General features: G+C 55.5%; 208 protein-coding genes, 8 tRNA genes and 3 pseudogenes (2 of these 219 running past the window's edge). 129 read left to right on the top strand and 90 right to left on the bottom strand.

Features of this window, described 5'->3' with window-relative positions; all coding sequences use genetic code 11:
* The 6 genes from ACA108_16140 to pdxK form a co-directional block, all read left to right on the top strand.
* Positions 1–213, top strand: partial view of a sulfate ABC transporter substrate-binding protein gene (locus ACA108_16140; GenBank protein XEX94888.1) — the 3' end only. 804 nt of this gene lie to the left of the window's left edge; the window shows 213 of its 1,017 coding nt (coding positions 805–1,017); its start codon lies off the left edge, out of view; its stop codon occupies positions 211–213.
* Complete coding sequence (gene cysT / locus ACA108_16135) at positions 213–1,046, top strand: sulfate/thiosulfate ABC transporter permease CysT (GenBank protein ID XEX94887.1); 834 nt, start codon at positions 213–215, stop codon at positions 1,044–1,046. The genes ACA108_16140 and cysT overlap by 1 nt, the downstream gene beginning before the upstream one ends.
* Positions 1,046–1,921, top strand: a complete 876-nt coding sequence (gene cysW / locus ACA108_16130) for a sulfate/thiosulfate ABC transporter permease CysW (protein XEX94886.1) — start codon at positions 1,046–1,048, stop codon at positions 1,919–1,921. Before cysT ends, cysW begins: the two co-directional genes overlap by 1 nt.
* Positions 1,911–2,996, top strand: a complete 1,086-nt coding sequence (gene cysA / locus ACA108_16125) for a sulfate/thiosulfate ABC transporter ATP-binding protein CysA (GenBank protein ID XEX94885.1) — start codon at positions 1,911–1,913, stop codon at positions 2,994–2,996. The genes cysW and cysA overlap by 11 nt, the downstream gene beginning before the upstream one ends.
* Before the next feature lie 70 nt (positions 2,997–3,066).
* Complete coding sequence (cysM, locus tag ACA108_16120) at positions 3,067–3,978, top strand: cysteine synthase CysM (protein ID XEX94884.1); 912 nt, start codon at positions 3,067–3,069, stop codon at positions 3,976–3,978.
* Positions 3,979–4,018: 40 nt separating this feature from the next.
* The gene (gene pdxK / locus ACA108_16115) at positions 4,019–4,870 is read left to right on the top strand and encodes a pyridoxine/pyridoxal/pyridoxamine kinase (protein ID XEX94883.1); all 852 of its coding nucleotides are present in this window, start codon (positions 4,019–4,021) and stop codon (positions 4,868–4,870) included.
* 45 nt (positions 4,871–4,915) lie between these two features.
* Here pdxK and crr read toward each other — a convergent pair whose 3' ends face one another.
* From crr to cysZ, 5 genes are all read right to left on the bottom strand, one after another.
* Positions 4,916–5,425, bottom strand: coding sequence for a PTS glucose transporter subunit IIA (gene crr / locus ACA108_16110; protein ID XEX94882.1), 510 nt, complete (start codon positions 5,423–5,425; stop codon positions 4,916–4,918).
* Between the two features lie 40 nt (positions 5,426–5,465).
* Positions 5,466–7,193 (bottom strand): phosphoenolpyruvate-protein phosphotransferase PtsI, encoded by a 1,728-nt coding sequence (gene ptsI, locus ACA108_16105; protein ID XEX94881.1) that lies wholly within the window; start codon positions 7,191–7,193, stop codon positions 5,466–5,468.
* A 44-nt stretch (positions 7,194–7,237) separates the two neighbouring features.
* The gene (gene ptsH / locus ACA108_16100; GenBank protein XEX94880.1) at positions 7,238–7,495 is read right to left on the bottom strand and encodes a phosphocarrier protein Hpr; all 258 of its coding nucleotides are present in this window, start codon (positions 7,493–7,495) and stop codon (positions 7,238–7,240) included.
* Between the two features lie 388 nt (positions 7,496–7,883).
* Positions 7,884–8,855 carry a cysteine synthase A gene (cysK, locus tag ACA108_16095; protein XEX94879.1) on the bottom strand — a complete coding sequence of 324 codons (972 nt, stop codon included), beginning with the start codon at positions 8,853–8,855 and terminating at the stop codon, positions 7,884–7,886.
* Between the two features lie 153 nt (positions 8,856–9,008).
* Positions 9,009–9,770 carry a sulfate transporter CysZ gene (gene cysZ, locus ACA108_16090; GenBank protein XEX94878.1) on the bottom strand — a complete coding sequence of 254 codons (762 nt, stop codon included), beginning with the start codon at positions 9,768–9,770 and terminating at the stop codon, positions 9,009–9,011.
* Positions 9,771–10,000: 230 nt separating this feature from the next.
* Here cysZ and zipA point away from each other — a divergent pair, with 230 nt between their 5' ends.
* The 3 genes from zipA to ACA108_16075 all read left to right on the top strand — a co-directional run bounded on the left by zipA (position 10,001) and on the right by ACA108_16075 (position 13,270).
* The gene (zipA, locus tag ACA108_16085; GenBank protein ID XEX94877.1) at positions 10,001–10,969 is read left to right on the top strand and encodes a cell division protein ZipA; all 969 of its coding nucleotides are present in this window, start codon (positions 10,001–10,003) and stop codon (positions 10,967–10,969) included.
* A 65-nt stretch (positions 10,970–11,034) separates the two neighbouring features.
* The gene (gene ligA, locus ACA108_16080; protein ID XEX94876.1) at positions 11,035–13,053 is read left to right on the top strand and encodes an NAD-dependent DNA ligase LigA; all 2,019 of its coding nucleotides are present in this window, start codon (positions 11,035–11,037) and stop codon (positions 13,051–13,053) included.
* A 1-nt stretch (position 13,054) separates the two neighbouring features.
* A complete protein-coding gene (locus tag ACA108_16075) occupies positions 13,055–13,270 on the top strand; it encodes a DUF3820 family protein (GenBank protein XEX94875.1) in 216 nt (71 codons plus the stop codon).
* Here ACA108_16075 and ACA108_16070 read toward each other — a convergent pair.
* A complete protein-coding gene (locus ACA108_16070) occupies positions 13,267–14,262 on the bottom strand; it encodes a bile acid:sodium symporter family protein (GenBank protein ID XEX94874.1) in 996 nt (331 codons plus the stop codon). The two genes, ACA108_16075 and ACA108_16070, sit on opposite strands and share 4 nt — an antisense overlap.
* A 90-nt stretch (positions 14,263–14,352) precedes the next feature.
* On the opposite strand from ACA108_16070, the gene ACA108_16065 reads away from it, so the two are divergent.
* A complete protein-coding gene (locus ACA108_16065) occupies positions 14,353–15,300 on the top strand; it encodes a LysR family transcriptional regulator (protein ID XEX94873.1) in 948 nt (315 codons plus the stop codon).
* A gap of 145 nt (positions 15,301–15,445) precedes the next feature.
* On the opposite strand, the gene ACA108_16060 is transcribed toward ACA108_16065, so the two are convergent.
* From ACA108_16060 to ACA108_16045, 4 genes are all read right to left on the bottom strand, one after another.
* Positions 15,446–15,521, bottom strand: a tRNA-Lys gene (locus tag ACA108_16060).
* Between the two features lie 3 nt (positions 15,522–15,524).
* A tRNA-Val gene (locus tag ACA108_16055) sits at positions 15,525–15,600 on the bottom strand.
* Positions 15,601–15,633: 33 nt separating this feature from the next.
* Positions 15,634–15,709 (bottom strand) — tRNA-Val (locus ACA108_16050).
* A 45-nt stretch (positions 15,710–15,754) separates the two neighbouring features.
* Positions 15,755–15,830, bottom strand: a tRNA-Val gene (locus ACA108_16045).
* A gap of 259 nt (positions 15,831–16,089) precedes the next feature.
* On the opposite strand from ACA108_16045, the gene gltX reads away from it, so the two are divergent.
* Positions 16,090–17,505, top strand: a complete 1,416-nt coding sequence (gltX, locus tag ACA108_16040) for a glutamate--tRNA ligase (protein XEX94872.1) — start codon at positions 16,090–16,092, stop codon at positions 17,503–17,505.
* A 44-nt stretch (positions 17,506–17,549) separates the two neighbouring features.
* Here gltX and ACA108_16035 read toward each other — a convergent pair whose 3' ends face one another.
* The gene (locus ACA108_16035) at positions 17,550–17,906 is read right to left on the bottom strand and encodes a YfeC-like transcriptional regulator (GenBank protein ID XEX94871.1); all 357 of its coding nucleotides are present in this window, start codon (positions 17,904–17,906) and stop codon (positions 17,550–17,552) included.
* A 222-nt stretch (positions 17,907–18,128) separates the two neighbouring features.
* On the opposite strand from ACA108_16035, the gene ACA108_16030 reads away from it, so the two are divergent.
* From ACA108_16030 to ACA108_16015, 4 genes are all read left to right on the top strand, one after another.
* Positions 18,129–18,204 (top strand) — tRNA-Ala (locus ACA108_16030).
* Positions 18,205–18,247: 43 nt separating this feature from the next.
* Positions 18,248–18,323, top strand: a tRNA-Ala gene (locus tag ACA108_16025).
* 281 nt (positions 18,324–18,604) lie between these two features.
* Complete coding sequence (locus ACA108_16020) at positions 18,605–20,824, top strand: EAL domain-containing protein (protein ID XEX94870.1); 2,220 nt, start codon at positions 18,605–18,607, stop codon at positions 20,822–20,824.
* 22 nt (positions 20,825–20,846) lie between these two features.
* Positions 20,847–22,481 (top strand): diguanylate cyclase, encoded by a 1,635-nt coding sequence (locus tag ACA108_16015; protein XEX94869.1) that lies wholly within the window; start codon positions 20,847–20,849, stop codon positions 22,479–22,481.
* Positions 22,482–22,619: 138 nt separating this feature from the next.
* Here ACA108_16015 and ACA108_16010 read toward each other — a convergent pair whose 3' ends face one another.
* Positions 22,620–23,807, bottom strand: a complete 1,188-nt coding sequence (locus tag ACA108_16010) for a NupC/NupG family nucleoside CNT transporter (GenBank protein XEX94868.1) — start codon at positions 23,805–23,807, stop codon at positions 22,620–22,622.
* Between the two features lie 355 nt (positions 23,808–24,162).
* Here ACA108_16010 and ACA108_16005 point away from each other — a divergent pair, with 355 nt between their 5' ends.
* The gene (locus ACA108_16005; protein ID XEX94867.1) at positions 24,163–25,401 is read left to right on the top strand and encodes an Nramp family divalent metal transporter; all 1,239 of its coding nucleotides are present in this window, start codon (positions 24,163–24,165) and stop codon (positions 25,399–25,401) included.
* A 37-nt stretch (positions 25,402–25,438) separates the two neighbouring features.
* Here ACA108_16005 and ACA108_16000 read toward each other — a convergent pair whose 3' ends face one another.
* Positions 25,439–25,765, bottom strand: coding sequence for a DUF2502 domain-containing protein (locus ACA108_16000; GenBank protein ID XEX94866.1), 327 nt, complete (start codon positions 25,763–25,765; stop codon positions 25,439–25,441).
* A gap of 153 nt (positions 25,766–25,918) precedes the next feature.
* Positions 25,919–26,908, bottom strand: a complete 990-nt coding sequence (gene mgrA / locus ACA108_15995) for an L-glyceraldehyde 3-phosphate reductase (GenBank protein ID XEX94865.1) — start codon at positions 26,906–26,908, stop codon at positions 25,919–25,921.
* Positions 26,909–27,090: 182 nt separating this feature from the next.
* Here mgrA and ACA108_15990 point away from each other — a divergent pair, with 182 nt between their 5' ends.
* The gene (locus tag ACA108_15990; protein XEX94864.1) at positions 27,091–28,749 is read left to right on the top strand and encodes an alpha-keto acid decarboxylase family protein; all 1,659 of its coding nucleotides are present in this window, start codon (positions 27,091–27,093) and stop codon (positions 28,747–28,749) included.
* Here ACA108_15990 and ACA108_15985 read toward each other — a convergent pair.
* Positions 28,746–29,978 (bottom strand): ion channel protein, encoded by a 1,233-nt coding sequence (locus ACA108_15985; protein ID XEX94863.1) that lies wholly within the window; start codon positions 29,976–29,978, stop codon positions 28,746–28,748. The genes ACA108_15990 and ACA108_15985 overlap by 4 nt on opposite strands.
* 224 nt (positions 29,979–30,202) lie before the next feature.
* Between ACA108_15985 and glk the strand changes: the two genes are divergently transcribed.
* Positions 30,203–31,168: a glucokinase gene (gene glk / locus ACA108_15980; protein XEX94862.1), complete on the top strand. Its 966-nt coding sequence runs from the start codon at positions 30,203–30,205 to the stop codon at positions 31,166–31,168.
* Positions 31,169–31,219: 51 nt separating this feature from the next.
* Here glk and ACA108_15975 read toward each other — a convergent pair whose 3' ends face one another.
* From ACA108_15975 to ACA108_15965, 3 genes are all read right to left on the bottom strand, one after another.
* The gene (locus tag ACA108_15975; protein XEX94861.1) at positions 31,220–31,951 is read right to left on the bottom strand and encodes a LytR/AlgR family response regulator transcription factor; all 732 of its coding nucleotides are present in this window, start codon (positions 31,949–31,951) and stop codon (positions 31,220–31,222) included.
* Positions 31,948–33,657 carry a LytS/YhcK type 5TM receptor domain-containing protein gene (locus ACA108_15970; GenBank protein ID XEX94860.1) on the bottom strand — a complete coding sequence of 570 codons (1,710 nt, stop codon included), beginning with the start codon at positions 33,655–33,657 and terminating at the stop codon, positions 31,948–31,950. Before ACA108_15970 ends, ACA108_15975 begins: the two co-directional genes overlap by 4 nt.
* Before the next feature lie 158 nt (positions 33,658–33,815).
* Positions 33,816–35,057, bottom strand: a complete 1,242-nt coding sequence (locus tag ACA108_15965; protein XEX94859.1) for a DUF1479 domain-containing protein — start codon at positions 35,055–35,057, stop codon at positions 33,816–33,818.
* A 245-nt stretch (positions 35,058–35,302) separates the two neighbouring features.
* On the opposite strand from ACA108_15965, the gene alaC reads away from it, so the two are divergent.
* Positions 35,303–36,541 (top strand): alanine transaminase, encoded by a 1,239-nt coding sequence (alaC, locus tag ACA108_15960; GenBank protein XEX94858.1) that lies wholly within the window; start codon positions 35,303–35,305, stop codon positions 36,539–36,541.
* Positions 36,542–36,593: 52 nt separating this feature from the next.
* On the opposite strand, the gene ypdK is transcribed toward alaC, so the two are convergent.
* Positions 36,594–36,650 carry a membrane protein YpdK gene (gene ypdK / locus ACA108_15955; protein ID XEX98132.1) on the bottom strand — a complete coding sequence of 19 codons (57 nt, stop codon included), beginning with the start codon at positions 36,648–36,650 and terminating at the stop codon, positions 36,594–36,596.
* Positions 36,651–37,179: 529 nt separating this feature from the next.
* On the opposite strand from ypdK, the gene ACA108_15950 reads away from it, so the two are divergent.
* Positions 37,180–38,679 carry an MDR family MFS transporter gene (locus tag ACA108_15950; GenBank protein XEX94857.1) on the top strand — a complete coding sequence of 500 codons (1,500 nt, stop codon included), beginning with the start codon at positions 37,180–37,182 and terminating at the stop codon, positions 38,677–38,679.
* Positions 38,680–38,726: 47 nt separating this feature from the next.
* The gene (locus ACA108_15945; GenBank protein ID XEX94856.1) at positions 38,727–39,491 is read left to right on the top strand and encodes a LamB/YcsF family protein; all 765 of its coding nucleotides are present in this window, start codon (positions 38,727–38,729) and stop codon (positions 39,489–39,491) included.
* A 193-nt stretch (positions 39,492–39,684) separates the two neighbouring features.
* On the opposite strand, the gene ACA108_15940 is transcribed toward ACA108_15945, so the two are convergent.
* On the bottom strand, positions 39,685–40,089 hold the full coding sequence (locus ACA108_15940; protein ID XEX94855.1) for an SgcJ/EcaC family oxidoreductase: 405 nt from the start codon (positions 40,087–40,089) through the stop codon (positions 39,685–39,687).
* Between the two features lie 117 nt (positions 40,090–40,206).
* Between ACA108_15940 and ACA108_15935 the strand changes: the two genes are divergently transcribed.
* Complete coding sequence (locus ACA108_15935) at positions 40,207–40,890, top strand: RluA family pseudouridine synthase (protein XEX94854.1); 684 nt, start codon at positions 40,207–40,209, stop codon at positions 40,888–40,890.
* Between the two features lie 99 nt (positions 40,891–40,989).
* Positions 40,990–41,781 carry an MBL fold metallo-hydrolase gene (locus ACA108_15930; GenBank protein XEX94853.1) on the top strand — a complete coding sequence of 264 codons (792 nt, stop codon included), beginning with the start codon at positions 40,990–40,992 and terminating at the stop codon, positions 41,779–41,781.
* 66 nt (positions 41,782–41,847) lie between these two features.
* Here the strand turns inward: ACA108_15930 and fos are convergent, their stop codons facing one another.
* A complete protein-coding gene (gene fos, locus ACA108_15925; GenBank protein XEX94852.1) occupies positions 41,848–42,246 on the bottom strand; it encodes a fosfomycin resistance glutathione transferase in 399 nt (132 codons plus the stop codon).
* Between the two features lie 355 nt (positions 42,247–42,601).
* On the opposite strand from fos, the gene ACA108_15920 reads away from it, so the two are divergent.
* Positions 42,602–42,862, top strand: a complete 261-nt coding sequence (locus tag ACA108_15920) for a DUF2534 family protein (protein ID XEX94851.1) — start codon at positions 42,602–42,604, stop codon at positions 42,860–42,862.
* 216 nt (positions 42,863–43,078) lie between these two features.
* Here the strand turns inward: ACA108_15920 and ACA108_15915 are convergent, their stop codons facing one another.
* Complete coding sequence (locus tag ACA108_15915) at positions 43,079–43,618, bottom strand: DUF2058 domain-containing protein (GenBank protein ID XEX94850.1); 540 nt, start codon at positions 43,616–43,618, stop codon at positions 43,079–43,081.
* 234 nt (positions 43,619–43,852) lie between these two features.
* On the opposite strand from ACA108_15915, the gene hsdR reads away from it, so the two are divergent.
* The 3 genes from hsdR to ACA108_15900 all read left to right on the top strand — a co-directional run bounded on the left by hsdR (position 43,853) and on the right by ACA108_15900 (position 49,604).
* Complete coding sequence (gene hsdR, locus ACA108_15910) at positions 43,853–46,288, top strand: EcoAI/FtnUII family type I restriction enzme subunit R (GenBank protein ID XEX94849.1); 2,436 nt, start codon at positions 43,853–43,855, stop codon at positions 46,286–46,288.
* Positions 46,289–46,362: 74 nt separating this feature from the next.
* Positions 46,363–47,835: an N-6 DNA methylase gene (locus ACA108_15905; GenBank protein ID XEX94848.1), complete on the top strand. Its 1,473-nt coding sequence runs from the start codon at positions 46,363–46,365 to the stop codon at positions 47,833–47,835.
* Positions 47,835–49,604, top strand: a complete 1,770-nt coding sequence (locus ACA108_15900) for a restriction endonuclease subunit S (protein XEX94847.1) — start codon at positions 47,835–47,837, stop codon at positions 49,602–49,604. Before ACA108_15905 ends, ACA108_15900 begins: the two co-directional genes overlap by 1 nt.
* 47 nt (positions 49,605–49,651) lie before the next feature.
* On the opposite strand, the gene ACA108_15895 is transcribed toward ACA108_15900, so the two are convergent.
* From ACA108_15895 to ACA108_15875, 5 genes are all read right to left on the bottom strand, one after another.
* A complete protein-coding gene (locus ACA108_15895; protein XEX94846.1) occupies positions 49,652–50,083 on the bottom strand; it encodes a hypothetical protein in 432 nt (143 codons plus the stop codon).
* 688 nt (positions 50,084–50,771) lie between these two features.
* Positions 50,772–51,020: a DUF2442 domain-containing protein gene (locus tag ACA108_15890; GenBank protein ID XEX94845.1), complete on the bottom strand. Its 249-nt coding sequence runs from the start codon at positions 51,018–51,020 to the stop codon at positions 50,772–50,774.
* The gene (locus ACA108_15885; GenBank protein XEX94844.1) at positions 51,004–51,246 is read right to left on the bottom strand and encodes a DUF4160 domain-containing protein; all 243 of its coding nucleotides are present in this window, start codon (positions 51,244–51,246) and stop codon (positions 51,004–51,006) included. The genes ACA108_15890 and ACA108_15885 overlap by 17 nt, the downstream gene beginning before the upstream one ends.
* Before the next feature lie 398 nt (positions 51,247–51,644).
* Positions 51,645–51,719: transfer RNA gene (locus tag ACA108_15880), tRNA-Arg, on the bottom strand.
* An 81-nt stretch (positions 51,720–51,800) separates the two neighbouring features.
* On the bottom strand, positions 51,801–52,751 hold the full coding sequence (locus tag ACA108_15875) for a formate/nitrite transporter family protein (protein XEX98131.1): 951 nt from the start codon (positions 52,749–52,751) through the stop codon (positions 51,801–51,803).
* 214 nt (positions 52,752–52,965) lie between these two features.
* Between ACA108_15875 and ccmA the strand changes: the two genes are divergently transcribed.
* From ccmA to mlaA, 9 genes are all read left to right on the top strand, one after another.
* Positions 52,966–53,574, top strand: coding sequence for a cytochrome c biogenesis heme-transporting ATPase CcmA (gene ccmA, locus ACA108_15870; GenBank protein ID XEX94843.1), 609 nt, complete (start codon positions 52,966–52,968; stop codon positions 53,572–53,574).
* A complete protein-coding gene (ccmB, locus tag ACA108_15865; GenBank protein XEX94842.1) occupies positions 53,571–54,230 on the top strand; it encodes a heme exporter protein CcmB in 660 nt (219 codons plus the stop codon). Before ccmA ends, ccmB begins: the two co-directional genes overlap by 4 nt.
* Before the next feature lie 79 nt (positions 54,231–54,309).
* Entirely contained in the window at positions 54,310–55,047 is a 738-nt protein-coding gene (locus tag ACA108_15860) for a heme ABC transporter permease (GenBank protein XEX98130.1), read from the top strand.
* Entirely contained in the window at positions 55,044–55,253 is a 210-nt protein-coding gene (gene ccmD / locus ACA108_15855; protein XEX94841.1) for a heme exporter protein CcmD, read from the top strand. Before ACA108_15860 ends, ccmD begins: the two co-directional genes overlap by 4 nt.
* A complete protein-coding gene (gene ccmE, locus ACA108_15850) occupies positions 55,254–55,733 on the top strand; it encodes a cytochrome c maturation protein CcmE (GenBank protein ID XEX94840.1) in 480 nt (159 codons plus the stop codon).
* Positions 55,730–57,682, top strand: a complete 1,953-nt coding sequence (locus ACA108_15845) for a heme lyase CcmF/NrfE family subunit (GenBank protein ID XEX94839.1) — start codon at positions 55,730–55,732, stop codon at positions 57,680–57,682. The genes ccmE and ACA108_15845 overlap by 4 nt, the downstream gene beginning before the upstream one ends.
* Positions 57,679–58,236, top strand: a complete 558-nt coding sequence (gene dsbE / locus ACA108_15840) for a thiol:disulfide interchange protein DsbE (GenBank protein ID XEX94838.1) — start codon at positions 57,679–57,681, stop codon at positions 58,234–58,236. The genes ACA108_15845 and dsbE overlap by 4 nt, the downstream gene beginning before the upstream one ends.
* The gene (locus ACA108_15835; protein XEX94837.1) at positions 58,233–59,312 is read left to right on the top strand and encodes a cytochrome c-type biogenesis protein CcmH; all 1,080 of its coding nucleotides are present in this window, start codon (positions 58,233–58,235) and stop codon (positions 59,310–59,312) included. Before dsbE ends, ACA108_15835 begins: the two co-directional genes overlap by 4 nt.
* A 14-nt stretch (positions 59,313–59,326) precedes the next feature.
* Positions 59,327–60,085, top strand: coding sequence for a phospholipid-binding lipoprotein MlaA (mlaA, locus tag ACA108_15830; GenBank protein ID XEX94836.1), 759 nt, complete (start codon positions 59,327–59,329; stop codon positions 60,083–60,085).
* A gap of 59 nt (positions 60,086–60,144) precedes the next feature.
* Here mlaA and fadL read toward each other — a convergent pair whose 3' ends face one another.
* Positions 60,145–61,467: a long-chain fatty acid transporter FadL gene (gene fadL / locus ACA108_15825; protein ID XEX94835.1), complete on the bottom strand. Its 1,323-nt coding sequence runs from the start codon at positions 61,465–61,467 to the stop codon at positions 60,145–60,147.
* Positions 61,468–61,839: 372 nt separating this feature from the next.
* Between fadL and ACA108_15820 the strand changes: the two genes are divergently transcribed.
* Together ACA108_15820 and ACA108_15815 are read left to right on the top strand one after the other, a co-directional pair.
* A complete protein-coding gene (locus tag ACA108_15820) occupies positions 61,840–62,124 on the top strand; it encodes a YfcZ/YiiS family protein (GenBank protein XEX94834.1) in 285 nt (94 codons plus the stop codon).
* A gap of 218 nt (positions 62,125–62,342) precedes the next feature.
* A pseudogene (locus tag ACA108_15815) lies at positions 62,343–62,594 on the top strand (helix-turn-helix domain-containing protein).
* Between the two features lie 742 nt (positions 62,595–63,336).
* Here the strand turns inward: ACA108_15815 and msrA are convergent.
* The 11 genes and pseudogenes from msrA to ACA108_15760 all read right to left on the bottom strand — a co-directional run bounded on the left by msrA (position 63,337) and on the right by ACA108_15760 (position 70,257).
* Positions 63,337–63,828 (bottom strand): peptide-methionine (S)-S-oxide reductase MsrA, encoded by a 492-nt coding sequence (msrA, locus tag ACA108_15810; protein XEX94833.1) that lies wholly within the window; start codon positions 63,826–63,828, stop codon positions 63,337–63,339.
* Positions 63,818–64,279: a peptide-methionine (R)-S-oxide reductase MsrB gene (gene msrB, locus ACA108_15805; GenBank protein XEX94832.1), complete on the bottom strand. Its 462-nt coding sequence runs from the start codon at positions 64,277–64,279 to the stop codon at positions 63,818–63,820. Before msrB ends, msrA begins: the two co-directional genes overlap by 11 nt.
* A gap of 38 nt (positions 64,280–64,317) precedes the next feature.
* Positions 64,318–64,440, bottom strand: coding sequence for a hypothetical protein (locus ACA108_15800; GenBank protein ID XEX94831.1), 123 nt, complete (start codon positions 64,438–64,440; stop codon positions 64,318–64,320).
* A gap of 67 nt (positions 64,441–64,507) precedes the next feature.
* Positions 64,508–65,020: a DUF417 family protein gene (locus tag ACA108_15795; protein XEX94830.1), complete on the bottom strand. Its 513-nt coding sequence runs from the start codon at positions 65,018–65,020 to the stop codon at positions 64,508–64,510.
* A 30-nt stretch (positions 65,021–65,050) separates the two neighbouring features.
* A complete protein-coding gene (locus ACA108_15790) occupies positions 65,051–65,311 on the bottom strand; it encodes a DUF1471 domain-containing protein (GenBank protein ID XEX94829.1) in 261 nt (86 codons plus the stop codon).
* A 258-nt stretch (positions 65,312–65,569) separates the two neighbouring features.
* Positions 65,570–66,127: a TetR/AcrR family transcriptional regulator gene (locus ACA108_15785; protein XEX94828.1), complete on the bottom strand. Its 558-nt coding sequence runs from the start codon at positions 66,125–66,127 to the stop codon at positions 65,570–65,572.
* Between the two features lie 96 nt (positions 66,128–66,223).
* Positions 66,224–66,490 (bottom strand): YdgH/BhsA/McbA-like domain containing protein, encoded by a 267-nt coding sequence (locus ACA108_15780; GenBank protein XEX94827.1) that lies wholly within the window; start codon positions 66,488–66,490, stop codon positions 66,224–66,226.
* 937 nt (positions 66,491–67,427) lie between these two features.
* Entirely contained in the window at positions 67,428–68,156 is a 729-nt protein-coding gene (locus tag ACA108_15775) for a fimbrial protein (GenBank protein XEX94826.1), read from the bottom strand.
* A gap of 32 nt (positions 68,157–68,188) precedes the next feature.
* Complete coding sequence (locus ACA108_15770; GenBank protein XEX94825.1) at positions 68,189–68,476, bottom strand: hypothetical protein; 288 nt, start codon at positions 68,474–68,476, stop codon at positions 68,189–68,191.
* Positions 68,477–69,527: 1,051 nt separating this feature from the next.
* Positions 69,528–70,029: pseudogene (locus tag ACA108_15765) on the bottom strand (GNAT family N-acetyltransferase).
* Positions 70,018–70,257: pseudogene (locus ACA108_15760) on the bottom strand (DUF1778 domain-containing protein). The pseudogenes ACA108_15765 and ACA108_15760 overlap by 12 nt, the downstream one beginning before the upstream one ends.
* 294 nt (positions 70,258–70,551) lie before the next feature.
* Between ACA108_15760 and fadI the strand changes: the two are divergent.
* The 3 genes from fadI to sixA all read left to right on the top strand — a co-directional run bounded on the left by fadI (position 70,552) and on the right by sixA (position 74,721).
* Positions 70,552–71,862, top strand: a complete 1,311-nt coding sequence (fadI, locus tag ACA108_15755) for an acetyl-CoA C-acyltransferase FadI (protein XEX94824.1) — start codon at positions 70,552–70,554, stop codon at positions 71,860–71,862.
* Complete coding sequence (gene fadJ, locus ACA108_15750; GenBank protein XEX94823.1) at positions 71,862–74,021, top strand: fatty acid oxidation complex subunit alpha FadJ; 2,160 nt, start codon at positions 71,862–71,864, stop codon at positions 74,019–74,021. The genes fadI and fadJ overlap by 1 nt, the downstream gene beginning before the upstream one ends.
* A gap of 211 nt (positions 74,022–74,232) precedes the next feature.
* Positions 74,233–74,721: a phosphohistidine phosphatase SixA gene (gene sixA / locus ACA108_15745; GenBank protein ID XEX94822.1), complete on the top strand. Its 489-nt coding sequence runs from the start codon at positions 74,233–74,235 to the stop codon at positions 74,719–74,721.
* 98 nt (positions 74,722–74,819) lie between these two features.
* On the opposite strand, the gene smrB is transcribed toward sixA, so the two are convergent.
* Positions 74,820–75,371, bottom strand: a complete 552-nt coding sequence (gene smrB / locus ACA108_15740; protein ID XEX94821.1) for an endonuclease SmrB — start codon at positions 75,369–75,371, stop codon at positions 74,820–74,822.
* A gap of 170 nt (positions 75,372–75,541) precedes the next feature.
* Here smrB and prmB point away from each other — a divergent pair, with 170 nt between their 5' ends.
* From prmB to ACA108_15710, 6 genes are all read left to right on the top strand, one after another.
* Positions 75,542–76,474 carry a 50S ribosomal protein L3 N(5)-glutamine methyltransferase gene (prmB, locus tag ACA108_15735; protein ID XEX94820.1) on the top strand — a complete coding sequence of 311 codons (933 nt, stop codon included), beginning with the start codon at positions 75,542–75,544 and terminating at the stop codon, positions 76,472–76,474.
* 97 nt (positions 76,475–76,571) lie between these two features.
* Positions 76,572–77,657 (top strand): chorismate synthase, encoded by a 1,086-nt coding sequence (gene aroC, locus ACA108_15730; protein XEX94819.1) that lies wholly within the window; start codon positions 76,572–76,574, stop codon positions 77,655–77,657.
* A 4-nt stretch (positions 77,658–77,661) separates the two neighbouring features.
* Positions 77,662–78,486 (top strand): penicillin-insensitive murein endopeptidase, encoded by an 825-nt coding sequence (gene mepA, locus ACA108_15725; protein XEX94818.1) that lies wholly within the window; start codon positions 77,662–77,664, stop codon positions 78,484–78,486.
* A gap of 62 nt (positions 78,487–78,548) precedes the next feature.
* A complete protein-coding gene (locus tag ACA108_15720; GenBank protein ID XEX94817.1) occupies positions 78,549–79,346 on the top strand; it encodes a sulfite exporter TauE/SafE family protein in 798 nt (265 codons plus the stop codon).
* Positions 79,347–79,362: 16 nt separating this feature from the next.
* Entirely contained in the window at positions 79,363–79,911 is a 549-nt protein-coding gene (locus ACA108_15715; protein XEX98129.1) for an elongation factor P hydroxylase, read from the top strand.
* 27 nt (positions 79,912–79,938) lie between these two features.
* Positions 79,939–80,217: a YfcL family protein gene (locus ACA108_15710; GenBank protein XEX94816.1), complete on the top strand. Its 279-nt coding sequence runs from the start codon at positions 79,939–79,941 to the stop codon at positions 80,215–80,217.
* Positions 80,218–80,524: 307 nt separating this feature from the next.
* Here ACA108_15710 and mnmC read toward each other — a convergent pair whose 3' ends face one another.
* Complete coding sequence (mnmC, locus tag ACA108_15705; GenBank protein XEX94815.1) at positions 80,525–82,525, bottom strand: bifunctional tRNA (5-methylaminomethyl-2-thiouridine)(34)-methyltransferase MnmD/FAD-dependent 5-carboxymethylaminomethyl-2-thiouridine(34) oxidoreductase MnmC; 2,001 nt, start codon at positions 82,523–82,525, stop codon at positions 80,525–80,527.
* A gap of 157 nt (positions 82,526–82,682) precedes the next feature.
* Here mnmC and fabB point away from each other — a divergent pair, with 157 nt between their 5' ends.
* Both fabB and ACA108_15695 read left to right on the top strand, forming a co-directional pair.
* Positions 82,683–83,900: a beta-ketoacyl-ACP synthase I gene (gene fabB, locus ACA108_15700; protein ID XEX94814.1), complete on the top strand. Its 1,218-nt coding sequence runs from the start codon at positions 82,683–82,685 to the stop codon at positions 83,898–83,900.
* 222 nt (positions 83,901–84,122) lie between these two features.
* Positions 84,123–85,304, top strand: a complete 1,182-nt coding sequence (locus ACA108_15695; protein ID XEX94813.1) for an MFS transporter — start codon at positions 84,123–84,125, stop codon at positions 85,302–85,304.
* A gap of 92 nt (positions 85,305–85,396) precedes the next feature.
* Here ACA108_15695 and flk read toward each other — a convergent pair whose 3' ends face one another.
* Positions 85,397–86,404: a flagella biosynthesis regulator Flk gene (gene flk / locus ACA108_15690; GenBank protein XEX94812.1), complete on the bottom strand. Its 1,008-nt coding sequence runs from the start codon at positions 86,402–86,404 to the stop codon at positions 85,397–85,399.
* Between the two features lie 124 nt (positions 86,405–86,528).
* On the opposite strand from flk, the gene pdxB reads away from it, so the two are divergent.
* From pdxB to hisP, 15 genes are all read left to right on the top strand, one after another.
* The gene (gene pdxB, locus ACA108_15685; GenBank protein XEX94811.1) at positions 86,529–87,665 is read left to right on the top strand and encodes a 4-phosphoerythronate dehydrogenase PdxB; all 1,137 of its coding nucleotides are present in this window, start codon (positions 86,529–86,531) and stop codon (positions 87,663–87,665) included.
* Between the two features lie 68 nt (positions 87,666–87,733).
* Positions 87,734–88,747, top strand: a complete 1,014-nt coding sequence (locus ACA108_15680; protein XEX94810.1) for an aspartate-semialdehyde dehydrogenase — start codon at positions 87,734–87,736, stop codon at positions 88,745–88,747.
* On the top strand, positions 88,747–89,574 hold the full coding sequence (gene truA / locus ACA108_15675; GenBank protein XEX94809.1) for a tRNA pseudouridine(38-40) synthase TruA: 828 nt from the start codon (positions 88,747–88,749) through the stop codon (positions 89,572–89,574). Before ACA108_15680 ends, truA begins: the two co-directional genes overlap by 1 nt.
* Before the next feature lie 12 nt (positions 89,575–89,586).
* Positions 89,587–90,246: a DedA family protein gene (locus ACA108_15670; GenBank protein XEX94808.1), complete on the top strand. Its 660-nt coding sequence runs from the start codon at positions 89,587–89,589 to the stop codon at positions 90,244–90,246.
* Positions 90,247–90,383: 137 nt separating this feature from the next.
* On the top strand, positions 90,384–91,304 hold the full coding sequence (gene accD / locus ACA108_15665; protein ID XEX94807.1) for an acetyl-CoA carboxylase, carboxyltransferase subunit beta: 921 nt from the start codon (positions 90,384–90,386) through the stop codon (positions 91,302–91,304).
* 79 nt (positions 91,305–91,383) lie between these two features.
* Complete coding sequence (gene folC / locus ACA108_15660; GenBank protein XEX94806.1) at positions 91,384–92,652, top strand: bifunctional tetrahydrofolate synthase/dihydrofolate synthase; 1,269 nt, start codon at positions 91,384–91,386, stop codon at positions 92,650–92,652.
* Positions 92,642–93,361, top strand: a complete 720-nt coding sequence (dedD, locus tag ACA108_15655; GenBank protein XEX94805.1) for a cell division protein DedD — start codon at positions 92,642–92,644, stop codon at positions 93,359–93,361. The genes folC and dedD overlap by 11 nt, the downstream gene beginning before the upstream one ends.
* Positions 93,362–93,586: 225 nt before the next feature.
* Positions 93,587–94,075 (top strand): colicin V production protein, encoded by a 489-nt coding sequence (cvpA, locus tag ACA108_15650; GenBank protein ID XEX94804.1) that lies wholly within the window; start codon positions 93,587–93,589, stop codon positions 94,073–94,075.
* A 35-nt stretch (positions 94,076–94,110) separates the two neighbouring features.
* Positions 94,111–95,628 carry an amidophosphoribosyltransferase gene (purF, locus tag ACA108_15645; protein XEX94803.1) on the top strand — a complete coding sequence of 506 codons (1,518 nt, stop codon included), beginning with the start codon at positions 94,111–94,113 and terminating at the stop codon, positions 95,626–95,628.
* Positions 95,629–95,797: 169 nt separating this feature from the next.
* On the top strand, positions 95,798–96,367 hold the full coding sequence (locus tag ACA108_15640) for a UbiX family flavin prenyltransferase (protein XEX94802.1): 570 nt from the start codon (positions 95,798–95,800) through the stop codon (positions 96,365–96,367).
* 284 nt (positions 96,368–96,651) lie between these two features.
* Positions 96,652–97,428, top strand: coding sequence for a lysine/arginine/ornithine ABC transporter substrate-binding protein ArgT (argT, locus tag ACA108_15635; protein ID XEX94801.1), 777 nt, complete (start codon positions 96,652–96,654; stop codon positions 97,426–97,428).
* Positions 97,429–97,590: 162 nt separating this feature from the next.
* A complete protein-coding gene (hisJ, locus tag ACA108_15630; protein XEX94800.1) occupies positions 97,591–98,373 on the top strand; it encodes a histidine ABC transporter substrate-binding protein HisJ in 783 nt (260 codons plus the stop codon).
* 75 nt (positions 98,374–98,448) lie between these two features.
* Positions 98,449–99,135: a histidine ABC transporter permease HisQ gene (locus ACA108_15625; GenBank protein ID XEX94799.1), complete on the top strand. Its 687-nt coding sequence runs from the start codon at positions 98,449–98,451 to the stop codon at positions 99,133–99,135.
* Entirely contained in the window at positions 99,132–99,848 is a 717-nt protein-coding gene (locus tag ACA108_15620) for an ABC transporter permease (GenBank protein ID XEX94798.1), read from the top strand. The genes ACA108_15625 and ACA108_15620 overlap by 4 nt, the downstream gene beginning before the upstream one ends.
* Positions 99,849–99,857: 9 nt before the next feature.
* Positions 99,858–100,631, top strand: a complete 774-nt coding sequence (gene hisP / locus ACA108_15615) for a histidine ABC transporter ATP-binding protein HisP (protein XEX94797.1) — start codon at positions 99,858–99,860, stop codon at positions 100,629–100,631.
* A gap of 99 nt (positions 100,632–100,730) precedes the next feature.
* Here hisP and ACA108_15610 read toward each other — a convergent pair whose 3' ends face one another.
* From ACA108_15610 to yfcG, 3 genes are all read right to left on the bottom strand, one after another.
* Entirely contained in the window at positions 100,731–101,624 is an 894-nt protein-coding gene (locus ACA108_15610; GenBank protein ID XEX94796.1) for a TIGR01777 family oxidoreductase, read from the bottom strand.
* 22 nt (positions 101,625–101,646) lie between these two features.
* Entirely contained in the window at positions 101,647–102,015 is a 369-nt protein-coding gene (gene folX, locus ACA108_15605; GenBank protein XEX94795.1) for a dihydroneopterin triphosphate 2'-epimerase, read from the bottom strand.
* 70 nt (positions 102,016–102,085) lie between these two features.
* Positions 102,086–102,715, bottom strand: a complete 630-nt coding sequence (gene yfcG, locus ACA108_15600; protein ID XEX94794.1) for a GSH-dependent disulfide bond oxidoreductase — start codon at positions 102,713–102,715, stop codon at positions 102,086–102,088.
* Between the two features lie 150 nt (positions 102,716–102,865).
* Between yfcG and yfcF the strand changes: the two genes are divergently transcribed.
* From yfcF to yfcD, 3 genes are read left to right on the top strand one after another with little or no spacing between them, the layout of a single operon-like run.
* Positions 102,866–103,510, top strand: a complete 645-nt coding sequence (yfcF, locus tag ACA108_15595) for a glutathione transferase (GenBank protein ID XEX94793.1) — start codon at positions 102,866–102,868, stop codon at positions 103,508–103,510.
* A gap of 58 nt (positions 103,511–103,568) precedes the next feature.
* Entirely contained in the window at positions 103,569–104,153 is a 585-nt protein-coding gene (yfcE, locus tag ACA108_15590; protein XEX94792.1) for a phosphodiesterase, read from the top strand.
* Positions 104,154–104,178: 25 nt separating this feature from the next.
* Positions 104,179–104,724, top strand: a complete 546-nt coding sequence (gene yfcD, locus ACA108_15585) for an NUDIX hydrolase YfcD (GenBank protein ID XEX94791.1) — start codon at positions 104,179–104,181, stop codon at positions 104,722–104,724.
* Between the two features lie 72 nt (positions 104,725–104,796).
* Here the strand turns inward: yfcD and ACA108_15580 are convergent, their stop codons facing one another.
* A complete protein-coding gene (locus tag ACA108_15580) occupies positions 104,797–105,816 on the bottom strand; it encodes a LacI family DNA-binding transcriptional regulator (GenBank protein XEX94790.1) in 1,020 nt (339 codons plus the stop codon).
* Positions 105,817–106,073: 257 nt separating this feature from the next.
* Between ACA108_15580 and ACA108_15575 the strand changes: the two genes are divergently transcribed.
* The 5 genes from ACA108_15575 (at position 106,074) to ACA108_15555 (ending at position 110,030) form a co-directional block, all read left to right on the top strand.
* A complete protein-coding gene (locus ACA108_15575; GenBank protein XEX94789.1) occupies positions 106,074–106,517 on the top strand; it encodes a PTS sugar transporter subunit IIA in 444 nt (147 codons plus the stop codon).
* An 81-nt stretch (positions 106,518–106,598) separates the two neighbouring features.
* Entirely contained in the window at positions 106,599–106,871 is a 273-nt protein-coding gene (locus tag ACA108_15570; GenBank protein ID XEX94788.1) for a PTS sugar transporter subunit IIB, read from the top strand.
* A gap of 21 nt (positions 106,872–106,892) precedes the next feature.
* The gene (locus ACA108_15565; GenBank protein XEX94787.1) at positions 106,893–108,272 is read left to right on the top strand and encodes a PTS ascorbate transporter subunit IIC; all 1,380 of its coding nucleotides are present in this window, start codon (positions 106,893–106,895) and stop codon (positions 108,270–108,272) included.
* Positions 108,272–109,108 carry a transketolase gene (locus ACA108_15560; protein XEX98128.1) on the top strand — a complete coding sequence of 279 codons (837 nt, stop codon included), beginning with the start codon at positions 108,272–108,274 and terminating at the stop codon, positions 109,106–109,108. The genes ACA108_15565 and ACA108_15560 overlap by 1 nt, the downstream gene beginning before the upstream one ends.
* Entirely contained in the window at positions 109,098–110,030 is a 933-nt protein-coding gene (locus tag ACA108_15555; protein ID XEX94786.1) for a transketolase family protein, read from the top strand. Before ACA108_15560 ends, ACA108_15555 begins: the two co-directional genes overlap by 11 nt.
* A 311-nt stretch (positions 110,031–110,341) precedes the next feature.
* On the opposite strand, the gene pta is transcribed toward ACA108_15555, so the two are convergent.
* Together pta and ackA are read right to left on the bottom strand one after the other, a co-directional pair.
* Positions 110,342–112,483: a phosphate acetyltransferase gene (pta, locus tag ACA108_15550; GenBank protein XEX94785.1), complete on the bottom strand. Its 2,142-nt coding sequence runs from the start codon at positions 112,481–112,483 to the stop codon at positions 110,342–110,344.
* Between the two features lie 80 nt (positions 112,484–112,563).
* On the bottom strand, positions 112,564–113,766 hold the full coding sequence (gene ackA, locus ACA108_15545) for an acetate kinase (GenBank protein XEX94784.1): 1,203 nt from the start codon (positions 113,764–113,766) through the stop codon (positions 112,564–112,566).
* A 333-nt stretch (positions 113,767–114,099) separates the two neighbouring features.
* Between ackA and yfbV the strand changes: the two genes are divergently transcribed.
* The 4 genes from yfbV (at position 114,100) to ACA108_15525 (ending at position 117,712) form a co-directional block, all read left to right on the top strand.
* Positions 114,100–114,555 carry a terminus macrodomain insulation protein YfbV gene (gene yfbV, locus ACA108_15540; protein ID XEX94783.1) on the top strand — a complete coding sequence of 152 codons (456 nt, stop codon included), beginning with the start codon at positions 114,100–114,102 and terminating at the stop codon, positions 114,553–114,555.
* A 71-nt stretch (positions 114,556–114,626) separates the two neighbouring features.
* Entirely contained in the window at positions 114,627–115,121 is a 495-nt protein-coding gene (locus tag ACA108_15535; protein XEX94782.1) for a YfbU family protein, read from the top strand.
* Positions 115,114–115,794, top strand: coding sequence for a sugar phosphatase (locus ACA108_15530; GenBank protein ID XEX94781.1), 681 nt, complete (start codon positions 115,114–115,116; stop codon positions 115,792–115,794). Before ACA108_15535 ends, ACA108_15530 begins: the two co-directional genes overlap by 8 nt.
* An 85-nt stretch (positions 115,795–115,879) precedes the next feature.
* Positions 115,880–117,712 carry an SLC13 family permease gene (locus ACA108_15525; GenBank protein XEX94780.1) on the top strand — a complete coding sequence of 611 codons (1,833 nt, stop codon included), beginning with the start codon at positions 115,880–115,882 and terminating at the stop codon, positions 117,710–117,712.
* 383 nt (positions 117,713–118,095) lie between these two features.
* On the opposite strand, the gene yfbR is transcribed toward ACA108_15525, so the two are convergent.
* Together yfbR and alaA are read right to left on the bottom strand one after the other, a co-directional pair.
* Entirely contained in the window at positions 118,096–118,695 is a 600-nt protein-coding gene (gene yfbR / locus ACA108_15520; protein ID XEX94779.1) for a 5'-deoxynucleotidase, read from the bottom strand.
* Positions 118,696–118,779: 84 nt separating this feature from the next.
* Positions 118,780–119,994: an alanine transaminase AlaA gene (alaA, locus tag ACA108_15515; GenBank protein XEX94778.1), complete on the bottom strand. Its 1,215-nt coding sequence runs from the start codon at positions 119,992–119,994 to the stop codon at positions 118,780–118,782.
* A gap of 986 nt (positions 119,995–120,980) precedes the next feature.
* On the opposite strand from alaA, the gene lrhA reads away from it, so the two are divergent.
* The 22 genes from lrhA to menE all read left to right on the top strand — a co-directional run bounded on the left by lrhA (position 120,981) and on the right by menE (position 145,625).
* Complete coding sequence (gene lrhA / locus ACA108_15510; GenBank protein XEX94777.1) at positions 120,981–121,916, top strand: transcriptional regulator LrhA; 936 nt, start codon at positions 120,981–120,983, stop codon at positions 121,914–121,916.
* Between the two features lie 630 nt (positions 121,917–122,546).
* A complete protein-coding gene (nuoA, locus tag ACA108_15505; GenBank protein ID XEX94776.1) occupies positions 122,547–122,993 on the top strand; it encodes an NADH-quinone oxidoreductase subunit NuoA in 447 nt (148 codons plus the stop codon).
* A 15-nt stretch (positions 122,994–123,008) separates the two neighbouring features.
* Positions 123,009–123,686, top strand: a complete 678-nt coding sequence (locus ACA108_15500; protein ID XEX94775.1) for an NADH-quinone oxidoreductase subunit B family protein — start codon at positions 123,009–123,011, stop codon at positions 123,684–123,686.
* 89 nt (positions 123,687–123,775) lie between these two features.
* Positions 123,776–125,587 carry an NADH-quinone oxidoreductase subunit C/D gene (gene nuoC / locus ACA108_15495; protein XEX94774.1) on the top strand — a complete coding sequence of 604 codons (1,812 nt, stop codon included), beginning with the start codon at positions 123,776–123,778 and terminating at the stop codon, positions 125,585–125,587.
* Positions 125,588–125,589: 2 nt separating this feature from the next.
* Positions 125,590–126,090 (top strand): NADH-quinone oxidoreductase subunit NuoE, encoded by a 501-nt coding sequence (gene nuoE / locus ACA108_15490; GenBank protein XEX94773.1) that lies wholly within the window; start codon positions 125,590–125,592, stop codon positions 126,088–126,090.
* Positions 126,087–127,433, top strand: coding sequence for an NADH-quinone oxidoreductase subunit NuoF (nuoF, locus tag ACA108_15485; GenBank protein XEX94772.1), 1,347 nt, complete (start codon positions 126,087–126,089; stop codon positions 127,431–127,433). Before nuoE ends, nuoF begins: the two co-directional genes overlap by 4 nt.
* A gap of 90 nt (positions 127,434–127,523) precedes the next feature.
* Positions 127,524–130,247, top strand: coding sequence for an NADH-quinone oxidoreductase subunit NuoG (nuoG, locus tag ACA108_15480; GenBank protein XEX94771.1), 2,724 nt, complete (start codon positions 127,524–127,526; stop codon positions 130,245–130,247).
* Complete coding sequence (nuoH, locus tag ACA108_15475; GenBank protein XEX94770.1) at positions 130,244–131,221, top strand: NADH-quinone oxidoreductase subunit NuoH; 978 nt, start codon at positions 130,244–130,246, stop codon at positions 131,219–131,221. The genes nuoG and nuoH overlap by 4 nt, the downstream gene beginning before the upstream one ends.
* 14 nt (positions 131,222–131,235) lie before the next feature.
* Positions 131,236–131,778: an NADH-quinone oxidoreductase subunit NuoI gene (nuoI, locus tag ACA108_15470; GenBank protein XEX94769.1), complete on the top strand. Its 543-nt coding sequence runs from the start codon at positions 131,236–131,238 to the stop codon at positions 131,776–131,778.
* Between the two features lie 10 nt (positions 131,779–131,788).
* Positions 131,789–132,343 carry an NADH-quinone oxidoreductase subunit J gene (gene nuoJ, locus ACA108_15465; protein XEX94768.1) on the top strand — a complete coding sequence of 185 codons (555 nt, stop codon included), beginning with the start codon at positions 131,789–131,791 and terminating at the stop codon, positions 132,341–132,343.
* On the top strand, positions 132,340–132,642 hold the full coding sequence (nuoK, locus tag ACA108_15460; protein ID XEX94767.1) for an NADH-quinone oxidoreductase subunit NuoK: 303 nt from the start codon (positions 132,340–132,342) through the stop codon (positions 132,640–132,642). Before nuoJ ends, nuoK begins: the two co-directional genes overlap by 4 nt.
* Positions 132,639–134,480 (top strand): NADH-quinone oxidoreductase subunit L, encoded by a 1,842-nt coding sequence (gene nuoL, locus ACA108_15455; protein XEX94766.1) that lies wholly within the window; start codon positions 132,639–132,641, stop codon positions 134,478–134,480. Before nuoK ends, nuoL begins: the two co-directional genes overlap by 4 nt.
* 76 nt (positions 134,481–134,556) lie before the next feature.
* Positions 134,557–136,086, top strand: a complete 1,530-nt coding sequence (gene nuoM / locus ACA108_15450) for an NADH-quinone oxidoreductase subunit M (protein XEX94765.1) — start codon at positions 134,557–134,559, stop codon at positions 136,084–136,086.
* A 6-nt stretch (positions 136,087–136,092) separates the two neighbouring features.
* Entirely contained in the window at positions 136,093–137,550 is a 1,458-nt protein-coding gene (gene nuoN, locus ACA108_15445; protein ID XEX94764.1) for an NADH-quinone oxidoreductase subunit NuoN, read from the top strand.
* Positions 137,551–137,639: 89 nt separating this feature from the next.
* Positions 137,640–138,089 carry a GNAT family N-acetyltransferase gene (locus ACA108_15440; protein XEX94763.1) on the top strand — a complete coding sequence of 150 codons (450 nt, stop codon included), beginning with the start codon at positions 137,640–137,642 and terminating at the stop codon, positions 138,087–138,089.
* Between the two features lie 93 nt (positions 138,090–138,182).
* Positions 138,183–138,482, top strand: coding sequence for a stress response protein ElaB (elaB, locus tag ACA108_15435; protein XEX94762.1), 300 nt, complete (start codon positions 138,183–138,185; stop codon positions 138,480–138,482).
* A 120-nt stretch (positions 138,483–138,602) separates the two neighbouring features.
* Positions 138,603–139,904: an isochorismate synthase MenF gene (gene menF, locus ACA108_15430; protein XEX94761.1), complete on the top strand. Its 1,302-nt coding sequence runs from the start codon at positions 138,603–138,605 to the stop codon at positions 139,902–139,904.
* A gap of 82 nt (positions 139,905–139,986) precedes the next feature.
* Positions 139,987–141,657 (top strand): 2-succinyl-5-enolpyruvyl-6-hydroxy-3-cyclohexene-1-carboxylic-acid synthase, encoded by a 1,671-nt coding sequence (gene menD / locus ACA108_15425; protein ID XEX94760.1) that lies wholly within the window; start codon positions 139,987–139,989, stop codon positions 141,655–141,657.
* Positions 141,654–142,436 (top strand): 2-succinyl-6-hydroxy-2,4-cyclohexadiene-1-carboxylate synthase, encoded by a 783-nt coding sequence (menH, locus tag ACA108_15420; GenBank protein XEX94759.1) that lies wholly within the window; start codon positions 141,654–141,656, stop codon positions 142,434–142,436. Before menD ends, menH begins: the two co-directional genes overlap by 4 nt.
* Positions 142,433–143,290: a 1,4-dihydroxy-2-naphthoyl-CoA synthase gene (gene menB / locus ACA108_15415; GenBank protein ID XEX94758.1), complete on the top strand. Its 858-nt coding sequence runs from the start codon at positions 142,433–142,435 to the stop codon at positions 143,288–143,290. The genes menH and menB overlap by 4 nt, the downstream gene beginning before the upstream one ends.
* A complete protein-coding gene (menC, locus tag ACA108_15410) occupies positions 143,290–144,255 on the top strand; it encodes an o-succinylbenzoate synthase (GenBank protein XEX94757.1) in 966 nt (321 codons plus the stop codon). The genes menB and menC overlap by 1 nt, the downstream gene beginning before the upstream one ends.
* Positions 144,252–145,625 (top strand): o-succinylbenzoate--CoA ligase, encoded by a 1,374-nt coding sequence (gene menE / locus ACA108_15405; protein XEX94756.1) that lies wholly within the window; start codon positions 144,252–144,254, stop codon positions 145,623–145,625. The genes menC and menE overlap by 4 nt, the downstream gene beginning before the upstream one ends.
* Before the next feature lie 17 nt (positions 145,626–145,642).
* Here the strand turns inward: menE and ACA108_15400 are convergent, their stop codons facing one another.
* From ACA108_15400 to ACA108_15390, 3 genes are read right to left on the bottom strand one after another with little or no spacing between them, the layout of a single operon-like run.
* Positions 145,643–147,154 (bottom strand): tripartite tricarboxylate transporter permease, encoded by a 1,512-nt coding sequence (locus ACA108_15400; protein ID XEX94755.1) that lies wholly within the window; start codon positions 147,152–147,154, stop codon positions 145,643–145,645.
* Between the two features lie 10 nt (positions 147,155–147,164).
* Entirely contained in the window at positions 147,165–147,599 is a 435-nt protein-coding gene (locus ACA108_15395; GenBank protein XEX94754.1) for a tripartite tricarboxylate transporter TctB family protein, read from the bottom strand.
* A 15-nt stretch (positions 147,600–147,614) separates the two neighbouring features.
* Entirely contained in the window at positions 147,615–148,595 is a 981-nt protein-coding gene (locus tag ACA108_15390) for a Bug family tripartite tricarboxylate transporter substrate binding protein (GenBank protein XEX94753.1), read from the bottom strand.
* Positions 148,596–148,730: 135 nt separating this feature from the next.
* On the opposite strand from ACA108_15390, the gene tctD reads away from it, so the two are divergent.
* Positions 148,731–149,405 carry a transcriptional regulator TctD gene (tctD, locus tag ACA108_15385; GenBank protein ID XEX94752.1) on the top strand — a complete coding sequence of 225 codons (675 nt, stop codon included), beginning with the start codon at positions 148,731–148,733 and terminating at the stop codon, positions 149,403–149,405.
* The gene (locus tag ACA108_15380) at positions 149,392–150,801 is read left to right on the top strand and encodes a sensor histidine kinase (GenBank protein ID XEX94751.1); all 1,410 of its coding nucleotides are present in this window, start codon (positions 149,392–149,394) and stop codon (positions 150,799–150,801) included. The genes tctD and ACA108_15380 overlap by 14 nt, the downstream gene beginning before the upstream one ends.
* A 36-nt stretch (positions 150,802–150,837) precedes the next feature.
* On the opposite strand, the gene katA is transcribed toward ACA108_15380, so the two are convergent.
* A complete protein-coding gene (gene katA, locus ACA108_15375; protein XEX94750.1) occupies positions 150,838–152,289 on the bottom strand; it encodes a catalase KatA in 1,452 nt (483 codons plus the stop codon).
* Between the two features lie 264 nt (positions 152,290–152,553).
* Between katA and ACA108_15370 the strand changes: the two genes are divergently transcribed.
* Together ACA108_15370 and ACA108_15365 are read left to right on the top strand one after the other, a co-directional pair.
* A complete protein-coding gene (locus tag ACA108_15370; GenBank protein ID XEX94749.1) occupies positions 152,554–153,096 on the top strand; it encodes a YfaZ family outer membrane protein in 543 nt (180 codons plus the stop codon).
* A 101-nt stretch (positions 153,097–153,197) separates the two neighbouring features.
* On the top strand, positions 153,198–154,394 hold the full coding sequence (locus ACA108_15365; protein ID XEX94748.1) for a nicotinamide mononucleotide deamidase-related protein YfaY: 1,197 nt from the start codon (positions 153,198–153,200) through the stop codon (positions 154,392–154,394).
* 129 nt (positions 154,395–154,523) lie between these two features.
* On the opposite strand, the gene yfaE is transcribed toward ACA108_15365, so the two are convergent.
* The 4 genes from yfaE to ubiG form a co-directional block, all read right to left on the bottom strand.
* On the bottom strand, positions 154,524–154,778 hold the full coding sequence (gene yfaE / locus ACA108_15360) for a class I ribonucleotide reductase maintenance protein YfaE (GenBank protein ID XEX94747.1): 255 nt from the start codon (positions 154,776–154,778) through the stop codon (positions 154,524–154,526).
* 3 nt (positions 154,779–154,781) lie between these two features.
* Positions 154,782–155,912, bottom strand: a complete 1,131-nt coding sequence (nrdB, locus tag ACA108_15355) for a class Ia ribonucleoside-diphosphate reductase subunit beta (protein XEX94746.1) — start codon at positions 155,910–155,912, stop codon at positions 154,782–154,784.
* 108 nt (positions 155,913–156,020) lie between these two features.
* On the bottom strand, positions 156,021–158,306 hold the full coding sequence (gene nrdA / locus ACA108_15350) for a class 1a ribonucleoside-diphosphate reductase subunit alpha (GenBank protein ID XEX94745.1): 2,286 nt from the start codon (positions 158,304–158,306) through the stop codon (positions 156,021–156,023).
* A 356-nt stretch (positions 158,307–158,662) separates the two neighbouring features.
* Positions 158,663–159,382, bottom strand: a complete 720-nt coding sequence (gene ubiG, locus ACA108_15345) for a bifunctional 2-polyprenyl-6-hydroxyphenol methylase/3-demethylubiquinol 3-O-methyltransferase UbiG (protein XEX94744.1) — start codon at positions 159,380–159,382, stop codon at positions 158,663–158,665.
* 158 nt (positions 159,383–159,540) lie between these two features.
* Between ubiG and gyrA the strand changes: the two genes are divergently transcribed.
* The 3 genes from gyrA (at position 159,541) to rcsC (ending at position 165,657) form a co-directional block, all read left to right on the top strand.
* Positions 159,541–162,177, top strand: coding sequence for a DNA topoisomerase (ATP-hydrolyzing) subunit A (gene gyrA / locus ACA108_15340; GenBank protein XEX94743.1), 2,637 nt, complete (start codon positions 159,541–159,543; stop codon positions 162,175–162,177).
* Positions 162,178–162,290: 113 nt separating this feature from the next.
* Positions 162,291–162,683: an ASCH domain-containing protein gene (locus ACA108_15335; protein ID XEX94742.1), complete on the top strand. Its 393-nt coding sequence runs from the start codon at positions 162,291–162,293 to the stop codon at positions 162,681–162,683.
* A gap of 124 nt (positions 162,684–162,807) precedes the next feature.
* The gene (gene rcsC, locus ACA108_15330; GenBank protein XEX94741.1) at positions 162,808–165,657 is read left to right on the top strand and encodes a two-component system sensor histidine kinase RcsC; all 2,850 of its coding nucleotides are present in this window, start codon (positions 162,808–162,810) and stop codon (positions 165,655–165,657) included.
* A gap of 586 nt (positions 165,658–166,243) precedes the next feature.
* On the opposite strand, the gene rcsB is transcribed toward rcsC, so the two are convergent.
* Together rcsB and rcsD are read right to left on the bottom strand one after the other, a co-directional pair.
* A complete protein-coding gene (rcsB, locus tag ACA108_15325; protein XEX94740.1) occupies positions 166,244–166,894 on the bottom strand; it encodes a response regulator transcription factor RcsB in 651 nt (216 codons plus the stop codon).
* A gap of 16 nt (positions 166,895–166,910) precedes the next feature.
* A complete protein-coding gene (gene rcsD / locus ACA108_15320) occupies positions 166,911–169,556 on the bottom strand; it encodes a phosphotransferase RcsD (GenBank protein XEX98127.1) in 2,646 nt (881 codons plus the stop codon).
* An 872-nt stretch (positions 169,557–170,428) separates the two neighbouring features.
* Between rcsD and ACA108_15315 the strand changes: the two genes are divergently transcribed.
* The 6 genes from ACA108_15315 to mgtE all read left to right on the top strand — a co-directional run bounded on the left by ACA108_15315 (position 170,429) and on the right by mgtE (position 177,740).
* A complete protein-coding gene (locus ACA108_15315) occupies positions 170,429–171,523 on the top strand; it encodes a porin OmpC (GenBank protein XEX94739.1) in 1,095 nt (364 codons plus the stop codon).
* A 132-nt stretch (positions 171,524–171,655) separates the two neighbouring features.
* Complete coding sequence (gene apbE, locus ACA108_15310; GenBank protein XEX94738.1) at positions 171,656–172,696, top strand: FAD:protein FMN transferase ApbE; 1,041 nt, start codon at positions 171,656–171,658, stop codon at positions 172,694–172,696.
* Positions 172,697–172,777: 81 nt separating this feature from the next.
* Positions 172,778–173,848: a bifunctional DNA-binding transcriptional regulator/O6-methylguanine-DNA methyltransferase Ada gene (gene ada / locus ACA108_15305; GenBank protein ID XEX94737.1), complete on the top strand. Its 1,071-nt coding sequence runs from the start codon at positions 172,778–172,780 to the stop codon at positions 173,846–173,848.
* The gene (alkB, locus tag ACA108_15300; GenBank protein ID XEX94736.1) at positions 173,848–174,498 is read left to right on the top strand and encodes a DNA oxidative demethylase AlkB; all 651 of its coding nucleotides are present in this window, start codon (positions 173,848–173,850) and stop codon (positions 174,496–174,498) included. The genes ada and alkB overlap by 1 nt, the downstream gene beginning before the upstream one ends.
* A 74-nt stretch (positions 174,499–174,572) precedes the next feature.
* Positions 174,573–176,219 carry a multidrug ABC transporter permease/ATP-binding protein gene (locus tag ACA108_15295; GenBank protein ID XEX94735.1) on the top strand — a complete coding sequence of 549 codons (1,647 nt, stop codon included), beginning with the start codon at positions 174,573–174,575 and terminating at the stop codon, positions 176,217–176,219.
* Between the two features lie 93 nt (positions 176,220–176,312).
* Complete coding sequence (mgtE, locus tag ACA108_15290; GenBank protein XEX94734.1) at positions 176,313–177,740, top strand: magnesium transporter; 1,428 nt, start codon at positions 176,313–176,315, stop codon at positions 177,738–177,740.
* Positions 177,741–177,792: 52 nt separating this feature from the next.
* Here the strand turns inward: mgtE and ACA108_15285 are convergent, their stop codons facing one another.
* From ACA108_15285 to ACA108_15260, 6 genes are all read right to left on the bottom strand, one after another.
* On the bottom strand, positions 177,793–178,293 hold the full coding sequence (locus ACA108_15285) for an Hcp family type VI secretion system effector (protein XEX94733.1): 501 nt from the start codon (positions 178,291–178,293) through the stop codon (positions 177,793–177,795).
* Complete coding sequence (locus ACA108_15280) at positions 178,293–178,637, bottom strand: putative T6SS immunity periplasmic lipoprotein (GenBank protein ID XEX94732.1); 345 nt, start codon at positions 178,635–178,637, stop codon at positions 178,293–178,295. Before ACA108_15280 ends, ACA108_15285 begins: the two co-directional genes overlap by 1 nt.
* Positions 178,634–179,194 (bottom strand): type IV secretion protein Rhs, encoded by a 561-nt coding sequence (locus tag ACA108_15275; GenBank protein XEX94731.1) that lies wholly within the window; start codon positions 179,192–179,194, stop codon positions 178,634–178,636. The genes ACA108_15280 and ACA108_15275 overlap by 4 nt, the downstream gene beginning before the upstream one ends.
* A gap of 182 nt (positions 179,195–179,376) precedes the next feature.
* Positions 179,377–179,453: transfer RNA gene (locus tag ACA108_15270), tRNA-Pro, on the bottom strand.
* 77 nt (positions 179,454–179,530) lie between these two features.
* Complete coding sequence (yejM, locus tag ACA108_15265) at positions 179,531–181,294, bottom strand: LPS biosynthesis-modulating metalloenzyme YejM (protein XEX94730.1); 1,764 nt, start codon at positions 181,292–181,294, stop codon at positions 179,531–179,533.
* Positions 181,295–181,313: 19 nt separating this feature from the next.
* A complete protein-coding gene (locus ACA108_15260) occupies positions 181,314–181,541 on the bottom strand; it encodes a YejL family protein (GenBank protein XEX94729.1) in 228 nt (75 codons plus the stop codon).
* Between the two features lie 136 nt (positions 181,542–181,677).
* Between ACA108_15260 and yejK the strand changes: the two genes are divergently transcribed.
* The 3 genes from yejK (at position 181,678) to ACA108_15245 (ending at position 183,437) form a co-directional block, all read left to right on the top strand.
* Complete coding sequence (gene yejK / locus ACA108_15255) at positions 181,678–182,685, top strand: nucleoid-associated protein YejK (protein XEX94728.1); 1,008 nt, start codon at positions 181,678–181,680, stop codon at positions 182,683–182,685.
* Positions 182,686–182,817: 132 nt separating this feature from the next.
* Positions 182,818–183,150 (top strand): type II toxin-antitoxin system RelE/ParE family toxin, encoded by a 333-nt coding sequence (locus ACA108_15250; protein ID XEX94727.1) that lies wholly within the window; start codon positions 182,818–182,820, stop codon positions 183,148–183,150.
* The gene (locus tag ACA108_15245) at positions 183,147–183,437 is read left to right on the top strand and encodes a helix-turn-helix domain-containing protein (GenBank protein ID XEX94726.1); all 291 of its coding nucleotides are present in this window, start codon (positions 183,147–183,149) and stop codon (positions 183,435–183,437) included. Before ACA108_15250 ends, ACA108_15245 begins: the two co-directional genes overlap by 4 nt.
* Positions 183,438–183,483: 46 nt before the next feature.
* On the opposite strand, the gene rplY is transcribed toward ACA108_15245, so the two are convergent.
* Together rplY and ACA108_15235 are read right to left on the bottom strand one after the other, a co-directional pair.
* Positions 183,484–183,768, bottom strand: coding sequence for a 50S ribosomal protein L25 (gene rplY / locus ACA108_15240; GenBank protein XEX94725.1), 285 nt, complete (start codon positions 183,766–183,768; stop codon positions 183,484–183,486).
* Positions 183,769–183,893: 125 nt separating this feature from the next.
* Positions 183,894–185,654, bottom strand: a complete 1,761-nt coding sequence (locus ACA108_15235) for a DEAD/DEAH box helicase (GenBank protein ID XEX94724.1) — start codon at positions 185,652–185,654, stop codon at positions 183,894–183,896.
* Positions 185,655–185,854: 200 nt separating this feature from the next.
* On the opposite strand from ACA108_15235, the gene rsuA reads away from it, so the two are divergent.
* The 3 genes from rsuA to ACA108_15220 all read left to right on the top strand — a co-directional run bounded on the left by rsuA (position 185,855) and on the right by ACA108_15220 (position 188,460).
* A complete protein-coding gene (rsuA, locus tag ACA108_15230) occupies positions 185,855–186,562 on the top strand; it encodes a 16S rRNA pseudouridine(516) synthase RsuA (protein ID XEX94723.1) in 708 nt (235 codons plus the stop codon).
* 15 nt (positions 186,563–186,577) lie between these two features.
* The gene (locus ACA108_15225) at positions 186,578–187,777 is read left to right on the top strand and encodes a Bcr/CflA family multidrug efflux MFS transporter (protein ID XEX94722.1); all 1,200 of its coding nucleotides are present in this window, start codon (positions 186,578–186,580) and stop codon (positions 187,775–187,777) included.
* Positions 187,778–188,115: 338 nt separating this feature from the next.
* Positions 188,116–188,460 (top strand): YejG family protein, encoded by a 345-nt coding sequence (locus ACA108_15220; protein ID XEX94721.1) that lies wholly within the window; start codon positions 188,116–188,118, stop codon positions 188,458–188,460.
* Between the two features lie 10 nt (positions 188,461–188,470).
* Here the strand turns inward: ACA108_15220 and yejF are convergent, their stop codons facing one another.
* The 9 genes from yejF to ACA108_15175 all read right to left on the bottom strand — a co-directional run bounded on the left by yejF (position 188,471) and on the right by ACA108_15175 (position 200,183).
* Positions 188,471–190,060, bottom strand: a complete 1,590-nt coding sequence (gene yejF / locus ACA108_15215) for a microcin C ABC transporter ATP-binding protein YejF (protein XEX94720.1) — start codon at positions 190,058–190,060, stop codon at positions 188,471–188,473.
* Position 190,061: 1 nt separating this feature from the next.
* On the bottom strand, positions 190,062–191,087 hold the full coding sequence (locus tag ACA108_15210; protein XEX94719.1) for a microcin C ABC transporter permease: 1,026 nt from the start codon (positions 191,085–191,087) through the stop codon (positions 190,062–190,064).
* Positions 191,084–192,181, bottom strand: a complete 1,098-nt coding sequence (locus ACA108_15205) for a microcin C ABC transporter permease YejB (GenBank protein ID XEX94718.1) — start codon at positions 192,179–192,181, stop codon at positions 191,084–191,086. The genes ACA108_15210 and ACA108_15205 overlap by 4 nt, the downstream gene beginning before the upstream one ends.
* A gap of 8 nt (positions 192,182–192,189) precedes the next feature.
* A complete protein-coding gene (locus ACA108_15200) occupies positions 192,190–193,998 on the bottom strand; it encodes an extracellular solute-binding protein (protein ID XEX94717.1) in 1,809 nt (602 codons plus the stop codon).
* 65 nt (positions 193,999–194,063) lie between these two features.
* The gene (locus ACA108_15195; protein ID XEX94716.1) at positions 194,064–195,650 is read right to left on the bottom strand and encodes a cyclic di-GMP phosphodiesterase; all 1,587 of its coding nucleotides are present in this window, start codon (positions 195,648–195,650) and stop codon (positions 194,064–194,066) included.
* Between the two features lie 240 nt (positions 195,651–195,890).
* Positions 195,891–196,457 (bottom strand): bifunctional murein DD-endopeptidase/murein LD-carboxypeptidase, encoded by a 567-nt coding sequence (gene mepS / locus ACA108_15190; GenBank protein ID XEX94715.1) that lies wholly within the window; start codon positions 196,455–196,457, stop codon positions 195,891–195,893.
* Between the two features lie 422 nt (positions 196,458–196,879).
* Positions 196,880–197,584 carry a phosphatase PAP2 family protein gene (locus tag ACA108_15185; GenBank protein ID XEX98126.1) on the bottom strand — a complete coding sequence of 235 codons (705 nt, stop codon included), beginning with the start codon at positions 197,582–197,584 and terminating at the stop codon, positions 196,880–196,882.
* A gap of 43 nt (positions 197,585–197,627) precedes the next feature.
* Positions 197,628–198,608 carry a GTP-binding protein gene (locus ACA108_15180; GenBank protein ID XEX94714.1) on the bottom strand — a complete coding sequence of 327 codons (981 nt, stop codon included), beginning with the start codon at positions 198,606–198,608 and terminating at the stop codon, positions 197,628–197,630.
* Between the two features lie 114 nt (positions 198,609–198,722).
* Positions 198,723–200,183, bottom strand: coding sequence for a mannitol dehydrogenase family protein (locus ACA108_15175; protein ID XEX94713.1), 1,461 nt, complete (start codon positions 200,181–200,183; stop codon positions 198,723–198,725).
* Positions 200,184–200,393: 210 nt separating this feature from the next.
* Here ACA108_15175 and uxuA point away from each other — a divergent pair, with 210 nt between their 5' ends.
* The gene (uxuA, locus tag ACA108_15170) at positions 200,394–201,587 is read left to right on the top strand and encodes a mannonate dehydratase (protein ID XEX94712.1); all 1,194 of its coding nucleotides are present in this window, start codon (positions 200,394–200,396) and stop codon (positions 201,585–201,587) included.
* A gap of 88 nt (positions 201,588–201,675) precedes the next feature.
* Here uxuA and yeiP read toward each other — a convergent pair whose 3' ends face one another.
* A complete protein-coding gene (gene yeiP / locus ACA108_15165) occupies positions 201,676–202,248 on the bottom strand; it encodes an elongation factor P-like protein YeiP (GenBank protein ID XEX94711.1) in 573 nt (190 codons plus the stop codon).
* Between the two features lie 172 nt (positions 202,249–202,420).
* Here yeiP and ACA108_15160 point away from each other — a divergent pair, with 172 nt between their 5' ends.
* Positions 202,421–202,675 (top strand): YkgJ family cysteine cluster protein, encoded by a 255-nt coding sequence (locus tag ACA108_15160; GenBank protein ID XEX94710.1) that lies wholly within the window; start codon positions 202,421–202,423, stop codon positions 202,673–202,675.
* Here the strand turns inward: ACA108_15160 and setB are convergent.
* Entirely contained in the window at positions 202,672–203,853 is a 1,182-nt protein-coding gene (gene setB, locus ACA108_15155; GenBank protein ID XEX94709.1) for a sugar efflux transporter SetB, read from the bottom strand. The genes ACA108_15160 and setB overlap by 4 nt on opposite strands.
* Positions 203,854–204,219: 366 nt before the next feature.
* Between setB and fruB the strand changes: the two genes are divergently transcribed.
* From fruB to ACA108_15135, 4 genes are all read left to right on the top strand, one after another.
* Positions 204,220–205,353: a fused PTS fructose transporter subunit IIA/HPr protein gene (fruB, locus tag ACA108_15150; GenBank protein XEX94708.1), complete on the top strand. Its 1,134-nt coding sequence runs from the start codon at positions 204,220–204,222 to the stop codon at positions 205,351–205,353.
* The gene (gene fruK / locus ACA108_15145) at positions 205,350–206,288 is read left to right on the top strand and encodes a 1-phosphofructokinase (GenBank protein ID XEX94707.1); all 939 of its coding nucleotides are present in this window, start codon (positions 205,350–205,352) and stop codon (positions 206,286–206,288) included. The genes fruB and fruK overlap by 4 nt, the downstream gene beginning before the upstream one ends.
* Before the next feature lie 16 nt (positions 206,289–206,304).
* Positions 206,305–207,999 (top strand): PTS fructose transporter subunit IIBC, encoded by a 1,695-nt coding sequence (gene fruA, locus ACA108_15140; GenBank protein XEX94706.1) that lies wholly within the window; start codon positions 206,305–206,307, stop codon positions 207,997–207,999.
* 170 nt (positions 208,000–208,169) lie between these two features.
* Positions 208,170–208,997, top strand: coding sequence for a sugar phosphate isomerase/epimerase family protein (locus tag ACA108_15135; GenBank protein ID XEX94705.1), 828 nt, complete (start codon positions 208,170–208,172; stop codon positions 208,995–208,997).
* Between the two features lie 75 nt (positions 208,998–209,072).
* Here the strand turns inward: ACA108_15135 and nfo are convergent, their stop codons facing one another.
* Positions 209,073–209,930: a deoxyribonuclease IV gene (gene nfo, locus ACA108_15130; GenBank protein XEX94704.1), complete on the bottom strand. Its 858-nt coding sequence runs from the start codon at positions 209,928–209,930 to the stop codon at positions 209,073–209,075.
* A gap of 72 nt (positions 209,931–210,002) precedes the next feature.
* The gene (locus ACA108_15125; GenBank protein ID XEX94703.1) at positions 210,003–211,052 is read right to left on the bottom strand and encodes a YeiH family protein; all 1,050 of its coding nucleotides are present in this window, start codon (positions 211,050–211,052) and stop codon (positions 210,003–210,005) included.
* A gap of 103 nt (positions 211,053–211,155) precedes the next feature.
* Here ACA108_15125 and yieE point away from each other — a divergent pair, with 103 nt between their 5' ends.
* Positions 211,156–212,022 (top strand): DNA-binding transcriptional regulator YeiE, encoded by an 867-nt coding sequence (gene yieE, locus ACA108_15120; protein XEX94702.1) that lies wholly within the window; start codon positions 211,156–211,158, stop codon positions 212,020–212,022.
* Positions 212,023–212,740: 718 nt separating this feature from the next.
* On the opposite strand, the gene ACA108_15115 is transcribed toward yieE, so the two are convergent.
* From ACA108_15115 to ACA108_15095, 5 genes are read right to left on the bottom strand one after another with little or no spacing between them, the layout of a single operon-like run.
* A complete protein-coding gene (locus ACA108_15115) occupies positions 212,741–218,350 on the bottom strand; it encodes an AAA family ATPase (GenBank protein ID XEX94701.1) in 5,610 nt (1,869 codons plus the stop codon).
* 27 nt (positions 218,351–218,377) lie between these two features.
* The gene (locus ACA108_15110) at positions 218,378–218,761 is read right to left on the bottom strand and encodes a response regulator transcription factor (protein ID XEX94700.1); all 384 of its coding nucleotides are present in this window, start codon (positions 218,759–218,761) and stop codon (positions 218,378–218,380) included.
* Positions 218,762–218,781: 20 nt separating this feature from the next.
* Positions 218,782–219,057 (bottom strand): DUF1427 family protein, encoded by a 276-nt coding sequence (locus tag ACA108_15105; GenBank protein ID XEX98125.1) that lies wholly within the window; start codon positions 219,055–219,057, stop codon positions 218,782–218,784.
* A 3-nt stretch (positions 219,058–219,060) separates the two neighbouring features.
* Positions 219,061–219,279, bottom strand: a complete 219-nt coding sequence (locus ACA108_15100) for a DUF1427 family protein (protein ID XEX94699.1) — start codon at positions 219,277–219,279, stop codon at positions 219,061–219,063.
* 53 nt (positions 219,280–219,332) lie between these two features.
* Positions 219,333–220,019 (bottom strand): hydrolase, encoded by a 687-nt coding sequence (locus ACA108_15095; GenBank protein XEX94698.1) that lies wholly within the window; start codon positions 220,017–220,019, stop codon positions 219,333–219,335.
* A 312-nt stretch (positions 220,020–220,331) separates the two neighbouring features.
* On the opposite strand from ACA108_15095, the gene ACA108_15090 reads away from it, so the two are divergent.
* The 4 genes from ACA108_15090 to ACA108_15075 are packed head-to-tail and all read left to right on the top strand — an operon-like array spanning position 220,332 to position 225,126.
* Entirely contained in the window at positions 220,332–222,206 is a 1,875-nt protein-coding gene (locus tag ACA108_15090) for an amidohydrolase (GenBank protein XEX94697.1), read from the top strand.
* Between the two features lie 3 nt (positions 222,207–222,209).
* On the top strand, positions 222,210–222,641 hold the full coding sequence (locus ACA108_15085) for a DoxX family protein (protein ID XEX94696.1): 432 nt from the start codon (positions 222,210–222,212) through the stop codon (positions 222,639–222,641).
* Positions 222,625–224,253, top strand: a complete 1,629-nt coding sequence (locus tag ACA108_15080) for an MFS transporter (protein XEX94695.1) — start codon at positions 222,625–222,627, stop codon at positions 224,251–224,253. The genes ACA108_15085 and ACA108_15080 overlap by 17 nt, the downstream gene beginning before the upstream one ends.
* Positions 224,254–224,304: 51 nt before the next feature.
* Positions 224,305–225,126 (top strand): alpha/beta fold hydrolase, encoded by an 822-nt coding sequence (locus ACA108_15075; protein XEX94694.1) that lies wholly within the window; start codon positions 224,305–224,307, stop codon positions 225,124–225,126.
* A gap of 51 nt (positions 225,127–225,177) precedes the next feature.
* On the opposite strand, the gene ACA108_15070 is transcribed toward ACA108_15075, so the two are convergent.
* Complete coding sequence (locus ACA108_15070) at positions 225,178–225,798, bottom strand: response regulator transcription factor (GenBank protein ID XEX94693.1); 621 nt, start codon at positions 225,796–225,798, stop codon at positions 225,178–225,180.
* 450 nt (positions 225,799–226,248) lie between these two features.
* Here ACA108_15070 and ACA108_15065 point away from each other — a divergent pair, with 450 nt between their 5' ends.
* Entirely contained in the window at positions 226,249–227,718 is a 1,470-nt protein-coding gene (locus ACA108_15065; protein ID XEX94692.1) for an amino acid permease, read from the top strand.
* A 193-nt stretch (positions 227,719–227,911) separates the two neighbouring features.
* On the opposite strand, the gene ACA108_15060 is transcribed toward ACA108_15065, so the two are convergent.
* From ACA108_15060 to ACA108_15050, 3 genes are all read right to left on the bottom strand, one after another.
* Positions 227,912–229,000, bottom strand: coding sequence for a DUF6708 domain-containing protein (locus tag ACA108_15060; protein XEX94691.1), 1,089 nt, complete (start codon positions 228,998–229,000; stop codon positions 227,912–227,914).
* Between the two features lie 118 nt (positions 229,001–229,118).
* Positions 229,119–230,090 carry a DUF6708 domain-containing protein gene (locus ACA108_15055; protein XEX94690.1) on the bottom strand — a complete coding sequence of 324 codons (972 nt, stop codon included), beginning with the start codon at positions 230,088–230,090 and terminating at the stop codon, positions 229,119–229,121.
* 263 nt (positions 230,091–230,353) lie between these two features.
* On the bottom strand, positions 230,354–230,686 hold the final stretch of the coding sequence (locus tag ACA108_15050; GenBank protein XEX94689.1) for a DUF6708 domain-containing protein. It continues 759 nt past the right edge of the window; 333 of the gene's 1,092 nt are visible here — the last part of the coding sequence; its start codon lies off the right edge, out of view; it ends in the stop codon at positions 230,354–230,356.

Raw genomic sequence — 230,686 nt, 5'->3', positions numbered from 1 at the left:
AACTTCCTGTACAGCCCGCAGGCGCAGACCATCATCACGGATTATTACTACCGCGTGAACAGCCCGGAAGTGATGGATAAGCTGAAAGACAAATTCCCGCAGACCGAGCTGTTCCGCGTTGAAGATGAGTTCGGCGGCTGGCCAGAAGCGATGAAAACCCATTTTGCTACCGGCGCGGAGTTCGACAAGCTGGTCGCGGCGGGGCATAAGTAATGTTTGCTGTTTCGACTAAGCGCGTGCTGCCGGGCTTTACCTTAAGCCTCGGCACCAGCCTGCTGTTTGTTTGTCTGATTCTGCTTTTGCCGCTAAGCGCGCTGGTCATGCAGCTGTCCGAAATGACGCTTGCTCAGTACTGGGACGTGATTTCCAACCCGCAGGTTGTCGCCGCTTATAAAGTCACGCTGCTTTCTGCGGGCGTTGCCTCTGTCTTCAACGGCCTGTTTGGCATGCTGATGGCGTGGATTTTAACGCGCTATCAGTTTCCCGGCCGAAGCCTGCTGGACGCGCTGATGGATTTGCCGTTTGCGCTGCCAACCGCTGTTGCAGGCCTGACGCTCGCCGGTCTGTTTTCCGTTAACGGCTGGTACGGCGAGTGGCTGGCGCAGTTCGGCATTAAGGTGACCTACACCTGGCTGGGCATTGCGGTGGCGATGGCGTTCACCAGCATCCCGTTTGTGGTACGTACCATTCAGCCCGTGCTGGAAGAGCTTGGTCCGGAATACGAAGAGGCGGCGGAAACGCTGGGCGCAACGCGCTGGCAGAGCTTTCGTCGCGTAATTTTACCCGAGCTGTCTCCGGCGCTGATGGCCGGCGTGGCGCTCTCTTTTACCCGCAGCCTCGGCGAGTTTGGCGCGGTTATCTTTATCGCCGGGAACATCGCCTGGAAAACGGAAGTGACCTCGCTGATGATTTTCGTGCGCCTCCAGGAGTTCGACTACCCGGCGGCAAGCGCCATCGCCTCGGTCATTCTGGCCGCGTCGCTGCTGCTGCTGTTTACCATTAACACGTTGCAAAGTCGCTTTGGCCGGCGCGTGGTAGGTCACTGATGACGGACGTAACCGAATTGAAAAGCTATCGCCGCTCCGGGTTTAACTGGGGCAAATGGACGCTGATTAGCCTCGGCATGCTGATTTCGTTTCTGCTGCTGGTGGTGCCGGTGGCGTCGATTTTCGCTCAGGCCTTCTCGAAAGGGCTGATGCCCGCGCTGCAAAACATTGCTGACCCGGACATGCTGCACGCCATCTGGCTGACGGTGATGATCGCTCTGATTACCGTGCCGGTTAACCTGGTGTTCGGCATCCTGCTGGCCTGGCTGGTGACGCGCTTTAACTTTCCTGGCCGCCAGCTGCTGCTGACGCTGCTGGATATCCCGTTCGCGGTGTCGCCGGTGGTTGCCGGTCTGGTTTACCTGCTGTTTTACGGATCTAACGGTCCGCTGGCTGGCTTTATGGATGAGCATAATATTCAGATCATGTTCGCCTGGCCGGGCATGGTGCTGGTAACGATTTTTGTCACCTGTCCGTTCGTGGTACGCGAGCTTGTCCCGGTCATGCTAAGCCAGGGGAGCCAGGAAGATGAAGCGGCTATTTTGCTGGGCGCATCGGGCTGGCAGATGTTCAAGCGCGTGACGCTGCCAAACATTCGCTGGGCGCTGTTGTACGGCGTGGTGCTGACCAACGCCCGCGCGATTGGTGAGTTTGGCGCGGTGTCCGTGGTATCTGGCTCTATCCGCGGCGAGACCTTCTCGCTGCCGCTACAGATTGAATTACTTCAGCAGGATTACAACACCGTCGGTTCATTTACCGCCGCCGCACTGTTGACCCTGATGGCGATAGTAACCTTGTTCTTAAAGAGTGCGCTGCAGTGGCGCCTGAATAATCAGGAAAAACGTCTGCAGCAGGAGGCAAATCATGAGCATTGATATTACCAATATTAAGAAATCTTTTGGTCGCACCCAGGTGCTGAACGATATCTCTCTTGATATCCCTTCTGGTCAGATGGTTGCACTGCTGGGACCGTCAGGCTCCGGGAAAACCACGCTGCTGCGAATTATCGCCGGGCTTGAGCATCAGAACAGCGGGCGCATCAGCTTCCACGGCACGGACGTGAGCCGCATTCACGCCCGTGACCGTAAAGTTGGCTTTGTATTCCAGCACTATGCGCTGTTCCGCCATATGAGCGTGTTCGACAATATCGCCTTTGGCCTGACCGTGCTGCCGCGACGTGAACGTCCGTCGTCTGCGGAAATTAAACAAAAAGTGACCCGTCTGCTTGAGATGGTACAGCTGTCCCATCTGGCGGACCGCTATCCGGCACAGCTTTCCGGCGGGCAGAAGCAGCGCGTGGCGCTGGCCCGTGCGCTGGCCGTAGAACCTCAAATCCTGCTGCTGGATGAGCCGTTCGGCGCGCTGGATGCCCAGGTTCGTAAAGAGCTACGCCGCTGGCTGCGTCAGCTGCATGAAGAGCTAAAGTTTACCAGCGTCTTTGTCACCCACGACCAGGAAGAAGCGATGGAAGTCGCCGACCGGGTCGTGGTGATGAGCCAGGGGAATATCGAGCAGGTAGATACTCCGGAAGCGGTGTGGCGCGAACCAGCGACCCGCTTCGTGCTGGAGTTCCTCGGCGAAGTTAACCGCATGAAAGGTACTATACGCGGCAGCCAGTTTCACGTTGGCGCACACCGCTGGCCGCTGGGCTTTACGCCCGCGCACCAGGGGCCGGTCGATTTATTCCTGCGCCCATGGGAAGTAGACGTCAGCCGCCGCACGAATCTGGATTCCCCGCTGCCCGTCCAGGTGTTGGAAATAAGCCCTCGCGGTCACTACATGCAGCTGGTTGTACAGCCGTTGGGCTGGTACGACGAACCGCTTACCGTGGTCCTGCGTGAGAATCACGTCCCGGTGCGCGGCGAGCGCCTGTTCGTCGGCCTGCAACACGCACGCCTCTACGACGGCAACAACCGTATTCAGGGTGTAGACCTTGCGCAGTCTGCCTGATAAGTTTACGGCACTACACGAATCGCAATAGCGGCCTATGTGGCCGCTTTTTTTATCTTCTGGACAGCAAGTGACAACCTTAGAAAGCACAATCGGCAATACGCCGCTGGTGAAACTCCAGCGTACCGGGCTGACAAACGGCAGCGAAATTTGGGTCAAGCTCGAAGGCAATAACCCTGCGGGATCGGTGAAAGACCGGGCCGCGCTGTCGATGATCGTCGAAGCTGAAAAGCGCGGTGAGATTAAGCCTGGCGACACGCTAATCGAAGCAACCAGCGGTAACACCGGTATTGCTCTCGCGATGATCGCCGCCCTTAAGGGTTACCGCATGAAGCTGCTGATGCCCGACAACATGAGCATGGAACGTAAGGCTGCCATGCAGGCGTACGGGGCCGAGCTGCTTCTGGTGACCAAAGAGCAGGGAATGGAAGGCGCCCGCGAGCTGGCGCGCCTGATGGGCGAACGCGGAGAGGGCAAAGTGCTCGATCAGTTCAATAACCCCGACAATCCCTACGCCCACTACGTGACTACCGGCCCAGAAATCTGGCAGCAAACTCAGGGGCGCATTACCCATTTTGTTTCCAGCATGGGCACCACCGGCACCATCACCGGGGTCAGCCGTTTTATGCGCGAGCTGGAAAAGAAAGTCACAATTGTTGGCCTGCAGCCGGAAGAGGGGAGTAGTATTCCAGGCATTCGTCGCTGGCCCGAGGAGTGGCTGCCGAAGATCTTCGACCCGAAGCTGGTCGATGAAGTCATCGATATGTCCCAGCCAGAGGCGGAACAGACGATGCGTCGGCTGGCCATTAGCGAGGGCATCTTCTGCGGCGTAAGTTCAGGCGGTGCGGTTGCCGGGGCGCTTCGGGTGGCGCAGGCTAACCCGGGAAGCGTGGTGGTGGCGATTATTTGTGACCGCGGCGACCGTTATTTATCAACCGGCGTGTTTGGCGAAGAGAGCTATTCCCTGGGCGCAGGTATCTGAACCCGCAGCGCAGTGGTTCAGGCAAGACTGGAGGCAGTAGATGGATCAGGAAAATGATATACAGTCGATCCTCTTTCATGACGGAAAAAGGGCGCAGCAGGCTGATATCGTGGCGGTACAATCCCAGGTGGTGTACGGCAGCGTAGGAAACAGCATTGCCGTTCCGGCTATTAAACAGCACGGCTGGCGCGTGATGGCGGTGCCTACGGTGCTGTTCAGCAATACCCCACATTATGACACATGGTATGGCGGCACTATTCCGGAGGAGTGGTTTAGCGGTTATCTGCGGGCGCTGGAAGAGCGTAGCGCGCTGCGTGAACTCAAAGCGGTGACCACGGGCTATATGGGTTCGCCGGGCCAGATAACGCTTCTTGCCCAGTGGCTGCGTGAAATACGCGTGACTCATCCTGATGTCTGTATTCTTGTTGATCCCGTCATCGGCGATATCGACAGCGGCGTCTATGTGAAGGCTGGCATTCCCGAAGCCTATCGCGCTGAGCTTCTGCCGCTGGCGAACGTGATCACCCCAAATCTGTTTGAGCTGCGAACGCTAACGGGGATGCCCTGTGGCACGCTGAGCGAAGCGGTTGAAGCAGCCAAAAGTCTGCTGTCCGATACGCTAAAATGGGTGGTGATTACCAGTGCGCCAGGCGAAGACCCCCGCACTATTTCAGTGGTTACGGTGAGCGCTGAATCGGTCGAGATCACCGACCATGCACGCGTGGTAACCGACCTGAAAGGAACCGGGGATTTATTCTGCGCTGAGTTGGCCAGCCGGATCCTCGAAGGGCAGCCGGTAGCCGTTGCCGCCGGAGATGCGGCCAGACGCGTGCTTGAGGTGATGTCCTGGACACAGGAACACCATTACGATGAGCTGATGCTTCCTCAGTAACAAAAAAGGCACCCACAGGGTGCCTTTTTTGTTTAAGCAGTCAACTTACTTCTTGATGCGGATCACCGGGGTTTCACCCACGGTCACGCTACCAGTCAGCTTGATCAGCTCTTTGATTTCGTCCATGTTGGAGATAACAACCGGCGTCAGGGTAGACTTGGCCTTCTCTTCCAGCAGTGGCAGATCAAATTCGATAACCACGTCGCCTTTCTTAACACGCTGGCCTTCTTCGGCGATGCGCTTGAAACCTTCGCCTTTCAGTTCAACGGTATCAATACCGAAGTGAACGAAAAGCTCGATGCCGCTATCAGATTCGATAGAGAAAGCATGGTTGGTTTCAAAGATTTTACCGATGGTGCCATCAACCGGAGCAACCATTTTGTTGCCGGTCGGTTTAATTGCGATGCCATCGCCTACAATCTTCTCTGCAAACACCACATCTGGCACATCTTCAATATTAACGATTTCGCCAGACAGCGGGGCAACAATCTCGATGGTTCCGGTGTCTTTTTTATCATCAGAAACCAGAGATTTCAGTTTATCAAACAAACCCATGATCTTCTCCTAAGCAGTAAATTGGGCCGCATCCGGTGGATTAGCAGATTGTTTTTTCTTCAATGAACTTGTTAACCAGCGTCATTAACTCGTCCGTTGTCGGTTGAGCAAGAGCCTGCTCTGCTAACACCTTCGCATCTTCGAAGTTCGTGTTACGGATAATCTTCTTAATGCGCGGGATTGAGATGGCGCTCATACTGAATTCGTCCAGACCCATCCCCAGCAACAGAAGTGTAGCACGTTCGTCGCCTGCAAGCTCACCACACATTCCGGTCCATTTACCTTCAGCATGAGAAGCATCAATAACTTGCTTAATCAGAGTCAGTACGGACGGTGACATTGGTTGATACAGATGCGAGATCATATCATTACCACGGTCAACGGCCAGGGTGTACTGAGTTAAATCGTTGGTGCCGATACTAAAGAAGTCGACTTCTTTGGCCAGGTGGCGAGCGATAGTGGCTGCAGCCGGGGTCTCAACCATGACGCCGATTTCGATAGTTTCGTCGAACGCTTTGCCTTCTTCACGCAGCTGCGCCTTCATGATTTCGATCTCTGCTTTCAGTGCGCGCACTTCTTCAACGGAGATGATCATTGGGAACATGATACGTAATTTGCCGAAAGCGGAAGCACGCAGAATAGCGCGAACCTGAGCGTGCAGGATCTCTTTGCGATCCATGGCGATACGAATTGCGCGCCAGCCCAGGAACGGGTTCTCTTCTTTCGGGAAGTTCATGTACGGCAGCTCTTTATCGCCACCGATATCCATGGTCCGTACGATAACCGCTTGCGAGCCACAGGCTTCAGCAACAGCTTTGTACGCGGCGAACTGCTCTTCTTCAGTAGGCAGAGAGTCGCGGTCCATGAACAGGAATTCGGTACGGTACAAACCAACACCTTCAGCGCCGTTGCGCTCTGCACCGTCGATGTCACGAACGGTACCGATGTTGGCGCAAACTTCTACCTGATGGCCATCGAGCGTGATAGCCGGCAGATCTTTCAGTTTTGCCAGTTCAGCTTTCTCTGAGGCAACCTGCTGCTGTACAGCGCGCAGGGACTCGATCTCTTCGTTAGTCGGGTTAACGTAAACTTTGTTGTTAACCGCGTCGAGGATCAGATAGTCGTCGTTTTTCACTTCATTCGTGACGCTACCGGTGCCCACAATCGCAGGCAGCTCCAGGGAACGCGCCATGATAGAGGTGTGGGAGGTACGGCCACCGATGTCGGTGATGAAACCCAGCACCTTTTGCAGGTTAAGCTGTGCGGTTTCAGATGGCGTCAAATCTTTAGCCACCAGGATAACTTCGTCCTGAATAGCGCTCAGATCGACAATAGCCAGACCCAGGATATTCTGGAGCAGACGCTTACCAATATCGCGTACGTCGGCCGCACGCTCTTTCAGGTATTCATCATCCAGCTCTTCCAGAGCGGTAGCCTGGCCTTCAATGATTTCGTGAGCCGCTGCGTCTGCAGTAACTAACTTATCTTTGATCAGGGCTATGATCTCCTGCTCAAGCTCTTCATCCTCCAGCAACATAATGTGGCCTTCGAAGATCGCTTCCTTTTCTTCACCGAAGGTCTCGCCAGCTTTAATTTTGATCGTTTCTAACTGCGCAGAGGCTTTCGCTCGTCCGCTCAGAAAACGTTCAACTTCCTGCTCAACTTTGTCGGCAGAAATTTTCTTCCGGTCGATGACAATTTCATCTTCCTTCAGCAAAAGTGCCTTGCCGAAAGCGATACCCGGGGATGCTAAAATGCCTGAAATCATAACCCTACCTTACTTGTGACTGATTTTTACGAAGAACCCAGAACTTACTCGAGTTCAGCCATCAGTTTTACTAAATGCTCAACCGCTTTCTGATCATCTTCGCCTTCAGCAGAGATGGTCACAACAGTACCCTGAGTCAGGCCCAGCGTTTGCAGTTTAAACAGGCTTTTAGCACTTGCGCTTTTGCCGTTGGAGGTCACAGTGATCTCAGAGGTGAAGCCTTTAGCTTCTTTAACAAACTGGGCAGCAGGGCGGGTGTGCAGACCGTTAGGAGCGGTAATGGTAACTTCTTGCTGGAACATTGTATTTCCCCAACTTATAGGTTTAGTGTTGTGGAACTAAAGTCTAGCCTGGTGGCTTCACTTTAGCCTGTATAGTTAGCGTCGGCGTTAACTCTATGCGACACAGGATGCATCAAGAATCACGAAAAGTGCTATGGCTTGTTGCCAGGCCGCTCGCGTCTCGCTCGTCCTTAACCATTATGCAGTGAAAATCAGGCTTAAACCAAATCGTAAAATCGATTCAGCAGCGCTATATTCCACAGCGATTAATTTCGCGCATCAAAATAATTTGCTGCTTAAATACCAGTTCTGACAGGGTGAAGCAATCCTGAGGAGGGTAAAACTTTGACGAATGCCACAAAAAAGCACCCTTATGGGTGCTTTTTTCGTCAGTTTTAACAAGCTGGCATCACTGTTGCAGTTCTTTTTCAGTGAAAAGATCCGCAAATAACGCCGTACTGAGATACCGTTCCCCGGAAGAAGGTAGGATAACCACAATATTTTTGTTGGTAAAGGCTTCATCTTCCTGAAGTTTTAACGCAGCAGCCACGGCCGCTCCGGAAGAGATCCCGGCAAGAATGCCTTCTTCTTCCATCAGTCGGCGAGCGGTGGAAATTGCCTCTTCGTTGGAGATGGCGACAACCTTGTCGATCAGCTTCAGATCCAGGTTTCCTGGAATGAAACCGGCGCCGATGCCCTGGATTTTATGCGGACCAGGTTTCAACTCTTCGCCTGCCAGCGCCTGAGCGATAACCGGGGAATCCGTTGGTTCTACGGCAACGCTGATAAGCCCCGTTTTGCCTTTGGTATTTTTAATGTAACGGCTCACGCCGGTCAGCGTACCGCCTGTCCCGACGCCCGCGATAAATACGTCAACTTCTCCATCCGTGTCTTCCCAGATTTCCGGGCCGGTGGTTTTCTCGTGAATTTCCGGGTTTGCCGGGTTGCTGAACTGTTGAAGCAGTAAATACTTGTTCGGGTCGCTCGCCACAATCTCTTCAGCTTTCTGGATTGCGCCTTTCATGCCTTTAGCGCCTTCGGTCAGCACTAAGTTTGCGCCGAGTGCTTTAAGCAGCTTGCGGCGCTCGACGCTCATCGTTTCAGGCATGGTCAGCGTCAGCTTATAGCCACGTGCGGCGGCAACGTAAGCCAGAGCAATACCTGTATTGCCGCTTGTCGGCTCAACCAGCTCAATGCCCGGCTTGAGCACGCCGCGTTTTTCGGCATCCCAAATCATATTGGCACCGATACGGCACTTGACGCTGAAGCTTGGGTTGCGCGACTCGACCTTCGCCAGAATGCGTCCGTTACCGATGCGGTTCAGTCGAACCAGCGGCGTATGACCGATTGTCAGAGAGTTGTCTTCGTAGATCTTGCTCATAGCCCGTCCTTAACTGTATGAAATTTGGGAAACCTCACCAGCATACCTGCTCCGGCGTTATGGGGAAGTAAAGAAATCGTATATCTATATGTAGAAGGGAAATAAGGGATTGCAAGAAGGAATAAGGAGCGACATATGCCGCTCCTGAATGCGTTACTTCCACATCGCGTGTTTTGAACGGTAGCAGTCAACCCACATTGCGGTAGCGCCACACACGGCTACCGGCATAATTACCAGATTCAGGAAGGGGATCAGGGTGAACAGGCTAACCAGCGAGCCAAACTGCATATTGGTTACCTTTTTGTTACGCAGGGCGACGCGCATGTCGCGAAACGGCACCTTATGGTTATCGAAAGGGTAATCACAGTACTGAATTGCCAGCATCCATGCGCTGAACAAGAACCACAACACGGGCGCGACAGTCTGCCCAATACCAGGAATAAAATAGAGAATCAGCAGCACTACCGCGCGCGGAAGATACCAGGCCAGTTTCTGCCACTCTCTCTTCATAATGCGCGGCACATCTTTCATTACGCCATAGACTCCGGTATCAGGAGGCGTTGCGCCAGTTAAGCGTGCTTCTAACTGTTCTGCCAGCAGGCCGTTAAACGGCGCGGCTATCCAGTTCGCCAGGGTAGAGAAGAAGTAGCCAAAGACCAGCAGCAGCGAAATGACCGCCAGCGGCCAGATAAGATAGCTCAGCCACTGTAGCCAGTCCGGCACATACGAAAGCATTGCCGGGATCCACTCATCAAGGCGGGTGAACAGCCACCAAAATGCGCCACCCATCAACAAGATATTTACCAGCAGCGGTAAAACCACATAGCGCTTGATGCCGGGTTCACGAACCAGCTTCCAGCCCTGGGAAAAATAGTGAACGCCGCTTTTCGGGGCGGTTGCTGAAGTTGAAACCATAGACTTAGTAGACTCCTTTACGTCGGTTCAGTGACAGGCGCGCCCATCATAACCGAGCTGGCTGGCAAAAACGTATTAAGAAATGGTCGAAAAATCAGCAAAAAACCATTAATAGCCCATCTTTATGCTGAGAAAACCGTGCACGTACTTGCACTTAAGCGGATGGGCAAATACTCTTAGTGAGTAAATGTTTGCCGCGTTGGCAAGGTGTTAGAACAACAGAGAATATAATGATGCAGGATTTGCGTCTGATATTAATCATTGTTGGCGCGATCGCCATAATCGCCTTACTGGTACATGGCCTTTGGACCAGCCGTAAGGAGCGTTCTTCCGTTTTCCGCGATCGCCCGTTGAAGCGTATGAAGTCTAAACGTGACGATTACGAAGCAGAAGATGACGCCGACGATGAAGAAGGTGAAGGAGTAGGCGAAGTGCGCGTGCGTAGGGTTGCCCCTGCGCAGGAACCTGTGTCCCGCGAGCCGGAAACGCCTCGTCAGCCACAAACGCCACAACATCAATATGAGCCACCTTACGCTTCGGCTGAACCTCGCCGTGCTGCGCCAGTGCAGCAGCCACAGCATCAGCCTGTTCCTGAGATGCCGCGCCAGCAGCCTGGCGTGCAGCCTGCGGTTGTACAGCCAGTTGAGCCTGTTCAACAGCCAGCGCCGATTCGTCAGCCTGAACCTCAGCAGCCGGTAAATGTGCAGCCGGTTCAGCAGCCAGCGCCGGTTGTCCATCAACCTGTGCCAGAGCCAGCGGCACCTGTTCGTCAGGCGCCGAAAGAGACCGTTATCGTTATGAACGTCTCTGCTCACGCTGGCAGCACCATTAACGGTGATGTGTTGCTCAACAGCATTCAGCAGGCGGGCTTTATCTTTGGTGAAATGAACATTTTCCATCGCCATCTCAGCCCTGACGGCAGCGGTCCCGTGCTCTTCAGCCTTGCGAATATGGTGAAGCCTGGCTCATTCGATCCGGAAAACATGGCCAGCTTTGCAACGCCGGGCGTGACAATCTTTATGCAGGTGCCTTCCTATGGCGACCCGCATCAAAACTTTAAGCTGATGCTGCAGTCCGCGCAGCATATTGCAGATGAAGTGGGTGGCGTGGTGCTTGACGACCAGCGCCGCATGATGACGCCGCAAAAAATGCGCGAGTATCAGGACAGAATCCGCGAGGTTGTTGAGGCTAACGCCTGATCCTCTGCCGGACAGTTTCCCCTAAACCCCCGCCTGTCGGGGGTTTTTTCTATTGATGGTGCGATATGGACACTCTCGAACAACAACTCACTGAACTGCGAACCACGCTTCGCCATCATGAATTCCTCTATCACGTGCAGGACAGCCCTGAAATTCCTGACGCGGAGTATGACCGCCTGATGGGCGAGCTGCGGGCAATCGAAGAGGCGCATCCGGAGTTAATTACCCCGGACTCACCAACTCAGCGTGTCGGTGCAGCGCCGCTTAGCGTGTTCACTCAGGTGCGCCACGAAGTACCGATGTTATCCCTTGATAACGTCTTTGATGAAGCGAGCTATCTGGCGTTCAACAAGCGTGTGCAGGACAGGCTGAAAAGCACTGATGCCCTGACGTTCTGCTGCGAACTGAAGCTGGATGGCCTGGCGGTCAGTTTATTGTATGAAGAGGGTGTTCTGGTCCGTGCGGCAACCCGAGGGGACGGCACCACGGGTGAAAATATTACCGCTAACGTGCGAACAATCCGCTCTATTCCCCTGAAGCTGCACGGGGAGAATATTCCTCGCCGCGTTGAAGTCCGTGGTGAGGTTTTCCTCCCACAGGCAGGCTTCGAGAAGATCAATGAAGATGCTCGCCGTACTGGCGGGAAGATCTTTGCCAACCCACGCAACGCTGCTGCGGGATCGTTACGCCAGCTCGATCCGCGCATCACTGCGAAACGTCCTCTTACGTTCTTCTGCTACGGCGTCGGCCTGCTGGAAGGGGGCGAACTGCCCGCCAGCCATATGGCGCGGCTACAGCAGTTTAAGGCGTGGGGACTGCCGGTGAGCGACCGAATCCGCCTGTGCAGCACGCCGGAAGAAGTGCTGGCGTTTTACCATCAGGTAGAGGCGGACCGTCCGAAGCTTGGCTTCGATATTGACGGCGTGGTGATTAAAGTCGACTCGCTTGCCCTACAGGAGACGCTAGGGTTTGTCGCCCGCGCGCCTCGTTGGGCGGTAGCCTTTAAATTCCCGGCTCAGGAACAGATGACTTTCGTACGCGACGTGGAGTTCCAGGTTGGGCGTACAGGCGCAATCACCCCCGTAGCTCGTCTCGAACCGGTACAGGTTGCCGGCGTACTCGTCAGTAACGCAACCTTACACAATGCGGATGAAATCGACAGGTTGGGCCTTCGCATCGGCGATCGCGTAGTGATCCGTCGTGCAGGCGATGTCATCCCGCAGGTGGTTGGCGTGGTGGATTCAGAGCGCCCGGAAAACACCAGGGAGATCGTTTTCCCGACGCATTGCCCGGTGTGCGGCTCAGACGTAGAGCGCGTAGAAGGTGAGGCGGTAACGCGCTGTACGGGGGGCCTGATTTGCGGCGCACAGCGCAAAGAATCCCTTAAGCACTTCGTTTCCCGCCGCGCGCTGGACGTTGACGGTATGGGCGACAAAATCATCGACCAGCTGGTAGAAAAAGAGTACGTCCACACGCCAGCCGATCTGTTCGAACTGACGGCGGGCAAGCTCACCGGGCTGGACCGTATGGGACCAAAGTCCGCGCAAAACGTGGTGGATGCGCTGGCGAAGGCTAAAGAAACCACCTTTGCCCGCTTCCTCTATGCCCTGGGCATCCGTGAAGTGGGTGAAGCGACAGCCGCTGGTCTTGCTGCTTATTTCGGCACTCTTGAGGCGCTGGCCGCGGCCTCCATCGAAGAGCTGCAGAAGGTGCCGGACGTGGGCATCGTTGTCGCTACGCACGTCTTTAACTTCTTTGCCGAAGAGAGCAACCGGGACGTTATCCGCCAGTTGACCGAAGTTGCTGGCGTCCACTGGCCTGCGCCCGTTGTCATCAAAGCTGAAGAGATCGACAGCCCGTTTGCGGGCAAAACCGTTGTGCTGACCGGATCGCTGAGCATCATGTCCCGTGACGATGCCAAAGCTCGTCTGGTTGCGCTTGGGGCGAAGGTGGCAGGCAGCGTGTCGAAGAAGACGGATCTGGTGATTGCCGGTGAAGCAGCGGGTTCTAAACTGGTTAAAGCTCAGGAGCTGGGCATTGATGTCATCGACGAAGCGGAAATGATCCGCCTGCTGGGTGAGTAAGATGGATAAAGAGCAGCTTATCGAGATAGCCAATACGGAAATGCCCTTCGGCAAATACAAAGGGCGGGTGCTGATTGACGTGCCGGAGGAGTACTTCCTGTGGTTTGCCCGCAAGGATGAGTTTCCTCATGGGCATCTTGGCGAGCTGATGAAGCTGACGCTGCTCATCAAAACGGAAGGGCTGGAGGGGCTGGTGAAGCCCCTGAAAAGAACTTAGCTTTTAGCGGTGGTCGTATTCCCGGCCGCCGCTTTTGCCGTCTGGCTCTGGTAGCGACGGGCCATAACCGCACAGATCATCAGCTGTATCTGGTGGAAAATCATCAGCGGCAGCACCATCATCCCCACGGTAGCAACCGGGAAGAGAATGTTGGCCATTGGAATGCCGTTGGCGAGGCTCTTCTTCGACCCGCAGAAAACAATCGTAATCTCATCGGCCTTATTAAAGCCAAGACGCCGCGCCATAAACGTATTTACCGCAATCACAATCCCCAGCAGCACCAGGCTCACGACGACGATAAACAGCAGCGAACCCGCCCCAACCTTATGCCAGATGCCGTGGGTTACCGCCTCGCTGAATGCCGAATAGACCACCAGCAGAATGGACGTCTGGTCAGTTTTGCCAATCCATTTCTTGTTGCGTGCAACCCAGGCACCGATCCACGGGCGGGAGAGGTGGCCGAGGATAAACGGCACCAGCAGCTGCAGCATGATGCTGCCAACCTGTTGCAGGCTGCCGCTCGCCCCATGCACGTGCATCACCATGCCAACCAGCAGCGGTGAAAGGAAAATGCCGAGCAGGCTGGATGCGGAAGCCGAACAGACCGCAGCGGCGACGTTCCCCCCCGCAATGGAGGTGAATGCAATCGCGGACTGGACCGTGGCGGGAAGGATACACAGATACAGAAAGCCGGTATAAATTTCCGGGCTGACGTTGACGGGAGCCCACCAGGCGAACAGCACGCCGAGCACCGGGAACAGCACGAAGGTGCTGCACATCACCCACAGGTGAAGCCGCCAGTGGCTGCTGCCGGAAATAATAGCCTCGCGGGATAGCTTGGCGCCATGCATAAAGAACAGCAGAGCGATGGCGGCGGTGGTCAGCCCTTCAAAGAAGCCAACAAAACTTCCCTGGGCCGGAAAAAAAGAGGCCAGCAGAACGGTAGCGATCAGAGTCAGTGTAAACGGGTCGAGCACGCGAAAGAGTTTCATCGTTAATCCTCAAACTGGAGTCCAGCTATTGTGCTTTTGCTGGTTTAAGAAATAAAATTGATTTATTAAATGAATTGATGAATTAAATATATGAATTATTCCCTGCGCCAGTTAAAAATTTTTGTTGCGGTAGCCCAGGCGGGAAGCTTCAGCCGTGCAGGTGAGCGCATCGGCCTTAGCCAGTCAGCGGTGAGCCACAGCGTGAAGGAGCTGGAAAACGAGATTGGGGTGAGGCTGCTGGACCGCACCACCCGTGAAGTCGTTCTGACCGATGCCGGGCAGCAGCTGGCAGGAAGGCTGGAACGCCTGCTCGAAGAGCTGAATTCGACGCTGCTCGATGCGCGAAGCGTTGGGCATCAGCTAAGCGGCACGGTACGCGTGGCCGCCAGCCAGACAATTTCTGCACATCTGATCCCACAGTGCATTGCAGCGGCGGCCGAACAGCATCCGTCCATACGTTTTGTGCTGCACGACCGGCCGCAGCAGTGGGTATTGCAAAGTATTCGTCAGGGAGAGGTGGATTTTGGCATCGTGATTGACCCGATTCAGGCCAGCGATCTGGACTGCGAAGCCGTGCTGTCCGAACCTTTTTTACTGCTCTGCCGGACGGATCACCCTTTAGCCGCCGAACGTTGTGTGCCCTGGCAAGCTTTGCAGAAGACGGATCTCGTGCTGCAGGATTATGCCTCCGGCAGCCGCCCGCTGATTGACGATGCGCTGCAAAAAATGGGTATCAAAGCGAACATTGTGCAGCAGATAGGCCATCCGGCAACGCTGTTCCCGATGGTGGAGGCGGGGATTGGATTAAGCGTGCTGCCAGCGCTGGCGTTGCCTTTGCCCGAAGGCAGTGTGTTAACGGTCAGGAGGCTGACGCCGGTTGTCGATCGCCAACTTATGCTGGTAAGACGGAAAAACCGCTCGCTTTCAAGCGCGGCGGAAGCAATCTGGCAGGTGATTCATCAGCAGGCGCAGCGGTTAACTGAGGCCCGCAGGGGAGATGCGTTGTTTAGCGACCCGGAAGAGGATAACCAGGATTGATGCAGGGGAGATAAATTGTAGGGTAGAAAGCGGCGGCGTGATCTATCATTTGCGTGTTGTCGGTGGATGGCGCTAGCGCTTATCCACCCTACGACTACACGAATTGCGCATAGCAAAAAGGCGCCTTTAGGGCGCCTTTCTACATTGGTGGGGCGTGCAGGATTCGAACCTGCGACCAATTGATTAAAAGTCAACTGCTCTACCAACTGAGCTAACGCCCCGAATGGTGGGTGATGACGGGCTCGAACCGCCGACCCCCTCCGTGTAAAGGAGGTGCTCTACCAACTGAGCTAATCACCCAAACTTCGGTACTGCTTAAATCTGTAAGAGAGATGGTGGGTGATGACGGGCTCGAACCGCCGACCCCCTCCGTGTAAAGGAGGTGCTCTACCAACTGAGCTAATCACCCAACGCTAAATTCTCTTACCACACTGCGGGCTCACTCACTAATGAATGGTGGGTGATGACGGGCTCGAACCGCCGACCCCCTCCGTGTAAAGGAGGTGCTCTACCAACTGAGCTAATCACCCCCGCTGTGTGGAGTCGCATTATAGGGAGAGTTGAAAATGAGTCAACGCCTTTTCTAAAGATTTTGTTTGTTCGTCTTAAATTTAGGCAAAGCGATCGCGATTTGTTCATTGGCGTTTGATTTATCATCAGAATGTGTCCTTTACAGGGAAGTAAAGGCATCAACATTGAGGAATCAGCCTACAGTGGTAGAATGTTGCGACTCCATTTTTCCCTGGCATCAGCCGGTTCCCGGCAATTTTGCGTAATTAAGGCCGTTCAATGAAAATCAAAACTCGCTTTGCGCCAAGCCCAACGGGCTATCTGCACGTCGGTGGCGCCCGTACTGCTCTTTATTCCTGGCTTTTTGCTCGTAACCACGGCGGCGAGTTCGTGCTGCGTATTGAAGATACCGATCTCGAACGCTCAACCCCGGAAGCCATTGAGGCAATCATGGATGGCATGAACTGGTTGAGCCTGGAGTGGGATGAAGGCCCGTACTTCCAGACCAAGCGTTTCGACCGTTATAACAGCGTTATCGATGACATGCTGGAAGCAGGGACGGCCTATAAGTGCTACTGCTCCAAAGAGCGTCTTGATGCGCTGCGTGAAGAGCAAATGGAGAAGGGCGAGAAGCCACGTTACGACGGCCGCTGCCGCCACGGGCATGAACATCACGAAGCCGATGAGCCGTGCGTAGTGCGTTTTGCCAACCCGCAGGAAGGTTCGGTTATTTTCGATGATCAGATTCGTGGCCCCATCGAATTCAGCAACCAGGAACTGGACGACCTGATCATTCGCCGTACCGATGGTTCACCGACCTACAATTTCTGTGTGGTAGTGGACGATTGGGATATGGAAATCACGCACGTGATTCGTGGCGAAGACCATATCAACAACACGCCGCGCCAGATCAACATCCTGAAAGCGCTGAACGCGCCGGTTCCTTTGTACGGCCACGTGTCGATGATCAACGGTGATGACGGCAAAAAACTGTCTAAACGCCACGGTGCGGTAAGCGTGATGCAGTATCGCGATGATGGCTACCTGCCGGAAGCGCTGCTGAACTACCTCGTACGTCTGGGCTGGGCGCACGGCGATCAGGAAATCTTCTCCCGTGAAGAGATGATCAAGCTGTTTGATCTGACAACCGTCAGCAAATCAGCAAGTGCATTCAACACTGAGAAGCTGCAGTGGCTTAACCACCATTATATTAACCATCTGGCGCCGGAATACGTTGCAACCCAGCTGCAGTGGCATATCGAACAGCAGAACATTGATACCCGCAACGGCCCGGAGCTGGCCGATCTGGTGAAACTGCTGGGCGATCGCTGCAAGACGCTCAAAGAGATGGCTGAAACCTGCCGCTACTTCTACGAAGATTTCAGCGAGTTTGACGCCGACGCCGCGAAGAAACATTTGCGTCCGGTTGCCCGTCAGCCGCTGGAAGTGATTCGTGACAAGCTGGCTGCGATTACCGACTGGACGGCGGAAAACGTCCATAACGCCATTCAGGCAACGGCAGACGAGCTGGAAGTAGGCATGGGTAAAGTAGGTATGCCGCTACGCGTAGCGGTGACCGGTGCAGGCCAGTCACCGGGGCTGGACGTTACCGTGCATGCGATTGGCAAACCGCGCTCTATCGCGCGTATCGAAAAGGCGCTGGGCTTTATTGCCGAGCGTGAAGCCCAGCAGTAAATACCCTTTACATTGACAAACCGGGGCAAAGTGCGCCGGTTTTTTTATTCGTTATCCCGAATCCCCAGCCGCTTAAGCACCCCAGCGATCCCTTCACGTAAAATCAGCGCGGATAATTTCTGCTGCTCGGCTTCCGACATCTGCTTCACGGAGTTCAGCAGTAAACCATTCAGGGAAGAATCGTTAGCGGTATAGGTTCCCTGACGGTCAGAAGCACGCCTGGCGCTGTTAATAAACTCCTGCACACGCTCGTCAATATGGATAAGGCGCGCTTTCCCACCCTGAACACCCGGTTTTTGAGTGGTAGTCCAGTTTTGTTTGCGTACCCATTTATTAATGGTCTGTCGGCTGTAACCGGTAAGGATGGCTAATTCTTCAGGTGTCATTCGTCCTTTGAGCACAGTGCTTTCCTTAAATGAAGAGATGCTAGTAAGGGTTCATATTATGCGATCCTTTTACAGGAAACTGTGACAGGATTAACTACGCAGGGCCGATATGCAATCTGGATCTCACTGAGTTGTTTGCTTTTTCGGCGATTGATCGCAGATGAAGAATTTGCCGTTGACACTGTTTGTTGGGTTTCATATGATGCCGCCCGTCAACACGACACGTTTTTACGGTTCGGGGCTATAGCTCAGCTGGGAGAGCGCTTGCATGGCATGCAAGAGGTCAGCGGTTCGATCCCGCTTAGCTCCACCAAATCTTCTCCAGCAAGATTTGCACCGTTAAGACAACCCCTCGTGGGGCTATAGCTCAGCTGGGAGAGCGCTTGCATGGCATGCAAGAGGTCAGCGGTTCGATCCCGCTTAGCTCCACCAAAATATAAAACCCTCGCCTTATGGCGGGGGTTTTTGCTTTCAGGACTGGAAAAAACCTTCCTTTTCAGGGTGTTGAGCTCCCCAAAATATATTATTTCGACACTGTTAATGATATTCATTTCAAAAAAATAAATTGATATATGTATATTTGTATACATATATGTCGTTTACATAAGGTGTTTTTTTGGACTAGAGGGTGGCTTGCTTTGCGGAGCAAATAAACGTATTCTTGCCATCAATATATCAGGTCGAATTAATACACATCATTAACACCCGCCTTTATGAATTGTCACAAACTGATGAAAAAGTCTTTTATATCACTGGTGTTATATTTAGCTCTGATGCCGCTTGCGCGTCATATTTCGCCTGAAACTCTGCTTGCGGGACACAAGATCTATCTTGCCTGGCTTCCCCTTAGCTTAATGATTTCATTGATTTTAATTTTTGGTCGCGCGGCCGTACTGCCGTTAATTATTGGCACCTATATTGCCTTCTCGCAAATTCTTAAAGTCCCGCCTGTTGCCCTGGCTTCTTTTCTCGTCAGCTTATTGTTGCCTTTGTTTCTGTCCTGTCTGATTGCGCGCTATTATGGTGGCAAGCGCTGGCGCGTTTCTATAACCAATAAAGGCATGGGGGCGAGAATATTTTGGCTAGGTTTTTTCGCTCCGTTTTGTATTAAATTTACGATGTTTTCCTTCGGGCATTTTATTATTTTCCCTCCGTCAATTTCACGGTTCTTTGGGGACAGCTCGCAAATTTTCCACGTTGTGGATCTTCTGAATCTGATTGCGGCGTCGCTGATTTTCACGATGCTGTTCTACTATCCGCTGCGTATGCTGCTTAACCCGTATTATGCGCAAGCATTCTGGCGGCGATGCGTATTACGTTATCTGGCCCCCCAGAGACGTCTCTACTCGTTTGTCTGGCTCGGCTTATGGGGCGGCTTCCTTCTGCTGTTGTGCTGTTCTTATAAAACGACGCTGATAGCGGGCTACCTCGTGCCGCTCATTTTTATTTTATTTACCCTGGGCATTCGCCACATGGGGCCGAGGCTGATCGCTCTGCTGTGGGGAATGTCCGCCTGGCTGCTACTGACCTATAACGACGGTTTTCTGCAGGGAGTAAACTCCGGGTTTACGCTGGCGGTTATCCTGTCGGTCATTATTTCCTTCACCGTCTGTATGCTCTACATGACGATGATTTTCCATAAAAATGAGTGGATGAAGAGGGTGTACCGGCTGCAGGCGATGACCGACCCGTTGACCCAGCTGCCCAACCTACGAGCGCTCGAAGAGCACTTCAAGTGCTTCCCAACCGGCACCCTATGCTGCCTGAGAATGTCGAATCTCGAGTTTCTGAGCCGCCACTATGGCCTGATGATGCGCATAAACTGTAAGCGGGAAATCACCCAACAGCTCAAGCCGTGGCTTGACGAGAGTGAGCAAATATTCCAGCTGCCGGGTTGCGAGCTATTGATTTTCCTTCAGGGACATGAGGCGCAGGCACGGTTGAATCACATGGTTGATTTGCTCAATAACAAGAAAATACGCTGGCATAATAGCATGCTCGAAATTGAGTACGGGGCGTCTTATTGCCTCGCGAACGACGATTTCGATGAGCTGCACCGCACGCTTGGGCAGTTAAGCTATCTTGCCGAGCAGGCCTGCTCAGTGAATCGAGTGTTGAGCCTTAACACCGAGGTGGAGGCCGTTTCTGACGAAACAACAGAACGCGTGCTGCTGCTTCATAAAGTCAAACACGCCCTGACGCTGGCCGATGAGAAGTCGCTTCAGCTGTATGCGCAGCCTATCGTCGATCGCGACGGCAACGGCTACAAAGAAATTTTGACCCGCATGTTCTTCAACGGTGAGATGATTACACCAGAAAAGTTCATACCTATTATTGCGGAATTTAATCTTAGCGTACGGTTTGACATGCTGGTGATGAACAAGCTGATTACTCATCTGCGCGATCACGGGACAGGTTCGTTACACGCGCAGTTCTCGGTAAATCTGATGCCCTTTACGCTGATGCAAAAAGATATTGCCCAGCAAATTGTGACTCTGTTTGCGCAGAACAAAGTACCGACCAGCTCGGTCATTATCGAAGTTACCGAGGAGCAGGCGTTTTCTAATTCTGAAACATCCATCCACAATATTACGCTGCTGCGGGATAACGGCTTCAAAATTGCCATTGACGACTTTGGCACAGGCTATGCTAACTACGAGCGGCTCAAGCGGATGCAGGCCGACGTCATAAAAATCGATGGCTGTTTCATCAAGGATATAGCCTCAAATTCGCTGGATCTCATGATTGTGAAGTCCATTAGCGATTTGGCAAATGCCAAAGGGTTGAGCGTCGTGGCGGAATTTGTGGAAACCCCCGAACAGCGAACCATCCTGCTGGGTCTTGGGGTTCAGTATCTGCAGGGATATTTGCTGGGCAGACCTGAACCTCTGCAAGGCCATGATCCTGCTTATAGCCAGCAGACGGCGATATAACATTTAAGGGTAGGTAGTCAGTATGCCAGCAGCGAACCGTCTCCGTTTACCTCTGGTAAAAACGCTTCGTGTCATCCATCTGTGTTTCATTTTCGTTTTCCTGCTCACTACGTTTCTGTTCTGGCAGCAGGGAGAGCTGTTTAACCATGGATACCGTACCAGCCAGCTAAGCCATCTGGAGAGCGTGATTGCGCGCCTGGAAAGCCGTGCTAAATACAAAATCGACAATCTGCGCTACCTGCAGCGTATCTTTATTGAAGCCATGGACGATCCGCTTTTCCCAGGCAGCGTGCGGATACCTAATGACATTCGCAACGAAGAGGGTAAAGCTTCACTTTTTGTCAGCAACCTGCCGATATCCGACAGGCTTTCAAACGATGACGAGAAGAGCCGGAATAGCGCCTCGCTAATTCAGCATGAGCTGTATGCGCTGCGTAAGATCCAGCATCTCTTCCCCCTGGCAAGCGACGCCGGAGAGATGCGCGAAGATATCTATTATATTTCCCGTAAGGGCGAGTTTATCGCTTCGCTTTCTGATGAGACTAACTCACAGCTGGTTCGCAGCTACAACCCTCGCCGCAAAGAGGGGACCTTTATCCTTGCCTCACCGATTTTAAACCCCAAACGTAAGGCTTTCTGGACACGGCAGAATATTGCCGAGACTCACGACACGCTGGTAAACGGCGCGGTGCCTGTCGATTTTAACGGGAAATGGATTGGCCTGCTCGGCGTGGCGATAAGCGACGATAGCGTTAAACAACTGCTCAATGACTCGCTTCCCGAACAGACGCAAAGCAGCTACCAGCTTTTTGATAACCGGCTCACTCCGCTAACCACGCCCGCAGGGGCGCTCAATCAGGTCAAACTCACGCCGAATCAGCTACGCTTAATTGGCGAAAAACTAGAACACGCTTCGCGGGGCACGCTGCGCTTTGGGCAGGTGTTTGTCACCTTTGGTGCCGTCGGCGGTACCGACAGCATTATCATCAGCACCCAGACGCTGCGCCAGGGATTGCACGAGGACTTCGGTCGCTTCAGCGTTCTGTTGCTGGTGATGTGGATCATCTTTGTGCTTTTGCTTTGGGCATTCCACCGGGTTATTTGCCGGCTGGTACGCAATATGGGCGTGATGCAGCGCGAAATGCACTGGCATGCTCACCACGATGAGCTAACCGGGGCGCTGAACCGCCGGGGCTTCTTCGAGACAACGGCCCAGCTCAATCCGCAGTACAAAGACTACACGCTGGTGCAGATCGATCTCGATTACTTCAAAAAGGTGAATGACCGTTACGGCCACGGGGTTGGTGATGCTGTCCTTCAGCACGCCACCCAACATATTCAGCGGGCTATTCGCGGCAAAGATATCTTAGGCCGCCTGGGGGGAGAGGAGTTCTGCGTCTTCCTGCCGGATACCCATCTCGAAGCCGGGGAAGCCGTTGCGCTGCGCATCAAAAAGCATCTTGAATTCTCGCCGCTGACGCTAGGCAACGGCATGAAACTGACGACAACCGCGTCGCTTGGCGTTGCGGCCCACAGCGAGCATGCTGACTACTCGCTGGAGCAAATCCAGTCTCTGGCGGACTCGAGGCTATATCGCGCCAAGCAGCGCGGGCGAAACCAGGTCTGCGCGGACGGCGAAGACGCCTCGCAGGCATAAAAAAACCGGAGCCTTATGCTCCGGTTTATATTGCTGACAACTCTTTTCACAGGCCGGATAAGCGTAGCGTTATCCGGCATAGCAACAGTCATAAGTGAATAACGCTTACGCTTTTCCACCCAACAAATTGGCGACCGCCTACAGGAACAGCGCTGCAATCGATGCAGACAGGATGCTCACCAGCGTAGAGCCATAAACCAGTTTCAGACCAAAGCGGGAAACCACGTTACCCTGCTCTTCGTTCAGACCTTTAATCGCACCGGCGATGATGCCAATGGAAGAGAAGTTCGCGAAGGAGACCAGGAACACGGACAGGATACCTTCCGCGCGCGGGGACAGGGTGCTGGCAAGTTTCTGCAGATCCATCATCGCCACGAATTCGTTAGATACCAGCTTGGTTGCCATGATAGAGCCAACCTGCAGCGCTTCATGCGCAGGTACACCCATCACCCAGGCAATCGGGTAGAAGATGTAGCCCAGGATGCCCTGGAAGGAGATGCCCAGAACCGCTGCGAACAGCGCGTTCAGTGCGGAGATCAGCGCGATAAAGCCAATCAGCATCGCCGCAACGATAATCGCTACTTTAAAGCCAGCCAGGATGTACTCGCCGAGCATTTCGAAGAAGCTTTGACCTTCGTGCAGGTTAGACATCTGCAGGTTTTCTTCGCTCTCATCAACGCGGTAAGGGTTAATCAGAGAAAGTACGATAAAGGTGCTGAACATGTTCAGAACCAGCGCGGCAACCACATACTTAGGATCAAGCATGGTCATGTACGCACCGACGATGGACATGGAGACGGTAGACATTGCGGTCGCCGACATGGTGTACATGCGGTTGCGCGACATCTTGCCGAGGATATCCTTATAGGCGATGAAGTTTTCTGACTGTCCCAGAATCAGCGAGCTTACGGCGTTAAAGGATTCCAGCTTGCCCATGCCGTTCACTTTCGACAGCAGGGTACCGATGAAGCGGATGACAATCGGCAGAATACGGATATGCTGCAAAATCCCGATCAGCGCGGAGATAAAGACGATAGGGCAGAGTACTTTCAGGAAGAAGAAGGCGAGTCCTTCGTCATTCATCTTACCGAATACAAAGTTTGTCCCTTCATTAGCGAAGGCCAGCAGCTTCTCGAACATCTCAGAGAACCCTTGCACAAAGCCAAGGCCGATTGAGGAGTTCAGGAAGAACCACGCCAGAATCATTTCAATCACTAATAATTGAATAACAAAGCGAATACGAATTTGCTTGCGGTTAGGGCTAACCAGCAAAGCAAGCAGCGCAACCACTGCAAGCGCTAAAACAAAGTGCAGAACGCGGGACATATTTGCTCCAAATATGAGGCAGGTTGAATTTCGTTGCACATTCTATGAAACAAGCAATAAGAAAACGAGACTAATCGCACACTATCGTGATGACATGTGACGTATAGCAAAATTAGCGATCAACCCTACATTTCTGTTATGTTAAGTAAAGAAGCTAAAAGTTGCGTCAGCGCACACTTCGCTAACATATCAGGTCGCCGCCGCGATTTTCGTTAACAGCTTTCCACAACCCGAAACTTCCCGCCATTATTTTCAGCTATCAGAGCAATTCAGACAAACTTTACAAGTGAACTTGATAATTATCCTCATTTTGATAGCGTAAAACATAGCAAAGGCTATAACTCAGGGGCAGAAGATGACCAACAGTCGTATTGATACCAGCAGTGGAAAAACTGCGCGCAGGCTGCGACTGGCGCTGATGGGACCTGCGTTCATTGCCGCCATTGGCTATATCGATCCGGGCAATTTCGCCACCAACATTCAGGCGGGGGCCAGCTTTGGCTATAAGCTGCTGTGGGTGGTGGTATGGGCAAACCTGATGGCAATGCTGATCCAGGTGCTCTCCGCTAAGCTCGGCATCGCCACCGGTAAAAATCTCGCCGAACATATTCGTGACCATTATCCGCGCCCCGTTGTCTGGCTGTACTGGATCCAGGCAGAAATTATCGCGATGGCGACGGATCTGGCAGAGTTCATCGGTGCGGCCATTGGTTTCAAGCTCATTCTGGGCGTCTCCCTACTGCAGGGGGCGGTGCTGACCGGCATTGCTACCTTCCTGATCCTCATGCTCCAGCAGCGCGGTCAGAAGCCGCTCGAGAAGGTTATCGGCGGGCTATTACTGTTTGTGGCCACCGCCTACATCGTTGAACTTATCTTCTCGCAGCCGAAATTTATCGAGCTGGGCAAAGGCATGCTCATCCCAAGCCTGCCAACCAGTGAAGCTGTTTTCCTGGCCGCGGGCGTGCTGGGGGCAACGATCATGCCGCACGTTATCTATCTGCACTCCTCCTTGACTCAGCACCTTCATGAGGGAAACCGGGCTGAAAAGTATTCAGCAACCAAATGGGACGTGGCCATTGCCATGACCATCGCAGGCTTTGTGAATCTGGCGATGATGGCAACGGCTGCGGCGGCGTTTCACTTCTCGGGTCATACCGGCGTTGCGGATCTCGACCAGGCCTATCTGACGCTGGAACCGCTGCTCAGCCATGCGGCAGCCACCATCTTCGGCCTGAGCCTGGTCGCGGCGGGCCTTTCGTCTACGGTTGTGGGGACGCTGGCGGGGCAGGTGGTGATGCAAGGGTTCGTGCGGTTTTATATTCCGTTGTGGGTTCGCCGGGCAATGACTATGGCCCCGTCATTTATCGTTATCCTGATGGGGCTGGACCCGACCCGTATTCTGGTGATGAGCCAGGTGCTGCTGAGCTTCGGGATTGCGCTGGCGCTGGTGCCGCTGCTGATCTTTACCAGCAATAAAAAGCTGATGGGCGAACTGGTGAATACCCGAATCGTGAAGCAGGCGGGATGGGCAATCGTGGTGGTGGTGGTGGCGTTGAACCTGTGGCTTATCGTCGGGACTTTGCTGGGGCTGTAAAAAAACCTCTCCCTGAGGGGGAGAGGTTTATACGCTCTTAATGATGGTGCCCATGGCCGTGTCCGCGCCCATGGCCCCGACCGCGGTGGTCGTCACGGTCGTTCCAGCCTGCGCGATAGCCTTTCTCATAGCTCTTACGACCGCGGTCCCAGCCGCGGTGATGGTGCCAGCCACGATCACGCCATTCATAGTTACGGTGCCAGTAATCGCGGTCTCGCCAGTCGCGGCCGTCCCAGTAATTACCGCGATAATCCTGATCGCCGATGTTTAACTTCACCGATGGCAACAGGGTGATTTCGCCAGCATTCGCGACCAGCGGTGCGGACGCCAGCAATGCAACTGCAAGAATCAGTGACCTGAACATACTCTCTCCTTAACTCACGGTAGCCGCCGGGGCGACCTGTTAACGCAATATTAAGCGGAGGTAAACAGGTGTTTCATCGGCTCAATTCTTAAATCCTTTACCACAGCACTTTTTGCTAAAGGAGCCGAATGTTTCATCAGTTCGGGTAAGCGGTTACACCAGAATAGCTTCGATCTCTGCTTCTTCAGCCGCGGTGAAATGGCGGTTGTTGAGCATGCCCACCGCATCATCAATCTGGCTGATTTTGCTGGCACCGATCAGCACTGAGGTAACCCTGTCCCCGCGCAGCACCCAGGCCAGCGCCATTTGCGACAGCTTCTGCCCGCGGCGTTCCGCTACGGCATTTAGCTTGCGTACCTTAGCCAGCTTCTCTTCGGTCAGCTGGTCGGCCTTCAGGAAGATGCTGCCGCTGGCTGCGCGAGAATCAGCCGGAATCCCGTTCAGGTAGCGGTCCGTGAGCTGCCCGCCAGCCAGAGGCGAGAAAGCAATGCTCCCCACGCCTTTTTCCTGCAGGAGATCCAGCAATCCCCCCTCTACCCAGCGTTCAAACATCGAATACTTCGGCTGGTGGATGAGACACGGTGTGCCAAAATCGTTCAGGATATCAATCGCCTGGCGTGCAAGATCTGCCGGATAGTTAGAGATACCAACGTACAGCGCCTTGCCCTGACGCACCGCGTGATCCAGCGCGCGCATCGTCTCTTCCAGCGGTGTTTCCGGGTCCGGACGGTGGTGATAGAAGATATCGACGTACTCTAGGCCCATGCGCCTGAGGCTCTGATCGAGGCTGGAAAGCAGATACTTGCGGGAACCCCAGTCGCCGTAAGGACCGTCCCACATGGTATAGCCCGCTTTCGAAGAGATAATCAGCTCGTCGCGATACGGCAGAAAATCTTCCCGCAGGATGCGGCCAAAATTCTCTTCTGCGGAACCCGGAGGCGGACCATAGTTGTTCGCCAGATCCAGATGGGTAATGCCGACATCAAAGGCGCGGCGCAGAAGCTGGCGGCTGTTATCGAGCAGCGTGGTATCGCCAAAGTTATGCCACAGCCCAAGCGAAATAGCCGGGAGCTTCAGACCGCTGCGCCCACAGCGGCGATACGGCATTGATTCATAACGGGAAGGATTTGCCTGGTAGACCATGTTGTTACCCTTGTCAGTGAATGCTCAACCTAGTGTATACGTTTACACAGAACGCGCGACCCTCAGCTTACACCTCGTTTTGCTGTAAATCCTTCTTTCCACACTCTATTTGAGCTCTATCGCTCGACAGCGATCGCAGATGTCCAATACTCACAGCAGACCCCTGCTGGAAGGAATATGCCATGCGCTACTGTGTTGCGGACTATCTTCTCGACCGGTTTACGGAATGCGGAATTGCCCATCTATTCGGCGTCCCCGGCGACTACAACCTGCAGTTTCTCGATAACGTCATTGCCCATGAATCCGTTGCCTGGGTTGGCTGCGCCAACGAGCTGAATGCGGCTTACGCCGCAGATGGCTATGCCCGTTGTAGCGGCGCGGCGGCGCTGCTCACAACCTTCGGCGTAGGTGAACTCAGCGCCGTTAACGGCATTGCGGGCAGCTACGCTGAATATCTGCCCGTCATTCATGTCGTTGGATCTCCGTGCCTGGCTGCCCAGCAGCGGGGCGAACTGATGCATCACACCCTGGGCGACGGGGATTTTAACCATTTCGCCCGCATGGCCCGTGAAGTCAGCGTTTCGCAGGCTGCGCTGACCCCGGAAAATGCCTGCTATGAAATCGATCGGGTGCTGAAAGCGTCGCTAAGCAACCGCCGCCCCGGCTATCTGCTCCTGCCGAGCGATGTAGCCATGGCTCCTGCTACCGCCCCCGATAGCCCGCTTGAGATTGATCCTGCATACGGTGAAACCGCCGTCCTGGATGAGTTTCGACGCGCCGCCCAGGCCAGGCTCTCTGAAAGCCGCAGCGTTGCCCTGCTGGCGGATTTCCTGGCGCTGCGCTACGGGCAGCAAAAAGCGCTCCAGCAGTGGATGGACGACACGCCGCTGCCGCACGCCACGCTGCTGATGGGCAAAGGCCTGTTCGATGAGGGGCAGCAGGGGTTTATTGGAACATACAGCGGGGCGGCGAGCGAGAAGGGGATCAGGATCGCTATTGAAGAAGCGGAGCTGGTGGTCTGCGTGGGGGTGAAATTCACCGATACCATTACGGCAGGTTTTACCCAGAAGCTGACGCGACAGCAGACGATAGATATTCAGCCCAACGCCACGCGCATCGGCGAACGCTGGTTCAGCGGCCTGCCGATGACGCAGGCGGTGGAAGTTCTGCATCAGCTCTGCAAGCGCCAGGTTTCACACTGGCCAGTGCCGGACCAGAAGCCGCCCACGCTGCCGACCTGCGAAAGTGGCAGGCTTGACCAGCACGCGTTCTGGCAGTCGATACAAAAATTTCTCCTGCTTGGCGATATCATTCTTGCCGATCAGGGGACGGCGGCATTCGGGGCGGCCACGCTCACGCTGCCTGCGGGTTCGACTTTTATAGCTCAGCCGCTGTGGGGATCGATTGGCTACACGCTGCCCGCCGCGTTTGGCGCGCAGACGGCCTGCCCGAACCGCCGCGTCGTGTTGCTGGTGGGGGATGGCTCGGCACAGCTTACTATTCAGGAGCTGGGGTCGATGCAGCGGGATAAACAGACGCCGGTGATTTTCCTGCTGAACAACGACGGCTACACGGTCGAGCGGGCGATACATGGGGCGGAGCAGCGCTATAACGACATCGCGCCGTGGAACTGGACGCAGCTGCCGCAGGCGCTACATCTGAACTGTGAGGCGCAGTGCTGGCGGGTAACTGAAACGGTGCAGCTTGAAGAGGCTATGGCTAAAGCGGGCGGGGCAGAACGGCTCACGCTTATCGAAGTCGTTCTGCCGAAGCAAGACGTGCCGGAGCTGTTACAGGCCGTCACGACGTCCTTAGCACGCCGCAACGCCCAGGAAGACTAGTCGTTATGCCTGTCGACCATCATTACCGGCTTGCCTGCCAGCAGCAGCCAGGCCGGCAGCATCACGATACACAGCAGCGGCAGCAGTTTGATGTCCGGCACCACGGCCATCGCCATAAACAGGCTCAGCCAGCCGTCGCGGGTAACCACTAACACCAGGCCAAGGATGGCGCAGGAGATGGTGATGGCCGCCGGTACTGCCTCAACGTGCTGGTGAAGCATCATCCCCAGCGCCACGCCGACAAACACTACCGGGAAAATGCGTCCACCGCGAAATCCGCAGGCGGAGGCGACAACCAGCGCAGCGAGTTTTACCATCGCAAACATCAGCAGCGTACCAACGGCGTAGTTCGCCGTGCCGAGCTGGCGCATCTCGTCCAGCCCTTTAAACAGCGTCACTTCGCCGCCGACAAGACCCAGCAGGCCCAGCAGAAAGCCACCGGCACCCAGCACCAGCACCGGATGTTTAAGCTTGTGTATCAGGCGATGGGCATGAGGCAGACACCAGACGGCGACCATACCCAGCGCGATAGCGATAGCCGCGACAACCGCCCCGCTGAAGATATCGACGACGTGCAGTTCGGCATATTGTTCCACAGGCAGGGAGAAATCAGGATCGAAGAAGAAGCCCGTTGTGAGGGCACCCGCCGCCGCCGCCATCAGCGGCGCAAATAATCTGTCCCAAATCGGTACGTCGTTACTGCCGTTGAGCGTCTGCGAAAAAATCAGCGCTGCCGCAAGGGGGGTACCAAACAATGCGCCGATGGTCCCGGCAGCCGCAAGGATCGTCCAGTCCAGCGCGCCGACCCTGGGCAGGAGGCGTGCGCCAATGGCGACGGCCAGGGCAATATTTACCGCCATGATAGGGTGCTCCGGGCCGAGGCTCACCCCGCCGGACAGGCCAAGAATCAGCGCCAGAATCAGCCCCGGCAGCGCCATTACCGGCACGGGGGCGCCAATTAACGGTTCTGTTGCGGGATCGGGTCCCGCGTGACCCGGCATATAGCGGATCACCAGCCCTACGGCAACGCCGGTCATCGTCAGCGTCAGTAGGATCCAAACCGGCGAATTAATATCCATACCGAAGTGAACAGGCAGCGTAATCCACAGAAAAGATTGTAAGATGGAGGCAACTTTCATCACCAGAATCAATATCAGGCTGGAAAAAACACCGATGATTAAAGCCGGAACAGAAAGAACCAGCATGGTTCTGGCTCGCGGATGGAGCATAATCCTTCCTTATTTTTTGCTATTTTTAACGCGTATAGGTCACTTGTTACAGTCTGACAGAGAACGTCGCTCCACGCTTACGCAAAACGGGCTGAAACGTTCAGGCTAATATGTGACGTAGATCTATAATCCCGGGAGATAACTCAGCGGGGCGTTGTTGTTTTGGCTGGCTAATTTTACAGTGTGGCCAGGACTTATTCTGACTTTAGCGGAGCAGTTGAAGAATGACAAAATATGCTTTGGTGGGAGATGTTGGCGGCACCAACGCGCGTCTGGCACTGTGTAACGTTGAAAATGGTGATATCACGCAGGCAAAAACCTACTCCGGCCTCGATTTTCCGAGCCTGGAAGCGGTGGTGGTGCATTATCTCAAAGAGCACAACGCAAGCGTGACGGATGGCTGTATCGCCATCGCCTGCCCGATAACCGGCGACTGGGTGGCGATGACCAACCATACCTGGGAATTTTCCATCGCCGAAATGAAAAAGAATCTTGGCTTTGACCATCTGGAAATCATCAACGATTTCACCGCCGTTTCGATGGCGATTCCGATGATCAAAGAGGAACACCTGATCAAATTCGGCGGCGGCGAGCCGGTGCAGGGCAAGCCGGTTGCGGTTTACGGCGCGGGCACCGGGCTTGGTGTGGCGCACCTTGTCCACGTTGATAAACGCTGGGTAAGCCTGCCGGGCGAAGGCGGCCACGTCGACTTTGCGCCGAACAGCGAAGAAGAGGGCATTATCCTTGAAGAGCTGCGCGCGGAAATCGGCCACGTGTCGGCGGAGCGCGTACTTTCAGGTCCGGGGCTGGTGAACTTCTACCGCGCGATTGTTAAATCTGACGGCCGCGAGCCGGAACGCTACGAACCTAAAGACATTACCGAACGCGCGCTGAACGACAGCTGCACGGACTGTAAGCGTGCGCTTTCGCTATTCTGCGTAGTGCTTGGGCGCTTTGGGGGTAACCTGGCTTTAACACTCGGCTGCTTCGGCGGGGTTTATATCGCAGGCGGCATCGTGCCGCGCTTCCTTGAGTTCTTCAGAGCCTCCGGTTTCCGCGGTGGGTTTGAAGATAAAGGGCGCTTCAGGGATTACGTTAAAGACATCCCGGTCTACCTGATCGTCCACGATCAGCCGGGACTGCTGGGGGCCGGCGCGCATCTGCGCCAGACGCTGGGGCAGATCCTTTAACCTGCAAAAAATGCGGTGGATGGTGCCTGCGCTCATCCACCCTTTCCCGCATTACAGCCGCATCAGCTGGCGAAACTCTTTCACCTTGCTGCGGCTCACCGGCACCTGAAAATCTAAATCCCTTAAGCGCAAAATATAGGTGTTGTTAAACCACGGTTCGATCTCGCGGATCTTGCTTAAGTTCACGCAGTAAGAGCGGTGGCAGCGAAAGAAGCGGCTTTCGGGTAGACGGCTGCAAAACTCGGTGATATTCATCGGCATCACGTAGGCCTCGCGTCGCGTATAAACAAACGTCATTTTCTCGTGCGCTTCCGCGTAATAGATATCGTTGATGTCCGTGACGATAATACGCTCATCCTTTACCAGGTTAATGGTGAGGTTTTCACGGCTGCTGCTGGCGTGAACCTGCGGCGCGGTCTGTTGATGGTGCGCGGCCTCCAGCTTTTGCAGCATGCCAATAATCCGCGACTCCTCATAAGGCTTCAGAATGTAGTCGAAGGCCTCAAGCTCAAAGGCTTCTACCGCATGCTCCTTCCAGGCGGTGATAAACACGATAAAGGGCTTATGGGCAAACTTACTGATGTTCTGCGCCAGCAGCACGCCGTCCAGCGACGGGATGTTAATGTCGAGGAAAATGGCGTCCACTTCATGATGCTGAAGGTATTTCAGCACGTCCATGCCGTCGTCAAAGGTGGCAACAATGTCCATCTGCGAATGGTTTTGGATCAACCAGTTCAGCTCCTGCTGGGCCAGCACCTCATCTTCTACAATGATCACCTTCATCCTTTCTCTCCTTCCAGCGGCAGCAGCCCCGGCGGCAGGCTGGCGACGGCCTTCGGCACGTAAAACGCAATCTCGGTACCCGGCTCGAGGCGGCGAATAATCAGCCCTTCGCCATAGAGCAGCTTAACCCGATGATGAACGTTCAGCAGGCCGATTTTGTTGCCCGGCATCTCGTTGGCCTCTACGCGCTCAATGACTTTCGGATCGATACCGTTGCCCGTGTCCCGGACCGCAATACGCACTCGGTTACCGCTCTCTTCCACGCTGATGGTGACCACGCCTTTCCCTTTGCAGGGCTGGATCCCATGCACGATGGCATTCTCGACCAGCGGCTGGATGAGCAGGCTCGGGATCTTACACGTCACCTCTTCATCAATGTGATAAATCACCGTCAGCTTATCCCCGAAGCGGGCCTGTTCGATGGCGATGTAATCTTTAATCTGGTAAAGCTCGCGCTTGATATCGATCTGTTCGTCGTCGTTCAGCTCAATATTGAAGCGCAGATAGCGTGAAAGATTGAAAATCAGCTGGCGGGCGGTGTCCGGATTCAGGCGAATTGAAGAGGAAATGGCGTTCAGCGCGTTAAACAGAAAGTGCGGGTTAATCTTACTTTGCAGCGCCCGCAGCTCAGCCTTGTTCGCCATTTCGCGCAGCTGCTCAGCGCGGGAAACTTCGAGCTGGGTCGAGATTATCTGCGACAGCCCAACCGCCATTTCCTGCAACGTGGAGGTGATCTGGTGCGCGTGGCGATAGTAAATTTTCAGCGTGCCGGTCACCACGCCTTTTTCCCACAGCGGGATGATGATCAGGGAGTGGATCTCCGGCGTGCGGTAGGCCTCGTCGTCGTTGCGGATAATGATTTTGCCTTCACGCAGCGCCAGCCTGGTACGCGGGCTGATCCCGAGGTCGTTCTGCTTATAGTTCTTCTCACCGACGCCAACGTAGGCCAGCACTTTATCGTTGTCAGTAATCGCTACCGCATCGGCATCGATGTCCTGACGAATAATATCGCAGACCTTGCGCAGGGATTCGCTGTTCACATTACGAAACAGCGGTAGGGTTTTGTTGGCAATATCCAGCGCCAGCTTCGCCTGGCGAGCCGCGCTGGCCTCCTTTTCCCCTTCAACGCTCTGCACCAGCAGCACGATAAAACCGATGGAAACCGAGCCCAGAATCATCGGCGCGCCGATTTTTGAGACGATATCCCAGCCAAGCTCGATGGACGGCGCCCAGAGCACGACCAGCGTCATGGTCATCGTTTCGCATAGCATGCCGGCGATAATCCCGATGCGCCAGTGCTGCTCTTTCGGCACTTTGCGGTTGATCCACCCGGAGATAAAGCCTGCGGTAATGCTGGTAATAAAGCACGGCACGGCGGTGACGCCGCCGATATCAATTAAATAGCGGTGCGTCCCGGCAATCACGCCGGTAATAATGCCTACCCATGGGCCAAACAGAATGCCGCCCGCCATAACGGCGATAATCCGCACGTTGACCAGCGAGCCTTCAACATGCACGCCGGACCAGGTGCTGAAGAGGGCGAACATCGAGAAAATAGCGGTAACGGCCAGCAGCTCTTTCGGCGTGTGGGCGTTTTTGTGCAGCAGCTCGCGAAACAGGCGGATGCGGATCAGGAAGAAAAGACAAATAAGCATCAGCGCCGCCCGGTCAAACACTGCCAGCAGCATATTAAAAATTTCGTGCACGGGTTACTCGCATGCCTTGAGGGAAGAGGCCATGATAAGGAAATTCTGACGGGGAAGCCAGAACCCTCATACCGAACACGTGATGGGTGGCACTTTGTTTATCCGCCCTACAATTCCCGGATCGTAGGGCGGATAAGCCTGCGTCATCCGCAGAAAAACTATTTCCCGCCCATCAGCTCAACCCCGGCGGCGGTCAAGTCCGCAGGCGTTGCCCGGCCGCTGAAATCTACCTCGAAATCGTCAGCGGCAAAGTCCGGCGGGGACTGACCTTCTACAAACGCCGGCCACTGGCGCTCAAGATAGGCAATGTTCTTCTCGCACCAGGGGGCTGCAGCGATATACATGACGTTGCTGTCGAACTCGCCAAGATGCTCGTTTTCAACCGAGTGGATCACGTCGCAGTGCCAGAACACGGTGTCGCCCGCTTCCATATCAGGAATTGAGGATATCCCCGTTAATAAAAGGGGATGCCACCGTTCGTTAATGGACAGCGCGCGGCCCGGCCAGGCTTCGCAAAGCGAATCTTCCGGCACGTCATCCTGTAGGGCACGCAGCAAAATATAGGCCATAGCATTGGCAATCGGCAGCAGATTCAGCGTGCCGCCGTGTTTGCGCTGCGGGCTAAGTGCGGTCCAGCCCTGGAAGGTGCGGAACATGGAGCACACCGCCGGGGAAGGGAACTCGCGTACTTCCGTACGGCCTTCTGCGGCAAAAGGGTTGTAGTTCTGCCACTGGCCTGCAAAAACGTGACGGTAAACGTGGCGGAAGTTGTCATCCAGCCAGCGTTCAACGGAGCCGCCGTCAACGTGTGGGGAAAGGCCCAGCGAGGTTGAACGAGGCGGACGGCGGCGCGTCCGGTCGGCGTAGCTCACCACACGGTCGGCATCAAAGTGCTGTTTACCGTTGCTTTCGGTCTCCCACAGGTTATTGAGGAACACTTGCACCGCTTTCATGCGTTCGTGCTGGCGCGCTTCGACCTGCGGTTTTGACCAGTAAATGCCGTAAATTTGCGGCTTACTGGCGGCAAGCGTGCCGAAGTAGTTGTCTTCTGCTGCGTTCTTTAGCCTGTCGGTAAAGTTGTTTCGCGCAAGGTAATTACCGATCTCTTCGTTCCAGGCGCGGGCCTGCTGCTCCGGGAAAACCCCTTTAACGGTGCAGCATCCGCGCTGGCGGATCAGGGCTTTTTGCTGCTCGCTAATGCGGTTTTGCACGATGTCATCGGCATGAATTTGCGGGACGGGGTTTTCTCCGCGATCAAGCTCAGAACGAATGTCGTCGATCTGGCGGCGCATATCCCTTTCCAGTTCGGCGAACACCTCTTTGTAATTGGGGAGGTTTTTTCGAAGCTGTTGTTTAATATGGCGAATTTCTTGCGGCAATTCATCGATGTTCAGGTTCATGGCAGGTTCCTCGTTGTCATCGGGTAAGAGGTAATTGTTTTGTTGCGATGAGGTTAATATAGGCTTTAGTATCAAATAAAACAGTGATGGCTTTCAAATGAAAGTTCATGTTTTAGGCGAAACAAAAATATTTTCGCTTAGCCTCTCGACAGATGATTTTTATTCAGGCTATTTTCAAAGCGGGCCACAACAGCGTGGCAGCGTCGCTCGGACGGTCCGGGCGCTTACGTAAACCAGAGGAATCTATGGCTGACTCCAGTCCTAAACGTCGTTTTTCGCGTATCGATCGTCTTCCCCCGTATGTATTTAATATCACCGCCGAACTGAAAATGGCCGCGCGTCGCCGTGGCGAAGATATTATCGATTTCAGCATGGGCAACCCCGACGGCCCTACGCCTCCGCATATCGTTGAAAAACTCTGCACCGTAGCCCAGCGTGACGACACGCACGGCTACTCCACCTCCCGTGGTATCCCACGCCTGCGCCGCGCAATTTCTCGCTGGTACAAAGATCGCTATGAAGTGGATATCGATCCGGAGAGCGAAGCGATTGTCACCATCGGCTCGAAAGAAGGGCTGGCGCACCTGATGCTGGCCACGCTCGATCATGGTGACACTGTGCTGGTGCCAAACCCGAGCTACCCGATTCATATCTACGGCGCGGTCATCGCGGGTGCGCAGGTGCGTTCCGTGCCGCTGGTGGAAGGCGTTGACTTCTTTAACGAGCTGGAGCGCGCCATTCGCGAAAGCTACCCGAAGCCGAAGATGATGATCCTGGGCTTCCCGTCTAACCCAACGGCGCAGTGCGTGGAGCTGGAATTCTTCGAAAAGGTTGTGGCGCTGGCTAAGCGCTATGACGTGCTGGTGATCCACGATCTGGCCTATGCCGATATCGTGTACGACGGCTGGAAAGCGCCGTCTATCATGCAGGTTCCCGGCGCGCGCGACGTGGCCGTCGAATTCTTTACGCTGTCAAAAAGCTATAACATGGCGGGCTGGCGTATTGGCTTTATGGTGGGCAACCAGGAGCTGGTAAGCGCGCTGGCGCGTATCAAAAGCTATCACGATTACGGCACGTTTACTCCGTTGCAGGTGGCGGCGATCGCCGCGCTGGAAGGGGATCAGCAGTGCGTGAAAGATATCGCCGAACAGTACAAGCGCCGCCGCGACGTGCTGGTCAAAGGGCTGCATGAAGCTGGCTGGATGGTGGAATGCCCGAAAGCTTCTATGTACGTGTGGGCGAAAATTCCAGAACAGTATGCGGCGATGGGGTCGCTGGAGTTTGCCAAGAAGTTGCTACAGGACGCGAAGGTCTGCGTTTCGCCTGGTATCGGTTTTGGTGATTACGGCGATACCCACGTGCGATTTGCGCTGATTGAAAACCGCGACCGTATCCGGCAGGCGGTGCGGGGTATTAAATCCATGTTCCGTGCGGACGGGTTGCTTCCTGCGACCACTAAAGCCGCAACGGATATCACCGGATAAAAACGCAAACAGGAGCCATCGGCTCCTGTTTTTATCACCGGCTGCGTGAAGATTAAATCATAATCACAAAAGTCCCGACCCACACCGCCAGAATGACTGAGATACCCATCAGAAAATATTTCACTTTGCATTGCTCCGCGCGTCTTCACGCACTTTTGTCGCCAGAAAACCAGTATAGAAAAGTGAAATCGCCGGAGGGGCATTTTGGGATTAACTTCATCCGTCGTGCGGAGCGTTTCACGTTGTATTCCTTGGCCGGGAGCGGCCAGTCGGCGCTAATGTACTCCCAATGACCGAAGCTTTACAAGGGGATGAAAAGCGCGGTGGCGATCCTTTTTTAAACTTTACATTTCACGGCGTAAGAGAATAGTAAACCTGCTGAATTAAAAAGTTTTTATAAGCATTATTCTGCATAAAAGGGTCCTGAAATTCGGTACAAAAGGGATCTCCCCACCGGACGTCCTATTATTTAAGAGTTTTGGCGCTGCGTCAGGAAGGTTACTGAGCCACAATAACCGATAGCAGTGAAAATATTCCCATCGTATTAATTTCTCAGCTGACTGATTAGGTTTTGTCGGATGACGCTGCGCTTATCCGACCTACTATAAAAATACCTGTAAATGATTAAGCCGGAGCCAATGACTACAACGCACGAATCACACACGGATTCCCCACCGCAGACTACTTCGGTTCGTTTGCTCTTCGCCGCCCTGATGCTGGTGATGCTGCTTGCCGCGCTGGATCAAACTATCGTTTCCACGGCGCTGCCGACGATTGTTAGCGAGCTGGGCGGGCTGGAAAAACTCTCCTGGGTTGTCACGGCGTATCTGCTTTCTTCAACGATTGTCGTGCCGCTGTACGGTAAATTTGGCGATCTGCTCGGGCGCAAAATCGTTCTGCAAACGGCTATTGTGATCTTCCTGGTCGGCTCCGCGCTGTGCGGCCTGGCGCAGAATATGACGCAGCTTATTCTGATGCGCGCCCTGCAAGGTCTTGGTGGCGGCGGTCTGATGGTAGTCACTATGGCAGCGGTAGGGGACGTTATTCCCCCGGCGGACCGCGGTAAATACCAGGGGCTGTTTGGCGGGGTATTTGGGCTGGCAACCGTTATCGGGCCGCTGATTGGCGGCTTCCTGGTCGAACATTTCTCCTGGCGCTGGATCTTTTATATCAACCTGCCGCTCGGGGTCTTTGCGCTGCTGGTGATTGGCGCGGTGCTGAAGCCGCAGACGGCGCGCATTCGCCATCAGATAGACTTCCTCGGCGCGGGCTATCTTGCCATCTCGCTAACCTGTCTGATCCTCTTTACCAGCCAGGGTGGCACCGTGATGGCGTGGTCCGATCCGCAGCTCTGGTGCATCTTTGCCTTCTTTGCCGTGACGCTCGGCGGGTTTATTTATGAAGAGCGGCTGGCCATCGAACCGATCATCCCGCTGGGCCTGTTCCGCGACCGCACTTTCCTGCTCAGCTGCCTGATTGGCTTTATCATCGGGATGTCGCTGTTTGGCTCGATGACCTTCCTGCCGCTCTATTTGCAGGTGGTGAAATCGTCGACGCCAACGGAGGCGGGCATCCAGCTGCTGCCGCTGATGGGCGGCCTGATGATCACCTCGATTATTAGCGGCCGCATTATCAGTAAAATTGGTCGCTACCGCATCTTCCCGATCGTCGGCACGCTGGTGACGTTTATTGCCATGGCGCTGCTGGGCACGTTGAAAATCGACTCGCCGCTGCACACGCTCTATTTCTATATAGCGCTGCTCGGCTGCGGTCTGGGGATGGTGATGCAGGTGCTGATCCTCGCGGTGCAGAACAGCGTGGAACAAAAGCTGATCGGCGTGGCAACCTCCAGCGCTACGTTGTTCCGCCAGATTGGCGGCTCGATTGGCGTGGCGGGCTTCGGTGCAATCTTCACTAACGTTCTGCAAACTAAGCTTATGGCGCTGATCCCTCCGGGCGTAGAACTTCCGCATCAGATGGGCGCAAAAGCCGTGCATGAGCTGCCCGTCGCCCTGCGTAATGACTATCTACAGGCGTTTGGTTCAGCCCTGCACTCGGTTTACATCATTGCGGCAGGCGTAGTGGTGCTGGCATTTATTCTGTCATGGCTGATAAAGGACGTGCCGCTGCGTAAGTAGCCTGATATATGCTAGTTTTCTCTAAGGTCTTGGACAGGGAATTGGCAATGAGCATAACAATCGATTTAAACAGCGATCTGGGTGAGAGCTTCGGGCAGTGGACGATGGGCGATGACGCTGCGATTTTAAACGTAGTCAGCAGCGCGAACGTTGCCTGTGGATTTCATGCGGGTTCGCCTGCTGGTCTTCTCGGTACGCTGCGTGCGGCACAGGCACAAGGCGTGGTCGTTGGTGCTCACGTCGCTTATCCCGACCTCGTTGGTTTTGGCCGCCGCAGTATGGACATCGCCAGCGGCGAGCTGACCGCCGATGTCATCTATCAGATTGGCGCGTTACAGGGGCTGGCGAAAGCCGCGGGAACAACAGTCCGCTACGTCAAACCGCATGGCGCGCTCTATAACACCATCGCTCATGACGAACGCCAGGCAGCGGCGGTGATTGAGGGCATACTTGCGGCCGATTCGACTCTGCCGCTGGTGGGGCTAGCCGGTTCAAAGATTCTGGAGTGGGCCGAGCAAAAAGGGCTGCGGGTAATTTCTGAAGCTTTTGCCGACCGTGCTTATCACGGTGACGGCACTTTAGTTGCCCGCCGTGAACCAGGCTCGGTAATTCACGATCCGCAAACAGTTGCCCAGCGTATGCTCCAGCTCATCACCCAGGGCGGCATCATTTCTGTAGAAGGAACGTTCACCCCGATTCAGGCAGATTCTCTTTGCGTGCATGGCGACACCCCCGGCGCGGTTGAAATGGCCCGTCGGGTGCGTCAGCTGCTGGAAGAGCAGGGGATTGTGGTGCGCAGTTTCATCGGATGACGCTACGCTATTGTTGAGCAAAGAGTGCCAGGGTGGATAAGCGCCAGCGTCTTCCGTTAATACCCCCGCTTACTTATCTGTGTAACTCTTAAAAATCTCGCTCAAAATATGCAGCGACAACGCTGGACCTGGGAGTGATGTAGACTTTTAATTGAGATGACGGGCTGCCTTTTTTGGAAATGATGGGGATGCTTCAGGCTGTCTGCGCGTCTAACAGCGAAGTACCGTATGAGTTATCGACGGTGCAAAGCCAGCGGCCATCGGCCTCGTGGCGAAAGACATAGGTTGCCCGACGGGTTGTCTCCGTCGTGCCGCCGTGGCCGTCGGGGAAACGAAGCCGCGTTTCCATAATCACCAGCGCGTTTCCGCCGCCTTCGACGATCTGCATCTCTCCCTGCTCCACGCTCAGCTGGTCCTGAAAGTAATCGGCAATGGCGATAAACGCTTTGCGGATAGCCTCTTTGCCGTTGGCTACCATGCCCGGTTTAACCACCAGGGCGGCGTCCTCCGCATAGTGCTCCATCAGCGAGTCATAGTCTTTCGCGGTGATGGCTCTGTCACAGGCTTCAACGATCTGCCGTACTGGATGTGAATGCATAATCTTCTCCTGTTGCGTTAGCTTAAAGGCCTGTCGTGTTACCCGGCCTGCGGCCAGATTCGCCAGCCGCGGGTAAATTCGGTACTATCCGCTGCCACTCTTCAGCCGGGCCGCCTGATGTCTACGATTATCGATACTTTTATTGCCCCGCCGTGCCATGACGAGATCGAGATCCTCTGTCAGGACGAGCACCTGGTGCTTATTAACAAACCCGCCGGGCTGCTGAGCCTGTCGGGGAAAAATCCGCAGAATCTCGATTCCGTACATCACCGGCTGGTAAAGATCTTCCCCGGCTGTACCCTGGTCCACCGGCTTGATTTCGGCACTTCCGGGCTGATGGTGGTTGCCCGCAACAAGTCTGTTAACGCCGCGCTTTGCCACCAGTTCAGCCAGCGCACCGTCAGTAAGGTTTACAGCGCGCTGCTTTGCGGGCACCTGGACAAAGACGAAGGAGTGATAGACGCGCCCATAGCCAAAGATCCGGCGCTGTTCCCGTTAATGTCGATTTGCGCGGTCAACGGCAAGCCCGCTCGCTCCCGCTATCGGGTTGTTGAGCGCTTCTACCGCGATTTGCTGCCGCTAACGCGGGTCGAGCTGACGCCGGAGACCGGACGTACGCACCAGCTGCGCATTCACAGCCAGCAGCTGGGCCATCCTATTCTGGGCTGCGATCTCTACGGCGGGCTGCTCCAACCGGGCACGGAACACGCACCGCGCCTGATGCTGCATGCCAGCGAGCTCCACTTTATTCATCCCGCCAGCGAAAAGCCAGTACATGCCCGTCATGCCAGTCCTTTCTGAATAACCTCTTCGTAGTTTGACCGGCAGCATTATCTGGCACTTTTTACTTACCGGTGTGCCAGACTGATAGTAGCTAACCGGAACGGAGAACGCCCCTAAATGATCGCATTATGCAAAGCCTGCGGAACTTCTTACGACGTCAGCGGCTCCCCTCCCGAACGCTGCAAGATCTGCGAAGATGAGCGTCAGTATGTGCCAGCCGCGGGGCAGAAATGGGTGGATTTCGATACCCTGATTGCAACCCATAGCAATAAGTGGAGGCAGCACGAGGCTGACCTCCTCAGCATCCGCACCGTCCCAGATTTTGCCATTAACCAGCGGGCTTTTATCGTACGAACCCCGGAAGGCAATATTCTTTGGGACTGTATCGCCACCTTCGACGAAGCCACCAGAACGCTGGTATCCGCCCTCGGTGGGCTGAAAGCCATCGCCATCTCGCATCCTCATTACTACACCACCATGCAGGATTGGGCCGAAGCGTTTGACGCCCCGATTTATCTTCATACCAGCGACCGGGAGTGGATCATGCGTGACAGCCCTCACGTTACCCTCTGGGAAGGAGACACCCTTAAGCTGACCAGCGATGTCACCCTGATGCGCCTCGGCGGCCACTTCGCGGGCGGCAGCGTACTCCACTGGCAGCAGGGTGAAGGAGTGCTGCTGTCAGGGGATATCCTTCAGGTAACGCCGGGCGCGGACGCCGTCTCCTTTATGTGGAGTTACCCAAATATGCTGCCGCTTGCAGCAGAGACGGTTCGTGATATGACGCGTCGCCTGAGCGGCGTGAAGTTTAAGAAACTCTACGGCGCGTTCGAAGGCAAGGACATAAAGGAGAGGGCGGACGAAATCGTGCAGCGCTCCGGGGAGAGGTATGTACGATGTCTGGGTTGAGGTTAACTTTGAATGCGTACTTATGTGGCTGGGTACGGATTGAATTAACCATTCAGTTTCAAGACATCAGAAAAATTCCATTTTTTCATAAGGCTGCCTCATGCAGGCGTTGAGGCGGCTCTCCATATCGCCGTCATGTATTTCCAGCTTGTGCCCATCAGGGTCAAGGAAGTAGAGAGATTTTCCTTCACTCTTATTTGTTTTCCACTCTTTAACGCCCGATGACTTCAGCTGAGCAGCAAACGCATCGAAGTCTTCGCTGCGGATGCTGAATGCGTAGTGAGTGTAATCTTCCTGAGGGGCCACCGCGTCAGCGGAAAGGCACAGCCACAGGCTACCAAGACAAAGATAAGCCCCGCTGGCCCATCTGGCCTTAGGGACAAAACCAAGCGTGTTGACATAAAAGTCAAAGCTTCTCGTAACATCACTTACGGCAATGGTTATGTGATTTAGACCGCTCAGCATACATACCACCTTCAGCAAAATGCGGGAGGCTATAAGCTACCATAAGCGCACTTCAGCTCGCTGCATGAGTGAATGGAAATTGTGCTTTTCATAAACGTTGCGGCATTCTTGCTTAACCGTTACCAACTGAAATATCGCTTTTGGTGCAAATAAATACTTTAATTTGAGCCCTGGTGCCGATAACCTTGTCAGACAAAGCTTACGGTCGACTTCTGAACATGGCTGGAAACTGTAGTTTCGGCTCATTCGGAAATATCTTCAGAGATGGGCCTGGATCACATTTTTTGGTGACGTTTTGCCAGACTACAGTTTCATAACGGCTGTACTGATTAAAACCATCTGTTAGGGAAGGATTATGTTGAAGATATTCAAAACTCGCGAAGGGAAAAAATTCCTGATTGCAGTAGCTATTGTTTTTATAATTGTTTTTTCGGCCGTCTCAAGCGTGACCTTCGAAGGCGTTGAGGAGCAGTATAATATGCCAATGGAACAATGGAGTGCATCACTCTTCATCATTCAAGGCGCGTGGGTTGCCATTTACAGTATTATGTTCACAATCATTGGCTCATCACCTTTCGCTTTTTATTTTCTGGTTCCCAAAGATGGGCGAGGTTAAAGCTATACTCTGAGACCGTGGCAATGTTCGATAACCAGAACTTTGGGTCGGTGTTCCATTTGCGGACAGTCGACGCATTGCTTCTTCTCAGATGCCACATGCCAGCATCATTGATGTCTGGTTGGTGGGCTCTAAACGTGCACGACTTAAGGTCAAAATTTGCAAAAGGGCAATGAAATAAAATCCATCGCCCTGAATATCTCTGTTAAATGCTCATTACCACATCAAATCATCAGGTATTTTAAAGTCCGCGTACGGATCTTCTTCATCCTGTTCTTCGGTGCTTAGCGCACTGTTTAATACGATACTGCTCGCGTCACGCTGGGCAATTTTATCCGCTACGCTTGCGGGGATAATCGCATATTCACTGTCGCCATTCTTATCTGTAGACAGGCGGGCAATGGCAAGACGGCCATTAATCAGTTGGCCCTGGGTTGCTTTATCCACATAGACTTTTTTAATTAAATTATTGTCCGTGAAGTTATAACCGATATCGCCACGAGAAATAACGATTCTGTTCATTTCAATTAATTGCTTAACCTGAGCTTTAAATTCTTTGGCTAACGCGGCCTGCTTTTGCTGCTCGCTTAACTCTTTATCACGCTCAAGCTGCGCCTTCTTATTCTCTTCCACGGCCTCTCTTGCCTCGCGCGCCTGAACGCGTGATTTTTTGGCCGTTTTTTGCACTTTGGCCATTTTCTTGCTGGTCACTAAGCCAGCTTTCAGCATCTGCTCTTGTAGGGTGAGTTTTGTCATCTTTGCGTCTGAATCAGTTGGGTCATGCGCAGGATTATACCTTTAATAACCGGGACTGTGCCAGGTAACGACACCTGGACGCGTAAAGCTGAGTACATGAGCCGATCGAAACAGAAGCTTTGCTAACGGGTGCTGGTTTTCCCTGCACCGGCTCAAAACATCGTTTCATGCCATTACTTGACGCACTAACCTGTGTAAAATCAGAGCTAACCCAATATCGTTGAGAGCTCTGCTATGGCTGGCGTAAACAAAACGCACCTGACTGAAACGGACATCATCACCAAATTCATTCTGCCTGCGGTGAAAGACGCAGGCTGGAACGTGATGACGCAGATACGCCAGGAGGTAAAACTCCGTGATGGCAAAGTGGTGGTACGCGGCAAACTGGCGGCACGCCTGACGGTGAAATCAGCCGATATTGTGCTTTACCATAAGCCGGGGTTACCGCTTGCGGTTATAGAAGCAAAAGCCAATAAGCATGAGATGGGCAAAGGGATGCAGCAAGGGCTGGATTACGCGCGCTTGCTTGATGTGCCGTTTGTTTTTGCCTCCAACGGGGACGGCTTTATCTTTCACGATAAAACCAATGCTGTGCAGCTTGAATCTGAAATCAAGCTGGAAGATTTCCCCGGCCCCGAACGGCTGTGGGATAAATACTGCGCCTGGAAAGGTTTTACTCCCGAGCAAATGCCCGTCATCAGCCAGGATTACTACGATGACAACTCAGGAAAATCCCCGCGCTACTATCAGTTACAGGCAATCAATAAAACTATAGCGGCGATCTCTGGCGGGCAAAAACGCGTACTGCTGGTGATGGCGACCGGAACCGGGAAAACCTACACCGCTTTCCAGATTATCTGGCGTTTATGGAAAGCAAAAAACAAGAAACGCATTCTGTTCCTCGCTGACCGCAATATCCTGGTTGATCAAACTAAAACTAACGACTTCCAGCCTTTCGGCAGCGCGATGACAAAAATCACCGGGCGCACCATCGACCCGGCTTATGAAATCCAGCTGGCGCTCTACCAGGCGATCACCGGGCCAGAGGAACATCAGAAAGCCTTTAAACAAGTCGCGCCAGACTTCTTCGACCTGATTGTTATCGACGAATGCCACCGCGGCAGCGCGTCGGAAGACAGCGCCTGGCGTGAAATCCTTGAATACTTCAGCAGCGCCACGCAGATTGGTCTCACCGCGACGCCGAAAGAAACCGAGGACGTCTCCAGCACCGATTACTTTGGCGAACCGGTCTACACCTATTCGCTGAAAGAAGGTATTGAAGACGGCTTCCTCGCACCGTACAAAGTGGTGCGCGTGGACATTGATGTGGATTTGCAGGGCTGGCGGCCAACCAGAGGGCAGGTGGATAAGCGCGGCGAGCTGATTGAAGACCGTATTTACAACCAGAAAGATTTCGACCGCACAATGGTCATTGATGAGCGCACCCTGCTGGTGGCGCAAACCATCACCGACTATCTAAAACGCACCAACCCGATGGATAAAACCATCGTCTTTTGTAACGACATCGACCATGCCGACAGAATGCGCCGGGCGCTGGTCAACCTGAACCCGGAGCAGGTGAAGAAGAACGAAAAGTATGTGATGAAAATTACCGGCGATGACGAGATCGGCAAAGGGCAGCTGGATAACTTCATCAACCCGAAAAAGCCTTACCCGGTGATTGCCACCACGTCTGAACTGATGAGCACGGGCGTCGATGCCCAAACCTGCAAGCTGGTGGTGCTGGATCAAAACATCCAGTCGATGACCAAATTTAAGCAAATCATCGGGCGCGGAACGCGTATCAACGAAAAACACGGCAAGCTGTGGTTCACCATTCTCGACTTCAAAAAAGCCACCGAATTGTTTGCCGATGAACGCTTTGACGGCGTACCGGAAAAAGTGATCCGTACCACGGCAGAAGAGATTACCGACCCGGACTCTGATTTTGACGAGCGGCTGGAAGACGAAACGCCAGAGGGTGAATTGCCAGATGTGTTTGCAGGGGCAGACGAGACTCCCGCAGCTTACGATGCGACGTCAGGCGTTGGCGCCGGTGCTATCGAAGAAGACGACGAGAACAAAATCCGCAAATTCCACGTCAACGGCGTTGCGGTTAAAGTGCTGGCGAAACGCGTGCAGTATTACGATGCGGACGGCAAACTGGTCACAGAATCCTTCCAGGACTACACCCGCAAAACGTTGCTGAAAGATAAAGACTACGCATCGCTTGATGACTTCACCCGTAAATGGCACTCTGCCGCCCGCAAGCAGGTTATCATTGCGGAGCTGCAAGAGCTGGGCGTGCTTTGGGACGTGCTGGCCGAAGAGGTGGGTAAAGATCTCGACCCGTTCGATTTGCTTTGCCACGTGGTTTACGGCCAGCCGCCGCTAACGCGCCAGGAACGAGCCAACAACGTGCGTAAACGTAACTATTTCACCAAATATTCCGCGCCTGCGCAGAACGTGTTAAACACGCTTCTGGATAAATACGCCGACGAAGGCGTGCAGGAAATCGAGGATATCCAGGTGCTGAAGCTGAAACCGTTCGACTCGCTCGGTCGCCCGCTTGAAATTATCAAAAGCAGTTTTGGCAACAAGCAGGCTTACGAAGACGCCGTGTTTGACCTGGAAAACGAAATCTACCAGCTGCCGCCACGCTCCGCCTGATAACCCAACGTCTATTCTGCCACCTGGCGCTTTCGGCTTCCGGTGGCATCATTATTTAAAAACGGAAAGAAAACATGTCGATTAGCTCAGTCATAAAATCCCTCCAGGACATCATGCGCAAAGACGCAGGCGTGGACGGCGACGCCCAACGCCTGGGCCAGCTTTCCTGGCTGCTGTTCCTGAAAATTTTTGACACCCAGGAAGAAGAGCTTGAACTGGAGCAGGATGACTACCAGCTGCCGATCCCTGAACGCTACCTGTGGCGCACCTGGGCGGCAAACAGCGAAGGGATCACCGGCGACGAGCTGCTGGAATTTGTGAATGACGACCTGTTCCCAACCCTGAAAAGCATGATTGCGCCAATCGATAAAAACCCGCGCGGTTTTGTGGTCAAACAAGCGTTCAGCGATGCCTATAACTACATGAAGAACGGCACGCTGCTGCGCCAGGTCATTAATAAACTTAATGAAATCGACTTCAGCAGCAGTTCCGAACGCCACCTGTTTGGTGACATCTACGAACAAATCCTGCGCGACCTGCAAAACGCGGGCAATGCGGGCGAGTTCTATACCCCGCGTGCGGTGACGCGCTTTATGGTCAACCGCATCGACCCGAAGCTGGGCGAGTCGATTATGGACCCGGCCTGCGGTACCGGCGGTTTCCTGGCGTGTTCGTTTGACCATGTGAAAGAACATTACGTTAACACCACCGAAGACCATAAAACCCTGCAAAAGCAGATTTTCGGCGTGGAGAAAAAGCAGCTCCCGCACCTGCTGTGTACCACCAATATGCTGCTGCACGGCATTGAAGTCCCGGTGCAAATCCGCCACGACAACACGCTTAACAAGCCGCTTTCCTCGTGGGATGAGCAGCTTGACGTGATCGTCACCAACCCGCCGTTTGGCGGCACCGAAGAAGACGGCATCGAGAAAAACTTCCCGGCAGAAATGCAGACCCGCGAAACCGCCGATCTGTTCCTGCAGCTGATTATTGAAGTGCTGGCCGATAAAGGCCGTGCGGCGGTGGTATTGCCGGACGGCACGCTGTTTGGCGAAGGCGTGAAAACCAAAATCAAAAAGCTGCTCACCGAAGAGTGCAACCTGCACACCATCGTGCGCCTGCCGAACGGCGTGTTTAACCCGTATACAGGCATCAAAACCAATATTCTGTTCTTCACCAAAGGCCAGCCGACCAAAGAGATCTGGTTCTACGAGCATCCGTACCCGGCTGGCGTAAAGAACTACAGCAAAACCAAACCGATGAAGTTTGAAGAGTTCCAGACCGAGATCGACTGGTGGGGCAGTGAAGCAGACGGTTTTGCCAGCCGCGAAGCGAACAACCAGGCGTGGAAAGTCAGTATCGATGAAGTGATTGCCCGCAACTTCAACCTCGACATCAAAAACCCGTACCAGGGCGAAACCATCAGCCACGATCCGGAAGAGCTGCTGGCGCAGTACCAGACGCAGCAGGCGGAAATCAGCAAGCTGCGCAGCCAGCTGCGCGATATTCTCGGTGCCGCGCTGGCGGGCAACAAGGGGGCGAACTGATGGCCGTTGAACAACTGATCACCCAACATATCGATACCTGGACTTCCGCCCTGCAAACCCGCTCAACCGCCGGGCGCGGCAGCAACGGTAAAATCGATCTCTACGGCATTAAGAAACTGCGCGAGCTGATTCTGGAGCTGGCGGTGCGCGGCAAGCTGGTGCCGCAGGATCCGAATGATGAACCGGCTTCTGAGTTGTTAAAGCGTATTGCCGCTGAAAAAGCCGAGCTGGTGAAACAGGGAAAAATTAAAAAGCAAAAGCCGCTACCTGAAATTAGCGAGGATGAGAAGCCTTTTGAGCTGCCGCAGGGGTGGGCGTGGGTAAGACTGGGTAATGTTGGTATGTGCTCAACTGGAAAAACACCAAGCACATCAGTCTCCAGTCATTTTAACGGAAATATTCCCTTTGTTGGTCCTGGGCAAATAACTCAATGTGGTGAGATTACTCAAGGAGATAAATTTCTTTCTGAAGATGGCATGTTGAATAGCACAGAGGCTAATAATGGGGATGTTTTCACTGTTTGCATTGGTGGTTCTATTGGTAAATCAGCAGTAGTCAGTGAGCGAGTAGCATTTAATCAACAAATTAACTCTATAAGACCAGTGTTAGTAGATAGTAAATATCTATATTTCTCTATTTCAACAACACTTTTTATTAGTTCAATGATCACAGCATCTACAGGTTCAGCAACGCCAATAATAAATAGAGGCAAATGGGAGAGCTTGTTAATACCGTGTGCACCAGTCACAGAACAACACAGTATCGTCGCCAAAGTTAATGAACTAATGGCTCTCTGTGACCAACTTGAACAACAATCTTTAATTATTTTGGAGGCACACCAGCAACTGGTTGAAACCCTGCTGGCAACGCTGACCGTTAGCCAAAATGCCGAAGAACTCGCCGAACACTGGGCGCGAATCAGCCAGCATTTCGACACGCTGTTTACCACCGAAGCGAGCATTGATGCGCTTAAGCAAACCATTCTGCAACTGGCGGTAATGGGTAAACTGGTGCCGCAGGATCCTAGTGATGAGCCTGCATCTGAGCTGCTTAAACGTATTGAGCAGGAAAAAGCGCAACTGGTGAAAGAAGGCAAAATTAAAAAACAAAAACCTTTGCCGCCAGTGAGTGATGAAGAAAAACCTTTTGTTTTACCGCCGGGGTGGGAGTGGTGTCGTATTGGTGACATTATTGAAAATATGGATGCAGGTTGGAGTCCTGCATGTTTACCTGAACCATCTCCAAATGAAAATGTCTGGGGCATACTAAAAACCACCGCAGTACAAACATTAGAGTATAGAGAGCAGGAAAATAAAACCTTACCAAATAGCAAGCAACCACGGGCACAATATGAAGTAAAAACTGGTGACATTTTGATAACAAGAGCTGGGCCAAAGAATCGAGTTGGTATTTCTTGTGTGGTTGAAAAAACGAGAAAGAGATTAATGATATCCGATAAGATAATTAGGTTTCATTTGATTTCAAAGGATATATCAGCAAAATATATTTCTTTGTGCCTTAATTGTGGTGTGACCGCGGAGTATCTGGAATCATCTAAATCAGGTATGGCTGAAAGCCAGATGAATATTTCCCAAGATAATTTAAAATTTGCTCCCGTTGCGCTTCCTCCTACTAAAACTCAACTAAAAGTAATTTTGACGGTTGAGGCATTTTTCAGCACCTGCGATTCCCTCAAGTCCCGCCTGCAATCCGCCCAGCAAACCCAGCTCCACCTGGCGGACGCACTGACTGACGCTGCATTAAGCTAATCTTTTCGGCGGGTAGCGCTTGCTGCTTACCCGCCAACCAATCTCACCTAGCCGCGCAGAAAACGCGGCGCCTGTAAATCTTCGACCAGTTCATTAATCTGCTCAAACAGCATGCCGGTTAAGGCGCGGTTCACCTCAAGGGTATGGGCGCGGCTCAATAAGGTTTGCGTCAGCGCGTGGCAATACTGGCGTTGTATTTCTGAGTCGTGGTTCACCTGGATTTTCACTTCTTTATCGACGGTGAGGCGTTCCACCAGATACGCGGGCAGCGGCTGGTCAAAGGTGGTTTTCATCACTTCCAGGCAGTGGGCGATGCGCCCGCAAAGCGCCTGTTGTTCGGTTGCTGTTTTGCATTCAATTAACTCGTCGGCAAGGGATTCGCACACGTCGAGAAGCTGAAACAGATCCATGCTGGCGGTAATCGGGGAAACCAGGGCGTTGTCTGGTTGCGGCTGAGAATGGGTTTGAGCTGACATCATGATAATGATCTCCTACAGAGTAGATAATCACCATCACCAGAGTTCCTACGCTCGGGTGGTGGCGCTGATGAGGGTAGGAAACCGACCTCTAAGGAATATCGGCCAACCCGAAGGTTGCCCCACCAGCGCCACCGTTGATAAGGATAAAGGTGTGTTGGTGCCACGACAACAAAAAAGACGTTAAGCCCTTGATATTGCCCTAGAGAAAACCGGGTTCCTACGCCCGGCACCAGATTTTGCTGGTGCGCAGAGAGAATACGCCCGGAGGTTTGCAGGTGACAAGCAGAAAAATGGCGGTTACAGCGTTGCATTTTGGGTGTGCGAAGGGGCTCGCAAACAACAAATTTGTACTGGACTCGTAGCTACCGCCTTGATGGTCAAGCGGCAGCGTCGTCCACCCTTTGATTCATATTGTCGGAAGACGCTTCGCTTTTCCGACCTACAAACAGCGGATGTGAGCAGGCGTTGATATATGAAAATATACCTGTGCAGGCTGATTTAACGGCGTTTTATAGCGTTGAGTAAACGGAAGGCTGTAGTTAAATGGTGTCCCCTGCAGGAATGATGAAACAAGGTAACATATTAATTATTAAAGATAATTATTGGTTTCGTGTTTTTTAGGGATACATAGAGGGATATTAAGCAGAATGGCGGTAACGGAAGGAAGGGCATTACCGCCAGGGGGATTTTATGCGGCGCTGTGTGGCTTGAATGTCACATCGCCACGCCCGGCCAGGAGTCCTTCAATAGAAATATCCTCATTGAGGCTATCCCAGTGAATACCACGGCGGCTTAACTCAAAGTCGTTTCGCTCATCAGGGCTGGCGTGCATCAATTTCGGAAACCATGCCAACGGTACGCCCATCGTACGGGCATCGCTTAACTCTACCCACATATTGTATTCGTCGAATTTTACGTTCTTAGGCGAAATAGTCATTCCACGCCTCCATTAGTAGTTTGCGATTTTCTTCAACCACGCCCACCAGCTCTTTCAGATCGCGAGCATTAAAACCATCGTTACGCGCCAGCAGCACTTCAGGTGTTAGCCAAAATTTTGCCTCACCATCAGTGCCGCGAACGTGAATGTGTGCAGGTTCGCGGGGGTCACCCTCATTCGAATAGAAAAAGAACCGATACCCCTTAAATCTTAGTATGACAGGCATAAATAAGTTCTCAATGTTTGGTTAATTGATTCGATTCAGGGACTGCTTCACCTACAGCAGACCATAAGCTATCGACACAACGAAATCATTAACATAATCATCAAGCCCGTGCCACAGGCTTTGCTGAACTATCCCCACATGCCGCGGATAAACATCAAGGGCTTCAAGACGCGAAGCATCTTCTGGTTTCTCGCCATTAGGATATTACATATTCTTTGTCTTTTGGCGGCGCATTCTTAATTTCGATATAGTTAAGGGCATATGTCCTTCCTGAAGTTTAAAGGGACACTTTTAATCGTGGCTTTGGGGGCTATTTAAAGGGATTGCTTAGAAATGAAATAAGGCTTAAAGCCTTGTGTTATGCGGGTTTGGTGGGGGGTATGGAGAGAAAGTGCTGATGGTGTCCCCTGCAGGAATCGAACCTGCAACTAGCCCTTAGGAGGGGCTCGTTATATCCATTTAACTAAGAGGACAAGCGGGCGTAGTATACCCGCTTTTCGGGCTGCGGTAAGGGGTTAACGGGTTGATTGCCTGAATCGTAACCAGTTTTCGCCTTACGCCTGCCGTTTGCTGCCTTTCCCTTCGTCCTCGCCGTTCTCCACTTCCGCTTTGCGCTTCGCTTTGGCTTTTGCTTCGGCCTTCTTCTTGTTGCTCATATCGTTGCGGATTTGTGCGTGGCTGATCAGTGCGAAAATAAACGTGCCGCCGCAGATGTTGCCCGCAAGGGTCGGCAGGGCGAAGGGCCAGAAGAAGTCGCTCCAGTGGAGAGTGCCGTTAAAGACCAGGTAGAGGATCTCTACGGAGCCGACGACGATATGCGTTAAATTGCCCAGCCCCACCAGCCACGTCATGATGATAATCACCACTATTTTGGCCGAGCCTGCAGAGGGGAACATCCAGACCATGGTGGCGATGATCCAGCCGGAAATCATGGCGTTGGCAAACATCTCTCCCGGCGTGTTGTGCATCACTTCCATGCCGATGGTCACAAACGCGTCCCGGGTTTTTTCATCGAAAATGGGCATGTATTCAAAGGCGTATGCCGCAAGCCCGGTGCCTATCAAGTTGCCCAGCAGCACCATGCCCCATAAACGTAGCAGCAGCAGGAAGTTGCTGGCGCTGGGATTTTGCATGACGGGCAGCACCGCCGTGACGGTGTTCTCGGTAAACAGCTGCTGGCGGGCCATAATCACGATGATAAACCCGAAGGTATAGCCGAGGTTCTCCAGCAGGAAGCTGCCCGGCACGCCTTCCAGATGGACGTGAAACACGCCCTTTGCCAGCAACGATGCCCCCATCGACAGGCCTGCGGCAATGGCCGACCACAGCAACGCCATGGCGTCGCGCTCCAGCTCTTTCTCCCCGTCCTGACGGATGTGCTCGTGAATGGCCATCGCCCGAGAGGGCAGATGATCCTCGTCCACGTCGATCTCTTTGCCGCTCGACTTCTCTTCGCTCTCTACCTCCAGTTCGTCGCTGGATTTATCGATTTTGTCTTCCTTCAGTTTGTCCATGTAACGGGCGCTCCGCTTGAGTTCTGATAAAGTAAGCGTAGCGGCTTTTTAGCTGCGCCTCGCTAATTTCAGGAATTCGCCCAATCGTTGATCTCGCAGGTGGTGTTTACCTCTTTCGGAGTACCACTAAGTGCTTGTACGGCCTGGAGCAAGCAGGATGATGTGCTATCATTCATTCCCCTAAAATTCGTAGCGATACTTCCTCATGCTTGATGCCGTAAATTTGAGCTGCACCCGTGACGACCGTCTGCTGTTCAGCGCGCTGTCGTTTACCGTTAACGCGGGCGAAATGGTTCAGGTGGCGGGCGCGAACGGCGCGGGTAAAACATCCCTGCTGCGTATTCTTGCCGGGCTTTCTCAGGCCGAAGAGGGGGACGTTCGCTGGCGGGGCGAACCCCTGCGGCGAGCGCGTGACCTGTTTCACCAGGATTTACTCTGGCTTGGGCATCAGCCCGGCATCAAAGCGGTGCTCACCGCTGTCGAAAATATAAATTTTTTTCATGCCGACACCCCGGTTGCCGCGCGCTGGGAAGCCCTTGCGGAGGCCGGCCTGCTGGGATTTGAGGACGTGCCGGTGAATCAGCTCTCTGCCGGACAGCAGCGCCGCGTGGCGCTGGCGCGTTTATGGCTCAGCTCTGCAAAGCTGTGGATTCTGGACGAGCCGTTTACCGCCATTGATGTCGCCGGCGTGGAAAAGCTCACGCGGCAGATGGTGAAGCATGCCGAAGCGGGTGGCATGGTCATCCTCACGACGCACCAGCCGCTGGCGCTGGCCTCCGTCCGCCAGATTGTTTTACGGGAAGCGCAGCCATGATGGGGCGTATTTTTTTGCAGGAAATGCGGATTGTCTTCAGAAAAAGATCGGAAATCGCCAATCCGCTGTGGTTTTTTATTATTGTTATCACCTTGTTCCCGCTGGGAATTGGCCCGGAGCCGCAGCTGCTGGCGCGCATTGCGCCAGGCGTTATCTGGGTTGCCGCGCTGCTGGCGTCGCTGCTGGCGATGGACAGGCTGTTCCGTGATGACTTCCTGGACGGCTCGCTGGAACAGCTTATGTTGTTGCCTGTCCCTTTACCCGTGGTGGTGCTGGCGAAAGTGACCGCTCACTGGGTGGTAACCGGCCTGCCGCTGTTAATTCTCTCGCCGCTGGCGGCGCTGCTGCTGGGCCTGGATTTCTACAGCTGGCAGGTGATGGCGTTAACGCTGCTGTTAGGCACGCCGACGCTGAGCTTTTTGGGCGCGCCGGGCGTTGGCTTAACGGTTGGCCTGCGGCGAGGCGGCGTTCTGCTGAGCCTGCTGGTGCTGCCGCTGACCATCCCGCTGCTGATTTTCGCCACGGCGGCAATGGACGCGGCGTCAATGCATTTACCCGTCGATGGCTATATGGCGATCCTCGGTGCGCTGCTTGCGGGCAGCGCGACACTAAGCCCGTTCGCTACGGCGGCGGCGCTGCGCGTGAGCGTGCAGTAAAAAACTAGAGTGCGTTGTTGGGTGGATAAGCGGCTGCGTCATCCACCGTAAGACTTTTTAATTTGTGAGCAAATGGACTATGTGGAAAGCGCTACATCAACTGGCTAAGCCGGAACGGCTCTATCAGCTATGCGGGAAATTCGTGCCGTGGCTGGCGGTGCTCAGTGCCATTACGTTAATTGCGGGCTGCGCGTGGGGATTTGTCTATGCCCCTGCTGACTACCAGCAGGGACAGAGCTACCGCATCATGTATCTTCATGTCCCGGCGGCGATCTGGTCGATGGGTATCTACGGGTCGATGGCCGTGGCGGCCTTTATCGGGCTGGTCTGGCAGATGAAAATGTCCGATCTGGCCGTGGCGGCCATGGCGCCGGTCGGCGCGGTCTTTACCTTTATCGCGCTGGTGACCGGCTCGGCGTGGGGTAAACCAATGTGGGGAACCTGGTGGATCTGGGACGCCCGCCTGACCTCGGAGCTGGTGCTACTCTTCCTTTATATTGGCGTCATCGCCCTTTATAACGCCTTCGATGACCGCCGCCTGGCCGGGCGCGCCGCCGGCATCCTCGTGCTGGTGGGCGTGGTAAACCTGCCGATCATTCATTACTCCGTGGAGTGGTGGAACACCCTGCATCAGGGGTCCACCAACATGCAGCAAAGCATCGACCCTTCGATGCGCACGCCGCTGCGCCTGACCATCGTTGGCTTCCTGCTGCTGTTTATCACCCTGACGCTAATGCGCCTTCGTAACCTCATCCTGCTTCAGGAGCGCCGTCGCCCGTGGGTGTTAGCGCTTGCAAACAAAGGGAGAAGCCTGTGACCAGTGCCTTTACCAGCTGGGCCGATTTTTTCGCCATGGGTGGCTACGCCTTTTACGTCTGGCTGGCCGTTGCCTTTACCGTGATTCCGCTGCTGGGGCTGGTGGTGCATACCGCATCCCGGCATCGCGCCATTTTAAATGACGTGGATCGCCAGCAGGCGCGCGAACAGCGCATTCGTGCAAGAAAGCAAAGCGAGGGAGTGTAAGTGAACAGTCGTCGTAAAACCCGTCTCTGGCTGGCCGTGGCCGTACTGGTGGGGTTAGGGCTCACTATCTCGCTGGTGCTCTATGCGCTGCGCAGCAACATCGATCTCTTTTACACGCCAGGCGAAATTATCTACGGCAAGGGTGAAAGCCAGCAGCTGCCGGAAATCGGCCAGCGCCTGCGCGTTGGCGGCATGGTTCAGCCGGGCAGCGTTAAGCGCGATAGCAACACCCTTAAAGTCACCTTCAAGCTTTATGACATCAACGGCGTGGTGGATGTCACCTACGTCGGCATCCTGCCGGATCTGTTCCGTGAGGGCCAGGGCGTAGTCGCCCAGGGCGTACTGGAAAAGGGCAATCTTATCGCCGCCAAAGAAGTGCTGGCGAAGCATGACGAAAATTATACGCCGCCGGAAGTCAAAGAGGCGATGAACAAAAATCACAAGCGTGCGCCGCAAACCTATAAGGACAATGCCTCATGATGCCTGAAGTCGGCAGTTTTTTGCTTTGCGTGGCGCTGGCGCTCTCCATCCTGCTGAGCGTATATCCGCTTTGGGGCGTGAAGCGTAACGATTTGCGGCTGATGAACTCCGCGCGTCCGCTTGCCTGGGCGCTGTTCTTTACCATTCTCACTTCATTTTTAGTGCTGGTGTATGCGTTCGTGGTTAACGACTTCACCGTGCTGTACGTGGCGAGCAACTCCAACACGGAGCTGCCGGTCTGGTATCGGGTGGCGGCAACCTGGGGGGCGCATGAAGGCTCGCTGATGCTCTGGGTGCTGCTGATGAGCAGCTGGACATTTGCCGTGGCGCTGTTCAGCGAGGGTATGCCAAAAGATGCGCTGGCGCGGGTGCTGTCGGTGATGGGGATGATTAACTTCGGCTTCCTGCTGTTTATCATCTTCACCTCGAACCCGTTCACCCGTACGCTGCCGGACTTCCCCATTGAAGGACGCGACCTGAATCCGCTGCTGCAGGATATCGGGCTGATCTTCCATCCGCCGCTGCTGTATATGGGCTACGTCGGCTTCTCCGTCGCCTTTGCGTTTTCCATTGCCGCGCTGATGGCGGGCAAGCTGGATACCAACTGGGCGCGCTGGACCCGTCCGTGGACGCTGGCGGCCTGGTCGTTCCTGACCATCGGCATCGTTCTTGGCTCCGCCTGGGCCTACTACGAGCTGGGCTGGGGCGGCTGGTGGTTCTGGGACCCGGTAGAAAACGCCTCGTTCATGCCGTGGCTTGCGGGGACAGCGCTGATCCACTCCCTGTCGGTCACGGAAAAGCGCGGCAGCTTTAAGGCCTGGACAGTGCTGCTGGCGATTACCGCGTTCTCGCTTTGCCTGCTGGGGACATTCCTGGTGCGCTCCGGCGTGCTGGTATCCGTCCACTCCTTCGCCTCGGATCCGGCTCGCGGCATGTTTATCCTCGCCTTCCTGGTCATCGTTATTGGCGGCTCGCTGCTGCTGTACGCGGTAAAAGGCAGCAAGGTGCGTTCGCGGGTGGGCAATGAACTCTGGTCGCGCGAATCTTTCCTGTTAGGCAATAACGTCCTGCTGATTGCCGCCATGCTGGTGGTGCTGCTGGGTACGCTGCTGCCGCTGGTGCATAAACAGCTAGGGCTGGGCAGCATCTCAATCGGCGAACCGTTCTTTAATACAATGTTTACCGCGCTGATGGCGCCGTTTGCGCTGCTGCTGGGTATCGGGCCGCTGGTGCGCTGGCGCCGCGATGAGCCGCAGAAGCTGGTCAGGCGGCTGGTTACCGCGCTGGTAATTACGGTTGTTTTGTCGCTTGCGCTGCCGTGGCTGATGCAGGACCGCGTGGAGGCCATGACCGTTGTCGGGCTGCTGATGGCGGTCTGGGTCTTTGTGCTGGCGCTGACTGAAGTGTACGGGCGCGCCACGCATCGCCGTGGGCTGCTGATGGGGCTGTGGAAATTACCGCGCAGCCACTGGGGCATGGTGTTTGGCCATCTTGGCCTGGCGGTGACGGTTGTCGGCATCGCCTTCAGCCAGAGCTACAGCGTTGAGCGCGACGTGCGCATGAAATCCGGCGACAGTATCGACATTCACCAGTACCACTTCGTCTTCCGCGACGTGCACGACCTGACTGGCCCGAACTACAGCGGCGGCGTAGGGATTATCGACGTCACGCGCAACGGCAAGCACGAAGCTACGCTGCACGCGGAAAAACGCTTTTACAACAGCAGCCGCTCGATGATGACCGAAGCGGCTATCGACGGCGGCTTCACCCGCGATTTGTACGCTGCGCTGGGGGAAGAGCTGGACGACGGCAGCTGGGCGGTGCGCCTTTACTATAAGCCATTTGTGCGCTGGATCTGGGCGGGCGGTTTGCTGATGACGCTGGGCGGCCTGTGCTGCCTGCTCGATCCCCGCTATCGCTCACGTAAAAAAATGGCGGAGGCCGCATGAACCGCAAAATATTGTACATCCCGCTGGTGCTCTTTTTACTGCTGGCGGCGGCGCTGCTGTGGCAGCTGACGCGTAATGCGCAGGGGGACGACCCGACGAATCTGGAATCCGCGCTGATTGGCAAGCCGGTGCCGGAATTCCGCCTTGAATCGTTAGACATTCCCGGAAAAAACTATGATCAGGCGGTGCTGACGGACGGCAAGCCGCTGCTGCTTAACGTCTGGGCGACCTGGTGCCCGACCTGCCGCGCGGAGCATCAGTATCTCAACGGCCTGAAGGCGCAGGGCATTCGCGTGGTGGGTATGAACTACAAAGACGACCGCCAGAAGGCGATAACCTGGCTCAACGAGCTGGGAAACCCCTATGCCCTGAGCCTGTTTGACGGCAACGGCATGCTGGGGCTGGATTTGGGCGTTTATGGCGCGCCGGAAACTTTTCTGATCGACGGCAAAGGGATCATCCGCTATCGCCACGCGGGGGATCTCAACGATCGCGTGTGGAATCAGGAGATTAAGCCGCTGTGGGACAAATACAACAAGGAGGCGGGTGCATGAAACGCTGTCTGTTACTGATTGCCGCGCTGCTGTTCTCTTTTTACGCCACCGCCGCCATCGACACTTATAAGTTTAAAGACGAAGCCCAGGAGCAGCAGTTCCGCCAGCTGACGGAGCAGCTGCGCTGCCCGAAATGCCAGAACAACAGCATTGCGGATTCCAACGCGATGATTGCTTCGGACATGCGTCTGAAGGTCTATGAGCTGATGCAGCAGGGCAAAAGCAAGCAGCAGATCATTGAATATATGGTCGACCGCTACGGCAACTTTGTGACCTACGAGCCGCCGGTTACGCCATCGACCATTATCCTCTGGGTGCTGCCGGTGCTGTTTATTCTGGGCGGTATCGGGGTGATCGTGGTGCGCAGCCGCAAACGTCGGGTCTATTTCCGGGACGGGGTAGACGGTGATGACACCGACGAACCGGTGGAAAAGGCCAGCTACTGGATATTCGCGCCTGGCGCGGTGATCCTTATTGTTGTCAGCGTTGGTGTTTATCTGAACGTTTCCAGTATTAAACAGGTTCGCGAGTGGCAGCAGGTAACGGAACAAACGCCGCAGCTGCTGCAGCGCGTAATGAATCCTAAAGCGGAGCCGCTGAATATCGAGGATATGGCGCGCCTTGGGCTGGGCTTACGTACCCGTCTGCAGCAGGACCCTGACAATGTTGAGGGGTGGATGATGCTCGGGCGTATTGGTATGGTGGTCAATAACGCAACTACCGCTACACAAGCCTTTGCCAGAGCATATAAACTGTCGCCGACCAACGGTGATGTAAAGCTGGGCTATGCTGAAGTATTGACTCGCTCCGGCGATCCGCAAGACAACCTGCTGGGGGGACGTCTGCTGCGGGAATTACTCAAGAGCGACCATGCCAACGTACGCGTGCTAAGTCTGTTTGCCTTCAACGCATTCGAGCAGCAGCAGTACCGTGAGGCGATGGGTGCCTGGCAGGTCATGCTGAAGCTGCTTCCTGCTGACGATCAGCGCCGTGCGGTCGTCGAGCGCAGCATCGCGCAGGCGAAGTCGAAGTCAGGCAAGGATATCACCGCACCTGAGAGCGTAAACAAACAATAACAGGGAGACGCATAATGAATTTTCGCCTGACCGGGCTGGCACTGGCCACCATGCTACTTGTAGGGTGTGCCAGTTCGACCGATCAACAGACGCAGGGCCGTTCGGATCCCTTTGAAGGATTCAACCGCACCATGTACGACTTCAACTTTAACGTGTTGGATCCTTACGTTGTGCGCCCGGTTGCTGTGGTCTGGCGTGATTATGTGCCGCAGCCCGCGCGTAACGGGATAAGCAACTTCACCAGCAACCTTGAAGAGCCCGCTATCATGGCGAACTACTTTGTGCAGGGGAATCCGTATCAGGGGATGGTGCACTTCACGCGCTTCTTCCTGAACACCGTGCTGGGGATGGGCGGGTTAATCGACGTGGCAGGGATGGCGAACCCGGAACTGCAGCGTGAAGAGCCGCACCGCTTCGGTTCGACCCTTGGGCATTATGGCGTCGGCTACGGCCCGTATCTGCAGCTTCCTTTCTACGGCAGCTTTACGCTGCGTGATGAAGGCGGTGACAGCGTGGATGCGCTGTATCCGGTACTCTCCTGGCTGACGTGGCCGATGTCCGTCGGCAAATGGGCCATTGAGGGGATCGAAACTCGTGCGCAGCTTCTGGATTCCGACGGCCTGCTCAAGCAGTCCTCCGATCCCTATATTCTGGTGCGTGAAGCTTATTTCCAGCGCCACGACTTTATTACGAATGGCGGCAGCCTGACGCCGCAGGTGAACCCGAACGCGGCGCTGATTGAGGACGATTTAAAAGATATCGACTCGCAGTAATCTGCGACGGCATAAAAAAGGCGAACCTCCGGGTTCGCCTTTTTTGTTGCTGCTGGGTATCAGAACGCGTAGTTGAAGTTCATGCCGTACAGCCACGCTTTCCCTTCCGAGCGGAAGGTGTATGGCCCTTCGTTGATTTCAACGTGCTGGCCGTGCATATAAGACACGCCCAGGTCCACGGTCGCGTCGTCGTTAAACGCGTAGGTGGTACCCGCGCTCAGCCACAGACGATCCTGATCCGGGATTGATATGGAGCGGTTATCAGCCGGAACCGGGCTATCATCGAATGCGATGCCGGTACGGAAGGTCCAGTTTTTATCCATAAAGTAGGTGGTACCGAGCGCGATGCGCCAGGCATCCTTGAAGCTTTCATCTTTATAGAACAGCGTCTGGCCGTTGTTGCCGGTTGCTTTCAGCTCCTGGAACTGGCTCCAGCTGGTGTAGGTCAAGCTGTAGTGGATGGCCCACTGCGGTGCGACCTGGTTATACCCGGACAGCTCCCACATTTCAGGCAGGTTCAGGGTCAGCGCGCCCGGAACGGTTTGGCCGTTGGTGCCAGCCGGTAGGCCAAAGTTAGACAGCAGCGGGTTATAGGCGGCAGGAAGGTTGCTCTTATAGTCGCCGTCGAAGTCGATTTTGATTTCTGAACGGTAGGTGAAGCCATAGCGGTTATTTTTATCGATTTCATAAAGAATACCGGCGTTCCAGCCGTAGCCCCACTCGTCACCTTTCAGGTGGGCGATTTGGGTGTCGCCAGGGATCTGGGAAACCGGACCTGCCAGCTGCGGCGGCAGGGCGCCAGACCCAGCGATGAGCTGAGGCAGGTCACCGGCGTAACGCTCGATTTTTGCCTTGGCGTATACGGCATCAAAGCCAACGCCGAAGCTCCAGTTATTGTTCAGGCGGTAAGCGCCGCTGAGGTTCAGGTTCAGGGTGGTCAGGTCGGTTTTGCCGCCCATTGAGCCTGCGGTGTAGTCATCGGTAAATTCTGTTGCCAGACCATAGTTAGAAGTGACCGATGCCCCCCAACCAAATTGTTCGTTAATCGGCGCGACAAAGTGCAGGTTGGGCACCCAGGCGGTTGGCGCAATGTTATCTGCGTCAAGGCTGCGGCCTGAAGGTGAGGTGCCTGAAATATTTACGTCCGGGTCGATGAAGATCGCGCCACCCGAGAAAGAAGGGCGATCGAACATCATGATGGTGGCAGGGTTACGGCTGGCTGAGCCCGCGTTGTCCGCCACTGCACCTTCCCCCGAATACGCTCGGCCAAGGCCAGAGGAAGAGAACTCGTTTAATTGAAAGCCGGCGGCGTACGCCTGCGAGGAGACAATTGCCACTGCAACCGCGAGGGCTGACTTTGTAAACAGGTTTTTCTGGCTCATGACCAAAACCTCATAGATTTATTTTTATACAAATAATGTTACATGTAGTAACAGGAGCGCGAATAGTAGGGACTGATCCGTGTAAGAGAAATCTGACCAGTGGCGAGAGTATAGGTCTGACCAGATGGGATGTTGCAAGTTTGTTTCTAAAGTTTTTAAAGTTTGATCTTAAAAACGAGATCTGCCTGGCAAAATAGCGGCCAGGGCAACCAGGCCAGAAGCATGAAATTTGTTTTAGATCATTTTTAAGCGTGATTTTGTTCCCCTGGCGCACCAGATAATATTAACGACTGGTGAGCCTTCAACTGGGAGCGTAAAATAGACAGTAATTGTTGAATCCCTTCTCATCTTTAGATACAGAGGAAAATCATAATGAGTAAGAACAGCGCTGATGAAACCCCGGTTTGCTGCTGTATTGATGTCGGCTCCATCATTGATAATACCGACTGCATCGCAACCTACAGCCGCGTCTTTGACAACAAGGCCCAGGCAGAAGAAACGCTGGCTGCGCTAAGCGCGAAGGCCCGCGAAGTCGAATCCGAACCCTGCCAGATCACCCCAACTTTTAAAGAGGTTGAGGGCGGCGTGCAGATGGATATCGACTTTGTCTTCAGCTGCCAGGCTGAAACCATGATTTTCCAGCTCGGCCTGCGTTAATCCCGTTCCGATCCTCCCGGCATAACTTAGCTGTAGGGTGGATAAGCGAAGCGTCATCCTCCGTAATTGCGTTGGATGACGCACGCAACATCCTCCGTCGTCATCTCCAGAAATCCTGCTGTAAAGCGTGCCCCCTCTCAAATTTATTAAGACTATGCGGTTATATCCTCTTTGACCAAGTCAGAAATGTCACCCATCGTATTTTGGGGGGGTATTTCATGGCAAAAGAGATAATTAGCGTGAGTCACAAAGAGCTCGATCGGCTCCAGATTATTCGGGGGTCGGTCAGCCGCCACATCACTCAGGACCAGGCTGCGGAGCGAAAAGGTCTTTCGGTCCGGCAGGTCAAACATCTTGTTCAACGATACCGGGTTGAAGGTTCTCAGGGGATGATTTCCCCTCGTCGTGGGAAATGCTCCAATAATGCTTTCTCGCCTGAGTTTCGCTCACTCGTTGGGGAACTGATCCAGATTGATGCTCTCCGCATGACTGGTTGGAGCACGGGGTCGCGCTGAACGGGCTAATTAGACACTTCAGGAGAAGCACGTTAAGGAATTACGGCTCCGTAATATTAGAACGCAGGGTGAAGAGCGGGTAAAACCGCCGAAATTACACAGAAAGAAGCCTGACAGGGACAAATCACGATGAATACGGGACTGGTTCATTTACCTGAATAGTCATGCAGTGGGGTAAAATTCTGCCTGTGTATTTCTGGCGGGTTTTCGGGCGGTTTGTTGACTCTTTTACCGGTTATCCGTCAGAAACGCCCTGAAGCCGTTTTTGCGGTGCGTACAATGGTGCGCATAATATAAGGGCTTTATGTCAAATAGGGGCTTTTGTTGTCCGGAAAAGGCTGGGCAAAAATACGATAAAAAGTGTCAGCCGGTAAACAGCATGACATAGCCAGATGTTGGGTTATAAGTCAGACAGAAGGCTGTACAGGAACTGGGGCATATAGGCGATAAGCCCGGCGAAACACAGACTGGTGGAGAGTCCGTAAAATAGCGTTCATGCGATAACGGTCAGCATAATTCTAATCATTGTCCTTTCTCATCTATTTCTAATATGCCCGTTAAATCAGGGTGTTGATTGTTTTTTCGCAAGAAATGGACTAAAAAATTTGTTTGTGATCCCATTATTATCTCTGCATACGACCAAAAAAGCCCCGCACATGGGCGGGGCTGAATGCAGCGAGTCTACTACGGTGACCGATCACGGAAGCGTCCAGTCAGGCCGTTCAAAATGGCAGGTATAGCCGTCCGGATTATGCTGCAGGTAATCCTGGTGCTCTGGCTCTGCAGACCAGAATTCACCGGCCTGCTCTACTTCTGTCACCACGACTCCGGGCCAGACTCCTGAGTCATCTATTTCACGGATAAGCTGGTTTGCCTGCTGCTTTTGCTCCTCTGTGGTGAAAAATATAGCTGAGCGGTAGCTTGAGCCGATGTCATTACCCTGACGGCGCATGGTGGCAGGATTATGAATTTTAAAGAAATACTCCAGCAGCTTCCGATAGCTCAGCATGTCGGGTGAAAACTCCACCCTGACGGCTTCGGCGTGACCGGGGTGGTGCTGGTATGTCGGGTTATCATTACGCCCGCCGGTGTAACCTACTTCGGTGCTGACCACGCCATCAAGTTTACGAAGCAGCTGCTGGACGCCCCAGAAGCAACCACCGGCAAGGATTGCCACATCAGTTTTCATACTTATCTCCTTTTTCAAACAGGGGAAGAAATTCACCGTATCCTTCTGTTTCCAGAGCGGCTTTCGGGATAAAACGCAGTGAAGCAGAGTTAATGCAGTAACGTAATCCACCTGTATCCTGGGGCCCGTCAGAGAAGACGTGTCCCAAATGGCTGTCACCATGACGGGAACGCACTTCAGTACGCACCATGGCGTGACTGAGGTCGCTCAGGTTGCGGACGTTGTTTTCCACTGGTTTGCTGAATGCCGGCCAGCCACAGCCCGAATCAAATTTGTCCTTCGACGAGAACAGTGGCTCACCGGAGACGATATCCACGTACAGTCCGTCCTCAAAGTGGTCGGTATATTCTCCGGTAAACGGGCGCTCAGTGGCGCTTTTCTGGGTGACGCTGAACTGCAGCTCCGTCAGCGCCTGAATGGTCTGTGGGTCTTTTTTATACGGTTTGTTCATATCGCTCTCCTTACAAATCTCACTCACCGGGACGGGTCCTACTCATGAATGAGATCCAGATAGTGTTTTTCAAAGTCCGGGCTGGCGAGAAGCGGCTTATTTTCCAGGTGGCGCTCTAAAAAGTCGTGGGGAGCGATCCCCGCCTGAAAAGCGGCTTCCATGCCTCTCACCATGAACCCGGGAGTGGTGTCATATTTGCTGGCCAGAAATATCAGGCTGCTGCGTAATTCAGGGTCGCCCCACGGCTGACAATGCGTCAGACGAGCGGGGCTTGTGCACGGAGCTGAGTTGCTTCGCCCTCCGGTTAATCAGTGTCCGTCGCAGGTCATGACGCAACAGCACCAGTCCAGCGCCAATCAGAAGAACATCCTTGATAATGAAGCTGTCAATGCGACCCAACTGCGGCAGAATGCTCAGGGTGACGATGCCGGTGCCTGCCACCATCAGGGCGCCTGCTGCGCCGACTGCTGGTCGGAAAAATCCGGCAATCAGAGCCAGCAGGGTGATATTTTCCACCACCCCAAGTGCGTAGCTGAATCCCTGAACGCCGAGAGCCGGATACAGCGCACTGAGCCAGGTGCCTGACAGCAGGTGGTGAAGGGCGTTGGCCTCGAAGGCAAACCATTTGTAGGTACCAAACAGTGCGAAGATGAAAATCACTGACAGCCGCAGAACAATAATGTCCAGGCCTGACGTTTTACGAAGTAACCGGCGCAGTTGCGGCTCGATGTTATTTTTCATGGTGTGTGTCCTTTTATCTTCGTTTGATGTCTACGCAAGCAGCGTGGCGCGGGCATGGACGAAACGGGCCTGCTCAAGCTCAGAAATCAGATAAGCGGCGGCACCATGTTCAAGGGCTTCGCGGATAACCTCCCGCTCCAGCTCATCCACGGAAGACACCCAACCAACAGAAAGGGTGCGGACCGGTACCAGAGCCGCTTTTTCTTCATCGGACAGACCGGATTTGATGATGACCGGTCCACGGGGTTTACGGGTGAAGATAGCAATAACGTTGCTGATAAGTGCTTTCATGATGATGCCCCCTGCATGTCTGTTTTATTGTGTTGTCGTGTTGTTAAGATTTAATCTACCTATCAGTAGATAGTTTGGCAAGGGGTAGCTCAAAATTAAATGCAAGGAAAGTCTTAATATCTTCTGTGGTCCCCGGAATACAGGCGTTGTCAGCGGTAATTTTTTGAGTGCTGACTGCCGGTGTGGCAGTCAGCGCCCCGTTTGTGGACACAGGTGCTGGCTGCCTCCGGGTTAACCGGGGCAGCCACAGGCGTGGTTTTACGGGCGGCAGAGTAGCTGAATAAGAGCGCTCATGGTGCGGGAGCAGGCATCATGAGGAGGGATTCGGTTGAGCATCAGGGCCCCTTTAATGGCGCTGCCGATGATAATGGCCACGTCGGCCGGCTCAGCAGTAAAAGCCAGTTCACCACTTTCACGACCCGAAACCAGCACATTGGTCAGGATGCGCAGGTCGGTTTGTGCCAGCCGGGAGGTGGCTTTCTGAAGAGGTTCTTCAAACAGGGCGCTGTCGGACAACATGGCGTGAATGCCACACATCTGGCCGCTGTCGGCGCATTTGAGAAATGCGTCCATATAACCCTGCAGGCGGGCTTTACCCGGTGGCAGCTGTAACAGGGCCGCTTCCAGTTTCAGCAGGCCGGCCTCCTTGTAGTCACAGTAGGCAAGCCCGAGGTCGGTTTTGGTCTGAAAATGGTAATGGATACTGGCCTTACGTATTCCCAGACCGTCAGCGAGATCAGCATAGCTGAAGCCCTGGTAGCCGTTCTGCTGGATAAGGGTGTCAGTCAGTTCAATCAGACTGTCATGGGTGGACATAATGTTCTCCTGGCACCTGCGGGTGCCTGTTATTCAGACGCAACTGCGCCCGGAAACCAAAAATGTTCCGGGCGCAGGTGCGAGGGTAACGGGTATTCAACGATACAGGACGGCGGTACCGGAGAGTTTATTCATGCCGCTGGCACTGGTGATGCGGTAGTGTGTGGCTCCGGCATCAGCGGCTTTCATATCCAGTGAGGCCACCAGTTCATCCAGGGTGGTGAAGCCTCCGGAGGAGACCACGCCAATTTTTTGCAGCGATGCAGCTTCGCTGCTGGAAACCATTTGCGGGCTGGCGGCATAGCTCAGTGCGCTGACGAACAGGGCGATGATAGCAACGGTGGTTTTGATGATCTTTTTCATGATGACGCTCCTGATGTTTTGTTGTGTGTTTTTGTTCGTAAGTCGTGTTGTTGAAATTAAATCTACCAACCAGTAGATAGGTTGGCAAGTGTTGATTTACCTTGCGGGGCTAAAATGTGATTCGTGTCTCATTTTATTTGGGGGGATGTGTGGGACAGAAATGTAGCAAAACCTCTTGTGAAGGGGTTTTAAGGTTCGCTTCATTAGAGCGTTATGGTAAATCTCATTTGTAATGGCCGATGCCAGGGTAATCCCCCATTTTTAACGGCGGTGATAAGTAGAATCAGGTTATGCGTGACCGAACGGGGCGTCTCAATTCTGTGCTATAAAGGCTCAGACCGGCGCTGGCGTGCTTCAATGCGTCATCTGGATGCAGATTTATAGACCGGAGATATTCCCGTTCATAACTTTGACCAGGTAGAAAAACGCTCGCCGGGTAAGGGGGTTAATATCGAGATTGACCTGCTGCCGGCAGGACAGGTCTTCTACCTGGTGAGCAACTTCGCCTTGTTATCAGTGGACGAAGCCTGTTGGGCTCCAGGATGCCGGGAATACGAGAACACACACCGGCTAACAGCGTAACTCACGTTATTCCTACCGGCGGCAACTATCCATGTTATATCCAGTTACCTAAGCGAGTTAATGTCGCTCGAAACCGTCGTATTGCCACAGCCCGGGCAGGATGACGGTTGCGGTTAATAATATCCCGAATGATTGTAGACAGTTGATGCTGATTACTGGGTTTGTCACGCCGCTGGCTGACGTCCAACATCGACCTGTTGAACTCACAGCGAACGGCAGACGCCCTGTGTTAAGTGTAGATTTATTGTTCCTGCTGGACTACCTATGATAGGGCAATTCATTTTACCTACTCAGCATAAATGTGGCAGAACTTATGCTGAGGAGACGCTTCAGTCAAATTATCTACATGCAGGGTTCAGGAGAAATCAACCCGAAGATAAGCCAGCGTTGTAAACTGACCAACAGTGGGAGTATTACCTGTTGTACCTACTGGGTAGGCATGGAGCGTAATATTTGTTCTTAAGCTATCATCTAATTCAAATGGAATGACACTGCTACTGTCGTTGGGAATTAGCGGGTCGCCGTTGCTATTCGTTATCACAACACCAATATCAGGATTGTCCGACTGCAGAGCATTAGGCAGCGTGGCAGAAGGTGTTCCTTGGATACGTAATGTAAGGTTGGCAACTGCACTTGCGTCATTGCATTGGATGGGGATATTAAACGTTTTTGGGGTGAAATTTTCAGGTTTCTGACCCACATTATTGAAATCGCCTTCATAAAAGGTCCCCAAAGGAACAACGATCTGCGTGCCTGCATTAATTTCGCAGTTCTGGGGCACAACCACATGCCCTGAAAAAGAATAGGTATATGTCGCATTCCCTGGCGTGCAAGGAATACCTTGAGTCGTTACTGCAACGCATTCCTGAGCAATTTTCGTCAAAGGGATAAATGATTCACCGACAAACGGTCGTCTTATTTTTAAACTCAGTCGTCCATTACCTCCTGTAGGAAGGCCGCCGATAGTCGTTTGTGTTTGACAGGCACCAGAATTACCTGGACCAGTCGATGCATCCTGGTAAGGTATGGTTTTCCAGGAGTCATTAAAATTAATATCCAATCTTGCATCTAAGTAATCATTCATGACATACCAGTTATCACCATCATCGGGTAAATTCATAGAAGACGAAAAAAATAAGGTCCAGGTGAAGAACAGTCACACCATAATTTTGCATCACCAAGCATATTAAATTCAGCAACATTGTTTTTAACAACGCCAGTCGTATTATCAGTTGCAGTGAGTGATATTGTTCCAAAATCATATGCCCAGGCATTTGCATCTTTTGCAGATGACCGGTAACATTGGTTAGTGGCCGCCGTTGCAGAAAAGGAGATGTGTAATCCGGTTATTATCATCAACAAAAAAAACGCCATATTGCTGAATTTTTTTAATGTGTTTTTCATAAGTGCTCGCTATATCATTGCTGATTTTTTTGATTGATTCCGTTACTGCTGACAGGAAGGTAAATACCGTCATATTGCATTACTGTTGATAGCCTGCAACTCCATTCCGCAGTTATCAGATCTTACGTTGCCGCCACTATAATCGGAACAACGCAGGTGGTCGTTTTGGCAGGATTCTCTGCTTGTTCACCCAACATTGATGACTTTATATATCAATATAATTATCTTAATTGTAGTCCATGTTAAGAGCCTCATCCAGGAAAGATGTCAGCCCAATCCTGTCGACGGATAAAAATGGTCTTACCGGAAAGTAATACATGAGGTTGTCGTTACTGTAAGCATCCGGGTCTTCGGTAATCCCCCATTTTTAACGGCGGTGATAAGTAGAATCAGGTTATGCGTGACCGAACGGGGCGTCTCAATTCTGTGCTATAAAGGCTCAGACCGGCGCTGGCGTGCTTCAATGCGTCATCTGGATGCAGATTTATAGACCGGAGATATTCCCGTTCATAACTTTGACCAGGTAGAAAAACGCTCGCCGGGTAAGGGGGTTAATATCGAGATTGACCTGCTGCCGGCAGGACAGGTCTTCTACCTGGTGAGCAACTTCGCCCTGTTATCAGTGGACGAAGCCTGTTGCGGTTAATGATATCCTGAAGGATCGTTGACAGTTGACGTTGATTACTGGGTTTGTCACGCCGCTGGCTAACGTCCAACCTGTAGGTTTTAGGTATTCCTCGCCTGACGCATGAATTGCCTAATTTTAACAACGCCGCTAATAAGCATGACTGGAACGCCGCAGCCAATGAATCCCAGCATACAGACACTGGAAACTGCCGTAATAACGATACAAAAACTCAGCTGCAAAATGCTGGCAAAGGTAAATAACACCAAAGGCGCTAGTTGAGCACCTTCATTGCATAAGCATATGTCTTGAAATCATCTCGCCGTGATGAGTGGCCTGTTCTCCACTGATTAACACTCTGCGTTGTTAGAAATGTCCGCTTCTGGCTGTGAGTTGCCCCCAGAAGAAATTAGGGCTTGCATGCGGTTAATTAGCAGTAGGTAACCGGAGGAAAAGTGTTTTTTCCTGTGTAATTGAGGGTATGAATCCATGATGCAGGTAAAACTGGTTTGCCACATCAGACAAGGCATGCACCATAATGGCCCGGACGCCATTATCATCGCAACCCGGCAAATACGTAGTACCGCATCATGCAGTAAATCCGCACCATGGCCCTGCCATGGTAACTAGAATCAACTACCAGCCGGGCCAGAATTATGATGGGAAGGGGATCAGGCATGTTTCGTCTGAATCCACCGGGTGCAATGGCATGAGTGACACTGTCGGTGGCCAGAGAGTAAAAAGCAATCACTTGCGAAGAATCTTCCCGGCATACCACAAACGTTCTGGCGGCGCCGGTCGACTGGTTTTTTAACCCCCGGAGTTTGATCCATTCATCCTGTGCAGCTTCTCCAGAGTAAAATTCTGAAAGAAGGTGAGTCTTATTTAGCGGTGCTGGAGCGGTTACTTTGGACTTTTCCCACTGCAGTTTTCTCGCCAGGAGCGTATCCAGTGCCGGATTCGCCGTAACGAGTGCATCCAGCATAGCGATAAATTCGGCGTACTGTTCATCATCGAGATTAAACATCCGGCGCTCAAGGATAACGTTTTCAGCAGCATGACAAGCTATGTCTGGCATAAAGTCGGTGCGTGATTTATGAAGAATACCGGCAGCGGTATCGATCAACGCACGCTGGGCTTGGGCATCAGATTTCATGATGAGCTTCTGTATAGCAAATGGTATACACGGCTTACACCTGACGTATAGAGAATGCTATACACATTGAGTGCAAAAATTTTGTGCCCCGATAGCTTTGAATCAGTCAACCTGTGCCTAAGCCAGAAGTAGGGACATTTCTGTCGTGCTACAAAAAGGCCTTTTCTGCTTTGCGTTGACATCCTCCCTCCCAAATTTCTCCTCCCCCAGTTGGCTGAATGTAACTTTTTGGTTAAAACTATGATCAGGTCAGACCACAACTTTATCTGCTTAATTATTTAACAGGGGCGCGTTATGAGTAAGGCACTTCCGCTGGTTACCCGTCAGGGCGATCGCATTGCTATCGTCAGCGGTTTACGCACGCCGTTTGCAAAACAGGCGACAGCTTTTCACGGTATTCCCGCCATCGATCTTGGCAATATGGTGGTCAGCGAACTGCTGGCACGCAGCGAAATATCCCCGGAAGTGATTGAGCAGCTCGTTTTCGGCCAGGTTGTGCAGATGCCGGAAGCGCCAAATATTGCTCGTGAAATCGTGCTCGGCACCGGCATGAGCGTGCACACCGATGCCTATAGCGTTAGCCGTGCGTGCGCGACAAGTTTCCAGGCCGTGGCGAACGTGGCGGAAAGTTTACTTGCCGGGACGATTCGCGCGGGGATCGCGGGTGGGGCAGACTCATCCTCCGTTTTGCCGATTGGCGTGAGTAAAAAGCTTGGCCGTACTCTCGTGGATGTGAACAAAGCCCGCACGCTCGGGCAGCGACTCAAACTATTCTCTAAGCTTCGCCCTCGCGATTTACTGCCTGTTCCTCCGGCGGTAGCAGAGTATTCGACCGGATTACGCATGGGCGATACCGCCGAACAAATGGCGAAAACGCATGGTATTACCCGTGAACAGCAGGATGCCCTGGCCCATCGTTCTCATCTTCGTGCGGCGCAGGCATGGCAGGAAGGCAAGCTGTCGGATGAAGTGATGACGGCGTTTATCCCTCCTTATCGCCAGCCTTTTGCGGAAGATAACAACGTGCGCAAAAGTTCTTCACTGGAAGATTACGCAAAACTACGGCCTGCTTTCGATCGTAAACACGGCACGGTAACCGCGGCCAACAGCACGCCGCTGACCGACGGGGCCGCTGCCATAATACTGATGACGGAATCGCGTGCTCGTGAGCTCGGCCTTAAGCCGCTTGGTTTTCTGCGCAGCTATGCGTTTACCGCAGTAGACGTCTGGAAAGACATGCTTCTTGGCCCGGCCTGGGCTACGCCGCTGGCGCTGGAGCGCGCCGGGATCACGCTTGCCGATCTGACCCTTTTTGATATGCATGAAGCCTTCGCGGCGCAGACGCTTGCCAATTTGAAAATGCTTTCCAGCGAGCGCTTTGCCCGCGATGTTCTTGGACGCGCTCACGCTACGGGAGAAGTAGACGATGCTAAATTTAACGTGCTCGGCGGCTCGATTGCCTACGGCCACCCGTTTGCGGCCACGGGCGCGCGCATGATTACCCAGACGCTGCATGAACTGCGCCGTCGCGGCGGTGGGCTTGGGTTGGTGACGGCCTGTGCCGCCGGTGGCCTCGGCGCAGCTATGGTACTGGAGGTCGAATAATGGAACAGACAAGCGCATTCACTCTGCACGTCCGTCTCGACAACGTGGCGGTGGTGACCATCGACGTTTCCGGCGAGAAGATGAATACCCTCAAGGCTTCGTTTGGCCCGGAGGTTCACGCCATCATTAAACAGGTTCGCGATAACCACAGTTTGCAGGGGCTGGTATTCATTTCCGGCAAGCCGGATAACTTCGTGGCCGGTGCGGATATCAACATGATTGCCGGCTGCCAGACCGCCGCAGAAGCCCAGTCCCTGGCGCAGCAGGGCCAGCAGATAATGGCAGAAATTGCGGCTTTACCGATACCGGTGGTGGCAGCAATCCACGGCGCCTGCCTGGGCGGCGGCCTGGAGCTGGCGCTGGCCTGCCACGCGCGTATCTGCACCGACGACGAAAAAACGAAGCTGGGGCTGCCTGAAGTGCAGCTCGGGCTGCTGCCCGGTTCCGGCGGCACGCAGCGTTTACCGCGTCTGGTTGGCGTAAGCAACGCGCTGGATATGATCCTGACCGGCAAACAGCTTCGCCCGCGCCAGGCGCTGAAGCTGGGCCTGGTGGACGACGTTGTTCCGCACTCTATTTTGCTGAATGCGGCAGTGGAGCTGGCCCTGAAAGGCCGCAAACCTTCGCGCGTTTTACCCGTCCGGGAGCGTATTCTCGCCGGGCCGCTGGGGCGCTCACTATTGTTTAATCTCGTCGGTAAAAAGACCGAACAAAAAACCAAAGGCAACTATCCGGCGACGCGACGCATTCTTGGCGTTATCAAAACCGGCTTAGAGCAGGGGAGCCACAGCGGCTACGAAGCGGAGGCAAAAGCCTTTGGTGAGCTGGCGATGACGCCGCAGTCCGCCGCGTTGCGGAGCATTTTTTTCGCCAGCACGGAGCTTAAAAAAGAGCATGGCGGTGACGCCGAGCCTCGTCCGATTCATGCAGTCGGCGTAGTGGGCGGCGGCCTGATGGGCGGTGGCATTGCTTACGTTACGGCATCGAAAGGGCATCTCCCGGTGCGAATTAAAGACATCAGTAACGACGGCATCAACCACGCCCTGAAATACAGCTGGGATCTGCTGGACAAAAAGGTGCGCCGCCGTCATATGAAAGCGGCAGAGCGGCAGCGGGAAATGGCGCGTATTTCTGGCGGCACGGATTACCACGGCTTCAGCCATCGCGACATCGTGGTGGAAGCCGTTTTCGAAGACCTGGCGCTGAAGCAGAAAATGGTGGCGGAAATTGAACGGTACGCCGCGGCGCATACCATCTTTGCCTCTAATACCTCTTCTTTGCCTATTGCCGATATCGCAGCGAACGCTGCGCGTCCTGAACAGGTCATTGGCCTGCACTACTTCAGCCCAGTGGACAAAATGCCGCTGGTGGAGGTGATTCCCCACCTCGGAACTTCTGCGGAAACTATTTCCACTACGGTTGCGCTGGCGAAAAAGCAGGGTAAAACGCCGATCGTGGTCGGCGATAGCGCCGGGTTCTACGTCAACCGTATTCTTGCTCCTTACATAAATGAGGCCCTGCGCTGTCTGGCAGAAGGGGAGCCGATCGAAAAAATCGACGAAGCCCTGGTGAAGTATGGTTTCCCAGTTGGCCCAATCCAACTTTTGGATGAGGTGGGAATCGACGTGGGGACTAAAATTATTCCAATACTTCAAAACGCTTACGGCGATCGTTTTGCCGCTCCGCCTGCAATAGACGCAATTTTGAAGGACGATCGCAAAGGGAGAAAAAATGGGCGCGGTTTCTATCTTTATCCGGCGAAAGGGCGTAAAAGCAAAAAACAGGCCGACCCGGCAATTTATAAACTGCTGGGCGTAACGCCGAAAGGGCAGCTCGATCCGCAGGTTATCGCTGAGCGTTGCGTGTTAATGATGCTGAATGAAGCTACTCGCTGCCTGGATGAAGGCGTGGTGCGCAGCGCGCGTGATGGCGATATGGGGGCCGTATTTGGTATAGGATTCCCACCTTTCCTCGGTGGCCCGTTCCGCTATATGGATAGCCGGGGCGCGGGTGACATTGTGGCGAGGCTCGAACGGCTGGCAGGGCAGCACGGGGAGCGTTTCACACCCTGTGAACGGCTCCGGCAGATGGCAGAGAACAACCTTACTTTCTCAGGAACAGTGAACCCTGCTGCGGAAGTTGGGGTCAAAGAAGCATGAGTTTCTCCTCGCCCCGGGCGAGGCAGCAACTCGGTGAATGGGCGCTGGTTGGTTAATGTGTAAACACTAATTGACTATACTTGCAGCAATAAGGTAAAAAACAGCGTTTCATTCGATGTACGGATAAGGCACAATGCCCGGCTGCTGAATATATCCTCTGCTCTCATTGGGGATATGGCGCAGCATTCCTGGTTAACAAAAGCGGTGCAATATGCAAGTTTTTATCATGCGTCACGGCGACGCGGCACTCGATGCCGCCAGTGACTCGGTACGTCCATTAACCCAGTGCGGTTGTGACGAATCCCGGGTGATGGCGACCTGGTTAAAAGGTCAGGTAGCGGATATCGAACGTGTTCTGGTGAGCCCTTACCTGCGAGCTGAACAGACCCTGGACGTGGTGCGGGAAGCGCTTAACCTCCCGGAAAAAGAGGACATCCTGCAGGAGTTAACTCCGTGCGGTGACGTAGGCCTGGTGGGCGACTACCTGCAGGCCCTGGCCAGTGAAGGCGTTGCGTCAGCGCTGGTGGTATCTCACCTGCCGTTGGTCGGTTATCTGGTGTCTGAACTCTGCCCCGAAGAGTCTCCACCTATGTTTTGTACCTCGGCAATCGCCAACGTCACGCTCGATCCGCAGACCGGAAAAGGCGTATTCAACTGGCAGATGAATCCGTACAACCTCAGGGTAGCGAAAGCGATCTGAGAGCCGTAAGCATGAAAAAAAGAGCCGCATATAGCGGCTCTTTCTGTTTCTGGCGGATGGCGCTTATCCACCCTACGATAATTGTCATCCAACACAACCTAAGGCAGCTCCGGCGGCTGCCACTCTTCCACTTCAATCAGTACCAGCAGCGCCGCGTCGCCGCCGTACTCTTTCGGTGCCTGATGGAAAGCCATCACGTGCGGATGCTGCGCCAGCCACAGCGGCGTCTGCTGCTTTAAAACATGCTTGCCGTGCCCGTGCATTACGCAGGCACAAAATACGTGCTCCCGACGGCAGGCGGCAATCAGCGCGCCCAGCTCCTGCTTGGCCTGCAGCTGCGTTAACCCGTGCAAATCCAGAAACAGCTCGGGGGAGTAGTCGCCCCGGCGAATCTTCTTTAGTTCAAAGTGGCTGACGTCCTCGCGGACATAGCGTGTTGGGCCTTCCGTTGCCAGGCGCGGCTGGAACTCATCGGAAAAGTAGTGGCTGGCGTCCGCCTGCTCCTGTAACAGCCGTTTCACCGGGACCTGCATGGCTTTTTTGCGCGCCGGACGGTGAACAATGGTGTCCTGGTTGAGTTTTTTGGTGCCGCTCATCAGATCGCGGAAAAGGTTCTGATCGTCAGCGCTGAGCGGTGGTTTCTTCTTCATCTGTTTCTCGTCTCGCATCTGCTATGCCGCCAGTTTACCCGCTTTGCCGCCCATCGCTAAATAAAACGCGATTTTCAGCCCCACCACGGCGATTGTCTGCTGATTTGTCGCGGCCTTCATGGCAAACTAATCGATTATTGTATTAGCGCGAACGGCCTGCGGAGGGCAACGTGGATAAAATTTTCGTCGATGAGGCAGTAAGTGAACTGCACACCATTCAGGATATGCTGCGCTGGTCGGTCAGTCGCTTCAGCGCCGCCAACATCTGGTATGGTCACGGCACTGACAACCCGTGGGATGAAGCCGTTCAGCTGGTGCTGCCAAGCCTCTATCTGCCGCTGGATATCCCTGAAGATATGCGCACCGCGCGCCTGACCTCCAGCGAGCGCCACCGTATCGTGGAGCGCGTGATTCGCCGTGTCAACGAGCGCATTCCGGTTGCCTATCTCACCAACAAAGCCTGGTTCTGCGGCCACGAATTCTACGTGGACGAGCGCGTGCTGGTGCCACGTTCGCCAATCGGTGAGCTTATCACCAACCGCTTTGCGGGCCTGTTTGACGGCGAGCCGCAGCACATTCTGGATATGTGTACCGGCAGCGGCTGCATCGCCATCGCCTGCGCCTATGAGTTCCAGAATGCTGAAGTCGACGCGGTCGATATCTCCCTGGACGCGCTGGCGGTTGCCGAGCAAAACATTGCTGAACACGGTCTGGAGAATCAGGTCACGCCAATTCGATCCGACCTGTTCCGCGACCTGCCGAAGGTGCAGTACGACATTATCGTGACCAATCCGCCGTACGTGGATGCGGAAGATATGTCCGACCTGCCGGGCGAGTTCCGCTTTGAGCCGGAGCTGGGTCTGGCAGCGGGCAGCGACGGTCTGAAGCTGGCGCGCCGTATCCTGGCCTGCGCCCCGGATTACCTGGCGGACGGCGGCGTGCTGGTCTGCGAAGTGGGGAACAGCATGGTTCACCTGATGGAGCAGTACCCGGAGGTGCCGTTCACCTGGCTTGAGTTCGACAACGGCGGTGACGGTGTCTTCATGCTCACCAAAGCGCAGCTGATTGCGGCGCGCGAGCACTTCAGCATCTACAAAGATTGACCGCAGGCGGGCCGTAAGGCCCGTCTTCTTTTCGCCAACAGCTTAATCGATAGCCAACAACACAATCAAAAATGACAACGGTAAGGAGCCGTGAAAAATGGCAGGAAATTCAATCGGACAGGTTTTTCGCGTAACGACTTTTGGTGAGTCTCACGGTATTGCGCTGGGCTGCATCGTGGACGGTGTACCGCCGGGTATTCCCCTGACGGAAGCAGACTTACAGCACGACCTCGACCGCCGTCGCCCCGGCACATCGCGCTACACCACGCAGCGCCGCGAGCCGGACCAGGTAAAAATCCTCTCCGGCGTGTTTGAAGGCGTCACCACCGGCACCAGCATCGGCCTGCTGATCGAAAATACCGACCAGCGCTCGCAGGATTACAGCGCCATTAAAGACGTGTTCCGCCCGGGCCACGCCGACTACACCTACGAACAAAAATACGGCCAGCGCGATTATCGTGGCGGTGGCCGTTCCTCTGCCCGTGAAACCGCCATGCGCGTGGCGGCGGGTGCCATTGCGAAAAAGTATCTGGCGCAGAAGTATGGCATCACCATTCGCGGTTGTCTGACGCAGATGGGCGACGTGCCGTTAGAGATTAAGGACTGGGATCAGGTCGAGCAGAATCCGTTCTTCTGCCCGGACCCGGACAAAATCGAAACCCTCGACGAACTGATGCGCGCCCTGAAAAAAGAGGGTGATTCCATCGGTGCGAAGGTGACTGTGGTCGCCGACAACGTGCCGCCAGGCCTTGGCGAGCCGGTGTTCGACCGGCTGGATGCGGATATCGCCCATGCGCTGATGAGCATCAACGCCGTGAAAGGCGTTGAGATTGGCGAAGGCTTCGGCGTGGTCAGCCTGCGCGGCAGCCAGAACCGCGATGAGATCACCAAAGGGGGCTTCCAGAGCAACCATGCGGGCGGCATTCTCGGCGGCATCAGCAGCGGCCAGCAGATTGTGGCGAATATGGCGCTGAAGCCCACCTCCAGCATTATGGTGCCGGGCCGCACGATCAACCGCGAAGGCGAAGAGGTCGAGATGGTGACCCGTGGCCGTCACGATCCGTGCGTTGGGATCCGCGCGGTGCCGATCGCGGAGGCGATGCTGGCGATCGTCCTGATGGATCACATGCTGCGTCAGCGTGCTCAAAACGCCGACGTGACACCACCTTTGCCACAGTGGTAATACGATGAAAAAAGCACTCGTCGGTCTGCTGGCGCTCGTTGTCAGCAGCGTAACTTTTGCAGCCACCCCGTGGCAAAAAATCACCCATCCCGTTGCGGGCAGCGCGCAGTCTATCGGTTCCTTTGCCAACGGCTGTATCGTTGGCGCTCACGGGCTGCCGCTTGAAGATGCTAACTACCAGATTATGCGTCAGGATCAGCGCCGCTATTTCGGCCATCCCGATCTGGTGTTATTTATCCAGCGGCTTAGCAATCAGGTTCACCAGCTTGGGTTAGGCACGGTATTGATTGGCGATATGGGCATGGCCGCAGGCGGGCGCTTCAGCTCAGGACATGCCAGCCACCAGACCGGGCTGGATGTGGATATTTTCCTGCAGCTGCCGAAAACGCGCTGGACCTCGGCCCAGCTGCTCAGGCCGCAGGCGCTGGATTTAGTGGCCAGCGACGACAAGCACGTTATTCAGCGTTTGTGGCAGCCGGAAATCGACAGCCTGATCAAACTTGCCGCGAAAGATAACGACGTCACGCGCATTTTCGTCAACCCTGCGATTAAACAGCAGCTTTGTCTGGATGCCGGTGCGGATCGCGACTGGCTGCGTAAGGTTCGTCCGTGGTTTGCCCACCGCGCGCATATGCACGTTCGTCTGCGCTGTCCGGCAGACAGCCTCGAGTGTGTCGATCAGCCGCTGCCGCCTCCCGGTGACGGCTGCGGAGCAGAATTACAAAGTTGGTTCCAGCCTCCGCCGCCGGGCAGTAAACCGCCGAAGAAGAAAACGCCGCCGCCGATACCGGCCTCATGCCAGGCTCTACTGGATAATCACCAAATCTGACGGATACGTTTTTGGGTGAGATCTTTTCGCTTCACAATTGCATGAGGTAGGTCATCTTTCTTATGGAATGGTTTTTAGTTTCTCCCCTGATGCTGGTGACGCTGTTCTTTGTCGCGCTGCTGGCGGGGTTTATTGATGCTCTGGCGGGCGGCGGCGGCCTGTTGACCGTGCCCGCGCTGCTGGCAGCCGGGATGTCTCCGGCCCATGCGCTGGCGACCAACAAGCTTCAGGCCTGCGGCGGGTCTGTCTCCTCCTCGCTCTATTTTATTCGCCGAAAAGTCGTCAGCCTTGCGGATCAGAAGCTCAATATTCTGATGACCTTTATCGGGTCGATGACCGGCGCGCTGCTGGTGCAGCACGTTAAATCAGACTTGCTGCGCCAGATCCTGCCGCTGCTGGTTATCGGGATTGGCCTGTACTTCCTGCTGATGCCGAAGCTGGGGGAAGAAGATCGCCAGCGCCGGCTGTACGGCCTGCCGTTTGCGCTGGTGGCCGGTGGCTGCGTCGGGTTTTACGATGGATTTTTTGGGCCAGGCGCCGGTTCATTTTACGCCCTGGCGTTTGTTACGCTGTGTGGCTTCAACCTCGCAAAATCTACCGCTCACGCTAAAGTGCTGAACGCCACGTCTAACCTTGGCGGGCTGCTGCTGTTTATCATTGGCGGGAAGGTGATTTGGGGTACCGGCTTTGTAATGATGGCCGGGCAATTTTTGGGCGCGCGTATGGGTTCGCGCCTGGTATTAAGCAAAGGGCAGAAGCTCATCCGCCCGATGATCGTGATCGTTTCGGCGGTGATGAGTGCCAAATTATTATTCGACAGCCATGGAACGGAGATCCTCCACTGGATGGGGATAGCATGAGATGACTACAGCAAGTATGACGACTGAACACCACTATCAGCAGCTGATTGATATCTTCGATAGCTGCTTTAAAGATGATTTCAATACCCGTCTGATTAAAGGCGACGACGAACCGATCTATCTTCCCGCAGACGAAGAGCTGCCGTACAACCGTGTGGTGTTCGCCCACGGCTATTACGCAAGCGGGATGCATGAGATTTCTCACTGGTGCATCGCGGGAAAAGCCCGCCGTGAGCTGGTGGATTTCGGTTACTGGTACTGCCCGGACGGCCGTGATGCCGAAACGCAGAGCAGATTCGAAGACGTGGAGGTCAAGCCGCAGGCGCTGGAGTGGCTGCTTTGCGTGGCGGCGGGTTTCCCGTTTAACGTCAGCTGCGACAACTTAAGCGGCGACGTAGACCCGGACAGAATTGCTTTCCAGCGTCGGGTGCATACCCAGGTGATGATTTATCTGGAGCAGGGCATCCCTGAACGCCCGGCGCGTCTGATGGCGGCGCTTCGTGACTATTATAAAACGCCGCCGGTGACAGCAGAGCTGTTCCCGTGGCCGGAAGATCTAAACTAATTACCTGCAAATGAGGAAAGACGTACGATGATCGCGGAATTTGAAACACGCATTCTGGCGCTGATTGATGGGATGGTTGAAGTGGCCAGTGATGACGAGCTGTTCGCCAGCGGTTATCTGCGTGGCCACCTCACCCTGGCCGTGGCCGAAATTGAACACGGTGAAGACCACTCCCCGGAAGCGCTGCATGCGGCGGTGTCCGGCAGCCTCGAAAAAGCGATTCAGGCGGGCGAGCTCTCCCCGCGCGACCAGTCCCTGGTGCTGGAGATGTGGGATAATTTGTATAAGCAGGCCGAGTTCAAATAACCGGTGGATGACGCTGCCGCTTATCCACCCTACAATATCCGTCCGTCGGGACGGATAAGCGCGGCGTCATCCGACAAATTTACCCATATCCTCGCCGTTACCGTAGGACGGATAAGCACGGCGTTACCCGACAAATTTACCCATATCCTCGCTGTTACCGTAGGATGGATAAGCACGGTGTTATCCGACAAATTTACCCATATCCTCGCTGTTACCGTAGGTCGGATAAGCACGGCGTTACCCGACAAATTTACCCATATCCTCGCTGTTACCGTAGGTCGGATAAGCGCAGCGTCATCCGACGCAATTATTTAACCTCTCTTCCTTTCAGCAGCTTGCGTACCCAGAACCGATTTGGGTTAATCGCCGCAAGCGTTGTGCTGTCCAGCGGTATCGGCTCGTGGCTCATTTGCGCGGCTAATACTTCCGCCGCCAGCGGGGCGGAACATAACCCTCTTGAACCTAACCCGGCCAGCATAAAGAGATTTCCATAGACCGGCGCGTTCACCGCGTTTTCTTTGCTGTGCACCAGCCCAGCATAGCTTTCCAGCGTTTGCTCATAGTCCGGCACGCTGCCAATAAGCGGCAGATGGTCACGAGAGGCGCAGCGCACGGCGCAGCGGGCGTTGCCGGCGGAAACGTCCACCTCCTGCGGCCAGCCCTGGTCAGGCAGACAGTTAATAAGCCGCTGGCGATTCTGCTGCTGGTCCTCCTCGTTGTACTGCATATCTTCCACGCCGCGATGGTAGCTCGCCCCGATGCAGTGCTGCTGATTCGCGGGGTTTTGCGGCGTCAGGTAGCCGTCATAGCACAGGACCTGACGAAGCGAGGATAGCGCCGGGCCGGTGGGGATATGGCTCACCTGGCCGCCAACCGCGGATACCGGCAGCTTTTCAGCCTGTGAGAAATGGCTAACTTTGTGTCCGTTAGCCAGCACCACGGCGTTATGCCGTTGAGTCGGCTGCCCGGCAAACTCCAGCTGCCAGATATCTCCAGCTTTAGCCAGCTTATTCACGTGATGACCAAAATGCACTTTTAGCCCCTGCTTACGGGCAAGTTCAATAGCGCCAGCGGTCAGCTGCGCGGGGCAAAGCCAGCCGCCCAGCGGATAAGTAATGCCACCACAGCCTGTCGGAACGCCGCTCATTTCGGTAACGGTTTGTTGATCCACGGCGCGGACGATACCTTCAGGAAACTCAAGGCTCAGCATCTGCTCGATTTTGTGCTGGCTTCTTTCATCCCACGCGAGCTGGGTGACGCCGCACCAGTCGCGATCGAAATCAACGGGCAGCGCATCGTAAAGACGGCGGGCGAAGGTAAAGGCCGTGGCGAAAAAGTCCGTCAGCGATGCATCGTGAGTGCTCAGAAGAGGATAGAGCGCGCCCTGGCGATTGCCGGATGCGCCAAGCGCGGGTTCGTCGTCCTCACAGTAGAGCGTTACCTGCCAGCCGCGTCGAAGTAATGATAGGGAGAGCAGGGCGCTGGCAATCCCTCCGCCCACTATTGCGACCTCTCTACCCAGGGCGGGCGAACGGTGGAACCACGGGGTTTGTAACTGGGGAGGAAGTTCCTGCTCCATGATCCCGGTCAGCATCGTGCGCTTACGCCCGAAGCCTTTGGTTTTGAACATCGTAAAGCCCGCGTCAGTAAGCCCGCGGCGCACGAAGCCGGCGCAGGTGAAGGTGGCCAGCGTGCCGCCCGGACGAGCCAGCTTCGCCATGGCATTGAACAGCCGGGGCGTCCACATATCCGGGTTTTTCGACGGCGCAAAACCGTCCAGAAACCAGGCATCGACCTGCTTCGTTAAGGTGTCATCCAGCTGGGGGATTAGATCGTTAATATCTCCAAACCACAGATCGAGCGTGATTCTGCCTCCTGCCAGCAGCAGGCGATGGCAGCCAGAAAAGGGCTGCGGCCAGCTTTTTTGCAGCTCGCAGGCAAATTCAGCCAATTCTGGCCAATGGCCATGGGCGGCCTTTAAATCTGCTGCCGTGAGCGGGAATTTTTCGAAGCTGATGAAGTGCAGACGCTGCAGTGCAGCATCAGGCTGTTTTCGGCAAAATTCGTCGAAAACCAGCCATAAAGTCAGAAAGTTAAGCCCGGTGCCGAACCCGCTTTCCCCGACCACAAACAGCGAGCGGTCGTGCGTGGCAAAGCGCTCAGACAGACGATTTCCCTCAAGAAAGACATAACGAGTTTCTTCCAGTCCATTATCATTAGAGAAGTACACATCGTCGAATTCTCGGGATACAGGTGTACCCTCTTCGTTAAAGCCAAGGCTGGCGGATTGTATAGGGGAGTGTTTCACGTAAGTTACTCGTCTGGCAGGCTGTGAAAGGATCATAACGATGTGTGCGAAGCGGCGCAAATTTCGAACCGATTTCGCTGATCGGACTTGTTCAGCGTACAAGTGTACGCTATTGTGCCAGTCGAAATTCTAAATAGTGCAGTGGAAGAGGTATTGAATGAAACGTGCAGTGATTACTGGCCTGGGTATCGTTTCCAGCATTGGTAATAACCAGCAGGAAGTCCTGGCATCTCTGCGTGAAGGACGCTCCGGGATCGCTTTCTCTGAAGAGTTTAAAGATTCTGGCATGCGTAGCCACGTATGGGGCAACGTCAAACTGGACACTACCGGTTTGATTGACCGTAAAGTGGTTCGTTTCATGAACGATGCCTCGATCTATGCCTATCTGTCTATGCAGGAAGCCATTGCGGATGCGGGTCTGAAAGAAGAGGTGTATCAGAGTAACCCGCGTGTCGGCCTGATTGCCGGTTCCGGTGGTTCTTCTAAAGCGCAGGTATTTGGTGCCGACGCAATGCGTAGCCCACGTGGTCTGAAAGCGGTAGGCCCTTACGTCGTGACTAAAGCTATGGGCTCTGCGGTTTCAGCATGCCTCGCAACGCCGTTCAAAATCCACGGCGTTAACTATTCCATCAGCTCCGCGTGTGCGACTTCTGCACACTGTATTGGTAACGCTGTTGAGCAGATCCAGTTGGGTAAGCAGGACATCGTGTTTGCCGGCGGCGGCGAAGAGCTGGGCTGGGAAATGGCCTGTGAGTTTGACGCCATGGGCGCGCTGTCTACCAAATACAACGATGAGCCAACTAAGGCTTCACGCACTTACGATGCAGACCGTGACGGTTTTGTTATCGCAGGCGGCGGCGGTATGGTGGTGGTTGAAGAGCTGGAACACGCTCTGGCTCGTGGTGCACACATCTACGCGGAAATCGTTGGCTACGGCGCAACGTCCGACGGCGCAGACATGGTTGCTCCATCAGGCGAAGGCGCAGTGCGCTGCATGAAGATGGCAATGCACGGCGTTGACACCCCGATTGACTACCTGAACACCCACGGGACTTCTACGCCGGTTGGCGATGTGAAAGAGCTGGGCGCAATCCGCGAAGTCTTCGGCGATAACTCTCCGTCTATGTCCGCAACCAAAGCCATGACCGGCCACTCTCTGGGTGCCGCAGGCGTACAGGAAGCGATCTACTCTTTGCTGATGCTCGAACACGGCTTTATCGCCCCTAGCATCAACATTGAACAGCTGGACGAGAAGGCCGTTGGCCTGAACATCGTGACCGAAGCGACAGAAAAGAAACTGAAAACTGTGATGTCTAACAGCTTCGGCTTCGGTGGCACCAACGCCACGCTGGTTATGCGTAAAATGGACGCATAACAAACGCTTAAGCTTGTAAACGGGGTGCCTCTGGCGCCCCGTTTTTTTGCCTTTACACAAGTTGACGCGCAGGGGGATTAAAGGCACTATGCCGGCCTTAACATTATCAAAATGATAATGCGTAAGCGTTCGACGTCATCCAACGCATCTTTAATCTGACCTGTCAGATAGAGAGGCGCGGCGAATTCCCCGCCTTACTCTGCTGTCAATGGAGTAAGCAGTATGTCTGCAACGATTGATTCTCATTTTAAGAAGCCGAAGTCGGCGGATAAATCCCTGTTCAACATTGCCTTTGCCGTTTTTCTGACCTACATGACCGTCGGCCTGCCGCTGCCAGTGATCCCGCTGTTTGTGCACCATCAGCTGGGCTACGGCAACCTGATGGTGGGCATAGCCGTGGGTATTCAGTTCCTGGCAACGGTGCTAACGCGCGGCTATGCGGGGCGTCTGGCCGATCAGCAAGGGGCAAAGCGCACCGCGCTGCAGGGGATGTTTGCCTGCGCGCTGGCGGGCGTGGCCTACCTGCTGGCGGCGCTGCTGCCGGTAGATAACGCCATCAAGTTTGGGATACTCGTCGTCGGGCGTCTGATACTCGGCTTTGGCGAAAGCCAGCTGCTGACCGGTACGCTGACGTGGGGGATGGGGCTGGTCGGCCCGGCGCGTTCCGGCAAGGTGATGTCGTGGAACGGCATGGCTATCTATGGCGCGCTGGCGGCCGGTGCGCCGCTGGGGCTGATGCTCAACAGCCAGTGGGGCTTCATCGCCTTGGGCATCTCTACCCTCGCTTTACCGCTGCTTGGGTGGCTGTTCAACGGACGCGTGCATGCTGTGCCTGCGCATAAAGGCGAACGCCCTTCGATGCTGACGGTGATTGGGCTTATCTGGAAGCCGGGCCTCGGGCTTGCGCTGCAGGGCGTGGGTTTTGCGGTAATCGGGACTTTTGTTTCGCTCTACTTCGTTTCAAAAGGATGGGCGTGGGCAGGGTTTACGCTGACCGCATTTGGCGGGGCGTTTGTGCTGATGCGCGTGCTGTTCGGCTGGATGCCTGACCGCTTCGGCGGCGTGCGGGTGGCACTGGTTTCGCTGGTTATTGAAACGGTTGGTTTGCTGCTGCTGTGGCAGGCACCGGTCGCCTGGGTTGCGCTGCTGGGCGCGGCGCTAACCGGCAGCGGCTGTTCGCTAATTTTCCCGGCGCTGGGCGTTGAGGTGGTTAAGCGCGTCCCGGCTCAGGTTCGCGGCACGGCGCTGGGCGGCTACGCCGCGTTCCAGGATATCTCATATGGGGTGACAGCGCCGCTGACCGGCCTGCTGGCAACCTCGCTGGGTTATCCGTCGGTGTTCCTGGCCGGCGCGATTTCGGCGGTAGCGGGGATTGTGGTGACGGTTATCGCGTTCCGCAAATAGCCATTGTCGGGTCACGCTGTGCTTAACCGACCGACAAAGGACTGACGTCGTAGGGTGGATAAGCGCAGCGTCATCCACCAGATAAAGCCGGACTACACCACCATCCAGAACAGCAGCATCACCACGATCAGGGCAATCAATGCCAGTCCCGGACGTGCCGAAATAATCTTCAATGGTTCGATAAACGGCGCGATAAACGGATTATACACCGGCTGAATATTCTGGGTTTCAATCGGCCCGACGTGCTGTTTTTCAGCGCGCTTCAGGAACACCTGATTGAGGATATCCTGCACCTGGGCGGTGGTCAGCACCGTCTGCGGCGTAGCCTGGAAACGCTGCTGGGAATAGTCGGTCACCTCTTTCCATTCGTTTGCTTCCAGCGGCTGCTTCAGTGCGGCCTGAATGGTATGTAACGTCGGCGCGGAATGCTGGCTGAGGGACAGGCGAGCCTGTAGCCAGGTCGTCAGCAGCGTAAAGTGCTTCGCCGGGATCAGCTCGCCGGTTTTCACGCCGCTAAGCTCAAGCATGGACTGCCAGATTTGCTTGCCGGACTCGCCGGTTGCGGCGGTTAGCTTCGCGACCTGCTGATTTAGCGTGCTGTGCTCTGCGGGCAGTAACGGACGGTCCGTGGCCGGGCGCTGCTGCGGCTGGGGAATAGCCAGCTGGTTATTTTGCAGCAGCGTAAGCACGCTTTTTAACTGTTCTGGGGTGAGCTGGCTAAGGGCCGTCTGCCCAAACTGCTGGCGGATATAGTCGCTCACGGCCTGGCGGTTATTCCCCTGCGGCAGGAGTTCGCTCAGCTGCTGGACTATCTGGCGCGTGGCGTGGGTTGTCTGCGCGCTGGTCAGGCGCTGGTTGAGGTTCTGTTCCGCAGCAGGGAAATGGCGCGACAGCAGAGGCGCCTCGTTCTTCAGGCCCAGATCGTGTTTCAGACCGGCCCACAGCTCTGCGCTCTGCTGCTGGCTAACGGCAACGATGCGCGTAATCAGGCGTTCCAGAACGGTTCGCTGCAAGGAAGAGAGCGGCTGCTCCCCGGCAACGGATGGCGCGGGAGCGGGTTCCCCCGGAGGGCGCGGCGTGGCTCCCTGAATAGGCTGCATAGCATTAGATCCTTATCTCACCTGAAAAACGACAAAACATTACAAGGTAGTTCGTTATGCCCGGACGGCAGATTATGGCACACTATCGGGCTTAATCTCGACGATTAACCGACAGGTAGCGAACGTGAAAATTCTCGTTGATGAAAATATGCCCTATGCCCGCGAATTATTTAGTCGCCTGGGCGATGTAACCACCGTGCCAGGCCGCCCCATTCCCGTTTCGGAGCTTGCCGATGCTGACGCTTTAATGGTGCGCTCGGTTACCAAAGTGAACGCTGATTTGCTCGACGGAAAGCCTATCAAATTCGTGGGTACCGCCACGGCAGGAACGGATCATGTTGATGATGCGTATCTGGAACGCGCGGGTATCGCTTTCTCTGCCGCTCCCGGCTGTAACGCCATCGCCGTCGTGGAGTATGTTTTCTCCTCGCTGCTGATGCTTGCCGAGCGCGACGGTTTTGCCCTTACTGACCGCACGGTTGGCATTGTGGGCGTGGGCAACGTGGGCTCCCGTTTGCAGGCTCGTCTTGAAGCTTATGGCGTGCGTACGCTGCTTTGCGATCCGCCGCGCGCTGAGCGTGGCGATAAAGGACATTTCCAGCCGCTGGACGAGCTGGTGCGCGAAGCCGATGTGCTGACCTTCCATACCCCGCTGTTTAAAGATGGCCCTTACAAATCTCTGCATCTTGCGGATGAACAGCTTATTGCCAGCCTTAAGCCAGGCTGCATCCTGATCAATGCCTGCCGTGGCCCGGTGGTGGATAACGCGGCGCTGCTGAAATGCCTGCAAAGCGGGCAGGATCTCAGCGTGGTGCTGGACGTCTGGGAGCCGGAGCCTGAACTGAACGTCGATCTACTGGATCGGGTTGATATCGGTACGCCGCATATTGCGGGCTACACCCTGGAAGGCAAAGCGCGCGGCACCACGCAGGTGTTTGAGGCCTTCAGCCAGTTCATCGGCAAGCAGCAGCAGGTCGCGCTGGATACGCTGCTTCCGGCACCAGAATTTGGCCGCATAACGCTGCATGGCCCGCTCGATCAGTCCACGCTCAAAAGACTGGTTCATCTGGTGTATGATGTGCGCCGCGATGACGCGCCGCTGCGCAAGGTTGCGGCCGTGCCGGGTGAATTCGACAAGCTGCGGAAGAACTATTTAGAACGCCGCGAATGGTCGTCGCTCTTTATCCAGTGTGACGATGAGCCTGCGGCACAAACACTGCAAAAACTGGGCTTCAGCGCGGTCTACCACACCGCCCGCTAACCCTTATCTTTTGTGCCACCGGTCTTAGTCCCGGTGGGACGCTGTTTTTAAGTCTGGAGTAAACCAACATGTCTGAAGGCTGGAATATTGCCGTTTTAGGTGCCACGGGTGCCGTTGGCGCAGCTGTGTTTGATCTGCTGGCCGAACGCCAGTTCCCGGTTGGTGAGCTGTACGCCCTGGCCCGTAGCGAAAGCGCCGGAGAAAATCTGCGTTTTGAAGGCAAAACGGTGATGGTGCAGGACGTCGCCGAATTCGACTGGACTCAGGTGCAGCTTGCCTTCTTCGTCGCGGGCGCTGAAGCCTCGGCGCAGTATGTTGACGAAGCAACCAACGCGGGCTGCCTGGTCATTGACTCAAGCGGTCTGTTTGCCCTTGAGCCAGACGTGCCGCTGGTCGTGCCGGACGTGAATCCGTTCGTGCTGGGCGATTACCGTAACCGCAATGTGGTTGCCGTAGCCGACAGCATGACCAGCCAGCTGCTGACGGCGTTAAAACCGCTGATCGAACAAGGTGGATTATCGCGTATTCAGGTCACAAACCTGCTGGCCGCTTCCGCACGTGGCAAGGTAGCCGTGGATGCCCTGGCAGGGCAGAGCGCGCGCCTGCTTAACGGAATGCCAATCGAAGAAAACGACCTGTTTGGCCGTCAGCTGGCGTTCAACATGCTGCCGCTGGTGCCGGATGCGGAAGGCAGCGTGCGTGAAGAGCGCCGTCTGGTGAACGAAGTTCGCAAAATTCTTCAGGACGATAACCTGCCGATTTCCGTCAGCTACGTGCAGGCCCCGATTTTCTACGGTCACGCGCAAATGGTGAATTTTGAAGCCATGCGTCCGCTGGCGGCGGAAGAAGCGCGCGATGCGTTTGTCCAGGTTGCCGACGTGGAGCTGTCCGAAGAGGGCGAATACCCGACACAGGTTTCCGATGCCTCCGGCAGTGCGCATCTCTCCATTGGCTGCGTTCATAACGACTACGGTATGCCGGAACAGATTCAGTTCTGGTCCGTTGCCGATAACGTCCGCTTTGGCGGCGCGCTGATGGCGGTGAAAACGGCAGAAAAATTAGTGCAGGAGTACATGTACTAATGTCCGGCGAGCTGGTTGAAAGCCCGAAGCGCAAAATTGCGCTCGGTATTGAGTACGACGGCAGCAAATATTACGGCTGGCAGCGCCAGAACGAAGTGCGCAGCGTGCAGGAAAAGCTCGAAAAGGCGCTGACAAAAGTCGCCAACGAGCCAGTGAACGTGTTCTGCGCCGGGCGAACCGACGCAGGCGTACACGCCACCGGGCAGGTTGTGCATTTCGAAACGAGTATGGATCGTAAGGATGCGGCCTGGACGCTGGGCGTAAATGCGAATTTGCCTGGAGACATCGCGGTGCGTTGGGTGAAAGCTGTGCCCGACGATTTCCATGCCCGCTTCAGCGCCACGGCACGTCGCTACCGTTATGTCATTTATAACGAAAGGCTGCGTCCGGCGGTGATGGGGCAGGGGGTGACGCACTTCTACCACCCTCTGGACGCCGACAGAATGCATCGTGCCGCGCAGTGCCTGCTGGGCGAGAACGACTTTACCTCGTTCCGCGCGGTGCAGTGCCAATCCCGCACGCCGTGGCGCAACCTGATGCACATTACGGTCAACCGCTATGGCTCTTACGTAGTGGTGGACATCAAGGCGAACGCCTTCGTGCATCACATGGTGCGTAACATCGTCGGTAGCCTGATGGAAATCGGCTGCGGTAACCAGGCGGAAAATTGGATGGCTGAGTTGCTGGCGGCGAAAGACCGTAAGCTTGCCGCCGCCACGGGCAAAGCGGAAGGCTTATACCTCGTGTCGGTGGATTATCCGGATCATTTTGCGTTACCTACTCCCCGGATGGGGCCTCTGTTTTTGAGCTGTCTGATGCAGTCGTAAAGGTAAATCACAATGGAATATATCCACTTTATTATTGATTTTATTCTGCACATTGACGTGCACCTGGCTGAGCTGGTCGCGCAGTACGGCGTCTGGGTTTACGCTATACTTTTCCTTATCCTGTTCTGCGAAACGGGCCTGGTGGTGACGCCGTTCCTGCCCGGTGATTCGCTGCTGTTCGTGGCTGGCGCGCTGGCGGCGCTGCCAACCAACGATTTGAACGTCCACACAATGGTGATTCTGATGGTTATTGCCGCTATTGTGGGCGACGCCGTGAACTACACTATTGGGCGGCTGTTTGGCGAAAAGCTGTTCAGTAACCCCAATTCGAAGATCTTCCGCCGCAGCTATCTCGATAAAACTCACGCTTTTTACGAGCGTCACGGCGGAAAAACGATTATCCTCGCGCGCTTCGTTCCAATTGTGCGAACCTTCGCACCGTTCGTCGCGGGTATGGGGCACATGTCCTATCGCCACTTTGCGATGTATAACGTAGTTGGAGCGCTGCTGTGGGTGCTGCTGTTTACCTACGCGGGTTACCTGTTCGGCGATTTGCCGATTGTGCAGGAAAACCTGAAGCTGCTGATTGTGGCGATTATCGTGCTGTCGGTTCTGCCGGGCATCATAGAAATCATCCGCCACAAACGCGCCGCCGCACGGCTACAAAAGTAACTCCGTACAGCGGTTCGACCACTTTTTTATCCAAAGTCGCGGGCCGTTATGTTTTAATGAGCACCATTTATGGTCTGGGGCAGCATTAGCGCCACAGAAAAACTGGCATCGACCAGGTTCAAGCAGAAAGGTCATCAATGAGCTGGATTGAACGAATTCTCAAGAGTAACAACATCACCCCCACCCGTAAGGCGAGTATCCCTGAAGGTGTGTGGACGAAATGCGACAGCTGCGGCCAGGTCCTTTACCGCGCCGAGCTGGAACGCAATCTGGAAGTCTGCCCGAAGTGCGATCACCACATGCGTATGGCGGCGCGCGAGCGCCTGCACAGTCTGTTAGACGAAGACTCCATGGTGGAGCTGGGCAGCGAGCTTGAGCCGAAAGACGTGCTGAAGTTCAAAGACTCGAAAAAATACAAAGATCGTCTGGCAAGCGCCCAGAAAGAGACCGGCGAGAAAGACGCGCTGGTGGTCATGAAGGGTACCCTTCACGGTATGCCAGTGGTCGCTGCAGCCTTCGAGTTTGCTTTTATGGGCGGCTCAATGGGCTCTGTGGTCGGCGCGCGTTTTGTCCGTGCCGTTGAACAGGCGCTGGAAGATAACTGCCCGATGATCTGTTTCTCCGCATCCGGCGGCGCACGTATGCAGGAAGCATTGATGTCGCTGATGCAGATGGCAAAAACCAGCGCCGCGCTCGCGAAGATGCAGGAACGCGGTCTGCCGTACATCTCTGTCCTGACTGACCCTACCATGGGCGGCGTTTCCGCAAGCTTTGCGATGCTGGGCGATCTGAACGTTGCCGAGCCGAAAGCGCTGATCGGCTTTGCCGGTCCTCGCGTTATCGAACAAACCGTGCGTGAAAAACTGCCGGCGGGCTTCCAGCGCAGCGAATTCCTGATTGAGAAAGGGGCGATCGACATGATCGTCCGTCGTCCGGATCTGCGCCTGAAGCTGGCTCGCGTGCTGGCGAAGTTTATGAATCTGCCGGCACCAAACCCGGAAGCGCCGCGCGAACCTATTGTGGTTCCGCCAGCGCCGGAACAGGGTCAAGAGGCCTGATAGTCAATAAAGGCAGGGCCGCTCGCGGAACTGCCTTTTTTCTTGAACCGAACCCAGAACCGCGGACAGAACGGGTATCATGGAAAAACATCGCATTCCTCAAGCCACGTCGCCCCTGGCCACGTGGCTTTGCTATCTTGAAAATCTCCACTCAACAGCCATTGAGCTGGGCCTTGCCCGCGTTCAGAAGGTGGCGGCGACGCTGGACGTACTGAAACCTGCCCCCACCATCATCACCGTTGCCGGCACCAACGGCAAAGGCACCACCTGCCACACGCTGGAAATGGTGCTGATGGCGGCGGGCTACAGCGTGGGCGTTTACAGCTCTCCCCATCTGGTGCGCTATACCGAACGCGTACGTATTCAGAACGAAGAGCTGGACGAGGCGTACCACACGGCGGCATTTGCCGAAATCGAAGCCGCGCGGGGCGAAACGTCTCTGACTTACTTCGAGTACAGCACCCTGTCCGCGCTGCTGCTGTTTAAACAGCTGAACGTGGACGTAGTTATCCTTGAAGTTGGTCTGGGCGGGCGTCTGGATGCCACGAACATTGTCGATGCCGACGTGGCCGTCGTGACCAGCATTGCGCTGGATCATACCGACTGGCTGGGGCCGGACCGCGAAAGCATTGGCCGAGAAAAAGCGGGCGTTTTCCGTGGTGGTAAACCTGCGATAGTTGGCGAGCCGGATATGCCGCAGACTATTGCAGATGTGGCTGCCGAGAAAGGTGCCCAGCTACTGCGTCGTGGCGTTGACTGGTCTTATAGCGTGGATGCTGACGGCTGGAGCTTTAAAGACGGGAAGGGCGAGCTGACAGGCTTACCTTTGCCGCTGGTGCCCCAGCCTAATGCCGCAACCGCGCTTGCGGCCCTGCGCGCCAGCTGGCTGGACGTCAGTGAAACGGCGATTCGCCAGGGGCTTAAAGAAGCGGCGCTGCCGGGGCGTTTTCAGATTATATCTGACGCTCCATGCGTTATTCTGGACGTGGCGCATAATCCCCACGCCGCCGCTTATCTTGCCGACCGGCTGGCTCAGCTGCCGAAGAAAGGCCGCGTACTGGCGGTAATCGGGATGCTGCACGATAAAGATATAGCCGGCACGCTGGCGTGTTTGGCGGGACAGGTAGATAGCTGGTATTGTGCACCCCTTGAAGGGCCGCGCGGTGCGACCGCCGAACAGCTGGTGGAACATCTTAAGACTGGCGAAGTCTGTAGCAGCGTGGCCGAGGCCTGGCATGCGGCAATGGCCGCTGCCGGGGCAGACGACACCGTGCTGGTGTGTGGATCGTTCCACACGGTAGCCCACGTAATGGAAGCGCTGGACGCGGGGAGAAAAGGTGGCGAGTAAGTTTCAAAACCGATTAGTCGGGACCATTATTCTGGTCGCATTGGGAGTGATTATTCTTCCGGGCCTGCTCGACGGGCAGAAAAAACATTATCAGGATGAGTTTGCCGCTATTCCTCTGGTGCCAAAGCCTGGGGATACGGACGAGCCAGACATGCTGCCAGCGGCCACACAGGCTCTGCCTTCGCAGCCGCCGGAAGGGGCTGCGGAAGAGGTCAGAGCCGGTAACGCCTTTGCGCCTGGTATAGACACGGCTTCACTGCCGGGTGAAGCGGGCGCGGATATTGACGAAGTGCCGGTTACCCGTGAAAAACCGCCTCAGCCAAAACCAGCTGTAGAAAAGCCGAAGCCTAAGCCACAAAGCAGGCCTGTGGTCGATCAGACCGAAGAGCGGCTGGCGATGGTCAACGAGCAGCCGCCGAAAACCGAGAAGCCAGCGAAGCAGGATGACCAGCCAGCGGCACCGACCGGCAAGGCCTACGTCGTGCAGCTTGGTGCGCTCAAAAATGCCGAAAAAGTGAATGAAATTGTTGGTAAACTTCGTAGCGCTGGGTTCCGGGTTTATACCTCTCCGTCGACTCCGGTACCGGGTAAAATCACCCGTATTCTGGTTGGGCCGGATGCCTCGAAGGAAAAGCTTAAATCCTCCCTGAGCGAGCTGAACTCCATTTCCGGGCTGAACGGCGTGGTGATGAACTACTCGGTTCGCTAAGCGCGCCGCGAACGAGCGTGGTGGTGGATGGCGCTGACGCTTATCTACCCGACGATACGGGTTCAAAACGGGTGGCAGCGAGGCAAAATTTTAATGGCGTTGATTCTTTTTTCAACGCCATTATTTATTTAGGCGGGGGAAGGAAATCCCTACGCAAACGTTTTCTTTTTCTGTTAGAATGCGCCCCGAACTGGACGACAGGGCGATTTGACGCGAGATTTGTGCATGGTCTGGATAGATTACGCCATTATTGCTGTTATCGGCTTTTCGGCTCTGATTAGTGTGATTCGTGGCTTCGTCCGCGAAGCGTTATCGCTGGTGACCTGGGGATGTGCCTTCTTTGTTGCCAGTCACTACTACACTTACCTTTCGGTCTGGTTCACTGGCTTTGAAGACGAACTGGTACGTAATGGGATTGCTATCGCGATACTGTTTATCGCGACGCTGATTGTCGGCGCAATTGTCAATTATGTGATTGGCGCGCTGGTGGAGAAAACCGGCCTGTCGGGTACAGACAGGGTGTTGGGGATCTGTTTTGGCGCTCTGCGTGGTGCCCTGATTGTCGCCGCCATTCTGTTCTTTCTGGATACCTTCACCGGCTTTTCGAAAAGTGAAGACTGGCAAAAGTCGCAGCTTATCCCGCAATTCAGTTTCATCATCAGATGGTTCTTTGACTATCTGCAAAGCTCGTCAAGTTTCTTGCCCCGGCCATAAGGCGGGGGGTCGTGGCTTAATGAGGAAAAGACAACATGTGCGGTATTGTCGGTATCGCCGGTTTTATGCCGGTCAACCAGTCGATTTATGACGCGTTAACGGTGCTTCAGCACCGTGGCCAGGATGCCGCAGGCATCGTCACCATAGATGCATTAAACTGCTTCCGTCTGCGTAAAGCGAACGGCCTGGTGAGTGATGTATTTGAAGCCCGCCACATGCAGCGTATGCAGGGCAACATGGGTATTGGCCATGTCCGCTATCCGACCGCTGGCTCCTCCAGCGCCTCCGAAGCTCAGCCGTTCTACGTTAACTCCCCGTACGGTATTACTCTGGCGCACAACGGTAACCTGACCAACGCCCACGAACTGCGCAAAAAGCTGTTCGAAGAGAAACGCCGTCACATTAACACCACCTCAGATTCTGAAATCCTGCTCAACATCTTTGCCAGCGAGCTGGATAACTTCCGTAACTATCCGCTGGAAGCCGACAACATTTTTGCGGCCATTGCCGCAACTAACCGTCAGATCCGCGGCGCTTACGCCTGCGTAGCGATGATTATCGGTCACGGCATGGTGGCCTTCCGCGATCCGAACGGCATCCGTCCGCTGGTGATGGGCAAACGCGAACTGGGCGATGGTCGCACCGAATATATGGTCGCCTCGGAAAGCGTGGCGTTGGACACCCTGGGCTTTGAGTTCCTGCGCGATATCGCGCCCGGCGAAGCAATTTACGTCACCGAGAAGGGCCAGCTGTTTACCCGCCAGTGTGCGGATAACCCGGCCAGCAACCCGTGCCTGTTCGAGTACGTGTATTTTGCGCGCCCGGACTCCTTCATCGACAAAATTTCCGTTTACAGCGCCCGCGTTGAGATGGGCAAAAAACTCGGTGAGAAAATTGCCCGCGAGTGGGAGGATCTGGACATCGACGTGGTTATCCCGATCCCGGAAACATCCTGCGATATCGCACTGGAAATTGCCCGTATTCTCGATAAACCATACCGTCAGGGCTTTGTGAAAAACCGTTACGTTGGGCGCACGTTTATCATGCCGGGCCAGCACCTGCGTCGTAAGTCTGTACGCCGCAAGCTCAACGCAAACCGTGCCGAGTTCCGCGATAAGAACGTGCTGCTGGTGGATGACTCTATCGTGCGCGGTACGACGTCCGAACAGATTATCGAAATGGCCCGTGAAGCGGGGGCGAAGAAGGTCTATCTGGCCTCTGCGGCACCGGAAATTCGCTTCCCGAACGTCTACGGTATCGATATGCCAAGCGCCAATGAACTGATTGCCCACGGCCGTGAAGTGGATGAAATCCGCCAGATCATCGGTGCGGACGGGCTTATCTTCCAGGATCTGAACGATCTGATTGAAGCGGTGCGCGTCGAAAACCCGGACATCACCCAGTTTGAATGTTCGGTCTTCAACGGCATTTACGTGACCAAAGACGTTGACCAGCAGTACCTTGAGTATCTCGACTCCCTGCGCAATGACGACTCCAAAGCGCTGCTGCGTCAGAACGAAGTGGAAAACTTAGAGATGCACAACGAGGGCTAACGCCTGCTTTTGCCCTTTGTAGGGGGCATAAGCGCAGCGTCATCCACCAGATTTTGTGGCGGATGGCGCGAGGCTTATCCACCCTACAGATGCCATGCCTTTCACGCCTCCTTGCATCCCGTCCCATCTTGCGGCAAAGTCAGCCCAAACGAACTTGACGGGCAAAAGCATGAAACGGTTAATTGTTGGAATTTCAGGTGCCAGCGGCGCAATCTACGGAGTGCGACTGCTACAGGTGCTGCAACAAGTACCCGGGGTGGAAACCCATCTCATCATGAGCAACGCTGCCCGCCAGACCCTTACCTTAGAAACGGATTTGTCCCTGCGCGACGTGCAGGCGTTGGCCGACGTAGTACACGATGCGCGAGATATCGCCGCAAACATCTCCTCAGGCTCTTTTAAGACCCACGGCATGGTTGTCCTGCCTTGTTCCATCAAAACGCTGTCAGGCATCGTTCACAGCTATACGGACGGTCTGCTGACGCGCGCCGCTGACGTGGTGCTTAAAGAGCGTCGCCCGCTGGTGCTCTGCGTCCGCGAAACCCCTTTGCATCTGGGCCATCTGCGTTTACTGACCCAGGCCGCCGAGCTGGGTGCGGTCATCATGCCGCCGGTTCCCGCGTTCTATCACCGTCCGCAGACGCTGGATGACGTTATTAATCAGACCGTGAACCGCGTTATCGATCAGTTTGATATTGAGCTGCCTCAGGATCTCTTCCAACGCTGGCAGGGAGCATAGCGCTTTGTGCCAGCGCGGTGCATCACAGAATCGCCTGCATCAATTTGGGGCGGTTTTGTAACCCCGATCGCTTTTCTCGAATTTAGTCCGCACTTTACTCCGTAAACGTTTTGCCCCTTCGCCATACCTGCTATCTTTCAACCAGACGACAGAGTTGCAACGTTTTATTAACATAAAGCATCGCACTTTCCTCCACGCAGGGAAAAGTGGCATGAGAAGTGCAACTCTTCGTCCGCTACACCACACAACACGACACATAATAAGAGTCCACTTGAGGGTTATGTATGAAGAAGCAGGTTCTCGCTCTGTCTTTGTTGCTCGGTCTGACCAGCACCGTTTACGCAGCAATTCCGCAGAACGTTCGTATCGGTACGGACGCCACCTATGCGCCATTCTCTTCTAAAGATGCGAAAGGGCAGTTTGTCGGCTTTGATATTGATCTCGGCAACGAGCTGTGCAAACGCATTAATACCAAATGTACCTGGGTGGGCAGCGACTTCGACTCGCTAATCCCTTCTCTGAAAGCTAAGAAAATCGACGCGATCATCTCTTCTCTGTCCATCACTGAAAAACGCCAGCAGGAAATTGCTTTTTCCGACAAGCTCTACGCGGCGGACTCCCGTCTGATCGCTAGCAAAGGTTCGCCGATTAAACCTACCCTTGACTCGCTGAAAGGCAAGCACGTCGGCGTTCTGCAGGGCTCCACTCAGGAAGCGTTCGCCAATGCCGAATGGCGTCCAAAAGGCATTGATGTCGTGGCCTACGCTAACCAGGATCTGATCTACTCTGATCTGGCCGCGGGCCGTCTGGACGCGGCGTTCCAGGATGAAGTCGCCGCGAGCGAAGGGTTCCTGAAGCAGCCTGCGGGCAAAGAGTTTGCCTTTGCTGGCCCGTCCGTGAAGAACAAGCAGTACTTTGGTGACGGTACCGGTATCGGCATGCGCAAAGACGAAACGGAGCTGAAAGCTGCCTTCGACAAAGCGCTGGCAGAAATGCGAAAAGACGGTACCTATGACAAATTTGCCAAAAAGTACTTCGATTTTAATGTTTACGGTGATTAAGATTTTCCCGTAGTCTGTGCCCGGTTTTGAATATATTCTTAACCGGGCTGGATAATCATGCACGGCGAGCCCCGACAGCCGCCCTTTTTTGGTGCATTTTTATTCTTATTGATTAGCCATCAACCGGCATTAGCGCTAAACAGACAGTCTATGAGGATAATTATGAAAAAGTTGGTGTTGTCCCTTTCACTGGTGCTGGCATTCTCCAGTGTTTTCACAGCATTCGCCGCTATCCCTAAAAACGTGCGTATCGGCACGGACCCGACCTACGCCCCGTTCGAATCCAAGAACGCCCAGGGTGAATTAGTCGGTTTTGATATCGATCTGGCTAAAGAACTCTGCAAACGCATCGAAGCTAACTGTACGTTCGTTGAGAACCCGCTGGATGCGCTGATCCCCTCTCTGAAAGCAAAAAAAATCGACGTGATCATGTCGTCGCTTTCCATTACTGAAAAACGCCAGCAGGAAATCGCCTTTACCGACAAGCTCTACGCGGCCGATTCCCGCCTGGTGGTTGCGAAAGGCTCACCGATTCAGCCCACGCTTGACGCCCTGAAGGGCAAACGCGTCGGCGTGCTGCAGGGCACCACTCAGGAAACTTACGGTAACGAGCACTGGGCGCCAAAAGGCATTGAGATTGTCTCTTATCAGGGCCAGGACTCTATCTATGCTGACTTGACGGCGGGTCGAATCGACGCGGCGTTCCAGGACGAAGTGGCGGCCAGCGAAGGCTTCCTCAAGCAGCCTATCGGCAAAGACTACCAGTTTGGCGGCCCGTCCATTAAAGACAACAAACTCTTTGGTGTAGGCACCGGCATGGGCCTGCGCAAAGAGGACACCGAACTGCGTCAGGCGCTGAATAAAACTTTTGCTGAAATGCGTAAAGACGGCACCTACGAGAAGCTGGCGAAGAAGTACTTCGATTTCGATGTTTATGGTGGTTAACAGTCACCGGTGGTAGGGCCTGTCCCCGTAAGGGCAGGCCCGGTTTGTGCAGACACTGACGACAGGATACGCACCATGCTGTATGGCTTTTCTGAAGTGATTTTTAAGGGGGCGATCGTCACCCTGGAGCTGGCGTTAAGCTCTGTTGTGCTTTCGGTGATCATTGGCCTGGCCGGGGCGGGAGCGAAACTATCCAAAAATCGCCCGCTGGCGCTGCTGTTTGAGGGTTACACCACGCTGATTCGCGGCGTGCCGGATCTGGTGCTGATGCTGCTGATTTTCTACGGCCTGCAAATGCTGCTCAACAGCATTACCGACGCGCTGGGCGTGGCGCAGTTTGATATCGACCCTATGGTCGCAGGTATCATTACCCTCGGGTTTATCTACGGGGCCTATTTTACCGAAACCTTCCGTGGGGCTTTCCTTGCCGTTCCCAGAGGGCACATTGAAGCGGCAACTGCCTTTGGCTTTACCGGCTCACAGACCTTCCGCCGTATTCTTTTCCCGGCCATGATGCGCTACGCGCTGCCCGGTATCGGCAACAACTGGCAGGTTATCCTTAAGGCTACCGCCCTGGTTTCGCTGTTAGGCCTGGAAGATGTTGTGAAGGCGACCCAGCTTGCCGGTAAGAGCACCTGGCAGCCGTTCTATTTTGCTATCGTCGCCGGGATTATCTATCTGGCGTTTACCACCGTCTCTAACGGTGTGCTGCTCTGGCTCGAGCGCCGCTACTCGGTTGGCGTGAAGAGGGCTGAGCTATGATCGATATCCTTCAGGAATACTGGAAATCCCTGCTCTGGACGGACGGCTACCGTTTTACCGGCGTGGCAATCACCCTATGGTTGCTGATTTCATCGGTGATTATGGGCGGGATTCTGGCGCTGTTTCTTGCCATCGGGCGCGTCTCCAGCAACAAATTTATCGCCTTCCCAATCTGGCTGTTCACCTATATTTTCCGCGGCACGCCGCTGTACGTACAGCTGCTGGTGTTCTATTCCGGAATGTACACGCTGGAAGTGGTGAAGGGCACTGTGCTGCTGAACGAGTTCTTCCGCAGCGGGCTGAACTGTACCGTGCTGGCGCTGACGCTTAACACCTGCGCCTACACCACGGAAATCTTCGCCGGAGCGATCCGCTCCGTGCCGCACGGTGAAATCGAAGCCGCGCGGGCCTACGGTTTCTCGCGGGTGAAAATGTATCGCTGTATTATTCTGCCGTCCGCCCTGCGCATTGCGCTGCCGGCGTACAGCAACGAGGTGATTTTGATGCTGCACTCCACGGCGCTGGCCTTCACCGCCACCGTGCCGGACCTGCTGAAAATCGCCCGGGATATTAACTCCGCCACCTACCAGCCGTTTACGGCATTTGGCATCGCGGCGGTGCTGTATCTGATCATCTCTTACGTGCTGATAAGCCTGTTCCGCAAAGCCGAGCAGCGTTTTATGCAGCATGTTAAACCCAGCTCTTCGCATTGAGTGATTTCCATGGCCGATAATAAATTAAACGTTACTGATTTACACAAACGCTACGGCGAACATGAAGTGCTGAAAGGGGTTTCTTTGCGGGCCAACGCCGGGGATGTGATCAGCATCATCGGGTCATCCGGCTCGGGGAAAAGTACTTTTTTGCGCTGCATAAACTTCCTCGAAAAGCCGAGCGAAGGCACGATTGTGGTCAGCAACCAGAACATCAACCTGGTGCGCGACAAAGACGGGCAGCTGAAGGTGGCGGATAAAAACCAGCTGCGCCTGCTGCGTACGCGTCTGACGATGGTCTTCCAGCATTTCAACCTATGGAGCCACATGACGGTGCTGGAAAACGTTATGGAGGCGCCAATTCAGGTGCTGGGCTTAAGCAAGCAGGAAGCAAAAGAGCGTGCCCTGAAGTATCTGGCGAAGGTGGGCATTGACGAACGGCAGCAGGTTAAATACCCGGTGCATTTGTCCGGTGGCCAGCAGCAGCGCGTCTCAATTGCCCGTGCGCTGGCGATGGAGCCGGAAGTATTGCTGTTCGATGAGCCAACGTCCGCGCTGGATCCTGAGCTGGTGGGCGAGGTGTTGCGCATCATGCAGAAGCTTGCCGAAGAGGGGAAAACGATGGTGGTGGTCACACACGAGATGGATTTTGCCCGCCACGTTTCAAGCCACGTTATCTTCCTCCACCAGGGCCGCATTGAGGAAGAGGGCGCGCCGGACGAGCTGTTCGGCAACCCTAAGAGCGCTCGTTTGCAGCAGTTCCTTTCTGGATCTCTGAAGTAATTTTCAGAGGGCTTTGTCGGGTGGCGCTTGCGCTTACCCGACCTACGAAGGATGAATTTGTAGGGTGGATAAGCGCATGCGCCATCCACCGTTTACCAACTAGCGAACCACATCCGCCAGCGCTTCTTCCAGGTCAAAATAGCGGAAGCCAAAGCCGGATTCTTCCAGCCGTTTCGGCAGTGCCCGCTGCCCGCCAAGCACTAATACCGACGATTCCCCCATCATCAGCTTCACCGCCGTGGCAGGCGCACGCATAAAGGCCGGGCGATGAAGCGCCTGACCCAGGGCGTGAGAGAACTGCTCGTTGCGTACCGGGTAGGGCGAAACCATATTGAACGGGCCGCGCAAATCGTTGTTCAGCAGCCAGAGAATGCCGTTCACCATATCGTCGATGTGGATCCAGGCGAGATACTGGCGTCCTGTGCCTATCGGGCCACCGAGGCCTAAACGGAATAGGGGTAATAGCTTCGCCAGAATACCGCCTTTCGGGGCCAGCACAACGCCGGTGCGCAGCAGGCAGACCCGGGTACTATCGCTTTGCGCGCCGCAGGCGATTTGCTCCCAGCGGGCGCACAGCTTATGGGTAAATTCGTTGTGCGGCGGTTCGTCCTCGGTGACGACAACTTCGCCTAAATCGCCGTAATAGCCCGCAGCAGAACCGGATATCAGGACGGACGGGTGCGTGCTGCTTGCTTTGAACATTTCCACCAGGCGCTCGGTGATTTGCCAGCGGCTTACGCACAGACGCTGCTTCTGACCTTCTGTCCAGCGCTTGTCGGCAATCGGCTCGCCCGCAAGGTTAATCACCGCATCGAATCCATCAAGATTCTCATGCTCGTTCAGTCCTTTCCACAGCATCACGCGCGGATCGAAATGGCCGCGGGCTTTATCCGGGTCGCGTGTTACCACTGTGACCTCGTGGCCGGTCTCCAGCAGGCGAGGAACGAGGTGGCTGCCGATAAGCCCTGTGCCGCCGGTAATGAGTATCTGCATACGCGTCTCCTGAAGGCTACGCTTATCGCCGCCAGCTCATGGTCATGGAAACCGAGTCGGCGTAGCGCAGCGCGTGAAGTTTATCGATCTCTACTTCAGCATAAGACACCCACGGATGGTCACATGCGATATCGAGCACATCCTGAGTTAATTTTTCTAGCAGCGAGAAACGGTTGCTCTCGACCAGATGAATGATTTGCTTGGTAATAGTGCGATAGTTCAGCGCGTCGTTGATGTCTTCGCTGGCGCGAGCCTTGTCCGCAGGGTAGTGAATGGCGACGTTGACGACAATATCCTGACGGTTGGCGATCTCTTCTTCCTTGATGCCGATGAAGGTGCGCAGGCGTAGGTTTTTAATACGAATAATGGCGTCTGGCTGAGGGGATGACATTGCAGGTTTCCTCCGTGTGTTGCTTCCCGCCACAGAATACACCACGGCGGGAAGATTTTGACACGTCGGATCAGACGTTTTCAGCCTGTTTGTAAGCGCGTTCCGTCGCCGGACGGGAGCGAATTCTGTCGAACCAGTTTTTTACCGCCGGGTAGGTCGCAAGGTTAATGCGCTGCCGTTCAAAAGAGACGACCCACGGGTAGGTGGCGATATCCGCTATGCTGTACTCCTGTCCGCCAAGCCACGGCGTTTTCTCCAGCTGCTTGTTGAGCACGCCGTACAGGCGCTGTGTTTCCACCTGGTAGCGTTCGATAGCGTAAGGCACGGACTGCGGGGCGAAGTGGTTAAAGTGGTGATTCTGCCCCAGCATCGGGCCGAAGCCGCCAACCTGCCAGAACAGCCATTGCAGGGTATGGGTGCGCTCGCGCAGATCTTTACTTAGCAGCAAATTCGATTTCTCAGCCAGATAAAGCAGGATCGCGCCGGACTCGAAGACGCTCAGCGGGCCGCTGCCGTCGGCGGGCAGATGGTCAACGATAGCCGGAATTTTATTGTTCGGCGAAATCGCCAGGAAGTCCGGCCTGAACTGATCCCCTTTGCCAATATCGATGCGGTGAATGTTGTACTCCAGCTCCGCTTCTTCCAGGAACAGCGTGATTTTGTGCCCGTTAGGCGTTGGCGCATAAAAGAGATCGATCATAGACAGCCTCTGATAACAGTTTTCGGGAGCTTTTGCAGTATAGGTCCTGTGGCGGGAGACGGGCGGTCAATGTTGAGGTTTGCTCAAGTGACAGGTCGCCGTTTTCGCTATATGTTCAAAAGCCGGATGCGATGAATGACGAGGATTACCATGAGCCAGCCCGTAATTACCCTTTGGTCAGATGCGAACTTTTTCAGCCCCTATGTGCTTTCGGTCTATGTTGCCCTGAAGGAGAAGGGGTTGAATTTCACGACGGAAACCGTCGACCTCGCCGCCGGGCAGCAGCTACAGCCGGGCTGGAAGGGCTATGACTTCACGCGTCGCGTGCCGCTGCTGGCGGTAGACGAATTTGTGCTGAGCGAATCCTCCGCCATTACCGAGTATCTGGAAGAGCGCTTCGCCCCGCCGACCTGGGAGCGTATCTATCCGGTTGATATCGAAAAGCGCGCCCGCGCCCGTCAGATTCAGGCCTGGCTGCGCAGCGATCTGATGCCGATTCGCGAAGAGCGTTCGACGGACGTGGTTTTCGGCGGGGTAAAAAAACCGGCGCTTAGCCCTGCGGGCGTTAAGGCCGCAGAGAAGCTGTTTGCCACGGCGGAGTCCGTTTTGCCGGTCGGCCAGCAGAATCTGTTTGGGGAATGGTCGATTGCCGATACGGACCTGGCGCTGATGCTTAATCGCCTGGTGCTGAACGGCGATGCGGTGCCGGAACGCCTGCAGGAGTATGCCGCATTTCAGTGGCAGCGGGCTTCCGTCCAACGCTTTATCGCCCGTTCGGCCAAACGTACGGGCTGATCCCGCAGGCTTTGTTCGCTATCATTGAGCCACTTACCATTAAAAGAGGTGTGGGTTTATGAAGCTGATGTTTGCCTCCGATCTTCACGGTTCCTTACCGGCCACCGAAAAGGTACTGGAAATTTTTTCGCGCAGCGGCGCTCAGTGGCTTGTGCTGGTGGGCGATTTGCTCAACCACGGGCCGCGTAACGCGCTGCCGGAAGGCTATAATCCGGCGAAGGTTGCAGAAGAACTTAATACCGTGGCGGATAAGATCATCGCGGTGCGCGGCAACTGCGACAGTGAAGTCGACCAGATGCTGCTTAACTTTCCTATTACCGCCCCGTTTGCGCAGATCCTGCTGCCGGGTCAGCGTCTGTTCGTGACGCACGGGCATCTTTTTAATCCTGAAAAATTGCCACCTTTAGCACCACACGATGCGCTGATTTTCGGTCATACTCATCTTCCCGTGGCGGAAATTCGCGATGGGATCTATTACTTCAACCCTGGTTCGGTGAGTATCCCGAAAGGCGGATTTGAAGCGAGCTACGGCATGCTGAACGACGACGTTCTGACCGTTCACACACTGATTAACGACAGGGTTATTGCACAGGTTGGCATTACCCCGTACCTTACCGCTGGTAAGATCTTAAACGCGCCGTAAGAGCGCCCAATAGAGAAGGTTTCCGATGGTGGAACAGAGTCATTTTGCTGGCACGGAATGGGTAGACATTGTTAACGAAGACAATGAAGTGATCGCACAGGCCAGCCGTGAGCAGATGCGTGCGCAGGGCCTGCGTCACCGGGCTACCTACATTGTTGTACACGACGGGATGGGTAAAATTCTGGTGCAGCGCCGCACCGAGACCAAAGACTACCTGCCGGGCATGCTCGATGCGACCGCCGGAGGCGTTGTACAATCTGACGAACAGCTGCTCGATTCCGCCCGTCGCGAAGCCGAGGAAGAGCTGGGCATCGCGGGCGTTCCTTTTGCCGAACACGGCATGTTCTACTTCGAAGATAAGCACTGCCGCGTCTGGGGCGGGCTATTCAGCTGCGTCTCCCACGGCCCGTTTGCGCTGCAGGAAGACGAAGTCAGCGAAGTGAGCTGGATGTCTCCGGAAGAGATCACCGCCCGCTGCGACGACTTCACCCCAGATTCTTTAAAGGCGCTGTCGCTGTGGATGACGCGCAATGCCAAGAACGAATCGAAGTCCGCTACGACCACTGAATAATCTTCTTGATGACGCAGGTTTATCCGCCCTACAGCTGCCCACGTAGGGGGATAAACGAAGTGTCATCCACCACTAGCAGCTATCCCGCATACACAGCGCTGAAGCAATGGTCGGATCAGCATCCCACGGTTCATCGTTGATCCTTGCCAGCAGGGCGCGACCCGCTTCAATGCCAATCTTACGATGCGGCACCGCAATCGTTGTCAGCGCAGGCTGGCACACGCGGCTGACGTCGCTATCACCGAATCCGACTATCGCTAAATCCTCCGGCACTTTGATTCTTCTGCGCTGACATTCGTACAGCGCGCCGCAGGCCATTTCGTCCGATACGCAGACCAGCGCGTCCAGTTCCGGCCAGGCCAGTAAAAATTCGGGCAGCTGAGCCGTTCCTGTTGAGAATACGGGCGGGGCGGCGGCGTTGATCACCCGATTGGGCGACATATGGTGGCGCAGCATCGCCTTGTACCAGCCTTGAAGATGCTGCTGGAATATCCACTGCTCCTGGTTGGCGCACAACAGCCCGATATGCTGGTAACCGCGCTTGATGAGCATCTCCGTCAGTTCAAACATCGCCGCGACGTTATCGATGCCGATGTTCATGTCGATAGGATCTCCGCGCGTTGCGCCTATCTCCAGCACCGGAACGTTGGCGTTTCTCAGCCAGCTGCGTACGGTATCGCTGTGATCCGCGCTGAGCAGAATCGCCGCAGCGAGATTTGAGGTCAGCAGGGTTTCCAGCAGCTTCTCTTCCTGCTCCAGGCGGTGCTGTGATTCCGCCAGCACTATCTGGTAGCCCGCCGGTTGCAGCACCTGCTGTAGCCCGGCAAACATCTCCGTGCAGCCAGACTCCGCAAGGCTCGGCACGACCATGGCAATAGTATAGGACGAGGCCGATGCCAGCGCGCTGGCCGCCAGATTGGGCATGTAGCCCAGTTCGCTCACTGCGGCCTCAATTTTTTCCCGGAGCTTATCAGAGACCTGATCCGGGGTGCGAAGGGCTCGCGATACGGTCATGGTGCCGACGCCTGCCAGCTGGGCCACATCGGCAAGCGTTACCTTCCCTGTACTACGTCGCTTTCGGGTCATGGACATGGTTATGCCTGTTCTTATCGTTGTTGTGACAGCTTCTCCCCTGAATCTACAGGGGAAATTGGTGTTAAGTATACGCCGGAAATCCACCCAATCGCTGGCTTTTAGGCCAATGATTACGATCTGATAGCGCTATCACAAATTTGCGCGATAGTTTTTGGTAGCGCTATCTTTGTGACTATCATCACTGTCAGAAGGCGAAGCGTTGCATAAAGTTTGCCCATCTTGCTGGTCCGTTTTTAAACCAAAAGGAGGAAAGCGTGCTTAATCGCTGGTTACATGACGGCACCATCAGGGTGCTGCCGGAGGTGGAAAGCTGGAGGCAGGCGCTGGACGTTTGCGCGCGGCCCCTGCTGGACGCCGATATTATTACGACGGATTACGTTACCGCCATTAAGCAGCAGCACGGCAGGCTCGGGCCGTATTACGTGCTGGCGCCTGGGCTTGCCATGCCGCATGCCAGGCCGGAGGAGGGGGCGCAGGGGTTAGGGCTCTCTCTCCTGAAACTTGAAAAAGGGGTGAGCTTTAATTCCGAGGATAACGACCCTGTTGACCTCATAATTATGCTCGCGGCGCCGGATAGCCACAGCCATATTGAGACAATATCTGCGTTAGCTGAATTATTTTCCAGTGATGAAGATATGGCGTTACTACATAAAGCAAAAAGCGTGGAGGAGATTAAAAAAATAATCAATCGTTACTGAATTATCTTTTTAATCCTGATTTCTTACATTGCATTTGAAATGCGGTGCGGCGGTATGCATCCTGAATAAAAGGAAATAAAGATGAAAATAATGGCTATCTGCGGATCGGGTCTTGGCAGCAGTTTTATGGTCGAGATGAATATCAAAAAAGTTTTGAAAAAGTTGAATATAGACGCGGAGGTGGAGCACTCAGATTTATCTTCGGCCACGCCAGGGGCCGCCGACCTGTTTGTGATGGCAAAGGACATCGCTGAAAGTGCCAGCGTGCCGGGCGACAGGCTGGTGGTGCTGACCAGCATTATTGATATCAACGAACTGGAAGATAAGCTCGGTGCTTATTTTGCTAACCGTTAATCCTTACAGGGCGAGGTGGATATGTTTATCCTTGAAACGCTGAATTTTATTGTTGATATTCTTAAGGTGCCCGCCATCCTGGTTGGCTTAATTGCTTTGATTGGCCTGGTGGCGCAAAAGAAATCTTTTTCTGACGTGGTGAAAGGCTCAATTAAAACGGTTCTGGGCTTTATTGTTCTGGGCGGCGGGGCGACGGTATTGGTCAGCTCGTTAAATCCGCTGGGTGGCATGTTTGAACATGCTTTCAATATTCAGGGGATTATTCCTAATAACGAAGCCATCGTTTCAATTGCGCTGGAGAAATACGGCGCGTCGACCGCGCTGATTATGGCTTTCGGCATGGTCGCGAACATCATCGTCGCCCGCTTCACCAGGCTGAAGTATATCTTCCTGACCGGCCACCATACGTTTTATATGGCCTGCATGATCAGTGTGATCCTGACCGTCGCTGGCTTCGAGGGCGTAGGGCTGGTGTTTACCGGGTCGCTGATTTTGGGCCTGATCATGGCGTTCTTCCCGGCGATTGCCCAGCGCTATATGCGCCGCATTACCGGCACCGATGACATTGGCTTCGGGCATTTTGGGACCCTGGGCTACGTGCTCTCCGGCTGGATCGGCAGTAAATGCGGCAAGGGATCGCGTTCAACGGAAGAGATGAACCTGCCGAAGAACCTGAGTTTCCTGCGCGACAGCTCCATTTCTATCTCGCTGACCATGATCGTTATCTACCTGATCCTCGCCGTCTGCGCGGGAAAAGACTATGTCGAAAGCCAGCTGAGCGGTGGGCAGAACTTCCTGGTCTACTCGATTATCCAGGCGATTACCTTCGCCGCGGGTGTCTTCATCATCCTGCAGGGCGTGCGGCTGATTTTGGCGGAGATTGTCCCGGCGTTTACCGGCTTCTCTGAAAAACTGGTGCCAAACGCCCGGCCAGCGCTCGACTGCCCGGTGGTCTACCCCTACGCGCCAAACGCGGTGCTGATTGGCTTCCTGTTCAGCTTCCTCGGCGGGCTGGTGGGGCTGTTCCTGCTCGGGCAGATGAAGCTGGTGCTGATCCTGCCGGGCGTGGTGCCGCACTTCTTTACCGGGGCGACGGCGGGCGTGTTCGGTAACGCAACCGGTGGGCGCCGTGGCGCCATGCTCGGCGCCTTTGCCAACGGCCTGCTGATTACCTTCCTGCCCGTCCTGCTGCTGCCGGTACTGGGGGCGCTCGGCTTCGCCAATACCACCTTCTCGGACGCGGACTTCGGCGTGGTTGGCATCGTGCTGGGCAATCTGGCGCGCTTCGTATCGCCGGTTGGCATCACCGCGCTGGTGGTCGCGCTGTTCGCGGTGCTGGTGGGCTTCAACTATCTGGGCAAAAAGAAAGTGCAGTCTGAAAACAATGCAGAGGTGAAATGATGAGTAATCTGGCAGAGATAACGACCCTTGCGCGCCACATCCGCCTGGAAACGCTGAAGGCGTTAACGCAGCTCGGATTCGGGCACTACGGCGGCAGCATGTCGGTGGTAGAGACGCTGGCGGTGCTGTATGGCGACGTGATGCGTATCGATCCGGGCGACCCGGACTGGGCGGAGCGCGACTATTTTGTACTGTCAAAAGGCCACGCGGGCCCGGCGCTGTACAGCACGCTGGCGCTGAAAGGCTACTTCCCCGTTGAGCAGCTTTCCACGCTCAACGAGAACGGCACCAAATTACCCAGCCATCCCGATCGTCTGAAAACGCGCGGCGTGGATGCGACGACCGGCTCGCTCGGGCAGGGGATTTCGATTGCGGCGGGGATGGCGCTTTCCCACAAGCTCGGCAGGCGTAGCAACCGCGTTTTTTGTATTGTGGGCGACGGCGAGCTGAACGAGGGGCAGTGCTGGGAGGCGTTCCAGTTTATTGCCCACCATAAGCTGAACAACCTGACGGTGTTTATCGACTGGAATAAGCAGCAGCTGGACGGCGAGCTGGATGAAATTATCTGCGCCTTTGACCTGTCGGGGAAATTCATCTCGTTTGGCTTCGACGTGCAGACCGTGAAAGGCGATGACATCAGCGGCCTGCTGGCAGCAGTGAAGCCCGTGCGGGGCGAAGGCGAACGTCCGCTGGTAGTGATTCTCGACAGCATTAAAGGGCAGGGCGTGCCTTATCTCGAGCAGCTCAGCAATTCACATCATATTCGACTGACCGATTCCTCAAAACAGGCGCTTGAGCAGGCTATTGCAGAGCTGGAGGCAGCAGATGACAAATGACAGCATTGAGATGCGTAAGGTCTACGCGGGATTTGTTCAGCAGCAGATTACGGCAGTCAGCGAGATTATCGCGCTGGAAGCGGATCTGATGAGTTCGATGGCGATGGACAGCGTGCAGCGGGACTATCCTCAGCAGGTGATTAACTGCGGCATTATGGAGGCCAACGTGATTGGCGTGGCGGCGGGGCTGTCGCTCACCGGGCGCAAGCCGTTCGTTCACACCTTTACCGCATTCGCCAGCCGCCGCTGCTTCGATCAATTGTTTATGTCTTTGGACTACCAGCGCAACAACGTGAAGGTGATTGCCTCCGACGCGGGGGTAACGGCCTGTCATAACGGCGGCACGCATATGTCGTTTGAGGATATGGGCATCGTGCGCGGGCTGGCGAACTCGGTCGTGCTGGAGGTGACGGACGCGACGATGTTCAAAGATATCCTCAATCAGCTGATCACGCTGGAAGGATTTTACTGGGTACGCACCATCCGCAAGCAGGCGGTGAAGATCTACGAAGAAGGGGCGACCTTCACCATCGGCAAGGGCAACGTGCTGCGCGACGGCGAGGACGTTACGCTTATCGCCAACGGCATTATGGTCGCCGAAGCGCTGAAGGCGGCGGACATGCTGGCGGTGCAGGGCGTGAAGGCGGCGGTGATTGATATGTTCACCCTCAAGCCCATCGATCGCATGTTGGTGAAGAACTACGCGGAAAAAACCGGGCGCATCGTGACCTGTGAAAACCACAGTATTCACAACGGGCTGGGTTCAGCGGTGGCGGAGGTCTTAGTGGAAACTTGTCCGGTACCGATGAGGCGGGTAGGGGTGAAAGAACGCTATGGCCAGGTGGGAACCCAGGACTATTTGCAGAAGGTGTACGGCCTGACGGCGGACGATATCGTTAAGGCCGCGCGAGAACTGCTTTAGCTTTTTCGGTGGATGGCGCTGGCGCTTATCCACCCTACGGAACTTTATGGCGGATGAGGCCGAAAGATTTTTAGGTCGGTAAACCTGCGTCATCCGACACTGCCAATAAAAAAGGCCGCTTTCGCGGCCTTTCAGACTGATGATAAACCTAAAGCGAATGAGTTTCGAAAAGATCTCACCGAATAATTAACAAGGAAAATCAATTCATTGATTTTCGCCTGCTTATCACAAAGAAGGAAAAACCACGCTTTTTCCTTTTTTGTTAGCAATCTAAAGGCCGCTTTCGCGGCCTTTTTGCTCATCAACGAAACTTAGTCCTGCTGGGAGGACTGGATCGCCGTCAGCGCGATGGTGTAAACGATATCGTCTACCAGTGCGCCACGGGACAGGTCGTTGACCGGCTTGCGCATGCCCTGCAGCATTGGCCCGATGGAGATCAGGTCTGCTGAACGCTGCACCGCCTTGTAAGTGGTGTTACCGGTGTTCAGGTCCGGGAAGATGAACACAGTGGCACGACCCGCAACCGGGGAGTTTGGCGCTTTGGACTTCGCAACGTCTGCCATCACGGCGGCGTCGTACTGCAGCGGACCGTCGATCATCAGGTCAGGACGTTTTTCCTGGGCCAGACGAGTCGCTTCACGCACTTTCTCTACGTCGCTACCTGCACCAGAGGTACCGGTAGAGTAGGAGAGCATCGCTACGCGTGGCTCGATGCCGAATGCAGCAGCGGAATCCGCAGACTGAATGGCGATCTCTGCCAGCTGCTCAGCGGTTGGATCCGGGTTGATCGCGCAGTCGCCGTAAACGTAAACCTGATCAGGCAGCAGCATGAAGAACACGGAGGAAACCAGCGAGCTGCCCGGTGCAGTTTTGATCAGCTGCAGCGGTGGGCGGATGGTGTTCGCGGTGGTGTGCACCGCACCGGAAACCAGGCCGTCAACTTCGTCCTGCTCCAGCATCAGCGTGCCGAGTACGACGTTGTCTTCCAGCTGCTCGCGAGCAACGGCTTCGTTCATACCTTTGTTCTTACGCAGCTCAACCAGGCGGGGAATGTAGCTTTCGCGAACCACTTCCGGGTCAACGATTTCGATGCCTGCGCCCAGCTCAACGCCCTGCGCCGCAGCAACACGGGCGATTTCATCCGGGTTACCCAGCAGCACACAGGTCGCGATACCGCGTTCAGCGCAAATAGCGGCTGCTTTCACGGTACGCGGCTCGTCGCCTTCCGGCAGCACAACGCGCTTGCCGGCTTTACGGGCCAGTTCGGTCAGCTGATAGCGGAACGCCGGTGGAGACAGGCGACGGCTGCGCTCGGAGGTGGCGGTCAGGGATTCGATCCAGCTGCTGTCGATGTGGCTTGCCACATATTCCTGCACTTTCTCGATGCGCTGATGGTCGTCGGTCGGGACTTCCAGATTGAAGCTCTGCAGACTCAGGGAGGTCTGCCAGGTATTGGTATCAACCATGAACAGCGGCAGGCCGGTGGCAAAGGCACGTTCGCAGAGTTTGGTGATGCGCGGGTCCATTTCGTAGCCGCCGGTTAGCAGGATGGCACCGATTTCAACGCCGTTCATTGCGGCCAGACAGGCTGCAACCAGCACATCCGGACGGTCTGCGGAGGTCACCAGCAGTGAACCAGGGCGGAAGTGCTCCAGCATGTGCGGAATGCTGCGCGCACAGAAGGTCACGGACTTCACGCGGCGGGTTTTGATGTCGCCTTCGTTGATCACGGTTGCGTTCAGGTGGCGAGCCATGTCGATTGCGCGGGTAGCAATCAGCTCGAAGCTCCACGGTACGCAGCCCAGCACCGGCAGCGGGCTGTCGGCAAAGAGCTCTTTCGGATCGATGTTTGCGATGCTCGCTTTGGTGGAGTCATCGAAAATCTCGGACAGATCCGGACGGGTGCGACCCTGCTCATCAACCGGCGCGTTCAGCTTGTTGATGATAACGCCGGTGATGCTGGTGTTTTTGCTGCCGCCGAAGCTGCTGCGCGCCAGTTCGATACGCTCTTTCATCTGTTCCGGGGTGTTGTTGCCCAGGGACATCACGAAGACGATTTCAGCGTTCAGGGTTTTGGCGATTTCGTAGTTCAGGGACTGGGCAAACTCGTGCTTACGAGTCGGCACCAGACCTTCAACCAGCACCACTTCCGCATCTTTGCTGCTGGCGTGGTAGTTGGCGATGATCTCTTCCATCAGCACGTCCAGCTGGTTGCTGGAGAGCAGCGATTCAACGTGGGACATGTGCAGCGGCTCGGCCGCAGGGATGGCGGAGTTAGCACGCACGATGCTGGTGGTCTGGTCTGGCGTATCGCCGCCGGTACGCGGCTGGGCAATAGGCTTGAAGACGCTAAGGCGAACGCCTTTCTGTTCCATAGCACGGATAACGCCCAGGCTGACGCTGGTCAGGCCGACGCTGGTTCCGGTAGGGATCAACATAATAGTACGGGACACGGGATAACCTCTTTGTTGCACAAGCGTGGCTTGTGAGACTCAGAAAACAACCCCGCCAGCTAAGGCTGGCGGCGGGAGAATCAGGCTGTCAGGCGAGATGCATCCTGAGCGATAACCAGCTCTTCGTTGGTCGGAATGACCATCGCCGGGCGGGTACCCTCTTTGTTGATGTAGCCGGACTTGCCGAAGCGAGCGGCCAGGTTGCGTTCGTGGTCAACTTCAAAGCCCAGAACGCCCAGTTTGCCCAGAGACAGTTCACGTACCATTGCCGCGTTTTCACCGATACCACCGGTGAACACAACCGCGTCCAGACGACCGTCCATCAGCGCGGTGTAAGAACCGATGTATTTTGCCAGGCGGTGGCAGTAAACGTCCATTGCACGCTTAGCGTCAGCTTTGGTTTCGTAGTTATCTTCAACATAACGGCAGTCGCTGGTGACTTCGGTCAGGCCCAGCAGGCCGGACTCTTTGGTCAGCATTTTGTTGATATCTTCAACGCTCATGCCCAGGGCATCGTGCAGATGGAAGATGATTGCCGGGTCGATGTCACCAGAACGGGTGCCCATAACCAGACCTTCCAGCGGGGTCAGACCCATAGAAGTATCAACACATTCGCCGTTACGAATAGCTGAAACGGAGCCGCCGTTGCCCAGGTGGCAAGTGATGATGTTCACTTCTTCCACCGGCTTGTTCAGCATTTTGGCCGCTTCCTGAGTCACATAGAAGTGGCTGGTGCCGTGTGCGCCGTAGCGACGAACGCCGTGCTCTTTGTACAGTTTGTACGGCAGGGCGTAGAGGTAAGATTCTTCCGGCATGGTCTGGTGGAACGCGGTGTCGAACACGGCAACGTTTTTATCAGCCAGTTTAGGGAAGGATTTCAGCGCTTCAGCGATACCGATCAGGTGCGCCGGGTTATGCAGCGGTGCAAAAGAGGCGGAATCTTTGATACCCTGAATCACAGAGTCGTCGATAACGACGGAGCTGGTGTACTTTTCGCCGCCGTGGACGATACGGTGGCCGATTGCGGTCAGTTGCTCGGACAACTCTGGTTTTTGTGCCAGAATGGTATTAACCATATAGCTAAGAGCTTCACTGTGAGCGGCGCCTGCACCTAAAGCCGCTTCTTGTTTACCGCCATCCATTTTCCACTTGATACGTGCTTCAGGAAGATGGAAACATTCGGCTAAACCAGAGAGGTACTCATCACCGTTTAATGCATCAATGATTGCGAATTTCAGTGAGGAGCTACCGCAGTTAAGAACCAGTACTAACTTACTCGACATGGAAGTACCTACTTTTACGTGGCTAAAAAAACGTCAGATAGTCTCTCAGCGTAGCGCATGAAGAGGCTGACATTTATGATTAACGTCATGCCAAAGTGGTTTTTCTGGCATGGCGAAGAGAGTCTCTTGAGTTTACGCCATTTTGCGCATTTTTTCGGCAAAGGCGAATAGAGTGATAATTTGACAGGTGCGGGTTTCCCGGCTACGACCATCAAAAGCCGGCACAGGATAACCTCCGCGGCCCGTAAAGACAAAAGATTTTGAATTATGTCATATAGAGTTGTTGTCTTGCACAATAATTTTATTTTTTATATGTGAAGTTGAGGTAAAGCCATGTCGACACCCCAGAAAACCCACATAAGCTGGTTCAGCCTTTTTGGTCGTGGCCAGCATTATTCAAAGACCTGGCCCGTGGATAAACGCCTCGCCCCAATCTTTGTCGAAAACCGCGTGATCCGCGCCACCCGCTTTGCGATCCGCTTTATGCCTCCGCTCGCCATCTTCACATTGACCTGGCAGATCGCCCTTGGCGGCCAGCTTGGCCCCGCCGTAGCAACCGCACTTTTTGCCTGTAGCCTGCCGATGCAGGGGCTATGGTGGCTGGGCAAACGCTCCGTGACTCCACTGCCGCCAACCCTTCTAGGCTGGTACTACGAAGTGCGCGGCAAGCTTGAAGAAGCCGGGCAGGCGCTGGCCCCCGTCGAAGGAAAGCCGGACTATCAGGCGTTAGCTGACGTGCTTAAACGTGCCTTTAATCAGCTGGATAAAACTTTCCTCGATGATTTGTAAAAGCAGGGCGATTACGCATATAAAGGAAGGCATACTTTTAGCGGGACTTTTACCGTAACAGGAGCTTAAAAATGGAAATGACTCACGCCCAGCGTCTGATTTTATCTAATCAGTACAAAATGATGACCATGCTGGATCCGGACAACGCCGAGCGTTATCGCCGCCTGCAAACGATTATTGAGCGTGGCTACGGCCTGCAAATGCGCGAGCTGGATCGCGAGTTTGGTCAGCTGACCGAAGAGACCTGCCGCACGGTTATCGACATTATGGAGATGTACCACGCGCTCCACGTTTCGTGGGCCAACCTGAAAGACAGTCAGAACATTGACGAGCGCCGCGTGACTTTCCTGGGCTTTGACGCCGCTACCGAAGCGCGCTTCCTGGGCTACGTGCGCTTTATGGTTAACATTGAAGGCCGCTACGCTCACTTTGATGCGGGTACGCACGGATTTAACGCCCAGACCCCAATGTGGGAAAAATACCAACGCATGCTGAAAGTGTGGCAGTCATGCCCGCGTCAGTATCACTTGAGTGCGAACGAAATCGCGCAGATTATCAATGCCTGAGGACAGACGTGTGGTGAAGTGTAAAGGTTTCCTGTTTGATTTGGACGGTACGCTGGTGGACTCCCTGCCAGCCGTTGAGCGCGCATGGATGAACTGGGCGAAGCGATTTGATATTTCGTCTCAGGAGGTGCTGGGCTTTATCCACGGTAAGCAAGCGATAACTTCACTGCGCCACTTCATGGCGGGGGCCTCTGAAGAAGAGATCCAGCAGGAGTTTCTGCGCCTGGAGAAAATCGAATCCGAAGACACCGACGGCGTCACGGCGCTGCCGGGGGCGGCAGCGCTGCTGGCGCATCTTAATGAAGTGGGCATTCCCTGGGCCATAGTCACCTCTGGTTCGGTGCCGGTTGCCGCCGCGCGCCGCCTGGCGGGCGGGCTGCCGGAGCCGGAAGTTTTCGTCACCGCAGAACGTGTGGCGCGCGGTAAGCCGGAGCCGGATGCCTATCTGCTGGGGGCGCAGCTGCTGGGCCTTGAGCCAGAAGAGTGCGTCGTGGTGGAAGATGCTCCGGCGGGGATTTTGTCCGGTCTGGCGGCGGGCTGCCATGTGATCGCGGTGAACGCGCCTGGCGACACGCCTCGCCTGGAACACGTTGACTACGCGCTGAAATCACTGACCGAGCTGTTGATACAGAAAATGCCGGACGGCAGCGTCGAAGTTCTAAGAAAACACTGATCCCATGATTTAACCCCGCACCGGCGGGGTTTTTTTATGGCATGCTCAGCGCATTCGGTTAATTTTCGGAAAACAAGGACGCGTTTTGAGTTCGGAATTGATTTGGGTCTTATCGCTGTTAGGCATTGCCGTCGTGCTGTTCGCTACCGGCAAGGTTCGGATGGACGCGATCGCGCTGCTGGTGATTATCGCCTTCGTGCTTAGCGGCACGCTCACGCTCAGCGAAGCTTTTTCCGGCTTCAGCGACCCTAACGTTATTCTGATTGCCGCCCTCTTTATTCTCGGCGACGGCCTGGTGCGCACCGGCGTGGCAACCAAGATGGGATCCTGGCTGGTCAGCGCCGCGGGCAGCAGCGAAACGAAAATGCTGGTCCTGCTGATGTTAACCGTTGCCGGACTGGGGGCCTTTATGAGCTCCACCGGCGTCGTCGCCATTTTTATCCCCGTTGTACTCAGCGTCTCCATGCGCATGAAGATCTCCCCGTCGCGGCTGATGATGCCGCTAAGCTTCGCTGGCCTTATCAGCGGCATGATGACGCTGGTCGCCACGCCGCCTAACCTGGTTATCAATAGTGAATTGCTGCGCGAAGGGTTGCACGGCTTCAATTTCTTTAGCGTCACGCCAATCGGTCTTGTCGTGCTGGTGCTCGGTATCGTTTATATGCTGTTCGCGCGGTTCGCCCTTAAGGGCCAGAACAAGGAAGACGGCAGGGCGGGATGGAAGCGGCGCACGTTTCGCGACCTTATAAAAGAGTATCGCCTGACCGGACGCGCTCGTCGCCTGGCTATCCGCCCCGGCTCACCGATGGTGGGCCACCGCCTGGATGATTTAAAACTGCGCGAGCGTTACGGGGCCAACGTGATTGGCCTGGAGCGCTGGCGTAAATTCCGTCGGGTGATCGTCAACGTTACCGGGGTAACGGAGTTCCGCGCCCGCGACGTGCTGCTGATTGATATGTCCTCCTCGGATGTGGATCTCAGGGAGTTTTGCACCCAGCAGATGCTGGAGCCTATGGTGCTGCGTGGAGACTACTTCTCTGACCAGGCGCTGGATGTTGGCATGGCGGAAGTGTCGATGATCCCGGATTCAGAACTTATCGGCCAGACGCTGCGAGAAATCGGCTTTCGTACCCGCTACGGGCTGAACGTGGTAGGCCTTAAGCGCAGCGGCGAGGCGCTGGAAGGCGTGCTGGTGGATGAGGCTCTTCAGCTGGGGGATATTCTGCTGGTGGTGGGGGACTGGAAGCTTATCAGCCAGCTGAACCAGAAAAGCCGCGATTTCCTGGTGTTAAACCTGCCGGTAGAGGAAGGGGAAGCCTCTCCTGCCCACAGTCAGGCCCCGCACGCCATCTTCTGCCTGGCCTTGATGGTGGCGCTGATGCTGACTGATGAAGTTCCCAACCCCATCGCGGCCATTATCGCCTGCCTGCTGATGGGTAAATTCCGCTGTATCGACATGGAAAGCGCCTATAAAGCCATTCACTGGCCGAGCATCATCCTGATCGTTGGCATGATGCCGTTTGCGCTGGCGCTGCAGAAAACCGGCGGGGTGGATTTAATCGTCAGCGGGTTAATGTCATTCGGAGGCGGTTACGGGCCGTACATCATGCTGGTGTGCCTGTTCGTGATGTGTGCGGCTATCGGGCTGTTTATCTCTAATACCGCAACGGCCGTATTAATGGCGCCGATTGCTCTGGCTGCCGCAAAAACAATGGGCGTGTCCCCTTATCCGTTTGCGATGATTGTGGCGCTTGCCGCTTCCGCCGCGTTCATGACGCCTGTTTCTTCCCCGGTCAATACGCTGGTGCTGGGACCGGGGAACTACAAGTTCAGCGACTTCGTAAAGCTGGGCGTACCTTTCACGGTGATTGTGATGGTGGTAAGCGTTGTGATGGTGCCGATGCTGTTCCCCTTTTAATTAAATAATTATAGCCGGGGTCTCTATATCTTCAGCCAGGATAGCTGAGACTAGCGCTTACCCACAATGCCTTCCCGCAAATTAATAAAGCGATCTTAGCCGCCGCCGTGATGGTTTTATATAAAATAACAGCCACAGAAAAGTAAAATCTAAAATCAGTATAAAACTTCCCAATGCAATTGGAATTTCAGTAAAATATGCGTACAAATTGCGTTTAAACGTGATGGCAACGATGTAGTGCTGGACATTCCCAGCACCGATTCACAACTCTCTCTGGGTTAACGGTGTCTGGAGGGGGCGGTTCATTTTGTGGATATCCTGCGTCCCCCCAGTTAACACTAACCGATTTACCAAGTGGCAACCGTCAACTTTAAATAAACCCTCTAAAGCGGTGAATCCTGGCTTATTTCATCCAGCGAAAGCTGAAAGCTCGGCACAAACACATTCATGAAGTAATCCATCTCTTCGCTATGCCGGTCGGCCAGCGTTTTTTCCAGACGGCCCTTCGCCAGCAGAAACTCGTTGTTCCCGGCGGACAGCTCTTCGAGGCATTTCAGATAGGCGCAAAGCGCGTCGGCCTGCTTCACTATCGCTTTCTCTTCTTCGCTGCACTGATGTTCATCAATCAGCGGCGCCCAGATATCCCTCAGCTCCTGCGGCACCATATCGATAAGCTTCTGCTGGGCTATTTTTTCAATCGCTTTGTACTCATGGGCAATCTGGGAATTAAAGTATTTCACCGGGGTGGGCAGATCGCCGGTCAGGACTTCGCTGGCGTCGTGGTACATCGCCAGCAGCGCAATACGCTCGGCGTTCACGCTGCCGTTGAACTTACGGTTTTTGATCGCCGCCAGGGCATGAGCAACCATTGCCACCTGCAGGCTGTGCTCCGAGACGTTTTCGGTGCGCACGTTGCGCATCAGCGGCCAGCGATTAATGAGTTTCAGGCGGGAGAGATGGGCGAAGAAATGACTTTGACTCATGGGATCACCGAATTATGCGTAGGGCGGGTAAGCAGAGCGTCACCCGCCGGTAAGAGGGTGGATGACCACCCTGCGTGATTCAGACTACTGGTGGTAATGCCCCAGGAAACGCCCAAATTTGTTGATGGACATCTCCAGGTCATCCACGCGCGGCAGCGTGACGATACGCACATGGTCCGGCCACGGCCAGTTGAACGCCGAGCCCTGTACCAGCAGCACTTTTTCCTGCAGCAGGAAATCCAGCACCATTTTCTGGTCGTCGTGGATGTTAAACCGTTTGGCATCGATTTTTGGGAACATATACAGCGCGCCGCGCGGTTTCACGCACGAAACGCCGGGAATATCGTTGATTAGCTCCCATGCCCGATTGCGCTGCTCGTAAAGACGCCCGCCGGGCACGATAAATTCGCTGATGCTCTGATAGCCCCCCAGCGCGGTCTGAATCGCATGCTGTGCGGGCACGTTGGCGCAAAGACGCATCGAGGCCAGCATCTCCAGCCCTTCAATATAGCCTTTTGCGTGCTTCTTCGGCCCGCTCAACACCATCCAGCCCTGGCGGAAGCCCGCGACACGATAGGTCTTGGACAGCCCGTTGAAGGTAATGGTCAGCAGGTCCGGCGCCAGCGTGGCGATGGAGATGTGCTCTGCTTCGTCGTAAAGGATTTTGTCGTAAATCTCATCGGCGAAGATGATCAGGTTGTGCTGGCGCGCCAGCTCAACGATCTCCATCAGCAGCTCTTTCGAATAGACTGCCCCGGTTGGGTTATTCGGGTTGATGATTACGATGCCGCGGGTACGGGGAGTGATTTTAGCGCGGATATCGTCGAGGTCCGGGAACCAGTCTGCGGATTCATCACAAAGATAGTGAACCGCTTTACCGCCGGAAAGAGACACGGCGGCGGTCCACAGCGGGTAGTCCGGGGCCGGAACCAGCATTTCGTCGCCGCTGTTCAGCAGCGCCTGCATCGACTGGACGATGAGTTCGGACACGCCGTTACCGATGTAGATATCTTCGACGGTTACATCACGCATACCGCGGGCCTGGTAATGCTGCATGATAGCCTTGCGCGCGGAGTACAGCCCTTTCGAATCGCAGTATCCTTGCGCGGTCGGAAGGTTGCGGATCACATCGACAAGGATTTCATCCGGGGCGTCAAAACCGAACGGCGCCGGGTTGCCGATGTTCAGCTTAAGCACTTTATGGCCTTCTTCTTCCAGGCGTTTTGCCTCTTTGAGAACCGGACCGCGAATGTCGTAACAGACGTTATCTAATTTGCTGGATTTTTCGATAGGGGACATGAACCTTCGACCTTAAATGTGAGCGTTACTTCCTGCCGTGGAAGCAACCAGGCTCCAATGTACTCCTGCAGGCTCGAGATTTGAAGCGAGGCGAGGTGGGAAGTTGCGCATGTTTGCACTCCTTAGTAAGTTGAAAATCTAGCTAAAAAAAAACTTAGCTAGTCTTTTATTTTTGAAATTTAATTTTATACAGCGTAATTATCTGGGTTATGGCTTTTAGTATGATTTTATCTACTGCTGTTCTCGAACTTTCATAGAGTAGCTGTTCCCAGCTGTAACATTATTGAACAATGCATAAGGAAAAATGAATGTTCATGCACTAGGGTGAATAGCAAACTTCAGGCGTTAAGAAGATGTTTATAATCTTAATCCAGGATGTAATTAATATATGCATGAGTAATAGTTAAGGTGAATTTATTATAGCGCGTGACAAAATCACTCTACGTTAAGAATAAACTGACTGGGTGGAAGTGAAAAAAAGAGAATGAGATCAGATAATTCGCATGTTACCTTATAAGTTGTGTTGATTTGCGGTAAGATACCCCTGGAATAAGGTCGTTACATTACCTCATTTCGGATTATCCCCTGTGTTACTGGTTGTTCACTGATGTCTCGTTGTTTCTGCGCCCATGCTTGCGCCGCTAGTCTCCAGGCCGGGTTTCACGTACTGCGTTTCTTACCGGTGCCAGGAATAATTAAAATCATTCCTGTAGAGAGTTTACAAATATTACGATTTTTGAATTAAACCTACTGGTACGACGAGACGATTATTTGTATGTTGTATTCGTCAGTGCAATATCCCGCGTTGATTTTCTCAAAATAGAGAAGACGCAGCGGTAATAAAAATTACTTGTCAGAACGACTGAACCCAATGGCAGTAAAACCCTCAGGATCCGTTCTGTAAATGGAATTGCTTTATCTATTTGATAAATCACAGCAATAGAACAAGGGCAGACTCGTAAGAGCAACCTACTAGTGAAAAAATTATGATTAACGCAAATCGTCCGATCCTTAATCTCGACCTCGATCTGTTGAGGACTTTTGTTGCGGTTGCCGATCTGAACACCTTTGCGGCCGCTGCCGCAGCAGTACGCCGCACGCAGTCCGCCGTCAGCCAGCAGATGCAGCGCCTTGAGCAACTGGTAGGAAAAGAACTCTTTGCGCGTCATGGGCGTAACAAACTTTTGACGGAGCACGGTATTCAGCTGCTGGGCTATGCGCGGAAAATTCTTCGTTTTAACGATGAAGCCTGTTCGTCTTTAATGTTCAGTAATCTGCAGGGCGTGCTAACAATCGGCGCATCAGACGAAACCGCAGACACGATTTTACCTTTCCTGCTTAATCGGGTGAGTTCGGTCTATCCGAAGCTGGCGCTGGATGTGCGTGTCAAGCGTAACCCCTTTATGATTGAAATGCTGAACCAGCAGGAAGTTGATTTAGTCGTCACAACTTCCAGGCCTGCGCATTTTGACTCAATCGTGCTGCGCACCTCGCCTACATTATGGTACTGCGCGGCGGATTACGTTTTCCAGAAAGGGGAGGCCGTACCTCTGGTGCTGCTGGACGACCCAAGTCCCTATCGCGACATGATGCTTGAACATCTTAACGCTGAACGCATTCCGTGGCGGATATCTTATGTCGCTTCCACGCTTGCCGCCGTAAGAGCGGCTGTTAAAGCTGGTCTGGGGATCACCGCGCGGCCGGTGGAGATGATGAGCCCTGAACTTCGCGTGCTGGGTGCTACAGATGGTCTGCCTGCGATGCCCGATACCCGCTATCTGCTTTGTCGCGATCCGAACACCAACAACGAGATGGCGCAGGCAATCTTCAGCGCGATGGAAACCAGCCCGAACCCCTATCATTATCCAGCTAGTCCGGAAGAGGGCAGCGATCCGCTGCTGGTTGAGCGCGATACTGAATAGTTTTAGGGATTAGTTGGTAACAAATTGTTAGCTGTATAAAACGGGCCGCTGGGTCAAATTTTTCTTCCGACCGCCTATTTTTTATCTAAACGTGCGATTATTTAATTATAATAAATATAAATAATAATAAAAACAAGAAGTTGTTATTAAGTTGTGCTTCTTTCCACAAATGCCATTTGACAAATTCTGAGTCGCAGTAATTGTTAAAAAACGGGCGGCAATGTTGCTCCTTTAAGCTTCGAATTAACAAAAGCGTGTCTCAGATCAAGAAAATACTCCCTCTTAGGGGGAGGAATAGTTGTGATTTCCTGCCAAAATAGAGGTGCTGCACATTTTTCCGCGCCTTACGGACACGATTCACCTACAGTTAAAACTGATTGATAATTCGGTTAAATCGAGTATTAGGCATTAAATGTTAATGAATCGGCGTCGATGTAAATTAATGTGTGGATACTTTTGTTAAAGTTGACAAAAGGTTATAGAAAGGAGTAAAAAACCCCATCAATTTGCTGGTGAATTTCTGTTTTCCGGTAGTTATTGTAGGTTTATTTGTTCCTCCCCATGAATCGATGTGGTGTTCATCTGCCAGCCAAGAGCAGAGGTTTTAGCGCCACTTTTGATGAGTAAGCAATGAGTATGTCAACAACCACTGAAGTTATCGCTCATCACTGGGCGTTCGCTGTCTTTCTTATTGTTGCCGTTGGCCTGTGTTGCGTAATGCTGCTCGGGGCATGGTTCCTGGGCGGGAGAGCCAAGGGCCGGCACAAGAATACCCCCTTCGAGTCAGGTATTGACTCCGTTGGTACCGCGCGTTTACGCCTTTCCGCTAAGTTTTACCTGGTGGCCATGTTCTTCGTTATCTTCGACGTGGAAGCCCTGTATCTCTATGCGTGGTCTACTTCCATTCGGGAAAGTGGCTGGATTGGTTTCGCGGAAGCCGCAATTTTCATTTTAGTGCTACTGGCTGGTCTGGTGTATCTGGTGCGTATTGGCGCGCTCGATTGGACTCCTGCGCGTTCGCGCCGTGAGCAAATCAACCCGGAAACCGACAGTCTCACTAACCGTCATACGCAGTAACAGCGAGGCAATAAGATGGACTATACGCTCACCCGCATAGACCCCAACAACGGTGAGAATGACCGTTATCCCCTGCAAAAACAGGAAATCGTTACCGATCCACTGGACGCAGAAATTAACCGTAGCGTGTACATGGGCAAGCTCGAGCATGCCATGCACGACATGGTTAACTGGGGACGTAAAAACTCAATTTGGCCATATAACTTTGGCCTTTCTTGCTGCTACGTAGAGATGGTGACCTCGTTTACCGCCGTGCATGACGTGGCCCGTTTTGGTGCAGAAGTACTGCGTGCGTCTCCTCGTCAGGCTGACCTGATGGTTATCGCCGGGACCTGCTTCACCAAAATGGCACCGGTTATTCAGCGCCTTTACGACCAGATGCTTGAGCCAAAATGGGTAATCTCCATGGGTGCCTGCGCCAACTCAGGCGGCATGTACGACATCTACTCCGTCGTGCAGGGCGTGGATAAATTCCTGCCGGTTGACGTCTACATCCCGGGCTGCCCGCCGCGTCCCGAAGCCTATATGCAGGCGCTGATGCTGCTGCAGGAATCGATTGGTAAAGAGCGCCGCCCGCTGTCGTGGGTTGTTGGCGATCAGGGCGTTTATCGCGCCAACATGCAGTCCGAGCGCGAGCGTAAGCGCGGCGAGCGAATTGCTGTGACCAATCTGAGGTCGCCAGACGAGATTTAATTTGCGCCTGTAGCCAGCAAACACTGCTTCGCATATCAATAATATTAGCGCGGAGCCGCTGGCCGACAGTCACCACAGAACCATTTGCAATGGTGAGAAATATGACCGATTTAACAGCGCAAGACGCCGCCCTGCCAGCTTTGCAGACAAGGGATCATCTCGATGACCCGGTAATTGGCGAACTGCGTAACCGTTTTGGGCCGGATGCCTTCAGCGTTCAGCCAACCCGCACCGGGGTCCCGGTGGTTTGGGTCAAGCGTGAACAGCTACTGGAAGTAATCGATTTCCTGAAAAGATTGCCGAAACCTTATGTCATGTTGTTCGACTTACATGGCATGGACGAGCGTCTCAGAACTCACCGCGACGGTTTACCGGCCGCGGATTTTTCCGTTTTCTACCACCTGATTTCTATCGATCGCAACCGCGACATCATGCTCAAGGTGGCCTTCTCAGAAAACGATCTGAACGTGCCGACAATCACCAAACTCTTCCCGAACGCCAACTGGTACGAGCGTGAAACCTGGGAAATGTTTGGCATCACCTTTACCGGCCACCCGCACCTGACGCGCATCATGATGCCGCCAACGTGGGAAGGACACCCGCTGCGTAAAGACTACCCGGCTCGCGCCACCGAATTCGATCCGTTTGAGTTAACCAAACAGAAAGAAGATCTGGAAATGGAAGCGCTGACCTTCAAGCCTGAAGACTGGGGCATGAAGCGCAGCAGCGAGCATGAAGACTTCATGTTCCTGAACCTGGGGCCAAACCACCCGTCCGCGCACGGTGCGTTCCGCATCATCCTTCAGCTCGACGGTGAAGAGATTGTCGACTGCGTACCGGATATCGGCTACCACCACCGTGGCGCTGAGAAAATGGGCGAGCGCCAGTCCTGGCACAGCTACATTCCGTACACCGACCGTATCGAGTATCTCGGCGGCTGCGTGAACGAAATGCCATACGTGCTGGCCGTTGAGAAACTAGCGGGCATCAAGGTGCCTGAACGCGTTGACGTCATCCGCGTCATGCTCTCCGAGCTGTTCCGTATCAACAGCCACCTGCTATATATCTCCACGTTCATTCAGGACGTTGGGGCGATGACGCCGGTGTTCTTTGCGTTTACCGACCGTCAGAAAATCTACGATCTGGTTGAAGCGATTACCGGCTTCCGTATGCACCCGGCTTGGTTCCGTATCGGCGGTGTGGCACACGACCTGCCGAACGGCTGGGAGCGCCTGCTGAAAGAGTTCCTCGAGTGGATGCCGAAGCGTCTGGATTCCTACGAGAAAGCCGCGCTGCGTAACACCATTCTGAAAGGCCGTTCCCAGGGCGTTGCCGCTTACGGCAAGAAAGAAGCGCTGGAGTGGGGCACCACCGGTGCTGGCCTGCGCGCCACCGGTATCGACTTCGATATTCGTAAAGCCCGCCCTTACTCTGGCTATGAAAACTTCGACTTCGAAATCCCGGTCGGCGGTGGCGTGAGCGACTGTTACACCCGCGTGATGCTGAAGGTAGAAGAGTTGCGCCAGAGCCTGCGTATTCTTGACCAGTGCCTGAAAAACATGCCTGCTGGCCCGTTCAAGGCGGATCACCCGCTCACCACGCCGCCGCCGAAAGAGCGCACGCTACAGCATATCGAGACCCTGATTACTCACTTCTTGCAGGTTTCCTGGGGCCCGGTTATGCCGGCCAACGAATCCTTCCAGATGATTGAGGCAACCAAGGGGATTAACAGTTACTACCTGACCAGCGACGGCAGCACCATGAGCTACCGTACCCGTATTCGTACCCCGAGCTTTGCGCACCTGCAGCAAATCCCGGCGGCGATCCGCGGCAGCCTGGTTTCTGACCTGATTGTCTATCTGGGTAGTATCGATTTTGTCATGTCAGATGTGGACCGCTAACTATGCACGAGAATCAACAACCACAAACCGAAGCTTTCGAGCTGAGTGCGGCTGAGCGTGAAGCGATCGAGCACGAAAAACACCATTATGAAGATGCTCGCGCCGCGTCCATCGAAGCGCTGAAGATCGTTCAGAAGCAGCGTGGCTGGGTGCCGGACGGGGCAATTTACGCCATCGCTGACGTGCTGGGCATTCCTGCCAGCGACGTCGAAGGCGTTGCCACCTTCTACAGCCAGATATTCCGCCAGCCGGTGGGCCGTCATGTTATTCGCTACTGCGACAGCGTGGTTTGCCACATCACAGGTTACCAGGGCATTCAGTCCGCTATCGAAGCGAAGCTGAATATCAAACCGGGCCAGACCACGTTTGATGGTCGCTTTACCCTGCTGCCGACCTGCTGTCTGGGCAACTGCGACAAAGGGCCGACCATGATGATTGATGATGATACTCACAGCCATCTGACGCCGGAAGCGATCCCTGACCTGCTGGAGCAGTATAAATGAAGACGATTATTCGTACTGCCGAAACCCATCCGCTGACCTGGCGGTTGCGCGATGACAAACAGCCGGTATGGCTGGATGAATATCGCAGCAAAAACGGTTATGAAGGTGCGCGTAAAGCATTAACCGGTATGGCGCCGGACGACATCGTTAACGCCGTAAAAGACGCGGGCCTGAAGGGCCGCGGCGGCGCGGGCTTCTCCACTGGTCTGAAGTGGAGCCTGATGCCGAAAGACGAATCCATGAACATCCGTTACCTGCTGTGTAACGCCGATGAAATGGAGCCGGGCACCTATAAAGACCGCCTGCTGATGGAACAGCTGCCGCACCTGCTGGTGGAAGGCATGCTGATTTCCGCATTCGCACTGAAAGCTTATCGCGGCTACATCTTCCTGCGCGGGGAATACATTGAAGCGGCAGTAAACCTGCGCCGTGCAATCGCAGAAGCGACCGAAGCGGGCCTGCTTGGTAAAAATATTCTCGGGTCTGGTTTTGATTTTGAGCTGATCGTGCACACCGGTGCCGGGCGTTATATCTGCGGTGAAGAAACCGCGCTGATTAACTCCCTGGAAGGCCGCCGCGCGAACCCACGTTCAAAACCACCTTTCCCTGCTTCAAGCGGCGTCTGGGGCAAACCAACCTGCGTCAACAACGTTGAAACGCTGTGTAACGTCCCGGCGATTCTGGCGGATGGCGTTGAGTGGTATCAGGGCATTGGCGGCGGGCTTAGCAAAGACGCCGGCACCAAGCTGATGGGCTTCTCAGGCCGCGTGAAAAATCCAGGCGTCTGGGAATTACCGTTCGGGACTACCGCACGTGAAATCCTGGAAGACTATGCTGGCGGCATGCGCGACGGCCTGAAATTCAAAGCCTGGCAGCCGGGTGGGGCAGGGACAGACTTCCTGACCGAATCTCACCTCGACCTGCCGATGGAGTTTGAAAGCATCGGTAAAGCGGGCAGCCGTCTGGGTACGGCGCTGGCGATGGCCGTGGACCATGAAATTGGCATGGTGCCGCTGGTGCGTAACCTGGAAGAGTTCTTTGCCCGTGAATCCTGCGGCTGGTGTACACCCTGCCGTGACGGCCTGCCGTGGAGCGTAAAAATTCTGCGTGCGCTGGAGCGTGGCGAAGGCCAGCCTGGGGATATCGAAACGCTCGAGCAGCTGTGCCGTTTCCTCGGTCCGGGTAAAACCTTCTGTGCACACGCGCCGGGCGCGGTTGAGCCATTGCAGAGTGCGATTAAATATTTCCGCGAAGAATTCGAAGCAGGCATTGCCAAACAGGATCTCGGGAATCTGCGTGCCATCGGTGGCATTCAGCCGAACCTGTTAAAAACGCGCTGGTGATATTTTTCCCTGCGGCTTGCCGCGAGGAATTGCACAAGAATTTTTGATTAACGCCTGAGGTTACTCAGGCCAACTGGAAGCATGCTGACTATGGCTACGATTCATGTAGACGGCAAAGAATATGAGGTCAATGGGGCCGACAACCTGCTAGAGGCTTGTCTCTCCCTTGGACTCGATATTCCTTATTTTTGCTGGCACCCGGCGCTGGGCAGCGTCGGTGCTTGCCGCCAGTGTGCGGTGAAGCAATATCAGAACGCAGAAGATACCCGTGGTCGCCTGGTGATGTCCTGTATGACACCGGCTTCAGACGGTACGTTCATCTCTATTGATGACGGCGAAGCGAAGCAGTTCCGTGAGAGCGTTGTGGAGTGGCTGATGACCAACCACCCGCACGACTGTCCGGTCTGTGAAGAGGGCGGCAACTGCCACCTGCAGGATATGACTGTAATGACGGGGCATAGCTTCCGTCGCTATCGTTTCACCAAGCGTACGCACCGCAATCAGGATCTCGGCCCGTTCATCTCTCACGAAATGAACCGCTGTATCGCCTGCTACCGCTGCGTGCGTTACTACAAAGATTATGCAGACGGCAAAGATCTGGGCGTCTATGGCGCTCACGACAACGTCTACTTCGGTCGCCCGGAAGACGGCACGCTGGAAAGCGAGTTCTCCGGCAACCTGGTAGAGATTTGCCCGACCGGCGTTTTCACCGACAAAACCCACTCCGAGCGCTACAACCGTAAGTGGGATATGCAGTTCGCACCGAGCATCTGTCAGCAGTGCTCATTGGGTTGTAATACAAGCCCAGGCGAACGTTACGGTGAACTGCGTCGTATCGAAAACCGCTACAACGGTACGGTCAACCACTACTTCCTGTGTGACCGCGGTCGTTTCGGCTATGGCTACGTGAACCTGAAAGACCGTCCACGTCAGCCAATTCAGCGCCGTGGCGACGATCTGATCGCCCTGAACGCCGAGCAGGCGATGCAGGGCGCGGCAGATATTCTACGCCAGTCGAAGAAGGTTATCGGTATCGGCTCCCCGCGTGCCAGCGTTGAAAGCAACTTCGCGCTGCGTGAGCTGGTGGGTGCTGCCAACTTCTATACCGGCATTGCGGCAGGAGAGCAGGCTCGCCTGCAGCTGATGCTTAAAGTGCTGCGCGAAAGCGGAGTTCACACTCCTGCGCTGCGTGAAATCGAATCCTACGATGCGGTACTGATTCTGGGTGAGGATGTCACTCAGACCGGTGCTCGCGCCGCGCTGGCAATTCGTCAGGCAGTGAAAGGCAAAGCGCGCGAGATGGCAGCGGCACAAAAAGTGGCTGACTGGCAGATTGCAGCAATCATGAACATTGGCCAGCACGCGAAACATCCGCTGTTTGTCACCAACGTGGATAACACCCGCCTGGATGACATCGCAGCATGGACCTACCGCGCACCAGTTGAAGATCAGGCCCGCCTGGGCTTCGCGATTGCCAACGCGCTGGACAGCAACTCCCCGGCAGTTGAACTGGATCGCGACCTGAAAAACAAGGTCGACGTGATTGTTCAGGCGCTGGCGGGTGCGAAGAAACCTCTTATCGTCTCCGGGACTAACTCCGGCAGCGAAGCGGTGATTCAGGCTGCGGCGAACGTTGCGAAAGCGCTGAAAGGTCGCGGTGCCGAAGTGGGTATCACTATGATTGCCCGCGCCGTGAACAGCGTTGGCCTGGGCATGATTGGCGGCGGCTCTCTTGAAGAGGCGCTGAGCGAGCTGGAAAGCGGCGCGGCCGATGCGGTTGTGGTGCTGGAAAACGATCTTCACCGTCATGCTTCAGCCGCTCGCGTTGATGCTGCATTGTCTAAAGCACCGCTGGTGCTGGTTATCGATCATCAGCGCACGGCGATCATGGACAAAGCGCATCTGGTGTTGTCCACCGCAAGCTTCGCGGAGAGCGACGGCACGGTCGTTAACAACGAAGGTCGCGCCCAGCGTTTCTTCCAGGTTTACGACCCGTCCTACTATGACAAAAACGTGGCGATGCTTGAAAGCTGGCGCTGGCTGCACTCTCTGCACAGCACCGTGCTGAGCCGTGAAGTGGACTGGACGCAGCTTGATCACGTTATCGATGCCTGCGTGAAAGCGCTACCGCAGCTGGCCGGTATCAAAGATGCCGCGCCGGATGCAAGCTTCCGTATACGCGGTCAGAAACTGGCTCGTTCTCCTATCCGCTCAAGCGGTCGTACGGCAATGCGCGCTAATATCAGCGTACATGAGCCGCGTCAGCCGCATGATAAAGACACGATGTTCGCCTTCTCTATGGAAGGGAACAACAGCCCGCTGGCCGACCGTCAGCAGATCCCGTTTGCATGGGCACCAGGCTGGAACTCACCGCAAGCATGGAACAAATTCCAGGCCGAAGTGGGCGGCAAGCTGCGCCACGGCGATCCGGGCGTGCGTCTGATTGAAGCAGCGGACACGGGTATCGATTTCTTCGCAACGGTCCCGGAAAGCTTCCAGGCAGAAGAAGGCAAATGGCGTATCGCGCCGTACTACCACCTGTTCGGTAGCGACGAGATGTCCCAGCGTTCTCCTGTCTTCCAGAGCCGCATGGTCACACCACACATTACTCTTAACCCGGCAGACGCCGCGAAGCTTGGCGTCAACGCCGGTCAGCTGATCTCCTTCAGCTACGAAGGCCAGACGCTAAGCCTGCCGCTGCAGCTGTCCGAAGGGCTGGTAGCAGGGCAGGTTGGTCTGCCAATGGGCATGCCTGGCATTGCCCCGGTACTGGCCGGTGCCCGTCTTGAAAATCTGCAGGAGGCTGCGCAATGAGTTGGTTAACACCGGATGTTATCGACATTCTGCTTACCATCCTCAAAGCGGTGGTTATCCTGCTGGTTGTCGTCACCTGCGGCGCGTTCATGAGTTTCGGTGAACGTCGTCTGCTCGGTCTGTTCCAGAACCGTTATGGACCAAACCGCGTTGGCTGGGGCGGTTCGCTCCAGCTGGTTGCCGACATGATCAAGATGTTCTTTAAAGAGGACTGGATCCCGCGCTTCTCGGATCGCGTGATCTTTACTCTGGCACCGATGATCGCCTTCACCTCGCTGCTGCTGGCCTTTGCTATCGTGCCGGTTAGCCCGAGCTGGGTAGTTGCGGATCTGAACATCGGCATCCTGTTCTTCCTGATGATGGCAGGCCTCGCGGTTTACGCCGTGCTGTTCGCGGGCTGGTCAAGTAACAACAAATACTCCCTGCTGGGCGCAATGCGTGCATCCGCGCAGACGCTGAGCTACGAAGTGTTCCTTGGTCTTTCCCTGATGGGCGTGGTTGCTCAGGCGGGGTCGTTCAATATGGGCGATATCGTCAACAACCAGGCGCACCTGTGGAACGTCATCCCGCAGTTCTTCGGCTTTGTGACCTTTGCGATTGCGGGCGTGGCGGTATGTCACCGTCACCCGTTTGACCAACCGGAAGCCGAGCAGGAACTGGCCGATGGCTACCACATTGAATATTCCGGGATGAAATTCGGTCTGTTCTTCGTGGGTGAATACATCGGTATCGTCACCGTCTCCGCTATGATTGTGACGCTGTTCTTTGGTGGCTGGAATGGCCCGTGGTTACCACCGTTCATCTGGTTCGCGCTGAAAACCGCGTTCTTCATGATGATGTTCATTTTGATTCGCGCAGCGCTGCCTCGTCCTCGTTATGACCAGGTGATGTCGTTCGGCTGGAAAATCTGCCTGCCGCTGACGCTTGTCAACTTGCTGGTGACCGCCGCGGTCATTCTCTATCAGGCACCATAAGGGGTGAAAAAACCATGACATTGAAAGAGTTAGTGGTTGGTTTCGGCACCCAGGTACGCAGTATCTGGATGATCGGTCTGCACGCCTTCGCGAAACGCGAAACGCAGATGTATCCGGAAGAGCCAGTGTATCTGCCGCCGCGCTACCGTGGCCGTATCGTGTTGACGCGCGATCCGGATGGCGAAGAGCGTTGCGTTGCCTGTAACCTGTGTGCGGTTGCCTGCCCGGTTGGCTGTATCTCTCTGCAAAAAGCAGAGACCAAAGACGGCCGCTGGTATCCAGAATTCTTCCGCATTAACTTCTCACGCTGCATCTTCTGCGGCCTGTGCGAAGAAGCCTGTCCAACAACGGCGATTCAGCTGACCCCGGATTTCGAACTGGGTGAGTTTAAGCGTCAGGATCTGGTTTACGAAAAAGAGGACCTGCTGATTTCCGGTCCGGGCAAATACCCGGAATATAACTTCTACCGGATGGCAGGCATGGCAATCGACGGCAAAGATAAGGGCGAAGCGGAAAACGAAGCCAAGCCTATCGACGTCAAAGGCCTGTTACCTTAAGGAGTCAGGAATGGAATTCGCTTTTTATATATGCGCCTTAGTGGCGATCCTGACCACCCTGCGGGTGATCACGCACAGTAATCCGGTGCATGCGCTGCTGTATCTGATTATCTCCCTGCTCTCTATCGCCGGGGTGTTCTTCTCGCTCGGCGCGTATTTTGCCGGTGCGCTGGAGATTATCGTTTACGCCGGGGCCATCATGGTGCTGTTCGTCTTCGTGGTCATGATGCTTAACCTGGGTAACTCCGTGGTGCAGCAGGAGCGCGAGTGGCTGAAGCCGCAGCTGTGGATTGGGCCGGGCGTGCTGTCCGCCATCCTGCTGGCCGTGCTGGTTTACGCGATTCTGGGACTTAACGACCAGGGCATCGACGGCACGGCAATTGACGCGAAGCAGGTCGGTATCGCGCTGTTCGGGCCATACGTGCTGGCCGTTGAGCTGGCATCCATGCTGCTGCTGGCGGGTCTGATTGTTGCCTTCCACCTGGGTCGTGAAGACCGCATGGGTGAAGTGCTGAGCAACCGTCCAGAAATGGCTACAAAAAGAAAAACGGAGGAGCACGTATGATCCCGTTGCAACATGGACTCATCCTCGCAGCCATTTTGTTTGTGCTGGGTCTGACGGGGCTGGTCATCCGTCGCAACCTGCTTTTCATGCTGATTAGCCTGGAAATCATGATTAACGCCGCGGCGCTCGCATTTGTGGTTGCCGGTAGTTATTGGGGCCAGGCCGACGGTCAGGTGATGTATATCCTGGCGATTAGCTTAGCGGCCGCCGAAGCCAGTATTGGCCTCGCGCTGTTACTGCAGCTCCATCGTCGTCGCCAGAATCTGAATATCGATTCAGTAAGTGAGATGCGTGGATGAACCTTCTCTGGTTAACCATTCTTTTGCCATTTATTGGCTTTGTTCTGTTGGCATTTTCCCGTGGCCGCTGGTCTGAAAACCTGTCTGCCACCATCGGGATTGGCTCTATCGGCCTGGCAGCCCTGGTCACCGCTTTTGCGGGCGTTGATTTCTTCAACAACGGTCGTCAGGCGTTCGTGCAGCCGCTGTGGACCTGGATGTCGGTAGGCGATTTCAACATCGGCTTCAACCTGGTGCTGGATGGCCTGTCGCTGACCATGCTCTCCGTGGTCACCGGCGTGGGCTTCCTGATCCACATGTTCGCCTCCTGGTATATGCGTGGGGAAGAGGGCTACTCTCGCTTCTTCGCCTACACCAACCTGTTTATCGCCAGCATGGTCGTGCTGGTGCTGGGTGATAACCTGCTGCTGATGTATCTCGGCTGGGAAGGCGTAGGCCTGTGCTCGTATCTGCTGATCGGTTTTTACTACACCGATCCGAAGAATGGCGCAGCGGCAATGAAAGCGTTCGTGGTTACCCGTGTGGGTGACGTGTTCCTCGCTTTCGCGCTGTTCATTCTTTACAACGAGCTGGGTACGCTGAACTTCCGCGAAATGGTTGAGCTGGCGCCTGCGCACTTCGCCGCTGGCAATCAGATGCTCACCTGGGCAACCCTGATGCTGTTGGGCGGTGCGGTTGGTAAGTCTGCACAGCTTCCGCTGCAAACGTGGCTTGCGGATGCGATGGCTGGCCCAACGCCGGTTTCTGCTCTGATCCACGCCGCCACCATGGTTACCGCGGGCGTCTATCTGATTGCCCGTACTCACGGCCTGTTCCTGATGACGCCTGAAGTGCTGCATCTGGTCGGTATCGTGGGTGCAATTACCCTGGTGATGGCGGGCTTTGCGGCCCTGGTGCAGACCGACATCAAACGCGTGCTTGCTTACTCGACCATGAGCCAGATTGGCTACATGTTCCTGGCGCTGGGCGTACAGGCGTGGGATGCGGCTATCTTCCACCTGATGACCCACGCGTTCTTCAAGGCGCTGCTGTTCCTGTCATCCGGTTCGGTGATTCTGGCCTGCCACCACGAGCAAAACATCTTCAAAATGGGTGGCCTGCGTAAGTCCATTCCGCTGGTGTACGTCTGCTTCCTGGTGGGGGGCGCGGCGCTGTCCGCTCTGCCGCTGATTACCGCAGGTTTCTTCAGTAAAGACGAAATCCTTGCCGGTGCGCTGGCAAACGGTCATATGAATCTGATGATTGCGGGTCTGGTGGGTGCGTTCATGACCTCCCTCTATACCTTCCGTATGATCTTCATCGTCTTCCACGGGAAAGAGCAAATCCACGCTCACGCGGGCAAAGGCATTACTCACCACCTGCCGCTAATTGTACTGCTGGTGCTGTCCACCTTCGTTGGCGCAATGATTGTTCCACCGTTAGCGGGCGTGCTGCCGGCAACGGCTGAACTGGCGCACGGTAGCGTGCTGACGCTTGAGATTACTTCTGGCGTTGTCGCTATCGCGGGCATCCTGATTGCGGCATGGCTGTGGCTGGGCAAACGTACGCTGGTAACGGCTATCGCTAACAGCGCGCCGGGCCGCTTCTTCGGTACCTGGTGGTTCCATGCCTGGGGCTTCGACTGGCTGTACGACAAAATCTTCGTTAAGCCATTCCTCGCTATTGCCTGGCTACTGAAGCGCGATCCGCTGAACTCACTGATGAACATTCCGGCAGTCCTTGCCCGCTTCGGGGGCCGCGGCCTGCTGGTGAGCGAGAACGGTTACCTGCGCTGGTATGTGGCTTCAATGAGCATCGGTGCGGTGGTGGTTCTGGGCCTGCTGTTGGTCTTGCGCTAATTCAACACTCCCTCCTCCAGTGGAGGAGGGAGGTGAGTGATGTTTTGGTTTATTTTGACTTAGGGACACAAATGCCATGCTATTACCCTGGCTAATATTAATCCCCTTTATTGGCGGCTTCCTCTGCTGGCAAACTGAGCGCTTCGGCGTAAAAGTGCCGCGCTGGATCGCGCTGGTGACCATGGGGCTGACACTGGCACTTTCGCTGCAACTGTGGTTGCAGGGCGGCTACACGCTGACGCAGGCCGCAGGCCTGCCGCAGTGGCAGTCTGAATTTGTTCTGCCGTGGATCCCCCGCTTCGGGATTGAAATCCACTTAGCGCTGGACGGTCTGTCGTTGCTGATGGTCGTGCTGACCGGTCTGCTCGGCGTGCTGGCCGTACTCTGTTCCTGGAATGAAATCGAAAAGTATCAGGGCTTCTTCCACCTCAACCTGATGTGGATCCTCGGTGGCGTTATCGGCGTGTTCCTTGCCATCGACATGTTCCTGTTCTTCTTCTTCTGGGAAATGATGCTGGTGCCGATGTACTTCCTGATCGCGCTGTGGGGCCACAAAGCCTCTGACGGGAAGACGCGTATTACCGCTGCGACCAAGTTCTTCATCTATACCCAGGCAAGCGGCCTGGTGATGCTGATTGCTATTCTTGGCCTGGTATTCGTGCATTACAACGCAACCGGCGTCTGGACCTTCAACTATGAGCTGCTGCTGAAAACGCCGATGTCCCACGGTGTGCAGTGGCTGCTGATGCTCGGCTTCTTCATTGCGTTTGCGGTGAAAATGCCGGTGGTTCCGCTGCACGGCTGGCTGCCGGATGCTCACTCCCAGGCGCCAACGGCGGGTTCCGTTGACCTGGCGGGTATCCTGCTGAAAACCGCAGCTTACGGCCTGCTGCGCTTCTCGCTGCCGCTGTTCCCGGAAGCTTCCGCTGAGTTTGCCCCTATCGCTATGTGGCTGGGTGTCATCGGTATCTTCTACGGTGCGTGGATGGCCTTCGCACAAACCGATATCAAACGTCTGATTGCTTATACCTCCGTTTCCCACATGGGCTTCGTACTGATTGCTATTTACACAGGCAACCAGCTCGCTTACCAGGGTGCGGTTATTCAGATGATTGCCCACGGCCTTTCCGCTGCGGGTATGTTCATCATCTGTGGTCAGCTCTACGAGCGTCTGCACACCCGTGACATGCGTCTGATGGGCGGCCTGTGGAACAAAATTAAATGGCTGCCGGGTCTGTCGATGTTCTTTGCTGTGGCAACCCTCGGGATGCCGGGCACCGGTAACTTCGTTGGCGAGTTCATGATCCTGTTCGGCAGCTTCCACACCGTGCCGACGATCACCGTTATCTCGACCTTCGGCTTGGTGTTTGCTTCTGTCTATTCGCTGGCGATGCTGCATCGCGCCTACTTCGGTAAAGCGAAGAGCGAAATCAGCGATAAACAGCTGCCGGGCATGTCGCTGCGCGAGTTCTTTATCATCATGTTGCTGGTGGTGCTGCTGGTCCTGCTGGGCTTCTATCCACAGCCGATTCTGGATACCTCGCACGCTGCGATGAGCAATGTTCAGCAGTGGTTTAGCAGTTCACTTTCAACTACAAGGCCGTAATTCGCCATGACTATAACTCCTCAACATTTGATCGCGCTGCTGCCGCTGTTGATCGTCGGATTGACGGTGGTGGTTGTGATGCTCTCCATAGCGTGGCGACGCGACCATTTTGTTAATGCAATACTGTCCGTTATCGGGCTTAACGCGGCACTCGTCTCCCTGTGGTTTGTGGGGCAGGCCGGTGCGATGGATGTCACCCCGCTGATGCGCGTTGACGGCTACGCTATGCTCTATACCGGGCTGGTGCTGCTGGCAAGCCTCGCGACCTGTACCTTCGCTTATCCGTGGTTACAGGGCTACACCGACAACAAAGAAGAGTTCTATCTGCTGGTGCTGATCGCCGCCCTGGGCGGGATTCTGCTGGCGAACGCCAACCACCTGGCCGCGCTGTTCCTCGGCATTGAGCTGATTTCACTGCCGCTGTTCGGTCTGATTGGCTACGCCTTCCGACAGAAGCGGTCGCTGGAAGCCAGCATCAAGTACATGATCCTGTCCGCTGCGGCCTCTTCTTTCCTGCTGTTCGGTATGGCGCTGGTGTACGCAGAGTCCGGCAGCCTGTCGTTCGTTAGCCTCGGCAAGAGCCTGGCGGACAACATGCTGCACGAGCCGCTGCTGCTGGCGGGTCTAGGCATGATGATCGTTGGCCTGGGCTTCAAGCTGTCGCTGGTGCCGTTCCACCTGTGGACGCCAGACGTTTACCAGGGCGCACCTGCTCCGGTTTCCACTTTCCTGGCTACCGCCAGCAAAATCGCCATCTTTGGCGTGGTGATGCGTCTGTTCCTCTACGCACCGATAGGTGACAGCGAGGCCGTTCGCGTGGTGCTGGGCATTATCGCCTTCGCCTCCATCCTCTTCGGCAACCTGATGGCGCTGAGCCAGACCAACATCAAGCGTCTGCTCGGCTACTCCTCCATCGCGCACCTGGGTTACCTGATGGTAGCGTTGATTGCGATGCAGAACGGCAGCATGTCTATGGAGTCCGTTGGTGTTTACCTGGCAGGTTACCTGTTCAGTAGCCTTGGCGCGTTCGGTGTGGTCAGTCTGATGTCCAGCCCGTACCGTGGCCCGGATGCAGATTCACTGTACTCCTACCGCGGTCTGTTCTGGCACAAGCCGGTTCTGTCAGCCGTCTTGACCGTGATGATGCTGTCCCTGGCGGGTATCCCAATGACCCTGGGCTTCATCGGTAAGTTCTACATCATTGCAGTGGGCGTTCAGGCGCACCTGTGGTGGCTGACCGGCGCCGTGGTGCTGGGCAGCGCCATCGGCCTGTATTACTACCTGCGCGTCACCGTCAGCTTGTATCTGAGCGCGCCTCAGCAGCTCAATCGCGACACTCCGGGGAACTGGGCGTTTACCGCGGGCGGCGTAGTGGTGCTGATTTCTGCCGTGCTGGTGCTGCTGCTGGGCGTTTACCCGCAGCCGCTTATCGAGCTGGTACAGTTAGCGAAGCCATTGATGTAAGCTGAGTCCTGCTTTAGAAAACCGCCGCTTGTCGGCGGTTTTTTTATGCGTGAAGATAGGCGACTCGTCGAAAAATAAGGAACTTCAGAATGGTAATCTGGCAAGACCTACATCACTCAGAGCTGGGTGTGAACGATCTCTACAGCGTGCTGGCCCTGCGCAACGCGGTATTTATCGTTGAGCAGAACTGCCCGTATCAGGATATCGACGGTGACGACCTGGTTGACGAAAATCGTCATCTGCTTGGCTGGCGCGACGGCAAACTTGCGGCCTACGCCCGGATCCTGAAAAGCGATAACGATCTCGAACCGGTGGTGATCGGTCGGGTTATTATTGACCCGGGGGCGCGCGGCGAAAAGCTGGGCTACAAACTGATGGAGCAGGCGATGGCTTCATGCCAGCAGCATTGGCCGCAGTGCACGGTTTATCTTGGCGCACAGGCGCATCTGCAAGGCTTCTACGCCCACTTCGGCTTTAAGCCCGTGACGGAAGTTTATGACGAAGATGGCATCCCCCACGTTGGCATGGCGAATCGTTAAGCGTTGCGGGCAGGCAAGAAGCGCGCTCATTGTCTATAGTTAGCGAACGAGCAAATTTCCTTCCTTTTCCCGGAAATAACACGGAGAACAACGATGCAACCGTATGAATCTCGTCTTGATGATGACCTGACCCTGCTGAGTGAGACGCTTGAGGAAGTCCTGCGCTCTTCCGGCGATCCGGCTGACCAAAAGTACATCGAGCTTAAAGCACGCGCCGAACAGGCGTTGAACGATGTAAAAGATCGGGTCAGCCATGCTTCTGACAACTATTATTATCGCGCTAAAAAAGCGGCCTATCGTGCGGATGATTATGTCCACGAGAAACCCTGGCAGGGGATTGGGGTGGGCGCCGCCGCCGGGTTAATACTGGGGCTGCTGCTGGCCCGACGCTAAAGTGATACTGGCGTACATTTCACCGTACGCCAGCTAAAGAAATCTTACCTACAGGGTGGGATTTTTTTTTGTCGCCATGACCACGTATAATCAGGGGTTTTCAGGGAAGGTGAGGTAAACGTGAATTCAGTAGCCGTCGCGCTGCAACAACTCCGGCTTGCATTGACAGGCGAATTTGCGGATGTCCCAGGGCTTCACCGCATCTGTGTGGACGTCACCCTGAGCGATGATTCTGACCCGCTTGCCTGGCTGGCCTGCCAGAAGCAGTATCCTCAATTTTACTGGCAGCAGCGTGAGGGCAGTGACGAAGTTGCCGCGCTCGGCTCCCTGCGTCAGTTTACAGCGCTGGCGGATGCCCAGGCCTTTCTGAAAGCCCATTCAACTCATGCTTCGTTGCGCGTCTGGGGTCTGAACGCCTTCGACCCGGCGCAGGGCTGCTTATTCCTCTCGCGTCTTGAATGGCGGCGTAGAGGCGGCGAAGCCTGCCTGTGGCTGCATTTATACAGCGAAACTTCGCTTAAAGACGACGCCCTAGCGGCGGCGGCCTTCATTGAACGGCTTCTTCCCGCCAGGCCACTGCAGCCTCTGCACCTGCAATGCATGAGCGAACAGCACCAGCCGGGGCAGAACGACTGGTATCGTCTGATTGGACGGGCAGCGGAGGCCATTAGTAACGGCGAGATGGAAAAAGTCGTGCTGGCCCGCGCAACCGATCTCCGCTTCTCCGGCCCCGTTGCGCCCGCGGCGCTGATGGCAGCCAGCCGACGGGTGAATTTCAGATGCTACCATTTCATGATGGTCTTTGACGCCAACGCTGCTTTCCTGGGCTCAAGCCCGGAGCGGCTGTGGCGGCGTATCGACTCGGCGCTGCGTACCGAAGCGCTGGCCGGCACCGTAGCTAATCACGTTGACGATCATCATGCGTGGTCACTGGGCCAGTGGCTGCTCAAAGATGATAAAAACCAACGGGAAAATATGCTGGTGGTGGAAGATATCTGCGAGCGCCTGAAGGGCCAGTCCGGCGTGCTGGACGTGCTGCCTCCCCAGGTGGTACGCCTGCGCAAGGTGCAGCATCTTCGCCGCTGCATCTGGACGGATCTGGAAAACCCTGATGACGCCGTTTGCCTGGAACAGCTGCAGCCAACCGCCGCCGTTGCCGGGCTTCCTCGCGAATCCGCTAAAGCGTTTATTAATGATTTCGAACCTTTCGACCGTGAGTGGTACGCCGGTTCGGCAGGTTATCTGTCCTGTCACCAGACGGAGTTTTGCGTCGCGCTGCGCTCGGCTAAGGTCAGCAGCATCACGGTACGGCTGTACGCCGGGGCAGGGATCGTAGCCGGGTCTGACCCGGAGCAGGAGTGGCAGGAAATAGAAAATAAAGCGGCAAGCCTGCGGACTTTGCTGACCAAAACGGCCTTCTGAATGATTCATTACCGATTCATGTCAAAATAACCTTTCCAGCAATAATTATAATGAGTCAGCGAATTTGACTCAGGACCTGAAAATGTCGATAAGCTCGTTTAACCGCCGCTGGGCGCAGGTGATCCTCGAAGCGCTCACCCGCCACGGCGTGCGCCATGTCTGTATCGCACCGGGCTCGCGCTCCACCCCGCTGACGTTAACCGCGGCGGAGAATCAGGCGTTTATTTGCCACACCCACTTTGATGAGCGTGGGCTGGGCCATCTTGCATTAGGGCTTGCGAAAGCGAGCGGCCAGCCCGTGGCCGTGATTGTGACCTCCGGCACGGCGGTGGCAAATCTCTATCCCGCGCTGATTGAAGCGGGGCTGACGGGTGAAAAACTCATTCTGCTGACCGCGGACCGTCCGCCGGAACTTATCGACTGCGGGGCCAACCAGGCGATTCGCCAGTCGGGCATGTTTGGCACTCATCCAACGGTCAGCGTGAATTTACCTCGGCCGACCCAGGATATCCCCGCCCGCTGGCTCGTCTCGACAGTTGACAGCGCGCTGGGCCAGCAGACCAGCGGTGGCGTCCATATCAACTGCCCGTTCGCGGAGCCCCTTTACGGCGCGCCGGATGAGACCGGCATCGGCTGGCTGAACGAGCTGGGCGACTGGTGGCAGGGCGATAAACCCTGGCTGCGCGAAGTTTATGGCCGCGAAATCGCTAAACAGCGCGACTGGTTCTTCTGGCGGCAGAAGCGCGGCGTGGTAGTGGCCGGGCGTATGAACGCGGAAGAGGGCATGCAGGTTGCCGTGTGGGCAAAAATGCTCGGCTGGCCGCTGATAGGCGACGTGCTGTCGCAAACCGGGCAGCCGCTGCCGTGTGCGGACCTGTGGCTCGGCAACAGCCAGGCGACGACGGAGCTTGCCCAGGCGCAAATTATTATTCAATTCGGCGGCAGCCTGACGGGCAAGCGCGTTCTGCAATGGCAGGCTACCTGCCAGCCTGAAGAATACTGGATTATCGACCCGCTGCCGGGCAGGCTCGATCCGGCTAACCACCGTGGCCGCCGTCTTTCTGCGAATATTGGCGAATGGCTGGAAATGCATCCGGCTGAAAAACGTTCGGCCTGGACGGAAAAGCTGGCGCCGCTGGCTCGTCTGGCGCGGGATACCGTAAAACTGGGCACCGCTGAGTTTGGCGAGGCGCAGATCGCTGCACGCCTGCCGGAACTGCTTCCCGAAGGGGGCCAGCTGTTCGTCGGCAACAGCCTGATTGTTCGCCTCGTTGACTCCTTTGCGCAGATGCCCGCGGGCTACCCGGTTTACAGCAACCGCGGCGCGAGCGGCATTGATGGTCTGCTTTCGACTTCTGCTGGGGTCCAGCGGGCGACTGCTCGCCCTACGCTTGCCATCGTCGGGGATTTGTCCGCGCTGTACGATATGAACTCGCTGGCGTTATTACGCCAGGTTTCCGCGCCCTTTGTGCTGCTGGTGGTGAACAACAACGGCGGCCAAATCTTCTCGCTGCTGCCTACGCCTGCCGCCGAGCGCGAGCGCTTCTACTGTATGCCGCAGGACGTCAACTTCTCTCACGCAGCGGCGATGTTCGGGCTGGACTACCACAATCCATCCTCCTGGAGCGATCTTGAGAGCGTGGTGACGCAGGCCTGGAAATCGCCACGGGCCACGGTAGTTGAAATAACCGTGCCGGAAACGGACGGTGCGCAGACTCTGCAAACGCTGCTGGCGCAGGTCAGCCAGGCATGATCCTGCATGCGGCCCACATGCCAGGCCTGCGTGCGGATCTGCCCTGCGTGGTCTGGCTGCACGGCTTTCTGGGCAGCCAGCAGGAGTGGGCGCCCTTTTACGATTCGTTTGCACAGTGGCCTCAGCTCGCCGTTGACTTGCCCGGCCACGGCGGCTCGGCAGAGATTTCGGCGGAAGGGTTTGCTGCGGTTGACGATTTGCTGCGTAAAACGTTAGTTAGTTACAACATACTTAATTACTGGCTGGTGGGGTACTCGCTCGGTGGAAGAGTGGCGATGTATCACGCCTGTCAGACAGAAAATACCGGGCTGCAGGGGCTGATCGTCGAGGGCGGAAACCCGGGCCTTGGGGAGACCGACGCTCGTCACGCGAGGCTGATCTCCGATCGGCAATGGGCGCAGCGAATCCGTGTGCAGCCCGTCGCTGAGGTACTGAACGACTGGTATCAACAACCGGTGTTCCGCTCGCTGACGGATGCACAGCGGGCGGCGCTGGTTGAGCTACGCAGCCACAACAATCCCGCCACGCTTGCAGATATGCTTGAATCCACCTCCCTGGGTGCACAGCCGGATCTACACACGCCGCTCCGCGAGCTGCACGTGCCGTTTCACTATATTTGTGGTGAGCGGGATGAAAAATTCCGCACCGCTGCCGCAGGCCTGGGCCTGTCACCGCATCTTATTCCCGCAGCCGGGCATAACGCACACAGGGAAAATCCTGCTGCGTTTCGCGCCTGCCTGCTCATTTTATTGCGTCAATATATTGAGGTCTCACCATGATTTATCCTGATGAAAAAGTACTTTACGCCCCGGTTGAATGGCAGGACTGCTCCGAAGGCTATAGCGATATCCGCTACCACAAATCCGCAGACGGCATCGCTAAAATCACCATTAACCGCCCGGAAGTGCGTAATGCGTTCCGCCCGCTGACCGTCAAAGAGATGATCAACGCGCTGGCGGATGCCCGCTATGATGACAACATCGGCGTCATTATTCTGACCGGCGAAGGCGAAAAAGCCTTCTGCGCGGGCGGCGATCAGAAAGTACGCGGCGACTACGGCGGCTACCAGGACGCCAGCGGCACCCACCACCTGAACGTGCTGGACTTCCAGCGCCAGATCCGCACCTGCCCAAAACCAGTGGTGGCGATGGTAGCCGGTTATTCCATCGGCGGCGGTCATGTACTGCACATGATGTGTGACCTGACAATCGCGGCTGAAAACGCCATCTTCGGCCAGACCGGCCCGAAAGTTGGCTCCTTTGACGGCGGCTGGGGTGCTTCTTACATGGCCCGCATCGTGGGTCAGAAAAAAGCGCGCGAAATCTGGTTCCTGTGCCGTCAGTACGACGCGAAAGAGGCGCTGGATATGGGCCTGGTTAACACCGTGGTGCCGAATGCCGATCTGGAAAAAGAGACCGTGCGCTGGTGCCGTGAAATGCTGGAAAACAGCCCGATGGCGCTGCGCTGCCTGAAAGCCGCGCTGAACGCGGACTGCGACGGCCAGGCCGGCCTGCAGGAGCTGGCGGGTAACGCCACCATGCTGTTCTACATGACCGAAGAAGGCCAGGAAGGGCGCAACGCGTTCAACCAGAAGCGCCAGCCGGACTTCAGCAAATTTAAACGGAATCCGTAATGCGAAGCGTTGGGCTGTGGCGTTTTCAGCTGCCAATGGATGCAGGCGTGGTGCTGCGCAATCAGCGCCTGAAAACCCGCGACGGCCTGCTGGTGCGACTTTGCGACGGCGAAAAAGAAGGCTGGGGGGAAATCTCCCCGCTACCGGGCTTTAGCGCTGAAACCGTGGACGACGCGCAGCGTTTAGCGCTGGATTGGCTAACGGCCTGGCAATCCGGTTGGGGCAGTGAGCTGCCCGAGCTGCCTTCCGTGGCATTTGGCCTGGGCTGCGCGTTGGCGGAGCTTAACGGTGAGCTGCCAGCGGCGGCAGACTATCGCGCCGCGCCGCTTTGCACCGGCGACCCGGACGAGCTTTTTACGATGCTGGAAGCTTTGCCCGGCGAGAAAGTGGCGAAGGTGAAAGTCGGCCTGTACGAAGCCGTGCGCGACGGCATGGTCGTTAATCTGCTGCTTGAAGCGATGCCTGACTTACGGCTGCGTCTGGACGCCAATCGTGGCTGGACGCCGCTTAAGGCGCAGCAGTTTGCAAAATACGTCAATCCTGAGCTGCGTCCGCGCATCGCCTTTATCGAAGAGCCGTGTAAAACCCGCGAGCAGTCCCGCGAATTTGCGCGCGAAACGGGCATTGCGATCGCCTGGGACGAAAGCCTGCGCGAGGCGGATTTTGAGTTTGCCGCCGAGCCTGGCCTGAAAGCCGTAATTATCAAACCCACGCTTACCGGCAGCCTAGGAAAAGTACGGACGCAGGTGGAAGCGGCGCACGCTCTGGGGTTAACGGCTGTGATCAGCTCATCCATTGAGTCCAGCCTTGGCCTGACGCAGCTGGCGCGCATTGCCGCCTGGCTTACGCCACAGACCGTGCCCGGGCTTGATACCCTGTCGCTGATGCAGGCGCAGCTGGTGCGGAAATGGCCGGGTAGTCCGCTGCCGTGCTGGCAGCTGGACAAGCTTGAGCGCGTACTATGAATTTTATTACCTGGCCCTGGCAGCACTGGGCAACGCTTCGTAGTAAATCTTCGGCGCTACGGCTGGCGGATGAAACGCTGGACTGGCTGACGCTTTGTCAACGAGTCGATGCGCTGGCCGGTGGGTTCTGCCAGCAGGGCGTTCGCGAAGGGGACGGCGTTGCGCTGCGGGCAAAAAACAGCGCTGAAACTCTACTCTGCTGGCTGGCGCTGCTGCAGTGCGGTGCGCGGGTCTTGCCGCTCAACCCTCAACTGCCGGATGCTTTGCTCCGCCAGCTGCTTCCAGAACTGTCCATCAGCCACGCGCTGGTGCTGGATGACGCGCAGCCTGTGCCGGGATTCATCACGCTTAAGGTTATAGCGGATAAACCCTGGCAGATAGGCTGGCAGCCGCAGCGGCTGGCCTCCATGACCCTCACTTCCGGCTCCAGCGGTTTGCCAAAGGCCGCCGTTCATACTTTTGCCGCGCATCTTGCCAGCGCGCAGGGCGTGCTGTCGGTGATGAATTATGGAAAGGACGACAGCTGGCTGCTCTCGCTGCCGCTGTTTCACGTTTCCGGGCAGGGCATCCTCTGGCGCTGGCTGCTCGCCGGTGGCTGCATGGTTGTGAGGTCGCTTCACCCTCTCGCGGATGCGTTGCAGGGCTGCACGCACGCCTCGCTTGTACCAACGCAGCTCTGGCGCCTGCTCGAACAATCTGAACCACTGGCATTACGCGAAGTTCTGCTGGGCGGCGCGGCAATCCCCGTTGAGCTAACCGAAGCAGCTCAGGCGCGCGGTGTCAACTGCTGGTGTGGTTATGGCCTGACGGAGCTTGCTTCTACGGTGTGTGCAAAGCGGGCTGACGGGTTGCCTGACGTCGGTGAGGCGCTGCCTGGCCGCGAAGTGAAGATCGTCGAAAACGAGGTCTGCATCCGCGCCAACAGCCTGGCCTGTGGCTACTGGCGTAACGGCAAGCTGGTGCCGATTGTCAATGATGAAGGCTGGTTCAGCACCCGCGATCGGGGCATGCTAAGCGGCAAGCGTCTGACGATTATCGGGCGTCTGGATAATCTCTTTTTCAGCGGGGGGGAAGGCATTCAGCCGGAAGAGGTGGAGCGCGTTATCGCTGCGCACCCGGCGGTGAAGCAGATATTTGTCGTACCCGTTGACGATGCCGAATTTGGCCAGCGGCCGGTTGCAGTGGTTGAGGCGGATGCGGAATTTGATTTGTCGCTTATGGCGGAGTGGGTGCAAGGGCGGCTGGCGCGTTTCCAGCAGCCTGTGCGCTGGCTGCCGCTGCCCGACTCGGTAAAACAGGGCGGGATAAAAATATCCCGCGCCCGGTTAATTGCATGGGTTAATGAGAAAAGTAGGGTGGATAAGCATTAGCGCCATCCACCAAAGAATCACCCTAATTCCACCGCCGCCTTACGCTGACGACGAACCAGACGTAACAGCGGCGGGATTACAATCACCGCTGCCGCCAGTACCAGCAGGCTTTTTGCGACGCCGCTTTCCCACAGTATAGACAGCCCGCCGTTGCTGATGGACAGCGCCCGGCGCAGGTTCTGCTCGAGCATTTCCCCCAGCACGAATCCCAGGATCAGCGGCGACATCGGGAAGTGCATCTTACGCAGGATGTACCCCAGAATTCCAAGCCCGACCATCAGCACCAAATCGAAGGTGGTGCTGTGAACCGCATAAACCCCGACGGCCGAAACAGCCGCAATCGCCGGGACCAGGAACCACAGAGGGATGGTCAGCATGCGGGTAAACAGGCCAATCAGCGGGATGTTCATCACCAGCAGCATCACGTTGGCAACCAGCAGCGAGGCAATCAGGCCCCAGACGATATCCGGCTGCTCGGTGAACATTGCGGGTCCAGGCGTGATGTTATAGAGCGTCAGCGCGCCCATCATAACCGCCGTGGTGCCGGAACCCGGCACGCCCAGCGTCAGCATCGGGATAAACGACCCGCAGGCTGAGGCGTTGTTGGCGGCCTCCGGTGCGGCTACGCCGCGAATATCCCCCTTGCCAAACGTGTCGCTGTTACCGCTGATTTTCTTCTCGGTCATGTAGGTGATGGCGCTGGCGATGGTGGCCCCGGCACCTGGCAGAATGCCGACGAAGAAACCAATCACCGACGAGCGCAAAGTCGCCCCGGTACACTGCGCGGCTTCTTTCATGTTGAACATCATGCGTCCGGTTTTGCGCACCAGCGTCTGCCCGCTGCTGGTGGACTCCAGCATCAGCAGAATTTCGGACACTGAGAACAGGCCGATAACCACCACGATGAACTGCACGCCGTCGGAGAGATGAACGCTGTCAAACGTGAAGCGATAAACCCCGGTGTTGGCATCTACCCCGACGGTGGCAAGACCCAGGCCGATGAGGGCGGCAAGAAACGATTTCAGCGGATTCTGCGCCATCATGCTGCCCAGACAGGCAATGGCGAAGACCATCAGCGCAAAGTACTCGGCGGGCCCGAAGCTCAGCGACCACTGCGCCAGCGCCGGAGCAAATAGAATAATCCCGCCGATGGCAATCATTGAGCCGACGAACGAACTGACCGCAGAGATAGAAAGCGCGACGCCGCCTTTCCCCTGCTGCGCCATCGGATAGCCGTCCAGCGCGGTCATGATAGCGGCGGCATCCCCCGGCACGTTCAGCAAAATGGATGAAATCCGCCCCCCGTATTCGCAGCCTATATAGACCGTTGCCAGCAGAATCAGCGCCGACTCGGGTGGCAGCTTGAGCGCAAAAGCCAGCGGCAGCAGTATCGCCACGCCGTTTATTGGCCCCAGGCCCGGCAGCAGCCCGACGATGGTGCCGACGAAGCAGCCGATAAGGGCAATCATCAGGTTTTCAGGGGTGAGCGCAACGGCAAAGCCCTGTGAAAGATAAAGCCAGGTATCCATAAATCCTCCGTTAGCTCAGCCAGGCGCCGAGGGGTAGGGTGACGTCCAGCAGATAATCGAAGGCGAAAAAGAGCGCGCCGCCCATCACGATCCCCGCAACGATGGCGGCAGGCCATGTCGCCCCAAACTGCATACCGATACAGACCGTTAGCAGCGCGGTGGCAAGCGGGAAGCCCAGCCACTCAAAGCCCCATGCGTACAGTAGCAGACCGATTACCATCACCAGCAGGCGCTGAAGCACCTTGTGATGAGGCCAACTGACCACGTCCGGCTGGCGCAGCAGAAGCAGCAGGGAGCACAGCGCCATCAGTCCGACAATCGCCATCGGGAACGGCCTTGGTCCAACGGGTTCATAGGTATATTCGCTCTGGATTTGCCAGGCGACGAACAGGCCGCCGATGCACAGCAGCAGCCAGATACCGGCAAAAATACGATCGCTCATCATGACCTCCGGTATCGGTTATTTCGCCAGCCCAAACGCTTTAGCCTGCTCGCGATAATCCGTAACCTGTTTTTTGACGTAGCTGTCCAGCGCTGCGCCCGTCATGTTGAACTCAAACAGGCCGCGCAGATCCCGCTGCTGTTTGAATTCGGCGGTCTGCTGCAGCTTCTCAAACTCCTTTACCCACCAGGCGTAGGTTTCGTCGCTGACTTTTGGCCCAACGTAGAAGCCGCGAATAATCGGCCAGACGAGGTCATAACCCTGCTCTTTAGCGGTGGGAACCTGGGCCAGATCGCCGGGCAGCCGCTTGTCGGAAAACACCGCCAGCACGCGCAGCTTGTTGCCTTTCAGATAGGGAACCATTTCGCTCAGATCGCCGGAAACGGCCTGGATATGATTGCCGAGCAGGGCGGTCACCGGCTCGCCGCCGCCCTCAAAGGCCACGTAGCGCATTTTATGGGGATCGACACCAGCCTGTTTCGCCAGCAGCGCCGTTTTCATCCAGTCCTGGCTGCCGATGGAGGCGCCCGCGCCAAACACCACGCTGTTAGGATCTTTTTCCATTGCCTGCATTAAATCTTTCAGGCTCTTCCACGGGGAGTCGGCGCGCACGGCAATCATGCCATAGTCGGTGCCCACGCTCGCCAGCCAGCGCACGTCGTCCACGCCATAGCGGCCAAATTTCCCCTGGGAAAGGTTAAGCAACGAGCCGCCGGAAAATGCCACCAGCGTGCCCGCTTCGGCAGGGCGCTGGGCCACAATGGCGTTATAAGCCACGGCACCCACGCCGCCCGGCATGTAGGTGACGCGCATCGGTTTGTTAATGGCTCCCGTTTCCTGAAGGCTGACCTGAATCAGTTTGCAGGTCAGATCGAAACCGCCGCCGGGTTTTGCTGGGGCAATACATTCGGTTCGGGAGGGGGCTTCCGCCGCTATGCCTGCAAACGAGCTGCAAAGCAGGGAAAGCGCTGAAAGGGTACAGAGCAGAGATGTTTTCATTGTCTTCCTCACATCAAATTATCGAGAGATGTTTTGCGTTATGTGAACCGCTCTGTAGCGATTCTGTTTCTCGATTGTTAAAACAGTAACCTTTCATTTTCCTTTCACTGCGCTACTAACTTTACAGGATGTGATATGCGTCTCTTATTGGCGGAAGATAACCGTGAGCTGGCTCATTGGCTGGAGAAGGCGCTGGTGCAGAACGGCTTTGCCGTTGATTGCGTCTATGACGGCCAGGCGGCAGACCACCTGCTACAAAACGAAGGTTACGCCGTAGCGGTGCTGGATATTGAGATGCCACGGCTGGACGGGCTTGAGGTTGTGCAACGCCTGCGGCACCGCGGTCAGAGCACGCCGGTCCTGTTTCTTACCGCGCGCCATGCGGTGGCGGATCGGGTGAAAGGGTTGAATGCAGGCGCGGACGACTATCTTGCCAAACCTTTTGAGGTAGAGGAGCTTGATGCCCGCCTGCGGGCGCTGGTGCGACGCAGCGAAGGGCAGGTTTCCGAGGCGCAGCAGTTTGGCGATCTCAGCCTGCATGACGGCAATATTTTTATGCTTCAGGACAAAGCGCTGGCGCTGACGCCCCGCGAACACGCGCTGCTGACGATTCTGCTGTACCGCCGTCGTCGTCCGGTGGCGAAGAACCAGCTGTTCGAGCAAATGTTTGGCCTGAACGATGAGGCAAGCCTCGAAAGCATTGAGCTATACGTGCATCGGCTGCGCAAGAAGCTGCACGGCAGCAATCTGCAAATCACCACGCTGCGCGGCCTGGGCTACCTTCTGGAGCGCAGCGATGAGGCTTCTTAAGCGTCCGGACTCTCTGCTCTGGCAGCTGCTGCTGTTTCTGGGACTCCCCCTTTTTGGCCTGTGGGGCGTTTCGGCGCTTTCCAGCTATTCCAGCGCGCTGACGGCGGCGACTCAGGCCTACGACCGGACGCTGTTGGCTTCTACCCGAACCATCGCGGAGCGGCTGGTGGTGAAAGAAGGTAAGCTGCAGGTTGACGTTCCCTGGGTGGTGCTCGACAGCTTCGAGCTGAACATGAACGACCGCCTGTTTTACAAGGTGGTTGATACGCACGGTAAAGTGATATCCGGCTATGACGACCTGCCGGATATTCCGGCCCACACGCGGCGGACCGATCTCTATCCCGCGCTGGCCTGGTTTTATCACACCAGCTATCAAAACCAGCCCATCCGCGTTGCCAGCCTTTTGCAGCCGGTCAACGAAGGGGGCGTGAACGGCATGGCGAAAATCTACGTGGCCGAAACCCTGGCCTCCCGGCGGCACCTGGCCTCCAGCCTGTTAGTCTCGTCGCTGTTGATGCAGGGTATTCTGGTACTGCTGACGCTGCTGCTGGCCTGGTGGCTGCTGCGCAAAGTGCTAAGGCCGATGCGCCAGCTTTCGACGATCATGGTGCGCCGCGATCCTGCCGTGCTCACTCCGCTGCCCGACCTGCTGCCCTGGTCAGAAACACGCCTGCTGATCGTGGCGTTTAACCGCTACATTGAGCGGCTACGTTCGCTTATCTCCCGCCAGGAAAGGTTCAGCGCTGACGCCTCCCATCAGTTAAAAACCCCGCTTACCGTGCTGAAAACCCAGCTTTCTTTTGCGCTGGCAAGCCCGAACCCTGAACACTGGCGGGAAAGCCTTGAGGGGATGAGCGGCACGCTGGACAGCACCATTCTGCTTACCGAGCGGCTGCTGCAGCTCGCAAAAATTAAGGATAAAGATCTGTCACGGCAGCGCACCCTGGAGAGGGTGGACCTGGTGGCCATCGCCCAGGAGTGCTGCTTCTCGCGGCTGGCCCAGGCGCGCAGTAAGCAGGTGGATTTGGGCTACGAAGGGGAGCCGCAGGCCTGGATTCAGGGCGACAGCATCCTGCTGGCGGAAATGTGCGCCAACCTGCTGGATAACGCGCTGAAATATACCCCTGATAACGGCACGGTGACGATACGCATCCGGAGCGAAGGAGAGTCGGTGCTGTTGGAGGTTGAGGACAGCGGGCCGGGCATCGACGCCGAACGGCGGCAGCAGGCTTTACAGCCGTTTCATCGGCTGGACAACGCAGCGGGTCGGGTGGGGGCCGGGCTGGGGCTGGCGCTGGTTAACGACATCGCCCGCTGGCATCAGACTCGTCCGGAGCTGCTGGTCGGCGAGACGCTGGGGGGATTGTTGGTTCGGGTGCGGCTAAAGGCTACATAAAAAAACGGCCGTAATGGCCGTTTTAGAATGGCTTACTTACTGCTTCGCTTCTTTCAACGCCTTCAGCGCGTTGGCAATACCCGCGCCGTATTCCGGGTGAACTTCACTGAACAGGCCAATCTGGCGCTCCTGAATAAATTCAGGTATGTCTTTCATGTCCCCGGCGATACGTTTGAACATGCGTTGATGCTCTTCGTCGCTCAGCAGGTTATAAAGCGCCCGCGGCTGGCTGAAATAGTCAGTGTCTTCGCGGTGGTTCCAGTGATCCGCAGCGCCCTCAAGGCTCAGCGCCGGTTCGCTGAAATCTGGCTGCTCCTGGAACGCCCCAAAGCTGTTTGGCTCATAGGTCGGGCCATTGCCGCTGTTGCCGTCAATACGCATCGCGCCGTCGCGGTGATAGTTGTGGAACGGACATTTTGGCGCGTTTACCGGGATCTGGTGATGGTTTACGCCTAAGCGGTAGCGGTGCGCATCACCGTAGGAGAACAGGCGACCCTGCAGCATGCGGTCCGGCGAGAAACCGATTCCGGGCACGACGTTCGCCGGTGACATGGCAACCTGCTCAACCTCAGCAAAATAGTTGTCCGGGTTGCGGTTCAGCTCCAGCTCGCCCACCTCAATCAGCGGATAGTCGCCGTGCGGCCAGACCTTGGTCAGGTCGAACGGGTTGTACGGCGTTTTAGACGCGTCTGCTTCCGGCATCACCTGTACGTAGAATTTCCAGCGCGGGAAGTCGCCTTTCTCAATAGACTCAAACAGATCACGCTGGGAGCTTTCACGGTCATCAGCAATAATCGCGGCCGCTTCGTCGTCCATCAGGTTGGCGATCTCCTGCTGGGTTTTCAGGTGGAACTTCACCCAGAAACGCTCGTTGTCGGCGTTGATAAAGCTGAAAGTATGGCTGCCGAAGCCGTGAATATGGCGGTAAGAGCGAGGCAGGCCACGGTCGCTGAAGTCGATGGTTAACTGGTGAAGCGATTCCGGCTGATGGGAGAAGAAGTCCCACTTCCAGGTGGCGTTGCGCAGGTTAGTGCGCGGGTCGCGCTTAACGACGTGGTTTAAATCCGGGAATTTCAGCGGATCGCGCAGATAAAACACCGGCGTGTTGTTGCCAACTAAGTCCCAGTTACCTTCTTCGGTATAGAACTTCATTGAGAAACCGCGAATATCTCGTTCAGCATCGGCTGCGCCGCGTTCTCCCGCGACCGTTGAGAAGCGAATAAAGAGGTCGGTTTGTTTGCCAATTTCAGAGAAAAGTTTTGCCCGCGTGTATTTAGAGATGTCGTGGGTGACGGTGAAAGTGCCGTAAGCGCCGGAACCTTTGGCATGCATGCGACGCTCCGGGATCACTTCACGGTCGAAGTGGGCCAGTTTCTCGAGGAACCAGACGTCCTGTAACAGCATCGGGCCGCGTGGGCCTGCGGTGGCCACGTTATTGTTATGGGCGACCGGGCAGCCGGCGGCGGTAGTCAATCCTTTCTTGCTCATTGTCGTCTCCAGTAAAAATGTAAAATGATGATATTAAACAGTTTTGTATGAGGAGGATCATTTTCAACAAGTTATGCCCTCAAGACAATGTGGCACTTTCTATCGCTGCTATTCCTTGATCCTGTCACCGGAATAGAGATCATTTTCATTTTCTTACAATCGAAGTGTGTAAAGCATTTTCTAACACATTGATTACAAGACGGCTGACTGTACAATCAGCGTTTTTTCGGGCTTACCCTTTTTATTTATTTTAGGATCCATGGAATGAACAAACTTCTACTTGCAGGCGTTGCCAGCCTTGCGCTGGTTTCTGCTGCGGCCAATGCTATCAGCATCAGCGGCGAAGCGGGCGAAAAATACACCAACATCGCCGTTGGTTTTGGTCAGGATACTACTGGCCTTGCCTTCAGCGGCAACTGGGCGCACAGCGATGACGATGGTGACGTTGCTGGTCTGGGTCTGGGTCTGAACGTGCCGCTGGGTCCGTTACTGGGCACCGTGGGTGGTAAGGCGCTTTATCTTAACCCGAAAGATGGTGATGAAGGTTATGCCGTTGCCGTGGGCGGCGGTTTAAGCTGGAAGCTGGCAGACAGCTTCACCGTGTTTGGCGACTACTATTATTCCCCGGACTCCCTGTCCAGCGGCGTGAAAGACTACCAGGAAGCGAGCGCCGGTGCGCGCTGGACTATCTTGCGTCCAGTTACTATCGAAGCGGGCTACCGTTACATTGGTCTGGAAGGCAAAGATGGCAATCGTGACAACGACATTGCTGACGGCCCGTATGTTGGCGTAAGCGCAAGCTTCTAATCTCTTCTTTGCCGCGGCGTCCTGCCGCGGCAATGCATTTCTGCGATCCTTCCACTTTGCTTGAGTTATAGTGAATCGTTATCTTCCCGCGGAGTAAAACGATGATAAAAGTGGAAATGCTCTCTACCGGCGACGAAGTGCTGTACGGGCAAATCATTGATACCAATGCAGCCTGGCTTGCCGACTACTTTTTTGAGCAGGGTTTACCCATGTCGCGCCGCAATACGGTGGGCGACAGCCTTGAAGATTTGATCGCCGTGCTCAAAGAGCGCAGTGAACATGCTGATATCCTTATTGTAAACGGTGGCCTCGGGCCAACCAGCGACGATTTAAGCGCGCTGGCGGCGGCAAAGGCGGCTGGCGTTGAGCTGGTCGAGCATGAAGAGTGGCTGCTGCACATGGAGAAATTCTTCTCAGAACGGGGGCGGGTCATGGCACCGAGCAACCGTAAACAGGCCCTAATCCCCGCTAACAGCGAAATGATCGACAATCCGGTCGGTACCGCCTGCGGTTTCGCCATGCAGTTGAACCGCTGCCTGATGTTTTTCACGCCGGGGGTCCCTTCTGAATTTAAAGCGATGGTCGACAGGCAAATCATGCCGCACCTGCGCGAGCGCTTCACGCTGCCAGAGCCGCCGGTTTGCCTGCGTCTGACTACCTTTGGTCGCTCTGAAAGCGAGCTTGCACAAAGCCTGGATCCGCTGACGCTGCCCGCAGGTGCCGTGATGGGTTACCGCTCGTCCATGCCGATTATCGAGCTGAAGCTCACCGGGCCGGCAAGCCTGTGTGAAGAGATGGAAGCCGTCTGGCCGGAAGTCCGACGCGTGGCGGGTGAAAGCACGATTTTTGAAGGCACCGAAGGCCTGCCAGCGCAGCTGGCCAGCCGCCTCAAAGAAAAAGGGCTGAGGATTGCGGTTAGCGAGCAGTTCACGGCAGGGTTACTGTGCTTGCAGCTTGCTGGTGCCGAAGCGCCGCTGGGCAACAGCAGCGTACTTTCGCCACGTTCCGAAACGCTGGCTGAGGTAACCTGGCGTGCGAAGGCAGAGGCCGTGCAGGCTGGTTGCGAAATTGCTTTGGTCGTCAGCGCCCTTATCGAAGATCACCTGAGCGTTGCGTTACACACCCCAACGGGTACCCATGGTTTACGGGTAATGTTCAACGTCAACCGTCACGGCCTGCGCACCCGGCAGGAAGTGTGCGCCATGATGGCGCTGAACATGCTCCGCCGCTGGCTGAACGGCTGGAATGTTGCCGCCGAGCACGGCTGGATCAACGTCGCTGAGGCCATTGAGCTTTAAATCTGTTCGAGCGCCTGAGCCAGTAAAGTAATCGGGTGCTCGCACTTTTTGCTGGTGGACATCTCGATTTGCCACTTACAGGTTTCACAGTCCGTCACCACCAAAAAAAAGGGCTTCTTTAAGAAGCCCTTACATTTCGATTTCGATATCGCCCTGCGCCTGACAGCAGCAGGGCAATATTTCACCGGGCTGGATGAACGCCAGCGGTTCGGTAAGCCATTTCACTTCCCCTGATACCAGTCGCGTGCGGCAGGAGCCGCAGTAGCCACCGCGGCACTGGTATTCCACGGCGACCTGGTGATGTTCCAGCGCCGCCAGCAGGGAAGGGTGCTCATCCTCACACATCAGGCGTGCGCCGGTGAGGCGAAGCGTAATCTGACCCATAGCTTAAAGCTGGAAGTTGCTCAGGTCGTCAGCGTCGATATTGGAATCGATCTGCCCAACCAGATAAGAGCTGACTTCCACTTCCTGCGGCGCAACCTGCACGTTGTCCGACACCAGCCATGCGTTGATCCACGGAATTGGGTTAGAACGAGTCTTAAACGGCAGATCCAGACCAACGGCCTGCATGCGGATATTGGTGATGTAATCCACGTACTGGCACAGGATGTCCTTGTTAAGGCCAATCATGGAGCCGTCGCGGAACAGGTAGCTTGCCCACTCTTTCTCCTGCTCGGCGGCCAGCACAAACAGGTCGTAGCACTGCTGGCGGCACTCAATAGCAATCTCTGCCATTTCCGGATCGTCTTCACCGGAGCGCATCAGATTCAGCATGTGCTGGGTACCGGTCAGGTGCAGGGCTTCGTCGCGGGCAATCAGCTTGATGATTTTCGCGTTGCCTTCCATCAGTTCGCGTTCGGCGAAGGCGAAGGAGCAGGCGAAACTAACGTAGAAACGAATGGCTTCCAGCGCGTTGACGCTCATCAGGCACAGGTAAAGCTGCTTCTTCAGCGCGCGCAGGTTAACGGTGATGGTTTTGCCGTTCACGTTGTGCGTGCCTTCACCCAGCAGATGCCAGTAGCTGGTCATCTCAATCAGATCGTCATAGTAGCCGGAGATATCTTTCGCGCGTTTGAGGATCTCTTCGTTGGTGACGATATCGTCGAACACAATCGCCGGATCGTTAACGATGTTACGAATGATATGGGTGTACGAACGTGAGTGGATAGTTTCGGAAAACGCCCAGGTTTCAATCCAGGTTTCCAGCTCCGGAATAGAGATCAGCGGCAGCAGCGCCACGTTCGGGCTGCGCCCCTGAATGGAATCCAGCAGCGTCTGGTACTTCAGATTGCTGATGAAAATATGCTTTTCGTGATCCGGCAGGGCCTGGTAGTCGATGCGGTCGCGGGAAACGTCCACCTCTTCCGGACGCCAGAAGAAGGAGAGTTGCTTTTCAATCAGCTTTTCGAAGATGTCATATTTTTGCTGATCGTAGCGCGCCACGTTAACCGGCTGGCCAAAGAACATAGGCTCAGCGAGCTGATCGTTTTTCGTCTGTGAAAAAGTAGTGTAAGCCATGAATTGGAGTCCTGTTGTGCTGATTTTCCCCTCACCCTGACCCTCTCCCCATAGGGGCGAGGGGACTGGATCGAGAAAATCCCCTCAGCGAGGTGAGGGGATTTAGCGTTAGATTTTACATGCGCCGCTTTCGCAGCCGTCGTCCTGGATAGAAGGTGCCAGGTCATCCTGCGCATCTTCCGCACCGTCGCGGGTGTTTTGGTAGTACAGCGTTTTCACGCCGAACTTATAGGCGGTGAGCAGATCTTTGAGCAGCTGCTGCATCGGCACTTTGCCAGACGGGAAGCGGGTCGGATCGTAGTTGGTATTCGCCGAAATAGACTGGTCGATAAACTTCTGCATCAGGCCAACCAGCTGCAGGTAGCCGTCGTTGTTCGGCAGATCCCACAGCAGTTCGTAGCGGTCCTTCAGCTCTTCGTAGTCCGGCACCACCTGGCGCAGAATGCCGTCTTTCGACGCTTTGATGCTGATGTGGCCGCGCGGTGGCTCAATGCCGTTAGTCGCGTTTGAGATCTGCGAAGAGGTTTCAGACGGCATCAGCGCAGAGAGCGTGGAGTTACGCAGGCCGTGCGTTTTGATGGATTCACGCAGGCTGTTCCAGTCCATGTGCAACGGTTCGTTGCTGATCGCGTCCAGGTCTTTCTTGTAGGTGTCGATCGGCATGATGCCCTTGGCGTAGGTGGTTTCGTTGAACCACGGGCACGCGCCTTGCTCTTTCGCCAGCTCGTTCGAGGCTTTCAGCAGATAGTACTGAATGGCTTCGAAGGTTTTGTGCGTCAGGTTGTTCGCGCTGCCGTCGGAGTAACGAACGCCGTGCTTCGCCAGGTAGTAAGCGAAGTTGATAACGCCAATACCCAGGGTACGACGACCCATTGCGCCGCGTTTTGCCGCGATGATGGGGTAGTCCTGGTAATCCAGCAGCGCGTCCAGCGCACGTACCGCAAGCGTGGCCAGCTCTTCCAGCTCGTCCAGGCTCTTGATGGCGCCCAGGTTGAAAGCAGACAGGGTACACAGCGCAATTTCGCCGTTTTCGTCGTTCACGTCGTTCAGCGGTTTGGTCGGCAGCGCAATTTCGAGGCACAGGTTGGACTGGCGAACGGGCGCAATAGCCGGGTCAAACGGGCTGTGGGTGTTGCAGTGGTCAACGTTCTGAATATAGATACGGCCGGTAGAAGCACGTTCCTGCATCATCAGTGAGAACAGCTCGGCGGCTTTCACGCGCTGCTTGCGGATGGTGCTGTCTTTTTCGTATTTGGTGTACAGGCGCTCAAACTCTTCCTGATCGGCGAAGAACGCATCGTACAGGCCCGGCACGTCGGACGGGCTGAACAGGGTGATGTCTTCCCCTTTCAGCAGACGGGTATACATCAGCTTGTTGATCTGTACGCCGTAGTCCATGTGACGAACGCGGTTGCCTTCAACGCCACGGTTGTTCTTCAGGACCAGCAGGCTTTCCACTTCCAGGTGCCACATCGGGTAGAACAGCGTTGCCGCCCCGCCGCGCACGCCGCCCTGAGAGCAGGATTTAACCGCCGTCTGGAAGTGCTTATAGAATGGGATACAGCCGGTGTGGAACGCTTCACCGCCACGGATCGGGCTGCCCAGCGCACGAATGCGGCCGGCGTTAATACCGATACCGGCGCGCTGGGAAACGTATTTCACGATTGCGCTGGAGGTGGCGTTAATGGAGTCAAGGCTGTCGCCGCACTCGATCAGCACACAGGAGCTGAACTGACGGGTAGGGGTGCGCACGCCGGACATGATTGGTGTAGGCAGAGAAATCTTGAACGTGGAGATCGCATCATAGAAGCGCTTCACGTAACTCAGGCGGGTCTCACGCGGGTAGCCGGAGAACAGGCAGGCAGCAACCAGAATATAAAGGAACTGCGCGCTTTCGTAGATTTCGCCCGTAACGCGGTTCTGCACCAGGTATTTCCCTTCCAGCTGCTTAACAGCCGCGTAGGAGAAGCTCAGGTCGCGGTCATGGTCGATAAAATCGTCCATCTGCTTGAACTCTTCTTCCGTGTAGTCTTCCAGCAGATGTTGATCGTATTTGCCCAGCTCAATCATGCGTACAACATGGTCGTGTAGCTTGGGCGGCTCAAACTGGCCATAAGCTTTTTTACGCAGGTGGAAGATGGCCAGACGCGCAGAAAGATACTGGTAGTCAGGTGCTTCGCGGGAGATTAAATCGGCGGCAGCCTTGATGATGGTCTCATGAATATCAGAGGTTTTGATGCCGTCATAAAACTGGATGTGGGAACGCAGTTCGACCTGCGAAACGGAGACGTTGTTCAGCCCCTCGGCAGCCCAGTCGAGCACGCGGTGAATTTTATCCAGATTGATACGCTCGGTGCGCCCGTCACGTTTTGTAACCAGCAGACTCTGATTCATGTGAGTTGACCCTGTCCGTGAAATTAAGAATATCCCCCGCTTATCCACAGTTGCCGTCTTGTGACTAACGTTGTGGATAAATACTATATGTAGGGGGTTGCGAGATAATGGACCGCTATATGGTGAGTATTCTAGTAACTAATCGGCGGAGAACAAGTATTGATTTCGTGCCTGATTTAAGGTTGCGATGCCAGGATTTTCCCTAAGTCCACGGCACATAAGGCCTGTGCCAGTTGTCAATGGGATGCAAAAAAAATGATATTTTTGATCGAGTGCTGATTTCTTAAACTTTATGGATAATTGCGCAACTGAGGTTGCGCAAGATCCATAGCCTGAGCTTATGAGCGGTGGGCTAATTACGCCTCGGTGTGCAACATATAATTAACATCAACACCCGGCGCCAGCTTAAAATTATTGGTGATCGGATTGTAATGCAGCCCGGTCATATGACGCTCGCGCAGCTGCGTGGCGTCTACCCAGCTTAAGAGTTCGGCAGGCTTGATGAACTTTTTAACATCGTGCGTGCCTTTTGGCACCATGCGCAGCACGTATTCAGCGCCGACCACGGCCATCAGCCAGGATTTGCCGTTACGGTTAAGCGTGGAGAAGAATACATGGCCGCCCGGCTTGACGAGTTTCGCGCAGGCTTGTACTACGGACTGCGGGTCTGGCACATGCTCAAGCATCTCCATGCAGGTGACCACGTCGTACTGCCCCGCATGTTCAGCGGCATGCTGTTCAACCGTTTCCTGAACGTAATCGACTTTAATGCCGCTTTCCAGCGAGTGCAGGCGGGCGACCTGAAGGGGCTCAAAGCCCATATCCAGGCCGGTCACGTTCGCGCCTTCACGCGCCATGCTCTCAGCCAGAATGCCGCCGCCGCAGCCGACGTCCAGCACCTTTTTGCCAAACAATCCGCCGGAACGCTGGTTGATATAGCCAAGACGCAGCGGATTGATGCGGTGCAGCGGTTTAAATTCGCCTTCTAAATCCCACCAGCGCGAAGCAACGGCTTCAAATTTGGCGATTTCATCATGGTCAACGTTCTGGATTACCGGTTGGTTTTCGGCATTCATAGGGGCTCTCATTCCTTGCGGGTGTTTAGCGGGGAGTATATCAGCCTCAGGCAATGAATAAAGCGCCGCGCATACGTCTTAGGTTTCCCCACCACGCGCCGCTTGTGTTATAATTTGCGACCTTTGAATCCGGGACACAGTAGAGGGATAGCGGTTACATGAGCGACCTTGCCAGAGAAATTACACCGGTCAACATTGAGGAAGAGCTGAAGAGCTCCTATCTGGATTACGCGATGTCGGTTATTGTCGGCCGCGCACTGCCAGATGTCCGCGATGGACTCAAGCCGGTACACCGTCGCGTACTTTACGCCATGAACGTATTGGGCAATGACTGGAATAAAGCATACAAAAAATCCGCCCGTGTCGTTGGTGACGTAATCGGTAAATACCACCCTCATGGTGATACCGCCGTTTATGACACAATCGTCCGTATGGCGCAGCCATTCTCCTTGCGCTACATGTTGGTCGACGGCCAGGGTAACTTCGGTTCAGTAGACGGCGACTCCGCCGCAGCGATGCGTTATACGGAAATCCGTATGTCGAAAATCGCCCATGAGCTGATGGCCGACCTGGAAAAAGACACCGTTGACTTCGTCGACAACTACGACGGCACCGAACGTATTCCAGATGTTATGCCAACCAAGATCCCGAATCTGCTGGTTAACGGCTCGTCCGGTATCGCCGTGGGTATGGCGACCAATATTCCGCCCCACAACATCACCGAAGTAATCAACGGCTGTCTCGCCTACATTGAAGATGAAGAGATAAGCGTAGAAGGGCTGATGGAACACATCCCAGGGCCGGACTTCCCGACTGCGGCAATCATCAATGGCCGTCGTGGCATTGAAGAGGCTTACCGCACCGGCCGTGGCAAAATCTATATTCGCGCACGCGCGGAAGTAGAAGCCGATGCCAAAACGGGCCGTGAAACGATCATCGTTCACGAAATCCCGTACCAGGTAAACAAAGCGCGCCTGATCGAAAAAATCGCCGAGCTGGTGAAAGATAAACGCGTAGAGGGCATCAGCGCCCTGCGCGACGAGTCTGACAAAGACGGGATGCGCATCGTAATCGAAATTAAACGCGATGCGGTGGGCGAAGTTGTGCTGAACAACCTCTACTCCCAGACCCAGCTGCAGACCTCCTTCGGTATCAACATGGTTGCGTTGCACCATGGTCAGCCGAAGATCATGAACCTGAAAGAGATCCTTTCCGCGTTCGTGCGTCACCGTCGTGAAGTGGTGACCCGTCGTACTATCTTCGAACTGCGTAAAGCCCGCGACCGTGCTCACATTCTCGAAGCACTGGCCGTGGCGCTGGCAAACATCGATCCAATCATCGAACTGATTCGCCGCGCCCCAACGCCTGCGGAAGCAAAAGCGGGTCTGATTGCCCGTTCATGGGAACTGGGCAATGTCTCCGCTATGCTGGAACGTGCCGGTGGCGATGCCGCGCGTCCGGAGTGGCTGGAGCCAGAGTTCGGTATTCGTGACGGTCAGTATTTCCTGACCGAGCAGCAGGCACAGGCGATTCTGGATCTGCGCTTGCAGAAACTGACCGGCCTCGAGCACGAAAAACTGCTCGACGAGTACAAAGAGCTGCTGGAGCAGATCGCTGAACTGCTGCATATTCTGGGCAGTGCCGAGCGTCTGATGGAAGTGATCACCGAAGAGCTGGTTGCGATGCGCGATCAGTTCGGCGACAACCGCCGCACCGAGATCACCGCCAATACCGCCGATATCAACATTGAAGATTTGATCAACCAGGAAGACGTGGTGGTCACCCTGTCTCACCAGGGCTATGTGAAGTATCAGCCGCTGACGGATTACGAAGCGCAGCGTCGCGGTGGCAAAGGCAAATCTGCGGCACGCATTAAAGAAGAAGACTTTATCGACCGCCTGCTGGTGGCCAACACCCACGATACGATCCTGCTGTTCTCCAGCCGCGGTCGCCTCTACTGGATGAAGGTTTATCAGCTGCCGGAAGCGAGCCGTGGCGCTCGTGGCCGTCCGATTGTTAACCTGCTGCCGTTGGAAGCTGACGAACGCATTACAGCGATTCTGCCAGTCCGCGAGTACGCCGAAGGCATCAACGTGTTCATGGCCACCGCAAGCGGTACCGTGAAGAAAACCGCGCTGACCGACTTCAGCCGTCCTCGCTCTGCGGGCATCATCGCTGTGAACTTGAACGAAGGCGACGAGCTGATTGGCGTTGACCTGACCGACGGCAGCAACGAAGCGATGCTGTTCTCAGCCGCCGGTAAAGTGGTGCGCTTCAAAGAAGACGCCGTTCGTACCATGGGCCGTACCGCAACGGGCGTTCGCGGCATCAAGCTTGCAGGCGAAGACAAAGTCGTTTCCCTGATCATTCCTCGCGGGGAAGGCTCCATCCTGACCGTGACGCAGAATGGCTACGGTAAACGTACTGCGGCAGACGAGTACCCGACCAAGTCTCGTGCTACCCAGGGCGTTATCTCCATCAAAGTGACCGAGCGTAACGGCAGCGTCGTTGGCGCGGTGCAGGTGGTAGACACTGACCAGATCATGATGATCACCGATGCAGGCACGCTGGTTCGTACCCGCGTTTCTGAGGTGAGCGTGGTTGGCCGTAACACCCAGGGCGTGATCCTCATCCGTACAGCGGAAGATGAAAATGTGGTGGGTCTGCAGCGTGTTGCAGAACCGGTTGACGAAGAAGAGCTGGATGCCATTGACGGCACCCTGGCGGAAGGCGACGATGAAATCGCGCCGGAAGCGGAAGGTGACGAAGATGCGGCGGACGACGCGGACGAATAATCCGTCTTTCGCGGTCTGAGACAACGCTTAAAACGCCTGATGCAGCGCATCGGGCGTTTTTTATTTTACTCCCCTGTACTATTCTGCTGTATGAAGAGCTCATTTATAAAGGTATGACAATGGCTATCCCTGAGAAGTATGAAAATGTAGAGCGCTGGGCGTTCGGCGACACGGAGCGTCAGGCGGATGAACTGGCGAAGCTGGTGCTTGACGGCGTGAAAACGGCGACCTGCTCCAATCTTGACGGCGAGGGTATTCCTCAGCCTGGGGATATCTTCGTGGTGGTGGACGGCAAGAACGAACCGGTTTGTGCGATAGAGCTGACCACGGTCGATATGAAGCCTTTCGATCAGGTGGACGAAGCCCATGCTCTGGCGGAAGGTGAGGGCGATAAAACCCTGGCCTACTGGCGCCGCGAGCATCAACGCTTTTTTGAGGAGTACGAGCTGTTCTCCCCGGATATGACGCTGGTGCTGATGGACTTTAAGGTGCTCGAAAAGTTTTGATTATCCTTCCTCATCGGGCGTCAGGCGCGATGGGGAAAATCAGCGTTCTGCCGTTGCGGGTTGTGGCTTTTGCGGCTACCTTAACGGCATCCCAACCTTATGATTTTCCGCGACCAGGCTCAAATTGAAATATCTCGTCTCTTTCCGCAGTACGCTTAAGATCTCCCGCTATCTTTTCAGGGCGCTGGCACTTTTGCTGTGGCTGCTGATCGCTCTTTTTTCCGTCTTCTATATCGTTAATGCGCTGCATGAAAAAGAGTCAGATATTCGTCAGGAGCTAAACACCAGTTTCGATCAGGCCCAGCGCTACATCCAGCGCACGTCGGACGTCATGAAAGAGCTGAAGTACATCGCGGAAAACCGCCTTACGGCGACCAACGGCGTGCTACCGACTATCGAGCGGGACGAAAGCAAAATCGAAGCCCCTGATTTTATGCCGCTGTTTCCCGATTCCGACTGCTCGGCGGTGAGCACATCCTGGCGCAGCTCCCTGCAGTCGCTCTCCTGGTTTCTGCGCTACTGGCGCGATAACTTCTCTGCCGCCTACGACCTGAATCGCGTGTTCCTGATCGGCGGCGAGAACCTTTGTATAGCGGACTTTGGCCTCAGAAACATGCCTCTTGAGCGCGAAAAGGCGTTGAAAACGCTGCACGAACGGATCATGAAATATCGCAGCGCGCCGCAGGACGAGCGCGGCAACAGCATTTACTGGATTGGCCAGGGGCCGCGTCCGGGCATCGGATACTTCTATACTTTAACCCCCGTTTATCTGGCAAACCGCCTGCAGGCACTGCTTGGCATCGAACAGACGGTGCGCATGGAAAACTTCCTGACGCCGGGCACGCTGCCGGTGGGCGTTACCATTCTCGATGAGAATAACCATCCGTTGATCTCCCTGACCGGCTCGGAGACCAGCATCGAGCCCCAGGCGCCTTGGGTGCAGGAGCGCAACTGGTTTGGCTACTCGTCAGGCTTTAAGCAGCTGGTGCTGAAGAAGAACCTGCCGCCGTCGTCCCTGAGCGTTATCTATTCCGTGCCGGTTGATACCGTGCTTGAACGCATCCGCATGCTGATACTCAATGCGGTGCTGCTGAATGTGCTGGTGGGGGGCGCGCTGTTTACGCTTGCGCGCATGTATGAGCGAAGGATATTTATCCCGGCGGAAAACGACGCCCAGCGTCTGGAAGAGCACGAGCAGTTCAACCGCAAAATTGTTGCCTCGGCGCCGGTAGGTATCTGTATCCTGCGCACCCAGGACGGCACGAATATTCTGAGTAACGAGCTCGCCCACAACTACCTGAACATGCTGACCCATGAAGACCGGCAGCAGCTCACCAAAATCATCTGTGGCCAGCAGGTTAATTTTGTCGACGTGCTGACCAGCAATCACACCAACCTGCAAATAAGCTTCGTGCATTCACGCTATCGCAATGAAAACGTAGCGATTTGTGTGCTGGTAGACGTCAGCGCGCGAGTGAAGATGGAAGAGTCATTGCAGGAGATGGCGCAGGCATCCGAACAGGCGAGCCAGTCCAAATCCATGTTCCTTGCTACCGTCAGCCATGAGCTGCGCACGCCGCTCTACGGCATCATCGGTAACCTGGATCTGCTGCAAACCAAAGCGCTGCCGAAAGGGGTGGATCGCCTGGTGACGGCGATGAACAACTCCTCCAGCCTGCTGCTGAAAATCATCAGCGACATTCTGGACTTCTCGAAAATTGAATCCGAACAGCTGAAGATTGAACCGCGCGAGTTCTCACCGCGTGAAGTGATGAGCCACATCACCGCCAACTATCTGCCGCTGGTGGTGCGCAAGCAGCTGGGGCTTTACTGTTTCATCGAGCCGGACGTGCCGCTGACGCTGCAGGGCGATCCGATGCGTCTGCAGCAGGTGATCTCTAACCTGCTGAGCAACGCCATTAAGTTCACGGATGTAGGCTGTATTATTCTGCACGTGTCGGTAACCGGGGATTACCTGAGCTTCCGGGTGCGGGATACCGGCGTTGGGATACCGGGCAAAGAAGTGACGCGTCTGTTCGATCCGTTCTTCCAGGTGGGTACCGGGGTGCAGCGTAACTTCCAGGGGACCGGGCTGGGCCTGGCTATTTGCGAAAAACTTATCAGCATGATGGACGGCGATATCTCGGTTGATACCGAAGCGGGGATGGGCAGCCAGTTCACAATCCGTATACCGCTTTATTCAGCCGTGGCTGCTCCGCACGCGCAGGTTGACGGACTGGCTAAGAAGCGCTGCTGGCTGGCGGTCAGAAATGCCTCTTTAAGCGGCTATCTGGAATCGCTGCTGTCCATGAATAACATTCAAACCGGCATTTACAGCGGGGAGACGCCCGGCAGTGACGACGTACTGATCACCGACGACGCGCTGGAAACGCCATGGTCAGGGCGTGCGGCGATTATCTTCTGCCGTCGCCACATCGGCATTCCTCAGGAGCAGTCGCCGGGCTGCTGGGTACACAGCGTGGCGGCGCCCCACGATCTACTGACGCTACTGGGCCGTATCTACAGTATTGATGTTGACGTGCCTGGTAGCCCCTCCGCGCTGCCGTCTCCGGCGCAGATCAACGAGCAGAACGACGACATGATGATCCTCGTGGTTGACGATCATCCGATAAATCGCCGCCTGCTTGCGGATCAGCTGGGATCGCTGGGCTACCAGTGTAAGACGGCCAATGACGGGGTGGATGCGCTCAACGTGCTGAGCAAAAACCATATTGATATCGTGCTGAGCGATGTGAACATGCCAAACATGGATGGCTATCGCCTGACGCAACGTATTCGTCAGCTGGGCCTGACGCTGCCGGTGATCGGCGTGACGGCGAACGCCCTTGCCGAAGAAAAACAGCGCTGTATTGAATCGGGCATGGACAGCTGCCTGTCGAAACCGGTGACGCTGGACGTGATTAAGCAGACGCTGGCGGTCTATGCGGCGCGGGTAAGAAGCGGAAGAGTATAAGCGCGGGATGTAAAGCCAAAGGCTTCCCCTCCCGCAGGAGTTGTCTCTTAGTCACAACTCACTCTGGCAATCAGTCAGAGTGAACTCTGATATCTCCGTTGCCATTCCGTTCACCTTAACGTCTGTTTATCTCTGTAACCGTTGTTAACGGTGAACGTGTCATGGGGATTACGCCATCCCCCTGACGACCCCGGCGCCCGGCAAATAAATCGCCGCTGAAGCGGTAAACTCCGGTTTTAACCCAACATGCAGGGTCGTTCGCGATTCGTTTATTCGGCACTTTGTGCCGAACCACTTCGTGGCCAACGCAAGCGTTGTTCAAAATGCTTCACTATTTTGTCCGACGATCGCTCTCTCACGTTGTTCCCGACAACGTGACCCTGCCTGAAGGGCAAAAACCGGAGCGATTTAAGCCGGGAACAGGGTGTCGCTTTAAGCCAGAAATAACTTCGGAAAACGCATCGCTTTGAAACCTACAGCGACGCCGGAGATGGGCCATTCATAGAAGTTGACGCGAGGATGTTGGGTCGGGCTTAAATCGCCGCCATATAAGAAACAGCCCCCGGGAGAGGGGGCTCAGAAGAAGTTAGTCTTTGTCAGCCGGAGACAGGCTTACCGAGGAGAGATAGTTCAGCAGGGCAATATCGTTCTCAACGCCCAGTTTCATCATCGCTGACTTTTTCTGACTACTGATGGTTTTGATACTGCGGTTCAGCTTACGGGCAATCTCTGTGACCAGGAAACCCTCCGCGAACAGGCGCAGCACTTCGCTCTCTTTAGGCGACAGACGCTTGTCGCCGTAACCGCCAGCGCTGATTTTCTCCAGCAGGCGGGAGACGCTCTCCGGCGTGAATTTCTTGCCTTTCTGCAGAGCGGCCAGCGCTTTAGGCAGATCGGTTGGTGCGCCTTGCTTCAGCACAATCCCTTCGATATCCAGATCCAGCACGGCGCTTAGAATCGCCGGGTTATTGTTCATCGTTAGCACAATGATGGAAATTGATGGGAAGTGACGCTTGATGTATTTAATCAGCGTGATGCCATCGCCGTATTTATCTCCAGGCATGGAGAGATCGGTAATGAGCACGTGCGCGTCTAATTTTGGTAAGTTATTGATAAGTGCTGTGGAATCTTCAAACTCACCGACAACATTCACCCACTCGATCTGCTCGAGTGATTTACGAATGCCGAACAGGACAATCGGATGGTCGTCGGCAATAATTACGTTCATACTGTTCATGTAATAGGCTACCTTGCTACAGCAAACTTTTGACGTAAGCGTCAATGTCGCTGATATATTTTTGTATGTTGGCAACATCACTCTCGCGAATGTGATGCTCTAACGTTTCACATAACTGCTTGCCCGGTACCAGATTTAGCATAGCAAACACGCCTTTAAGGCGGTGCGCCGTTTGCGCCAGTGCAGCAAAATCGCTTGCTGCTGATTCAGTATATAATCTACTGACGTCTTCCGGTACCGTGTCGACAAACAGCGAGTAATAGCCGCTGGCATGGAGTTGTGCGGTTTCGTCACCGCCTGACGGCGACTCGGGCAACTCTTCACGCGTCAGCTGCTCTTCTATCAGCCCTAGCACCGCATCCTGCAAAGCCGCGCTGATATTAAAGTTAACCCGGAACTGGCCAGGGCCTATTTTCCGCATTCCGTTTTCATCATCGCTTAAAAGCAAGCCTGAAGATGTAAGATTAGACGGATTATCAGTGACGAAGATATCAAATTCTTGACTGGCTAATCTTTCGTCGGGCGTGATGCAATCCGCACCCCAGTTTTCCAACTGGCGGGTGACGATGTGACGCACTTCGTTGGATGTAATATCCAGCATTGCCACCACTTCATCCAGCAGTTTCTCATTCTGGTCGTCCGGCTGCGGTTCTGCGGTCATTAAAACATGCAGATTGTAACGCGTGCCGATATCCTGGCGAGACTTGATGGAGAGATGTCCACCAAGCTTACGAGAAAGCTGATCGCACAGATAAAACGTCAGGCCGTGGGCTTTGCCGTAGCGGTCTTCACTCGTTTCGTTGAGGAATGGGAAATGCAGGTTGTCGATTTCATCGTTTCCGATGCCTTCTCCGGTGTCCAGCACGCGGAACAGCAGGCGCTCCGGCGCGGATTCTTCTTCACATATCTCAAGCGTTATTTTACCAATCTGCGTGGTGGTCACGGAGTAATGAAGCAGCAGCTGCAATATTTTGCGCAGCGCTTCACGGTCACCATGACGCACCTCGTCAGCCGGCAGCTGGTTATTAATCAGCAGTTGCAGACCCTTACGCTTTATGATCGGCAGCATCTCCAGCGCGACTTCATCCACCAGCGGCTGAATCGCAAACTCCGTGGCGTTAATTTTCCAGCTATCGGTTTCAAGCTGGTTCAATAGCTGGATTTCATCAACAAGGCGAATAATAGTTTGTGCTTCATTCGCAAGATGGATGTGTTCCGGAGTATTGATTTTTGCTGCACTCTCTGCAAGGTTTTTTACCGGTAACTGCAAGGCTTCTCCGATGTGTTGCATAAAGGCCACACGGCCCTGCTGATTCTTCTCATACAGGCGCTGGGCCTGTTTGAGCTTCTTATTAACGAGGATTTCCCTGTCCTGATCGCGGATAACAAAAATTTGCGTGCGGGGCGCGATCTGGCTGCGGAACTGGCGAATCTCATAGAGTTCGTTGTTGATGGTGGCCTGAATCACGCCCTGATGCTGGTCTGCCATAGCGATGATATTTTGCAGATTGAGATGCGGCAGCAGGTGATCGGCAATTTTATTGCTGATCACCGTTCGGTTGGCATCGAGGTCATGCACCAGCAGGCCCAGCGGCAGCAGGGCGACAATCTCTTCATTTAATGCGCGCAGGGTTTGCAGTTCATTACTGACACCCACTGTTGTTTCAGCGGCGCGCGGGGCCTGCTGGCGGAAGGTGGTAAAGCCAAACAGCGCCAGCGCCAGCAGCCCTATATTAAGCAGAAGCGGCAGCAAAATGTTTTGCAGGGTGTCCATCAGCAGTGTGCCAAACGGCACTTGCCAGACCAGACGTAAATGCGTGCTGGCCAGCGGGGAAGCTATCTCGATACGAGCGCTATTAAAGTTGATGGTGACGCTGTCCGGGCCCTCTTTATCAGTTGCCAGAGGCGCTGAAAGCGAGTCATCGGGTTCCAGCTGGAAGCTGTCAAGAGACATCGAAGGAGGAATAAGATCGTTGATCGGCAGATCAAAGGCGACAACCGTGGCCAGATGCCCCGGCTGGTTAAAGGTGGTACGCAGGGTAAAGTAGTGCCCATTCTGCCAGGCCAAACGGCGCAGGCGAGAGAAGCTTTCGCGTTCATCCAGCGCATTGGCCTGCTGCAGCATCTCTGCCCGGCGGGAATCGACGATGGTGCCGACGCCGGTTTCTTTGAAGCCTGATGAGAGATCTTTCAGCGGCAGGGTCGAGACCAGGATCATGCTGTTATCCTGGCCATTGAGATAATACATTGACCATGGGCTGCTTTCAGCGCCCCAGAGCGTATCCAAATAGCTGGAGATTCGCTGCGTCATCTCAAGGGTGGAGCTGTCATGGGAGCCAAAAATCAGCGCTTCGGTTTTACGGCGGGGCTTTTCCAGATAGTAAACGTCCTGGCGCAGGCGCGTTTCCTGCAAACCGTCACCCGTCGATGAGGCCGGGGTGGCCGCAATATTGTCGTAGATCTGCCATGTGGCATAGCGATAGGTATCGACACGTTTGTGTAGCGCATGGGTGATGTCGACTATCTGGTAACTTTTGTCTTTCAGCCAGGCGTTAACGGCGCTCTGTACCATCACTCCCATAGCAACAAGCAGCACAACGATCAACAACAGAAAGAAGCGCGTGATATTGCCGGGGATGAGGGAAAATTTATTCGGGATCATGCCGTCTGACTGACTCATTATTAGCGCGTAACCAGGCGAAAACTCGCCACTCAAGAAAACTTACCATGGCACCTGCCTGTCGCAGGCGCTGCAACCGTGAGGGACGCATTAAACGCACCCGCCCGTAGAATACCTTTAACGGGCGTTGGCGTCATCGTCTCTGTTTTAAACACATGGAGTATACGGGCAAAACTGTACTTTGCCAGGTTATTGAGAAGCCATCGAAAAAGCCGCCTGGACGAGAGGTTCAAAAAGACATCCTGATGCTCTTTTTTGTACTAATTGGTCGGCAGGCGTACAGCTTAATGTCCTGAACAGATTGTTTTCAAAGAGTAACACGCCTAAGAATTATCTTGATAGCCAATGGTGGGAATTTTATTTCGTCAGGTGATTACTTAATAGTGGTTATGTTTTTAGCGCGTAGCACAAAACTATTAAAGTTACGTAAAGAAGAGTAAAAAAAACCGGATGCAAGCATCCGGCATTAATAGGAATAAACAGGCATTCAGAGCTGAATGACGGTAATAAATAAAGTTAATGATGATAGCGGTTAGTATTTTATAGATTAATTGTGAAAATATTTTGTCATTCAGTGCTACTTGCTTGTTGATTATGTAATTAATTGATTTTATTATTTTTTTATGGTTTTTTGATTATTAGTGCTTATGTTTTTAGCTATTTGTGCTAGAAAAAGTTCCCTGAAATTCACATCCTGAAACATCCGCATTGATGTTTGAAACATCTATATAGTTTTAGTATCATATTCTTGTTGGATTAATCTGGATTTGTTTCGGACAATGTGTCGCCGACTGATTAGAGGCTAATCAGTAAGCAGTGGCATATAAAAAGGCATATAACAGAGGGTTAATAACGTGAAAGTTAAAGTACTGTCCCTCCTGGTTCCAGCTCTGCTGGTAGCAGGCACCGCTCATGCGGCCGAAATTTATAACAAAGACGGCAACAAATTAGATCTGTACGGTAAAGTTGATGGCCTGCACTACTTCTCTGATGACGACGGCGCAGACGGCGACCAGACTTATATGCGTCTGGGCTTCAAAGGCGAAACTCAGGTAAACGACCAGCTGACCGGTTACGGTCAGTGGGAATACCAGATTCAGGGCAACAGCGCTGAAAGCGAAAACAACTCCTGGACTCGTCTGGCGTTTGCTGGTCTGCGCTTTGCTGACTACGGCTCTTTCGACTACGGTCGTAACTACGGCGTTGTTTACGACGTAACTTCCTGGACCGATGTTCTGCCAGAGTTCGGCGGCGATACATACGGTGCCGACAACTTCCTGCAATCCCGTGCTAACGGCGTTGCTACTTACCGTAACACCGACTTCTTCGGTCTGGTTGACGGCCTGAACTTTGCTCTTCAGTACCAGGGTAAAAACGGCAGTCCATCTGGTGAAGGCGGCGGCGCGACCAACAACGGCCGTGGCGCACAGCGTCAGAACGGTGACGGCTTCGGCGGCTCCCTGACTTACGATCTGGGCGAAGGCTTTAGCGTAGGTTCTGCAATCGCCAGCTCCAAGCGTACGACTGACCAGAATGAAATGCTGCTTGGCGAAGGTGACCGTGCTGAAACTTACACCGGCGGCGTGAAATACGACGCGAACAACGTTTACCTGGCAACTCAGTTCACTCAGACCTACAACGCAACTCGCGCAGGCGACCTGGGCTTTGCTAACAAAGCACAGAACTTCGAAGTTGTTGCTCAGTACCAGTTTGACTTCGGTCTGCGTCCTTCCGTGGCTTACCTGCAGTCCAAAGGTAAGGACATCGAAGGTTACGGCGATCAGGACCTGCTGAAATATGTTGATGTTGGCGCGACTTACTACTTCAACAAAAACATGTCCACCTATGTTGATTACAAAATCAACCTGCTGGACGAAAACGATTTCACCCGCGCTTCTAGCATAGGTACCGACGATATCGTTGCACTGGGTCTGGTTTACCAGTTCTAAGTCCGACATTCGTTGTCAAAGGCGCCTCAGGGCGCCTTTGTTCTTTCTGTAAGCTCAACAAAACTTCCGCTTTGCCTCATCCCTTTCCCCTTTTGGTATACTCTTGCGCCTCAGAACTGGAGAAAGACACCAATGGAACGACAATTGCTTCGCCGTGGCCTGTTCGCCGTGGCACTTCTTGTACTTGCCGGGTGCGATAATCAGCCAGCCAAAGAAAGCACGGGTATGGTGCTGGAAGGTAAAACCATGGGCACCTTCTGGCGTGCCAGCCTGGCAGGCGTCGATAAAACCCGCCAGAGCGAGCTACGCGCGAAAATTCAGGCTCAGCTGGACGCCGACGACCGCCTGCTGTCGACTTATAAATCAGATTCCGCGCTGTCGCGTTTTAACCAGTCCCGCAGTACCGAACCTTACCGGGTCAGCGAAGGGATGAGCGACATCGTGACGCTCTCGCTGCGAATTGGCGCGAAAACCGATGGCGCAATGGATATTACGGTTGGTCCGCTGGTTAACCTGTGGGGGTTCGGCCCGGATAAACAGCCGGTGAAGACGCCGGACCAAGCTCAGATTGCCGCGGCAAGGGCACTGACCGGCCTGCAGCACCTGAAAGTGATTAATCAGGCAGGCGAGCAGTGGCTGCAAAAAAATCTGCCGGGTCTGTATGTCGATCTCTCAACCGTAGGGGAGGGGTACGCTGCAGACCACCTGGCGCGCCTGATGGAGCAAAACGGCATTGGCCGCTATCTGGTTTCCGTCGGTGGAGCGGTGGTGACGCGTGGCACTAACCCGGACGGCAAGGCCTGGCGCGTGGCGATTCAGAAACCGACCGACCGGGAAAACGCCGTACAGGCGGTGGTCGATCTGAACGGTCACGGGATCAGCACCTCGGGCAGCTACCGCAATTACTACGAGCTGGATGGCAAACGCTTGTCGCACGTTATCGACCCGACGACCGGGGCACCTATCCAGCACAGGCTGGTATCCGCCACGGTTATCGCCACTACGGCGCTGGAAGCCGACGGTTGGGACACGGGGCTGATGGTCCTCGGTACGGAAAAAGCGAAGCAGGTTGCCCAGAATGAGGGCCTGGCGGTCTACCTTATTACTAAAGAGGGCGACGGTTTCTCTACCTGGATGTCGCCGCAGTTTAAAACCTTCCTGCTGGGCGAGTAGAATTAGAAAGCAAGAATGTGGGTTTTCCGTCCCTGCAAGCGTGGCAAAGTCATCCTGTGACAGCAAACAGAGGAGCAGGTCATGAAAACGAAGAATGACGTTACCGCTGATGAGCGCCGCTGGCAGGCCGTGGAAACCCGAGATGGCCAGGCTGACGGTGAGTTTGTTTTTGCCGTCAGGACGACCGGTATTTTCTGCCGTCCTTCCTGTACCGCGCGTCATCCGCTGCGCAAAAATGTGCTTTTTTTCCAGAGTCCTGACGCGGCATCAGCGGCAGGTTTTCGCCCCTGCAAACGCTGCCAACCGGATAAGCTCGCCCCGGATCAGCAGCGTGTGGAACGCATCATGCAGGCGTGCCGCATCATGGAGGCCAGCCCGGAGAGCCTGACGCTTGAAGCCGTGGCTGCCAGCATGGCAATGAGCCCTTTTCATTTCCATCGCATCTTTAAAAGTATCGTCGGCGTGACCCCCTCCGCCTGGCAAAAGGCGCTGCGCGCCCGGCGGCTGCGCGAGCAGCTTACGAAAAGTGATACCGTTACCCAGGCCGCCTATGACGCTGGTTTTCAGTCGGGCAGCGGTTTCTATCAACAGGCCGATACCACGCTGGGCATGACGGCTCGTCAGTATCGCCAGGGCGGCAAAAGCGCGACCATCCAGTTTGTTGTGGGCACCTGCCAGCTGGGCGAGTTTCTGGTTGCCGAGAGCGAGCGGGGGATTTGCGCCATACTGTTAGGTAACGCGCCAGAAGAATTAATTGCCGAACTGGAGTCGCTGTTTCCGCAGGCTACCGTGGCAGCGGGCAACGAGGCGTTTGCGAAGCGTGTCGCAGGCGTGGTGAGCTATCTTGACCATCCTGGCCGGGCATTCGAATTGCCCCTTGATATCCAGGGTACGGCATTCCAGCGGCAGGTCTGGCAGACGCTGCGGGCTATTCCGGTGGGCGAAACGGTCAGCTACCGGCAGATTGCCGAACGAATGGGTAATCCGAAAGCGATCAGGGCAGTGGCGGGGGCCTGTGCCGCAAACCGGCTGGCCGTCGTTATCCCCTGCCATCGTGTTGTGCGCAACGACGGCGCGCTTTCCGGTTATCGCTGGGGCGTTGAGCGCAAGCAGCTGCTTCTTGATCTGGAAGCGCAGCAGAGGAAAGAATAATGTTGGATCTCTTTGCGGATGAATCTCCCTGGCAGGAGCCGCTGGCGGACGGAGCCATGATCCTGCGGCGATTCGCCCGCTCTCAGGCAGACGAGCTAATTGCGCAGATTGCGGACGTTGCCCGGCGCTCACCGTTTCGCCAGATGGTCACGCCGGGCGGCTATACCATGTCAGTGGCGATGACTAACTGCGGCGAGAGAGGCTGGACGACTGATCGGTACGGCTACCTCTATTCCCCGGACGACCCACTTACCGGAAAACGCTGGCCCGCTATGCCACAGGTTTTCCGGGCATTGTCCGATGCCGCTTCTGCCGCAGCAGGCTATCCCGGCTTCTCACCAGATGCCTGTCTTATCAACCGCTATGTCCCCGGGGCGAAGCTGTCGCTGCACCAGGATAAGGACGAGCCGAACCTGCAGCAGCCCATCGTTTCCGTTTCGCTCGGCCTGCCCGCAGTTTTTCAGTTTGGCGGACTGAAACGTAACGATCCCCTTCAAAGAGTAATGCTGGAGCACGGCGACGTTGTAGTCTGGGGCGGGGCGTCACGCCTGTTTTACCACGGTATTTTACCGCTCAAGCCGGGACAACATGCTGCCACGGGCGAGGTCCGGTACAACCTCACCTTTCGCAGTACATCAAAAAGCGAATAAAAATAAGAATTATTCTTGCTGTGGACGCGTTGCCGTTTAAACTGCTCGCTGTTTTTGTTTTCGGGTAGTGAGTGATGGAACTTTTACGCGTAGTTTACCGGCAGTACCGCTGGCCATTTATCATGGTGATGGTCCTGAGCCTCGCCAGCGCCGCGCTGGGCATCGGCCTGATTGCCTTTATCAACCAGCGGCTGATTGAAACCCCGGATATTTCTCTGTCGGTACTCCCCGAGTTCCTCGGTCTGCTGCTGCTTCTGATGGCGGTAACGCTTGGCTCGCAGCTGGCGCTTACCACGCTCGGCCACCATTTCGTCTACCGCCTGCGCAGTGAATTCATTAAGCGCCTGATGGACACCCACGTCGAGCGCGTTGAGCAGCTTGGCAGCGCTGCGCTGCTAGCGGGCCTGACCAGTGACGTGCGTAACATCACCATCGCCTTCGTGCGCTTGCCCGAGCTGGTGCAGGGGATCATTTTGACCTTCGGTTCTGCCGCGTATCTGGCGTGGCTCTCGCCAAAAATGCTGGCGGTGACCGCCGTCTGGGTGGCGATTACGATTTTCGGCGGCTTCGTGCTGGTGGCCCGCGTCTATAAGCATCTCGCCAGGTTGCGCGACATCGAGGATCAGCTTTATAACGATTACCAGACGGTTATCGAAGGCCGTAAAGAGCTGGCGCTGAACCGCGAGCGTGCTGAACGCCTTTACGAAGATACCTATGTTCCTCACGCCAGCGATTACCGCAGCCATATTATTCGCGCCGACACCTTCCACCTGAGCGCCGTTAACTGGTCAAATATTATGATGCTGGGCGTGATTGGCCTGGTGTTCTGGATGGCTAATAGCCTCGGCTGGTCGGATACTAACGTCGCTGCGACCTTCTCGCTGACGCTGCTTTTCCTGCGTACGCCGATGCTTTCCGCCGTTGGTGCGCTGCCGACGCTGCTAAGCGCACAGGTGGCGTTCAACAAGTTGAAAAAATTTGAGCTCGCCCCTTACGACGCGACTTTCCCTCGCTCTAAAGAAGCGGGGCAGTGGCAGACGCTGGAGATGCGCGACGTCGTCTTTAAATATGGCGACAACGCCTTTTCCGTCGGGCCGCTGAATCTGAAGATTGAACGCGGCGAACTCATCTTCCTGATTGGCGGCAACGGCAGCGGAAAATCGACGCTGGCGATGCTGTTGACCGGCCTTTATCACCCGGTTTCCGGCGCGATTTACCTCGACGGCAGGCAGATCGACGCCGGCAGTATGGACGACTACCGCAAGCTCTTCTCCGCGGTCTTTACCGACGTCTGGCTGTTCGACCGGCTGCTGGGGCAGCAGGGTGCACAGGCTAAGCCCGAGCTGGTTGCCAGCTGGCTTGAACGCCTGAAAATGAGCGAAAAGCTGGAGCTGGACAACAGCACCATCCTCAATCTGAAGCTCTCCAAAGGGCAGAAAAAACGCGTGGCGTTGCTGTTGGCGCTGGCAGAAGAGCGGGACATTATCCTGCTCGACGAGTGGGCCGCCGATCAGGATCCCCACTTCCGCCGGGAGTTTTACCAGGAGCTGCTGCCGCTGATGCAGCAGATGGGCAAAACGATTTTCGCCATCAGCCACGACGACCACTACTTTATCCACGCCGATCGCCTGCTGGAGATGCGTAAAGGGCAGCTTAGCGAACTGACCGGGCACGAACGTGACAGCGCATCCCGGGATGCGGTAGCCAGAACGGGAAGTTAAATATTAAAAAACCAGCTGTTAAAGGCTGGTTTTTTGTTTTCTGGGCGGCTTAAAGCTATAACTAACGTCGTCGTTATCAGGGAAAAACGCAAGATGTCAGCCACGCCTAAGTACAGCACCAGAGAGCGCGCCGAAGATCGCGCCCGAATCCTCCAGATCCTTCTCACCAATAAAGCCGTCGCCAGCGGCCTTCTCGGGCGTTTACCTTCGCCCGATGCGCAAACGCCAGAGCAGGATATTAACGAACTTGTCGAACTGGTTACCCGGCTGCCGGCCCCTGACCTTGCGGACGTGCTCGAAGCGCTGCCCAGCGAAGAGCGTGACGCGCTGTGGAGCCTGGTCAAAGAAAGCAAGCGCGGACCGGTACTGATTGAAGCGTCAGAAACCGTCTGGGACGACCTTATCGAAGATATGAGCGATAAAGAGCTGCTGAGAGCGCTGGCCCCGCTCGATATCGACGACCAGATCTATCTTGCGCAGTATCTCCCCCGTGACCTGATGGGGCGCCTGCTGTCTACGCTACCTCAGGATTCACGCACCCAGGTGCGGAAAGTCCTGCACTACGACAAGCACAGCGTCGGCGCGATCATGGACTTTGAGGTGATAACCGTACGTGCCGACGTTACGCTGGGCGTTGTTCAGCGTTATCTCCGCCTGCGTGGCAGGGTGCCGGAAAACACCGATAAACTGTTTGTCACCAGCCGCGACAAGACGCTGTTGGGCGAACTGGGTCTGACCACCATCCTGCTTCACTCCCCTGAAACACCTGTACTGAAGGTGATGGATGATAACCCGACGTGCTTTGCCCCCGAAGATCACGACGAGACTGCGGCCCGCACCTTTGAAAGGGATAACCTTATCAGCGCCGCCGTCATCGACGCTGCGGGCAGGCTGATGGGTCGCCTTACCATCGATGAAATCATTGACGTAGTTTATGAGGAAACGGATAGCGATTTACGCCGCATGGGTGGCTTAAGCGCGGAAGAAGATGTTTTTGCACCGGTGAGCAAGGCGGTTAAAGCGCGCTGGGCATGGCTGGCGATAAACCTTTGCACGGCGTTCGTTGCCTCGCGCGTCATCGGGATGTTCGAACATACCATCTCGCAGCTGGTGGCCCTGGCCTCGCTAATGCCGATTGTGGCGGGGATCGGTGGCAACACTGGCAACCAAACCATTACCATGATTGTTCGCGCGCTGGCCCTGCAGCATATCCAGGCGGGTAACTACTCGTTTTTAGTTTTTCGCGAGCTGGGCGTGGCGCTGATCAACGGGATTGTCTGGGGTGGGGTAATGGGCACCGTCACCTGGCTATTGTATGACGATCCCGCACTGGGTGGGGTGATGACGCTGGCGATGGTTTTAAACCTGCTGGTCGCGGCATTAATGGGCGTGCTGATCCCCATGATCATGACCAGGCTCGGAAAAGATCCGGCGGTAGGTTCCAGCGTGATGATCACCGCCCTGACGGATACCGGCGGCTTCTTTATATTTCTCGGACTGGCGACAATTTTCCTGCTTTGATGCAACATCTGTTAATTAAACGCAAGGGGCTTGGGCTTAACGCCCCTTTCAGTTATGGATTGTTCTGCTCCCTGTTTTGAAGTTTTATCCAGGCATCATCATATTTAATATTGCCTTTAAGGTAGTTCCACTCAATTCCTCTGGATCTGAAACCAACCACTTCATGCATATTCGGTGCTGTACTGCCGGGGTAATAAACGTGGCTGAAATCTAAAGAGGCGATGACAACGCTTTCTAACGTCACCCGATAAACCTCGGTTTCTATTCCGGCGTCTACGATCTCATAATAGTGGATTACCGCTTTCTGCAGCCTTTTTGATTCGCAAGCGGCGACGGCAAGCCAGGGGCTGACTTTATCAAGCTGTTTATGAATAACAAAGGGATCGTGCTGCCGGGCGCCCGTCATGTTACCGGTGCAGCTGTCCACACCGAGTTTAATCCCATAGCTGCTGTTCATCACTTCGATAGCGCCCTCCCTGCCAGGGGCCGTGCAGTTGCCCTTGACTAGCATGCCTTTTTCATCGTAAAGAAATAAATACGCGGGTAATGACATTATAAATCTCCCAGATGGGTTAAACGTCCATTGTTATCTATAAAAAATTCATGCACATATTTGTTGTTATTTAGGCTATACGTAATGGCATACGAATATCCGTAGCGCCATTTGAAACTTATACAATCATTGGGGTAAGAAAGATGTAAGTCATCTTCATATGTTATCAGGCTATTTTTTATATTTTCATTTGATTCAATGCGATAATAATCGAGCACATCTTTGCTATCTAAACTGAAGCAAAGATGTTCACCATCAATGAACGTAGCTCTTGGATGAGGGGGCGGGTTTCCGCCCGGACAGCCTGACAGCAGGAATGATAGTAAAATAATTAGTCGTTTCATCCGGGAAATCCTTTTAATACTGCCTTGTATCTGGCTATCAGAGAATATATCGACTCATGAGGATCGTAATCTCGATAATCATATAATCCTTTTCTCCCTTCAAAACCCATGTTAAGCAAGAGCCAATAATCACTGACTATCGAAGCCTGCTGCTCTAATCCATAGTGAAGTAAATCAGCTTTATCCAGGCTGTAAGTGTAATCGGCGAAACGTGAGAATAGTCCCCTGGTTCTGACGAACATACCTTTGTGGGATTGCCAGACATGCATCATCTCATGCATAAATCTGTGTTTTTTATCGATTTTGAATTCTAAAGAAAAGTCCGGGGAGTAGGTCTCTTCTCTGAACCACATCTCGCCGTTCGGACTCATTGCAACGTCGACAGGCTGCAAATTAAAGGGCAGATAGCTTTCTCTGTGTACCCAAACCTGGCTGTATTTAATGCTATAACCGTATAAGTTTTTTGCTAAGGCTATTTCTCCTGTCGTCAGCTGTCTTACCCCTCCGGGTTGGATCCGCGTACCTGATGTGGGTTCTATGCTTTCATCTACCGGCATTCAATTTCCTCCGCTCCATGATGGAATTGAACATTAATAGTACGGTTTAGAGCGGTGCACAGGGAAGGGGTCTAAGCCACAAATCTAGCCTGAGCGAGGAAGGAGGCCGCTGTGGGCAAGGGGCTGCAGAAAAAGAAAAAGGGCTAATCTTTCGATTAACCCTTTGTCCTGGATAAAAGATTTGGTCGGCACGGAGAGATTCGAACTCTCGACCCTCGCCACCCCATGACGATGCGCTACCAGGCTGCGCTACGTGCCGACAACTGGGTAAAAATATTACCGCTTTTGTCGGTCATTGCAAGATGATGCCATGCTAAGTGCCTTATAAATAGACAATCAGTTAGCGATGAAGCGCTTCTCATCCGTCAGAACCTGAAGCAGAAGCCCCAGCTGCGGCTTAGTCTCCTCCACGCGCTCGCCCTGCAAATCATAGATGCGGTAGTTACCGTTATTATCCAGTACCAGAGTCATCTGCGGCATAGTCACCGCCAGGCTGTTGTTATCCGCACCCACTACCCAGTTATTACGACGGGTGGCGGCAAACAAATCTTCACCCTGCGAATACTCATTCGGCGGGGTTTTAACATGCAGCAGACGCTGCATCAGGGTCGTCATAATATCCTGATGATCGGTCAGCTTGCCGACGATTTGTGCCGGCGTGCCTGGCCAGTGAATGACCAGCGGGACCTGAATACGTGAACGTGACCAGGCGAAGGAGTCCCTGTCGCTGCCTAGCGGCACGCCATGACCGGCGGTGATGATCACCACGGTATTCTCGAGCTTGCCGGTGGCCTTCAGGCCGTCCAGCACCCGCTGAATCTGTGCATCCACATTATGGGCCGCGCGGGCATAGCGGCGGGTGAAGGCCTGCTGATTGCTGTCGTCGGTAATGCTGGTGCCGTTAAAGGCAATCCAGGAGAACCAGCGGTTGTCTTCGGATGCGTACTGGTTCAGCCAGTTGATCCACTGCGAGGCGGTTTCGCTGTCCGACTGGCTTTTGGCCGACGGTAAAGAGAAGTCAGAGAGCAGCGCCTGACGATACATGGACGAGTTAAACCCGTCAGATGCGAACAGGCCGAGCTGATAGCCCTGCTGGTTAAGCGCGGTGATCAGCGCGGCCGGAATGCGGGCGGAAAGCACACCGTCCATATAGGCCGGTGAAATACCGTAGAACAGGCCGAAGATGCCGTTATCCGTCCCGTTACCCGCGCTCATGTGCTGCGTGAAGTTCACGTTGCTCTGGGCGAACTGATTAAGGGAAGGCAGGTCTTTGGCTATGCGCGAGGCGTTCAGGCCATCAACGGTAATCAGCAGCACGTTATGTCCGGTACCCATATCGCTGAACTGCAGGTTGCTCAGTGGGTACTGTACCGATACCGCCTCCGGATTACCCTGCTCAACGAGACGACGCTGGTACTCTTTTGCATCCAGCAGGCCGTGCTTCTCGAGGAAGCGACGGGCCGTCATCGGATAGGACAGCGGCAGGTTTGCGCGCTGCATAGTGATCGGGCGATAGAAATTCGCATCCGCCCAGATGTACAAAATATGGCTGCTGAAGAAGGCCACAAAGAACAGGGCCACGAGCGGTCTGGCAAAGTGTCTGCGCCGTCCCAGGCTGCGCAGCTTCTGCCAGCTCCAGGTCGCAAACAGCATCTCAATCAGCAGGATCACCGGCACGCTGATAAACATAAGCTGCCAGTCGCGCGCCATTTCGCTCCGATCGGGATTAATCACCAGTTCCCAGACAACAGGGTTGAGATGGAGGTGGAAACGGGTAAAGACTTCGCTGTCGATAAGCAGCAGCGTCAGGCCCGCCGTGGCAAAAGCCACCGACAGGAAGCGCATTAGCCGCTGCGACATGACGACAAAGGTCAGCGGGAAGAGTAGTAGCAGATACGCCGCAAATACCACAAAGCTAAAGTGACCAATAACGCTCAGGTACGAGAAGATGCGCCCGGTCAGCGTCGTTGGCCAGTCGGCGACGAACAAATAGCGGCTACCCAGCAGCGTGGCCAGCAGGATATTAAACAGGGCGAACCAGTGTCCCCAACTGACCATCTGGGAAACTTTTTCGCGGTAGCGCTGACGGTTAGTCACCATAACTCGTAGCTATAATCCCTTAATGAGCTTTGTCTTCACTCACGGAGGCTTGCAGCGCCTGCGCGAAGGACTGAGCCAGCGTGCGGCGCTGGGCCGAAGCCACACTGGTGTTGATAAGGTTGGTGACCATATTTCCCAGAACCATCAGGGAAAGATCGGTAGGCGCATGGTGTTTTTCCAGCACGCCAGCCAGCTCGGCCAACAGCTCTTCTACTTGTTCATCACTATAACGGGATATTTGTGGCATAAATTCAGAATCGGTTATGTTCAGGAAAGGGCGTCATCTTACCGTAGCAGCGCCTTTTTTTCTGCATTTTTATCTTCTGTTGCACAAGGCTGCCGGCAGTGGTTGAATACCGCCCGGTCTAAAAGGAGAGTTTAACATGAGTCTGGATATCAACCAGATTGCCCTGCATCAGCTTATCAAGCGTGGCGAAGAGACGCTTGAAGTGGTGCTGCGCGATTCCCTGCTGGCAACTAACGGTGCCGTAGAAGAGATGATGGCTGAGCTGCACCGTGTGTATAGCGCCAAAAATAAAGCTTACGGCCTGTTCAGCGAAGAGAGTGAACTGGCAGAAGCACTACGTTCACAGCGCAGAGGGGATGAGGATTTCCTTGCCTTTAGCCGTGCGGCGACCGGTCGTCTGCGTGATGAACTGGCAAAATATCCCTTTGCGGATGGCGGTATCGTCCTGTTCTGCCACTATCGTTACCTGGCCGTGGAGTATCTTCTGGTGGCGGTGCTCAACAACCTGAGCAGCATGCGCGTCAACGAAGAGCTGGATATCAGCTCCACGCACTATCTGGATATCAACCACGCCGATATCGTGGCAAGGGTCGATCTGACCGAATGGGAAACGAATCCTGAATCCACCCGTTACCTGACCTTCCTCAGAGGGCGCGTCGGCCGTAAGGTATCCGATTTCTTCATGGATTTCCTCGGCGCCAGCGAAGGGCTGAATGCCAAAGCGCAGAACAAAGGCCTGCTACAGGCGCTGGATGACTTCACCAACGAAGCGCAGCTGGACAAGAATGAGCGCCAGACGGCTCGCCAGCAGGTATACGCCTACTGCAACGAGCAGCTGCAGGCCGGTGAAGAAATCGAGCTGTCGTCCCTGGCGGATGAGCTGCCGTGGGCCGTCGATGACAAAAACTTCCAGCAGTTCACCGCGGAAAAAGGCTACGAGCTGGAAGAGAGCTTCCCGGCGGATCGCAGCACCCTGCGCCAACTGACCAAATATGCCGGCAGCGGCGGTGGCTTAACGATTAACTTCGACGCCATGCTGCTCGGTGAGCGCATCTTCTGGGATCCGGCTACTGACACCCTGACCATCAAAGGCACCCCACCAAACCTGCGCGATCAGCTCCAGCGCCGCAGTTCAGGCAAGTAACAGCGTTCGAATTCTGGAATCGCTCCCGCATATCCTGAGGCCCGCTATCCGTAGCGGGCTTTTTTATCTGGCAGGCCAAATATCAGATCGCTATTATCATTTATACGAAATTGCGTATATCATGGAGTGATAATGCCTAAGCCAGTCAGTTTCATTGATACAAGCCTTGCAGATTTGCGGCAGTTTCCAATGGATGCAAGAAAAGAGGCCGGGTATCAGCTTGATAAAGTACAGCATGGTTTTGATCCCGATGACTGGCGGCCCTTTACCGCTGTAGGACCGGGAGTAAAGGAGATACGCATCAGGGATGAGCAGGGGATTTATCGCGTAATGTATGTCGCGAAGTTTGAAGAAGCGGTGTACGTGCTTCACTGTTTTCAGAAGAAAACTCAAACCACTCGTGGCAAAGATGTTGAGCTGGCGGCGCAGCGATTTCGTGCGCTGCTTGTGGAGAGAAATAAATGAAAATTCAGACCTTCGACAGCGTCTGGGATGCCATCAGTGACACCCCCGAGCAAGCAGAAAACATGAAGGTGCGTGCGCAGCTTATGCAGGCCTTACAGAACTGGATTGAGCGTAAAGAACTTAGCCAGGCGGAGGCCGCAGAAGTGCTGGGGCTTAGCCAGCCTCGCGTATCTGAACTGATGCGTGGAAAAATACAGCTGTTTAGTGTCGACAGGCTTATTACCATCATGGCTGCCGTTGGGATGCATATTAGCAGTATTGAAATCTGCGAAACCGCAGCGGCTTAAAGCAAAAAACCCGCCGAAGCGGGTTTTTTTCGAGCCTGATTCGCGATTAAGCGCGAACGAAGTCGATGTGAGACAGTTTTGGCTTGAACGGGTGACGCTGAACAGCCTGAACCTTCACTTTTACTTCTTTACCGTTAACAACCAGAGTCAGAACTTCTTCGTAGAAACCTGGCTTAGTTTGCAGGTTCATTACGGAGTCGTGGTCCAGTTCGATAGAGATTGCAGCTTCTTTGCCACCGTAGATAATAGCTGGGAATTTGTTTGCTGCACGCAGGCGGCGGCTCGCACCCTTGCCCTGCTCTTTGCGTTCTTCAACATTGATAGTAAACATTAAATGTTTCTCTCTAAATAAGCCTGCTACAGGCGACCCAGCAACAGGTAAGTTATCTGCTTTGCGGATGCAAAAGCGGGCGGCATTATAGCCATATCTGGCCGGATGGGCAATGCGTATCGCCATTAACCGCGCAATTCATTTGCCCGACGGTAGCGCCCTTCGTAGTCGAATACCTTTTCCCGAACGTTCCAGAAGTTGCCGTTTTTACGGGCGACGACAAAATCAGGATGGCGCAGGAGCGCCTGCTGGGTGACAACGTCAGCCGCCGTTATCCAGCGCAAGGGGACGCCCGGTGCGCGGCTGTGAGGGCGGATAAACAGCTGCTCGAAGGCCATGCGCTGGGCCGGGGTGTGCAGACGGAAGCGCTCGCTTACATCCGCTCCGTCCTCGTCATAATAGATGATTTTCAGCCAGTCGCCTTTCGCATCGCCGCCCTGCAGCAGCGCCATACCGCTGCAGCGCAGGACCAGCGCATCTTTCAGCTTCAGCGCCGCCTTCAGCATGTCGTCCGGGTCGACCAGCACATGGTCACAGGTGTGGCAGCGGCGGGCGGCAATATCGTTCTCCGCATTGCACTGCGGGCAATTTTTGAAGCGGAAGCGGTAATCGCACTGCTCGCGATGCCCTTCGTCATCTTCAAACCAGCCCTGACAGCGGCGGCCAAAATGCTCAATGAGGGTGCCGTCGACGGTGGTTTTGCCCCAGAAAGTATTGGCAAAGCCGCAGGAAGGGCAAAAAACCTGCACCGGCACGTTGTCACTTTTTCCTTTCGCGTTGCCAACTTCCGGGGTAAAGAGATCGTGCGGGTTACCGGCATAGTCCAGAATCAGGCAGTCGGTTTTACCAGGCGACAGGCGCAGCCCGCGCCCCACGATCTGTTGGTAAAGACTTACTGATTCCGTTGGTCGTAGGATGGCAATCAAATCCACATGGGGTGCATCAAAACCGGTGGTCAGCACCGCCACGTTGACCAGATAGCGGAACTGCTGCTGTTTGAAAGCTTCTATCAACGTATCCCGAACCGGGCCGGGCGTGTCTGCGGTGATCAGCGCGGCGTCGGTTGCGGGCAGCAGGGCGGTTATTTCCTTCGCGTGTTCAACGGTGGCGGCAAAAATCATCACGCCACGCCGCTGGGCGGCAAATTCTACAATCTGGCTGATGATATGGGGCGTGATGCGCTTTTGCTGTTTTAGCTCGCGGTTAAGATCGGCTTCGCTGAATAAGCCGTTGGATTGGGCCTCCAGGCGGCTGAAATCATACTGCACAACAGGCATGTCCAGCCGCTCAGGCGGCGTCAGATAACCGTTTTTAATCATATAGCGCAGCGGCAGCTCGTAGATGCAGTCGCGAAACAGCGCTTTTTCATCGCCGCGCACCATGCCGTGATAATGAAAGTGATAAATCCAGCCTTTGCCAAGACGATAGGGCGTTGCGGTCAGCCCAAGCAGGCGCAGCTTTGGATTGGCGGTTCGCAGGTGAGAAAGTATTTGCTGATACTGGCTGTCGTCGGACTCGCCGATGCGGTGGCATTCGTCCACGATCAGCAGCGAAAACTCACCGTGAAACTGGTCGAGATTTCGCGCTACGGACTGAACGCTGCCGAAAACCACTTTGCCGCGGCTCTCTTTACGCGACAGACCGGCGGCAAAGATATCGGCCTCAAGCCCCAGCGCGCGATATTTTGCATGATTCTGGGCAACCAGCTCTTTGACATGAGCAAGTACCAACACGCGTCCACGGGCAATTCGCGCCAGCTCGGCGATCACCAGGCTTTTGCCTGCGCCGGTAGGCAGCACGATAACAGCAGGCTCAAGGTGCTTGCGAAAATGGGCGAGGGTGGCATCCACCGCTTCTTGCTGGTACGGGCGTAGAGTAAAGGACATCAGAAATCTGGCTTCATTGATTGGTTCATTGAATGCTTCAGCGGCGATTATGGCATGAAACGGGGTTTTAGCTTGAGAGAGTTTTCTATCCCGCTATACTGGCAAACTAATTAACAGGCAAACGATTTTGGCCTCAAAAACGGGCGGTAAGGTCCGGCCGGCGATTGATGCCGGTACCTCCATGACACAGGCAAGACTTAATGCGACTCGATAAATTTATCTCTCAGCAACTGGACGTAAGTCGTGCCATTGCTGGCCGTGAAATCCGCGCTCAACGTATCACTATCGACGGTGAAATTGTGCGTGACGCCTCTTTCAAACTGCGCCCTGAACACCAGGTTGAGTTTGACGGCAATCCGCTGAACCAGCAAAACGGCCCACGCTATTTTATGCTCAACAAGCCGCAGGGATATGTGTGCTCAACGGAAGACCCCGATCACCCAACCGTGCTTTATTTCCTCGATGTACCCGTCGCCTATAAGTTACACGCTGCAGGACGCCTGGATATCGACACCACCGGCCTGGTGCTGATGACCGATGACGGCCAGTGGTCGCACCGCATCACCTCGCCGCGTCACCACTGCGAGAAAACCTATCTGGTCACCTTGGAATCCCCGGTTTCCGATGACACGGCAGAGCAATTTACGCAGGGCGTTCAGCTACATAATGAAAAAGACCTGACAAAGCCCGCTACCCTTGAAGTGATCACTCCGACCGAAGTGCGCCTGACCATCAGCGAAGGGCGCTACCACCAGGTCAAGCGTATGTTTGCGGCGGTGGGGAATCGCGTGATTGGTCTGCACCGCGAGCGTATCGGCGGCATCCGACTGGATGACGATCTGGAACCGGGCGAATACCGTCTGTTAACCGCAGAAGAAATTGCCAGCGTCGGCATGCCAAAAAGCTAAATTCGGGAGTTACCGTTGAGTATCAAGCAGAACTCGTCAGTCGGTATCGTGGTGATTCTTGGCCTGCTGGCCATGTTAATGCCGCTGTCGATTGATATGTACCTGCCGGCGCTGCCGGTTATCGCCTCTGAATTTGGTGTGCCTGCGGGCAGCGCGCAAATGACGCTAAGTACTTACATACTTGGCTTTGCCATCGGCCAGCTATTCTACGGCCCGATGGCTGACAGCATTGGGCGCAAGCCGGTGGTGCTGGGTGGTACGCTGGTGTTTGCCGCCGCGGCGATTGCCTGCGCGCTCTCCCAGACAATCGACCATCTGATCTTCATGCGCTTCCTGCACGGTTTGTCCGCAGCGGCGGCGAGCGTGGTGATCAACGCCTTAATGCGCGATATCTATCCGAAAGAAGAGTTCTCCCGCATGATGTCGTTCGTCATGCTGATCACCACCATTGCTCCGCTGGTCGCGCCTATGGTGGGCGGTGCGGTGCTGGTGTGGTTCAGCTGGCACGCTATTTTCTGGATCCTGGCTATCGCAGCGCTGCTGGCTTCGGCGATGATTTTCTTCCTCATCCACGAAACCCTGCCCGCTGAACATCGCCAGAAATTCCATCTGCGCACCACAATCGGCAACTTCGCCACGCTGTTCCGCCACAAGCGCGTGCTGAGCTATATGCTGGCGAGTGGCTTCAGCTTTGCGGGGATGTTCTCGTTTTTAAGCGCCGGGCCGTTCGTTTACATTGAGCTTAACCACGTAGCGCCGCAGCACTTTGGCTACTACTTCGCGATTAATATCGTCTTCCTGTTTGTCATGACGATGATTAACAGTCGGTTCGTACGTCGCGTCGGCGCGCTCGCAATGTTCCGAACGGGGCTATATGTGCAGTTCGCAATGGCCATCTGGTTGGTTATCAGTACGCAGTTTGACTTCGGGTTCTGGGCGCTGGTGCTGGGCGTTGCGGCATTTGTCGGCTGTGTGTCGATGGTGTCGTCTAATGCGATGGCGGTCATTCTTGACGAGTTTCCCCATATGGCGGGTACGGCATCGTCGCTGGCCGGGACATTTCGTTTTGGCATTGGCGCATTCACCGGAGCGCTACTCTCTGTCGCAACATTCAGCACCGCGTGGCCAATGATCTGGTCCATTGCCGTCTGCGCCACCTGCTCAATCCTTTTCTATCTCTACGCAAGCCGTCCCCGTAATAAAACATCGGCATAATCTGAAAGGGGCATAACGTATGCCCCTTTGTTAATCCAAATCAACAAAATTTCCCCTCACAGGCCTACAATTTGTTTATGGAATGTAAACACTGCTGCAACAAAAAGTCACAGCATTGTAGTTAAAAAGGTTGAGTTAGATCCCAGAAAGCGTTACATATAGCGCCGAAACGCGTGCGCTGGCGCACAAAAAAGCGTCTGGAAGTTAAAAATAAACAAAAAACTACAGCGGATGTAAGCGGTTTACAGGTTGTTTACACTCATTTTAGCAACAATGTGTTAACCTTTATGTAAATTATTTGAGCAATATATTGTATGAGTTTTCCCGGGGACACGATTTTGAATACGTTACAGCTTTCTATCATTCATCGCTTACCGCAGAGTTATCGCTGGTCGGCGGGTTTTGCAGGTTCGAAAGTTGAACCGATTCCGCAAAATGCTCAGCAGGCCGAAAACTGTCTCATTGGCCTGAAATTACTTAGCGAAGATGGCGAAGAGGCGTGGCCTATCATGCACAAACTTAGCCAGGCGTTAAGCGATATCGAAGTCGCCTGCTCGGTGGTTGAATGTGAAGGTGAACCCTGCCTGTTTGTGGATCGTCAGGATGAACCTGCAGCAACCTGCCGACTTAAAAACTTCGGTGTCGCCATTGCAGAATCTTTCTCCAGCACTAATCCGTTTTGACGCCGCGGCTTCAGGCCAGCGTCAGTAGCTGGCGGGTGTACTCTGCCTGCGGCGCGGCAAAGACCTTCTGACACTCTCCCTGCTCGACCACTTCTCCCTGCCGAAGCACGATCACCTGATGACACAGCGATTTCACTACCTTCAAATCATGGCTGATGAAGATATACGCCAGCTGATGCTTTTCCTGTAATGATTTAAGCAGCGCCAGAATTTGCGCCTGGACGGATCTGTCCAGTGACGAGGTGGGTTCATCGAGAACGATCAGCTGGGGCTGCAGGATCAGTGCCCGGGCGATGGCGATCCGCTGCCGCTGGCCGCCTGAAAACTCCGCCGGGTAACGGTGGCGGGATTCGGGATCCAGACCTACTTCCGCCATTGCCGCAACAACCCGTTTCTCGCGTTCGACCGCGCTGAGATCCGGGTGATGAACGCGCAGCCCTTCCTCAATAATTTGCAGCACATCCAGACGTGGGTTTAGCGCTGAATTCGGATCCTGAAATACCACCTGAATACGGTGGCGCAGCGGCAGGAGCTTTTTGCGGTTAAGTTCATGCAGAGGATGGCCGTCAAACCAGATGGTGCCGCTGGAGTGGATCAGCCGCAGCAGCGCCAGGCCGGTAGTACTTTTCCCCGATCCGGATTCCCCAACCAGACCGATGCACTCGCCTGGTCTCAGCGTAAAACTCAGTCCTTTAATGCCGTAATGATAGCCGACCGTTTTCTTTAGCAGACCGCGGCGGATGGGGAAGGCGACTTCCAGAGACTCAACTTTTAATAATGGCGGCAGATTTGCATCCAGAGGCCACGGCTCGCCGCTGGGTTCCGCTGCCAGCAGCTGTTGCGTATAAGCATGCTGCGGTGACTGGAGCAGGGCAGCGGCGTTATTCTGTTCCACGCACTTACCGTTGCGCATCACAGCGATAGTATCCGCGAGCTGCCTGACGATGCTGAGGTTGTGAGTGATAAAAAGCAGGCCCATATTTAGCTCCTGCTTCAGCTCTTTCAGCAGCTGTAATATTTGCGCCTGAACGGTGACGTCCAGCGCGGTCGTTGGCTCGTCGGCAATCAGCAGCTCCGGGCGCGTCAGCAGCGCCATGGCAATCATGACGCGCTGGCGCTCGCCGCCGGAGAGCTGATGAGGAAAATCTTTCAGTCGAGAGGCCGCATGACGGATACCCACCCGGTCCAGACAGGTCAGCATTTCCGCCCTGGCAGCTTCACGACGCATGCCCCGGTGTAACGACAGCACTTCATAGAGCTGTTTTTCGATGCTGTGCAGCGGGTTAAGCGACACCATCGGCTCCTGAAAAATCATCGCGATTTTATTTCCGCGAATTCCCCGCAGCGTGCGTTCCGGTGCCTTTAACAGCTCCTGTCCTTTAAAACAGATTTCACCGTCGGGGTAGACTGCGGGGGGCGAGGGGAGCAGGCGCAGCACGGAAAGCGCCGTCACGCTTTTGCCCGAACCGGATTCACCCACCAGCGCCAGCGTCTCTCCGGCCTCTATTTGCAGGGAAAGATCGTCAACCACCAGACGGGTTTCCGTCCCCTGGCAGAAGGCGATGGAGAGGTTATTAATGGAAAGCAGTGGGGAAGTCATGTCAGCGCGCCTTACTCGGGTCAAAGGCGTCACGCACCGCTTCGCCAATAAAAATCAATAACGTTAACAGGATAGACAGATACACAAAGGCGGTAATGCCCAGCCACGGAGCCTGCAGGTTATTTTTGCCCTGCAGTAACAGTTCGCCCAGCGACGGCGAGCCCATCGGCAGACCGAAGCCCAGGAAATCCAGCGACGTCAGCGTGGTTATCGAGCCGCAGAGGATAAACGGTAAAAAAGTCAGGGTGGCGACCATGGCGTTCGGCAGCATGTGGCGGGTGATGATTGCCCCGTCGCTGACCCCCATCGCCTGGGCGGCACGAATATAGTCAAAATTACGGGTGCGCAGGAATTCAGCGCGCACGACGCCCACAAGGCTCATCCAGCCGAACAGCACCGTGATGCCCAGCAGCCACCAGAAGCTGGGCTGGACCACGCTCGACAGCAGGATGATAAGAAACAGAGTCGGCATGCCCGACCACACTTCGATAAAGCGCTGCCCCCAAAGGTCGACCCGCCCGCCGTAATAGCCCTGTACCGCCCCGGCCAGCACGCCAATCACGCTTGAGAAGAGCGTCAGCATCAGGCCAAACAAGATGGAGATTCGCGTGCCGTACAGCAGCCGCGCCAGCACGTCGCCGCCGTTTGCATCGGTACCCAGCCAGTTTTGAGCGCTCGGTGGGGAGGGGAAGGGAACGGGAGTGGCATAGTTAATAGCGTTCGCGCCAAAGCGAATCGGAGCCCAAAGCGTCCAGCCATCCCGGCTCAGATGTCCGGCAAGCCACGGATCCTGATAATCCGCCGCAGTTGCCAGCGGCCCGCCAAAGTCGCTTTCGCTGTAATTAACCAACGCCGGGAAATAGAAACGATCCTGATAGTGTACAAACAAAGGGCGATCGTTGGCCACCAGCTCGGAGCAGAGGCTCAGGACAAACAGAATGGCGAAGATCCACAGCGACCAGTAGCCGCGGCGGTTCTGGCGAAACCGCGCCCAGCGAGCCTGATTAATCAGGCTTAAACGGCTCATCCTCGCCCCTCAAAATCGATACGCGGGTCAACAAAGGTATAGGTGATATCGCTGAGGATATTCAGCAGCAGGCCAATCAGCGTAAAGATATAGAGCGTGCCGAACATCACCGGATAGTCCCGGGAAATAGTGGAGTCATAGCCCAGCAGGCCGAGCCCGTTTAACGAGAAGATCACCTCGATAAGCACCGAGCCGGTGAAAAACATGCTGATAAACGTGGCCGGAAATCCGGCGATCACCAGCAGCATGGCGTTACGGAAAACGTGGCGATAAAGGATTTTTTTCTCATCCAGCCCTTTGGCCCGCGCGGTGACCACGTACTGTTTGCGGATCTCGTCCAGAAACGAGTTTTTGGTCAGCATCGTTAACGTGGCGAATCCACCTACAACGGTAGCCAGCACCGGCAGGGTGATATGCCACAGATAATCAGTAATTTTTCCATACCACGGCAGGGTATCGAAATTGGTAGAAACAAGCCCGCGCAGCGGGAACCAGTCCAGATAGCTGCCGCCCGCGAACAGCACAATCAGCAGAATGGCGAACAAGAATGCCGGGATAGCATAACCGATGATGATTAAGGTGCTGCTCCAGACGTCGAAGTGGCTGCCGTTGCTGATGGCCTTGCGAATGCCCAGCGGAATCGACACCAGATAGATAATCAGCGTGCTCCACAGGCCGAGGGATATCGACACCGGCAGGCTCTCTTTGATGAGGTGCAGCACTGAAGCGCTGCGGAACAGGCTATCGCCAAAATCAAAGCGTACGTAGTCCCCGAGCATTTTGAAATAGCGCTCGTGCAGCGGTTTATCGAAGCCGTAGCGATGGGTAATTTCCGCGATGACCTCCGGGTCCAGCCCGCGTGCGCCGCGGTACTGGTTATCCGTGGCGTTCGCCACCCCCACCCTGGCGTGACCGCTGCCCATAGCGTCCGTGCTGACGCCGGGAATACCGGAGCCGTGGCCGAACTGAATCGCGGCTATCGCCTGATCCACCGGGCCGCCCGGTGCAATCTGCACGATAAAAAAGTTGATGGTGATAATCGCCCACAGGGTGGGGACGATCAGCAGCAGCCGTCTTAAAAGATAATTTCCCACGATACCCCTCAGCGCCGCTGTGCCGGCAGCTGCGCGGCCTTGTTGACGTCATACCACCAGGTATCGAATCCCGAAGTGTAGAGCGGGTGAACTGCCGGTTTAGAGAATTTGTTCCACCAGGCGAAACGGTCGGCGGTCATGTACCACATCGGGATCATATAGAAGTTCCATGTCAGCACGCGATCCAGGGCCCTGCCCAACGGCAGCAGCTTTTTCTTGTCACCCTGATTGGCGATGATCTCCCCGACAAGCCTGTCGATTATCGGATTTTTCACGCCCGGCGCGTTGTATGTTGAATCCACATATTCAGAAGCCCAGGAGATCTGCACGTCGGCGCTCGGGTAGGGCATGGCGCTGTAGAGCGTCGGCATCATGTCGTAATCCCTGTTGCGCAGGCGGTTGGTAAGCTGGGAGTTATCTACCTGGCGAATCTCCATTGTTATCCCGAGCCGCTCAAGATTGTGCTGGAACGGTAATACCCATTGGGTGTTGCCCGTCGTACCAATTAAAAGTTCAAAGTTGAACGGTTTGCCGGTTTTGGTATTGACCAGCGTCTGGTTTTTTAGCTCCCAGCCCGTCTCCTTTAACAGATTCAGCGCTTTCAGCAGGTTTCCGCGATCGAAACCGTCCCCTTTGGATTTGGGAGGGGTATAGATGGTCGTGAACACCTCAGGAGGCAGATCTTTTTTCATCGGGGCAAGCAGGGTCAGCTCGTCGGCGTCCGGGTAGCCGCGCGCCGCATACTCCGTATTCTGGAAGTAGCTGTCGGCGCGGCTGTAGGCACCGTAAAACAGCGCCTTATTCATCCATTCAAAATCGAAGGCCAGGCTAACGGCTTCGCGCACCTTACGGTCAGCAAACAACGGGCGCTGGATATTAAACGCCAGCCAGCGCGCGTCCTGGGCGGCATCGTTTTTCACTTCTTCTTTCACGATAAAATGACTGAAGAAATTTTTGCCGATATAGCGGGTGGCCCAGTTCTTTGCTGAACTCTCGGCGCGAAAATCAAAGGCCCCGGCCTTGAACGCCTCAAAGGCGACGTTATCGTCAAGGTAGTAATCGTAGCGAATGGAGTCGAAGTTCCAGCGCCCACGGTTAACCGGCAGATTCGCCGCCCAGTAGTCTTTCACCCGCGAATAGGTGATGTACTGGCCCATACGCCAGGCGGTGATTTTATAGGGGCCGCTGGCAAGCGGTGGTCTCGGAAGCGGGTCGCTCAGCTTATGATTTTTCCAGAATTTTTCCGGAAAAACAGGAAGGGAAAACAGGCCGAGCATCCGCTCTTTGCTCGGCTGAGCCAGCTCAATACGAACCGTCAGCGGGGCGATGGCTTTCACCTTTGCCCCTTTGTAGATGAGTCGAAACTGCGGCACCCCTTCGGTCATAAATTTAGTAAAGGTGAAGGCAACGTCTTTGGCGGTAATGGGTGAGCCGTCGTGAAAGCGGGCGAGAGGATTAATTTCGATTTCGGCCCAGGCAAAATTGTCCGGATAGCGCGCCATCTCGCCGACCAACGGGTAGTAGCTGCCCGGCTCGTCGTCCGAGGTGGTGAACAGGGAGTCATAAAGCGTCTCTGTACGGACGCCCGGATTGCCGCGCAGCGCGTAGCGGTTGAAGTTATCAAAGGTGCCAATTGCCGACAGCGTAATGTTTCCGCCTTTAGGGGCAGCCGGGTTCACGTAATCGAAATGGGTGAAGTTAATGGCATACTTTGGCTCACCGAGCACGGCAAAGGAGTAGCTCTCTTTGATGTTCTCCGCCAGGCTCTGGGCGGCAAACAGGCTGAGGCAAAGTAACAGGACGGCGCGCGCAAACATCAATCTGGTCAATCCTTTTAACACCATGATGCTAAATCATAAGTTAGACGGCGCGGATTGTGAAATTAATGCGCGTTTTTCAGCAATGGGTGGTCGTGTCCGGCCTGATGCCAGCTGATGAGCTGCTGTAACGTTAGCGGTCGGCTGAAGTAATAGCCCTGCAGGTAATTCACGCCCCGGTCGATTAGCCATTTGGCCTGTTCCGGCGTTTCGACGCCTTCTGCCACTGTTGCCATATTCAGGCGTCTGGCCAGCGTCAGCACTGCGTCCAACACCGGCGCGGTGACCGTCTCCATGCCGATAGAGTTAACAAACCCACGGTCAATTTTCAGATAGTCAAGGGTGAAGCGTTCCAGATAGATCAGCGCGCTATGCCCGGTGCCGAAGTCATCCACCGCCAGCTCAAAGCCCTGCTCGTGCAGCCAGGCGAAAATCCCCATCGCCTCTTTTTCCTTCAGCATATCGCGCTCGGTGATTTCAAAAACGATCTGGAAGTGGTGCGGCGGCAGCGAGGCGGCAAAATTAAGAATGTCTTCTTTAAATGACGGGGCGTGAAGATGGCTCGGAGCGAGATTGATGCCCAGCTTTGCGCCCGGCGGACAGATGTTTTGCAGTTCCTGCGCATCCCGCGCAACGAGCGCAAAGAGATGGCGGGTCAGCGGGACGATAAGCTGCTGGGCTTCGGCAAAGGCGATAAAGGCATCTGGTGGGATCATCCCGGCGGTTGGGTGCTGCCAGCGCATCAGCGCCTCGATGCCCTGCATCTCTAATCCTTTAGCATCAACAACCGGCTGATAGACCACGTGGAACTGCTCGCGTTTGATGCCCATCAGGATCTCTTTTCCCGGCCGCATACGGACGGAGAGGAAATAGCCGCACATCACGCCGCTCAGCAGACCAAAAATCAGCCCCGCCAGAAGGGAGAGCTGGATATCTGCCAACGGCCAGGCGGTGCCGTAGATATAGATGCTGAGCGGATAGTCTTTCAGGCTGGCGATACGGGTAGGATCCTGGGGAAGCGAAGCGGTGGACTGCACCTCCGGAGAGAGGGTGGAGAGCGCTTTGTCCCCTATCACTATCGCCATCGACATGACCTGGCTCTGACGTGCCGTAAACAGCAGGTAAGGGGTCAGGTTAACGTTCAGCGTGGTGAATACACCGCGCCCCTCGACGACCGGATTGCGAAACCAGGCCGCAATGGTCGGTTTTCCCGGCATCATCGGTGTGCCGCTCATGATCGACAGGTCGATTTTTTTATTTAAATCGATGTCGGGCACCAGCGCTTTCATCGCCATACTCATTGATCCGGTGGCGGACGAACAATAGGCGATACCGTTATTAATCAGCAGAAACGCGCGTACGTTGACGTTGAAGGCAGCCCTTGAGGTGAGTTCGCCGGTGACCAGCCTGCAGTCAGCGACGGTCAGCGGCTGAATGCCCTCTGCGGTAGCCGAAAGGTCGTGAAAGAAACTTCTTAGGTAGCCTCGAATGTCCTTTGCCAGCACGTCGTAGCTGGCCTCGCGCTTGTTATGCAGAACAAGGCTGGTTATCCCGCCGAAGAGCAAAGCGCTCAATAGGGCAAATAAAATGCTGAAGGAAGTAATTTGCCGTGGGCTGGAAAAATAGCGCACAAAAATTTTTTTTGAAGGCATGGTGAAATGTTCCTGCTGACGCAAGAGACGCATGGTTTATATGAGATTTTTTCTGACTATAGCGCAAAAGCCACCGGTGAGTCATATAGTTTCGCCAGGAAACCATAGTTTTTGTGCATGAAAGGAGGGGGCTCAGGAGAGGAACATAAAAGGGGGCTGGAAATAAAACGCTGCCGGGGCAGCGTTTTATTTGTTTATCTCGTCTCGTCAGGCAGCCAAGGGGTTTAACTGCGAGAACAACTAGCTACGGCTTAAGACACGACGCGCTTCGTTATAGCGCTTATTCCAGTAGGGCTCGTCCATGTTAGAGATCATTACACCGCTGCTGGTGGAAGCATGAACAAACTGGTTATTCCCAATATAAATGCCAACGTGACGGCCCGTAGAGCCTGCACGGAACAGCACTAAATCGCCGGTGCGAAGTTTGCTGCGCGACACGGATTTCCCCATGTCCTGCTGTTCAGAAGTTGAACGTGGCAACTCTACACCGAACTGGTCACGGAAAGTTCGCTGCACAAAAGCGGAACAGTCGATGCCTTTTTTGGTGCTGCCACCCAGGCGGTAACGCACACCTTTCCAGCTGGCATATTGATCCATGAGACGTGATTTCACATCAACATTACGGACCATCTCTTCGAATTCATCCTGAGAGGCTTGCAGTAAAAAACCATTTTTATTGCTGACTGCATGCGTCTCAGAATGCATATTTGCGGTGTTAGTGGAACTACATGCTGACAGCATTACTGCCACAGCAACGGCGGGGATAGCCCGCAAGATATATCTCAAGATAGGCTGAGATTTGACCATTTTGTTTATTATCCCTTGATGTCCTTAACGATACGAATCGTTATACAAAATTACCAACGTGACGAGACTAATTAGCTGTGCGCTTTGAAACAATTACTACTGAACAGAAATGTGGCTTGACGCACATTTTAATTCACAAGGGAATAATTGGGTTGCCAGCGCAAAACGTATTGAAGATTACCCCATTGAATCAGGCATGGCGAGTGCTTTTGCCACTTTTTTTATAAGAAATTGTGATGTTATAAGAAGAAAATTCAATTTGCATAAATGTTAGCCAGATGTGCCGTTAAAATGCGCAGATTCTTCATTTCACAGGGGAAAGAGAAAGGTTAAATAATACTCAAAAAGGTGGGGGGAAAGAAAACTATCAGGGATGCTTTAGGGATCCCTGATAGTTTGCGTTATGTCATGTTTGATTTATGTTACGCAATTGTTTTATTTTTGCCGGGAAGATAGCGGTCGAGGAGGTTTATTAACCCATCGCTGAGTGGGGTTAATAGCGCCCAGGGCAGGCCAATCAGCGCGATTGAAAGCGACCCAACATACACATCGGTAAACCAGTGTGCGCCGATCATTATGCGCGGCGAGGCAAAAACAAAGAAAATAAGCAGCGCAATAAAGAACGCTTTTTGACCAAAATAACGCAGGACGAAGCCGGTAAAAATAAGCAGCATTAAACCGTGATCGCCGGGGAAACTATCTTTCGAGGCATCTTTAGTCGGGAAATGCAGCAGTTCGCTCACCCGGTGAATATCCGGAAAATAGAGCGTGGGGCTGACGTGCGATACCGGGATCAGGTGGCCTAACTGATTAATGACCACAGCGCACAGCAGCAGCACGACGCCCATTATTACCAGGCGACGACGCCCATATGGGGTCTCATGCCACCAGAGCCAGGAGAACAGCGCGCCCATCGCCAGCAGGGAGATACCGTCGAAGACGCGGTTGTTAGTAATGGCCAGTAGCACAACGTAAGCGTGGCTCTTAACCAACCCATTATTAAAGAAATGGAAAATTCTGGCGTCCAGGCTAAACCAGAATCCGTGGTTTTCAGGCAGGTACCAGCTAAAGAACAGCGCCAGGCCTAGTGCGTTGAGCAATAAAATGAGGGGTAAGCGTATTTTCATCATGCGTTTTTTCAAAATCTTATATCGACTCGGGAGGGTAGACTCACGAACTTAAACGTAGCCTTAACAGCGTGGTTTGCAAGGCGTTCCAGTCCGTATCCTTATCATTTATTAATTCGATACGGCTGTCGGGGGGCGAAACGTTTTGCGTTTCAATATGTAGATCTTCACCCTGGCGATTGATGCGTACCAGTCCCTCGGCAATGCGCAGTACGCCTTTTACACGGCTGACCGGTGCCAGACGGGCCCATTCCATAATACCTACGGTATCGAAAACGGTCTCTTCATCAAAAATCCAACCGCAGGCTACATATCCCTGACCGCTATTAATGCTGCGTCTCCAGCGCTGGTGGCCGGGCAGATTCAGCGCAGCCAGACCACAGCTGGCCGCGTGAGTATGGCTATGCTCCGGGCTGTCAGGAAGTTCCCGCAGGTTCTGGCGAGGATTATCCAGCAGGTTGATATCAATCCGGCCATTTTGTGCGGGGATAATTTCGCGCCCGTTAGCAAACTCTTTCCGCCAGCGGGACAGTGCCAGTTGGCTCTCGTCGCAGGCCCGATCGCTTTTGTTGGCGATGATAATATCCGCGGCGGCAAGCTGGTCACGGAAGTTGTCATTATTAATGCTGCGCTCGTCGAGCAGCTGGCGCGCATCCAGCAGGCAGAGCGTCGCCCGCAGGTCAATCCAGGGCTGGTAAACCTCGGCGGTCAGCATATCAATAATCTGTTTTGGATGGCCCAGGCCGGTTGGCTCAATGAGCAGACGATCCGGTTTACCCTGGCGCAGCAGCGTATTAAGCCCAACCTGCATAGGCAGCCCGTTCACGCAGCACATGCAGCCGCCGGGGATCTCCTTAAGCAGCGCGCCGCTATCGGCAAGCAGCGCGCCATCTATGCCTACCTCGCCAAACTCATTGACCAACACGGCCCATTTTTCTTCAGCGGGCTTATGGGCCAGCAGATGCAGGATGGTGGTGGTTTTCCCGCTGCCGAGAAAACCGGTTATCAGATTGGTTTTGGTCACAGTCGCTCCGGCGGAGTAAAATTCAGTCCGTATCCTGAACAACATTGGCAAAAAATAGAAGTATAAAAACGGCCTGCGGCGGAACAGGGCCGTTTTAACGACACGGATCGTTAATTACAGCAGGTCCGCTACCGCCTGTTTTGCGCCGTTAATACGCAGTTTTTCCCAGGCGGCACTCACGCTTTGCACAAAGTGTTCGTCTTTAGGAAGATCGTTACCAAAGATTTCACTCAGGCTCAGCAGGGCGGCAACCCGTTCATTTTCTGAACTTTGCTCTACCAGACCTTTGATCTTCTGCGCCAGCGGGTCACGGATATCAATGGCGTTACCGGAATCATCCACGCCGCTGACGTAGCGCATCCAGCCCGCAATTGCTAAAGCCAGACAGGGCCACTCATCGCCGTTTTGCAGATGCCAGCGTACGCTTTCCAGCATACGCTGCGGAAGCTTCTGGCTGCCGTCCATGGCGATTTGCCAGGTGCGGTGCTGCAGGGCGGGGTTAGCGAAGCGCTCAAGAAGGCTGCAGGCATACTGCCCGAGGTCAATGCCTTTGACGCGCAGGGTGGGAGCCTGCTCATGCATCATCAGCTGATGGGCGGCACGTTTGAAATGCTCATCAGCCATGCACTCATTAATATGCTGGTAGCCCGCCAGATACCCAAGGTACGCCAGGAACGAGTGGCTGCCGTTGAGCATGCGCAGCTTCATCTGCTCCCAGGGCATCACGTCGTCTACCATCTCCACGCCAGCCACTTCCCAGTCCGGGCGTCCGGCAATGAAATTATCTTCAATTACCCACTGGATAAACGGCTCGCCTGAAATCGCGCAGGGATCTTCCACGCCCAGTGCGTCCGTAATTTCCTGCAAAGACTCTGCCGTCGCGGCAGGCACGATGCGGTCAACCATCGTGCTCGGGAAGGTTACGAATTCGCGTACCCAGTCGGCCAGCGGCTGGCTGCGCTTTTCCGCCATGCCGATGACGGCGTTTCGTACCACATGACCGTTGTCCGGGATGTTATCGCAGGAGAGAACGGTAAACGGAGGCAGGCCGCGCTCACGGCGGCGGTTAAGGGCTTCCACCAGAATGCCGGGGGCAGAGTGAGGTTCAGCAGGATTTTGCAGGTCGTGCATGATGCGTTCGTTAGCGGCGTCCAGCTTGCCCGTGGCCGGATCGATGCAGTAGCCCTTTTCCGTCACGGTCAGCGAGACAATAGCGACCTGCGGCTCGCAGAATTTTTCAATAATTGCTTCCATGCCGTCGAGCTTTGCATTCAGGCATTCTTTAACCGCGCCGACAATAATTGCCCGGTTACCTTCTGGCCCTTTCTCCAGCACGGTATAGAGGTGATCCTGCGCACGCAGGGCGCTCATCAGCTTATCGCCGCTAAACAGGCTGATCTCGCAGATCCCCCAGTCACCGCCCTGAGCGTTAAGAACCCGGTCGGTAAGCAGCGCCTGGTGCGCCCGGTGAAACGCGCCGAAGCCGAAATGGACGATGCGGGTTTTGAGGGCCCGGCGATCGTAGCCCGGCTGCCCGACGCCTTCGGGCAGGGTGACGGAAGCAATTGTATTCATAAATGCAAATCCTGATTAACGTAATGATAACAATTTCAGTGTAAAGTTATATGACAGCAAATTAAATTGGTGTGCTGCCTTTATCCCTTTAATGTGAGCTTGATCAACCAATGTGGTGCTGTAAATTGACGATTTGCCGCTTTGCGGTATGGTAGTCGTCATACAAAACGACTTGAATTGGTATGACATCTTTTAACTGAGGAACTGGCAATGGAACAAACCTGGCGTTGGTATGGCCCGAAAGACCCTGTATCACTGGACGACGTGCGCCAGGCGGGCGCAACCGGCGTGGTCACCGCTTTGCACCACATCCCAAACGGCGAAGTGTGGCCGGTGGCGGAAATAAAGCAGCGTCAGGCTGAGCTTGCGGCAAAAGGGCTGACCTGGTCCGTGGTGGAAAGCATTCCTGTTCACGAAGAGATAAAGACCCACAGCGGCGACTATGACAAACATATCGCCAGCTATCAGCAGAGCATCCGCAACCTTGCTGAATGCGGCATTGATACCGTCTGCTACAACTTTATGCCTATTCTGGACTGGACGCGTACCGACCTGGAATATGAGCTGCCGGACGGCTCCCGAGCGCTGCGTTTTGACCAGATTGCCTTCGCGGCGTTTGAGCTGCACATCCTGAAGCGCAAAGGCGCCGAGGCAGACTACAGCGAAGAAGAGCAGCGCCAGGCGCAGGACTACTTCAATAACATGTCCGAAGCCGAAATTGAGAAGCTGACCCGCAACATCATCGCGGGGCTGCCGGGAGCGGAAGAGGGCTACACGCTGGCTCAGTTCCGCGCCCGCCTTGCAGAATACGACGGTATTAACAAAGAGCAGCTGCGTGAAAACATGGCTTATTTCCTGCGCGCTATTGTAGCCGTGGCTGATGAAGTGGGCGTACGCCTGGCCGTGCATCCGGACGATCCGCCGCGCCCGATTCTCGGCCTGCCGCGCATTGTCTCTACCATCGAAGATATGCAGTGGCTGAAAGAGACCGTAGACAGCATCAACAATGGCTTTACCATGTGTACCGGCTCCTACGGCGTGCGTGCGGATAACGACCTGGTCCGCATGATAGAAACATTCGGCGACCGCATTCACTTCACCCATCTGCGCGCCACCTGCCGTGAAGATAACCCAAAAACCTTCCATGAAGGCGCGCACCTGCAGGGCGATGTGGATATGGTTGCGGTAGTGAAGGCGATTCTGACGGAGGAGCAGCGCCGTAAGGCGAGCGGTGATTTACGCCCGATTCCGATGCGCCCCGATCACGGCCACCAGATGCTGGACGATCTGCACAAGAAAACCAACCCGGGCTATTCGGCGATTGGCCGCCTGAAAGGGCTGGCAGAGGTGCGCGGCGTAGAGCTGGCGCTGAAGCAGATTATGTTCCCGGACCTGCTGAAATAAGCTCAACGCAGATATAAAAAACGCGCCAGAGGGCGCGTTTTTTTTGGTTGCAGGTCGGATAAACCTGCACTATCCAACATTTAACTAATTAGTCAGCACGGCCCATAGAGCGCTTCTCAGCGATATGAATGCGGATCTTCTCGCCGGTCACCATGTATTCCGGCACCTGAATCACCAGGCCGGTGGACATAGTGGCGGGCTTGGTGCGGGAGCTTGCTGACGCGCCTTTGATGCCAGGGGCGGTTTCAACGATTTCCAGATCCACGGTCTGCGGCAGCTCCAGCGCCAGCAGCTGGCCGTCCCAGGTCAGCACCTGCATGTCAGGCATGCCGCCTTCCGGGATGAACTGCAGCTCATCTTCGATCTGGTCTTTGGTGAAGATGTACGGCGTGTAATCTTCTTTATCCATGAACACGTATTCGTTGCCGTCGATATAAGAGAAATCAACGAAACGACGGGTCAGGGTAATGGTATCGACGATATCGTCACCTTTGAAACGCTCTTCCACCTTCTGCCCGGTACGGACGTCGGAAAAACGCATCTTATAAAGGGTAGCCGCGCCGCGTGCGCTCGGTGACTGGATATCGATATCTTTAACAATCAGCAGCTTGCCGTTGTGGTTAAGGACCATACCCTTTTTGATTTCGTTAGCTCTTGCCATCGGTGTTTCCTGTAAAATTTGAGAGGCGAAAATATTGCGACAAATTACTCGCGAGGGGCAGTTCAGGCAAGCGGATTTCATCGCTGCTGAGACAAAGTATAAATGTGCGTAGTAAAGGCGGAGCGGGGCTGCTACAGTCCGCTCACTTAGCCAGCCCACCGGAGTATTGCTGATGGACTGTCGTCCTGATTGCGGCGCCTGCTGCACCGCACCTTCCGTATCCAGCCCGATACCCGGCATGCCCAACGGCAAACCGGCAAATACTCCCTGCGCTCAGCTCGGCGACGATATGCGCTGCAAAATCTTTCTTTCGCCGCTGAGGCCAAAGGTTTGCGCGAGCCTGCAGGCCTGCCGCGAAATGTGCGGCACGACGCGGGCGCAGGCGATGGATTATCTTATCTGGCTTGAGGCCGCAACGGCCCCCTAAACGTCTTTAATGCGCAGCAGGCAGTAAGCCGTAATGACCACCATGCCCAGCGCAATAAAGAACACGGTGTGATAGCTCCAGATTTCAGCCACCACCCCGGCCATGGAGCCGGCGATTATCCAGCCCACGCGCGTGGTGTTGGTATACAGCGTAGTGGCCGCACCCGCCTGTCCCGGCATCAAATCCTGGAAGTAGAGCATGCCAATCCCCGCCAGAATGCCGATGAAAATCGCGTTCAGCAGCTGTAGCGCCAGCAGCAGCATCTCGTTGTGCAGCGTCAGCATGCCGATATAGAACAGCAGGCCCGCGACCAGCGAGATACGCATCAGGAAGCGTTTACCAAAGCGTTTTGCGTAGTAGCCCGCAATCAGCATGGTGGGGATTTCAAGGCCCGCCGCCGTTCCCATCATCACCCCCGCCAGCTTCTCCGGCAGATGCAGCTCGTTAATGATATAGAGCGGCATATTAATGATGTACAGGCTGTTGCAGCCCCACATCATGGTGCAGGCCACGAACAGCAGCAGCGCGTCGCGGCGGTTGCGGCGTGGGGCTTCCAGCTTGCCGGTAGCGGCAACGGGCGCTTTACGCATCGATGGCAGAAATAGCCAGACCATCAGGCTGCAGACCACAAAGGCAAAGGCGGCGCTCAGGTACATGGTCGTAAAGCCAAAACCCAGCGACAGCGCGTAGGCGACTGGCGGGCCGATAACCCAGGCCAGGGAAACCTGCGCGCGTAAAATCGAGCTGAACATCACGGCTTCGCGGCCGGTGCGGTCCGCGTGCTCCCGGGCCAGGGCGAACATCTGGGGGTTCGCGGTAGAGCCGAAGCTGCTCAGGAACACCCCAACGAACAGCAAAACAAAGTAGTTGCGGTTCCATGCAAACAGCAGGCAGGCCAGTGCGCCGAGCAGGCAGCAGACAAAAATCAGCGCCTTGCGATCCCCTTTACGGTCGGAACGTCCCGCCAGGAACTGGCTGACCAGAATGCCGATAACCGCGCTGCCGGTAAAAAAGAAGCCAACCAGCGCCGGACGGACGTGGACCTCCGTCGTCAGAAACAGGCTCAGGGTAGGCGTTTGCAGCGCGCCTGCAATGCCGGTTAAAAAAGCTACAATCAAGAAGGCGGATGACGTCAGATCGAGGGGCTTGCGGGCCGCGGCCACTGGGGTGTTTTGCATGGGGTCAGGGTCGTTGATGAATTAACGCGCGGAGTTTACGCGCCTTGTGAGCGAATAAACAGCGCTTCAAATCAAAAGGGACACAAAAAGTCAAAACGGCGTTCTGATTAAGTTTGGCTAAAGCTGAAGTTTGCTGAAGCTTAAAAGAAGCCGGGCTTTATTTCAGCTCTGACGTTTTGGTGAGCATAAAAATGTGCGTAACCTCAAAATTCCAGTAAAAAAATTGCAACAGTGCTTGCCTGGTTTGCGGGAAATACACACACTCATTGAAACGTTTCAGCGTCGTCTTGTTGCCATTGTCACACCAGAGGGCGCTTTTTTTCTCATAACAGCTGAATCGTTTCAATTCAGCAGAAGAGAGGATCCATGTTCCAGTTATCTGTTCAGGACATCCATCCTGGCCAAAGCGCCGGGAGTAAAGAAGAGGCCATCCGTCAGGTTGCCGCTGCACTTGTGCAGGCGGGTAACGTGGCCGAAGGCTACGTCGACGGCATGCTTGCGCGTGAGCAGCAGACCGCAACGTATCTGGGCAATGGCATCGCCATCCCACATGGCACGACGGATACCCGCGAGCTGGTGCTGAAAACCGGCGTTCAGGTCTTCCAGTTCCCGCAGGGCATTGAGTGGGCGGAAGGGCAGAAAGCCTATGTGGCCATCGGTATTGCCGCCAGCTCCGACGAACACCTTGGGTTGCTGCGTCAGCTGACGCATGTATTAAGCGATGACGCCGTTGCTGAACAGCTGCGCACCGCTTCGACCGCAGAAGAAGTGCGTGCCCTGCTGATGGGGGAAAAACAAAGCGCCGCGCTGCTGTTTGACAACTCCCTGCTGGCGCTGGACGTCACCGCCAGCGATCTCATGACATTGCAGGCGCTGAACGCTGGCCGTATCAAACAGGCTGGCGCGGCGGATGCCTCCTTTGTCAGCAACGTCGTTTCTAACAGGCCGCTGTATCTCGGTCAGGGTATCTGGCTGAGCGACAGTACCGAAGGCAACCTTGCCAGCGCGGTGGCTATCAGCCGTCCGTCCGCTGCTTTTGAAGCGGAAGGCGAGCCGGTCTCCATGCTGATGACCGTAGCCGTCGCCGACGACCAGCCGCTGCAGGTACTGAATCGCCTTAGCGATCTGCTGATCAACAATAAAGCAGAGCACCTGCTGAACGCGGATGCGCCGACTTTGCTGACGCTGCTGACCAGCGATGCCGCACCGGCTGAAAACGTGCTGACGGAAGAGTTCACCATCCGCAACGAACACGGCCTGCATGCCCGTCCGGGTACGATGCTGGTAAATACCATCAAGCAGTTCAGCAGTGATATCACCGTGACCAACCTCGACGGTTCCGGTAAACCCGCTAACGGCCGCAGCCTGATGAAAGTTGTCGCGCTGGGCGTGAAAAAAGGCCACCGCCTGCGCTTTACTGCACAGGGCGATGACGCACAACAGGCATTACAGGCTATCGGCGAGGCTATCGCCGCCGGTCTGGGCGAGGGGGCCGCATGACCAGACGTGTTGCAACAATTACGCTGAACCCGGCCTATGACCTGGTTGGCTACACCCCGGAAGTTGAACGCGGTGAAGTGAACCTGGTTCGCACAACCGGGCTGCATGCCGCCGGTAAAGGCATTAACGTCGCCAAAGTTCTCAAAGACCTGGGCATTGACGTTACCGTGGGCGGTTTCCTGGGAAAAGATAACCAGGACGGCTTCCAGCAGCTGTTCAGCGAGCTGGGTATCGCCAACCGTTTTCAGGTGGTGCAGGGCCGTACCCGCATCAACGTCAAGCTGACCGAGAAGGACGGGGAAGTCACCGACTTTAACTTCTCCGGCTTTGAAGTGACGCCGTCCGACTGGGAGCGCTTCGTTGCCGATTCTCTGAGCTGGCTGGGCCAGTTCGACATGGTCTGCGTCAGCGGCAGCCTGCCTGCGGGCGTGACGCCGGAAGCATTCACCGACTGGATGACCCGTCTTCGCAGCCAGTGTCCGTGCATCATCTTTGACAGCAGCCGTGAGGCGCTGGTAGCCGGGCTGAAGGCCGCGCCGTGGCTGGTCAAACCAAACCGCCGCGAGCTGGAAATCTGGGCTGGCCGCAAGCTTCCTGAAATGAAAGACGTGATCGAAGCCGCGCACGCCTTGCGCGAGCAGGGCATCGCACACGTTGTTATCTCCCTGGGTGCCGAAGGCGCGCTGTGGGTGAACGCGTCGGGCGAATGGATTGCGAAACCGCCTGCCTGCGAAGTTGTCAGCACCGTGGGCGCCGGAGATTCCATGGTTGGCGGCCTGATTTATGGCCTGCTGATGCGTGAATCCAGCGAGCATACCCTGCGCCTGGCAACGGCCGTTGCGGCACTGGCGGTGAGCCAGAGCAACGTTGGCATTACGGATCGCACCCAGCTGGCTGCCATGATGGCCCGCGTCGATCTGCAACCCTTTAACTAACGGCAGGAGAGGAACAATGAAAACGCTGCTGATTATCGATCCTACGCTTGGCCAGGCGCGCGCTTACCTCGCGAAAACCCTGCTGAGCGCTGCGGCACCGAAAGCGCATCTGACTATTATCGACAACCCGAACGAGGCCGAACTGGCTATCGTGGTGGGCACCTCCGTCCCTGCTGACACCGCTCTGAACGGCAAAAATGTCTTCCTGGGCGATATCGATCGTGCGGTGCTGCATCCTGAGCTGTTTCTGAGCGAAGCAAAAGGCAAAGCTAAGCCGTATACCGCCCCTGTTGCCGCTGCCGCACCGTCTGCGGCGGCAAAAGGGCCAAAACGCATTGTCGCCGTAACCGCCTGCCCAACTGGCGTAGCGCACACCTTTATGGCGGCGGAAGCCATCGAAACCGAAGCGAAAAAACGCGGCTGGTGGGTGAAGGTGGAAACGCGTGGTTCCGTAGGTGCGGGCAACGCCATCACGCCGGAAGAGGTGGCTGAGGCCGATCTGGTGATCGTGGCGGCTGACATCGAAGTGGATCTGGCGAAGTTTGCCGGCAAGCCGATGTACCGTACTTCCACCGGCCTTGCGCTGAAGAAAACGGCCCAGGAGCTGGATAAGGCGCAGACCGAAGCGACCATCTTTGAAGCCAAAGGCCAGAGCGCCGCGTCTGCAAAAGAAGGTAAGAAAGAGGGGGCCGGGGCATACCGTCACCTGCTGACCGGTGTGTCTTACATGCTGCCGATGGTTGTTGCGGGCGGCCTGTGCATCGCGCTCTCCTTCGCCTTTGGTATCGAAGCGTTTAAAGAGCCGGGCACGCTGGCTGCTGCGCTGATGCAGATCGGCGGCGGCTCCGCCTTTGCGCTGATGGTCCCGGTACTGGCGGGTTATATCGCGTTTTCCATCGCTGACCGTCCTGGCCTGACGCCGGGCCTAATCGGCGGTATGCTGGCCGTCAGCACCGGCGCGGGTTTCATCGGCGGGATCATTGCCGGTTTCCTTGCGGGCTACGTGGCGAAAGCGATCAGCACTAAGCTGAAGCTGCCGCCAAGCATGGAAGCGCTGAAACCTATCCTGATCATCCCGCTGATTTCCAGCCTGGTAGTTGGCCTGGCGATGATCTACCTGATCGGTACGCCGGTTGCGAAAATCCTCGAAGGCCTGACCCACTGGCTGCAGACCATGGGCACCGCAAACGCGGTTCTGCTTGGCGCGATCCTCGGCGGTATGATGTGTACCGATATGGGCGGCCCGGTGAACAAAGCGGCCTACGCCTTCGGGGTTGGCCTGCTGAGCACCCAGACCTACGCACCCATGGCGGCCATCATGGCGGCAGGCATGGTGCCACCGCTGGCGCTGGGCCTGGCGACGCTGGTTGCCCGTCGTAAGTTCGCTAAATCCGAGCAGGAAGGCGGCAAAGCGGCGCTGGTGCTGGGCCTGTGCTTCATCACCGAAGGGGCGATTCCGTTCGCGGCCCGTGACCCGATGCGCGTGCTGCCTTGCTGTATCGTGGGCGGTGCGGTAACAGGCGCTATCTCCATGGCGGTTGGCGCGAAGCTGATGGCGCCACACGGTGGCCTGTTCGTTCTGCTGATTCCGGGTGCGATTACGCCGGTGCTGGGCTATCTGATTGCGATTGTGGCGGGTACGCTGCTGGCAGGTTTGTCTTACGCCTTCCTGAAACTTCCGGACGCCGAGCTGGCTGTTAAAACAGCTTAATATTCGTAAAATCAAGCAGTTTATCTGAACGCCTCCGGGGAAAACCGGGGGCGTTTTCACTTTCCATTTCTGGCAAGCCCCGCTTACAACCCCATTTGTTACCCAAATGTTGCCAAATGAACCAGTTGGTTCAAAGATTAAAGCTCTCCCACACGGTTCCCGAGGAAAGTATGCAGCGTTCAATAGCCACCGTTTGTCTTGCCGGTACGTTACCTGAAAAACTCCACGCGATAGCCCGTGCGGGCTTTAGCGGCGTGGAAATCTTTGAGCCGGATCTCCAGGCCTGGCAGGGAAGCGCACGTGACATTGCGAAGCTCGCCAGCAGTCTGGGATTACAGATCCTGCTGTACCAGCCGTTTCGTAACTTCGAGGGAGTGCCGGATGCGAAGCTGGCGGAAAACCTCGAGCGGGCGCGCAGAACATTCGACACGATGAATCAGCTGGGCTGCGAAAAGCTATTACTGTGCAGCAACGTAGATGAGCAGTGTGACGCGAGCCGGGATAAGCAGATACACGACCTGGGAAAAATAGCCGAACTGGCCTGCCAGCACGGTGTGAAAGTGGGCTATGAGGCGCTGGCCTGGGGCAGGCATGTCAACCGATATCAGCAGTCGTGGGACCGTGTCAAAGCCGTTAATAGCGCATCGCTGGGACTGGTGCTGGACAGCTTCCACGTGCTGGCGCTGGGGGATGAACTCAACCTGATAAACATACCGCTGGAGAAGATCTTTTTTGTGCAGTTAGCGGATGCACCGCGCAAGGATCTGGACGTGCTGGAATGGAGCCGTCACTACCGCTGCGTGCCGGGCATGGGCGATCTGCCCGTGCTGGAGTTTGCCAGAACGCTGGTGGACAAAGGTTATCGCGGGCCATGGTCGCTGGAGATTTTTAACGATGAGTATCAGCTGGCAGAGCCGGGCAGGGTTGCAAAAGCAGGGTTTGAGTCGCTGCGGTGGCTGGAAGAGAATTTAAGCGAGCGGTTAGTGAAGTTTGCCTGAAAGGTACCGGCGGATGACGCTGTCGCTTATCCGCCCTACGAGATAAGTTGGGCGAGCGTATCCGCCGCAAAAAAGTTACGCCACCGCAGCTTCATGCTGCTGGGCTTTCAGCCAGGCGATCTCTTCGGCCCAGATATCCGGATTGGTCGTTTCCAGAATCAGCGGGATGCCGTCGAAGCGGCTGTCGCGCATTAGCCAGGCAAAAGGCGTATGACCGATATTGCCTTCTCCCAGACTGTTGTGGCGGTCAACCCGGCTGCCGAATTCGCTTTTGGCGTCGTTCAGGTGCATGCCGCGTAAATACTGGAAGCCGACGATGCGCTCGAATTCGCTGAACGTTTTCTCGCAGTCCTCTTCGGTCCGCAGATCGTAGCCCGCCGCGAACGCGTGGCAGGTGTCAATGCAGACGCCAACGCGGGATTTGTCCTCCACGCCGTCGATAATCGCCGCCAGATGCTCAAAGCGGAAGCCCAGATTGCTGCCCTGGCCCGCGGTGTTTTCGATAACCGCCACCACGTCTTTGGTTTTATCCAGCGCGATGTTGATGGACTGGGCGATTTTCGCCAGGCACTCTTCTTCAGGAATTTGCTTCAGGTGGCTGCCGGGATGGAAGTTCAGCAGCGTCAGCCCGAGCTGTTCGCAGCGCTGCATCTCATCCAGAAAGGCCTCGCGGGATTTTTCCAGCGCCTCTTCAACCGGATGGCCCAGGTTAATCAGATAGCTGTCGTGAGGCAGGATCTGGCCCGGCCCGTAGTTGTACTTTTCGCAGGCGCGCCTGAAGTTGCTGATGACTTCATCGGTGAGCGGTGCGGCCCGCCATTGACGCTGGTTTTTGGTAAACAGGGCAAAAGCGGTAGCGTCCAGTTCGTGGGCGCGAATGGCGGCGTTTTCTAATCCGCCCGAGGCGCTGACGTGCGCTCCAATAAACTTCATCTTTGTTTCTCCTGTCAAAACCCGCTACCGGGAAAACGCAATGATAGCGGGTTAAAGGGGAAATTTCTCTGCTCAGGCCATTAAATGGTGGATGCCCAGGTTAATGGCCGCGCCGCCGACGATCAGCCAGATGAACAGCACCAGTGCCATCAGCAGAGGACGCACCCCGGCTTTCTTCAGTGCGCCAATGTGGGTAGTCAGGCCCAGCGCCGCCATCGCCATCGCCAGCAGGAAGGTATCAAGGGTAACCAGCGCGTTCACAAGGCTTACGGGAAGCAGGTGGAAAGAGTTAAACATGGCGACCACAATGAACAGAACGGCAAACCACGGGATGGTGATTTTGCTCGCCTGTGCTGCACCAGCCGGAGCAAGTTGCTTAACGCGAGCCGCAAGGAAAATCAGGAACGGTGCCAGCATCATGACGCGCAGCATTTTGGCGATCACCGCCGCGTTCTCCGTTTCCGGGCTGATGGCGTGGCCCGCCGCAACAACCTGCGCAACTTCATGCATGGTCGATCCGGTGTAAATCCCGAAGGTTTCAGGCGTAAACCACTGGGTGACAAACGGATAAATCATTGGGTACAGGAATATTGCCAGCGTGCCGAAGATAACGACGGTCGCTACGGCCACGGTGACTTTGCTGGCCTCGGCTTTGACTACGGGTTCGGTGGCCAGAATCGCTGCCGCACCGCAGATGCTGCTGCCCGCACCAATCAGCCAGCTGGTTTGTTTATCCAGCCCAAACACCTTCTGTCCAAGCCAGCAGGCGAGGGTAAAGGTGCTGGTTAGGGTCAGAATGTCGATGATGATACCGCTGGCGCCGACGTCGGCGATTTGCGAAAACGTCAGGCGGAAGCCATAAAGAATAATCCCCAGGCGCAGCAGGTGCTGCTTGGCGAACAGCACGCCGCCGTCGCACTGCTGCCAGATTTTTGGGTACAGGGTATTGCCGATGACCATACCGCATAAAATAGCGAGCGTCAGCGCGCCCAGCCCCAGCCCGGCAACAGATGGGATATTGCCCATCCACAGCGCAAACGCGGTAATAACACCAGTCAGCGCCAGCCCTGGCAGGAAATGCCACAGAGTGTGACGCGGTGCGGGAACAGTGTGTGCAGTCATAACCTTCTCCTTTGTGATGGCAAAAGGATAGGGCGGGCTGGTTTAAAAATAAAATTGATTATATATTTATAATCAATCGAAATAAGTGTTAAGGCGAAATGCAATGCACATCACGCTGCGGCAGTTAGAAGTTTTTGCTGAGGTATTAAAAAGCGGTTCAACCACCCAGGCCTCGCAGATGCTGGCCCTGTCGCAGTCCGCCGTCAGCGCGGCGCTGGCAGATCTGGAAGGGCAGCTCGGCGTTCAGCTGTTTGACCGCGTGGGCAAGCGGCTGGTGGTGAACGAGCACGGAAGGCTGCTCTACCCGCGCGTGGTGGGCCTGCTTGAGCAGGCCGGAGAAATAGAACAGCTCTTCCGCGAGGCCAACGGTGCGATTCGCGTCTACGCCAGCAGCACCATCGGCAACTACATTCTGCCGGAGATGATCGCCCGCTATCGCCGTGATTTTCCGGCGTTGCCGCTGGAGATGAGCGTTGGTAACAGCCAGGACGTGATCAACGCAGTGGCAGATTTCCGCGTCGATATCGGCCTTATCGAAGGCCCAAGCCATATGACCGAACTGGTCACCGAACCCTGGCTTGAGGATGAGCTGGTCGTCTTTGCGGCACCCTCAGCCCCATTGCTAAAAGAGCCTGTGACCCTCGAGTCGCTGGCGAACCAGCAGTGGATCCTACGTGAGAAAGGCTCCGGCACGCGTGAAATCGTCGACTACCTGCTGCTTTCCCATTTGCCGCAGTTCCATCTGGGTATGGAGCTGGGCAATTCAGAGGCCATCAAACATGCGGTGCGTCACGGCCTTGGCATCAGCTGTTTGTCCCGCCGGGTCATCCAGGAGCAGCTGGAAACCGGCTCGCTGGTGGAGGTTGAGGTGCCACTGCCCAAACTTAAGCGCACGCTTTACCGCATTCATCATCGTCAGAAGCATATCTCTAATGCTTTGCAGCGTTTTTTGCGCTATTGCGAAGAATAGTTCAGCTCTCGTCCTGCGCTCTTTCTTATACAGATCTTTGAAACAGTTACTGGCGAGATCGAGAAGGTTCCGTTCACTCTGCGTCAGGTGGCATATGTTGCTGCCGAACCGGTGAACGTCCAGAGGGTGTTCGCCGTCACACCCTCTGGGCTCCCGACTCCCGGCAATAAATCGCCACCTGCGGCGGTAAACCTCCATTTTTGGCTCCCTGTCCGGGTCGGTTGCGATTCGTTCCCGACGATCACAACCTCCAGCCGTTCCCGACGGCTGGACCCGGCCATGAAGCCAAAAATGGAGGCGATTTAAGCCGGACCCAACACCCTCGCTTTAACTTTCATGAATGACTTATCTCCGGTGTCGCTGTAGGTTTCAAAGCGATGCTATTTCTGATGTTATTTCTGGCTTAAAGCGACACCCTGTTCCCGGCTTAAATCGCTCCGGTTTTTGCCCTTCAGGCAGGGTCACGTTGTCGGGAACAACGTGAGAGAGCGATCGTCTGGAACGAATCGCGAACGACCCTGCATGTTGGGTAAAAACCGGAGTTTACCGCTTCAGCGGCGATTTATTTGCCGGGCGCCGGGGTCGCCAGGGGATTGGCGTAAATCCCCTGGCACGTTCACCGTTCGCAACGGCAGCAGAGATAGCCAGACGAACGGGTGAACGGAATACCTGCAGATTAACAGATCCCACCCTGACGTATGATCCGGGTGAGTTGTGACTAAGGGACAGCGTCCGGTAAAGCCTCACGCTCCGCAGTCGGCAGCGTGAAGCTGAAGCAGCTGCCGTGGGGCGCGTTCGGCTGCGCCGTCAGCCTGCCGTGGTGCCGTTCGATAATGGAATGGCTGATCGTTAGCCCCATCCCCATGCCCTGCGCCTTAGTGGTGTAAAACGAGTCAAAAACTCGCTCCCGGACTTCAGGAGGCAGGCCCGTGCCGTTGTCCGTAACGTGCAGGGCTACCGAGCCTTCATCGGGGTTATTGGTGACTATGCGCAGCGTGCGGGGGCGGTCAGAGACATCGGCCATCGCTTCAACGGCGTTGATCACCAGGTTGATGAGCACCTGCTGGATCTGCACGCTGTCGGCAAGAATAAAGCGCTTGTCGGCCTTCAGTTCGTACTCCACGGCCACTCTTCTTTGTTCAATCTCGCTGCGCGACAGCGTCATAATATGGCGCACCAGGTAGTGCAGATCGATGCGGCAGAAATGGGACTCCCGCTTGCGCGTCAAGGCCTGGATGCTGCGGATAATCTCCCCTGCGCGCTGGCCTTCCGCGACGATTTCCTCAAGCCCGGCGCGAATATTGTCGTGCCTTATCGGGTCGTGATTCAGCCAGCGCAGGCTGGCCCCCGCGTTTGAAACGATCGACATTAGCGGCTGATTAATTTCATGGGCGATGGAAGAGGTTAGCTGGCCGACTGTGGTCGCGCGGGATACCCGGGCCAGCTCCGCCTGGGCCACCCTGACGGCATCTTCCGCCTGCCGCTGCGTGGTGATATCGGTGATGGTGCCGTAATATTCGTAGATCTCGGTACCCACCCCTACCGGACTGCCGATGCCCAGAATGTAGCGCACGCTTCCTTGAGTACTAATAATACGGAATTCAGCGTGTAGCGTCAGCCCGTCACGCACTCCGTCGGTGACCACTTCGCTGACGCGCAGATAGTCGTCCGGGTGGACGAAGGTCAGAAATTCCGCCATTGAAATCATCTTCTGCTTCTCCGGCAGGCCGAGGATTCGGGCGTATTCTTCGGACATAAACATCAGATCCTGCTCAATCTCCCAGCGCCAGCTGCCGGTATGGCTGATCTGCTCCCCGAGCATCAGCGAGGTCTGGCTTGCGCGCAGCTCTTTTTCCACCCGGCGGCGCTGGATGTTCTCCTCCAGCAGCTCGGCATACAGCCGGGCCGTTTCAAGAGAGACGGCGGCGTGCGCCCCGAGCAGGCTGACGACCTTAGAGTGCTCGGCGGTAAAGACCTCGGGCATCAGGCGATTTTCCAGGTAGAGCACGCCGACCAGCCGTGCGCCCTTAAACATCGGCACGCACAGCACGGCTGCGCCGGAGGTCACCAGGTAAGGGTCCTGCGAGAAGGGGCTGAACTCTTCAGGTTTTCCGGTTCGGATCTCCTGTCCGGTACGGATCACCGCCGCCAGCACCGACAGCGGCAGATCGCTCGCCATCGGCATGTTTCTGAGGATGCGCACCCGCACGCCGTCGCTGCTGGTCAGCGCGCTCGCTTCTACCTGGGGAATGTTGTTGTCCAGTACTCGAATCAGCAGCCCGCGCTGCGCGCCAGCACGCTCCAGCAGCATGGTCATCAGGATCTCAATTAAGCGTTCCAGATTAATTTCTTCCGAGAGGGCGCGGGAGGCTTTGATCACGCTTTGCAGATCGCGAATCTCTTCGTTCTGGGCGAAGGCGATGGTGTCGTAGGGGGTTGCTGGTGCTACGGAAACCAGGTGGGGATAAGCCAGCATGAGCTGGTTCACCTTCGCCTGCGCGCCGATACGCCCCCAGGCCGCCATCGCGCCGCGAAAATGCGCGTCCGCCGCCGTGTGGTAGCCGCAGCTTGAGGCAAAGCGCCCGGCAAGCTCGTGCGCCAGCGCGTTACCAGGGTTGAATCCCGCTTCACGGGAGAGCTGCACGGCTTTTTCGTATTGCTCCAGAGCAATGCTGTTCATGCCGTCAAGACGGACAATCTCCGCGTAGACCAGCGCTTCTTTATCGGCAAACGTCTCGGGGTTGATGCGCGCCCAGAGGGCAATCTTATGATGGTGGGTTTCCAGCCTGCGCCGGTGTTTCGCGGTGAAGGTTTCCGGCGTCAGCTGAACGGTGAGGGTCAGCGCGCTGTAGAGGTGCAGATCCAGCTGGTGGATGTGTCCGGGAGCCGACCAGGCGAAAGACGCAGCCTGGTCCAGCGCGTTCTGCGCCTGCGGGTAGCTGCCGGAGATGAAGTGCGCCATGCCCCGGTACAGCCAGAACCAGAAGATCAGCGTCGACATCTGCTGCGGAGCCTGTTCGGGCGCCACGGGCAGCAGGCTGTCCGGCAGCGCTTCCGCGCTTTCCCAACTGCCCACCGGCGGTTTTCTGAGGTAATCCACGTAGTGGCGCTGCAGCAGCAGGATGCGCTCCACGTCCTGGAACTGGGTTTTGCGCACGAAGGCCAGCCCGCGCTCGATGCTGGTCAGCACGTTGTCCAGATGATCGCCACGGCTTAAAAAGTTGATCACCTGATGGCAGGCGGCAAACGAGGCGATGGTTAAATCGCCGTGGGTGACCGCCGTCGTAAAGCAGGCTTTGGCGCATTCGGTGGTGTAGGAGAGCGGCTGCGTCCAGACGCTGAGCTGGTCAAGCGGCAGCAGGGTTTTGGCTTCGCAGGCGCTGAAGCCGTGGCGCTCGACTAATTCACGGGCCTGCTGGGCATACCTGAACCCCAGCCGGTACTCGGCGTAGCGTTCGCCAATCAGCACGCCAAACCAGCCCATCGCCGAGGTTGAAGCCCCGGTTACGCCGCGCTCGAGCGTTAGGTGCAGCATCTGGCACAGCAGCATGAAGTGCAGGTGCGGGTTGCTGAAGCTGGCGAAAATGCTGGCGCTGGAGAGCAGGTTCATCACCGCTTCCGTTTCTGGATGGGCCATCTCCGGCAGATGGGCAAACACCGCCGCCGGGTTATCGCCGATGCGATTGTTGAGCGCCTCCCAGGCCGCGTTGCACCCGCTGGAATCAGGATAGCGGTCAATGGAAATCCCGGAAACGGACAGCCAGCACAGCGTGGTTTCCAGCGCCAGCCGGTTGTCGGACTGACGCATGTGAATTTCTGCCAGCAGGTTGGCGGCGGCGACTTTCTCCGTCATCCCGCCGGGCGAGCCCAGCAGCCGGTCGCAAAGCTGGCGGGCGGCGGTCAGGTTGCCGAGTAAAAACTCGCACTCGGCTTCCTCCAGCTCCAGCCGCAGGTCGGCAGAGTTTTCGGCAGCGCCGCCCTCCAGCGCTCTTGCGGTCTGCAGATAGCGCAGCGCCGACAGGTAATCGCCGGTCCGCCTGGCCCGCTGCGCCGCCAGTATGCTCAGCTCCCGGAACATTTTGCGCTGCGCGGGCGGCTGAACGCAGTCTATCGCCGCCGAGACGTGGTGGATGGCGCGGAACAGCATTTCGTTGCCGGCGGCCAGACGGGAAGCCTCCGCCATAATGCTGGCGGTGGTGAGATGCAGACGCCCTTTTTCGGCGCTGTCCAGCAGGGCGAAAGCCGCCTCCTGCACTTTGTCGTGGGTAAAGGCCCAGCCGTCTGTCGACAGGGTGAGCAGCTGCGCCGTGACGGCAGGATGCAGCTGATAGCGAATATCGGCATCGGAAATGCTCAGCACGCGGCTGACGGTATCCAGCTCGCCCCGGCTGCCCAGGCAGGCCAGGCTTCCCAGCAGCCTGCGGGTCTCTGGCGGCATTTTCTCCAGCTGCTGAAGCACCAGGCTGACGACGTTTTCGGTGTAGTGACGCGCCTGGATCGCCGCCAGATCGTAGTGCCATTTCCCCTGATATTTGCTGTGGGTAACCAGCCCGTCCTCCACGATACGCTTGAGGAACTCATGTAAAAAGAGCGGATTACCGCCTGTTTTCTCATGGATCAGTCTGGCAAGGTCCGGGGTGTCCGCCGAGCGCTGCTGGAAAACATCCGCCAGCCAGCGGGCGATGGCCTTTACCGACAACGGGGCTGGGGTAATCGTTTTTAGCCGCTGAGCGGCGTCGGACAGCTGGCCCAGCGCGCCGGAAACCCCGCTCTTGTCGGGCACCGCGCCGTCCCGCAGGGCAATGACCATCAGCAGCGGCAGTGCGGCGCTGTTTTTCAGGATAAACGTCAGGACGTGGAGGCTGGCGGTGTCAATCCAGTGCAGATCGTCTATCAGCAGAATCAGCGGGCAGCCCGGCGAGGCGAAGGTAGTGACCAGGTTGAGTACCATATGATCAAACCTCGCCCTGGCATCCGTCGACAGCGGATCGGGCGCGCGGTGGGACTTCGCGTCAATCAGCAGCCCCAGCTCGGGAACAAGATTAATCGCCAGCCCTTCGTAACCTTCAAGGGCGCGCGAGAGGCGCATCTTCCATACCGCAACTTCTTCAGCGGGCAGGCCAAGCAGGGTGAGCGTCAGAGAACGGAATGCTGAAGTCAGCACGCCGTACGGCAGCGAGGCGGAAAACTGATCGACCTTGCCTATGGCAATCAGAGCATGCCTGTTCTGCAGCTCCTTCAGGGCTGAGGCAATCAGGGATGATTTACCGATCCCGGACGGGCCGCCGATCGCCGCCAGCAGATGATTACCGCTTTGATTAACCTCGTCGAAGGCCACTACCAGCTCCCTTGACTGCGGATGCGCGGTGTAGAGGGTGTCGGTGAGATGCACCTCGGGGGAGAGATCCTGTAAGCCCGGCGTGAAGGGCGGAATGTCACTGTTTTCGTCGAGCGTGGCCTGACAGCGGCGCAAATCCGCCACCAGGCCATCCACGGTCTGGTAACGGTTATCCGGCGACTTGGCTAGCAGGCGCAGAATGATGCCGGAAAGCATCACCGGAATCATGTTTCTGACCAGATGCGGCGGGCGGGGTTCAGAGGCGATGTGATGATGTGCCCACTCCGCCAGCCCCCCGGCGCTTAAGTCGAAGGGCAGCGTGCCCGTCAGCAGCTCATACAGCACAATACCGAGGCTATAAAGATCGCTGCGGCTGTCCACCGGCCTCTGGGTGCGGTTGGTATGTTCCGGTGACATATAGGCGAGTGTGCCGCCGGAAAAAGCGAGCCGGGCCTGCTTCAGCTCTTTGGAAGTGCCGGTGGTCAGGCCGAAGCCCGCCAGGCGGCAGGCGGTGTCGCCGTTGAGAAAGATATGGCCGGGCTTGATGTCGCCGTGGATCAGATTGCGCATGTGCATCAGGCGCAGCGGATGGCAAATGCGGATGGCCAGCGCCAGGAAGCTGGCGATACAGCTCATCGGCTGGCCTGTCACCCGCGTCAGCGGTTCGAAGGTAAAGGTCGGATAAACCAGGGCGTAGCGGCCACGATACTGTGTGCAGGCTGCGGGCTTCACGGCCCAGGCGCTGGACAGCCAGGGGCGCAGCGCAAACTCATTTTTTAGCAGCTGGGTTGCATCCGGCTCCGCCTCATCGCTTACGGCGGTCGCCAGAATAAAGGCCCCGTCTGAAAAGGGGTGCCTGCCGTTCATCCAGGCGATGCTGCCCTCCCTGATAAGCGGCGTAAAAATCACGTCGTCCCTGAAGGAAAATAGCTGCCCTTCCTGAAGGTCGGCAAGAACGGCACGGTCGGATGGGGTCGGCTTGTTATGCATTAGGGGTTCTCACGCGATGCGCTTTTATTATGTTGTGCCGGATCTTAGCTCGTTCTGAATATGGTTCAGCAGCTGCTCAATGTCGATGGGCTTACGTAAAAAAGCAGCGGCGCCCTGCTCGAGAGCGTACCGCTGCATCTGCTCGTCGCCGTGGCCGGAGATAAAAATGACCGGCGGAGGGGAGGCGACATGAGTTTTTATGTAGCTAAAGAGTTCGAAGCCGCTCATGCCTTTTAGTTTGATATCAATCACGAGCAGCGCGGCGTCCGCCAGCGCGCCGGGATCGGCCAGCAGCGCCTCGGCGGACGCAAAGCAGCCCGTTGAATAGCCGTCGGACCGCAGCAGGTTGCTCAACCCGCTGCGTACGGAAGGTTCGTCATCGACAATGGCAATACGCTGCGGCAGCGTCATCGGGTCATTCCTCTCACCGGTCATCGCTGGAGCTTACGGCCCTCGGCGTCTGACGTGGCGACTGCGGGCGGCGGGGTACCGCTGATTTTGGGCACGCATTCGTGGCGGAACCAGGCGAGGGTCAGCGGCTGGCGGCTGAGAAGCCTGCGGGCAATCGGGATAATTTGTTCCCCAACCAGCATGCCAAATAAGCCGAGCAGCGCGATAACCGGCGGTGCCGGTGAATGAATATCCGCCGCGGCGTAAAGCGCGCCGGCCAGCAGGCCAACGGCCAGTGAAACAAGCCATGTCTTCATCATTTACCTCTTTTCGGCGCAGGCGGCGGATGGCAGCTGACAGCTTTGCTGTGCCGTGGTTGGCGCGGGCCTGAGCATTTCTGCGGTCAGATGCTCACCGGCCAGCATGCCGAGCAGGCCGACCAGAGCGACGGCGGGCGGCGCCGGTGAACGGACCTTCAGCAGGGCGTACAGCAGGCCAATTACCACGCCTGCGAACAGGGACAGCAGTCCTGCACTCATCTTATTTCTCCACAAGGCAGGCTGACCGGTTTGCTGCCGGTCAGCGGAGCGGATTAGCGCGCGGCTACCGCAGCGAGAGTGGTGTGCTCACTCTTCTGGCGGGAAGGGGCTTTGTGCACCATGGTATAGGCATAATCAACGCCCATACCGTAAGCGCCGGAGTGTTCACGAACGATGTCCATCACGGCGTTGTAAGTCTCTTTGTGCGCCCAGTCGCGCTGCCACTCCAGCATTACCTGCTGCCAGGTTACCGGGATCACTCCAGCCTGGATCATGCGCTGCATGGCGTAATCATGGGCTTCTTTGGAGGTTCCGCCGGAAGCGTCCGCCACCATGTAAATTTCATAGTCGCCTTCCAGCATGGCGCACAGGGCGAAGCTGTTGTTGCACACTTCCGTCCACAGGCCGGAGACCACGACTTTCTTCTTGCCGTTTGCCGCCAGCGCGTCGCGGACCTTCTGGTCGTCCCAGGAGTTCATGGAGGTGCGCTCGAGGATATCCTTGCCTGGGAACACGTCCAGCAGCTCAGGATAGGTATTGCCCGAGAAGCTCTCGGTTTCAACGGTGGTAATAATCGTCGGAATATTAAAGACCTTAGCGGCCTTCGCCAGGGCGACGGTGTTGTTTTTCAGCACCTGGCGGTCGATGGACTGCACGCCAAAGGCCATCTGAGGCTGCTGATCGATAAAAATCATCTGACAGTTGGCAGGCGTGAGGACTTCAAGCTTAGAGGTTGTCATAAAATTACCCGTTGGTATGAGGTTAAAAGTAACAAAACCGCCGCGCTTCTGGCGCAGCGACAGCCGGGACAGCCGCCGGGAATGAAGGCTATCGACGGGCTGAATGGTAGGCCGGCCAGCCGGGTAAAACTATTATCTGATGGTATAACTATCCTCAGGTATAACTATACTTTGGTATAACTATCCCTTTGTATAACTAGTCTTTTTTGACCCTCGTTCACATACTCACCTCCATTCACGTGGCCCGTTGTGGCCCGTATTCTTCTCCGGGAGGGCGGCTGCCCGAACCGGAAATCTGAAAGTGGAGGATGTATGGTTGCGCTGGGCAAAGCTGATTTAATTCTGGTTAACGGGCAGTTTCACACCGTCGACCGCGAAAACCCGCTGGCGGAAGCGGTGGCGATCCGCGACGGAAAATTTATCGAGGTGGGCACCACCGCCGAAGTGATGCAGCACCACGACGAAGGGACGAAGGTGGTCGACCTGAAGGGGCACGCGGCCATTCCGGGGCTTAACGATTCGCACCTGCACCTGATACGTGGCGGCCTGAATTACAACCTTGAGCTGCGTTGGGAGGGCGTGCCGTCGCTGGCCGACGCGCTGCGGATGCTGAAAGAGCAGGCGTTGCGCACGCCTTCGCCACAGTGGGTTCGCGTGGTGGGCGGCTGGACGGAATTCCAGTTTGCCGAGCGCCGCATGCCGACGCTGGATGAAATTAACGAGGCCGCGCCGGATACGCCGGTTTTCATTCTGCATCTCTATGACCGCGCGCTGCTGAACCGCGCAGCGCTAAAGGTTGTGGGCTACACCAAAGACACGCCTAACCCGCCGGGTGGTGAGATCCAACGCGACGGCAACGGCAACCCGACCGGTATGCTGATTGCTCGCCCTAACGCGATGATCCTTTACTCCACCTTAGCCAAAGGGCCGAAGCTGCCGCTGGAGCAGCAAATAAACTCCACCCGCCAGTTTATGCGCGAGCTGAACCGCCTGGGGCTGACCAGCGCCATCGACGCGGGCGGCGGCTTCCAGAACTACCCGGAAGATTACGAGGTCATCGCCGAGCTTCATCAGAAGAAGCAGATGACGCTGCGCATCGCCTATAACCTCTTTACTCAACGTCCGGGCCACGAGCTGGAAGATTTTGAAAAGTGGACCGATATGCTGACGCCGGGCCAGGGCAGCGACTACTTCCGCCACAACGGCGCGGGGGAAATGCTGGTCTTTTCCGCCGCCGACTTCGAGGATTTCCTGGAGCCGCGCCCGGATCTTGCTCCGGGCATGGAGGACGAGCTGGAGCGTGTGGTGCGCCATCTGGTGGAACACCGCTGGCCGTTCCGCCTGCACGCCACCTACGACGAATCCATCAGCCGCATGCTGGACGTGTTTGAAAAGGTTAACCGTGATATTCCGTTTAACGGCCTGCACTGGTTCTTTGACCACGCCGAGACCGTCACCCAGAAAAATATCGACCGTATTAAGGAGCTGGGCGGGGGGATTGCCGTCCAGCACCGCATGGCCTTCCAGGGCGAATATTTCGCCGAACGTTACGGTATCGAAGCGACCCGCCACACGCCGCCGGTTGCCCGCATGCTGGAAACCGGCGTGCCGGTCGGGCTGGGAACGGATGCTACCCGCGTAGCAAGCTATAACCCCTGGACGGCGCTGTACTGGCTGGTGTCCGGCCGCACCGTCGGCGGCATGCAGATGTATGACGTCAACGCGCGTCTGGATCGCGAGACCGCGCTGATGCTCTGGACCCAGGGCAGCGCGTGGTTCTCCAGCGAGCAGGGCAAAAAAGGGCAGATCAAAAAAGGGCAGCTGGCGGACATGGCGGTGCTCAGCCAGGACTATTTCCGCGTCCGTGAAGAAGAGATCAAAGGCATCGAATCCGTGCTTACGGTGGTTGATGGCAATATTGTCTATGCCGCCGGTGCGTTCGGGCCGCTGTCGCCGCCGTCAATTCCGGTCCTGCCGGAGTGGTCGCCGGTGGTTAACGTCCCGGGGCACTATCGCGCCGCGCCGCCTGCCGTCACCCGGGCTGGCATGATGCCTCAGGCGCACCACTGTTCCGGTCCGTGCGGCGTGCATACCCATAATCACGATCTCGCCCGCGGCGCAGGGGTACCCGTTGCGGATGATTCTGCATTCTGGGGCGCGCTTGGCTGCAGCTGCTTTGCGTTTTAAATCATGAAGAGTTCATCGAACGTCTCTTTCCCGCCCCGGATCGACCTGGGGCTGTTCTTCCTGCGCCTGGCGGGGAGCCTGCTGCTGCTTTACGTACACGGGCTGCCGAAGGTGTTTCACTTCAGCGAAGAGCTGACGCGCATAGAGGATCCCTTTGGTCTGGGGCCGTACATGAGCCTGCTGCCTGCTATTTTCGCCGAGGTTATCTGCCCGCTGTTTATTATCGTCGGCTACCGGGCGCGCCTGGCCTGCCTGCCGATTATCGCCGTGCTGCTGGTGGCGATGCTGGTGGTGCACCCCGGCTGGAGCGTTGCTGAAGGGCAGTTCGGCTGGCTGCTGCTCATCATCTTTACCACGCTTGCGCTAACCGGACCGGGAGGCTGGCGTATTGGCGCGGACAGACGACAGGAGTGGCGGTATGGCAACGGTAAATGAGGTTCACCACGTCAGCACCGAGGCGCTGAAAGAGACTGGCGCAGCGACTGGTTCCCCCTGGCAGCCGCTGCGCCAGCGGGTGTTCCGCATGCTGTGGATAGCCACCGTCGTCTCCAACATCGGTTCATGGATGAACGATGTGGGCATGAACTGGACGATGCTCACGCTCAGCGCTGACCCGCTGTCCGTGGCGATGATCCAGGCGGCCAGCAGCCTGCCAATGTTTCTCTTCGCGCTGCCGTCCGGGGTGATGGCGGATATCGTTGACCGCCGTAAATACCTGCTGTTTTCCCAGCTGTGGACCTTAATCGCCGCCGTCGGGCTGACGCTGCTGTCGGTGGCGGGGCTGGTGACGCCAGCCGTACTGCTGATCGCCGCCTTCCTGATGAGCACCGGGGCGGCCATGAGCTCCCCGCCTTTTCAGGCGATTGTGCCGGATCTGGTGAGCAAGCAGGATTTGGGTGCGGCCATCGCGCTGAACTCGCTGGGTATTAATATCAGCCGTGCCATCGGCCCGGCGCTGGGCGGACTGATCCTCTCTTTTGCCGGAGCCTGGGTCGTGTTCGCCCTGAACGCGGTGTCGGTGCTGGGGGTTGCCTGGGTGCTGTACCGCTGGAAAACTGAACCCGCCGTCCAGCGGCTGCCCGCGGAGAACTTTTTCTCCGCCGTCCGCGCCGGGGTGCGCTATGTTCACGCCGCGCCGGTATTGCGCAACGTGCTGGCCCGCACCGTCGCCTTTTTCCTGTTTGGCAGCGCGGGCTGGGCGCTGTTGCCGCTGGTTGCCCGCCGCGAGCTGGGCCTTGGCCCCGGCGGCTACGGCATCATGCTGGCTTCCATCGGGCTGGGGGCGATTTTCGGCGCGGTGATGCTGCCGCGTTTGCGCAGGCACTTTAATCCTGACCGGCTGATGGTACTGGCAAGCCTGACGTTTGCCGCCACCATGCTGGCTCTGGCCTTCGTGCGGCATTTCTGGCTGCTTAACGCCTGCGAGTTTTTTACCGGCTTTTCCTGGATTGCGGTGCTCTCGACGCTCAACCTCGGCGCCCAGCGCAGCGCGGCTAAGTGGGTGAAGGCCCGCGCGCTGGCGGTTTATCTCACCGTCTTCTTCGGGTCGATGACCCTGGGCAGCGCCCTGTGGGGCCAGATCGCCTCCCATTACGGCATCGCGGTTTCGCTTTGCGCGGCGGCCCTGGGCATGGTGCTCGGCAGCGCCACAGTCCTTCGCTGGCGGCTGAATAAAGACCCGGATCTTAATCTTGAGGCCAGCAGCGATAACCTGGTCGCAATCGAGCTGGACGTCCGGCTGGATCGCGGTCCGGTGATGGTGAGCTACGAATACTTCATCAGGCCGGAGGACGCCCGGGGCTTCACGATCTGCATGCAGGATATGCGCCGCGTGCGGCGGCGAGGCGGGGCAATGAGCTGGTCGGTGTATGAGGACATTCTGCAGCCGGGCATCTTTGTCGAAACCTTTCTGGTCGGCTCGTGGGTTGAGCATCTGCGCCAGGAAGAACGCTACACCATGAATGACCGGAAGATTGAACGCCGCGTCCAGCTTTATCACCAGGGCGAAGCTCGCCCCGTGGTTCGTTATCTGGTGGCTCCGGCCTGATCCGCCGGGGCGCCGACCTGTTCACAACACACACCAACATAGGGGTACACCATGAGCACCATCAAAACCAAAGACGGCACGCAGATTTATTACAAAGACTGGGGAACGGGAAAGCCGGTGCTGTTCAGCCACGGCTGGCCGCTGGATGCGGATATGTGGGACAGCCAGCTTAACTATCTGGCCGAGCGGGGCTACCGCGTTATCGCCTTCGACCGCCGTGGCTTTGGTCGTTCAGAGCAGCCGTGGACGGGCTATGACTATGATACCTTCGCGTCTGATATTAACGACCTCATCACCCAGCTCGATCTGCGTGAGGTGACGCTGGTCGGCTTCTCCATGGGCGGCGGGGACGTGGCGCGCTATATCGGCCGCTACGGCAACGAGCGCCTTGCGGGCCTGGTACTGCTGGGGGCGGTGACGCCGGTATTTGGTAAAAGCGCCGCCAACCCGAACGGCGTTGACCTTTCGGTGTTCGAGGGTATCCGCGACGGGTTACGCAAAGACCGCGCGCAGTTTATCAGCGACTTTGCCGCGCCGTTTTACGGCACCAACGCGGGCCAGACGGTGTCCGAGGGCGTGCTGACCCAGACGCTGAATATCGCGCTTCTGGCCTCCCTGAAGGGGACGATTGACTGCGTCACGGCGTTCTCGGAAACCGACTTCCGCGACGATCTGGCGAAAGTAGACGTGCCGACGCTGGTGATCCACGGCAGCCACGATCAGATCGTGCCGTTCGAGACGACGGGCAGGGCGGCGGCCGAGGCGATTCGCGGAGCGGAGCTGAAGGTGTACGAGAATGCACCGCACGGCTTCGCGGTGACGCACCAGGAGCAGCTTAATCAGGATCTGCTGGCCTTCCTGCAGGCGCGTTAATCAGAATGAGGGCAGGGCACACGCGGCCCTGCTACTCCAGCCGACGGGAGGTCAGGAAGCTTTGGCTTTATTGATATTCAGGCGTTCGGCGTGGCGCACTAACTCAGCCAGCGAACGCACCTGCATTTTATCCATTACCCTGCGGCGATGGACCTTCACCGTGATTTCGCTTACCCCCAGCTCGGCGGCAATCTGCTTGTTCAGCAGCCCCTGAATCGTCAGCGCCAGCACCTCCTGTTCGCGCGGGGTGAGGGTCAGATGGCGCTGCTTAAGGCTGTGGAAATCCCGCAGCCGATCCGAGTTTTCCGCCGCCAGCGTCAGCGCTTCCTGCACCGCGCGGAGCAGGTCGTCGGCGTTGACCGGTTTGGTCAGAAACTCACAGGCTCCGGCTTTCATCGCCTGCACCGAGAGGGGAATGGTGCCGTAGCCGGTGAGAAATATGATCGGCATTTCCCGCCCGCAGGCCTTCAGCGCCTCGACTACCTCAAGCCCGTCCCTGTCGGGCATCTGCATATCTAATATCACGCAGCCGGGCAGGTCGGCGAAGGGGTGGGCAAGAAAGGCGTCGGCGGAGGCGAAATCAGCGGCGCTGTAGTCCGCCGAGTCCAGCAGCCGGACAATCGATTGCCTGACCGACTGGTCATCATCAACGACATATACGATGTGGTCCATAATCTTCCTCAGTGGCCAGGCCTGGCAGGCGCTGCTGCGCAAACTGCGGGCACAGCATCAAACAATCAAACCGCACGGAGTGACTGAAATGATTAACGTCATGAATGTATGATAATAACATAGTAATTATCATTACCAACTAAATCAGCAGGATATATCCGATCGGATTAACAGGCGTTGCTAAGTTATATCAGCGGCTTTGCTGCGATCCGCTTTATTGCACCGGGCTCAGAATAAGCAGGAAAGGATGTCAAAAATAAGACAGCCCTGAAGCCGCGCGAGGCCGCTGTCTAAAAGATAGCCAGAAATGCGGGTAAAGCCACCGATAAGTGCTTTACTTATAATCCGCCGTCGATCATGAAGCTCTCTTATAACCCGTCATTTACGCTATATGTCGCGGGTTGTTTTGCTACAATCTCGCCTCATTTTTTGGATGGACCGCAATATTCTATGGTTTCTCAAGATAAAACCACACAAGCGCCTGGCTTACGTCGTGAGCTAAAAGCGCGCCACCTGACGATGATCGCCATTGGCGGCTCCATCGGCACGGGGCTTTTTGTCGCCTCTGGGGCGACCATTTCTCAGGCGGGCCCCGGCGGCGCGCTGTTGTCCTACATGCTGATCGGCCTGATGGTCTACTTCCTGATGACCAGCCTGGGCGAACTGGCTGCGTATATGCCGGTCTCCGGCTCCTTTGCGACCTATGGTCAGCAGTACGTAGAAGAAGGCTTCGGCTTCGCGCTGGGCTGGAACTACTGGTACAACTGGGCGGTGACCATCGCCGTTGACCTCGTGGCCTCACAGCTGGTGATGAACTACTGGTTCCCGGACACCCCTGGCTGGATCTGGAGCGCGCTGTTCCTCGGCATCATGTTCCTGCTCAACTACATCTCCGTAAAAGGCTTTGGCGAAGCGGAATACTGGTTCTCACTGATTAAAGTGACCACCGTCATCATCTTTATTGTGGTCGGCGTGCTGATGATCTTCGGCATTTTCAAAGGCGAGCAACCTGCGGGCTGGAGCAACTGGTCGATTGGCGATGCGCCGTTCGCGGGCGGCTTCTCGGCGATGATTGGCGTGGCGATGATAGTCGGCTTCTCCTTCCAGGGTACCGAGCTGATTGGTATTGCCGCGGGCGAGTCTGAAGATCCCGGCAAGAACATTCCCCGCGCGGTGCGTCAGGTATTCTGGCGTATCCTGCTGTTCTACGTGTTCGCCATCCTGATTATCAGCCTGATCATTCCTTATACCGATCCGAGCCTGCTGCGTAACGACGTGAAAGACATCGGCGTCAGCCCGTTCACTCTGGTGTTCCAGCACGCTGGCCTGCTGTCAGCGGCGGCAATCATGAACGCCGTGATCCTGACCGCGGTGCTGTCTGCGGGCAACTCCGGCATGTATGCGTCCACCCGTATGCTTTACACCCTGGCGTGCGATGGCAAAGCGCCGCGTATCTTCTCTAAGCTTTCTAAAGGCGGCGTACCGCGTAACGCGCTCTATGCAACCACCGTGATTGCCGCGCTGTGCTTCCTGACCTCCATGTTCGGCAACCAGACCGTTTACCTGTGGCTGCTTAACACCTCGGGGATGACCGGGTTCATTGCCTGGCTGGGCATTGCCATCAGCCACTACCGTTTCCGTCGCGGCTACGTGAAGCAGGGCTACGACATTAAAGATCTGCCGTACGTCTCCGGCTTCTTCCCGCTGGGGCCAATGTTCGCCTTCGTGCTGTGCCTGATCATCACGCTGGGCCAGAACTACGAAGCATTCCTGGCCGATACCATCGACTGGGGCGGCGTCATGGCGACCTATATCGGCATCCCGCTGTTCCTGGCCATCTGGTTCGGCTACAGGATCACGAAGGGCACGCGTTTCGTGAAGTACAGCGAAATGACCTTCCCGGCTAGCATTAAGAAATAAGCTTTACAGGTGGAAAAGTGCGCGATTATCGCGCACTTAGTTTTTATGTAGGATGACCATTGTGCCGGATGACGCTGCGCTTATCCGGCCTACGGAAAAGTCAGGCTTAAATGGTTGCTCAAGGCGTCGGCTTCACAACATAAAAAAGAACTTAAAGAGATCCTTTTCGGTTATTGATCGGGCGTAACGTCAGTCAATGCTCCCCTGGCTTTCCGTATTTTTCTTTCAGGCGGGCAACTATCCGGTCCATTGCCCCGCGCTCCCTGGCAAAGCTTTGTGCATAGCGCGCTTTTCCTTGCAATCCCAGCATTGGCCGCCACACCTGCGGAGGGTTATGTTCCGCCCCTTTGTTGACCGGATCGTCTGCAGCCGGCTGACAGGCCGCGACCACCTCCGCCGGCCACACCGGAATTTTACTGGTCGCCATCACCAGCCAGCGCGGAAAGCTGATCACGAAGAAAATGGGAAGCTGCAGCGCATTCACCAGCAGACCAAGCCGCCCGTATTGCTTACTGAGGTAGAATAGCCCGAACAACCAGCCTTCCTTCTGTTTTTCCACCGGCGGGCACCAGGGAATGGTATCCACCAGATCCGGGAGATACTCATCCCTCTCTTCCATATAGCAGCGGATAAACTCCCAGTACATGGTCAGGTCTTCGGGATCCCAGTCTAAATTGATTGGAAGAGGAAATGTCCCGATGACTGCATCACCATCATCCTCTGTGATACAGCCCACAATGGTCCATTCCGTGGCTGTGAATACCTTTCCACCGGTCAGAACAAAGTGAATATCCCGCCATGGAACGGACAGCACCGTTCCACCGGACTGATAGACATACACCATCCTGTTTATACGGTTAAAGCGGATGGGATAGTAGGTACTGAAAAATGCCTCAGAGGCCATAATTCGGTATGTTACCCATGAGAGCGGAAGTGATATTAAGCACCAGATCACAATCAAATATATCCAGGTCTGAAGCGGATATCCGCCCTCCCAGAGCATGTGAACTATCAATGAGAGAAAGGTGCCAATAAATACCAGACAAAAAAAGAAAGCCCCGGCCAACGTCCATGTACCGCGCCATCTGTAATTCCGATCAACCAGCTCCAGATAGGTCGAGTTCAGCCGCACCACGCTGTCGAACCCGGAAATTCCTTTCACATCCGGGTCACCCGTTTTCTGCGAATAAATCCTGGAAATACGCTTATCACTGAGGAGGAGAAACATTTTATCGAACTGTTTTGACGGATCTGCAGGCAGCCGTTTAAAGAGATTAAACATGCGTACCTCTCTGTGGGTTCAGGGCCATATAGCCGTCCTTTTCCATGCGTTCATTCGGATAAATAGCCGGGATATCACTCTCACCCGGCGGTACCCGCCGCATCCTGACAAAATTCCTTCAACCCGCTTTCTCCTGCCTGCCATATTTTTCTTTCAGGCGGGCAACTATCCGGTCCATCGCCCCGCGCTCCCTGGCAAAGCTTTGTGCATAGCGCGCTTTTCCCTGCAATCCCAGCATTGGCCGCCACACCTGCGGAGGGTTATGTTCCGCCCCTTTGTTGACCGGATCGTCTGCAGCCGGCTGACAGGCCGCGACCACCTCCGCCGGCCACACCGGGATTTTACTGGTCGCCATCACCAGCCAGCGCGGAAAGCTGATCACGAAGAAAATGGGGAGCTGCAGTGCATTCACAAACAAACCAAGCCGCCCGAACAGCTGCTTACTGAGATAGAGCAGCCCGAACAGCCAGCCTTCCTTCTGTTTTTCCACCGGCGGGCACCAGGGAATGGTATCCACCAGGTCCGGGAGATACTCATCCCCCTCTTCCATATAACAGCGGATAAATTCCCAGTACATGAGTATGACCTCAGGACCCTGGCTCAAATCAATCGGAAGGGGGATCGCCTTCGCTACCGTGTCCCCGTCCTCTTCAGTGGTACACCCCACAATGGTCCACTGCGTTGAGAATCGCATCTTTACTGAAGTCAGGACAAAGTGGATATCCCGCCACGGAACGGACAGCACCGTTCCGCCGGACTGATACACATACACCATCCCATTTTTACGGTTAAAACGGATCGGATAGTAGGTGCTGAAAAACACCTCAGAAGTCATCATTCGGTATGTGAGTAGAGAGAGCGGCAATGTAATAACCCACGTTAAAATAGCCGCAAACCAGATGCCAAAACTGTACCCCCCCCATCCCAGCACCGCTCCGATGGTGCCGTAACAAAACAAACCAAAGAACATACAAAAAAAGATTACCCCGGCCAGCGTCCACGTCCCGCGCCAGTTGTAGGACCGATCAACCAGCTCCAGATAGGTCGAGTTCAGCCGGACCACGCTGTCAAACCCAGAAATACCTTTCACATTCGGGTCGCCTTTTTCCTGCGAATAAATCCGGGAAACGCCTTTATATCCAAACTGCCCCCCTTTATCACTCAGACGAAGAAACCCCTTATAGAACCGCCCTGAGGATGGGTCGACAGGGAATCGCTTAAAAGGATTAAACATGTTTCCCTCCCTGTGCGTTCAGGGCCATATAGCCGTCCTTTTCCATACGTGCATTCGGATAGATAGCCGGGATATCTTCTTCGTCTGGCGGAATCCGCCGCATCCTGACAAAAATTCCCTCAACCCGTTTTCTCCTGCCTGCCGTATTTTTCTTTCAGCCGGGAAACGATCCGGTCCATTGCCACGCGTTCCCTTGCAAAGCTTTGTGCATAGCGCGCTTTTCCCTGCAACCCCAGCATTGGCCGCCAGACCTGCGGGGGGTTATGTTCCGCTCCTTTGTTGACCGGATCGTCTGCAGCCGGCTGACAGGCCGCGACCACCTCCGCCGGCCACACCGGAATTTTACTGGTCGCCATCACCAGCCAGCGTGGAAAACTGAGTACGAAGAAAATAGGCAACTGCAGTGCATTCACCAGCAGACCAAGCCGCCCGAACAACTGTTTACTGAGATA

It is taken from the genome of Dryocola sp. LX212, from assembly GCA_041504365.1.
Classification (GTDB): domain Bacteria; phylum Pseudomonadota; class Gammaproteobacteria; order Enterobacterales; family Enterobacteriaceae; genus Dryocola.
The sequence above is the reverse complement of the archived record's forward strand: the minus strand, read 5'-3'. Positions and strand labels throughout refer to the sequence as shown.

Bases quoted from the DNA above. Each gene is read 5' to 3' on its own strand.
- ACA108_15785 (XEX94828.1), bottom strand. From the start codon at position 66,127: ATGTCCACCCATGACAGTCTGATTGAACTGACTGACACCCTTATCCAG.
- ACA108_15060 (XEX94691.1), bottom strand. From the start codon at position 229,000: ATGTTTAATCTCTTTAAACGGCTGCCTGCAGATCCGTCAAAACAGTTC.
- lrhA (XEX94777.1), top strand. From the start codon at position 120,981: ATGATTAACGCAAATCGTCCGATCCTTAATCTCGACCTCGATCTGTTG.
- ACA108_15560 (XEX98128.1), top strand. From the start codon at position 108,272: ATGAGTAATCTGGCAGAGATAACGACCCTTGCGCGCCACATCCGCCTG.
- cvpA (XEX94804.1), top strand. From the start codon at position 93,587: ATGGTCTGGATAGATTACGCCATTATTGCTGTTATCGGCTTTTCGGCT.
- ACA108_15610 (XEX94796.1), bottom strand. From the start codon at position 101,624: ATGCAGATACTCATTACCGGCGGCACAGGGCTTATCGGCAGCCACCTC.
- argT (XEX94801.1), top strand. From the start codon at position 96,652: ATGAAGAAGCAGGTTCTCGCTCTGTCTTTGTTGCTCGGTCTGACCAGC.
- ackA (XEX94784.1), bottom strand. From the start codon at position 113,766: ATGTCGAGTAAGTTAGTACTGGTTCTTAACTGCGGTAGCTCCTCACTG.
- ACA108_15370 (XEX94749.1), top strand. From the start codon at position 152,554: ATGAACAAACTTCTACTTGCAGGCGTTGCCAGCCTTGCGCTGGTTTCT.
- setB (XEX94709.1), bottom strand. From the start codon at position 203,853: ATGCAAAACACCCCAGTGGCCGCGGCCCGCAAGCCCCTCGATCTGACG.
- fabB (XEX94814.1), top strand. From the start codon at position 82,683: ATGAAACGTGCAGTGATTACTGGCCTGGGTATCGTTTCCAGCATTGGT.
- ACA108_15210 (XEX94719.1), bottom strand. From the start codon at position 191,087: ATGAGCCGTTTAAGCCTGATTAATCAGGCTCGCTGGGCGCGGTTTCGC.
- purF (XEX94803.1), top strand. From the start codon at position 94,111: ATGTGCGGTATTGTCGGTATCGCCGGTTTTATGCCGGTCAACCAGTCG.
- ACA108_15100 (XEX94699.1), bottom strand. From the start codon at position 219,279: ATGAGTGCAGGACTGCTGTCCCTGTTCGCAGGCGTGGTAATTGGCCTG.
- ACA108_15075 (XEX94694.1), top strand. From the start codon at position 224,305: ATGAGCACCATCAAAACCAAAGACGGCACGCAGATTTATTACAAAGAC.
- ACA108_15280 (XEX94732.1), bottom strand. From the start codon at position 178,637: ATGAAACGACTAATTATTTTACTATCATTCCTGCTGTCAGGCTGTCCG.
- ACA108_15080 (XEX94695.1), top strand. From the start codon at position 222,625: ATGGCAACGGTAAATGAGGTTCACCACGTCAGCACCGAGGCGCTGAAA.
- mgtE (XEX94734.1), top strand. From the start codon at position 176,313: ATGTCAGCCACGCCTAAGTACAGCACCAGAGAGCGCGCCGAAGATCGC.
- ACA108_15930 (XEX94853.1), top strand. From the start codon at position 40,990: ATGATCGCATTATGCAAAGCCTGCGGAACTTCTTACGACGTCAGCGGC.
- ada (XEX94737.1), top strand. From the start codon at position 172,778: ATGAAAACGAAGAATGACGTTACCGCTGATGAGCGCCGCTGGCAGGCC.
- ACA108_15285 (XEX94733.1), bottom strand. From the start codon at position 178,293: ATGTCATTACCCGCGTATTTATTTCTTTACGATGAAAAAGGCATGCTA.
- tctD (XEX94752.1), top strand. From the start codon at position 148,731: ATGCGTCTCTTATTGGCGGAAGATAACCGTGAGCTGGCTCATTGGCTG.
- ptsH (XEX94880.1), bottom strand. From the start codon at position 7,495: ATGTTCCAGCAAGAAGTTACCATTACCGCTCCTAACGGTCTGCACACC.
- ACA108_15935 (XEX94854.1), top strand. From the start codon at position 40,207: ATGTCTACGATTATCGATACTTTTATTGCCCCGCCGTGCCATGACGAG.
- ACA108_15395 (XEX94754.1), bottom strand. From the start codon at position 147,599: ATGATGAGCGATCGTATTTTTGCCGGTATCTGGCTGCTGCTGTGCATC.
- ACA108_16065 (XEX94873.1), top strand. From the start codon at position 14,353: ATGAATTATTCCCTGCGCCAGTTAAAAATTTTTGTTGCGGTAGCCCAG.
- truA (XEX94809.1), top strand. From the start codon at position 88,747: ATGTCCGGCGAGCTGGTTGAAAGCCCGAAGCGCAAAATTGCGCTCGGT.
- menH (XEX94759.1), top strand. From the start codon at position 141,654: ATGATCCTGCATGCGGCCCACATGCCAGGCCTGCGTGCGGATCTGCCC.
- ACA108_16070 (XEX94874.1), bottom strand. From the start codon at position 14,262: ATGAAACTCTTTCGCGTGCTCGACCCGTTTACACTGACTCTGATCGCT.
- ACA108_15800 (XEX94831.1), bottom strand. From the start codon at position 64,440: ATGGAAGCCGCTTTTCAGGCGGGGATCGCTCCCCACGACTTTTTAGAG.
- nuoK (XEX94767.1), top strand. From the start codon at position 132,340: ATGATCCCGTTGCAACATGGACTCATCCTCGCAGCCATTTTGTTTGTG.
- yejM (XEX94730.1), bottom strand. From the start codon at position 181,294: ATGGTGACTAACCGTCAGCGCTACCGCGAAAAAGTTTCCCAGATGGTC.
- ACA108_15365 (XEX94748.1), top strand. From the start codon at position 153,198: ATGATAAAAGTGGAAATGCTCTCTACCGGCGACGAAGTGCTGTACGGG.
- ACA108_15975 (XEX94861.1), bottom strand. From the start codon at position 31,951: ATGAAGGTGATCATTGTAGAAGATGAGGTGCTGGCCCAGCAGGAGCTG.
- folX (XEX94795.1), bottom strand. From the start codon at position 102,015: ATGTCATCCCCTCAGCCAGACGCCATTATTCGTATTAAAAACCTACGC.
- ACA108_15885 (XEX94844.1), bottom strand. From the start codon at position 51,246: ATGCCTGTCATACTAAGATTTAAGGGGTATCGGTTCTTTTTCTATTCG.
- yfbV (XEX94783.1), top strand. From the start codon at position 114,100: ATGTCGACACCCCAGAAAACCCACATAAGCTGGTTCAGCCTTTTTGGT.
- ACA108_15160 (XEX94710.1), top strand. From the start codon at position 202,421: ATGGACTGTCGTCCTGATTGCGGCGCCTGCTGCACCGCACCTTCCGTA.
- ccmA (XEX94843.1), top strand. From the start codon at position 52,966: ATGCTTGATGCCGTAAATTTGAGCTGCACCCGTGACGACCGTCTGCTG.
- ACA108_15530 (XEX94781.1), top strand. From the start codon at position 115,114: ATGCCTGAGGACAGACGTGTGGTGAAGTGTAAAGGTTTCCTGTTTGAT.
- ccmB (XEX94842.1), top strand. From the start codon at position 53,571: ATGATGGGGCGTATTTTTTTGCAGGAAATGCGGATTGTCTTCAGAAAA.
- ACA108_15500 (XEX94775.1), top strand. From the start codon at position 123,009: ATGGACTATACGCTCACCCGCATAGACCCCAACAACGGTGAGAATGAC.
- ACA108_15790 (XEX94829.1), bottom strand. From the start codon at position 65,311: ATGAAAGCACTTATCAGCAACGTTATTGCTATCTTCACCCGTAAACCC.
- yfbR (XEX94779.1), bottom strand. From the start codon at position 118,695: ATGAGTCAAAGTCATTTCTTCGCCCATCTCTCCCGCCTGAAACTCATT.
- zipA (XEX94877.1), top strand. From the start codon at position 10,001: ATGATGCAGGATTTGCGTCTGATATTAATCATTGTTGGCGCGATCGCC.
- nuoH (XEX94770.1), top strand. From the start codon at position 130,244: ATGAGTTGGTTAACACCGGATGTTATCGACATTCTGCTTACCATCCTC.
- hisP (XEX94797.1), top strand. From the start codon at position 99,858: ATGGCCGATAATAAATTAAACGTTACTGATTTACACAAACGCTACGGC.
- nuoL (XEX94766.1), top strand. From the start codon at position 132,639: ATGAACCTTCTCTGGTTAACCATTCTTTTGCCATTTATTGGCTTTGTT.
- mepS (XEX94715.1), bottom strand. From the start codon at position 196,457: ATGGTCAAATCTCAGCCTATCTTGAGATATATCTTGCGGGCTATCCCC.
- ACA108_15135 (XEX94705.1), top strand. From the start codon at position 208,170: ATGCAGCGTTCAATAGCCACCGTTTGTCTTGCCGGTACGTTACCTGAA.
- ACA108_16000 (XEX94866.1), bottom strand. From the start codon at position 25,765: ATGTTCAGGTCACTGATTCTTGCAGTTGCATTGCTGGCGTCCGCACCG.
- ACA108_16005 (XEX94867.1), top strand. From the start codon at position 24,163: ATGACCAACAGTCGTATTGATACCAGCAGTGGAAAAACTGCGCGCAGG.
- ACA108_15580 (XEX94790.1), bottom strand. From the start codon at position 105,816: ATGTCCATGACCCGAAAGCGACGTAGTACAGGGAAGGTAACGCTTGCC.
- ACA108_15440 (XEX94763.1), top strand. From the start codon at position 137,640: ATGGTAATCTGGCAAGACCTACATCACTCAGAGCTGGGTGTGAACGAT.
- ACA108_15260 (XEX94729.1), bottom strand. From the start codon at position 181,541: ATGCCACAAATATCCCGTTATAGTGATGAACAAGTAGAAGAGCTGTTG.
- ACA108_16015 (XEX94869.1), top strand. From the start codon at position 20,847: ATGCCAGCAGCGAACCGTCTCCGTTTACCTCTGGTAAAAACGCTTCGT.
- ACA108_15905 (XEX94848.1), top strand. From the start codon at position 46,363: ATGTCGATTAGCTCAGTCATAAAATCCCTCCAGGACATCATGCGCAAA.
- mepA (XEX94818.1), top strand. From the start codon at position 77,662: ATGAAAAAAGCACTCGTCGGTCTGCTGGCGCTCGTTGTCAGCAGCGTA.
- ACA108_15845 (XEX94839.1), top strand. From the start codon at position 55,730: ATGATGCCTGAAGTCGGCAGTTTTTTGCTTTGCGTGGCGCTGGCGCTC.
- ACA108_15535 (XEX94782.1), top strand. From the start codon at position 114,627: ATGGAAATGACTCACGCCCAGCGTCTGATTTTATCTAATCAGTACAAA.
- msrA (XEX94833.1), bottom strand. From the start codon at position 63,828: ATGAAAACTGATGTGGCAATCCTTGCCGGTGGTTGCTTCTGGGGCGTC.
- hisJ (XEX94800.1), top strand. From the start codon at position 97,591: ATGAAAAAGTTGGTGTTGTCCCTTTCACTGGTGCTGGCATTCTCCAGT.
- nfo (XEX94704.1), bottom strand. From the start codon at position 209,930: ATGAAGTTTATTGGAGCGCACGTCAGCGCCTCGGGCGGATTAGAAAAC.
- ACA108_15070 (XEX94693.1), bottom strand. From the start codon at position 225,798: ATGGACCACATCGTATATGTCGTTGATGATGACCAGTCGGTCAGGCAA.
- ACA108_15390 (XEX94753.1), bottom strand. From the start codon at position 148,595: ATGAAAACATCTCTGCTCTGTACCCTTTCAGCGCTTTCCCTGCTTTGC.
- ACA108_15085 (XEX94696.1), top strand. From the start codon at position 222,210: ATGAAGAGTTCATCGAACGTCTCTTTCCCGCCCCGGATCGACCTGGGG.
- rsuA (XEX94723.1), top strand. From the start codon at position 185,855: ATGCGACTCGATAAATTTATCTCTCAGCAACTGGACGTAAGTCGTGCC.
- yfcE (XEX94792.1), top strand. From the start codon at position 103,569: ATGAAGCTGATGTTTGCCTCCGATCTTCACGGTTCCTTACCGGCCACC.
- elaB (XEX94762.1), top strand. From the start codon at position 138,183: ATGCAACCGTATGAATCTCGTCTTGATGATGACCTGACCCTGCTGAGT.
- gyrA (XEX94743.1), top strand. From the start codon at position 159,541: ATGAGCGACCTTGCCAGAGAAATTACACCGGTCAACATTGAGGAAGAG.
- ACA108_15105 (XEX98125.1), bottom strand. From the start codon at position 219,057: ATGAAGACATGGCTTGTTTCACTGGCCGTTGGCCTGCTGGCCGGCGCG.
- cysW (XEX94886.1), top strand. From the start codon at position 1,046: ATGACGGACGTAACCGAATTGAAAAGCTATCGCCGCTCCGGGTTTAAC.
- uxuA (XEX94712.1), top strand. From the start codon at position 200,394: ATGGAACAAACCTGGCGTTGGTATGGCCCGAAAGACCCTGTATCACTG.
- fadI (XEX94824.1), top strand. From the start codon at position 70,552: ATGAGTAAGGCACTTCCGCTGGTTACCCGTCAGGGCGATCGCATTGCT.
- msrB (XEX94832.1), bottom strand. From the start codon at position 64,279: ATGAACAAACCGTATAAAAAAGACCCACAGACCATTCAGGCGCTGACG.
- rplY (XEX94725.1), bottom strand. From the start codon at position 183,768: ATGTTTACTATCAATGTTGAAGAACGCAAAGAGCAGGGCAAGGGTGCG.
- menC (XEX94757.1), top strand. From the start codon at position 143,290: ATGCGAAGCGTTGGGCTGTGGCGTTTTCAGCTGCCAATGGATGCAGGC.
- rcsD (XEX98127.1), bottom strand. From the start codon at position 169,556: ATGATCCCGAATAAATTTTCCCTCATCCCCGGCAATATCACGCGCTTC.
- fadJ (XEX94823.1), top strand. From the start codon at position 71,862: ATGGAACAGACAAGCGCATTCACTCTGCACGTCCGTCTCGACAACGTG.
- fadL (XEX94835.1), bottom strand. From the start codon at position 61,467: ATGAGCCAGAAAAACCTGTTTACAAAGTCAGCCCTCGCGGTTGCAGTG.
- ACA108_15950 (XEX94857.1), top strand. From the start codon at position 37,180: ATGACTACAACGCACGAATCACACACGGATTCCCCACCGCAGACTACT.
- nuoE (XEX94773.1), top strand. From the start codon at position 125,590: ATGCACGAGAATCAACAACCACAAACCGAAGCTTTCGAGCTGAGTGCG.
- ACA108_15115 (XEX94701.1), bottom strand. From the start codon at position 218,350: ATGCATAACAAGCCGACCCCATCCGACCGTGCCGTTCTTGCCGACCTT.
- ACA108_15625 (XEX94799.1), top strand. From the start codon at position 98,449: ATGCTGTATGGCTTTTCTGAAGTGATTTTTAAGGGGGCGATCGTCACC.
- nuoA (XEX94776.1), top strand. From the start codon at position 122,547: ATGAGTATGTCAACAACCACTGAAGTTATCGCTCATCACTGGGCGTTC.
- dsbE (XEX94838.1), top strand. From the start codon at position 57,679: ATGAACCGCAAAATATTGTACATCCCGCTGGTGCTCTTTTTACTGCTG.
- rcsB (XEX94740.1), bottom strand. From the start codon at position 166,894: ATGAACAGTATGAACGTAATTATTGCCGACGACCATCCGATTGTCCTG.
- ACA108_15940 (XEX94855.1), bottom strand. From the start codon at position 40,089: ATGCATTCACATCCAGTACGGCAGATCGTTGAAGCCTGTGACAGAGCC.
- ACA108_15235 (XEX94724.1), bottom strand. From the start codon at position 185,654: ATGTCCTTTACTCTACGCCCGTACCAGCAAGAAGCGGTGGATGCCACC.
- ACA108_15985 (XEX94863.1), bottom strand. From the start codon at position 29,978: ATGCTCCATCCGCGAGCCAGAACCATGCTGGTTCTTTCTGTTCCGGCT.
- yejF (XEX94720.1), bottom strand. From the start codon at position 190,060: ATGACTTCCCCACTGCTTTCCATTAATAACCTCTCCATCGCCTTCTGC.
- menD (XEX94760.1), top strand. From the start codon at position 139,987: ATGTCGATAAGCTCGTTTAACCGCCGCTGGGCGCAGGTGATCCTCGAA.
- apbE (XEX94738.1), top strand. From the start codon at position 171,656: ATGGAACGACAATTGCTTCGCCGTGGCCTGTTCGCCGTGGCACTTCTT.
- ACA108_15275 (XEX94731.1), bottom strand. From the start codon at position 179,194: ATGCCGGTAGATGAAAGCATAGAACCCACATCAGGTACGCGGATCCAA.
- yfcF (XEX94793.1), top strand. From the start codon at position 102,866: ATGAGCCAGCCCGTAATTACCCTTTGGTCAGATGCGAACTTTTTCAGC.
- glk (XEX94862.1), top strand. From the start codon at position 30,203: ATGACAAAATATGCTTTGGTGGGAGATGTTGGCGGCACCAACGCGCGT.
- ACA108_15695 (XEX94813.1), top strand. From the start codon at position 84,123: ATGTCTGCAACGATTGATTCTCATTTTAAGAAGCCGAAGTCGGCGGAT.
- ACA108_15835 (XEX94837.1), top strand. From the start codon at position 58,233: ATGAAACGCTGTCTGTTACTGATTGCCGCGCTGCTGTTCTCTTTTTAC.
- ACA108_15710 (XEX94816.1), top strand. From the start codon at position 79,939: ATGATCGCGGAATTTGAAACACGCATTCTGGCGCTGATTGATGGGATG.
- alaC (XEX94858.1), top strand. From the start codon at position 35,303: ATGGCTGACTCCAGTCCTAAACGTCGTTTTTCGCGTATCGATCGTCTT.
- ACA108_15195 (XEX94716.1), bottom strand. From the start codon at position 195,650: ATGCCTTCAAAAAAAATTTTTGTGCGCTATTTTTCCAGCCCACGGCAA.
- ACA108_15090 (XEX94697.1), top strand. From the start codon at position 220,332: ATGGTTGCGCTGGGCAAAGCTGATTTAATTCTGGTTAACGGGCAGTTT.
- ACA108_15125 (XEX94703.1), bottom strand. From the start codon at position 211,052: ATGACTGCACACACTGTTCCCGCACCGCGTCACACTCTGTGGCATTTC.
- nuoF (XEX94772.1), top strand. From the start codon at position 126,087: ATGAAGACGATTATTCGTACTGCCGAAACCCATCCGCTGACCTGGCGG.
- yfcD (XEX94791.1), top strand. From the start codon at position 104,179: ATGGTGGAACAGAGTCATTTTGCTGGCACGGAATGGGTAGACATTGTT.
- folC (XEX94806.1), top strand. From the start codon at position 91,384: ATGGAAAAACATCGCATTCCTCAAGCCACGTCGCCCCTGGCCACGTGG.
- ACA108_15780 (XEX94827.1), bottom strand. From the start codon at position 66,490: ATGAAAAAGATCATCAAAACCACCGTTGCTATCATCGCCCTGTTCGTC.
- pdxK (XEX94883.1), top strand. From the start codon at position 4,019: ATGGATCAGGAAAATGATATACAGTCGATCCTCTTTCATGACGGAAAA.
- nuoI (XEX94769.1), top strand. From the start codon at position 131,236: ATGACATTGAAAGAGTTAGTGGTTGGTTTCGGCACCCAGGTACGCAGT.
- ACA108_15670 (XEX94808.1), top strand. From the start codon at position 89,587: ATGGAATATATCCACTTTATTATTGATTTTATTCTGCACATTGACGTG.
- ACA108_15770 (XEX94825.1), bottom strand. From the start codon at position 68,476: ATGAAAAACACATTAAAAAAATTCAGCAATATGGCGTTTTTTTTGTTG.
- ACA108_15680 (XEX94810.1), top strand. From the start codon at position 87,734: ATGTCTGAAGGCTGGAATATTGCCGTTTTAGGTGCCACGGGTGCCGTT.
- ligA (XEX94876.1), top strand. From the start codon at position 11,035: ATGGACACTCTCGAACAACAACTCACTGAACTGCGAACCACGCTTCGC.
- sixA (XEX94822.1), top strand. From the start codon at position 74,233: ATGCAAGTTTTTATCATGCGTCACGGCGACGCGGCACTCGATGCCGCC.
- nuoN (XEX94764.1), top strand. From the start codon at position 136,093: ATGACTATAACTCCTCAACATTTGATCGCGCTGCTGCCGCTGTTGATC.
- smrB (XEX94821.1), bottom strand. From the start codon at position 75,371: ATGAAGAAGAAACCACCGCTCAGCGCTGACGATCAGAACCTTTTCCGC.
- ACA108_15640 (XEX94802.1), top strand. From the start codon at position 95,798: ATGAAACGGTTAATTGTTGGAATTTCAGGTGCCAGCGGCGCAATCTAC.
- ACA108_15565 (XEX94787.1), top strand. From the start codon at position 106,893: ATGTTTATCCTTGAAACGCTGAATTTTATTGTTGATATTCTTAAGGTG.
- ACA108_15335 (XEX94742.1), top strand. From the start codon at position 162,291: ATGACAATGGCTATCCCTGAGAAGTATGAAAATGTAGAGCGCTGGGCG.
- fos (XEX94852.1), bottom strand. From the start codon at position 42,246: ATGCTGAGCGGTCTAAATCACATAACCATTGCCGTAAGTGATGTTACG.
- ACA108_16075 (XEX94875.1), top strand. From the start codon at position 13,055: ATGGATAAAGAGCAGCTTATCGAGATAGCCAATACGGAAATGCCCTTC.
- ACA108_15965 (XEX94859.1), bottom strand. From the start codon at position 35,057: ATGAACCTGAACATCGATGAATTGCCGCAAGAAATTCGCCATATTAAA.
- ACA108_15890 (XEX94845.1), bottom strand. From the start codon at position 51,020: ATGACTATTTCGCCTAAGAACGTAAAATTCGACGAATACAATATGTGG.
- fruA (XEX94706.1), top strand. From the start codon at position 206,305: ATGAAAACGCTGCTGATTATCGATCCTACGCTTGGCCAGGCGCGCGCT.
- menB (XEX94758.1), top strand. From the start codon at position 142,433: ATGATTTATCCTGATGAAAAAGTACTTTACGCCCCGGTTGAATGGCAG.
- cysK (XEX94879.1), bottom strand. From the start codon at position 8,855: ATGAGCAAGATCTACGAAGACAACTCTCTGACAATCGGTCATACGCCG.
- ACA108_15795 (XEX94830.1), bottom strand. From the start codon at position 65,020: ATGAAAAATAACATCGAGCCGCAACTGCGCCGGTTACTTCGTAAAACG.
- ubiG (XEX94744.1), bottom strand. From the start codon at position 159,382: ATGAATGCCGAAAACCAACCGGTAATCCAGAACGTTGACCATGATGAA.
- ACA108_15715 (XEX98129.1), top strand. From the start codon at position 79,363: ATGACGACTGAACACCACTATCAGCAGCTGATTGATATCTTCGATAGC.
- ptsI (XEX94881.1), bottom strand. From the start codon at position 7,193: ATGATTTCAGGCATTTTAGCATCCCCGGGTATCGCTTTCGGCAAGGCA.
- nuoM (XEX94765.1), top strand. From the start codon at position 134,557: ATGCTATTACCCTGGCTAATATTAATCCCCTTTATTGGCGGCTTCCTC.
- cysT (XEX94887.1), top strand. From the start codon at position 213: ATGTTTGCTGTTTCGACTAAGCGCGTGCTGCCGGGCTTTACCTTAAGC.
- ACA108_15295 (XEX94735.1), top strand. From the start codon at position 174,573: ATGGAACTTTTACGCGTAGTTTACCGGCAGTACCGCTGGCCATTTATC.
- ACA108_15900 (XEX94847.1), top strand. From the start codon at position 47,835: ATGGCCGTTGAACAACTGATCACCCAACATATCGATACCTGGACTTCC.
- ACA108_15175 (XEX94713.1), bottom strand. From the start codon at position 200,183: ATGAATACAATTGCTTCCGTCACCCTGCCCGAAGGCGTCGGGCAGCCG.
- ACA108_15245 (XEX94726.1), top strand. From the start codon at position 183,147: ATGAAAATTCAGACCTTCGACAGCGTCTGGGATGCCATCAGTGACACC.
- ACA108_15945 (XEX94856.1), top strand. From the start codon at position 38,727: ATGAGCATAACAATCGATTTAAACAGCGATCTGGGTGAGAGCTTCGGG.
- katA (XEX94750.1), bottom strand. From the start codon at position 152,289: ATGAGCAAGAAAGGATTGACTACCGCCGCCGGCTGCCCGGTCGCCCAT.
- nrdB (XEX94746.1), bottom strand. From the start codon at position 155,912: ATGGCTTACACTACTTTTTCACAGACGAAAAACGATCAGCTCGCTGAG.
- mlaA (XEX94836.1), top strand. From the start codon at position 59,327: ATGAATTTTCGCCTGACCGGGCTGGCACTGGCCACCATGCTACTTGTA.
- ACA108_15400 (XEX94755.1), bottom strand. From the start codon at position 147,154: ATGGATACCTGGCTTTATCTTTCACAGGGCTTTGCCGTTGCGCTCACC.
- fruB (XEX94708.1), top strand. From the start codon at position 204,220: ATGTTCCAGTTATCTGTTCAGGACATCCATCCTGGCCAAAGCGCCGGG.
- nuoJ (XEX94768.1), top strand. From the start codon at position 131,789: ATGGAATTCGCTTTTTATATATGCGCCTTAGTGGCGATCCTGACCACC.
- ACA108_15990 (XEX94864.1), top strand. From the start codon at position 27,091: ATGCGCTACTGTGTTGCGGACTATCTTCTCGACCGGTTTACGGAATGC.
- ACA108_15915 (XEX94850.1), bottom strand. From the start codon at position 43,618: ATGACAAAACTCACCCTACAAGAGCAGATGCTGAAAGCTGGCTTAGTG.
- ACA108_15860 (XEX98130.1), top strand. From the start codon at position 54,310: ATGTGGAAAGCGCTACATCAACTGGCTAAGCCGGAACGGCTCTATCAG.
- mgrA (XEX94865.1), bottom strand. From the start codon at position 26,908: ATGGTCTACCAGGCAAATCCTTCCCGTTATGAATCAATGCCGTATCGC.
- nuoC (XEX94774.1), top strand. From the start codon at position 123,776: ATGGTGAGAAATATGACCGATTTAACAGCGCAAGACGCCGCCCTGCCA.
- crr (XEX94882.1), bottom strand. From the start codon at position 5,425: ATGGGTTTGTTTGATAAACTGAAATCTCTGGTTTCTGATGATAAAAAA.
- yfcG (XEX94794.1), bottom strand. From the start codon at position 102,715: ATGATCGATCTCTTTTATGCGCCAACGCCTAACGGGCACAAAATCACG.
- ACA108_15065 (XEX94692.1), top strand. From the start codon at position 226,249: ATGGTTTCTCAAGATAAAACCACACAAGCGCCTGGCTTACGTCGTGAG.
- ACA108_16020 (XEX94870.1), top strand. From the start codon at position 18,605: ATGAATTGTCACAAACTGATGAAAAAGTCTTTTATATCACTGGTGTTA.
- menE (XEX94756.1), top strand. From the start codon at position 144,252: ATGAATTTTATTACCTGGCCCTGGCAGCACTGGGCAACGCTTCGTAGT.
- flk (XEX94812.1), bottom strand. From the start codon at position 86,404: ATGCAGCCTATTCAGGGAGCCACGCCGCGCCCTCCGGGGGAACCCGCT.
- fruK (XEX94707.1), top strand. From the start codon at position 205,350: ATGACCAGACGTGTTGCAACAATTACGCTGAACCCGGCCTATGACCTG.
- hsdR (XEX94849.1), top strand. From the start codon at position 43,853: ATGGCTGGCGTAAACAAAACGCACCTGACTGAAACGGACATCATCACC.
- ACA108_15095 (XEX94698.1), bottom strand. From the start codon at position 220,019: ATGACAACCTCTAAGCTTGAAGTCCTCACGCCTGCCAACTGTCAGATG.
- nuoG (XEX94771.1), top strand. From the start codon at position 127,524: ATGGCTACGATTCATGTAGACGGCAAAGAATATGAGGTCAATGGGGCC.
- ACA108_15895 (XEX94846.1), bottom strand. From the start codon at position 50,083: ATGATGTCAGCTCAAACCCATTCTCAGCCGCAACCAGACAACGCCCTG.
- ACA108_15185 (XEX98126.1), bottom strand. From the start codon at position 197,584: ATGAAAATACGCTTACCCCTCATTTTATTGCTCAACGCACTAGGCCTG.
- nrdA (XEX94745.1), bottom strand. From the start codon at position 158,306: ATGAATCAGAGTCTGCTGGTTACAAAACGTGACGGGCGCACCGAGCGT.
- aroC (XEX94819.1), top strand. From the start codon at position 76,572: ATGGCAGGAAATTCAATCGGACAGGTTTTTCGCGTAACGACTTTTGGT.
- ACA108_15820 (XEX94834.1), top strand. From the start codon at position 61,840: ATGAGTAAGAACAGCGCTGATGAAACCCCGGTTTGCTGCTGTATTGAT.
- ACA108_16010 (XEX94868.1), bottom strand. From the start codon at position 23,807: ATGTCCCGCGTTCTGCACTTTGTTTTAGCGCTTGCAGTGGTTGCGCTG.
- yejK (XEX94728.1), top strand. From the start codon at position 181,678: ATGAGTCTGGATATCAACCAGATTGCCCTGCATCAGCTTATCAAGCGT.
- alaA (XEX94778.1), bottom strand. From the start codon at position 119,994: ATGTCCCCTATCGAAAAATCCAGCAAATTAGATAACGTCTGTTACGAC.
- gltX (XEX94872.1), top strand. From the start codon at position 16,090: ATGAAAATCAAAACTCGCTTTGCGCCAAGCCCAACGGGCTATCTGCAC.
- ACA108_15775 (XEX94826.1), bottom strand. From the start codon at position 68,156: ATGAATGATTACTTAGATGCAAGATTGGATATTAATTTTAATGACTCC.
- ACA108_15200 (XEX94717.1), bottom strand. From the start codon at position 193,998: ATGTTTGCGCGCGCCGTCCTGTTACTTTGCCTCAGCCTGTTTGCCGCC.
- ACA108_15570 (XEX94788.1), top strand. From the start codon at position 106,599: ATGAAAATAATGGCTATCTGCGGATCGGGTCTTGGCAGCAGTTTTATG.
- cysA (XEX94885.1), top strand. From the start codon at position 1,911: ATGAGCATTGATATTACCAATATTAAGAAATCTTTTGGTCGCACCCAG.
- yeiP (XEX94711.1), bottom strand. From the start codon at position 202,248: ATGGCAAGAGCTAACGAAATCAAAAAGGGTATGGTCCTTAACCACAAC.
- yfaE (XEX94747.1), bottom strand. From the start codon at position 154,778: ATGGGTCAGATTACGCTTCGCCTCACCGGCGCACGCCTGATGTGTGAG.
- ACA108_15380 (XEX94751.1), top strand. From the start codon at position 149,392: ATGAGGCTTCTTAAGCGTCCGGACTCTCTGCTCTGGCAGCTGCTGCTG.
- ACA108_15110 (XEX94700.1), bottom strand. From the start codon at position 218,761: ATGACGCTGCCGCAGCGTATTGCCATTGTCGATGACGAACCTTCCGTA.
- ACA108_15555 (XEX94786.1), top strand. From the start codon at position 109,098: ATGACAAATGACAGCATTGAGATGCGTAAGGTCTACGCGGGATTTGTT.
- ACA108_15720 (XEX94817.1), top strand. From the start codon at position 78,549: ATGGAATGGTTTTTAGTTTCTCCCCTGATGCTGGTGACGCTGTTCTTT.
- cysZ (XEX94878.1), bottom strand. From the start codon at position 9,770: ATGGTTTCAACTTCAGCAACCGCCCCGAAAAGCGGCGTTCACTATTTT.
- ACA108_15920 (XEX94851.1), top strand. From the start codon at position 42,602: ATGTTGAAGATATTCAAAACTCGCGAAGGGAAAAAATTCCTGATTGCA.
- ACA108_15620 (XEX94798.1), top strand. From the start codon at position 99,132: ATGATCGATATCCTTCAGGAATACTGGAAATCCCTGCTCTGGACGGAC.
- alkB (XEX94736.1), top strand. From the start codon at position 173,848: ATGTTGGATCTCTTTGCGGATGAATCTCCCTGGCAGGAGCCGCTGGCG.
- yieE (XEX94702.1), top strand. From the start codon at position 211,156: ATGCACATCACGCTGCGGCAGTTAGAAGTTTTTGCTGAGGTATTAAAA.
- ACA108_15250 (XEX94727.1), top strand. From the start codon at position 182,818: ATGCCTAAGCCAGTCAGTTTCATTGATACAAGCCTTGCAGATTTGCGG.
- accD (XEX94807.1), top strand. From the start codon at position 90,384: ATGAGCTGGATTGAACGAATTCTCAAGAGTAACAACATCACCCCCACC.